The sequence below is a fragment of the Robiginitalea aestuariiviva genome, assembly GCF_029537735.1.
Lineage (GTDB): Bacteria > Bacteroidota > Bacteroidia > Flavobacteriales > Flavobacteriaceae > Robiginitalea > Robiginitalea aestuariiviva.
The window spans coordinates 736,240-966,925 of record NZ_JARPUQ010000002.1; the positions used below are offsets into that span (position 1 = coordinate 736,240).

The following is a 230,686-nucleotide window of genomic DNA, read 5'->3' on the forward strand; positions in this document are numbered from 1 at the left end:
GGGGGTTTGTATTTGCAGGCGTGACCGCCCTCAGGATCACGCGAGGTGCGAGCGTAATCCCGCAGGCTTTGAAGGGGGTTTGTATTTGCAGGCGTGACCGCCCTCAGGATCACGCGAGGTGCGAGCGTAATCCCGCAGGCTTTGAAGGGGTTTGTATTTGCAGGCGTAACTGCCCTCAGGATCACGCGAGGTACGAGCGTAATCCTGTGATTGTAATGGATTGTTGGCAAAGCAGGGTTTGTATTTGCAGGCGTGATTGCCCTCAGGATCACGCGAGGTACGAGCGTAATCCTAAAATTTCAATCTGGACCAAAAGGATTAACTAAAGTACAATTAAACAACCCGTGTTGTACTGGGATTTCAGTTTGGATTGTGTCAAGAATAGACCATAGCCTAAATGAGATATGTATCGGGATTCCTTAGGAATGTGAGTTTTTCTATCTTAGTCAGCAACAAAGGCTAAATATGGTTAATCGAACAGCGCTGTTAATTTTAATGGTTTTGATAACGTTTTCTAGTTGTAAAAACAGAAAACAAAAATCATGGGAAGAATTAGAATATGACTCGGTAACACTGCCAGAAATTTCTATTGTAATTGAGGGAGATTTTTATCACGATTTTCAACATAGCCCTACAATATTTAAGTTTTCAGGGGATAAATTAGAAATGCTTATTTACAGAAGCGAAATTGATGATTACGAAAAACAAACACTTAAACTAATAGAGGAAAGTTTTCTTGAAGATGGTTATGACTATCGAAGAACCATTTACCGAACGGATTCTGAATATTATCCAATACTGAAACTAAGAGAGAGCAAAGAAAATATGAATGTTCATTATTTAGAAGGTATACCTCCCAATAACACCATGACTACCATTGGTATAAGTGAAAATACATTTGAACAAATTGGCATTCTTGGATACGCGACAATGTCAGAGGATTCCTTCGATTCCTTAATCAATGAAGCCATGAATAAGGGGCAATAACTTTAAAGAAGTAGACTAGAATCTTGTCCTGTAAATAAGAATACAAAACTCAATGGTAAAAGCCAATCCAAGCCATTCGAGTATTCCCCACCAACCAAGACTACGACCATCAAAGTACATAAGTATTGGAATTCCAAAGTAAACCAAATAACGAAACCACCTAAAAATACTTCTTCCTTTACTGTGAATCATGCTACCCCGAATTGCTGTCAATAAATTTATCAGCGCTTTAATCGAAATTTAATGACGCCTATAAATATTGTGCATTCAGCTGCTTATAGTATGATTATTTAGTTTCTTATAACCCCCCCCCTGAAAAGGTCTTGGGTTTCTGGCACATCAGAAATTGTAAGGGACAGCCTTTCAGTTGAAAGGTCAATATCCGTAAAATTGAATCCTGTGATATAGTAGTTTTGACCTTGATAATCGATTTCAGTCCTGAACTCTAAGGAATAATCATTGGGTCTTTCGATGAATTCAAACTCATATGTTTGTGCATTTTCCAAATCATGGTTGAATGTTACTTCAATCAAATAACTTGTTGCTGTCGTAGATTGAGTTGTGAAAAGAACATTTTGAATATCGACAAAATCGTAAGTTGCGGAATCAAGTTCCCAAAGACCGTCTACATTCGGTAATATAACTTCCTGACTAGTTTCTTCCTCTACAATTTCTGGACTATCGTCAGAAGAGCATGAGAACAATAAAAATGACCAAAAACAAATAAATAATAACTTCTTCATGAGTAAATATTGGTTGAATTAAAATCGACTATTAAATAAGTTGCTATAACTTCAACGATATTATTCTCATTTATTGTTTTCGTTTAATTTGGCAATCCCTTGAAACAAATATTAGTCATATTAAAGTCATATATTGAAATGAAATTATCTATTATCAATAGATATAATCATTTTATTACTGCTTTGGGAGCAGAAGGTCGCAGATTGGAATTCAGCTGCCGCGACGAAGGGGATTCCCCACCCCCAAGATCACACGAAGCACGCCCGTAGTCCTGAAGGTATTTCTTTAAAGGGTTGAGTGGTAAGGCCGGGGATTTCTTATTTTAACCCTATCAAAACGGCCTGAACCCCATTTTATGAAATTCCCGAAGTTCCTCTTTCTTCTGGCACTCCCCATACTGCTCTCGTGTAAAAATACCAAACCGGCAACGCCTACCGGCTACCAGGGCCAGGGCCCAACGCCCATAGTGTCTACCCGTACCAAACCTGTTCAGCGCCAGTGGCGCGGGGTGTGGGCGTTTCAGGACAGTACGGTTTTCTTCAGCAATACCTTCGACGGGGCCCGGTTAAACGGGGTGGCACATGACGGAGGAGATCAATATACGCTGTGGATTACGGCAGAGAACACACCCATAAATCCTAGCCCCTGGTACGGGTTTCAAGTTTGGAGTTCCATCCCGAGAGAACTGAAACTCCGCTTTACCTATGACGGTAGCAGAAGCCGGTATTACCCAAAAATCAGCCGGGATGGCATTTATTTTAAGGGGCTGGACAGCACCCGTTACCGGATCATTAACCCCGGGGAGGGTGATTTTGGTATTAAGGCGGCACCGGAAGAGATTGAAATTACGGTTGCCGTAGATGCACAGCCTACCTGGATTACCGCGCAGGAGTTATATACTTCCGCTGCCGTCAAAACCTGGGTCGATTCCCTTTCCCAGTACCCATTCATTTCCAATTACGACATCGGCAAAAGCCGGGAGGGCCGTCCGATGAACCTCATGGAAGTTAACGGCGGCCATTCCAAAAAAGCCCTGATGATCATTTCACGCCAGCACCCCCCGGAAGTAACCGGGTTTCTCGCCATGAAATCCTTTATGGAGACCCTTTCCGGGGATTCTCCGCAGGCCAAGGCCTTCCGGGAGGAATTCACCATTTTTAATGTACCCCTGATGAATCCGGATGGCGTGGACAACGGGCACTGGCGGCATAATTTGGGGGGCATAGACCTGAATCGCGACTGGCAGGAATTCAATCAGCCCGAAACGCGGGCCGTGCGCGATTTCCTGAAGCAGAAAAGTGAAGAGGGCTACGAATTTGTTTTCGGGGCCGATTTTCACTCCACCTGGGACGACATTTATTACCCCATAGACACCCTCGTTACAGGAGATAAGGGAAAAATAGTTTTCGATTGGATCAAAGGCATCACAGATCGCCTGCCTCAGAAAAAAACCAATATCAGTACCACCGACAAGATAACCCCGACCATGGTTTCCAGAAACCATTTCTATGTCAATTACGGTATGCCGGCCATTGTATTTGAACTGGGCGACAATACCCCCAGGGATTTCCTCCGGGAAAAGGGCCGGGTGGCAGCCGAGGAACTGATGCGGTTACTCATGAAATAGGCTGGTGGTTTTAAGTCCGTTGATCAGAAGTTTGTTTAACCCGATAAATGCAGTTCTTGTTCATCGTAAAGGGTAACTTCAGCAAGGAGAGAAGAAAGGCCATAGGTTTCATTTTGGGCCTGGGCCTGGGGATTTCCGCGGCAGCTCAGGAAATTCAGGCCGATATTCAACCGGATGCCATTTCTTTTACGGAAGGAAAAACCCCGGTATTGACCTATCAGGTGGCCGAAAAATCCATTTCCGGTACCTACGGCCGTGCCAATTACATCCATCCGCTCCATGCGATGGATGGCACCGTAATCACCGAGGACTTCCCTGCGGATCATTTGCACCATAGGGGTATTTTCTGGGCCTGGCACCAGGTGTATGTGGGGGATAAACGCATAGGGGACGGTTGGGAGATCAGGGATTTTTCCTGGGAGGTAGACACCGTGCAAGTGCTTCAACAACCGGGAAAGGCCAGAACCCTGCGTACGGAGGTATTGTGGAAATCGCCGGGTTGGGTGGATGGCAAGGGTAACCCCGTACCCCTGGTAAAGGAGAACACCACCATTATCGTTTATCCTGCCGAAGCCTCGGGAAGAAGCATCGATCTGGAAATTGCGTTGACCGCCCTTGTCGAGGACTTACGCATAGGCGGTTCCGAGGACGAAAAAGGCTATGGCGGCTTTTCTGCCCGGATTCGGTTGGCCGGAAATATGGTATTTACCGGCCCAAAGGGGAACGTGGAACCCGATAACCTCCCGGTCCTGGCCGGGGGGTGGTTGGATATTTCCGGCCCCATGGGTCAAGGCGGGGCTGTGGCCGGCCTTACGGTGCTTAGCCACCCAGGCAATCCCGGTTATCCCAACCCCTGGATATTAAGGGCATCACAAAGCATGCAGAATGCGGTTTATCCGTATCCCGGCGCGAAGGCGGTACCTTTACCCGCCTCAAAACCCCTGGTTTTGCGGTACCGGTTATGGATCCATAACGGTCATGTCAATCCGGATGCCATCGACCGTATCCATACCGAATATCGTCAATTGGAGTAGGTGTTACCCCGGTTGTCACATCCCCCGGAAAAGCGGGATGGCCGGGGGAGCAAATCGGGGCTGCAGCCGGCAACCCGGGTACAAAGGTGCCAGAGGGAAACGAAATAAGCGCACCAGGAACCCCCGGCGCGCTTATACTGCCAATTCAAATAACAGGGCTGACGCTTACATATACTCCGTCAGAAACCTGAAAAATTCCTTTTTAAAACCGGAATAAATTTCCCGTTCGGTTTCCATTTTTTCGCGGGTGGCCACATGGGCCTTGACCATGCAGAAATCCATGGTTTCCGGGGTGCCGTTCCGGCTTTGCCCGGCAATGCGGGCCTCGTGTTTTTCGGTGTCCTCCAGCAGGTCCAGGATACGGATCTCGTGCAGGCGAATTTCGTTCTGGTAGTGCTCCAGTTTTTTCAGGAAGTCGCGGTCGGAATGCCTGGTGATCACATCGGCCAGGCGGTTGGAGAAGGTCTGGAGTTCGTCCTGCCAAAAGCGGAGTTCGGCCATCCAGCTCAGGTGCTCAAAATGCAGGTCGGAATTTTGGATTACGGGTGTTAACATGGGATAGTTTTTAGGGTTACACGATGTCCCAAAGGCCCGCAGAGGCCCATGGCAGGTTAAATTATTCCACCTTTAAGGGAAATACAATGACAAGCGTCACCTTGCCCAAAAGAAGACGGCCATAAAAAATGCAGTATCTTTTCGCTCTTAAAAAAACAAAACTATGACCATCCCCCGTGCCTTCCTGCCCTTAGCGTTGGGCCTGTTTACCCTTTTGCTGGCGTGTTCCTGCGGCCAGGAGCAATCCGGGGCTGCGGACCAGGATTCCAGCCTGCCTGTTGCAGTAGATCCCATTGCCTTTACTTTGGAACAGGCTCAAATCCTAAGCGAATTGCCATTGGCCTGCGTAGGCCAGGAATATCCCAATAAATTGGGGCAGACCCTTGGCAGTGCAGAAGACCTGGGCGAACCTACAGCCCTGCACCCCGCTTTTTACGGCTGTTTTGACTGGCATTCGGCCGTACACGGGCATTGGTCCCTGGTACGTCTGCTTAAAACCTTCCCGGATATGGAAAAGGCGGCCCAGGCCCGGGAATTGCTGGCCCGGCATTTGTCCGAGGATAATATTGCCCGGGAAGTGGCCTACTTCCAGGGGGAACACGCCAAAGGGTACGAACGCACCTATGGCTGGGCCTGGCTGCTGAAGCTGGCCGAGGAACTCCACACCTGGAACGACCCCCTGGCCCGGGCCCTGGAGGCCAACCTGCAACCGCTTACCGCCCATATCTCCAATGCCTTTGTGGCCTACCTGCCCAAATTGCAATACCCGGTACGGGTAGGGACGCACACCAATACGGCCTTTGGCCTTGCCCTGGCCTGGGACTATGCGCAGACCTTGGGTGATGCCCGCCTGAAAGAAGCCATCCGGGAGCGTGCCCTGGCCTTTTATGGTGCGGATGCCCAATGCCCTCTGGGATGGGAGCCCAGCGGGGCGGATTTCCTGTCGCCCTGCCTTGAGGAGATGGATCTGATGCGCCGCGTCCTGGACCCGGAAGCATTTATGGCCTGGTCAGCCGCCTTCCTCCCCGGGTTGCTGCAGCCGGGTTTCTCCTGGGAACCGGCCCGGGTAGGGGACCGGTCGGATGGGCAGCTGGTACACCTGGACGGGCTGAATTTTAGCAGGGCCTGGGTCTTCTACGGCCTGGCCAACCAGTACCCCGAAACCTTCGGGCACCTGCGTGCGCTGGCCCATGAACACATGGCGTATTCCTTCCCCAACCTGGTGGGGGACCAGTATGAGGGCGGGCACTGGCTGGGCACCTTTGCCCTGTATGCCCTCGAAACCCGGGAAGCCCCTAATCCCTGAACCGCCTTAAATGCGGGCCGATGGAGAAATGCTGAAATGAATGCAGGCCCCTGGGATTTGCGTTTTACCTTTGCCCCCGAAAATGATCTGGTTTAGCCCGAAATGAGCGCATCTACCGACCCATATGCTGCCCTCCGCTTCCCGGAATTCAATATTTTCCTGGGGGTTCGCTTTGCCATGGTGCTGGCCTGGTCCATGCAGTTTATCCTGATCGAATGGTTTGTGTATTCCCTGACCAAAGATCCGCTTTCCCTGGGCCTGATCGGGCTTATGGAAGTGATCCCCTCGGTGGGGATGGCCCTCTTTGCAGGCCACATTGTAGACCAGCGGGAAAAACGCAACCTGTTGCTGGCCTGTATCCTGGCCTTTTCCATCCTGAGCCTGGGCCTGTTTGTGCTGAGCCTCCCGGAATTCGGCAGCTATCTTTCCCGGAGCCAATTGTTAACGGGCATCTACAGCCTGGTCTTCCTGGGCGGGTTGGTGCGCGCTTTTATCGGCCCCACCATCTTTTCCCTGATTGCCCTGATCGTACCCAAGCGCATTTACCCCAATGCCGCTACCTGGAGCAGCAGTACCTGGCAGCTGGCTTCCGTTCTGGGGCCGGCCCTTGCGGGCTTCTCCATTGGCTGGATCGGGGTGCACTGGTCGCTCTGCGGCATCTTCGGGTTTTCGGCCCTGGCCTTCCTGCTGCTCTTGCGCATCGGGCGTAAACCCATCCTGAACCCCAAGCTGGGGGAGCCTGTATTTCAAAGCCTGAAGGACGGGCTGCAGTTTGTTTGGCGCACCAAATCCATCCTGGGTGCCCTTACCCTGGATATGGTGGCTGTCCTCTTTGGGGGGGCGGTAGCCCTGTTGCCGGTATATGCCCAGGATATTTTGCAGGTAGGGTCCGAAGGCTTTGGCATCCTGCGGGCCGCCCCGGCCGTAGGGGCCTCCATTACTATGCTGGGCTCCACGCGTTTCCCGTTGCACCGCCATGCCGGCCGAAAGCTGTTATGGGCGGTATTCGCCTTTGGGATCTGTATCCTGGTCTTTGGGGTTTCCACCTCCTTCTGGATTTCCGCCATTGCCCTTTTCCTGAGCGGGGCGGTAGACGGAGTCTCCATGATCATCCGCCAGACCATCCTGCAACTCAAAACCCCTGACCATATGCGGGGCAGGGTTGCCTCTGTGAATTCCATCTTTGTGGGCTCTTCCAACGAACTGGGAGCCTTCGAAAGCGGCCTGGCGGCCCGCCTGATCGGCACCGTGCCTGCCGTGGTCTTTGGCGGGGTAATGACCCTGCTCACCGTGGGGGCCACGGCCTGGATCTCGCCCCGTTTCCGCCGCCTGGACCTTTCCGACGAGGTGGAGTTAAGTGCACGCGAAGGGTAGCCCCCGGTAATTTACCGGGCCCTGAGGATCACCCGGCGGTAACGGGTCATGGGGTGTTCTGCCGCATCGGTTACGGCCACAACAAGGTGCAGTTCCTGCCCACTTTCCATATTTTCAGGGACGAGTAATTGCAGTTCTTCCCGGGCGGCGTACTCCAGGTTAAGAACCCCGGGGTAGGAGTCCACCTCGGCGTACTGCCACCACTGGTATTCCAGGGTATCCCCGTCCGGGTCCTCGGCTACTGCCTTTAAGGTCAGGGCTTCTCCAGGTAAAACTTCCAGGGTTTCCGGATGGGCCAAACCTACGAGCGGGGCGTGGTTGGCCTCCGCAAAGGGCTTTACGCACCAGTCTGCCCGGGCGGCAAAATCCTCCTGTATGGCCGGTACCCACCGCGTTTGGGGAAAGGTAGCGTCCAGGGTGTCCGTAAAGGGGTTGAAATCCCGGGCCCCTTCCCCGTCTTCCCATCGGTTGGGCAGGGAGTCCGAGGGCACCAGGCGCCCGCCCCATCCTCCGTACTGCGGATGTTCCAGGTTTCCAAGGCCCACGTCCACCAGGTGGAGGTAGGCCGGGCTGTCGCCTTCGGAAATAAAATCGTAGGGTTCAAATGGCCCCCAGCTTTGCCCAAGCCGCCCCAGATTAAAGCTATCCAGGGCTACCCCGTGAAGGTGCTCCGGATCCCCGGCCTGCTGCTGCCCATCCCCATAGCTGTAATATTGCGCCAGCAGGGGGCCGTGGCCCTGAATCAGGTGTTCCCGCATAAAGCCGCCTTCCAGGTAGGGGTGCCAGGGTTCCGGCACGGCCCGTTTCCACGGATAGGCAAAACACCAGAACTGGTTGGCGTTGTAAAAGACTTTTAAATCCGGCCAGTTCGGGGCAATATATTCCCGGTAGGTGGCATCCTGGTCCAGGATGGCGTACAGGATGGCTTTCGCGCAGACTTTGGAATAGACCGCCTCCCAGCCTGCTGTACCCCCGTACTCCTCTTCAATGGATTTCAGGGCGCGGGCAATGGTATTGGTGCCGCCCCACACCTGCAGGTAGATGGGTTCGGGGTCTTCGTCCAGCAATTTGGCCTTAATCCAGTCGGAGCCCTCCGTGTCCCGGGCCATGCTGCCTTCAAAATCGATGTTGCCCACGCGAACCATGGCCTTCAGGCTATCGGGATGGGGGTAGGATGGGCTGTGCAGGCGCAGGTTGGGATACACCCGGGCATAGGCCAGCAGCAGGGTGTCCATCCAGGTGGTGCCTGGCCAGCGCAGTTCGGTGCGCTCCCCGTAAATTTCCCGGGTCATGGCCATTTTGGAGGTGAAAGGGGTACCTTTCCCGTCTCCTTTGTAGTGCCACATGGAACTGCTGTAGACCAGGCCCTCCAGGCGGAATTCATTGGCGTAGAGCAGCATCCGGATAAAGGAGTCCACGTCGTCGATTTCCCCATCAGTAGTGACAATAGTCCTGGGGCCTGTCGGTTGCACGTAAGCGGTTTGAGCCGTGGTGTCTCCGGCTCCGGATTCCCCGCAACCCAGGGTAAGCATTCCCAGAGACAGGACAAGCAACAAGAAATTGGCGCGTAAAGTCATAGGGGTTACTGGTATTTTTCCGGGTCCAGGTTAAAGAACCGTACGGCGTTGTTAAAAAAGATATCCCGCTTCTGCTCCTCGGAAAGGTAGTTGGCATTTTCAATGACCCCGATGGAGGTCTCCAGCAGTTTGGGCCAAACCATAAAATCCGTGCCGTAGAGGATACGCTTGCCAAACCCCGCCTGCACCAGGCGTTTCAGGTAAGCGTGGATTTCTTCGAGGGGATAGCTCCAGATAAAACCTGCCAGGTCTACATACACATAGGCATTGGCCCCCATCAGGGCAATCATCTGGTCAATCATGGGATAACCCGCATGCATCACCCAGATCTTGAGTTTGGGGTGGCGGGCCAGCACGTCCTCCAGTAAAAAAGGCTGCCCCAGGGAAGCCCGGTATTTTGGGTTGCTGATGTTGATCATGCCATTGCCACCGGTGCCCATATGGATTCCCACCGGGATGCCCAGTTCTTCAGCCACAGCAAAATAGGCGTCCAGGGTCATATCGCTGGGGGACATGCCCTGGTATTGGGGGGCTACCTCGCCCATGACCTTGTAAAAACCATTTTCCAGGGAGTCCCGAAAGGCCTCTACGGACATTTGTTCGGCGCTGCTCAGGCTCAGGGAGGGGATAATGCGGTCTGGGGCAGCCGCGTGCCATTTGTGCAGAATTTCCGCGTCTCCGCTGGCCACCAGCAGCATATTCAGACGTTCTGCCGTGGCGAGTAATTTCTCCTGCATGTCCGCATCCGAGGCGGCGGGTTGCAGGGGGTCTACGCAATCCAGGTTAATAAAGGACGGTGCAGGTTGGTTTGGCCCGCTGCCGGGCATACTACTCAGGAACCACGGGCACATGGGAGCTGCAAAATTAGGGTTCATTTTCATGGCGTGTACGTGCACGTCTATGATAGGCGGGCGTTTGGCGTTATCCTGGGCGCAGGCGGGCAGGGCCCAAATTAACGCCAATGCGATAAGGGTTCCGGCTGTTTTGGGGATTACGGAGAAGGTTTTCATGAATCAAAGGGTTAGGTTAGCAAACGAATCAGGGTTATTAAATTACGGGATTCGGGGGAATGCCGGGTACTCCCCTCCTGATTTTATCGGTTCGATGCCTTCCAGGCCTTGTATATTTTGGCCCAATTGCGGAACTTTCAGGCTAATGACATTCCTATGACCTGCCGCCATTCCTTTGCTTCAAGCGTTTTAGTCTCCAGTCTGCTTACCCTTTTTCTGGCCTGCCATAACCCGGCAGACCTGGTGGAAGAAAAAGGAAACCTCCAGGCATTTACTCCCCCTCAGGTCCAGTTGCGGGACGGCCCATTTCGCCATGCCCGGAAGCTGGACGAACAGACCGTACTGGGATATGAGACGGACCGCCTGCTTTCCCGCTTCCGCACCCAGGCGGGGTTGGAACCCAAGGCGCCTCCCTATGGTGGCTGGGAAGGGGAGTCCCTGGCCGGGCATACCCTGGGTCATTACCTTACAGCCTGTAACCTGTTGGGATCCAGTACAGGGAACCCTGAATTTCGCAGGCGTTCGGATTATATCGTATCGGAGCTGGCGGCCTGCCAGCAGGCTGGCGGCGATGGCTACCTGGGGGCTTTTGACCAGGGGAAGGAGATATTCGAAACCGAGATTGCCCAGGGGGATATCCGCTCGCAAGGGTTTGACCTGAATGGGATTTGGGCCCCTTTTTACACCCACCATAAGGTGCTGGCCGGCTTGCGCGACGCTTACCGCATTGGAGGCAATGCACAGGCCCTTGAGGTAGCCCGGGCCTTTGCGGACTGGATTGAAAAGGTGCTTGCTGGCCTGGATGATGAACAAATGCAGGAGGTTTTGCATTGTGAACACGGGGGGATGAGTGAGGTGCTGGTAGACCTGTACACGGATACGGGGGAACCCCGGTACCTGGAGTTGGCGGGCCGATTTTACCATAAGGCGGTGCTGGACCCCCTGGTGGCGGGCCGGGATTCCCTCTCCGGGTTGCACGGCAATACCCAGTTCCCCAAACTCATTGGCCTGGCCAAACGGTTCCAGGCCACGGGCGATTCCCTGGATTATCGGGCTGCTTCTTTTTTCTGGGACCGGGTGGTAAACCACCACAGCTACGTAACGGGGGGCAACACCAACCACGAGTATTTTGGACAGCCGGACCAGCTCAGTATGCGGCTGGGCCCCCAAACCACCGAAACCTGCAATGTCTACAACATGCTGAAGCTCACGGACCTGCTCTTCCGCCTGCATCCCACCCCCGAAGCCCTGGACTATTACGAACGGGCCCAGTTGAACCACATCCTGGCTTCCCAGCATCCGCAGACCGGGGAGGTTACCTACTTCCTGTCCCTGGCACAGGGGGGGCGCAAGGCCTTCCAGGATCCGTTTTCGTTTACCTGTTGTGTGGGGTCCGGGATGGAAAACCATGCCCGTTACCCCCAGGCAGCCTATTACCACCGCGGGGATGCCTTATGGGTAGCCCAGTTTATTGCTTCGGAGGTGCATTGGGAAGCAAAGGGGGTGCGCCTGACCCAGGAAACCCGTTTCCCCGAAACCCAGGGTACGACCCTGCGGGTTGCCCTGGAAACCCCTGTAAATTTTTCACTTAAGTTGCGCCGACCTGCCTGGACGGATTCCGGCATGCGCCTATTATTAAACGGGGAGGAGGTTACTGCGACTGAAGATGGCAATGGCTTCCTGAGCCTGGACCGAACCTGGCAGGACGGCGACCGGGTGGACGTGGAAATGCCGTTTCACCTCCGGCTGGAAGCCATGCCCGATAACCCCAACCGCCTGGCGGTTTGTTATGGCCCCCTGGTGCTTGCCGGCAACCTGGGCCCCCTGGAGGATGGCCCGGCCGAACGCCCGGATCTTATGCCCATCCTGATCCGGGAAGACCAGGCCCCCGAAAGCTGGCTGGAGCCTGCGGGCGCCCCCAACACCTTTCGGTTCCGGGAAGGCGTGGCCGACACCGTTATTACCCTGAATCCCCTGTACACCTTGTATGACCAATTTTACACCGTGTACTGGGACCTGTATACCCCCGGGCAATGGGCGGCCTGGCAGGAGGAACTGCAGGAGGAAAAAGAAGCGTATATGCAGTTGGTTCGGAACACCTACGATTTTTTCCAGCCCGGGGAAATGCAGCCGGAGCGCGATCACAACTACCAGGGCGAAGACACCTATGTTGTGGAAATGAAAGGGCGGAAAGCCCGGCAGGCTGAACGGGGCGGATGGTTTTCCTTTCAAATGGACATTCCCCCGGATGGGCCGGCAGCCCTGGTTTTCGAATACTGGGGGGGCTATACGGGCAGTAAGACCTTCGACATTGTAGTGGACGGGCAGGTGGTGGCCACAGAGAACATCAGCGGGATCCGGGATGGCGCCTTCCTGACCCGCAGCTATCCCCTCCCACCCGGACTCACCCGGGGCAAAACCCGGGTGGAAATCCGGATTTCGCCCCATACCGGGCACCGGGGCGGCCCCGTTTTCGGGGTGCGAACCCTGCGTGCCGGCCATGGCAATACAGCGCCCTAAAGTCCGGCCAAAAGCCGTAACTTGAAGGCTGGAACCACAACCTGTCAACCCGATTGAAATGAACCGATTTAACCGCATAGCCGCCCTTATGATGTTCTTTGCCGCAACCGGCCTGCTGGCCCAGAACCCCAACGCCTTTCCCGTACAGGTGATGACCGGAAAAGGCCTCATCGAAGGCCAGTACGATACCCATACCGGGATACAGACCTATTTTGGCGTCCCCTTTGCCAAACCGCCCGTGGGCGAACGCCGCTGGAAGGCCCCAGAGCCCATGGATGCCTGGTCCGGGGTGAAAGCGGCCAAGGCCTTTGGCCCGCGCCCCATGCAGACCATGGTATTTGGCGACATGAAATCCCGGTCCCAAGGGGTGAGCGAGGATTGCCTGTACCTGAACGTATGGAGCCCCGCCACCCGCGAAAATCAAAACCTTCCTGTTCTCTTGTATTTCTACGGTGGGGGCAATGTAGCGGGAGATGCCTCAGAGTACCGGTACGATGGGGAAAGTATGGCTAAAAAAGGCATTGTGGTGGTTACGGCAAACTACCGCCTGAACGTGTTCGGATACCTGGCACACCCGGAACTTTCTGCAGAAACGCCCTATGGGGGTTCAGGCAACTACGGGGCTATGGACCAGGTGGCCGCCCTGCAATGGGTAAGGGATAACATTGCGGCTTTTGGGGGCAACCCGGAGCAGATCACCATTGCGGGCGAATCTGCAGGTTCTATAGGCGTAAGTACGCTTATGGCTTCCCCTCTGTCGCGGGAGATGCTGGCCGGCGCCATAGGGGAAAGCGGGGCCTCCATTAACCCGACCATGGCCCCCGTGCCGTTGGAAGAGGCCGAGGCCCAGGGCAAAGCTTTTCTGGATGGGGCAGGCATTCCCTCCATCTCAGCCTTGCGGAAGCTTCCCACCCGCGATATCTATGAAATCTATAATGCATCCAGGCGGTTTGGTTTCCCGCTGGTGGTAGACGGGCATTTCCTGCCGGCCACCCTCCCTGAAATCTTCGGAAAGGGCCAGCAGGCCCAGGTTCCGTTGCTGCTGGGCTGGAATTCGGCCGAAATCCCGGGCATGGCCTTTATGCAGGGCCAACCGTATACCCCGGAGGCCTTTAAGGCCAAGGTGAAGGAAACCTATCCGAAGCGGCATACGGAAGTGCTGGCGCTCTATCCCCATGCCAACGCCCGGGAGGTAGAATTGTCTGCCACAGCCCTGGCCTCGGACCGGTTTATTGTGTACAGCACCTGGAAATGGTTCGACTTACACCGCAAAAACAGCGATCAACCCGTCTATCGCTACCTGTACAGCAAATTGCGGCCGCCGCTAAAGGATGCCAACCTCAGGCCCGGCCTGGCCGGGGGCACCGTGGAGGCCAGCGGGGATGCGCCCCCGCCTCCGCAGGCGGTTGGAGCCCCCCATGCCTGTGAAATTGAATATTGCATGGGTAACCTCCACCTGGTGGATGACTATGCCTGGACCCCGGAAGATTTTAAGGTGTCCGAAACCATGCAGGCCTATTTTGCCGCCTTTATCCGCGGTGGAAATCCCAATGCGGAAGGCTTGCCCCAATGGGATGCAGCCGGTGCAAAGGACAAGACCCCCCCGGTTATGGTGATCGACACCGAAAGCCGGCAGGTGCAGGCGCCTGCAGATGCGCGCTTTACCTTCCACGACCGGGTATATCAGGACTAAAAACTGCGGTATGTCAGCCTCCCGTTCCCTGATTGCCAGACCCGTAACGGGGGCACTTGCGGTCCTATTCCTGTTCGGATTCATGATGTTGGCCTGCCAGCGGGCGGAACAGCCCCGGTTATTGCAAGGCAGCATGGAGACCCGGGTATCCGAAACCCTGGATTACTACCTGTATTTCCCCCCGGATTACGACCCGTCAGGTGTGCCTTCCGGCCTCTTGCTTTTCCTGCATGGGGGAGGGGAGTCCGGGCAGGACCTGGAACAGCTGAAAGCTTATGGCCCGCCTAAAAGGCTGCTGGAAGGGCCGGACCTTCCTTTTATGGTGCTGGCACCCCAGCACCCTCACACGCGGCAGTGGTGGAATACCCGGGCCATTAAGGAATTGCTTGACCATATTGTGGCCCGGTACCATGTGGATCCTTCCCGGATTTACCTGAGCGGCCTGAGCCGGGGGGCAACCGCCTGCTGGGAAATGGCCGTGCATTACCCGGATACCTTTGCGGCCATGGCTGTGGTCTGCGGAATGACCCCCGTACCCTATGCATCCTGGATGGATCCGGAGCTGCCGGTATGGGTTTTTCACGGCATGGAGGATCCCATAATCCCGTATTCGGAATCGAAGGAAATGGTGGAAGCCCTGCAGGCTATGGGCCGGCCCGCCCGCCTGACGGGCTATGAAGGGGTGGGCCACAACGCCTGGGACCGCGCCTACGCCACTGATACCCTGTATACCTGGCTGGCTGCCCAGCGACGCAGCCCCACGCCTGCAGAGTAACCCCTGGCTGCGCGGCATTCCTTTGTATCTTTGAGGCCATGAAACCACTTACCAGTCTACATAAAATCGTATTGTTTGCCCTGGCCCTTGGCGGGCTTTGGGGATGCCAGGAGGGCCCCAGGGGCAATGCCCTGGCAAATGAAACCAGCCCATACCTGCTGCAGCATGCAGGCAACCCGGTGCACTGGCAGCCCTATAGCGAAGGCATTTGGGAAATGGCGCGGGAAGAAGACAAACTGGTGCTCATAAGCATCGGATATTCGTCCTGCCACTGGTGCCATGTGATGGAAGAGGAGACCTTTGAGGACGATAGTGTGGCCCGGCTCATGAATGATCGCTTCATAAGCGTAAAGGTAGACCGGGAGGAACGCCCGGATGTGGACCAGGTTTACATGACTGCCGTGCAACTGATGACCGGGCAGGGGGGATGGCCGCTAAATGTGTTGGTGCTTCCCAATGGGAAGCCCCTATACGGGGGCACCTACCACACCCGCAAGCAGTGGATGGAAGTCCTTTCCGAAATGGACCGCCTGTACCGGGAAAACCCGGCACGGGCCCGGGAGTATGCAGATAAAGTGGCCCAGGGGGTGTCCCAGGCCAACCGGTTGGGCGCGGCTGCGGATGCCCGCCCCGTACAACCCGCCGAGGTAGCCGGTGCCATGCGGGGCTGGAAAGCCCAATGGGATTTGCAGTGGGGCGGTAACCAGGGGGAACAGAAATTTATGATGCCGGCCCAGTTGCAGTTCCTGATGGATTATGCGTATCTGGCCCGGGATACGGCTGCGGATGCCCATGTTCAAAAAACCTTGACACGCATGGCCCTGGGTGGCGTTTACGACCAGGTGGGCGGCGGCTTTTACCGCTACAGTACCGACGCCCAGTGGCGGATCCCGCACTTTGAGAAGATGCTCTATGACAATGCCCAGCTCCTGGAGCTATATGCCCGTGCCTACAAGCGCTATAAGGACCCGGCCTACCGGGAAACCGCCGAAGGGATTTTTACCTTCCTGCAGCGCGAAATGAAAGCCCTGGAAGGCGGGTATTTCGGGGCCATGGATGCGGACAGTGAAGGGGAGGAGGGGAAGTATTACCTGTGGACCCTCCCGGAACTGCAGTCTATACTAGGCGATGGTTACCCCGTGTTTGCCCGGTATTACGACCTGCGGCCGGAAGTGGCCTGGGAGGGTCGCTATGTGCTGTCGCGCACCCAGCCGGACATGGCCTTTGCTGAAGCCGAAAGCCTTCGGCCGGACAGCCTGCAGGCCCTGAAGGCCTCCTGGCAAACCGCCTTGCTGCAGGCCCGGGAAAAACGGGTAGCCCCTGGAATCGACCAGAAAATCCTAACCTCCTGGAACGCCTTGCTGGTGAAGGGGATGGTGGAAGCCTATGAGGCCTTTGAAGTGCCGGAATACCTGCAGGCGGCCAGGGATCTGTACGGGGAACTTAGCACTTTACAGGTGGCCCGGGGTACGCTGCGGCATACTTCCATTGGCGGCATTGCGGGGGAAGAAGGCTTCCTGGAGGATTATGCCCAGCTGGCCGATGCCGGCTTCCGGCTGTACCAGGCCACCGGGGAATCCGAGTACCTGCAACAGGCAGAATCCTGGATGGAAGAAGCCCTGGAGCGCTTTGAGGCGGACCCGGATACAGGCATGTTCCGCTACACCCAGGGGGAGGAGCTTATGGCGGAGATTTACCGGACGGACGACGGGGTAATCCCCTCGGCCAATTCCGTACTGGCCGGGATGTTTCTAAAGCTGGGGCATTTTTATTTCCGGGAAACGCTCTTGGAACGCAGCCAGGGTATGGTACTGGCCCTGCGTGAACGCTTCCGGCAGGCACCCATGCACTATTGCGGATGGGGCCGGCTGATGCTGGCCTACGCCTACCCGTATTTTGAGGTGGCTACAGTAGGTCCCGAAGCCAGGGCCTTGCATCAGGCTTTTAGCCGGGAATTTACGCCAAATACTATGCGCGTATTCAGCGCTGCAGAGAGCAACCTGCCCCTTTATGCCAACCGGTATGACACCGATGGTACCTTTATCTACGTGTGCCGGGACCACAGCTGCCGCCTGCCCGTGCCCACCGCGAAGGAGGCCCTGGGTCAGATCGATGAAGACCTGTTTATACAACCTGAGGGCTAGGCCCCGGGTTCCACTCGGCGGGTAGGGTTGCCCGCCCCGTCAAAGAATTGCACGGATTTCATTTCCGGGCTCAGGATCAGCATGCGCTGGGACTGGCTGTTGAAGCCGCTGCCCCAGTACCATTCCCGTACCTCGGTTTTTCCCTCCTGGTATTCGATGGTAGCCCGTACTTCCCCGGGCTGCACCTGCAGGATTCTTGCCGTCCCCTGCTCGTAGGCCTTCAGGTAGTCGTTGTTCTGGGAGGCTACCCAAAGCAGCTTGCTGTCGGCCGTTTGCAGGCCCACCAGGGCCTTGGCATCCCCTGGCAGGTAAAACCCGGAGGTTTCGTTGGATACGGGGCGGAAATCGCCGGATTCCGTCCCCAGCAGCAACAGGCCCATAAAGGCGTCCGCTCGGCCCTGTTGTACCTCCATGCCGTAGTCATTCCCCGCCAGCAGGATATCCGGGTGGGTATCCCCGTTAAAATCGCTTACCACAATCCCGTATACCGGGGCCAACTGCGCCGCCACGGGCAGGGCATGCCGCTTGAATTTGCCGTTGCCCAGGTTTTCGATCCAACTGGTTTGCTGGGTGTTGAACTCCAGGACCAGGGCATCGTCCAGCAATCCGTCTGCGAACATTTCCGGCAGGGTGGAAGCCCCGAATTCCCCAAAGGAGTTAAAACGCTTCCGGATCCCCGAAAACTGTTTCACCACGTCCTGCCAGGGGTGGTAGAGATATTCCCTGCGCGTACCCAGGCTATCCCGGAGGTAATAGGAGATCAGGGGGTCGATCATCCCGTTGTCGTCCAGGTCTTTGGCATACATGCGAATGGGCTCTTCCGGCGTACCCCGGAAATAGATATTGGTCCCGGAGTTCCCGGCCACGTAGTCCATATCCCCGTCCTGATCCAGGTCGGCGGCTGCCAGGCTGTTCCACCAGCCCTTATCGCCGGCCAGGCCGGTACGGTCGGAGATTTCCACCAGGGTGCCCTCCCGGTTCTCGAAAAAGCGCAACGGGCTCCATTCGGCGGCCAGGATCAGGTCCGGCCAGGAATCCCCGTTAAAATCGGTCCACAGGGCGTCGCTGATCATCCCGGCCCGTTCCAGTTCGGGATGAGTAGCTGCAGTCACGTCCGTAAAGGCAACCTTCCCGTTACCGCTGTCATTGCGCAACAGGTAACTGCGGTCTGCCATGGGGTAGGCAAAGGGAAGTACCCGGCTGCCTACAAAGAGGTCCAGGTCTCCGTCCCGGTCGTAATCCGCCGCCTTTACCACGGAGGTATTGGCCCGGATGGCCGGCAAGGCTTCTGTTACCGAACTGAATTGCCCGGCGCCGTCGTTCAGCAGCAGGACATCCCGATAGCGTTCGTCCCCCGGTTCGTATTGCCCGGAGCCCCGCCCCAGGTAGAGGTCCGGGTCTCCGTCCCCGTCTGCATCGAACAATAGTGCTGCGGTATCTTCCTCTTCCAGGTCCGCATGGGTCTTATACCGGACTTCGGAGGCGGTAAATTGCCCCTGGGCATCCTGCAGCAGCCAGGTTTCCGGGAAATTCCGGCTTCCCGGTACAAACAGGTCTGTGAGGCCATCCCCGTTGACGTCCTCAGCCGCCAGGGCCGGGCCATACTGGGAGAATTTGTGCGGCAGGGTCCGCTGGAAATTAAAGTCGATAAAATCGATATCCCGGATGCGGTGTTCCAGGCCCCTGGCGTCAGTAGCTTCCACCAGCAGGGTACGGGTACTGCCGGAACCCCTTTGCGCCTCGGCGGCATCGGCGTAGTCCAAGTCCAGGGTCTGGTCCCATTGGGGCTGGATCACAGTTTGTTTCCGGCCGTCTGGCCATACTACTTCCAGGGAGTCAGCCGGGCTGCTTCCCAGGCCAAAGTGCAGGGCGCCTTCCGGTTTGGAGAGGTATCCCCGCCCGGAGAGGACCCGAGTCCGTTGCACGGCCCCGCCCCGATAGAGGGAAACCATGCTGCCATAGCCGGCGGGATTGTTTACAGGCCCGTGGAGGCGCGCCCGGAGGAAATGGTTTTGCGGATGCAACTCCCGTTCCCGGTTTTCGAGCAGCAGGGCCGGTTCGTTCAGGTTGTTGATCACCAGGTCCAGGTCCCCGTCCTGGTCCAGGTCTCCGTAGGCGGCCCCATTGGAAAAGGTCCCGAAATTCAGCCCCCAGGCCTCGGTTACGTCCTCAAATTGCAGATTCCCCGCATTGCGGAAGGCGAAATTGGGAATCTTGATCTCCGGGATGGCGGCAATGAGTTCTTCCTTGCTGACCAGGCGGCTGGCCGTAATGCGGAAATCCCCAAAATCCCGGTCCGTTACGTCCTTGGGGAAGCCATTGGTGATAAGCAGGTCCTGCAGGCCATCGTTGTCGAAATCCGCAAAAAGAGGCGCCCAGCTCCAGTCTGTCTCCTGTATCCCGGCAAACATCCCCGTTTCCGAATAGACGGGCAGGCCGGTTTCCGGGTCCGTGCCGTTGGCGATCTGCAGGGTGTTGCGGGCGTACTGGTATTCGTAATCGAAGGTGCGGGTAAAGATTTCCTTGTTGTAGCTGCTGGGGCCCTGGAACAATTTCTTGCGTTTGTTGTAGTAGGGTTGCATTTCTGTGGTGAAGAGGTCCAGTTCCCCGTCGTTGTTTACATCGGCCAGGTCGCTGCCCATGGACGAGAGACTGAAATGCTTGAAGATTTCCCCTGCCCGGTTGGTATAGGTGCCGTCCTGGTTGTTGATATATACCAGGTCGTTGCTGAAAAAGTCGTTGGCCACGTAAATATCGGCCCAGCCATCCTTGTTGAAATCGTGGATCAGGGTGCTGTGGCTATAGCCGTGGAAGCGGATACCGGCGCTGTCCGAGACGTTGTGGAATACCGGGTGGCCCAGGGCTTCGTCCCAGCGATTTTCGTACAGGCGGTCCCGGCTCAGGGAGGTGCCGTCGTCCTGGTTGGGGCGGAATTCCGCCGGGTTGATGCCTTCAATCCGGTTTACGCCAATAAAGACATCCAGGTCCCCATCGTTGTCGAAGTCGAAGAACTGGGCGTGGGAAGAGTAGGTGTCGTCGTCCAGGCCGTAGGCAGCGGCCTGTTCCTCAAAATGAGGCATGCCCTCTGTATCTACCCCCTGGTGAATATACAGCAGGTTACGGCGGCTCAGGCTGTCGCGGTAGAAGGTGTTGCAGACATATACATCCGGCAGGCCGTCGCGGTTTACATCTACCAGGCTTACCCCGCTGGACCAGATCAGGGAGTCGGGTTTACCGATCCCGGAGGCTTCGGTGATATCCCGGAAGCGCAGCCCGCCCTGGTTCAGGTAGAGGGCATTGTTCACCTGGTTACCGGCCAGGAAAATGTCGTCCAGGCCGTCTGCGTTCAGGTCGCCCAGGGCCACCCCGCTGCCGTTGTAGACAAATTCGTTGTCCAGGATGTTGATGGAATCGTTCTCGTGCAACCGGTTTTCAAACCCGATCCCGCTCTGGTCCGCAGGGATGGAATGAAAGAGGTGGGTCGCTGCGGGGTCAGTGCCGCAGGCGGCCAGCCCCAACAGGAGTGTGCCGGCCAGCAGGCCGTAGACTAATCTCATATACCTTCGTTTGGTTAGGAAACATAAAAATGCAGGAATTCACGGGAACCGCAAAAAAAAAGGCCGCTGAAATAGCGGCCTTTAATGCTTCGTTAAACGGTGTTAACTTTTTGTTTAGTAACCCGGGTTTTGGGTCAGGACATCAGATCCCTGAATATCGATCTGAGCCTGAGGAATGGGTTGGTACTCATTCTTACCGGCCTGGAAGCTGGCTCCTCCAAACTTGGTTACCAGGTACTGGCTCTCATAGTTGAAGTAGCGGTTCAGCTCAGTGGCCGCTTCGCCCCAGCGAACCAGGTCGAAGAAGCGGTGTCCTTCGCCGGACAGCTCCAGTTTACGCTCAAAGCGAACGATATTGCGGGCGGTAGCCTGGTCGGCAAAATCCGCAGCGGCATACTCGCTGATCACATAGTTGGCAGCGTTAGCGTTGGCATCGTCGTACTCCTTCACCCAGTATTGCGGGTTGGCGGCGCGGGCGCGAACCTGGTTTACCAGGGCGCGTGCAGCCTCCAGGTTACCCAGTTCCACCTCGGCTTCAGCAGCCATAAGCAGTACATCGGCATAACGGATGATGGTGTAGTTCATCAGTGCGTAACCGCGGGTCCAGGAGCTGGCATCGGTCAGGCTGCCTTCCTGGGAACGGTAGTAGATGTACTTTTTGGGAGAATAGGGACCTGCGTAGGGGAAGCTCCGGATCCATGCAGAACCGGGGTGCTCGATCCAATCCAGGTAAGGAATGCCCTTACGGCCAATAGACCAGTCGATGCGGGGATCCAGGGGACCTGCATCTTCTGTGAAGGTGCCTTCATCCTGCCCGTCGGTGAAGACATGGCGGTAGATGTTGGCCACTTCGTTGGCCGGGTCACTGAAGGAACCGTCCAGCAGCGGCAGGCCCGCGTTGGTGGTCCGGAAGTGGTTGGCCATGTCAATACTCGGCTGGAAGAACCCGCAGCAGTTACCGGGACCGTCGGGGCCGGTGTTGTACGGGTAGTTCAGGTCATCAAAGTAGTTGGCGTTCTGGGTGCTACCTGTGTTATTGGCGGATTCCACATCAAATACCGCTTCGGCGTGGTTGTCGAATTCGGCGTTGAAGATATCCGGGTAGTTGTCCAGCAGCGCATAGGCTTCGCCGGAGGGGGTTACCCCATTGGCCATGGTGTCGTCAAACCACGTTTTGGCCTGGGAGAATTTCCCCTGGAACAGCATGGCCTTGCCCATGTAGGCAGCAGCAGCCCATTTGTTCACCCGCCCTGCGGAGGTAGTCTCCGGCAGGTTGTCGTAGGCGTACTGGAAATCCGCTTCAATAAGCGCCCAGGCATCGCCGTTGTTGGGTACGAGGATCACTTCTTCCGGCGGTACGGTTTCATCGAATACCGGAATGTTGTTGAAGTGCTTCTTCAGGTCAAAGTAGAAGTGACCGCGCAGCATACGGGCCTCCCCGGTAATCCGGGCAAAGTCCGCAGCGGTGAGCTGGTCCTGGATGGCAGTTGCTGTGGCAATCACCTTGTTGGCACGGGCTACCCCTTCGAAACGACCCCTCCAGAGGTTATTCAGGTCACCCTGGGTAGGATCGTGGTCAAAACGCTGTACCGGGTTGATGGAGGAGTAATCCCCGGCATCCGTACCCTTGTTGGCGTCGCCTCCAAGGATGGAACCGGTAACCCAGTGGTTCGGGCCCTCAAAACGGTTGCCGAATACCCCGTTCAGGGCGGCATAGGTACCGATCAGGAGGCCTTCAACCCCAGCTTTGGTCTGCAATTGAGCATCCCCCAGGGAGTTGGCCGGCGGCACTTCCAGGAAGTCGTCACTACAGGCACCCACCAGGAGTGCCCCTGCGGTTAATAGCGCAAATAATCTGTTTGTTTTCATAACTTTTTTTTCAAATATATTCAAAAAAACATTTCTCATCTTACACATGTTTAAAGGATTACAGTGACAGATTCACATTAAACAGGTAAGAAGGGGTAACGGGATAGTTACCTACGTCAATACCAAAACGGGTATCGGCATCCCCACCTACAACCGGATCCAGTCCGCTATATTTGGTCATGGTCCAGATGTTGTTGGCAGATATTCCAATTTGGAAACGCTTCACACCCAGGGATTCCAGGATGTTGTCGTCAAAGTTGTACATGAACGCCAGGCGTTGCAGGCGGATGTAATCCCCGTCTTCTACATACCAGCTGTTGGATGCACCACTGGTAGAGAGGTTGGAGGCACTTTCCCAGATGGGAGCTGCAGCGCTGTTTCCGAGTTCAGGTGTCCAGGAACGCAGGGCAGCCACACCCTTGGCAGAACCTTCGAACGTACCGAAGAAATCGCGGAACCATTTTCCCTGGTTGAAGATTTCAACCCCGCTTACCCAGTTCCAGAACGTCTCCATGGAGAAGTTCTTGTAGTTCAGGGTAAGAGTGGCCCCACCACTGTACTCGGGAACGGGATCGCCCAGGTAGGTACGGTCGTCCGGAGTGATCACCCCGTCGCCGTTAACATCCCGGTAGCGGAAACGTCCAACCCCGGCACCGTCCTGTGCAGGAGCGCCGTCCACTTCGGCCTGGGAGTTAAAGTATCCGATCACGTCATACCCAAAGAAGGAAGACAGGGGCTTGCCGATCTGGTTCCGGGTGGGAGCGATACCCCGGAAGGTATCACCATCCAGGAACTCAATGCCATCGGCAAATTTCACAACTTCGTTTTTCAGGAAGGAGTTGTTCAGGGTTACGCTGAAGGTCAGGTCCTCGGTAATGCTACCGCGGCCGATGATCTGGAAATCCACCCCTTTGTTCAGCATGGCCCCCACGTTACGGGAAGGTGCTGCGGCGAAGTTTCCGGTTACACCAGCCAGGGGCACGGTGAAGAGCAGGTCTTCGGTGTCTTTCTTCCACCAGTCCAGGATCACGTCTACGTGACCGTCCAGGATGGTAGCGTCAAAACCGATGTTCAGCGTGGTAGAGGTTTCCCATTTCGCATCGGGGTTTCCGATACGGGTAGTGGCAAAACCTGTATTGGCCCCGCTGTTCTGTCCATCGACGGGGTAAAGGGTATTTCCATTGTTAATACCTGCCAGGGAGAACTGGTTGGCCGGATCCACGTTGTTGGAGTTACCCATCTGACCCCAGCCCCCGCGGACTTTCAGGTCGGTAAAGATGTCCTGATCCTGCATAAAGGGCTCGGCAATCACCCGCCATGCGGCAGATACCGCAGGGAAGGTACCGTAGCGGTTGTTGGAACCGAAAACGGAGGAACCATCCCGCCGGATTACCCCGGTCAGGTAGTATTTCTCATCAAAATTATAATCGACTTTACCGAAGATAGAGCTGAAGTTTACCCCTTTGCGGATAAAGCTCTGTACCTGCGGGCTGCCTACGGTAAGCAGGTTTACGAAGTCCAGGTCGGTAGAGAAGGGGTTGATACCCGATCCCTGGATCCGGCGGCCGCGGGAAGCGGTAACCGGGGTGCTGGCGCCTTCGATGGCCTCGATACCGGCAAAGGCTTTAATACCGTGCTTGCCGATCAGTTTTTCATAGGAAACCGTATTGGTCCAGATCCACTGGAAGCCGTATTCCTGGCCTTCATTGAAGCTGAAGCTGGCCTGGGGCTCGGAATCCCCGAGGTAGCGGTAGTTGTAATCGCGGTTGGTGAAGCTGTAGTAGTTTCCACCGATGCTGGTACGGATCACCATACCCTCGATGGGCTTCAGCAGGGCGTACAGGTTACCGAAACCACTTACGGAGTAGGCCTGGTCATCCCCGCGGTCCTGCTTCAGACGGCGTACCGGGTTACGCGGGTTGTTGAAACCTGCGGCACGGGTACTGGCGTAGCTGCCGAATTCGTCAAATACGGGAAGGATAGTAGGCATCCGGTAAGCGGAAAGTACTTCGGATTCGTCGTTAGCAATCCCCTGCCCTCCGTTGCCACCGCTTTGGCCGCGAATAGAGTTATAGGTGAATTGCAGGTTTTCCCCAATGGCAAGCCAGGGGGTGATGTCCCATTCGCTGTTAAAGCGGGCGGTGTAACGATCCTGCTCGTTTTCCAGCAGGATCCCGTCCAGGGACTGCAGGCTCAAGCCAGCGTAGAAACGGCTGTTTTCCGTACCTCCATTAAAACCAAGGCTGGCGCGAACGGCAGGAGCCGTACGGGTAATTTCCTTGTACCAGTTGGTTCCGGCCAGGTTCGGGCGGATCAAAAATACATCCTCAGGGTTGGCCTCGTAGTTGGCCTGGATCTGCGCCAGGTCAATGTCGGAAGCGCTTACCCCGTTCTGCCCGTCGGCGTGCAGGTAATCCGGGAAGGAAGGCGTAGCCTGGTTCCCGTACTGCGGGTGGGTGTACTGGGGAGCGGTCCCGTTGGCAGCGGCGTTGTTCTCGTATCCAATATGCGTCCACTCCGCCATTTGCTGCGGGTTCAGCATTTTGGGAGAGCCGTTTACGTTGGGATCGGTAACCCCGCTCTGGATGTTGATGGAAATTTCGGTCTTCTTGTTGCGGCGACCCTGCTTGGTGGTGTAAACAATTACCCCGTTGGCAGCACGCGCCCCGTAGATGGATGCGGCAGCCGCATCTTTCAGGACGGTGGTGGTCTCGATGTCGTCCGGGTTCAGGAAGGAGATGTCGTTAATCGGCACCCCGTCCACCACGTACAGCGGCTCGTTACCCCCGAATGCCCCGAATCCGCGAACACGGATCTGGCTGGCGGTACCCGGCTGCCCGTTGGTAACCACGTTTACCCCGGCCACACGACCGGCTAACTGTTGTTCTACGTTACCGGAGGGGATGGCGGCCAGTTCTTCGGCCTTCACGATAGATACCGCAGCGGTGGTTTCCCGCTTGGTCTCCGTGGTATACCCCGTAACGATCACTTCGTCCAGTGCCTGGGAATCTTCCGCCATCGTAATATTGATGGTGGAACGGCCATTTACCGGTACGGCCTGTGTCACGTACCCCAGATAGCTCACTACAAGTGTTGCGTTGGAGTCGGCCTCGAGGGTAAAGTTCCCGTCGAAATCCGTCTGGGTACCCTGAGTGGTACCCTGAACAATGACGTTGGCGCCTGGCAGTGGTACTCCGTACGCATCCACTACCGTACCTGAAATAACGTTCTGGAGTGGATTTTCACTGGTAATTCTGTTCGATGCCCCGGAGGCCGCCTGCAAGGGCAGCAACCCGAAACACAAAAACATCACAACAAATCCTAAGAGGCCCTTATAAAAGGTGCGAACCCCCATCGGATTCCAATCAGCGTTTCGAATCATAATGTTTAGTTGTTAAGTTAGTTAAATGTTTGATTTACACTTGTTTAATTCGAGCTTGAGCCGAAAACGTTTTCGAAATAACGTTAAAAAAACCCAAAAACAGTGTTAATAATACTAAAAATAGGGGGAATATAAAGAGGACCTGGGCAAATTTTTATCAAAAAGATTCTATTCTGTTAAAATTTTTAGAGGAAATTTATCAATCTCTAAATTTGGTTCCATATTAGCTAACTAACCCCAATAGACATACATGCAAATCAAAGAAAATGCTACCGTCTACGATGCCGTGATCGTCGGGTCCGGTGCCGGAGGCGGGATGGCTACCAAGGTTTTGGCGGATGCCGGCCTTAAGGTGGCCGTAGTTGAGGCCGGGCCTTTCTTCGACCCCGCCGACCCCAAACAGCAAACCCAGTTAAAATGGCCGTACGAATCCCCCAGACGGGGTGCGGGTACCACCCGCGCCTTTGGGGAATGGGATGCCGCATACGGCGGCTGGGAAATTGAAGGTGAACCCTATACCCATAAGGACGGCACCAAGTTCGATTGGTTCCGCTCCCATATGCTGGGCGGGCGTACCAACCACTGGGGGCGGATCTCCCTCCGCTTCGGCCCCAAGGATTTCAAGCACAAGGATGTGGACGGCCTGGGCGATAACTGGCCTATTGGCTATGAGGACATCAAACCCTATTACGACAAGGTAGATAAACTTATCGGGGTGTTCGGCACCAACGAGGGGCTGCCCAACGATCCGGACGGGTTCTTCCTGCCGCCACCCAAACCCAGGCTGCATGAACTCTATTATATAAAAGGTGCGCGTAAGACCGGAATCCCGGTTTACCCGTCGCGCATGTCCATGCTCACCAAGAAGATCAACAACGAAAGGGGCGTATGCTTCTACTGTGGGCAGTGCTCCCGTGCCTGCCAGGTATATGCGGATTTTTCCGCGGGCTCCTGCCTGATCTTCCCCGCCCAGAAGGGCCGGGGCCAGGTAGACCTCTTCACCAATTGCGTGGTGCGGGAGGTAACCACCGATGCCAACGGAAAGGCTACCGGGGTTTCCTATATCAATAAGGAAGACCGGAAGGAATACAAACTGAAAGGCCGGGTGGTGGTCCTGGCGGCCTCGGCCTGCAGTTCCGCCCGTATCCTGCTGAATTCCAAAAGCCCCCAGCACCCCAACGGGCTGGGTAACGGCAGCGACCTGGTCGGGAAGTACCTCCACGATTCCACCGGCAGCAGCCGGGCCGGTTTTATCCCGGACCTGATGAACCGGGAAATCTATAACGAAGACGGGGTAGGGGGTATGCACGTGTACTCGCCCTGGTGGGGAGACAACAAAACCCTGGATTTCCCCCGCGGCTACCATATTGAGGTATGGGGCGGCATGGGAATGCCCAATTACGGCTTCGGTTTCAATGTCAACGATTTCAACAAGTTCTTTGGCCTGCCTACGGGAGGCTACGGGGACCAGTTGCGGAAGGACGTGAAAAAGTACTACGGTTCCGTCCTTGGCTTTGGCGGCCGGGGCGAATCCATTGCGAGGAAGGACAACTACTGCGAGATCGACCCCACCACGGTGGACGAATTCGGAATCCCGGTGCTGCGCTTCCACTATAAATGGTCCGACCTGGAACGCAGGCAGGCCCGCCATATGCAGGCCACCTTCGAGGAGCTCATCCACAATATGGGGGGCGAAGTGCTGGGGGATACCCCCACAGCCGAACAGGATTACGGCCTGGCCACCCCCGGGCGCATCATCCACGAGGTGGGGACCACCCGCATGGGGGACGATCCCAGAACCTCGGTCACTAACCGCTTCCAGCAGCTGCACGAGGCCGACAACGTATTCATAACGGATGCCGGGCCTTTTGTGTCCCAGGCGGACAAGAACTGCACCTGGACCATCCTGGCCCTTTCCTGGAGGGCTTCCGAGTATATTGTAGAACAACTCAAGCAACAAAACATCTGATATGGACAGAAGAGAAAGTCTCAAATCCATCGTTCTCGGCTCCCTGGCCGGGGGGCTGGCCCTGCAGGGCTGCAAAATGGACGATGCCGAACTCCAGGACGCAGTTACGCAAGGGGCCGAGCGGTATTTTGGCCGCACCCCGGAAGAACTGGAGCTGATCGAAAAGCTGAACGCCGAAACCTTTTTTACGCCGCATGAGCGGGAAACCCTTTCCGTGCTGGCCGAACGCATCCTCCCCCCAGTGGAGGAATACGGCGGTCCCCTGGAGGCCGGGGTACCGGATTTTATGGAATTTATGGCTAAAGATATCCCGGAACTGCAGGTGACCCTGCGCGGGGGATTAATGTGGCTGGACCATAAAAGCAATACCGAGTACAACCTGGAATTTAAGGCGGCTTCCCAGGAGCAACAGCACCAGATCATGGATGGCATTGCCTTTTACGATGCCCAGGTCCCCATGCGGGAACACCCCCTGGAGATCCAGTTCTTCAGCCTGGTGCGCAACCTTACCGTATGCGGGTATTACACCTCCAAACCGGGCATAGCCGAACTGGGCTATAAAGGCAATGTGCCGAACATTTGGGATGGGGTGCCCCAGCATGTGCTGGACAAGCACGGCCTGGCCTATGAGGAGGAGTGGCTTGCCAAATGCGTGGACCAGAGCCAGCGGGGCGTCATTGCCGAATGGGACGAGGATGGAAACCTGTTAACATGATACTTATGAAAAACACCATATACCGTATGTTGCTGGTCGGCACCCTCCTGCTTTCGGGAGCCGGGATGCAGGCCCAGGAATTCGGGCTGCAGCTCTACAGCCTTCGCAACCAGTTTTCCCAGGACGTGGAAGGCAGCCTTGCCCAGATCCGGGACTGGGGCGTGACCTATATTGAAGGCGGGGGGACCTATGGGTATACCCAGGAAGAATTCCTTGAGTTGCTCGGGAAATACGGGCTAAAGACCGCCGGCATTGGCGCTTCGTATGACGAACTCCGGGACCAGCCGGAGGCTGTGGCCGAAAAAGCCAAAGCCTTCGGGGCCTCCTATGTGATGTGTGCCTGGATCCCCCACAAAGGGGATGCTTTTGGCCTGAAGGAAACCGAGGAGGCTATTGCTGTATTCAACAGGGCCGGGAAGGTCATGGAAGCTGCCGGGCTTACCCTGGCTTATCATGCCCACGGGTATGAATTCAGATCCTATGGTGAAGTCACCTTGTTTGACCTCATGGCGCAACAGGCCGAGCACTTTGCCTTTGAAATGGATATCTACTGGGTCTTCCACGGCGGGGCCGACCCCCTGGAGCTCCTGAATCGCTACCCGGACAAGTGGGTGCTGATGCACCTGAAAGACATGGCCCAAGGGGTTAAAGGAAATGACTCCGGCCACGAGGATGTGGAAACCAACGTGGTACTGGGTACCGGCCAGATCGATGTGGCCGCCCTGGTGCGCCGCGGGGCTGAACTGGGTATTCGGTATATGTTTATCGAGGACGAGTCCAGCCGGGTGCTGGAGCAGGTGCCCCAGAGCCTGACCTTTCTGAGGGGCCTCTAGTCCGCCGGCCGAACTGCTACCCCTACCATGGAATCTGCAGTGCCGTAGTACAGGAACCACTGGTTTTTATAAAACACCAGGCCTTCAATAAAGGTGGTGCCGGCCTGGTATTGCCCGCTTACCTCGTGGGGCAGGCTTGGGCAGATAAAAGGCGTTTCCAGGCGGCCCAGCAGGCGGGTGGGATCCTCCCCGCTGAATAAGGCCTGCCCCCCGCAATAGCTGCCTTCGGGGGTTTGGGTGCCTGCACCCTCCCCGGACAGGTTTTTCCCGTTGTACAGGAGCAGGATACCATTTTCCGTATACAGGGCCGGGGGGCCCGGTTCGGTCAGGTGGCTGTCAAAGTCTTCGGGGGTAGGGAGGAAGGGTTTGAGCAATTCCCCATTTTCGTCCAGCAAAGGAGTCCAGTCCCTGCCGTCCTCGGAAACCGCCACATTCACAAAGAGTTCCCCCCAGTACATGTAGTATTTTCCGTCGATTTTTTTGGCGATCAGCCGGCCATCCTTCAATTCCGTCACCACCGATCCGGATTTACTCCAATGGTCCAGGAAGGCCCCGTGGTGGGCGGTTTCGAAGACCGGCCCGTGTTTGGTCCAGTGCCGCAGGTCCGGCGAAGTGGCGCTGGAAAGGCGGGCCACATCCCGGTTCCAGCTGGTGTAGAGCATCAGGTAGGTGCCGTCCTCGAGCTCCACTACCCGCGGGTCTTCCACCCCTCCGGGGTAATCCCATTGGCTCATGGGGCCGGGTTCGGGGTAGAGTACGGGCTGCGGGTAACGTGAAAAATGCAAGCCATCCGTGCTCCAGGCCAGCCCAATGCGGGAAGTCCGCTCCCCCAGGCGGGCATCCGGGTTGTCTTCGGCCCGAAATAACAGGAAAACGGTGTCGTTGCGCACTACAGCGCCCGGGTTGAAGACATCGGCTTGTTGCCAGTGCACTTCCCGGCCCTGCATGGGGCAGTCAAAAACATAGGAGGCATCCGGAGCCAGGATGGGCTGGCCTTCGGGTTTTTCAAAACCGAGCATCCAGGGCTCTTCCGTTGCACAAGAGGCCAGAACAAGCAGGAATAGGGGAAGGATAAAGTGGCGCATGGTACCGTATTTTGCCCTAAAGATACAATCCCCGGCCCAGGTTCTGCCTAGGATAGGAAAATGGCTATCTTTAAGGCAAACCCTCTGCATGGAACGCAGCCCGTTAAGACCGCTTACCCGAATGTTTGTGCTGGTTGCCCTGTGTGCGGCAGCCTGCGGCCGCCAGGCCAAGCAGCCGCCTGCGGCCCCTTCAATGGCCCAACCCGCGCCGCCGGATACCGTTGTGGTTACCCCGCCGGTGGAAACCCCACCCGCCCCGCCACCCCTGGAAACCCTTGCAGATACCGCCTTTGTGCGCCTGGCAGACTACAGCGACCAGTTCGGGTATGAGCTGCGCTATGCCACTGCGGATAATTTCCTGAAGGCCGTGGTATACCCATGTGCAGAGTGTTACACCCGGGCCAAGACGGCAAAGGCGCTGCTGCAGGCCAATGCCGCCTTCCGGCAGCTGGGGTACCGCATTCGTTTTTTTGACTGCTACCGGCCCAATTCCGTGCAGTACAAGATGTGGGAACTGGTACCCAACCCCCAGTATGTGGCCAACCCCGTGAAAGGGTCCATCCACAACCGGGGTGGCGCCGTGGACATTACCCTTGAAACCCTGGACGGGGAGAAGCTGGATATGGGGACGGATTTTGATTTTTTCGGCCCCCGTGCCCACCACGACCATACCGACCTGCCCGGCACTGTATTGGAAAACCGCCGCATCCTGAAGGAAACCATGGAGCGTTTCGGGTTCTGGTCCATCCGGACGGAATGGTGGCATTACAACCTTAGGGCCGCCTCGGCAGATCCGGTAGCGGATTTTGTCTGGCCCTGCACAACCCTATAAAACAGTACCATGCTTAGAAATCTCATTTACGGCTGCGCCGTTTTGTTATGCTTAGGGCTGCAGGCCCAGGACCATCGCCTGCCGCTCTGGCCGGAAGGGGAAATCCCCTATCGCGTCCCTACGGACGAAACGGAAGTGCGGGACAGCACCAACATTTTGCGGATCAGTAAGGTTCAAACGCCGGACCTGGCCGTTTACCTGCCACCGGAGGACCTTAAAACCGGGCAGGCGGTTTTGATATTTCCCGGGGGCGGGTACCATATCCTGGCCTATCACTGGGAAGGCACCCACTTTGCCAAATGGCTGAACCAGCAGGGGATTGCCGGGATCGTAGTGAAATACCGCCTGCCGGTTTCCCGTTCGGCCGGGAAACCGGAACTGATCCCATTGTCGGATGCCCAGCGGGCCATGCGCCTGGTACGGGCCCATGCAGGCGAATGGGGGGTGGATCCTGCCCGGATCGGGGTGATGGGCTTTTCTGCCGGCGGCCACCTGGCGGCCAGCCTCAGCACCCAGTATGCATCGGAAGTGTATCCTCCTGTAGATGCCCGGGACAGCCTGAGCGCCCGCCCGGATTTCTCCGCCCTGATCTACCCCGTGATCAGCTTCACCACGGACGCCGTGCACGCCGGTTCCCGGGCAGGCCTGTTGGGGCCGGAACCCGACCCCGACCTGCAGCGTTTTTTCTCCCCGGAATTACAGACGGGTCCCAAAACCCCTCCGGCATTCCTGTTGCACGCCACCGACGACGGACTGGTTCCCGTGGAAAACAGCTTGTTATACTACCAGGCTCTTCGGGAAAATGGGGTTGCAGCAACCCTGCATGTAGTACCTGCCGGCGGGCATGGGTTTGCCATGGCTAAGAAGGAGCCTCACCTGTCGCACTGGTTGGAGTGGCTGGCCGCCTGGCTACAAGCGTACTAAGCCCTCAGGATACCGGATACGGGTGCTCATAGCCTTCCCGGTAGGGGCGGCGCAGGAGCTTACTGGCTTCCGGGTCTCCCTTAATTTCCTTGCGTACCGGGTCGTACCGGAGGGGTCGCCCGACCTGCATGGCCAGGTTGGCCAGGATGCAACTGGCCGAGGAAATATGGCCCTGCTCAATGTCTGCAAAGGGCAGGTTGCCGGTTTCGATGGCCGAGAGGAAATCCAGCATGTGCCGGCGGGTAGCAGGTACCGCATGCAGCTCGATGTCCACTTCGGTTACGTCTCCCGGGTATTTTTCCCGTTCGTAGATCACATCCCCGTGAATGGGTTCCCCGCCGCCTGCCGGGAAGAAATCGTACTGCATGACGCTGCCGGCCAGGGTGCCTTTTTCCCCGTAGATCTTAAAGGCCCAGGGATACTGCGGGTCTGCCGGGGTGCCCCAGGTGCGGTGCTGCCAGTGGCAACTGAAATCCGGGTATTCAAAAACCGCAGACTGGGTGTCCGCAATGTTCGATTTCCCGTCTTTTTGTACATAAATCCCGCCTTCGGAACTAATGCGCTCGGGCCAGCCCAGGTCCAGCATCCAGCGGACCGTATCCAGCATATGCACGCACATATCGCCCATAATCCCGTTCCCGTATTCCATAAAGGTGCGCCACCACCGCCGGTGGGGCAGCCCGTCGTAGGGGCGGTAGGGGGCAGGGCCCGTCCACAGGTCGTAATCCAGGAAATCCGGAACCTCCTGCAGGGGCGGGTTGCCATTGGCCCGCATGTGATAATAACAGCACATTTCCACATGCCCTACTTTACCCAGCATTCCGGTATCTATAAACCGTTTTTTGGCTTCCTGCAGGTGGGGGGTAGAGCGGCGCTGGGTACCGATTTGCACGGTGCGCTTGTATTTGCGGGCGGCAGCCAGGATGGCCTCTCCTTCCAGTACGTCCACACTAATGGGTTTTTGCAGGTATACATGGGCCCCGCTGCGGATAGCCTCAATGGCAATCAGTGCATGCCAGTGGTCCGGGGTGGCAATCAGGACAATGTCGAGCTCGGTATCTGCCAGCATTTCCCGGTAATCCTTGAAGAGGCGCGGCCGGGAGCCGGGCTGCCGCTCCAAGACCATGGCTGCGGCTTCCTCGAGCAGCTGCCGGTCTACATCGCAGAGGGCCTGTACCTGTACCGGGGCTACCTGCATCAGGCGCCAGAGGTCCATTTTGCCATACCATCCCGTGCCGATCAGCCCCACTTTCCAGGGGGTGCTGCGGGAGGTCCAGTCCATGCCATAGGCGCCCAGCCCGGAGAGCAGGGCCAGGGCGCCGGCGCCTTGTACAAATCGCCGGCGGTTGATGTTAAAATGCGGGTGTTCCATGGTCGGTTGCTATTGGTGGTTCCTAAAGATAGCAAATTGGCGACTAGCAGGGCTGGGTGGTAATGACCACAGGACCCTGACCGGCCAGGGTGGTGAAAAAGAGGTACGTATCGCCGCCCGGGGCTATCCGGCTGCGCTTGCGGATCTGGGCTACGGACATGGGAAAGTTTCTGGAAACCACGTGGGCCTTTCGAGCCGGGGGATTTTTGGCCTTATAGGGTCCGATATTCAGAATACGGAACCGCCGGCCCGGAAACGCAATGGCTTCGGGCCCTGTGTAGAGGTGGCTGCTAGGGTGCAGTTTGGCCAGCCCAAAGCGCTCGGAGATCAGCTTAAAGGGGCCTGCCTTCATCAGGGCGGCATGGGGCTCGTAAAGATAGGCGGAAGGGGGCGTAAAACGGGCCTGGGCTTTTTGCTCCGCTGCAGGGGTAAACCGGAAATCCGGCCAGTGGTCCCGTTCCAGGTCCGTGCTGATGATCTCGGGTTCGCCCTCAAAACCGGGCTCCAGGATCCACAACAATTCCCTCGCTTCATTGCGTACGCCCACCACATGTACCTGCCTTACATTTTTAATTGCACGCAGGCCCTGGGTAAGGTCCAGCAGGGGAGCGGTCTTCATCAGGATCCGGGCCCCGGTTTCCAGCAAGCTGTCCTGCCATTCCAGGATGTTGGGTTGGTAGGCTTCCAACCGGATCACCCGACCCCCTGAAGCATCCCTTCGCGAGGGGTCCAGATAGATCCAGTCCGGGGAGGTATTTTCCCGGAGCAGAACCTGTAAAATTTCCATGCCGTCCCCCTGCTGCACTTTGATATTTTTGGCGCCCAGCACCTGGAAATTATGGGCGGTGATTTCCGCCAAATGAGGTGCCGCTTCGCAGTAGTGTACGGTATCAAAAACACGTGAAAAATAGTAGCTGTCCAACCCCATTCCCCCGGTCAGGTCGACCAGGATTTTACCCTGTGCCAGCCTGGTTTTGTAGCGGGCTGTTACCCCGGAGGAAGCCTGTTCCAAATGCACCTTGGGCGGGTAGTATACCCCAGGTTTTTGTGCCCACTCCGGCGCCTTTTTGGAGAGGGTTTGCGCCCCGGCCAGTTGCTCGGCCAGTTCCCGGGCCGAAACCCCTGGAAAGGGGCTCCCGGAAAGGGCTACTGACACAATGTCAGTGCTTAAATTATTTTTTATAAAATTCTGTGCGCCAGTATTTAAAATATCCTTATTCAAAGTGAAGCTAAAGATCTTTTGTGAGTCGGTTTACGATCTTATTTTCGGCCAGGAATTCCTTTAAAATGACCTTTAAAGCGGTGTATCCGGGTACCGCAACGATCATGCCGACCACCCCGAACAGCAACCCGGCAATGATGATCACCAGGAAGATTTCCAGGGGGTGGGAACGCACGCTGCTGGAGAAGATCAGCGGCTGGGAAATGAAGTTGTCCACGGCCTGCCCTATGGCCAGCCCCAGGAGTACCCAACCCACGTTTGGGAGGATCTCGGTCTGGAAGTCTGAACCCAGGTTACTGGTCATGGTCAGCACCACCATAATGACCCCTCCGATGATGGGTCCCACATAGGGGATCACATTGAAGAGGGCACATAAAAAAGCAATGACCAGGGCGTTCTCAATCCCGACCAAAAGCAGCACCACCGTGTAGATGATAAACAGGACCAGAACCTGCCCCAACAAACCGATGAAATAGCGGGATAACAACCCCTTGATTTTTTCAATGGATTGACGCATCCGGCCCTCTTTTTCATCCGGGACCAGGGTGAGCAATGACCCTTCAAAAAGCCGGCTGTCTTTCAAAAAGAAAAATGAAATGAACAGGACCGAAAACAACCCGATGCTCAGGCTGCTTAAAACCCCCAGGAAGGAATTGAGGAGTTTGGGGATAAAGCTGAAGTCCAGCTCGTGCATCATATTCCCCCCGATTTCCGTCTGCTTAACCAACGCGCTAACGGACTGGGGAGAGGTACCCAGGTAAGCCGTTATTTCTTCATAGAGCCGAAGCAGGTCGTTTTGCAGGCCATCCATGTCGAGCAGGGATAAATTCCGTCCCTGTTCCGTCAGGACAGGAACAAAAAGTGCCACCAGCCCGGTAACCACCCCCAGCATCAGGACCATGGCAACCACCACGGCCAGGGTATTCGGGAATTTAAGCCGGCGGCGCAACAGCAGTACCAAAGGCCGCCCGATCAGGGCCACCACCGCGGCAATCAGCACATAGGCAATCACCGAACGCACCAGGTATAGAAAGTAGGCCAGCAGGACCAGGCCGGCGAGGATCAGCACGGCGCGCAGGATGCCGTTGGCTAGGATTTTGGCATTCATCCGTTTAGTTTTTAAAGGCGTAATTCACAATATTGGCCCCCATCCGCAGGGCTTTCAGGCGCACGGCCTCGGGGTCGTTGTGGACCTCGGGATCCTCCCACCCGTCACCCAGATCGGATTCGTAGGTAAAGAGCAACACCAGCCGCCCCTGGTGGGTGTATCCAAAAGCCTGGGGTCGCTTCCCGTCGTGTTCGTGGATTTTGGGAAGTCCTTCCGGAAAGGCAAAAGGGCCTTTGAAAATGGGATGGTCGGCCGGCAGCTCTTCCAGGGTTTTATCCGGGAATAACCGGGGCAGTTGTTCCTGCAGGTAGGGCGCCATGCCGTAATTGTCGTCGATATGGAGGAAGCCTCCGCTTAGCAGATAGGTGCGCAGGTTTTCGATTTCCGCCTCGTTGAACAGCACATTCCCGTGCCCGGTCATATGGAGCAGCGGGTACTGGAAGAGGTCCGGGCTCTCTGCCGAAACGGTAGCGGTCCGTGCCTCCAGGGCCGTCCCGATGGCGGTGTTGCAAAATTGCACCAAATTGGGCAGGGCCGTAGGGTTGGCGTACCAGTCGCCCCCACCCTGATATTTCAGCACAGCCACCTGCTGCCCATACCCGGCGTGCAGGAACAGGATAAGCAAACAAACATAGAGAGGGCGTTGCATAGGGCTGGAATTCTGATGGGGCAATCTCAAAAATAGTGATAATCGGGGAACCCGAACCGGCCTAGCCGTGGTTAATCAGGTTCACCACCGTGCAGGCCACCAGGGCTGCGGTTTCGGTACGCAGGCGGCTCTCCCCCAAAGATACCGGCAGGAACCCGGCATCTTCGGCCTGCTGGATTTCCTCCGGGCTAAAATCCCCTTCCGGCCCGATCAGTACCACCACATCCTGGTCGGCTGCCAGACGGCGCTTCAGCTCTACTTTTTCGTCTTCCTGGCAATGGGCGATAAACTTCAGGGTGGGTTGGGGTTGTTTGAGGAAATCCGCAAAACTTTGGGATGGATTCAGTTGGGGCAAATAGGCCCGGAGGCTTTGTTTCATGGCCTCCTGTACTACCCTTTGCAGTCGGTCCATCGACAGGGCGCGCCGCTCGGAATGGGCACAAATTAGAGGGGTAATCTCATTTACCCCGATTTCCGTGGCCTTTTCCAGGAACCACTCAAACCGGTCTGTTTTCTTGGTGGGCGCCACCACCATATGCAGGTGGAATCGTTTAGGGTGTACCCGGCGGGCATCGCGGATGCGTCCCATGCAGCGCTTGGGGTTGGCTTCCAGGATTTCGGCCCGGAATATATCGCCTTTGCCATTGGTGATGTGCATGACATCGCCTTCGCGTTTGCGCAGTACCTTCACGATGTGCCGGCTTTCTTCCGGGTTAAAGGCAAATTGGGTTACGCTCCCGTCCAGGGTAGGGTGGTAGAAGTAGTTCATAGTACGGTTAGTCTTGGGTTTCCCCGCTTTTTTGACGGGCATGGGCCAGGCCCCAGTCCAGCCAGCGCTCCAGATCCGCGTCCTTGGCGAACCCCTCCGGGCTTACCTGTATGAATTCCCGCATCACCCGCCCGGTAAAATCCATAGGGCGGGCCCCCGGCTGTTCCAGGGCTGTATCCATTAGGGCGGCAGGGACACGGGCCATCAACTCCGGACCCATAATCCCCACACTCATTTTGCCTTTGTACAGGTAGGCCAGCCCGCCAAACATCTTTTTACAGGTCATATGGTGGTGGGCCCCGTCCGGCCGGGCCAGGAGGATCTCATTGATCCGGTTTTCCAATGTAGTATCGTAGGCCAGGGCGATCGGGTTTTAGCTGCCAATCCGGAACCGGGCTTTGGCGGTTACGCGCAGGTCCGAAAAATCCTTTTCAAGATACTTTAAATGCCCCACAATTCCTATCATCGCAGCGTTGTCCGTACAGTATTCAAAAGGAGGGAGGTAGGTAATCCACCTCAGGCGGCTTTCCTCCGCTTTGAGCGCCTGGCGTATCCCGCTGTTGGCCGATACCCCGCCGCCTATGGCAATGTGGCGGATTCCGGTCTGTTCGCTGGCTTTGCGCAGCTTTTGCATCAGGATGGTCACAATGGTGTGCTGGATGGAGGCGCAGAGGTCCGGGAGATTCTTGGCCACAAAATCCGAATCCTTTTCGGTTTCCTGTTGCAGGAAATACAGGATGCTGGTCTTCAGGCCGCTGAAACTGAAATTCAGGCCGGGCACTTTGGGAATGGGAAAGCGGAAGCGCCTGGGGTCTCCCTGGGAAGCCATCCGGTCTACCATGGGCCCGCCGGGATACGGGAACCCCAGCAACTTTGCGCTTTTGTCGAAGGCTTCGCCTACAGCATCGTCCAGGGTCTCACCCAACACCTCCATTTTAAAATGGTCTTCTACCCTCAGGATTTGGGTATGCCCCCCGCTGATGGTCATGGCCAGAAAAGGGAAGGGCGGGGCGGTCATGCCCGGGGCTTCCAGGAAGTGGGCCAGCACATGGGCCTCCATGTGGTTTACCGCCAGCAGCGGGATGTTCAGCCCCAGCGCCAGCGACTTGGCAAAAGAGGTGCCTACCAGCAGGGAGCCGAGCAGGCCCGGACCCCGCGTAAATGCTATGGCGGATAGCTGTTTTTTGTCGATATTTGCTTGAGCCAAGGCCTGGTGCACCAAAGGGACGATGTGAAGCTGGTGCGCCCGGGAAGCCAATTCCGGAACCACACCGCCATAGGCCTCGTGGATGTGCTGGGTAGCCACCACATTGCTGAGGGCCTTTCGGTCCCGCAGGACGGCGGCCGAAGTGTCGTCGCAGGAGGATTCAATAGCCAGGATGTATACAGGCGCTTTGCTCACCGTGAAAATGGAACGAATTTTGGATACGCAAAGGTAAAACAATAGGCCCTATCAGGAAACTTCGGAAAATAGTCATCCGCACCCTGCTCATTATCCTGGTGTGTTGCGTGCTGGGAACGGTGATCCTTTCCCTCCCGGCCGTGCAGACCCGTCTTGCCCGGATGGCTACCGAGCGGATTAACCGGGATTTTGGCACGGACATCCGCATTGACCGCCTGGGCATTTCCCTGATCAGCTGGAACACGGCCCTGAGGGATATCTTTATCCGCGACTACCAGGGCGACACCCTGGCCCACATTGAAAAACTCAACACCTCGGTTTTGAGCCTGCGCGACCTGCTGCAGGGCAACCTCGAATTCGGGGACATCGACATTGAGCGGCTCTACCTGAACCTGAAGACCTACCCGGATGCCCCGGATACCAACCTGGGCATCTTTATCGACAAGCTGGACGACGGCCAGCCCCGGCCCCCCGGTACGCCTCCCTTTTACTTTTACGCCTCATCCATCCGGATAGAAAACAGCCGGTTTTCCCTCCGGGACGAAAACCTGGAAAAACCCCAGATCCTGGATTTTTCAGACCTGAACATCGAGGCGGATGCCTTTACGATTTTGGGGCCGGAGGTACGCGCCTCCATCCGCGAACTGGCGCTTAAAAGCCCCCGGGACCTGCAGATCGATACCCTGGCCACGGAGTTTACCTATACGCGGGAACAGATGCGCTTTGACTCCCTGCGCATCCGCACCCCAGGTTCCGACCTGAAAGGGGGGCTGGTATTCGACTACCAGCGGGAAGACCTGGTGCAATTTACGGATAAGGTGCAGCTTACGGCCTATTTCGATGCCTCGGAGGTAAGCCTGGACGAGGTCAACCGCCTGTACGATGTCTTCGGATCCGGCCGAAGTGCCACCTTCAGCACCCGGGTTTCCGGTACCCTGAACGCCCTGAAACTGGAAGACCTGCTGCTGGTTACGGACCAGACCGGGATCAGGGGCACCTTTGACTTCCAGAATTTGTTCCGCAAGGACGGGGCCTTTCAGTTGGACGCCCAGATCCGTGACATCACCACCACCTACTACCAGATGCGCGGGCTTATGCCCAACCTGCTGGGGGAAACCCTGCCTTCCTCCCTGGAAAAGCTGGGGCAGTTCACCGTTAGGGGCGCTTCCCGGATTACCGAGAATTCCGTGAATGCCCAGGTCAATATCAACAGTCGCATCGGAAACTGTTATGCGGATTTGGACATGACGGGGATAGACCAGGTAGATGCCGCCGCCTACCGTGGGTTTATCTCCCTGATCGATTTTGACCTGGGGGATTTTGCCGGCAATCCCGCCTTTGGGCGGACGTCCCTGGATTTTAACGTGGAAGGGGAGGGCTTTACCCGGGAAACCCTCAACACCGAGGTAATCGGGGAGGTTTACGCCCTAACCTTTAACGATTATACCTATTCGGACATCTCCGTTTCCGGGGTGTTGAAAGACCAACTCTTTGACGGCTCCCTGAACTCCCGGGATCCCAACCTGGTCTTTACCTTTAAGGGGCTGGCGGATTTTGGCAACCAGCCCAACACCTTCAATTTTGTAGCCTCGGTAGACCGCGCAGACCTGAGCGCCCTTAATATTATCAAGGATTCGGTATCGGTTTTCAGGGGGAACATCGATATGGACATCACGGGGAACGACCCGGACAACATCCGGGGGAATATGCGCTTTAGCCAGACTCAGTTCCGCAATGCTGCCAACACCTATTACTTTGAGGATTTCCAGGTGGCCTCCCGGATGGACGAAGATTCCGTACGCACCATCGAAATCAACTCCCCGGATATTATAACCGGTTATATGCAAGGGAAGTTCCGGGTGCGGGAGCTGGGCAAACTGGTGCAAAATTCCATCGGCAGTATTTATACCAACTATAAACCCTACGAGATTTCCCAAGGGCAGCAGCTCAGTTTTAATTTCCGGATCTACAACAAGATTGTGGAGGCCTTTTACCCGCAGGTTTCCCTGGGCCCGAACACCTTTATGCGGGGCGATATTGTGGCCGACCAGGGGGACTTTAAACTCACTTTTAAATCCCCGGACATCACGGCCTTCGGCAACCACCTGGGGGAGGTGGATGTGCGTATCGACAACAAGAACCCCCTGTTTAACACCTATGTTTCCGTAGCGGACGTAGAAACCGTCTATTACGATCTCAAGGACTTCGAACTGATTAACACCACCCTGAACGACACCCTGTTTTTCCGTACGGAGTTCAAAGGGGGCAGCCAGTACAACGACACCTACAACCTGAACTTTTACCACACCTTTGCGGAAGGGAATAAATCCGTAATCGGCCTGAAGCGGTCGGACGTGAGTTTTAAGGGGAACACCTGGATGCTGAACCGCAGCGGGAATGACCGAAATAAAGTGATCGTAAACCGCACCCTGGACAGTATTCGCATCGAGGAGATCGTGATGAACAACGAAGCGCGGGAAGAGATTGTGCTGAGCGGGGAGCTGGCGGACTCTACCTATAAAGACCTGGAGTTGCGCTTTAAAATTGTTTCCCTGGACAAGATCACCCCGGCCATAGACAGCCTCAAGTTAAGCGGGGAAGTAAACGGGGTACTCAATGTGCGGCAGGAGGACGATATCTACCTGCCCATCGGCAACCTGACTATCTCGGATTTCGGGATCAACGGGGCCCAGCTGGGGCAGCTGGATTTCGGGATTGTCGGGAACAAGGACCTCTCCGAGTTTTCCGTAAACACCCAGATAACGGAGGGCGGGCGTGAAAAATTCTCGGTCATCGGGACTGTCCTGAACCAGGGGGAGATACCGGAAGCCAACCTTACCGCCAGCTTCTCGGATTTTGCCCTGGAACCCTTTAACCCCCTGGGTGAGGGGGTTATTGACCAGATCCGGGGAGGGATTGACGGAACTGCCCGCATCCGGGGCGATATCCGGAACCCCGATATATCCGGCCTGCTGACCCTGAACGACGCCGGCCTGGCCATCCCTTACCTGAATGTCAACTACGCCTTTGCGCCTAATTCGGTGGTGCGCCTGCAGCAGCAAATCTTCGATTTTCAGAACATCCGCCTGACCGATACGGCTGAGGGAACCCACGCCCTGCTGGACGGGACCATTACCCACCAGTTTTTTGACGACTGGCGGCTGAACCTCAAGGTAGACACCCAGGGCGACCGCTTTTTGATCCTCAATACCGGCTACGAAGAGGAGGCCCTGTATTATGGGCAGGCCTTTGCCGCCGGGGAGGGGCGCATCCACGGCCGGACGACGGCCCTGAATATTGATTTTGTGGGGGCTACAGCCCGGGGGACTTCCCTGAAAATCCCCATCAGCGACGTGGCCTCGGTAGGGGATTACAGTTTTATCAACTTTGTGGAAAAGGGCAGCCGGCAGACGGTGGAGGCCTCACGCCAATTGAAGGAATACCAGGGGCTGGAGCTGAACTTTGACCTGGATGTAACCCCCGAAGCCGAGGTGGAAATTGTGGTGGACCAGCAAACCGGGAGTTCCCTGAAAGGGACCGGGGCAGGCCTTATCTTTATTGAAATCAATACGAACGGCAAGTTCAATATGCTGGGGGATTTCGTAGTGGTCAACGGGGTGTACAACTTTAAATCCGGGGGGGTGATCGACCGGACCTTCCGGGTTAAACCGGGGGGGACCATCAACTGGGACGGCGATCCCCTGGCGGCCAGCCTGAACATGGAGGCGGTCTATACGCTCAATGCCAACCCCGCCCCCTTGCTGGAGAACAATCGCTTTTCCCAGAGCATCCCCACGGAAGTACTGGTGCGCCTAACCGGTGAGCTGGAACAGCCCACGGTGGACTTTGATATCGAATTTCCGGGCACCAGTTCCATTGTGAAATCCGAACTGGAATACCGCCTGCAAGACCCTACAGTAGAAGAACGAAACGCCATTTTCCTGTTGGCACAGGGCACCTTTGTGGCAGACGGCAGCGGCCTGAACCAGAGTGCCGTGGCCGGAAGCCTGATCGGTTCGGCTACTACCAACCTCTTTAACCAGGTGCTGGGGGGAGGGGACGAAAACTTTAACCTGGGCGTTTCCTATGAAGCCGGCTACAACGACCCCAACGCCGAGGTGAATACCGAAGACCGCATCGGGGTAACCGTTTCTACCCGCATTAGCGACCGTATCCTGTTTAACGGGCGCTTCGGGGTCCCGGTGGGCGGAGTAAGCGAATCCGCAGTGGCCGGGGATGCGGAGGTGCAACTCTTGCTCAACAAGGAGGGTACCCTGAGCATGCGGATCTTTAACCGCCAGAACGAGATCCAGTCCTTCCTGGCGGAACGGCAGGGGTATACCCAGGGGGTGGGACTCTCCTACGAGGTAGATTTTAACAGCTTCCGGGACTTACTACAACAGGTGCTGAAAAAACGCGCTAAAGCCCCGGCCCAGCCCCCCGGAAATCCGGCAGACAGCCTTTCCGGCCGCCCCCGTCCCGAGGCCGTTATGGGGAAAGACAGTTTGATACGTTTTTATTCCAAAAATCAAAAACCTTTTTAAGGAAGGCCAGGTTTTTTACATTTCCTTCGGTTTTCCGCTTTTTTCGTTACGAAATCGTTTTCGACCCCCACTGCAGTCAGAATTCGTCCCGGGCAATTCCTTATTTGGTTAAAGTTTGTTAATTTTGCCATTCATTTTTTTCCATGGAGAAACCCATCAAAAAGATTGCGGTCATGACCTCCGGAGGGGATTCCCCCGGGATGAATGCCGCTATCCGTTCCGTTGTCCGGACCTGCGCGTACCTGGAAATCGAGTGCGTAGGTATCTACCGGGGGTACCAGGGCATGATCGAAGGGGACTTCGCCCCAATGGATGCCCGTAGCGTGAACAATATCATCAATAAGGGCGGGACCATCCTGAAGTCTGCCCGCTGCCTGGAATTCAAAACACCTGAAGGCCGGAAAACGGCTTATGACCAGCTCCGCAAAGCCGGGATAGAAGGTTTTGTGGTCATTGGCGGGGACGGCAGCTTCCGGGGCGCGACTATTTTCAATAAGGAATACGGGTTCCCGGTTATCGGGATTCCCGGCACCATCGATAACGACATTACGGGTACCCGATATACCCTGGGCTTCGATACCGCCCTGAATACGGTAGTGGAAGCCATTGACAAGATCCGGGATACGGCCAGCTCCCACAACCGCCTCTTTTTTGTGGAAGTGATGGGCCGTGACGTGGGCCACATCGCCCTGAATGCCGGAGTAGGAGCCGGGGCCGAGGAAATCCTGATCCCGGAAGAAAACCTGGGGCTCGAGCGCTTACTGGAATCTTTGAAGCGCAGCAAGAAATCCGGAAAATCCTCCAGTATCGTAGTGGTAGCCGAAGGGGATAAAACGGGCAAAAACGTCTTTGAACTCAAGCAGTACGTAGAAGAGCACCTGCCCATTTACGATGTACGGGTTTCCGTACTGGGTCACATGCAGCGGGGCGGTACCCCCAGCGCCTTCGACCGGGTGCTGGCCAGCCGCATGGGCGTACGCGCCGTGGAAGCCCTGCTGGAAGGCAAGACCAACCTGATGGTGGGGATTATAGACAACGAAATTGTGCTCACGCCTATCGAAGAGGCGATTAAAGGGCACACCTCAATAGACAGGGAACTCATCCGGGTTTCCGACATTATGACCGTATAACTAAAAATCAGAACAAAAATGGCATCAATGCGAATTGGAATTAATGGATTTGGACGGATCGGCCGTATGGTATTCCGTTCCACTTTCGAACGCGATAATGTAGAGGTAGTGGCGATCAACGACCTGCTGGACGTGGAGCACCTGGCCTACCTCCTGAAATACGACTCCGTACACGGTCGCTTTAACGGTACCGTAGACGTTAAGGACGGGCACCTGGTGGTAAACGGGAAGCATGTACGCATTACTGCGGAGCGCGACCCCGCCAACCTGAAATGGGATGAAGTGGGCGCCGATGTGGTTGCCGAATGCACCGGGATCTTTACTACCCTCGATATGGCTCAGAAGCACCTGGATGGTGGCGCCAAAAAGGTGGTGATTTCCGCCCCTTCCGCAGATGCCCCTATGTTCGTGATGGGTGTTAACCACCACGAAGCCAAGGCGTCGGACAACATCGTTTCCAATGCGAGCTGTACCACCAACTGCCTGGCGCCCATTGCCAAGGTACTGGACGACACCTTTGGGATTGAAGAAGGCCTGATGACTACCGTACACGCTACCACGGCTACCCAGCTGACTGTAGACGGCCCCACCCGCAAGGATTACCGCGGCGGCCGCAGCGCCCTGCTGAATATTATCCCGGCCTCCACCGGGGCGGCCAAGGCCGTAACCAAGGTGATTCCGGCCCTTAAGGGCAAGCTTACCGGGATGGCCTTCCGCGTACCCACCGCCGACGTTTCTGTAGTGGACCTGACGGTGCGTCTGGAAAAAGAGACCTCCTACGAGGGCATTAAAAAAGCCATGAAAGAAGCTTCTGAAGGATCCCTGAAAGGTATCCTGGGCTATACAGAGGAAGACGTGGTTTCCCAGGACTTTATCGGGGACGCCCGTACCAGTATCTTCGATGCCGGTGCCGGGATTGAGCTCAGCAGCCGGTTCTTTAAGGTGGTTTCCTGGTACGACAACGAGGCGGGCTATTCCAACAAGCTCATCGACCTCGCCCTGCACGTAAACAGCCTGTAACGCTAAGTTTCACACCAAACAAGGAGGGACCTGTCCGGAAATGCCGTACCCGGCAGGGGGCACAGGTCCCTTTTTTTGATCTCAACAGCCTATGATCCTGATTACCGATAGCGGCGCCACCAAGGCGGACTGGATTGCCCTGGACTCCAAAGGGGAGCAGGTATTTATGACCCAAACCCTGGGCCTGAGCCCTGAGGTGCTCTCCAAGGAAGTGATTGAGGAGCGACTGGCCAATAACTTTGAACTGGCCCGGAATGCCCACAAGGTAGAACGGCTCTACTTTTACGGGGCCGGTTGCGGCACCGACCGTATGCGGCGGTTTCTGAAAAAGATTTTCCGTGAATTTTTTCCGAAAGCGAAAGTGGAGGTCAAGGAAGATACCTATGCCGCCATCTACTCCACGACCCGCATCGGGCACCAGGGCATTGTTTGTATTCTGGGAACCGGGTCCAATTGCAGCTACTACGACGGCCACCAACTGATCCAGAAGGTGACCTCCCTGGGGTATATCCTTATGGACGACGGCAGCGGGAACTTTTTCGGGCGCAAGCTTATCCGGGATTACTTCTATCACAAAATGCCGCAGGACCTGTCCCTGCTTTTCGATAAGGAGTACAACCTGGATGCAGACGTGATCAAGGAGAACCTGTACAAGAAACCCAACCCCAACACCTACCTGGCCACCTTCGCCCGCTTCATTGTAGAGCACCGGGACCATCCGTACTGCAAAGGGGTTATCGATAAAGGTTTCCAGCAATTCATCAACAACCATGTGATGCAGTTTGAGCTGGCCACCAAGGTGCCCGTACATTTTGTGGGCAGCATTGCCTACTACCTGCAGGATGAACTCAAGGCAGTGGTGGAGCGCAACGACCTGGTCCTGGGCCAGATCCGCCAGCGCCCCATTGACGGGTTGATGGAATTCCATAAGGAAACGATCTGACCGTACGTATCTGTCCTTTTCGAATTAATGAGTAAGCCCTATTCCAGGGCTTACTTTGTTTTGGTCCCCTGCCAGGGAAGCTTTTTGCGATAGAAGCCTGAAGGGTAAGGATACTGCTTGTGTATGGCAGGGCACGGCGATAGCTTGCATCCAGGGGGTGGGGGCTCCCCACCCTAACGGTTTTATTCCTCCAAAAATTGCTGGCTTTCAGCCGGTTCCTTCCGGGAAAGGGGATTGCAGTTTCGCGGGGTAAATTTACCCTGGGGTGGGGCTGGAGGCCCCAATCAGAACCCTAAAGCCTGCATGAATCTTGCACGATCATGCGGTAACTTCACCCCGGGGCGGGGCTGGAGGCCCCGGCACCTATATCAGGATAACTGCCACGGGAACCTTCGGCCCGCAAATAGGGGCATCATGGAAAAACAAGAGGGGTGCGGGCTTCCCGGATTTAATCCTTAACCGCAATCATGGAAATCTCCACGTTCACAAACCGCGGCAGGTTGGCCACTTCCACGGTTTCCCGGGCAGGGGCTGTCTCGGGGTCAAAGTACCCGCTGTACACGGCATTGATGCGGCTAAACTGGTTCATGTCGTTTACAAAGATGCTGGCCTTGACCACATGCTCAAAACCAAGTCCGGCAGCCGAAAGGACCGCCTTCAGGTTATCCATGACCTGCTGGGTTTCGTCTTCAATAGAGCCGGAGACCAGCTCGCCGCTGGTCGGGTCAAGGGCAATTTGCCCGGAGAGGTACAGGGTGTTGCCGGCCATCACGGCCTGGCTGTACGGGCCTATAGGGGCCGGGGCATCGGGGGTCTGGATGATCTTTTTCATCTGGGGTGGTTTTAGTTGAAGTTGGAGCGCTGGCTGCGGTTCTCCCATTTCAGGTCTTTCAGCACATTGGCCTTGATCCCGATAAAGAAATACCAGCGTTCAAACTGCCCGAAAGGCGTCCAGTCGAACTTCAGATTAAAGCTACCTAAATCCCGCTGAAAACGCAACTGGGTTACCCCGAATCCGCTGCGTACAAAATCGTAGGAAGAGGAAAAGCCCACCTGCCACCGGGGCGATAATTCCACATCGCCCGTAAACATTAGCGAATGGTTCGATATCCGGCCGTCGCGGTTGGGGTTGGAGTAATTCATGGCGTATTGCAGACGAACGTTCCACGGAATGCGCGAGCCCCAGGCGGGGTTTTCCACGCTACTGGGATCCCGGTCGTCAAAGGCGCTGCGGTTAAAGTTGTCCGCCCGCCCGAACAGCCCGTCCGTACGGCCCCCGCTGGCTGCGGTATAGTTGTCGCCGGCATAGGGGTCCTCTTCCTCTTCTTCCCGCTCCCGTTCCCGGTCAAAGTCTTCGCTGCCAAAGCGGTAGCTGATATTCAGCCGGGCACTGGTCACCCGCACAATTCCGCCCCCGCTATTGATGTTCAGGGTGTTGATCCGCCGCCCGTTGTTGTCTACGGTATAGGGGTCCAGATTGGCCCCGAAGTTTACGGTCATCTTGTTGTCCAGCAGGTTCGTCCCACCCGTCATGCTCACCGGACTCAGCCTCAGGGAATCCGCCTCCAGGTTATAGCTGGTGCTGAAGTTCAGGCTGTTCAACAGGAAGATCTTTTTGGGTTCGGTTGCCGTGGAATCCCGGTCCCGTACTTTGGCTTCCAGGGTGTTGGCCAGGCTGAAGGACATGGAGCTGGACTGTTGCTGGCGGGGGGTGCCGTACAGGGTATTTTCAAAACGGGTGTAGTAGACCTCGTCTCCCGTGGTCTGGTTTACCACCTGTTCGTAATACTGGTCGAAGGATGGGGCCCATCCGTAGCTGACGCTGGGCCGCATTACGTGCCTCAGGGCCTGAATGGTCTTGTCTTCCCCGAAATTAAAAGTCCCGTACAGGGTGGTCCCGATGCTGGCGTTCAGGCTGTACTGGTTAAAGCGGTCAAATCCTTCCACGGTATCCCGCTCTATGGTCCCGGTTTCCCCGTCGTAAAAGCGAAGGGAGGTGTCCCCGGTCCAGATCTCTTCATAGCTCCCCCCCATACTCACGCTAAAATACTTGGCCACCTTGAAGTTGGTGGCAATGGGAATACGGTGGCGCGCCCCCATGCGGGCATCGTCAAACATCTTCCCGGTCAGGAAGTCTGTGGAGTTCGTGCGGATGCTGTTGCGGGCATTCAGGTCGTACTGAAAGTTGATGTTCTGCAGGGCCCCTTTCTTGATGCCGTCCCGCTTGGCAAACGGAAAAATACGCTCCATGCTGGCCTGCAGAGTGGGCAGGGTTACATCCACCACATCCGTGTTGGTATTCTGGTTGTGGGTAGCCGTAAGGCTCAAGTTTACGGAGGGGTAAGCCGGGAAGGTCTTGGAGTATGAAATGGACGAAGACAGGTTGTTTACCTGGGTGTTGGGCAGGTTTTGCTGGATCAGGGAATTCCGGTAATACTGACTGCTTCCCAGGTTGACCGAGGCCGAAAACCGGGAATTCGGGTTGGCCTTGGCGTCCTGGCTGTGGCTTACCTGTATGTTGTAGATGGTGGTGCGGGTATAGTCGGAGAAGCCTTTCTGGGAGGTCACCAGATTCTCGTACCGGAAGTTCACGTTCCCCCGGAAGCGGTATCGTTTGGCATAGACACTTTGCGCCCTAAAGCCATAACTCCCGTTGGTATACAGGTCTCCGGTCAGGGTGAGGTCCACATAATCCGAGATGGGCAGGTAGTACCCGCCATTCTGCAGGAAATACCCCCGCCGGGCGTCGTTCCCGAAGGTAGGCATCATAATCCCCGCCGTACGTCCCGTGGTGAGCGGGAAATAGGCAAAAGGCAGGGCTACGGGAGTGGGCACATCCACAATATACAGGTTGCTGAACCCGGCAATCACCTTTTTACCCGGCACCAGCTTGGCCTTGCGCACCCGGATGTAGTAATCCGGGTCCAGGGTATCTTTGGCCGTGGTAATTTTGCCTTCGCTCAGGAAGTACACCGAATCGTTTTCCTTTTTGGTCCGCTGGGCGTACACCTTCATGGACTCACTACCCAGGCGGCCCAGGCCTGCCTGTTGTTCGGTGCGGGAATTCCAAATAATGGCCTTTTCCGTGTCGAAATTAAAGCGGATGGAGTCCGGGATCACCTCGTTGGTGCCCTGTTTGAAAAAAGGCAGCTGGGTGTAGTTGCCGTCGGCATCCTTGATCCGCCCGGCGTATACCTCGTTGTTTACGTAGTCCAGTACAATTACTCCCGCCTTCAGTTCAGTATCCTGGTAGTAGATCTCGGCTTCGTTGTAGAGGTAAATGCGTTTTTTCCGCTGGTTGATGCGCACGTAATCCTTGGCCTTGTAACGCACCTGGTCCATCAGGGTGCCGGCATTTTTGGGGAGGGTGTCGTGCAGCACCGAATCCGGGGCCTGGCCCATTTCGGTCATCAACTGGGTGAGGGGAGGAGCCGTGAGGGTATCTCCCACGGGGGCTATGGGCAGGGGCACAGGAAGGTCCTCCTGAGCCCATAAACTGCAGGATGCCAGCCAAATCAATCCCAGGAAAAGAAATAACCGTTTATTTGAAAGCAAGGCGATAAATCCTATTTTTGTAAGCGATGGCTCCGAAAACCGTGGTCAAACTTACATATTTTTCACGCTGCAACGCCTACATTAGAATAAATTTAACCCGTCCAGAATCCATGATTTTGCCCGCCATTAAAGGGATACGGCATCATTTCACCCTGTCAGTTCTCCTCGTTGTCCTATCCTGCCTTACCGCTGCATCCCAGGCTGCCCGCCCTGCGGTTCCCGCGCCTTTTACGGTGGTGCTGGATGCCGGTCACGGAGGTCATGACCCCGGGAACCTGGGCAACGGTTTCCTGGAAAAAGACATCGCCCTGAAGATTGTCCTGGCCGCAGGCCGCATCCTGGAGCAGCAGGCGGGAACCAAAGTGATCTACACCCGGGATTCGGATCGTTTTGTGGACCTCTACGTACGGGGCGAAATTGCCAACAAGGCCAAGGCGGACCTCTTTGTCTCCGTGCATTGCGATTCCCACACCTCCAATGCCAATGGCGCCGGCACCTTTGTGCTGGGGTTGCACGCCAACAAGCAGAATTTCGAAATTGCCAAAAAGGAAAACTCCGTAATCTACCTGGAGGACAATTACGAATCCCGCTATGCGGAATACGACATCAACTCCCCGGAATCCATCATTGGCCTGACCATAATGCAGGAAGAATTCCTGGACCAGAGCATATTGCTGGGAAAACTTATGCAGGACCGCTTTACGGGCCGTCTGGGGCGCAACGACCGCAAGGTGAAGCAGGCGGGCTTTATTGTGCTGCACCAGACCTTTATGCCCAGTGTGCTGGTGGAGACCGGCTTTTTGACCAACAAGGACGAGGGCCGGTACCTGAATTCGGCCAAAGGGCAGCAGGAAATGGGCCAGGCTATTGCCAATGCCATTTTGGAATACCGCAAATCGGTCCGTGCCGCACAGGCTCCGGTGGTGGAGCAGCAACCCGAACCCCAACCGGAAGTGTCAGAAGTCCCCGAAAAGGCTATGGAAACCCAGCCGGAGGAACCTGCCCCTGCCGAGGAGCCGGTAAAAACCCCGGCCGAAACCCCTGAAAGTGCAAAGCCTGCGGTTGACGAAGCGCAGCGGGTTACCTTTAAGGTACAACTCGCCGCTGTAAGCAAAGCCCCCGTGCTGGAGCCCTCGCGGTTTAATGGGCTGGATAACCTCTCACAGGAGTCGCATAATGGCGTATACCGCATCCTGTACGGGAACACAGAGTCCTATGAGCAGGCCCAGCTGCTGCAGAAAAACGCGGTTCAGAAGGGGTATTCTTCGGCCTATATTGCCGCCTATCGCAACGGGGTTCGCATTCCCCTGGCGGAAGCCTTGAAAACCGTATCCCAATAAGGGATTTCCTTCCAAAAAATATTTCTAATTTTGTTGGAAACGCAAATCCATCCGATTGAAACTTTCCAGGGAATTTAAGACCGGCATTATCGTCATCGGCGGCATTCTATTATTTATCCTCGGCTTTTCATACCTGAAGAGTTCGCCCCTTTTTGACGACAGTAAAATATTTTATGTGGTATACGACCACGTGGGCGGTTTGCAGACCGGGACCCAGGTGAGCATTAACGGCTTTGCCGTAGGGAAGGTAAATGATATCGGGTTCAGAGACGAAACCGGGAAGCTGGTGGTAACCTTCTCCGTGAGCAAGGACTTCGAATTTTCCCGCAACAGCGTGGCGGAGCTTTTCGATACCGGGATCATAGGGGGGAAGGGCATACAGATCCAGCCGGTTTTTGACGGGGCCCCGCCCGCCCAGGGCGGGGATACCCTGCAGGCCTCCACCCGCCCGGGGCTCACCGAACTGGTGCAGCAAAAACTCACCCCCCTCCAACTGAAGGTGGAAGGCGCGGTATCCAATGCGGATTCCCTCCTGATCAATTTCAACGACCTGCTGGATTACGACACCAAGGAAAACCTGCGCCAGAGTATTGTGGGGATGAACCGCCTGGTTACCAGCTTCCAGTCCAGCGCGGACCAGCTCAGCCGCCTGCTGGAAGACAATGGCACCGGCCTGGACAGCAGCCTGAAAAACATAGACCGCATTACGGCCAATTTTGCCCGTATTTCCGATACCCTGGCCGATGCCGGCCTGGGGCAGGCCGTAGCCAACCTGGAATCTACCCTGGCCAGCCTGGATGCCCTTATGGCACGGATGGAAAGCGGCGATGGTTCCCTGGGCAAACTCATGAAAGACGAAGACCTGTATAACAACCTGGAGGCCTCCTCCCGGCAGTTGGAACTCCTGCTGCAGGATTTCCGGCTGAACCCCAAGCGGTATGTGAATGTTTCGGTCTTCGGGAAGAAGCAAAAGGAATACACCGTGCCGGAAAACGATCCGGCGGATCAAAACCAGCCTGAATAATGCAGCACCTGCCCAACATCCTCTTTGTGCTGGCCCTGGCGGCCGGCATCGGCTATTTCAGTCGCAATATCGGGCGCCTGGTGCGCAACATCCGGATGGGGCGGGAAGTAACCCCGGAAGGGCCCCGTTCACAGCGCTGGGCCAACATGGCCCGCATTGCCCTGGGGCAGCAGAAGATGGTGGTACGCCCCTGGGCGGGCTTGCTGCATATTATTGTCTATGTGGGCTTTGTGGTGATCAATATTGAAGTGCTGGAGATCGTGATCGACGGGGTTTTTGGCACCCACCGCATCTTTGCCTTCCTGGGCCCGGCCTACAATGTACTCATAGGCAGCTTTGAAGTGCTGGCCCTGCTGGTCATAGTCGCCGTGATTGCGTTTTGGATGCGGCGCAATGTCCTGCGGCTTAGCCGCTTTTGGAAACCCGAAATGAAAGGCTGGCCCAAACGGGATGCGGACTGGATCCTCTACATTGAACTGGTGCTTATGTGCCTGTTCCTCACCATGAATGCCGCAGACCTGAACCTGCAGCAGCTGGGTGCGGATCATTATACCCGTGCCGGGGCCTTCCCCGTAAGCGGGCTTATAGCCCCCTGGTTTGCCGGACTTTCGGAAGCCTCCCTGGTAGTGCTGGAGCGCGCGGCCTGGTGGCTGCACATCCTGGGCATCCTCTTTTTCCTGAATTACCTGTATTATTCCAAGCACCTGCATATCCTGCTGGCCTTCCCGAATACCTGGTGGGCCCGCCTGACCCCCAAAGGAGAGATGGATAACCTGGAATCCGTGCGCCGGGAGGTGGCCCTGATGATGGACCCGGATGCGGATCCCTATGCCGCACCGGCCGAGGATGCGCCGCCCCCGGAAGCTTTTGGCGCTTCGGATGTGATGGACCTTTCCCGGGTGCAATTATTGGCCGCCTATACCTGTACGGAATGCGGGCGATGCACCAGCGAATGCCCGGCCAACCAGACCGGGAAGAAACTCTCGCCCCGCCGTATCATGATGGCCACCCGAGACCGCCTGGAGGAGGTAGGGCGCCAGCGTAATGCAAGCAAAGGGGATTGGGAACCGGATGGAAAGAAATTGCTGGACGATTACATCAGCCGGGAAGAATTGTGGGCCTGCACCACCTGCAACGCCTGTACGGAAGCCTGCCCGGTAAGCATTGACCCCTTGTCCATAATCATGGACATGCGGCGTTATCTGGTGATGGAACAATCCGCAGCCCCCACCGAGCTGAATGCTATGATGGGGAATGTAGAAAACAATGGGGCCCCCTGGCCGTTTAACCAGATGGACCGCCTGAACTGGGCCCAGGAATCTTAAACCCTGCTACACCCGATGGAGCAATCGAAAAACATACCCACCATGGCAGACCTGGCGGCTGCCGGACGGCAGCCCGAAGTCCTGTTCTGGGTGGGGTGCGCCGGCAGTTTTGACGACCGCGCCAAGAAAATCACCAAGGCCTTTGCCGCCCTTTTGCAGAAAGCGGAAGTGGATTTTGCCGTCCTGGGGACGGAGGAGAGTTGTACCGGGGACCCGGCCAAGCGATCCGGGAATGAATTCCTTTTCCAGATGCAGGCAGCTATGAATATCCAGGTGCTCAATGGCTATGGGGTGAAAAAGATCGTGACCACCTGTCCGCACTGTTTCAATACCCTGAAAAACGAATATCCGGGCCTGGGCGGGGAATACGAGGTTATGCACCATACGGCATTCCTGCAGGACCTGATCCGGGAAGGCCGTCTGCAAATTGCAGGGGGCACCTTTAAGGGTAAGCGCATTACTTACCACGATCCCTGTTATCTGGGCCGCGCCAATGGCATTTACGAAGCGCCCCGGGAACTTATCCGCAAACTGGATGCGGAACTGGTGGAGATGAAGCGGTGCAAGAGCCGCGCCCTGTGTTGCGGGGCCGGAGGCGCCCAGATGTTCAAGGAACCTGAGAAAGGGGATAAGGACATCAATATGGAGCGCACCGAACAGGCCCTGGAGACCCAGCCCGAGGTGGTGGCGGCTGCCTGCCCGTTTTGCAACACCATGCTCACCGACGGGGTGAAAGGCAAGGAAAAGGAACAGGAAATCAAGGTATACGACCTGGCCGAACTCCTGGCCGGGGCCGCAGACCTGTAACCCATTACGGCATGTTAGTCCCCTTTACCGAATTGCCCGAAACGGCACGCATTTGGATCTATCAGGCGAACCGGCCCTTTACGGAAGCCGAGGCGCTTGAGGTCTCCGAAAAAACCGCAGCCTTCCTGGAGCAGTGGACGGCCCACGGCGCCTCCCTGAAAGCCGGGTTTGAACTGCGCTACAACCGGTTTATCGTGCTGGGTCTGGACCAAAGCCTACACGGTGCCTCCGGCTGCTCCATCGACGCCTCTGTGCATTTTGTCCAGCAACTGGAACAGGCCTACGGGGTTACCCTGCTGGACCGGATGAACGTTACCTTTCGGCAGGGGGAATATATCGCCTACAAGCCCCTGGCAGACTTCCGCAAACTGGCCAAGGCGCGTTCCGTAGGCCCGCAAACCGTGGTGTTTAACAACCTGGTGGCCAACAAACGCGAATATGAGGAAGACTGGGAGATCCCGGCCTCTGAAAGCTGGCATAACCGATTTTTTTAACCTGAAAGCCCTGGAGGGCACTACAGGCACAAAAGCGCGATGAGCAGACTACAGGTATGGATCATGGTACTGGGCTTCTTGTGCGGCCCGCTAAACGCCCAGCAGGACCCGCTGCAGGCGGCGGATAGCGCGGCCCAGGCGCAATGGGTGGAAGACACCTATGCCCGGATGGACCCTGCCCGCCGTGTGGGCCAACTCTTTATGCTTATGGCCCATTCCGACCAGGGGCCGGAGTGGGAGCAGCGCCTGCATACCTGGGTAAAGGAGTACCACATTGGGGGGCTGGTTTTCAGCACAGGCGGCCCGGTGCGCCAGGCCCGGCTGACCAATGCCCTGCAGCAGGAGGCGGAAGTACCCCTGCTGATTGCCATGGATGCCGAGTGGGGGCTGGCCATGCGGCTGGATTCCACCTATGCCTTTCCCTGGAACACCACCCTGGGCGCCATCCGGGATTCCGCCCTGCTGGAGGAGGTGGGGTACGCCATTGGCAGCCATGCGGCCCGCCTGGGGGTCCATATGAATTTTGCCCCCGTGGCCGACACCAATACCAACCCGGACAACCCCATTATCGGGAACCGTTCCCTGGGGGAAGACCCGGAAGCCGTAGGCCGCAAAGCCCGCTACCTGATGCAGGGCATGCACCGGGCCGGCATCCTGACCAGCGGGAAGCACTTCCCGGGCCATGGGGATACCTCGGTAGACTCTCATAAGGCCCTGCCCCAGATTCCCTTCGGGCGGGAGCGTCTGGACACGGTAGAGATCCGCCCCTTCCGCGATCTCATCGAAGCCGGGCTAAGCTCGGTGATGATCGCCCACCTGAATGTCCCTTCCCTGACAGGGTCTGAAACCCTGCCTACCTCCCTGTCCGAATCCCTGATCCGCAATACCCTGCAGGGGGAACTGGGGTTTCGCGGGCTGGTGGTCACCGATGCCCTGAACATGAAAGGGGTGGCAGCCGGGGAAGCGGGGATCAACACCTCCCTTTCCGCCTTTTTGGCCGGGAACGACCTGCTGCTGATGCCCACCAACCTGGAGGCAGACCATGCCGCCTTGCTGGAAGCGTATCGTACGGGCCTGATTTCAGAGCAGCGCCTGGCATACTCCGTGAAAAAGATATTGCGGGCCAAGTACAAGGCCGGGCTGGCCCGGTATACCCCCGTGGAAGCGGATGGGATCTATGAAGATCTGAACCGGCCGCAAAACGATGCCCTGTACGAAACGGCTATAGAGGCTGCCATTACGGTGCTTAAAAACCAGGTCTCCATTTTGGGGATCCGCAACCTTGAGAATAAGAAAATCGCCTATGTAAAGCTGGGGGATGCGGACCATACCCCTTTCCTGGAAACCCTGCGCCTGTATACGGCGGTGGATGAGGTATCGGGAGAAACCCCTGCCCAGGTGCTGGAACAACTGGCCGATTACAATTTGGTGATTATCGGGATGCACCAGTCCAATGCCTCGCCCTGGAAGGCCCACCATTTTAGTGCAGAAGATCGGGAGTTACTGGAGGCAATCGCTGCCCTGCGCACTTCGAACTCCATCCTGACGGTCTTTGCCCGGCCGTATATCCTGGGGGAAATCCCCAGCTACGAAAATGTGGATGGCCTGGTGATGGCCTACCAGAACAGCCCCATTGCCCAGCAGACCGCTGCAGAACTCCTTTTTGGGGCCCTGCCGGCCCGGGGCAGGCTCCCGGTGAGCGCACACCCGGATTTTCCGGCGGGCAGCGGCCTGGAGGTGCCGGCCCTGCTGCGGTTGGGCTACAGCTACCCGGAGCGGGTGGGCCTGAGCCGGGAAGGCCTGGCATGTGTAGACACCCTGATGCAGCACGGGATGGATTCCCTGATGTTCCCGGGCGCCCAGCTATTGATTGCCCGGCACGGGAAGGTGGTTTTCCACAAAGCCTACGGCGGGCAGACCTATGAAGGGGAGCGCCCCGTAGCCCTTACGGATGTCTATGACCTGGCTTCCCTGACCAAAATCCTGGCCACGCTGCCGCTGCTCATGCAAATGGAGGAATCCGGCAGCCTCCGCCTGAACGATACCTTTTCCGACCTGATCCCGGAATACGCTCAGACCGAGCTCAGGGATGTGACTGTGCTAAAGGCCCTGAGCCACTACGGGAGGCTGCCATCCTGGATTGCCTTTTACCTGGATACGCTGAATAAAAACCGCCGCCCATCCACCGAATTCTATACCACCCGCCCCCAGAATGGCTACTCCATACAGGTGGCGGATAAACTTTACCTGACCGATGCCTACCGGGATTCCATCTACAACCGCATCGGGCGGCAGGAGCTTAAGTCTAACCGCTACCGGTACAGCGATGTAGCTTATTACGTTTTTAAAAAGTATATTGAAGAAACCCGGGGCCACCGACTGGACAGCCTGGCTACGGAATTTCTGTATGCCCCCCTGGGGGCTTCCCGGACAGCCTTTAACCCGCTGAAACACTTTCCCCGGCCGGAGATCGTTCCCACGGAACAGGATGATTACTACCGCTACCAGGAAATCCGGGGGTATGTGCACGACATGGGCGCCGCCATGCAGGGCGGGGTAGGGGGGCATGCCGGCCTCTTTGCCAATGCCAACGACGTGGCCAAGATCATGCAGATGTACCTGCAGGGCGGGTATTACGGGGGTACGCGTTTTTTGCAGTCCCGCACCATTGAGAAATTCAATAAATGTTATTTCTGTGGCAACCACGTGCGGCGGGGCGTGGGCTTCGATAAACCCCAGCTGGAAGACCCCGGCCCCACCTGCGGCTGCGTTTCCCCCCGGAGTTTCGGCCACAGCGGGTTTACCGGCACCTACACCTGGGCCGACCCGGACGCCGGGATTGTTTACGTTTTCCTGTCCAACCGCACCTACCCCAAGTCCTCCAATACCCTGCTGATCCGCTCGGCCCTGCGCACCCGCATCCAGCAGGCGATTTATGATTCCATTAAAGATTAGGGAGGAAATAAAGCCGTAGCTTTGTGGTATGAAGATCGCCATTGTTTGCTATCCCACCTTTGGCGGGAGCGGGGTAGTGGCCACGGAACTGGGCATCGCCCTGGCCCACAGGGGCCACGAGGTGCACTTTGTGACCTATCGCCAGCCCGTGCGCCTGGAATTGCTGAGCAACAACATCCACTTCCACGAGGTACACGTCCAGGAATACCCCCTTTTCCACTACCAGCCCTACGAACTGGCCTTGTCCAGCAAGTTGGTGGATACCGTTAAGATGTACGGGATTGAGTTGCTGCACGTACACTACGCCATCCCCCATGCCTATGCCGGGTATATGGCCAAGAAAATGCTGGAGGAGGAAGGGATCTCCCTCCCCATGATCACCACCCTGCACGGCACCGACATTACCCTGGTGGGCAAGCACCCCTTCTATAAACCCGCGGTAAACTTCAGCATTAACCAATCCGATGTGGTAACCTCGGTATCCCAGAGCCTGAAGGACGACACCCTGGCATTTTTCGACATCCGCAAGGAGATCCACGTGATCCCCAACTTTATCGACAAGCGCAAATACACCCGCACCTCCGAGAACTGCCAGCGCCACCTGATGGCCAATGAAGACGAACGCATTATCACCCACATCAGTAACTTCCGCAAGGTAAAGCGGGTACAGGATGTGGTAGAGGTCTTTTACCGGGTGCAGCAGGAGATCCCCTCCAAACTGATCCTGGTGGGGGAAGGCCCCGAACGGGAAGGCGCGGAGCACCGTATTGAGGAACTCGGCATTACAGACCGGGTGCTGTTCCTTGGAAACAGTAACGAAATAGAGCATGTGTTATGCTTCTCGGACCTCTTTTTGCTGCCTTCTGAAAAAGAAAGCTTTGGCCTGGCGGCCCTGGAAGCTATGATTACGAAAACCCCTGTGATTTCCAGCAATACGGGAGGTATCCCCGAACTCAACCAGCACGGGGTCACCGGCTTTTTGAGCGAGGTGGGGGATGTGGACGATATGGTGGCCAATGCCCTGGTGATCCTGAAGGACGATGCCACCCTGCAGCGCTTTAAGGAGCAGGCCTACGCCCGGGCGGAACAGTTCGACATCCATCACATTCTGCCCATGTACGAGGCCGTCTATGAAATGGCGTATCATACGGGTGCACGTCAGACCCCTTCTTTGGGATAATCTAATTTCAATACCGATTTCTTGCATATACAGGGCAAAAGCCTTGAATTTTCAGCGGCTTTGTGATTTTTTAATACTATTAGTATACTAATCCTATAGGATAATGTATATTAGCCTCGTGAAATCTATTTCATGCCCAAAACAACCCAAATAGCCCTTGAAGCTGCCATAGAGGCTGGTAGAGCCATCCTGGAGGTATACCGGGCGGAACGGCCTGTGCAGGTAACCGAAAAGGCAGATCAAAGCCCCGTTACCGAAGCGGACCTGGCCGCCAACCGCATCCTGAATGAGCGGCTGGCCACCACGGGTTATCCCATCCTGAGTGAAGAGAATACTGCGATTCCCTTTGCCCAGCGAGAATCCTGGGGCCGATGCTGGGTGGTAGACCCCCTGGACGGCACCCGGGAATTCCTGAAACGCAACGGGGAGTTCACCGTGAATGTGGCCCTCTGCGAGGGCGGGCAGGCTGTTTTTGGGGTAATCTATGCCCCTGTGGCAGGGGTGCTCTATTACGGGGATGCCCGGGAAGCCTCGGCCTACAGGACCTTGGTGCCTGCCGGCGGGGCCCTGCCGGATTTCTGGGAGACCCAAGATCGATTGGCCACCCCGGATCAGGTTGCGGGGAAAGTACGTATCCTGGTAAGCCGTTCGCACCGGAGCCCGGAAACCCTGGATTATCTGGAAACCCTGGCCGGACCGGAGCAGGAGGTGGAATGGGTAGAAAAAGGCAGCGCCCTGAAATTCGGGCTGCTGGCAGAAGGCAAGGCGGACCTCTATCCCCGCCTGGGCCCCACCATGGAGTGGGATACCGCCGCAGGCAGTGCCCTGGTGGGCGCCCTCGGGTTTGAAGTACTGGCCCTGGGCTCCGGGGCTCCCCTGCATTACAACCGGGAGGACCTGGTTAATCCCGATTTCATTGTTAAACGCCGCGATCGATGAGTATAAAAAGACAATTGGCAAAAACGGTAACCTGGAGGCTGGTCGGGACGCTGGACACGGTCCTGATCGCCTGGCTGATTACGGCAGACCCGTTTACGGGGATGCAGATCGGCCTGGCCGAGGTGCTCACCAAGATGGCCCTGTATTTTCTCCACGAGCGGTTCTGGGACCGCCTGCCGGTACAGGAAGGTGCCCGGCAGCACCTGCTCAAGACGGTATCCTGGCGCCTGATCGGCACCCTGGATACCACCCTGCTGGCCTGGGCAATTTCAGGGAACCCCTGGGTGGGGATGCAGATCGGGTTGGTGGAAGTGCTGACCAAAATGGCACTCTACTACCTCCATGAACGCGCCTGGTACCGGTGGGCCCCTATAGAATCCCGGCGTCCAAGCCTGGAAGAATATTCCTAATCCTTTAATTGCATAAAAAGCCATTTCTGATTTGTTTAAAACCTATTCTATGCAGACCCAACTCCTGACTCCCCCTGATGCCCGGCAATCTTCCGAACGGCAATCCCTCAATTACCTGGATGAACTGGAGTCTGAAGCCATTTACGTGCTGCGCGAGGTCTGGGCCCAGTTCCAGAACCCCGTGATCCTGTTTTCCGGGGGGAAGGACTCCATTGTGGTGACCCACCTGGCGCGGAAGGCGTTTTATCCGGCGCGAATCCCCTTTGCACTGATGCACGTGGATACCGGCCACAACTTCCCGGAAACCATACAGTTCCGGGACAACCTGATCGATTCCCTGGGGGCGCGCCTGATTGTGGGTTCTGTTCAGGAATCCATAGACCAGGGCCGGGTTGCCGAGGAAAAGGGCAAAAATGCCACCCGGAATGCGCTGCAGATTACCACCCTGCTGGATGCCATAGAGGAAAATGGGGTGGACTGTGCCATAGGGGGCGGCCGCAGGGACGAGGAGAAAGCCCGGGCCAAGGAGCGTTTTTTCTCCCACCGGGACGATTTCGGGCAATGGGATCCCAAAAACCAGCGGCCGGAGCTCTGGAACCTGTTCAACGGAAAACACTTTGAAGGGGAGCACTTTCGGGTTTTCCCCATCAGCAACTGGACCGAAATGGATGTCTGGAACTACATCCTGCGGGAAGGCATAGATATCCCTTCCCTGTATTTTGCCCACGAGCGGGAGGTGGTCTGGCGCAACCAGTCCTGGATCCCGAATTCGGAGTTCCTGGTCCCGGACCCCAAGGAGACCATCGTCACCAAAAAAGTGCGTTTCCGTACCCTGGGCGACATCACCATAACCGGGGGCATTGAATCCGAGGCAGATACGCTGGAGAAAATTGTACAGGAGGTAGCCGCCATGCGGCAGACCGAGCGGGGGAACCGGGCGGACGACAAACGGTCGGAAACCGCTATGGAGGACCGGAAAAAACAAGGGTATTTCTAAATAAAATCAAGAATTATGGCACTGGATAACAGTCAACTCCTGCGTTTTACAACGGCCGGAAGTGTGGATGATGGAAAAAGCACCCTTATTGGCAGGTTGCTCTACGATTCCAAATCCATCTTTGAGGACCAGCTGGAAGCCGTGGAACATACCAGTAAGCAAAAGGGGCATGAGGGGGTAGACCTGGCCCTCTTTACCGACGGCCTGCGCGACGAACGCGAACAGGGGATTACCATCGATGTGGCCTATCGATATTTTACCACCCCCAAGCGGAAATTTATTATTGCCGATACCCCCGGGCACATCCAGTACACCCGGAACATGGTTACCGGGGCTTCCACGGCCAATGCGGCCATTATCCTGGTGGATGCCCGCCACGGGGTGATCGAACAGACCAAACGGCATGCCTTTATCGCTTCCCTGCTGCACATCCCCCATGTGATTGTCTGTGTAAACAAGATGGACCTGGTGGATTTCAGTGAACAGGTATTCCAGGAGATCGTCGAACAATTTGAAGGGTTTGCCTCTAAAATGCTGATCCCGGATATCCGGTTTATCCCGATCAGTGCCTTAAAAGGTGACAATGTGGTGAACCGTTCCAAAAACATGGAATGGTACCAGGGTGCCCCCTTGTTGCATACCCTGGAAACCATGCACATCAGCAGCGACATCAATAAGGTTGACGCACGATTTCCGGTACAAACTGTGCTGCGTCCGCAGAGCGAGGAATTTATCGATTACCGGGGGTATGCGGGTCGCGTGGCCAGCGGTGTTTTTCGGATCGGTGACACGGTAAGCGTGCTCCCTTCCGGGTTTACCAGCCGCATTAAGGGTATCGACGGGCCGGATGGCCCGCTGCAGGAGGCCTTTGCCCCCCAGTCCGTTTCCCTTACCCTCGAGGACGATATTGACATCAGCCGGGGTGATATGATCGTTCGCGCCAACAACCAGCCGGAAGCCACCCAGGACCTGGAGGTAATGCTGTGCTGGCTGAACGACAAACCCGCCCGCCCGCGGGCCAAGTATACGCTCATGCATACCACCAACCAGCAAAAAGCCATGATCAGGGAGGTGGTTTATAAAATCGATATCCATACCCTGAGCCGCAATAAGGAAGATGCTGAAATTGGGATGAACGACATCTGCAAGGTGAAATTGCGGACCACCCGCCCGATTATGGTAGACGATTACCGCGAGAACCGTACCACCGGGAGCCTGATTCTGGTAGACGACACCACTAACGAGACGGTGGCGGCCGCCATGGTGGTCTGAGGGGGCTATCCGGGCCTGAAGGTCGATTAATCCGGGCACTTACCGGAAGAATTAGTTCTGGCTAGAAGGGAGGCGTACCTTTGGTATTCCCAATCTTTATTGCCATGAAAGCGCGCGCCTCCCTTCCGTTTTTCATCATTTTAATTTCCCTTCAATGGCTCTATGGGCAGGAACCTTCCCTGGCCCTGCAACCCTCGGACAGCCTGGTGCAATCCTACTGGCTGGCCGGCCTGGGCTGGAATGCCGTGGACGATAGCTGGAAGGCCCGGGCCGATTTCCCCACCACAGATATGGTACACCTGCAGCCGTATCCGTCCCGGGTAAGCCTGGGCCGGTATTTTCGCAGCGGACTGGGCCTGGAAGTCATCGGCTCTGCCAACCGTTACCGGGAGGGCAAGGTGGTGGATGGGGCCGTACTTGCCGAATCCAGCAGCTATTGGGCGGTAGATACCCGCCTGAGTTATGACCTGAACCGCCTGGTGGGCCCCACTGGCTTTTTGGACCCCTATGTAGGGGTGGGTGCCGGGGTTACCAATGCCAACAGCACCTCCCGCAGTACGCTCAATGGGGTGGTAGGGACGCGTATCTGGTTTTCCGACCGCTGGGGGCTGGACCTGAACAGCACCGGCAAATGGGCCCTTAAACAAGGCGCCACCAACCACCTGCAGCATGCAGCCGGGGTTGTATACCGTTTCCGGATGGAAGAGGGGCTCACCCGGAAAGGGGAGGCCAAAAAAGCCCTGCTCGAAGCTCAGGCGGCTGAAGCGGCCCGGGAGCGGGATTCCCTGGCAGCGGCACGGCAGGCCGAAGAAGAGGCTTTACAACGCGTAGCCGAGGAGCTGGCCCGCAAGGAAGAGGCGGCGCGCCAGGCCCTGGCCGAAGCTGCCCGAAAGGAAGCGGAACAATGGCAGGAACTGCAAGCCCGCCTGGCCGCCCTGGGCACCATCCGCTTTGCCTTTAATTCCTCCTACTTAAGTCCGGAAGGCAAGGAGGCGGTTGCCGCCCTGGCGGCATTTATGCAAAGCCACCCCAATATAAACTTCGAAATAACCGGGCATACCGATGCCCGGGGCACGGACCCCTACAACCTCTGGTTATCTGAACGCCGGGCCAGCAGGGTAGCCGAAGCCCTTGTGGCAAGGGGAATTGCGGCATCCCGGATTTCCATTGTGGCCCGGGGCGAGTCCGAGCTCCGGAACCATTGTGCAGACGGGGTTTCCTGTACCGCGCCCGAGCATGCCGAAAACCGGCGCGTGGAAGTGCGGATGCGGGATTAGGCCCAAAGGTCCATTACACCAGTAGCTTCGCTGGTTATTCTGTCGGAAAATTGGGTATTTTGCGGAAGAATTCCCGTAAAAAACGGGCCGTTCCCGTACCTTTAAGGTTCGTTCCCCCGGAAAGTATTGCAAACCGACAACAGAGACACGCAAGAAGAAGTAAAGACTTATGGTAATTCTGGGACTCAACTACTATTTCCACGATTCCACCGCCTGTATCGTGGTAGACGGCCAGTTAGTAGCGGCCATTGAAGAAGAACGCCTGAACCGGGACAAGCACACCCGGGTTTTCCCGCAAAAGGCCATAGACCGCTGCCTGAAGATTGCCGGGATAGGCTATGGGGATATCGATCATATTGCCATTTCCATTAAACCCACCCACAACCTCGGCAAGAAGCTGGGGTACCTGGCCAGCCGGCTGGGCATCTTCAAGACTTTTGTGAACCACGAGTTCGTGCATGCCTACAACAAGCAAAAGGCTTTCTGGGGGTGGTATAAATACCACTACCAAAAGAAAGGCAACGGCCCCGAGGTACACCTGATCCCGCACCACTACAGCCATGCCCCGGGGTCCTTTTACGTGTCCCCGTACCGGGAGGCCGCCCTGCTGGGCATTGACGGCTCCGGGGAATGGGCCACCACCTGGTTGGGGTACGGGAAGGAAAATGAAATCAAATGCCTGGGGGAAACCTTTTTCCCGCATTCCCTGGGCTCGTTTTACGAAGCGGTAACCCAATTCTGCGGATTTCGGACCAGTTACGACGAGGGAAAAACCATGGGCCTGGCCCCCATGGGGAATGCCTCCACGTTTTATGAACAGGTGAGTGACATGGTGCGGGTAGACGCCAACGGCCGCCTGCATTTTGACCTGAGCTACTTCAACTTCCAAAACATGCACTGGCAGCGGCTCTCCCCCAAATTCTACGAGACCTTTGGCCCGGCCCGCAAACACGGGGAGGACTTTCAGCAGCACCACAAGGACATGGCGGCTGCCTTCCAGCGGGTGCTGGAAGACCGGGTGCTGGAAATCTGCGACATCCTTCATGCTAAAACCCAGGCCGAGTACCTGGTCATTTCCGGGGGGGTGTCCCTGAACAGTGTCATGAATGGTCGCATTGTGCGCGAAAGCAAGTTCAGGGATGTCTATGTGATGCCCGCCGCCGGAGATAATGGAACGGCTATCGGGGCCGCCTACTACCTCTATAATGGCATTTTCGGGAAGCCACGGAATTTTGTCCACATGGACCCCTATGTGGGCACCGCCTACACCAATGAGGAGATCGAAAAAGTCCTTAAAGGCGCCAAGTTGCAATATACCCACCACGACGACATCTGCGGGGCCGCAGCAGAATTGCTGGAACGGGGCAAGATAATCGGTTGGTTCCAGGGCAAGATGGAAATCGGGCCGCGGGCCCTGGGCAGCCGGAGTATCCTGGCCAACCCGGCTTTCCCGGACATGAAGGACAAGATCAATGCCGAGGTGAAATTCCGCGAAGCCTACCGCCCTTTTGCCCCTTCTGCCATTGTGGAGGCCAAGGACGAATTTTTTGACCTGGCGGTGGAAGCCCCTTTTATGCTGAAGGTTTGCAATGTGCTACCGGACAAGATTGACGTGATTCCCGCGGTAACCCACGTAGACGGCAGCGCCCGCCTGCAGACGGTGCGTAAGGAGCTGCATCCCCGCTATTACGAAGTCATCCAGAAGCTCGGGAAGAAAACCGGGGTGCCCGTGGTACTCAATACCAGCTTTAATATCCAGGGAGAACCCGTGGTGGAATCCCCACAGGATGCCGTCCGCTGCTTTTATTCTACAGGCCTGGACGCCCTGGTGATCGGCAATTTCCTGCTGGCCAAGGCTTCTGCCGGCCTGGAACCCCAGGCACTAACCAAACAGGAAGCGGATGCTGTTTAACTCTTTCGAGTTTTTCGCATTCCTTCCCCTGGTTTTCCTGCTGTACTGGGGGCTTGGGGTTTCCCGCCTCCGCAGCCAGAACATCCTGCTGCTGGTAGCCAGCTATATTTTTTACGGCTGGTGGGACTGGCGCTTTTTGTCCCTGATCCTTTTTTCTACCCTGGTGGATTATACGGTGGGCTTGCTCTTGGGTCGCACCCAGGCCCCCGGCCGCCGCAAAGTGTTGCTCTGGTGCAGCATTGCAGTGAACCTGGGATTGCTGGGATTCTTCAAGTATTACAATTTCTTTGTGGATTCCTTTGCAGACGCCTTTTCCTTCTTCGGGTATCCGCTGGGGGAGACCTGGACGCTTAATATTATCCTGCCCGTCGGGATTTCCTTCTACACCTTCCAGACCCTGTCCTATACCATAGACGTTTACCGCCGGCAATTGGAGCCCACCCGGGATTTTATCGCCTTTGCCGCCTTTGTGTCCTTTTTTCCCCAGCTGGTGGCCGGGCCCATAGAGCGGGCCTCCCAGCTGCTGCCCCAGATTGCCAGCCCCCGGAAACTCCGGTATGGGCAATGGGTAGACGGGTTGCTGCTGATCCTCTGGGGCCTGTTTAAAAAAGTAGCCATTGCGGATTCCCTGGGGATGATCGTAGACGACATTTTTGCCCACCATACCGAACAGGGCGGCCTGGTACTGCTCATGGGCGCCGTGTTGTTCGGTTTCCAGATCTACGGGGATTTCAGCGGGTATTCGGACATTGCCATCGGGACGGCCAAGCTCTTTGGCATTGAACTGATGTCCAACTTCCGCTTCCCCTACTTTTCCCGCAACATCTCCGAATTCTGGCACCGTTGGCACATATCGCTCTCCACCTGGTTCCGGGATTACCTGTACATCCCCCTGGGCGGGTCGCGGCTGGGGAAAGGAAAGGCCCTGCGCAACATTTTTATCATCTTCCTGGTAAGCGGGTTCTGGCACGGGGCCAACTGGACGTTCCTGATTTGGGGCGGCATCCATGCCTGTTTGTATGTGCCCCTGTTTATCGGCGGGCAGAACCGCAGTTTTGTGGGCTCGGTGATCGGGGAGCGCAACGGCTGGCCCACGCTTCGTGAAGTCGGGCAGACCCTGCTGACCTTCCTGCTGGTGAGCCTGGCCTGGATCTATTTCCGGGCGCCATCCCTGGCCGAAGCCAATGCCTACCTGGGCGGGATCTTTTCGCGCTGGGAATGGACGCCCTACCACCACCCTATGGGCTACCGCATGTGGGATTACGCCGTGTTGCTGCTGTTTTTTGTGGCCTATGAATACGGGATCCGGCGGGACGAACGCAGGCCCATTCCCTTCCGGAGTCGCCTGCTGCGCTGGAGCGTAGCCATTGTACTGCTCTTTGGGCTGTTGTTGTTTTACCAGAGCGGTACGGACCGTTCCTTTATCTATTTCCAGTTCTGATGCGACCCCTGCTACACCTTGCCAAAAAACTCATCCTCTTTACCGCAGTAACCCTGCTGGTGTTGGAGGCCCTGGTGCGCATCTTCCATTTGTACAAGGATACCCCGGCCCGTTTTGTAGATGCCCGGGAGGTGGAAAAATGGCGCCCCGGCCAGCACGGGTATGCCGTAACCGGGAACCGGCGGCAGAATTTCTCGGAATACCGTATCAATGCCAGCGGCTACAACTCCGCCCGGGAATACACCCCGGATGCAGACACGCTGGAAATCGCCCTGGTGGGCGACAGTTTTATCGAAGGCTTCCACCAGGATTACCAGGCGTCCATTGGCCGGAAGATGGAGGCCCGCCTGCCCGGGGTGCAGGTTTACGAATATGGGTATGCCGGGTACGACCTGGCCGATGAGCTCCACCTGCTGCAGGCCTATAGGGAGGACTTCCAAAACATCGATTACACCCTGATTTACCTGAAATTCCCGGACGATCTCCAGCGCAGCACCTACCAGGTTTCCTATGACCGGTTACGGCTGGAAACGGGCCCGTATCGGCTGCTGAAGATGAGTAAACTGGTAGTCTACCTCCAGAACATTGGCCTGATGAGCGCCGCCCGCAATGCCGTATCCCAGGGGATGGCTGCCCTAAGGCCCACCCCGCCCCCTGCCGGCCCGGCCCCGGCCCCGGAGGCCCAAAAGGCCCGCTACCTGGAAAACCTGCAGGCCTTGCTGGAGCAGTACCCTGTAGACACCACTAAGACGGCCTTCCTGCTCGATAGCCGGAACGCCCCGGAGGAAGTCTTACACATCCTTGGTCAACAAGGCATTGCTTACCTGGACTACGGCCCAGCCCTGGCCGGCTCCGCAACCCCGGTAACCCTCATTTACGACCAGCACTGGAACGATCACGGACGGGAAATACTGGCAGACACCCTAAGCGCCTGGGTAGCCCTGCGCCTGAGGCGGTAAATCAGAATTCAGAATTTAATCGAAAGGTTTCAGGGCCGCCGGTACAGGGGGAAGTAATCCGTGTGGGGGTCCATGCCCTGGGTAAGTTCCCCGTACACTTCCGGCAAAGCGATGTACTGCCAAACCCGAAAGGGCTTCCGAAGCTGGGAAAAATGGGATTTAAATTGGTACAGGCCATCCTTGCGGCCACCCAAACCGCCTCCCAGGTTTAGCAGGTGCTGGCCTTCTTTTTTGGCCAGGCGCCACATGTGGTCAATCAGCAGACGGGAAGGGGAGAGGGCCAGTCCGGCTTCCCGGGTCCCGGATAAATGATAATGCGCATAGGGGTGCTTTCGCAACAAAATGGCAGCTCCTATAGCCTCGCCGGTATCCCGGGTTTCGGCAAACAGGAAATCAGCCCTAAAATCCCGAGCCGCCAGTAACTGACGGTAGTATTCGAGGGGGAAAAAATATTCCCGTCGGGCCCCTACGCGGGCCATGGTTTCGTCGTAGATTTCCTTGAACAGGGCCGGGGCTTCGGCATCCGTACGATGCACCACCCTACTGAGTTTTCGATAGTGGTTAATCTGGGAACGGTTGCGGGCCTGGAACTGCCCCCGGATCTCGGCCTCCCTGGCCTGCAGGTCCAGGTAGACTACTTCCCCTTTATTCCGGATCTCGCCCAGGCCTGCCAGCAGGGTTTCCTGGGCGGGCAGAAAGGGGTGGAGCCTGGCAAAGATGCTCACTGCCCTAAACTCTTGCATAAAGGCTGCCAGGACTTGCTGAAAACCCCGGTCCGGACATGGCTGCCCGATGGCCAGGGGGCCTCCATATCCGTAAACGGTGCGCGCATCCCAATAGGTGGATTTCGGGATGGGCTGCAACACCAGGGGTAGGGCCACTTCGCCCCGGGCATGGGCATAATGCAATAGCACCGGCCGGTCTCCCGGGCGGGTATTGGCCTGGTGGTACGCCACGCAATGGTAGGTATCCGCCTGGGGGAACCTTTTCAGGGTTTCCCTCCATTGGCCGGGATCTTCAATATGGCGGAGTTTTTCGTTCAAAGGCGTTTGTTCCGGGGGTTAGGGCAACCAAAGTTTTACAAAAGTCATACCCGGTATCTCGGGAAATAATTGGCATCCAGGGCTTCAAATTCCACCTCCAGCTCCTGAATATGGATTTGGGTCAGTTCCCGGTATATATCGTGCATCAGGATTTTCCGCCCCGTATAGAACATTACATCCGGGTCCCGGGGGAACATGGATTTTTTGTGGCGGTACAGGCCGTCGTCATTGTGCCGGCCACCACCCAGCACATAGTGCTGGAAGCCGGCCGCGGAAGCCCATTTCAGCAGTTCCACCCGCAGGAAATCGTTGGGGCGGTACTGGAAATAATCGCTGTAGGTCCCGCCCAGGAAGGCATGTACATTTTGGTTTTGCAGGATTAGTAATTCCATGGAACACGTAAAGCCATCCTTTTCCACCCAGGCAATGGCAAATTTTTCCGGGCGGTAATACACCAGGTGTTTAAAGAACGCCAGGGAAAAGAAATACATGGTAGAGGCGTGGTTCCGGTCCATGGTATCCGTATACAGGTTGTGGAAGGTTCGGATCAGGCCTTCCCCGATTTCGGCCCCTTGTGCGATGTGGAAGGTAAGTCCGGCCTGCTGCGCCTTTCGGTAATTGTTGCGCACCTTGGGTACAAAATGCTCCCACTGTTCTTCCTGGTCCGGGAGGATTTTCCCGTATATATTCTTCAGGGTGGGCTTCAGGCTGCCCGAGTATTGCCGGTGGTTGCCGTACAGGTTAAACCGGATGAATTCCGAGACCACGCCCTGTTGCCGGTACCAGTGATCTACCCGCTGCCAGAATGCCGCAACCAGGTAATCCGGGGCCCCCTCCCGGATGAGCGGCCCGCTGTAGCCGTAAGGGGAAATGGCATCAAACCAGGGTCCGCCTTCAGCCGCCTCAAGGATGGGCCGGATGATCATGGGCATCATCACCTGGGTTTGCCCGCCCCTGTCCAGGAATTGGAAGGCCACCAACCGGTTCTGGTCCTGGTGGTGGTGGAACATATAGGGTAAACAGGCATAGGGGTTGGCATCCCAATGCGCATCCAGCAATTGGGTGTAGGTTTCCCGGGCTTCTTCTTCGGTGCCGATTTCAAGTACCTCCAGGCTCAGGGATTCCAGGGTATCCCGGTGCGCCCAGGGTTCTGCCAAAACTTGGGCCAGCATCCCGGACAGCCAGATAATCCGGCCGCAATGCTCTACGTGCCATACCGCGTTGCCCTGAATAACGTTACCCCCCAGCAACGGGCCCACCACATGAAGGTTGGGCGAGGTCTCCAGGCGGTCGTTTACCTCAAAGCCAATACGGGAGGCGTTCGGTACGGCCAGTTCCTGATCCATAAGGTTGTGCACCAGTTCCGGCGCCTCCCGGGAGTACAGGTCCATGGCCCCGGCACAATTAATAACCAGGGTCACAGGCCGATCCAGCATCTTGTCATTCCCGGAAGGGGTATCAGTGTAATGCAGGTGCCACTGCCCGGTTTCCGGGTCCCGTACCATATCCTGAAAACGCCCGGCAATATGCTCCAGGCGGTTTTCGGCCTGCAGGGCCTCCAGGGTTTCTACGTAATGCTCCCCGGCGCAGCGTTGGCGGCGGCCAATTTCATTGCCGTAGCGGCAGGCAAATTCAGCAAGTTCCAGTTCGTCCAGCCTGCCCAGTAGTTCGCCCACGGCCTGGGAGACCACCCCAACGGTGCTGCGGGCCCCCAGGTCTATGGCTGCGGCCCGGTCCAGGTCCTGGTTGGCCGCCTGGTAGATCTCCCTTGCCGAGATTTTGGCTTTGGCTTTCAGGCGCTCCAGGTTGACCGTCTTATAGGACTTGAGTTTTTCCTGGTCCGGGCGGGCATCCGGCAACAGCCCATAGGTGGAGAGGATGTAAAAATGGCCATAGCAGTCCCGCAGGCCTTCCATGTCGTTCAGGCGGTAGATCACCTCCAGGGCACTGGCATTGGCCCCGATCACGGCAATGTTCAAAGGGGAGCCTTTGGTTTTGGCAAAGGCGGCCACCTGCTCCAGGGCTGCTCCCAGGCCTTTGTAATACAGGTCGTTCAGGAAGAGCAACCCGGATTTTTCTTCCCACCGGTGCTGCCCCCAGAGCAGGCGGTTGGGCATGGACCCGATCCCCAGGACCACCTGGTCTGCGGTATACCCGATGCCTTCGGTGGTGGCCAGGGCCCAGGTATCGCCCTGTCGGGAGAGCCGGTTAACTTCCCCCTGCACAAAACGCACCGTGGCTGTGCCCTGGGTTTTGGCTCGTTCCAACTGGCTTTCCAGTTGCGCCTTTAGGTACTGCCCAAAAAACATGCGGGGCAGGAAAATATCTTCCCACTGGTTCGCATCAATCTCCTCCTGGTGTTTTTCCAGCCAGTTCCGGGAACGTGTGCCCCCTTCCTTTCGGAACTGTTCCAGCAGGGGCGCTTTGTTTTCGGATAGCCAGGCGGTAAAGCGGCTGCGTTCAGGTTCGGGCAGGAAATCCCGCAGGCTGGTTATAAGCAGGACAGCGGCGCCGGAACGCTCGCCATAGGGGATGCCGGTAATGAATTCCGGGTATTGGTCCAGCACCAGGATTCCCATGGGAAGCCCGGTAGGTTGCCCTTCCAGTTTTTGCAGGAGTTGGAGGAGGGTAAAAGAACTGGAGATACCCGACCCTATAAAAGCCAGGTGATACTGTTGGTTTGGTGTTGGTTTATTCCCCATTTTGATATCGAATTATTTTCCCCGGGTTGCCTACCACTACGGCGTAGTCCGGCACATCTTTCAAAACCACGGTACCTGCCCCGATCACACACCATTTGCCGATGCGCACCTTGGGCAGCACAAGGGCTGCGGCCCCAACGTGGGTGCCTTCGCCCACTTCCACATGGCCGGTCAGGGCGGCTCCGGGGGAGATGTGGACATAATCCCCGATCCTATTATCATGGTCTACGCTGGCGCCGGTATTGATGATCACATGGCGCCCCAGGCGGGTATTGGGCTGGATTTTACCCCCGGCGTAAACTACAGTGCCTTCCCCGATATGGGCGGTAGGGCTCACCACGGCTCCGGGGTGGATCAGGGTGGCATAATGGCCGCGGATCAGGCGGGACAATTCTGCCCGGATGGCATTGTCGCCCACCCCGATGATGATCTCGTCCCCGGCGTGCGGGAAGGCCTCGGGCTCCAGGCGGATGCCCGGGCGTACCTGCCCCTCGGACGGATGGGCTACCCCGGGGTCGTCGTCAAAGTAGACGGTAATGGTATACCCCAGCAGGGCGGCCACATCCTGGATAACGCGGGAGTGCCCCCCGGCCCCGTATACCCTCAAATTTTTATCCGTTTTTCCCAAAATATATTACCTAATCGGTAGGTTTTTCGGTTTTGATAATCCGCCCCGGGTTGCCTACTACGGTACTGTAATCCGGCACGTCGCGGATTATGACGGCCCCGGCCCCGATTTTACACCACTTGCCGATCTTCACCTTGGGGATCACCACGGCCCCCACACCCACATGGCTGCCTTCGCCTACTTCCACATGCCCGCACAGGGCTGCCTTGGGGGAAATATGGGCGTAATCCCCGATGATATTGTCGTGGTCCACACTCGCCCCCGTATTGATGATCACATGTCGGCCAATGCGGGAATTGGGTTGTACAATAGCCCCGGCAAACACCACGGTCCCTTCGCCAATCTGGGCGCTAGCGGCAATGATGGCGGTCGGGTGTACGGCCAGGGCAAATTCGCTTTGCAGCACCGCGGCAATTTCGGCCCGCTCCGCATTGTTGCCAATGGCGATAATGACCGGGTCCCCGCTGTGGGGAAAATCTGCCAGGCGCTCCCGCACCCCACCGGCAATGGCGGATTCGGAGTAGGCATGGTGTGCGCCCTGGGGCTTGTCGTCGAAGGTTTCGGAGACCACCATCCCCTGGAGTTCCAACACCTGCCGGATCACCTGGGAGTGCCCTCCGGCACCGTAAATACGTATCTTTTTCATGTTCTAATGGGGGAATTTAATCGGTGGGGTTGCCCTGCCATACCGGCATAATGGTGTTCCCGCTCTGGTTCACGTCTTCCTTGCGGAAGACCTTGATGAAGGTCCTGATTAATATCTTCAAATCCAATAAAAAGCCCAGGTTTTCCACGTACCAGACGTCGTAGGCAAACTTCTCCTCCCAGCTGATCGCGTTGCGCCCGTTTACCTGGGCCCAACCTGTGATTCCGGGGCGCACCCGGTGGCGTTTTTCCTGGGTGGAATTGTACAGGGGCAGGTATTCGGGCAGTAAGGGCCGAGGGCCCACCAGGCTCATATCGCCTTTCAGGACATTGACCAGTTGCAGGAGTTCATCCAGGGAATATCTGCGCACAAAAGCGCCTACGGGGGTAATGCGGTTGGGGCTGTGTACATCCGTATCCCGATGGGGATCAAAATCCCGCATGGTTTTGAATTTCAGGATGCGGAACAGTCGGCCGTGTTTCCCGGGGCGTTCCTGGGTAAAAAACGGCGTACCCCCATTGGCCATGGTGAGGAGCAGCCCCACCACCAACAGGAGGGGGGAGAGCAGGACCAACCCGGCCAGGGCGGCCAGCAGGTCCAGGATTCGCTTCAGGAAATGTCGGTACATGGGGCTAACCGGGGTTGCTTCTTACCTCAAAAATAAAGCGGGGTAAGGGGAATCCCGCAAAATTTAGGCAAACGGGCCAAATCTCCGGTTCAGGCCGCGAGCAATAGAGCCAGGAGCCCGGATTTTTCGGCCAGGGCCTGCAGGAAGCGCCCGGGAATGTGGTGGTTGGCCACCTCCCTGAAGGTGTCGCATAGGATTTTTTTGCCCGTTTGCAGGAACCTGGGGTAGACGGATTCCACAGTATCTCCCGGTTCCAGGCGAATAGGCTCCTGACAGAGGATCACGCCACGGTCAATTTCCGCATCGATAATGTGGGTAGTGATCCCGGAAACGCGTACCCCCATGTCCAGGGCTTCCTGTATGGCTTTGGAGGTGTTGCGGAAGGCCGGCAACAAGGAAGGGTGCACATTCAAAATGCGATTGGGGAAGGCCTGGAGCATGGCATCCCGGATGCGGTATTTGTAGGCCAGCATAAAGACGTAATCCACTTCCAGGGCCTGAAGCTTTCCTATCAGGTCCTGCTGGTAGGCTTCTATGGAAGGAAAAGCCCGGGCAGAGGTGTTAAATACCGTGATCCCCATTTCCCGGCACCGGGCCTCCAGGGGCGTCTGCTGCCCGTCGGTCACCAGGGCGGCAATCTGGTGTTGCCCCAGGCGGCCGGCTTCCTGCAGGTCCAGGCAGGCCTGGGCAGAGTTGCCATAACCGCTGCACAAAAAAGCCCATTTGATTTTAACTTCTGTATTCATCGAGGTCAATCATTTGTGTGGTTGGGAGGATAACAATATCGGAACGCTTCAACACCTTCAGGATGGTGCGGGCAACAACCCGCAGGTCCATCCCCAGGGAAAGGCCCTCCACGTATTCCATATCTTTCTGCAGGCGCGCATCCCACCCCAGGGTGTTGCGGCCGGAAACCTGGGCCAGGCCCGTAATCCCCGGGCGCACGCTGTGGCGGATTCGTTCCTGCTCCGTATAAAACGGCAGGTAGCGGATGAGCAGGGGCCGCGGCCCGATAAAACTCATATCCCCTTTCAGCACATTGTACAGTTGCGGAATCTCGTCCAGGGAGGTTTTGCGGATAAAGGCCCCGGTGCGGGTGAGTCGCTCTGCATCCGGCAACAATGCACCGGTGGCATCTGTACGGCTGTTCATGGTCTTGAGTTTATACAGCCTGAAAATCTTTTCGTGCAGGCCGGGGCGACGCTGGGAAAAGATGGGGTTTTCCCGGGTTTCCAGATAAATAAGCCCGCACAGGATAAGCAGCAAGGGAAAAGCGAGGATAAGCCCCAGCAAGGCAAAGATCAGATCGAAGCTCCTTTTAAAAACCTGTTGATACATACATAAATAGATGCGTCCCAATTCCGAAGGTATTTCCTCCTACCCAAAAAATAGGAATTTTTTGGATAAAGGGCGCGGTTTCGCCGCCGCCCGTAAACCCTGGTGGCGGAAAAGGAAATGGTTTGTTACGAGAATTATTCGTCCCCCGTGCCCATAAATTCAGGCATATTCAGGTTCTCCGCACTGTTTACCCCTTCGCGGATCAGGACCTTCCGGGCGGTGCGGAAAAGGATTTTCAGGTCCAGCAGAAAAGACTGGTACTCTACATACCAGACGTCCAGGGCAAATTTCTCGCTCCAGGTAATGGCATTGCGCCCATTGACCTGTGCCCAGCCGGTAATCCCGGGTTTTACCTCGTGCCGCCTGCGCTGGAAGTCGTCATAGCGCTCCAGGTACACCGTTAACAGGGGGCGGGGGCCCACCAGGCTCATATCGCCTTTCAGGACATTGATCAGCTGGGGGATCTCATCCAGGGAAAACTTGCGGATAAAGGCCCCAACCGGGGTAATCCGCTGTTCATACGGCAGTAATTCCCCCTGCGCATCCGTGCGGTCGTTCATGGTCTTGAACTTAAAGATGCGGAAGATTTTTTCGTCTTTCCCGGGGCGGGGTTGCAGGAAGAAGGGCTTTCCCCGGTTGGCGACCAGCAGCAACAGGGTCAGGATAAGCAGGATGGGTAAAAACACCAGCAATCCCAACAGGGCGAACCCGAAATCCATCAGCCGTTTCAAATGGCGGTACTCCATGCTCAGGGGTTGTTCCGGTTCCAGGTGTTCAGGGTTTCGGCAATGTGCTCCAGGTGCTGCTGCCCGTAACGGAAGTCAATATGGAGGTTCAGGAAATATTGCCACTCCCGGTTATCCGGCCATAAATTGGAGGGATAAATTTCCCGTTCAATCAGGAAGGATCGGAAGGACGTATAGGCCGCTGCATCCTCAAAGAGGAGCATGAGACCAAAGGAAGGATGTCCTTGCCTTTGGATGATCCGGTAATGCCTGCTGGGTGTTAAATGCCCAAAAAGGAACGCCAGGTGCTGCTCCTTGATGCCCAGTACATCTACCTCCATCCATCGGCGTACGTAATCCTGGTCTCCAGGCCGCATACGTACGGGTACATGACTCACATCCAGCGCTTCTTCCACTTCGGCAATCTGCCCCAGGTAGAGGCTTTTCTCTACCTGTTCGGTGCCGGTCAGGTAGGCGGTTTTATGTTGCATGGCGGTGGCCATCAGGTCCCAGGCGGCGTACAGGGCAGGGTCTTCTTCCAGCGGGTCTACCGGCAGGGTGCCCCCCGGTTTCCAGCAAATGCCCCCCAGGGGGATGGGCAGGGACTTACGCAGGGAAACGAAGCAATAATCGGCCTGGCTATGCAGGCTTTGCCGGCTCAGCCAGGCATGGGAGTGGTCTTCAATGATCACGGGCCGCTCTCCAGCCTCAAAAATGGGCATTTCGGAAACCCCCCAATAGTTATTCACCACCAGGATATCCGTAGCCGCTATCCCCGGGGGCAGGGTAATGGGTTGGGCAGGGTTAAATGGATGGGAGGGGTAATACGCCAGATTGGGGTAGTTGTGCTGCATCCAACGATTTACATGCTGGCAGTAGTATTCCGGCATCCAGATGGTGAGCACCTCCCGCTGCTGCTGGATGTGCGAAATCAGAAACTTCAGGGCGTGCCGCCCGGAGTAGAACATCCGGTAGGCTTCCGGGAAATCCACCGGAAACTGTTGCTGTAGTCTTTGCTGTATTTCCGGAGTAATACAATGAAAATAAGATCCGTTTTCCCTTTTGGTAAGCTGTTTCCAGGGCATGGGCTAGGGTGTAGGCATTACACTACAAATGAACGGTTTTAAATCCAGAATCCGAAGCCATTCCGGGTAAGAAGTAAAAAGAATGGTTAAAAAAACAAATGGCAGATTTGTACCGGTAAGACGGCCTAAGGAAACCGCTATATAACCGGGTTAATTCCGGGATTCCCGCTCCAGCCGGCGATACTCCTGCAGGATGCAATCCCAGACAAAGCGGCGCTCATACCGGTCCCCGATCAGCTGGCGGTAGGTTGCCGGATTTCCTGCCGGGGGGTCGGTTAATACCCGCTTCATTTCGGTGTACAGGGCATCCGCGTCCTTGGGGGGTACCAGGGTACCGTTTTCCCCTTCCCGGATAATCTCGTTACAACCGTTAATATTAGATGCGATACTATAAAGTCCCATGGCCCCGGCCTGCATCACCACGTTGGGAAACCCCTCCCGGTAGCTCGGAAAAACAAAACTGTGGGAGAGGGCCATAAACGGGCGGATGTCCGATTGCCACCCCAGCTCCAGGATGGCATCGGTGTCCTGTATGGCCTGGTAGGCCCAGGGCTCCAGGGGGTCCAGCTCGTTTTCGTACGGGCCGATAAGCAGCAGGCGGGTCTCTGGGAAATCGGCATGGACCCTCAGGAAGGCCTCCAGCAATTCGTGGATGCCCTTGTCCCGCACCAGGCGGCCCACATAGCAGTAAACATACTGGCCGGGTTCCAGACCCAGGGATTTCCGTAGGGCCTCCCGGGCTTCGCCAGACACCTGTGCCGGGTCAAAAAAGTCGGTGTCGATCCCGTTGGAACTGCCCTGCCCGAGTACCTGCAATTTGCGGGCCGATGCAAACCGGTGCTCCAGGGCAATCTGCCGCAAGCCTTCGGAATTGGGGTAGACCCGGGTAGCGCAGCGGTAAGTAAACCATTCCACGGCGTTCAGCAATGTTCGTTTCGCGCCCCGGGCTTCCACCAGGGGCATGCCGGCAATGGTATGCAGGCGGTGGGGTACGCGGGCCAGCCAGGCCGCAAACATCCCCAGGGTGCCTGCCTTGGGGGTATGGGAGTGTACCATATAAGGGCGTTCCCGCCGGAAGATGCGGTAGAGCTGCCAGAGCGCCCTTAGGTCCTGAAAGGGCGTTATTTTCCGGGTCATGGTTACCGGGATCACCCGAATGCCCTCCTGTTGGGCCACCCGCTCCAGGCCCGGGCCCGGGGAGGAGATCCCCACCACTTCATAATGCTGGCTCATAAATCGGGACTGCCCCTGGAGTAATCCCCCCAGGGAGATGGGAACGGTGGTGATGCGGATGAGTTTCCGGGGTGTTTCCATAGGTTGTCAGGAAGACTGCTGCGGGGCGGGACCCCCGTGATTCATAACTCAAAAATAAGCCGCAAAAAAAGACTTTTCCCACAAGCCGCGGCAATTAATCTGCAAAACCCGGATTAAACTCGACCAGGGGAAATCCGCGGGGGATTCTACAGGCTTTGTGGCCAGATATTTGGGGCCGAATGGAAGGCCAGGATGCAGTTCATCGATTTTTTTGTTAAAAAATGCCAAGGCGACATCTGCATTTTATCGATAAAACGTACCTGTGAGTGTAGTTCATCGAAAAAATTATACTAAACAACGAGTTTGCTGCCTTATATAGTAAATTCACGCACCCCAAATTTTTTATCATGCTGAAGAGCACCCCCAAGCAACTGATTTTCATGGCCACCTTCCTGGCCCTGGGCACGGTTTTTTCATCCTGCGCGGACGAAGACCTGATGTCTGAATTGTTTGAACAGCAACAACAAAATACGCCGGAAGAACCCGGTTCCGAAAACCCGGATACCCCGGAAACCCCTCAGGGTTCCAACCAGGATCCGGGAGACCCCGTAACCTTCGAAAGCCAGCTGGAGATTAACAGCACCCCCTGCGATTTTGGCCTGGATACCCTGCAGGCCAACGGCACCCTGGCTTTGGAATGCAGCCTGGACCTGGGCGGGCAAACCGTTACCCTGCCAGCCGGGGTTACCCTGGAGTATGCCGGGGGGCAGATCATCAATGGAACGCTGGTGTTTAATGGGGGGTATATTGACGGGAAACTCATGAACAAGGATCTGACCCTGGAAGGTAGTGTTTCCCTGACTTCGGATACCTTCCAACTCTTTCCGGAGCGGTGGGAGTTGGTGCAGGGGCAGACTACATCGGAAATTGCACAAAGGAACAATGATGTGCTAGAAGGGTTGATGTTTTACACCAAAGAGTTGGGTGCAAGGACCTTCGTTATTGATGAGTTTGATGCTTATTTTGAAATCTCCAAAGTAACAAGTACCACTACTAATCAAAATTTTTATAATACCATTGAGTCTATTAATGTGCCCGGAAATTTCAATCTTGAAATGTCAGAAAGAACCTTTCTAAGAGTATTTCCAAACGATCGAGAAAATGGTGGAACCTTGCTTGCTGCTAGGGAGGTTTCCAATGTTGTTATTCGTGGTGGTAATCTTGTGGGTGATAGGGATGAGCATGATTATTCCAAGTCAAATCCAGGTGAAGGTGGGAATCATTTGTTCTGGGCCCATGGTGCATCTAATGTACTTGTTGAAGGTGTAAACATGTCTATGGGTTCTGCTGGGGCTTTAGTCATTAACTCAATTAACTTCACCTTCCAGGACAATTATATTCCGTCAAATGGAATTACAGTTCGAAATTGTGTCTTTAAGGACAATAGAAGGATGTCGACTGCCATTACAGACGGGTTTAATCTTGTTATTGAGGATAACACCTATATTGACACAGGACTTGACCGGCAAAATTCTGATGGTGGGGTTGTTGGATATGCAATAAACGTGGAAGCGGTGAGAGCTAGAGATGCATCCGGCAACTTCATTTATTACGAACGAGCTTATGATATCTTAATTCGGAATAATTTCGAAAGAGGTAGTCGAATTGGGGCAATTACTGTTAGTGTTGGTGAAAATGTAACAATTGAAAACAATGACCTTGAAAACAAAATTACCTATTCACTTACTTCAGGAACCAAAATCTTAAATAATAGATTGGTTGCTTCAACTGAATCAGCTAAAACCCCAGCCATTCTTGCAGCAGGAAATGGTGAAACTGTTTTCAATAATCAAATATCCGGAAACTATATTGAGGGTTATGGAATTGGTATAGCAGCTTATCATGGGGAGTTAATAATTAGCAATAATACATTGGTAAATAATGGAAATGGTATACAACTTAAAGAATTGAATAATACAGATATTTATAACAATTCAATCTCAAGTTCGCAATCCGCAAGCCGCGGTATTTCCTTTCAAATTTCACATGGGAATGATGTTAGGATTTTTAATAATGATTTTAATGTTATAGCAAATCATTTATATTTTGTTCAGGTTAATCAGGAGATAGATTTTATAAACAACCTGATTCAGATTTATGATAATCGGCTTAATTCTAGTGCGACTTCAATTTTTTCTGTAACAAATGGAATAATATTTGAGCGCAATAGTTCATTTGGCCGTGTCCAAATTTCCAATTCTTCTTCCGTAAGACTTATTGAAAACATTATTGATTCGGCGAATTCTCACGGTGTTAATTTGACAGGAATAAATCGAAATATTGAATTAAATTCCAATACAATTGAATATCCTGCAAACACCAATTTTCAGTGTATATATATTGATAACGCAACTTCTCCTACGGAAGTTTTATTGGATAATAATGAGTGTATAGGAAGCTAAATTGCTACTGATCCTTATTTTAAAAAGTGGTGAATATTGTTTTTAACAAGGCGATATTTGCCACTTTTTTCTACTGGTATATGGTCTACCCTTTTAAATTTAATCTCCATCTTAGTTCCAACCCTTTCCGTTAGGTTTTCGATAAATTTTTGTTGATCCGAATCGTCAAAAATATTCTCGTCAACAACGGCATTTACGTGTATGGCTTGTACCTCATTTTGCATTATCTGGAATTGTAAAACGCCCTTAACTCCTTTAAGACAATTGGAAATGTTGCCAAGATTGATTTTACCAACCTCTTCCGAATAGATATAGTCATTTATTCTTCCTGAGATTTCCTCAACTAGAGGATTGGCATTTCCACAGTCACATACCTTGTCGGATAAAGTGATGGTATCTCCAATGTCATAACGGATCAGTGGAGTACCATAAGTGGTAAAAGAAGTTACGACAAGCCTTCCACTTTTGGAGGCTTGATTATTCTCATCCAGCACTTCAAATACACCGCTGCGTAATTCCAAATGCAAATTGCGTTTTGAGCATTCGAATATAAAAGGAGCGCCTTCGGATGATGCATATTGATCATACATCCGGGTTTTAAAATAGGCTTCTATCTCTGCTCTAATCTCGCTGGTGACCGTTTCTGCGGTTGGAAAAATAGCTTTAATGGTATTTTTGGGGAAGTCCAAATTGTTTAACCTGCCAAATTTTGCTATTTCGTACATGGTTGAAGGAAACCCTACCATGTATTCTGGTTTGTATTCGATCAGATTGGCGATGTAAGCAGTCAGGTTTTTCGGGTGAATATGGAAGGTTGAATAGTATCTAACTTTATATATCCAATCCGTTTTCCAAAATTTATATTTATTCAAATCTCCGGGCGTAAGCAAAGTTTTACCACTAAACCAGGCGGTTCTTTTTCCCAACTTGTAGCCATGTGCTTTACGAAAGTTATCCAAAATAGCAAACCGCTCTTCTACATCTACAGGACGATAAAGCACTTCAAGAGATTTGCCCGTAGTTCCCCCAGTTTTTGAAAGGACCCCCTTTTTTTTAGCTATAGTATAGACCTCAGTAAGGTTCTGTCTTATTTGTTCTTTGTTTACAATAGGTAGTAAGCCGATTTGTTCAATAGATATACCGGAGACATCTTGTGGAAAAAGCCTTTGGTAGAATGGGGAATGTTTTGCGGCATACTGAACCAAATCCTTGAATTTGCGTTCCTGGATCTCTTCTATGGCCTTAATCGGATGTTGAATGCTATATTCTTTTAGGAGTCTTCTGTAGTTTTTACCATATCGGATATTGTAAGCCTTAATATTATAAAGGGATATCATCAACTCCTGAAGAAAATTAGGACTATTCCTGTATATTTTGTCTAATATCATAGCTAGCCTACGCGATATCGTGATATATTTCTAAATGTTTATTTACAGTTCGGGTAATATCATACTGCAATGACTTTTCGGCACACCTATTAGCTACCTCTTTATAAAGCTCAGGATCATTTATTAATCGCAATATTTGAGAGGCCAATTCTTGTTCATTTTCATCTTCAAATAATAATCCTACATCCCGGTTTATCTCCTTTAGGCCATTTACATTGCTTGTAATCAATGGCTTGCCGCTTGCCAGGCATTCGAGTGAAGAAATAGAAAGGCCTTCAGAGTGAGAAGAAATCAGACAGATATCACTACTTTTTAGGAGTTCCGGGATATCCTTTCGTAATCCCAGAAAATGAACTCGCTTATTTAGGCCAAGCTCTATTGCCAATTTCTCACATGACTCGCGAAGATGGCCATCTCCAACCAAGAGCAGGTGGATATGATCTGGTAAATGAAGCAGGGATTTAATAGCTGTTGGCTGGTCCTTAGTAGGATTAAACCTCCCAACCATTATTACTTTTACCGTTTTATCGGTAATACCTTCAATCTGTTTTGGTTTGGCGTCGCGAAACCTTGCCAAGTCTATTCCATTTTCTATTACCACGTATTTCGAATTTCTGAGCTTTAACCATGAGGAAAGTGTTTCTTTGGCTTTTTCGCTTATGGTTATCACCTTCCGATAACGCATGTAAGTAAGTTGCTCTATGGGCCAAAAAAGCAAATTGGATCTACGCTTGTTATAGGTGCAGTGTTCGGTAACTACAGTCGGTTTGGAAGAAAAGGATAGGGAGAGCCAGTATTGGCTTGGGAAGAGATGGGCATGCACTATATCGAACGCCTTAATCATTTTTCGAATAAAAAAAATATTGAGGGGCGAATAAATAGGATATGGACTATATGTAATACTAATGTTGTCATCCAACAACTTTTGTAAAAACATATCTTGATTTTTACTCAAAACAAGGAGTTCTACGTGAATACCCTTATTTCGGATAATCGAGGCCATGTCCGCAACAAGTTTCTCGGCTCCTCCAGCTCCCAGGGAATTAATAATAAGCAGCAATCGCATTAGTAAAGATCTTTATCTAAAACTGCTGTGAAAATTTCATGATGGGTCTCACACTTAAAAAGGTTTAAAAGCAAGGTGTCATGACTCTTCTGCAGGTTCAGTGGTTGTGGGAGAAGCCCCATGGAAATCAATTTCCTTAAATATTTGTTTTTTACTCGCAAAAGGTTTCGGTAACCTTTACTCTGAGTTTTAATATAATTGCGCCATTGTGCCTCAAATAGATCATCGGTGGTGATAATCCTATTCAACTCTTTAATTCTACTATCAAATTGTTCTTTTTGCTCGGGCAATAAAACCTTTAACCTAGGGTCTTCCTGCCTGCCCTGATAAAAAGGAATAAGGGCAAAATTTGTATTACCATCGCTTAAGGATAAGCGCAGGGCCGCCCCTTTGGTCCATTCGCCTTTTTGATATTTCCTTTTAAAGTCAAAAATAAAATTTCCCAAACTGTAGAATATCGGTCGGCCTCTATGAATCTCATAACCGCTAAAGCAATGTGGGTGATGGGCTACAACAACATCGGCACCTACCTCAATAAAAAACCTGAAAGTATTCCGAACACGTGGTGTAGGTAATTGATAGTGCTCTCTACCGCCATGATATATAACTATAACAAAATCAGAGGTTTTCCTGGCATCAATAATCTGCTGATAATTTTGAATGAGGTCCAATGGATTGGCACCTGCCAAAGAATCGGTTGCTGTGCAGAATTCATTCTCTGCAATGTTGATAACGGCCAACTTCTTACCTTCTATGGTCGTTAGAAAAGGTTTTTGGGCCTCAGTTTTATTTAGATTAGCACCAACAGTTTGAATACCCGATTCTTCACAGACTCGTAAGGTATCTTCCAAGCCTTCGAGGCCAAAATCCATTATGTGATTGTTTGCCAGCGTTACAAGTTTGAACCCTGCCTCCTTCAAGAAATTTATTGCTGATTCAGGTGCTTTTATGCATGGGCCGGTCTTAACTATTTTAGAGTTAGAGGAAGTCAGGGGGCATTCCAAATTAGTAATAGCTAAATCAGCCTTATTAATTTCGGGCAAAAGTTCACCAAAAATTTCATTAGGGGTTTCTATATAGTTTAGAGTACGATTGATAGGGCAGAAGTCCCCTGTTATAAGTATCTCCATTGAAATCTATTTAAGGCCATTAGTTTTAGCCAATATGTAAAAGAATAGTAGTATTCCTGGGAATAGTGCCAAATAAGTAAGTCCAAGGTTTGGCGATTTATAAAAAAAACTGAAGTCTTTTATCTGAAGTTTGCTGGCCACATAATGAACAGCATTCTTAAAGCGTTGTTTTAGGGTCCATCCATATTTAATAGCCACTTCTCTGGAATATATAAAACCGCGTGGATGCCTTCTATATTGCTTGAAAATATTTAAAGAAGATCCATCTGGCAAATATTCTACAATGCAAACCACTTCATTAAGAATAAACAGTTTATAATCCTGATCTATTTGCAAATAAAGTGACCCAAGTGGTACGAATCGTTCACCTGAAAAAATTGGATAGGGCTCATATTTTTTAACAACCTCTGTCCTGTAGATAAGTTTCTTGTCGCCTGTTATTTTGAATTCATGATACAATTCATTTAACGCTGCTTCTTTAAGCTCGGCTGGCATTTTTGTTCCAATAATCTCTCCATCCTTATTAGCATCCAGGGCAACAATGCCTGCCAAATGATCCTGGCCCTGTATTTCTTTCCAGGCAAGCGCTATCTTTTCAACCGCATCAGAAGGCATAAAATCATCAGAATCAATACATACATTTAATTCCGTGTTTATCAGGGCATATGCCGAATTATGCGCCCCATGCATGCCTTGATTTTTTTGATAATGGTAGCGGATGTTTACCTTCTTCTCTTCTATCCAACCAGCTACCAATTCCCGGGTATTGTCGGTTGAGCCATCGTCAATGATGAGCCATATAAAATCTTTACGAGTTTGGCGGACAAGACTATTATAGCATTGCCCCAGGCAATATGCCCTATTATAAGTTGGTGTAAAAACCGTTAAGAAAGACATAGAATTATCCTGCATAGTAGATGTAATACATTAAGTAGGTAAACGCAAAATACGCGGCTATGATGTTGGACATGATTAGCCCTTGATTCTTAAAAAAGCTTCCTTTGAGGATTGGATATATAATGATAATGGCCATCATAAACCAGGACAGGTAGGCAAACCGGTTAGAATAATTGGCTTGTATAACAAGAATCCAAAACGCATTGCATATCAAATAGGTATTTAATAATCTATTATAAAATGGGTCTTTGAACTTCTTCTTAATCACAAAAAACCACCCTGCAAAAACAGCGAAAGCAGAATGAAATAAGAAGTCCCAGCGAAATCCAATGTTCGAAGAAGTGCCCTCCAGACCATCTTCCAGGAGATAGGTCGATGCCCTGTCATCAGCAAACCCCAAACCTGAAAAGAATGCAATCCAAAAACCGCCGGCTATCAAAGAAAGAGGAATAGCAATTAACCAACCTTTGAAATATATACTTGGCTTATTAAAAATAAATGTGACGGCATAGGCCAAGCAAGGCAACAATAGTGTTTTGTGGATAGAGATGGCGATTAGGAAGAGAAGAGTGTTTATCAAAATGTGCTTTCTGAAGCATACCCCTAATAGAAATAAAGATGTTGCAACGCCATTGCGGACCCCATTAACGCCATAAGTCCAAAAGGAGAAGGACACCACAAACATGATGAATGCATAGAACCAAAACTTCTGAAAGAGTTTCTTTGATATAAAGAACATTGGTACTATGTACAGCGTACTACAAAACGTTAAAAACGTATTAAAGCCAAAGTATTTTGAAAAAAATTTCATCAGGTAATACCAACCCATATCTGGCAATTTATCGGGATAGGTGCCATGTTGAAAATTCAAATACGCCCGATAATAATTGATAGTGTCACCGAAGTAAACACCACTTATTGGACGTTGTCCTATATAAAAAATCAAAAAGACCAGTAATAAATATCCTGAAGTATTAATGAATATCAGGTTTCTTTGATCTGAGGCAGGAATGACAAGTGTGTGGAAATAGGAAAATAGAACCAGGAATAAACACAGGTTTATATAAATAGGATAATAAGCCTCTAACGAGATAAAATCGAACACTTATTAATTTTTTAAGACTTAACTCCTTTAGGAATAATCCTGGCAGGATTACCAACCACAGTAGAATTAGGTGGAACGTCCTTCACCACCACCGCCCCGGCGCCAACCTGTACATGGTTTCCGATAGTAATCCCTCCGATAATGATTGCCCCGCTATAGACGGAGACATTGTCCCCAATCACTGGCCTTTTTCCGTCCACTTCTCCAATGGTCACCAATTGGTTTACATAGAAATTGGCGCCTATGGACTCTGCATTCAGGATGGTGGCATACGGGTGGGCACTGATGAGGCCACCCGCAATCTTGGTGCGGGGGTCAATGATAAAGTATTTCTCGCGCGGGCAGTAGATCCGCAACAGGCGGGACCAGGCTATCCCTCGTGTGCGGTAATAAAATATATTTCGAAAGTCCCTTGAAAAGGTCAGGAAATGCAGCAAACGCCGCCCAGGTGATCCTGTGATTCCATGCCGCTTCCCCCACCGTTCCAGGTCCTGCAGGATGTGTTCCCGGTTTGGGGAAACCCTCAGCAGCAAGAGGTGTGGCAGCAAAAATGGCGCATAGAGCAAGGCAAAAAGTCTGAACATCAGCTTTTTTGAACTAATTTATGAAACATAGCCGTCCATAGGGGCATTACTTCGGCCACCTTGAACTTTTTTACGTTATCCCGTGCCGCTTTTCCCATAGCTTTTAGAATATCTGCAGCCCGTATAAGTTCCAGGGCTTTGTCGGCAAATTCCGCCTGCTGGTCCATGGGGATCAGGATTCCGCTTTCAGGGGTCAGGATGTTTCGCGGGCCATGGGGGCAGTCATAGGATACCACCGGCAGGCCACAGGCCTGGGCCTCCAGCAACACCAGGGGAAAACACTCATTCCGGGAAGTCATAAAATACAGGCTGGCCTTCGCCATTTTATCTTTGACGCGGTTGGTTTTTCCCTTGAAGATTTTTTCAGGGTTTAAGCCCAGGTCCCGGGCTAGTTGCTTTAGGGTATCCACATAACCCGCTTCCCCATCCCCGTAAATATGGAGCTCCCATTCCGGTGCTTGCGGACGTATCAGGGCCCAGATGTGTAAGAGGTCTTCGAAGCCCTTTACCGGGGCAATACGCCCGGCAGCCATTGCAAGGGGTTTACGGCTCTGCGGAAGGGTTTCAGGGAAAAACGTGGTCGGGTTGGGAATCACCTCCACATTGTCCGAGAAGAAATAGGTGGCTTCTTCCGGGTTCAGGACCACCAGACGGCTGTATTTCTTTTGTACGTAGTCCCCGAACTGCAAAAAGGCTTTTTTCTTCCAACTGCCCGGGTTTTCCCGTGCTGCTTTTTCAATCCATTTGGAAAAATGGAATTCCTTAACTGTAGGGGTCTTTCGTAATACCAGGGGAACGAAAAAGGTATCCGTACTATGGCTGCAGACCACCAGGACATCGGGTTTCATGCGGCGGACATGATTCTTGAGCCTCAAGGTATGGGCAGGAACTTTCAGCAGGTTGGCCGGATGGAAATAGGAGCGATGGCGATGGTAATTAATACCGAGATCGGTAAACTGTATGCGGTCGTCAAAGGAAAAGCACGGTTCCTGGTCCTTTTGTTCGGATGTCAGGATGCTGACCCGGTAACCCGACTGGGCCGCCAGGTAATTGGCCTTGATGGATAATACCCGTTCAATCCCGCCATGCAGGTATACCTGGTCAATAAGGAACAGGATATGCATCAGGCTTCCTGGGTTTCGTTTAGTAATTCCCTGAAAAGGGCATCCCATTTGGTTCCAATCCTGCCCACCGTATAGGCTTCCACATCCTTTCGGGCCTGCGCACCAAATGCCTTTCGTTTTTCAGGGTTCGCCATTAGGGATTCCAAGGCATTGGCCAGACCCTCAATATCTCCATTAGGGACCAGCAGGCCATTCGCGCCATCAGTTATAATATCAGATGGCCCGTAGGGGCAGTCAAAAGAAACACAGGGTACCCCATAAGACATGGCCTCAGTGAGTACCATCCCGAAGCCTTCATAGCGGGAAGACATCACATACAGGGATGATTCCTGGTATTTGCTGCCAATGTCCTTTACCGGCTTATGGAAATGCACGCAGGCATTCAGGCCCAGGGTAGCCCGTAATGATTCCAGTTTCATGGCCGTGGCATAGGAACCGTAGATGTGCAGGTGCCATTCGGGAAGCCGGGCGTGGACCTTGCCCCAGGCCTCTAACAATCGGTCATACCCTTTCTGAAAACTCTGTTTGCCCACGGCAATGACCCTGGGCGCTTCAAGGGAGCTGAGTTCGGTTTCCGCCGGATAAAATGAAAGCGGGTTGGGGATCACTTCCAGGTTGGGCAGGTTCCATTCTTTCTTATTGCCCTCGGTAAGCACTACAAACCGGTCAAACCTGCGCCCGCCATAGTCCATAAGCCCAAATTTTACCGTGGTAGTCAGACGTCTGAACAACCCGGGGGTTTCGGTGCCTATTTCGGCATTTTTGGAAACGTGACGTTCGTAAATAACCGGACAGGGAGTATTGAATAAAACGGGAAACAACATCCCTTTCAAGCCGTCGTCACAGACCGATATCACATCGGGTTGGACCTGTTTTAACAAGCGGTTTACCCTGCGCCAATATTGGAAAGGATAGGCAGGAAGGGTTCTCGGGATATCCGCGTAGTGCATCGAAATTTGGGTACCGAAATCATAAAAGGGTTCTTCATGCTCTCCAAAAAGGGAAGCCATATGTACGTCATACCCCAGGCGCTCTTGCAGATAACGGGCTTTGACAGACAGTACGCGTTCCAGGCCGCCGGGGCCGTGGATGGAATTCGTAATATAAAGAAGCCGGATGGGTTTAGACATAGGTTTTTAGTGCTTCCCGAACTGTGTACTTCATGGCTTCTGCCAGCTCGTGGTGTTTTTCCAGGTTCTTAACCTCGGTGTTTGTGGTGATTTTACCCTCCCACTCAAAATTGGCCGAAAATTCGCCCGTCCTGCTATCTACATCCACACGGTTAAACAGTTCCAAAATACCGTCAAAGCGGCAGGAATCCACAAAACTATCGAAACCGTTCACAAAAATTACCGGGGTACCCAGGGCCAGGCAGGGGAGGGCACAATGGATTCTGGAAGTGATCACTAATCTGGCCCGGGCATATTTGTGCAACAAGTCCTCTGCCATCTGGAATTTTTCTTCGTCCGTATAGGTGTTAGAAGGTGGTTCCTGGTTCACAATATGGGCCTTTTCGAAAAGCTCCGGTGCAATAAATTTCCGGAGGTGCCTGTTCTTTTTGCCCAATTGGAACGCCTGCCCATTCAGGATGTTTTTGATGGTGAGCTTGAGGTTGTAGAACACCTTCTCCTTCCTGGGGTAACTGTAGAGGGGATCCACAATATAAATATCGTCCCCGCGATCCGAATCGTCCACCTTATAACTGTCCAGCGTAAGAGTCAGGCATCCGGTAAAATAGGCATCAATCCCTTTACCCCGTAAGGTCTCCGCAGTAAATTCATCCCTGCAGCCTATGGGCTCATGTGCTTTTAAGTACGCGATGCCCTTCTCGGAAAGCATAAAGGGTGCCGCTGTATTGTTCATATGGAATGATACAAATACCGGTTTAATAGCATCACTGGGCACCCAATTATGAATATTGTGTGTAAACCAGCCATTCATAATAAGCAGTAAGGGATCCCCAGAGTATTCGGCAAGCCTTTCCCGATTGACCAGGGTGTCTACCCTGGGCAGAAATTGTTTGGCCGCCAGGCTCTGGATGTTATCCCCAACATTGAAAAATCGCTTGTTCTCGTCGTATGTGAGTAGGCCGTATTTCATTTTGTATTTCTATACTATGATGTTCTTCCCCGAAGGGTCCTATATATTTTTCGAAGGAACGGAAATTTATTCCGGATTATAAAGCGTAACCGTCCAATCGGGTCGGTTTTCTTTCGTATCATATTGGCTTCGATCATTTTGTCCAATTCCCCATTGCGTATGCGATCCACTTGTTTTTGTTCCAGCGTCTCGTTGTCAAAAACATAAATGCCACGCGACAGCTTTGCTTTTTCCATGAGCTCCCACCAGAAATACCGAACGCCTTTGCTGGCTCCCTGCTTGCCAACCATGTTAAAGATTCGATTGTAAATATCTGCAGTAACCTCAAAGCCATATTTATTTGGGTCTTCCCCATTCAGGATAATCCCCAAGATGCTCCTGAAACACTTCTCGCAATTACTGCAATTGAAGGAGGATCGCAGTTCGGAATAGCATACACGCAACCGGAATGCCTGCTCCTGCTCCCGGGCAAAGGCAACAATGCGGTCTACCTTTTCCTGCCGCCGAAGCTCGTAACCATCATGGTGCACCTGAACGCCTGCCCAGCGGATCAATTCGTCCGCGGTTGGGGTGGAACCCCACGAAATGTCAACTTCCTTCGTATAGGAGGAAGCAATATAAATATGACTGAATCCTTCTTTGACTGTAAGCGGTGCAAGAGCACCGATCAAGGACATGCCATGCTGCACTTTACCCCACCAGCCTATATCCCTGAGCAATAATTCAACCTGGTAGGTATAAAAGTCTCGCACATTGGTCCGGATATAGAATTTTTCGTTCTCGGACAACAGATTCTCCCCTTCTATAAAATCGGTAAAATCGGTCCACTGTTGGATGTCGCCCAAGGCTATGTCTGCGCCATGCAAGGTGACCAGTGCCGGTTTCTTAGCGAAGAGGTGTATATAGGTTGCATAGGCATCCACCCCGCCACTAAACAGCATAGCCGTTTTGTTGCCCTTAATTTTGGGGGTGTCCGACAGATTTTCCGAAAGAAGATTACCGGAAAGGTTATATTCTGGGAATTGACGCTGGAATTCGGTTCGTAATTGTTTACAGGCCTCAAAAAACTCGGCATCGACTTCCTCTACCCGTAAATCAAACCCTGCGAACCAAGCAATGGGTAAGAAATTGCTGACAAACGGGATGGCCAGGATCCCCTTGTGAACATCCGAAACGTCATAAGGGTATTCCACAAAGAATTGGTCTTTCCCTGTAAAAAGCTTCTGTGCCTGGCCCGCTGCCTGGTACTCATAGGTCACCTTTTTATTGCCATTTGACATTTGTATGTCGGTCAATACTATCATTTCGTTTTTCCAGATTTTAGAAGCCTTGCGGGGATCACCTGCAAAATCAGGTTTCGTTCGAACGAGTTCAGGCCCCAGCGATACATGATTATGGCATAAACCCCTGAATACAGTATGGCTTTAAGGCCAAAGTTGATCCATCCGGACCCGGGAATCCACCATATGGCATAACCAATAAGTAGGATAATCAGGAACGATACCAGGGTCTTTTGAAGGAGTCCCAAAAAGAAGCGCGGAATGTTCAAATGGATTTTAAAGTGATAATAGAAATTCATAATGTTTTGCCCGATCATCCACCCGGTTACCGAGCCCAGAATCATGCCGATAGCACCATAGCTGCGGGTCAGGTAAGCTCCTAACAATGTGCCGAGTATAAGGAAGGTAAGGTAAACAATGGCTTTGAACCTGAGTTTATTACAGGCTTCCAGTATGGAATTGCCAAAACCTTGAACCAAAGGCAGGGTGTAGGCAATCATAATGATAAGGGCAATCCACCAGGAATCGCCATAGGTTTCACCAACCCAGAGTAAGATAAACTGCTGCCCATAAAGTAAAAAAGCCCCTAAAATATACATGAGGACAATAAAGGAAAGCCGCCCAACCTTTATCATCATATTGGTTAGTTCCTCCGCACTGGCATTGCCTACCGTCATCTGTGTGGCTCTGGGAAGGAGTACCCCGGTTATCGCACTTGAAAAAGCCCCATAATAAGACCCTAGCATTACCCCGATGGCAAATATGGCCACTAGGGTGGTATTGGTCATAACCCCTAAAACCAACTGTCCCACTTTCCATTGGAACTGCCCGACCAATACAAAAATGAAAATCCATACCGAGTAGCCAAAGATTTTAGCAAGTAATTCCCGATTCCAACTATAAAGGCGGATATGGACTTTGATCTTGCGAAAAACATAATACAGGATAACCCCGAAAAGAATGATGTTAAGTGTAACATCCAGGATCACCAGGGCTACAGCTTTGCCCCCGAGCAAAAGAAGGCCTATGACCAGGACTGACCTGACCAGATATCTAATCAGTTTAGCAGCCTTGGGGTAGGCGAATCTTTCGTACCCAAAGCAGATGCCTTCAAAGGCATTGGCCGGAAGGCCAATGGCCAGGGCGAATACCAGGATGGCAAACATAATCTTCGCCTTGCCTATTTCATCCGGGCTCAGGGAGTCCGCAAATATGGCCTCCAGATTCATGTAACATACCCCACCGATAAGCAATACAAGTATTGAAATAAAGCCGTAAATGATCAGGGTTGTCGCCAGGAAATTCGCTTCCCCTTTCTGGTCCTTCTCTGCCTGATACTTGGCTACAAAGCGGATAATCGTATTGGACAGTCCAAAATCAAGGATAGAAATGTATCCGACAAACGCCCCGATCAGGTTGAAAAGTCCAAATTCCTCGTCACCCAGATATCGGATAATAAAAGGGGTAATGAGCAAGCCAACCAAATTTGTAGTCAGGATGGTTGCATAATTCAGGATCGCCCCTTTCTTAATCTGGCTCATGGAGGAGGAGGGTGTTGGTTTTTACAACCTACCGTGTACCGGCTCTTTCAGGATTCCTTTCACGTCGTACAGCACGCCCTCCGGTTGGCGCAAGCTGCGGAGGTCCAGGCCCTGGAAGGCCTTGTGGGCAACGGTTAGCACCACTGCATCAAACGGGCCCTGCGGGCACTCCTGTATGGTTTCCAGGCCGTATTCATGCTGCACTTCCGCAGGGTCTGCCCAGGGGTCGTACACGGTTACATTCGTACCGTAGTCCTGCAGGCTGCGGATCACGTCCACGGCCCGGGTATTGCGCACGTCCGGGCAGTTTTCCTTAAAGGTAATTCCCAGCACCAAAACGTTGGCACCCTTGATGTGCACATCGTTTTTCACCATCAGTTTGATGACCTCGGAAGCCACGTACCCGCCCATACTGTCGTTCAGGCGGCGCCCGGCCAGGATAATCTCCGGGTGGTAACCAAATTCCTGGGCGCGCTGGGCCAGGTAGTACGGGTCTACCCCAATGCAGTGGCCACCCACCAGCCCGGGTTTAAAGGGCAGAAAGTTCCATTTGGTGCCCGCGGCTTCCAGGACGGAATGGGTGTCTATGCCCATCAGGTTAAAGATCTTGGCCAGCTCGTTTACAAAGGCGATGTTGATGTCCCGCTGGGCATTTTCGATCACCTTGGCGGCTTCGGCTACCTTGATGGTGGGCGCCAGGTGGGTGCCGGCCGTGATCACGGAGGCGTACAGGGCATCTACCTGCTTCCCGATTTCAGGGGTGGAACCGGAGGTGACCTTCAGGATTTTGTCCACCGTGTGTTCCTTGTCTCCGGGGTTGATGCGCTCCGGGGAGTACCCAGCGTAAAAATCGGTATTGAACGTTAGCCCGCTAACCCGTTCCAGCACGGGCACGCATTCCTCCTCGGTTACCCCAGGGTATACGGTAGATTCGTAGATTACGATATCTCCTTTTTTAAGCACCTGGCCCACCGTTTCGCTGGCGCGGTACAGGGGCGTCAGGTCCGGGCGGTTGTTCTTGTCTACGGGCGTGGGCACCGTAATGATAAAGACGTTGGCCTCCTTCAGGTCCTCCAGGGTGCTAGAGGGGTAGAGCCCATTTTTGCCCGTCCAGGAAGGCAGCAGCACCTCCTGCAGGAGGTGGTCTTCCACCTCCAGGGTGCTGTCCGTGCCCGAGGCGATTTCGGCCACGCGCTTCTGGTTGATGTCGAACCCGATTACCGGGAAGCGGGTGGCAAATAGGCGGGCCAGGGGCAGCCCCACATATCCGAGGCCGATTACGGCGATGTTTTGGCTCATATGCGCGTTTGAATATTTTGTTTGTTTTAAAAGGCGTTTGGCAAGTAGCTTATATAGCAACCTGCAGGTTTTCCCAGTACCAGGATACGGCCTGCTGCAACCCGCGGTTGATGTCGAATTCCGGGGCATAGCCCAAAAGGGACCGGGCCTTGTCTACCGAGGCCAGGGAGTGGGGGATATCACCCAGGCGCTCTGGCCCGTGCACGATTTCCACCTTCCCGATCTCGGGGTCAAAGGCGCTCAGGTATTTTTTCAGCAGTTCCGTCAGTTCGTTCAGGGAAGTCCGCTCCCCGTAGGCCACATTATAGACCTGGTTCACCGCCTCAGGATTGGTGGTGGCCAGGCATAAGAGGTTGGCCTGGATCACGTTGTCGATATAGGTGAAATCCCGGGAGAAGGTGCCATCCCCGTTAATGGTGGGGGACTGGTGCTTCATGAGCTGAATCACGAATTTCGGGATCACCGCGGCATAGGCCCCGTTGGGGTCTTGTTTACGGCCAAAGACATTGAAATACCGCAGCCCGATGGTCTGCATGCCGTAGGTGCGGGAAAAGACCTCTGCGTACAGTTCGTTTACGTACTTGGTGATGGCGTAAGGGGAAAGGGGTTTCCCGATTTCATCTTCCACCTTGGGCAGTTTTTCCGAATCCCCGTAGGTAGAGGAACTTGCGGCATATACAAAGCGCTTAACCCCCTGGTCACGGGCCGCTACCAGCATGTTCAGGAAGCCCCCCACGTTTACATCGTTACTGGTTACCGGGTCTTTGATGGACCGGGGCACGGAACCCAGGGCGGCCTGGTGCAGTACATAATCCATGCCCCGGCAGGCCTGCTGGCAGGTTTCCGCGTTGCAGATATCCCCTTCTATAAAGGAGAATTTAGGGTGGTCGCGGAAGGCGTCCATGTTTTCCGGCTTGCCGGTGGCAAAGTTGTCCAGGCAGCGTACCGTATTGCCGTTTTGAAGCAGGGCTTCACAAAGGTTGGAACCGATAAAACCGGCACCGCCGGTCACTAAAACAGAAGTGTTCGGGTCAAGGCCCGGGGAGGAAGGTTGCATGAAAGTGATCAATTTACCCTCAAAGATGGGGTAAGCCCGGCACTAAACCCAACAAAACTGTATTAATGTTCGGTTATTCTCGATAAATGGGACTACAGCCCTGAAGGATTTATCTGATAATAGTCCAGGTACCACTGTACAAACCGGTTTACCCCTTCGGTTACAGGGGTATTGGGGGCGTACCCGTAATCCCGGGCCAGGCCGGAAACGTCTGCCCAGGTTTTTTCCACATCCCCGGGCTGTATGGGCATCATTTCCTTAATGGCTTCCCGCCCGGTAGCAGCCTCAATGGCCTGGATAAAATCCATGAGCCTGACCGCGTTGTTGTTGCCGATATTATATAATTTGTACAGGTCGCCGGAGGCCAGGCGGGCTGCCGGGTCCTTTTCCAGGATGCGGCGCACCCCTTCCACAATATCGTCTATATAGGTGAAGTCCCGCTCCATTTTCCCGTAGTTAAAGACCTGTATGGGTTTGCCCTTCAGGATGGCATCGGTAAAGAGGAACAGGGCCATGTCCGGCCGGCCCCAGGGGCCGTAAACGGTAAAGAAGCGCAGCCCGGTGGTGGCAAAGCCGTACAGGTGGCTGTAGGTGTGGGCCATGAGTTCGTTCCCTTTTTTGGTGGCCGCATACAGGCTAATGGGGTGGTCTGTGCGGTCTTCCGTGGAAAAGGGGACCTTGGCATTGGTGCCGTATACGCTGGAGCTGCTGGCGTACACCAGGTGCTTAACCCCGTGGTGGCGGCAGCCCTCCAGGATGTTCAGGAAACCCACCAGGTTGCTCTGTACGTATTGTTCGGGCTGCTCCAGGCTGTAGCGTACCCCGGCCTGGGCGGCCAGGTGGCATACCCGATCGGGTTTGACCGTTGCAAACAGAGTTTGCATCCCTGCGGTATCCTCCAGGGCCAGGCGGATAAATTGAAACTCCGGGTAGCGACTGCTGGGCTGGAGTTGTCCCGCGGTTTCGCTTTGTGCCGGGGTAATCCCGAGTTCCTGCAGCCGGTCCTGCTTTAGCTTGGGGTCGTAATAGGTATTCAGGTTATCCAGCCCAACAACGGGGTACCCCGCCTCCAATAAGTTACGGCAAAGGTGGAAGCCGATAAACCCGGCGGCTCCTGTAACCAGGACTTTGGGTTTGCGGGACGACAGGGTGTTCGGGTGCTGCTGCAAGGCGATTACCTTATTTAGGGGGATCCGTGGACTTACAAGGCTTAAAATTAGGTAAAAAATCGTAACTTGTTTAGCCTTCAAACGGCCCTGATCCCCGCAGGGCCTGTGTTTTAGGGCATTCTGGCAGCCGAGATGCCATACCGTACTTTACGCTCATCGTGTTTTTGTGCGTCTTGGGCGAATTCTGGTAATGAACTGCCAAAGATAGCCTTGGAAGACATACATTTGTGAGAGCCGACCTACAAGAAAACCTAACCCGTGAACACCCAGATTCAAGAGCGCATTTGGCTTTCCTCCCCCCACATGGGGCCTGAGGAATTGTCCTATGTTTTAGAGGCCTTCGAGACCAACTGGATTGCCCCCCTGGGGCCGAACCTGACGGCCTTTGAGGCCGCCATTGGGGATTACCTGGGCGGCGGGGTACAGGTAGCCGGGCTGAGTTCCGGCACGGCAGCCCTGCACCTGGGCCTGGAACTCCTGGGCGTGGGCCGCGGGGATACGGTGCTGTGCCAGAGCTTTACCTTTGCCGCCTCGGCCAACCCCATTGTGTACCTGGGGGCCGAACCCGTATTTGTAGACAGTGAGTCCGATACCTGGAACATGGATCCCCACCTGCTGGAAGCTGCCATAGAAGCCGGGATAAAATCCGGAAAAAAACCCAAGGCCATTGTGCCGGTGCACCTGTATGGCATGCCTTATAAGCATGACCAGATCCGCGAAATCGCCCGGCATTACGATATTCCCGTTTTGGAAGACAGCGCCGAAGCCCTGGGCAGCACCTATAAGGGGCAGGCCTGTGGCACCCTGGGGGATATTGCCATTCTCTCCTTTAATGGAAATAAGATCATTACGACCTCCGGCGGGGGCGCCCTGGTAACCCGGAACCCGGAGATCAAAGAGCGGGCCGTATTCCTGGCTACCCAGGCCCGGGATAACGCTCCGCACTACCAGCATTCCGCCATCGGTTACAATTACCGCATGAGCAATGTGCTGGCCGGCATTGGGCGCGGGCAGATGCAGGTGTTGTCGGAGCGCGTAAAGGCCCGGCAGGGCAATTATAAGGTTTACCGGGAGGCCCTGGAAGACTGCTCCCAGGTAACCTTCCTGGAAGCGCCCGAGGGACTGGTCTCCAACCGCTGGCTCACCACCATCCTGCTGCCGGACCTGGAAACCCGCGAGGCCGTTCGCCTCGCCCTGTGGGAAGAAAACATTGAATCCCGGCCCCTGTGGAAACCCATGCACCTGCAACCGGTATTTTCAGGCGCCCCTGCCTTTGCGAACGGCACCTCCGAAACCCTCTTTGCCCGCGGGCTTTGCCTGCCCAGCGGGTCTAACCTGACTGCGGAAGACCTGGGCCGCACCCTGGAAACCCTTAAAAAATCCTTGAAATGATTCAAAGCTACCTTGCCAACTCTGCTTCCCGTTATGCATCCAAATGGCTGGTGCTGGCCATAGACCTGCTAACGGTGGGGGTGTCCTTTGTACTTTCTTACCTGATTCGCTTTAACCTGACCCTGGATTTTGAGGTAAACCAGCTGTTGCTGCAGCTGCCGGTGATTATGGGGGTTTCCATGATGGCCTTCCTGGTAACGGGTGCCCATAAAGGGGTGATCCGGCATACAGGGGTGCGGGACGTTTACAACATTTTTAACGCCATCTGCCTTTCCAGTATCCTGACCATCCTCTTTGTGATCGTGAACCGGAAAATGGGCATCCTACAGGATTTCACCATCCCGCTTTCTATTATCATTATCCACAGCCTGATCGCCTTTATTGCCCTGGTGGCTTCCCGCTATGTCTTTAAGGTGCTGTATTCCTATGTGGTGTCTCACGACCTGGGGGGCGAGAAAAACATTATGATTTACGGGGCAGGGGAATCCGGCATCCTTACCCACAACGCCCTGACCTCCCATTCCCGGAACCGGGTACGCGTATTGGGCTATATAGACGACGACCCCCAGAAAAAGGGCAAGGTCATTAACGGGGTGCGGGTTTTTGCCCGCAGCCAGGTGGATGAATTGTTTCTTTACAAAAAGCATGTTTCCGAGGTAGTCTTCTCCATCCATAATATTGAGCAGCGCAAATTGCGCGCCCAGGTGGAGAGCATGGTAGACTATGCCGTAAAAGTGAAGATTGTGCCCCCGGTGGAAGACTGGATCAATGGCGAACTGAAACTTTCCCAGATCAAGGCCGTTCAAATCGAGGACCTACTGGACCGGCCGCCCATCAATATTCGCAATACCAAGGTCTCCCGGGAAGTGGAGGGAAAATCCATTATGGTAACCGGCGGGGCCGGCTCTATTGGGAGTGAGATTGTGCGGCAGCTCTGCCATTACAACTACAAATCCCTGGTCGTGATTGACCAGGCGGAATCCGACCTCTACGACCTGCAGCAGGAGTTGCGGCAGAACGGCTTCCACAACTTTATCCCGATCGTAGGGGATATCCGCGACAAATACCGCATGACCAACCTCTTCCAGGAGCACCAGCCGGAGGTGATCTTCCACGCCGCGGCGTACAAGCATGTGCCCCTGATGGAATACAACGCTTACGAAGCCATCAAGATCAATGTGGCGGGCACCAAGGTGCTGGTAGACCTGGCCCACCAGTACAAGGCGAAGAAGTTTGTCTTTATCTCTACGGACAAGGCGGTAAACCCCACCAACGTGATGGGGGCCACCAAACGCATTGCCGAGATGTACGTGAGCTGCGTGCAGCAGGAATCTTCCACCAAATTCATCACCACCCGCTTCGGGAACGTGCTGGGCTCCAACGGTTCGGTAATCCCGCTCTTCAAAAAACAACTGGACAACGGGGGACCGCTTACGGTAACCCACCGGGATGTGACCCGTTTCTTTATGACCATCCCAGAGGCCAGCCAGCTGGTATTGGAGGCCGCCACCATGGGTTCGGGGGGCGAAATCTTTATTTTTGACATGGGCGAGTCCGTTAAAATCTTTGACCTGGCCAAAAACATGATTAAATTGTCCGGCCTGCGGTACCCGGAAGACATCGATATCCGGATTACCGGGCTGCGGCCGGGGGAAAAGCTCTACGAGGAGCTGCTGGCCAATGGGGAAAACACCCAGCCTACCTATCATAAGAAGATCATGATCAGCAAGGTGAGGGACCTGGACTATGTGGAGGTGCGTTCGCGCATTACCGAGCTTTGCATCAATAACATGTTCCAGAACGTGAATCCGGTAAAACTCATGAAGGAGATTGTACCGGAATTCATCTCGAACAACTCCGAATACTGCCACCTGGACCGGCAGGCGGAACCCTCCGCTGCCCAACAGGGGGAAGAACACCCGAAAATGGAAAAAGAGAACATATGAAAAATACTTGGATTCGCCGGGCCGGCCTGCTGGCCATCCTGGCGGGGCTATGCCTCTCCTGCGCCTCCCGCAGGGATGTGGTATACCTGCAGGACGTAAGCCACCTCGAAACCATTGTTTCCAAGGAGTCCTTTGTACCCCGCTTTAAGGTGGACGATGTGATTGGCATCTATGTGTCTACCCTGAACCCGGAGGCAAGCGCCCCCTTTAACCTCACCATTGGTGTGGCCGGGGGGGAAGGCACCCAGAGCCAGAGCGTGGATTACCTGGTAGACCGCAACGGGGAAATCGATTTCCCGGTGCTGGGCAAAATCAAGGTGGCCGGCCTTTCGCCGGATGAATTGCGCAGTTTCCTGCGCAGCCAGCTCACCGAGACAGGGTACCTCAAAGATCCCATCATCAACATCCGCCTGCGGAATTTCAGCATAGCCGTTTTGGGCGAAGTGCGCAACCCGGGCTCTTACCCGGTAAACGGGGAGCAAATCAACATCCTGGAGGCCATCTCCCTGGCTGGCGACCTGACCATCAAGGGCATGCGGGACAACGTGCTGGTGATCCGGGATTTCCAGGGCACCCGGGCCTACTACCGCCTGGACCTGACCAGTAAAAGGGTAGTGGACTCCCCGGCCTTTTACCTGACTCAGAACGACGTGGTTTATGTGGAACCCAACAGCTCTGCGGTAAGCGGGGCCACCCAGGATAACCGCGCCACCCTGGCCATTTCGATCCTCTCCCTGATTATTACCAGTACCCTGATCCTCACCCGATAATCCCATTACGCCCCTATGGCCCTGGACTCGAACGAGCGCTTTTCGCTCCGTCAGATTAACCTGCACCAATTATTAAGCCCCTATAAAAAAGGGTGGTACTGGTTTGTACTTTGTGTTTTTGTTTTTGGCATACTGGCCTACGTCTATAACCGCTATACCACCCCCAGTTACGGGGTACAGGCCTCCATCCGCCTGCAATTGGATGAGGGTACGGGTTCTGAACTCGGGGCTTTCCAGGACCTGCAGATCATGCAGGACCGCAATGACCCTATACAGGATGAGATCCAGATCATCAAGTCCCGATCCAACTTTATTGAGCTGGTGCAGACGCTGAACCTGAACACCCAGATTTTCCTGCTCGGAAACATCATGGATTCCGAAATTTACGGCCGCCAGCCCTTTTCCATCAACTATGTGGATTCACTGCCCGGGCCGGTTTCTGCCGGGTTTTCGTTTTATATCACCCCAACCACTACCAGCTCCTTTGCCTATTCGGCCCAGGAGGACGCCCCGGGCCAGCCCATGACCTTTGGCTCCCGCATTGCCACCCCCATGGGGAATATGATCCTGATCCCGGATGCGGCCATCCTGGAAAATTACCTGGGCCGCCGGTTTAAAGTGGTGGTTAGCCCTGTAGTAGCCATGGCTGAGCATTATCGCAGGGAAGTGCAGGTGGTGCCCTGGGACAGTAAATCCTCCAACTTCCTGAACCTCTATTTACAGGACCCCGTAACCCAGAAGGCCAAGGACATCCTCAATACCCTTATTCGCATCTACAACAAGAATGCGGCAGAGGAAAAGCGGCAGATTGCAGATAAGACCGCCAGCTTTATCGATGCCCGGATTTCCGAAATCTACGAGAACCTGTATTCGGTAGATACCACGGCCGAGGCCTTTAAAACCCAACGCGGCCGCATTGACATTGGCGCGGAATCCAACCTGAACCTGAGCGCCGGGGTGGAAAACCGCCAGCAGCTGGAAAATGCCAACATCCAGCTGAGCATTGCGGCGGCCATCCGGGACGACATCCAGTCCCAGGATGGGTATACCACTTTATCTGCCCCTGTGGGCATTTCAGACCCATCCATTGCCGAGGCGACGGCCCGGTACAATTCCCTGGTGGCCCAGCGGCGCAGCCTGCTGGAGAGTTCCGGGGAACGCAACCCGGTGGTGGAAGAGCTGGACCGGGAACTGAACGCCCTGAAGGGGACGCTGCTCTCCGGCCTGGAGAGCACGGTAAATAACCTGAACCTCACCCTGAACAGCCTGAACAAACAACAATCCCGCATCAATGCGCGTATCTATTCTGCGCCCGGGGACGAACGCCGGCTGCGGGACATTGCCCGGAAGCAACAGACCACGGAGTCCCTCTACCTGTACCTGCTGGAAAAGCGGGAAGAGGCCCAGATTGCCTTTGCCAGCACGGCCCCCAGGTCCGTAGTGGTGGATGCTGCTTATGCCCTGAGCAATACGCCGGTACACCCGCAAAAGATGCGCAATTATTTGCTGGCCATAATGCTGGGCCTGGCTATTCCCTTTGCCTTTCTGTACGTGCAGGACCTGCTGGACACCAAGGTGAAAAGCAAAATGGATCTGGAGCAGACCGTGGGGGACCTCCCGGTGCTGGCCGAATTGCCCCGCCTGGGCCCTAAACAGGCTAAACTGGTAACCAAGGAGGACCGATCCGTGTTGGCCGAAGCCATGCGGATCCTGCGTAGTAACCTGGATTTTGTGATCCAGTCCAAGGCCGGAAAATCCGGCATCAAGAAAATTCTGGTCACCTCCGGGGTGCCCGGGGAGGGCAAGACCCTTACGGCCGTGAACCTGTCCCTGATCCTGGCTTTTGCCCGGAAGAAAGTACTCCTGATTGGGGCAGATATCCGCAACCCCCGCATCAAGGATTACCTGAAGGCGGCCAAACCCACGGCCCCCCAGCGGGATGTGGCCATGACCGGCCTGACGGATTACCTCTATGATCCCCAATTGAAAGAAGGGGAGATCGTGCAGCCCTATGCAGTTACCGGGGGTACGGTAGATATTATCTACTCCGGGAAAATCCCGCCTAACCCGGCAGAGCTTCTGATGAACGACCGCATCGGGGCCCTGATGTCCTGGGCCGAAGCCCAGGGGTATGAGTATGTGGTGATGGATTCCGCCCCCATGATGGTGGTAAGCGACACCCAGGTACTCGGCCGCTATGTAGACCAGACCCTCTATGTGGTTAAGGCCGGCTTTACGGACAAACGCGTACTGGATTACCCGGTAAAGCTGGCGGCCGAGAAAAAGGTGGAGAACCTCTCCTTTGTGGTGAATGCCGTGGTGGATTCCAACCTGGGCTATGGGGGGAAATACGGTTATGGCTATGGCCGGGCCCCCAAGAAATGGTGGCAATTCGGCTAAGGCTTCTAAAAATTCCTAGTAAAAATCTTCGATGGTGCGGGTGATCACCGGAAACAACCCGTCCAGGGTCTTCTTGCTCAGCCGGATTTCCCGGATGGCGGCCAGGTGCTGCATATGGTGGGCATCCGAGGCCAGGTAATCGATCATCCCTTCTTCCAGTAGTTTCAGGGCCCGTTTGGTAACCGTTGCGCCGTAATGGCCCGAGAGGGAGAGCATATTCAGCTGGAAGCGTATCCCCTGTGCCCGGTACTGCTCGTATTTGCGGGAGTGGGCGTAGATGTAATGATAGCGTTCCGGATGCGCCAGGATGGGGATGTACCGCCGCGTATTGGCCAGGATAATGGCTTCCCCGAAGTTCATAGGCGCCTGCAGGGTGGAGGTTTCCAGCAGCAGGAAGTTGCCCTTTAAAGGAACAATTTGTTCTTCCTTAAATAAGGCCTGCAGGTTTTCATCGATCATGATTTCCGATCCCGCCTCAATCGTGATGTGCCCCATTTGCTTCATCAACAGGGCTTCCTGCAACTCGGCCAGGGCCTGCCCGATGCTTTCCGGGGTGTTGGGGTAGAGGTCCGAGAGGATATGGGGGGTGGCGATAAAACGGTGCACCCCTAGACCTTCAAAAGCGTGCAGCATCTCCAGGGCATCCACGGCGGTTTTGGCCCCGTCGTCTATCCCGGGCAGCAGGTGGTTGTGCATGTCTACCATCCCTTCCAGGTAGTCTGCCAGGTAGATGTGTTTCTTGAATATCTGCCACATAAAAAAACAGGATCGCCACAAAGGTAAACTTTCTTTGTTAGCGATCCTGCTTTCACACCCCGTTCCCGGGGTAGTTCAGTGGGTTCAGGCTTCGGCGGCCAGGGCGGCCTGTGCGGCCGCTACCCGTGCAATCGGTACGCGGTAGGGGGAACAGCTCACGTAATCCATCCCTACCTGCTCGCAGAAGGCGATGGACTGGGGTTCGCCCCCGTGTTCGCCGCAGATCCCGACTTTCAGGCCCGGATGGGCTTCCCGTCCTTTCTCGGTGCCCAGCTGTACCAGCTGGCCAACGCCCTCGGCATCCAGCACTTCAAAGGGGTCGTGCTTCAGGATGCCTTTCTCCAGGTAAACCGGCAGGAATTTACCCGCATCGTCCCGGGAGTATCCAAAGGTCATCTGGGTGAGGTCATTGGTGCCAAAGGAGAAGAAGTCTGCTTCCCGGGCAATGGCGCCGGCCACCAGGGTAGCCCTGGGGGTTTCGATCATGGTGCCCACGGAGTATTCCACCCGGTCTTTCCGCTGGCGGAACAGGGCTTCGGCCGTATGGTCAATGATGCGGCGCTGTTCCCGGAATTCGGCCACGGTGCCCACCAGGGGAACCATGATTTCCGGTTTCGCTTCAATCCCTTCCTGTTTCACATTCAGGGCCGCTTCCAGGATGGCGCGGGCCTGCATCTCGGTGATTTCCGGATAGGTGTTACCCAGGCGGCAGCCCCGGTGCCCCAGCATGGGGTTGAATTCCTCCAGTTCAGACACCTTGGACTTTACAGCCGAAAGGGAAATGTGGAGGTCTTCGGCCAGCTCTTTCTGGGTGGCCAGCTGGTGGGGCACAAATTCGTGCAGGGGCGGGTCCAGCAACCGCACGGTTACCGGGAAGCCTTCCATGGCCCGGAAAATACCTTCAAAGTCGCTGCGCTGCATGGGCAGGAGCTCTTTCAGGGCCTGGCGGCGGCCTTTTACGGTATCTGCCAGGATCATTTCCCGCATGGCTTTAATCCGGTCCACTTCAAAGAACATGTGCTCGGTGCGGGTCAGGCCAATACCCAAGGCGCCAAAGCTGCGTGCAATCTCGGCATCCTTGGGGGTATCCGCATTGGTGCGCACTTTCAGGCGGGCGTATTTGTCTGTCAGGGTCATCAGCTCTGCAAATTCCCCGCTCAGTTCGGGTTCTTTGGTACCCACCTTGCCGTCCAGGATGTTCCCGGTAGAGCCGTTGATGGAAATCCAGTCGCCTTCGTGGTACAGGTGGTCTCCCACCTTCATGGTACGGTTCTTATAATCGATCTTCAGGGCGCCGGCGCCGGAAACGCAGCACTTGCCCATCCCGCGGGCCACCACGGCGGCGTGGGAGGTCATCCCGCCCCGGGCGGTTACGATACCGCGGGCCACGTTCATGCCTTCCACATCTTCGGGCGAGGTTTCCACCCGCACCAGGATGCTGTTTTTGTATTTGGTGGCTTCGTCTGCAAAGAACACGATCTGCCCTGTAGCCGCGCCCGGGGAGGCCGGCAGGCCCTGGGCTACCACTTCGGCTTCCTTCAGGGCTTTGGGGTCAAAGATGGGGTGCAGCAACTCGTCCAGTTTAATGGGCTCGATGCGGTTCAGGGCGGTTTTCTCGTCAATCAGCCCTTCTTCCAGCAGGTCCATGGCAATTTTCACCATGGCCGCGCCGGTGCGTTTCCCGTTCCGGGTTTGAAGGATCCAGAGCTTGCCCTGTTGGATGGTGAATTCCATATCCTGCATATCCTGGTAGTGGGTTTCCAGCATGTTCTGGTACTGGAAGAGTTCCTGGTAGATCTCCGGCATGAGTTCCTCCAGGGAAGGGTAGAGCTCCTTGCGCTGCTCTTCCTCGATCTGTGCCAGTTCGGCCCAGCGTTTGGACCCGAGCAGGGTGATCTGCTGGGGGGTACGCACCCCGGCTACCACGTCTTCGCCCTGGGCGTCAATCAGGTATTCCCCGTTGAATTTGTTTTCGCCTGTACCGGCATCGCGGGTAAAGCAAACCCCGGTCCCGGAATCGGACCCCATGTTCCCGAAGACCATGGCCTGTACGTTAACGGCGGTACCCCAGTCTTCCGGGTAGCCGTGCATTTTACGGTAGTAGATGGCCCGGTCTCCGTTCCAGCTGTCAAATACAGCCAGGATGGCACCCCAAAGCTGGTCCCAGGGGTTGGTGGGGAAGGGTTTCCCGGTGCGTTTGCGCACGATTTCCTTAAAATCGAACACCAGGTCCTGCAGGTCCTGTACGGTAAACTGGGTATCCTGCTCTATCCGGCGTTTTTCCTTCAGGTTATCGATAATTTCCTCGAACGGGTCCAGGTCTTCCTTGGATTCGGGCTTCAGCCCCATCACCACGCTGCTGTACATCTGGATAAAGCGGCGGTAGGAATCCCATGCAAAACGATCGTTCCCGGTCATTTTGATAACGCCCTCAATGGATTCGTCATTCAGTCCCAGGTTCAGGACGGTATCCATCATCCCGGGCATGGAGACCCGGGCCCCGGAACGCACGGAAATCAAAAGGGGGTTGTTGTCGTCCCCGAAAACAGCCCCCATGGTTTCTTCGATACTGTGAATGGCCTGACGGACTTCTTCCTCAATATGACTTATGACAGCTTCCGCTCCTTTTTCGGTGTAAAGGGTACACATTTCAGTGGTGATGGTGAATCCCGGCGGTACGGGGATTCCAATGCGGCTCATTTCGGCCAGGTTGGCGCCTTTGCCGCCCAAAAGGTTCTTCATTTCGCGGCTTCCGTCGGCTTTCTTGTTCCCGAAGGTATAGACGCTCATCTTTTTTTCCGTGATCGTTTTCATAGGATTGGACTTAAGAAAAGTGGGTACGAATTCATTTCGTTCGATAAAAGTATGGGCTTCTCCCTGCGGGGAATATGATAAAAATCAGGAATGCCCTTTTCCGCGACCGGCCGCAGGAGCCATTGGAGGCTAATAAGGGACAAGGTCTGTTTCCTACGCGCGTATCCTTAATGCGCCGGCATGCAGGGGCTTTATCGCCCGCTGAATTTAAAATTCTAAAAAAATTTTAGTAACCTATGTTACACAATATCAGGTAAATAGGTGTTTTACTGATATTTATCAGCTTTTCCGATGTTTTCCGTACGCAACTTTGTCCTGTAAAATCAAAGCAATCATGAAATCTCTGAATACCATCGTACCCACCGTTTCGAAAACCCTCTGGCTCCTGGCCGGTTGCCTGCTGCTCCAAACCGCAGGCTGGGGGCAGCAGTACCGGATACAGAACCAGAAAGAAGACCTCCTGGTAACGGGCACCTCCACCCTCCACGATTGGGAGATCACGGCCGAGAGCAAGACCGGTACCCTGCAGCTGGACGCCACCGGGGAATTGCCCGCCATCACTAAACTGGACCTTAGCGTGGAGGCCGAAAGCCTGAAAAGCGGGAAGGAAAGTATGGACAACAATACGTACAAGGCGTTAAACACCAAGTCCTACAAGCAAATCCGCTTCCAGCTGGACCGCATGTCCAAAATCGAGATCGTGGCCGCTTCCGGCAACCGGTATAAAGCCACCCTGCACGGCAAACTCACCATTGCGGGCAAAACCCGGGACATTGACCTGGAATGCCAGCTTACCCTTACCGACAGCCAAATTGTGCTGAAAGGTGCCAAACCCCTGCTAATGACCGATTTCGGGATCGACCCCCCGAAAGCCCTCTTAGGAACCATAAAAACCGGCGATCAGATCGAAATCCTGTTCAACACGGTCTGGACCCGATAACTTTAATACTCATCTTTAAAACCATTCATGATGAAAACGTTCGCTCAATTTTCGCTCTATGTCTTCGCCCTATTATTCGGCTTATCCGCGTGGGGGCAGAACAGAAACCTCGATAACTTCAGGTCTCCGGATAAAGACGGTATCAATGTCTTCGAGGCCCCTAAAGACAGCATGCTGACCTTTGACGGTGTCAAAGTACGCGTGGGGGGATCGTCCACCCTGCAATTCCAGGGCCTCAACCACGAAAACTCCGGTGCTGTGGAATTAATCGAGATCGGGGACAACTTTAACCTGGCAACCGCCAACCTGGACCTGGATGTAGCCCTGGCCAAAGGCGTTCGTATGCACCTGCGTACCTACCTGTCTTCCCGCCACCACCCGGAACCCTATGTAAAGGGCGGGTACTTCCAAATTGACAACCTGGACTTTATCAGCCCCGGGTTTATGGAAGAAGCCATGAAACACCTGACCATTAAGGTGGGTCATATGGAGAATAACTACGGGGATGCCCACTTCCGCCGCAGCGACAACTCCCAGACCATGTACAACCCCTTTGTAGGCAACCTGATTATGGACGGCTTTACCACGGAAGTAGGTGCCGAGCTCTATTACCGCGGCAATACTGGCTTCTTTACCATGTTCGGTCTTTCCAACGGGAAACTGAACCAGGCCGTAAGCAGCCCGGGCGAAACCGGAGCCTCCATCCTGGCCAAACTCGGGTATGATAAGCAGATTTCAGACGACTTCCGCTTCCGCCTGACCGGTTCCATGTACAGCACAGGAAATGCAGCCCGCGTGTACCTGTACACTGCAGACCGCACCGGTTCCCGCTACTACCTGGTGATGGAAGACACCGATGCACGCGCCTCCAGCCAATTCCGGTCTGGTCGTTACGACCCGGGCTTCCGCAATGAGATCACTGCCTTTATGATCAACCCGTTCTTTAAATACCGCGGCCTGGAGTTCTTTGGAACCATAGAAGCCGTTAAGGGTAAGGCCGATGCTGAAACCAGCAAGCGTTCTGCCACCCAGATTGCGGGAGAACTGATCTACCGCTTTGGCAACAATGAGAATTTCTACATCGGAACCCGCTACAATACCGTTAGCAATGAGGAAGCCTCCGGTGACGACATTACCATAGACCGCTTCCAGCTGGGTGCAGGAGCCTTCCTGACCAAGAACATCCTCACCAAAATTGAGTATGTGAACCAGCAGTACGACGGATTTGACGCTGCCAGCATCTTTAACGAAGGTGCCTTTAAGGGTGTCATGCTCGAAGCTGTGATTAGTTTCTAATTGTTTATCTTCAACTTCCCCGGGGTTGTCTTCCGCAACCCCGGGGTTTTGAAATTCAGGGAGTACCATGTTTACCACCGCTCAAATAGCCCGAATGTTTATCCTGCTCCTGATAGCGGGATTGCCTTTTTCCCTCCGCAAGGCGGACCGGGAAATCCGCGTTCAGGTCTTGCCCGAAAGCCGGGTGGTGATCCATGGGACCTCTAACCTTACCGGGTTTTCCTGCAGCTATATGCCCGAGAAAATCGCCACGGCCCTGCCGGTGCGATACAGTGAAACCGAATCCCGTTATGTGTTTGAACACGCCCGCCTGAAATTGCGCAACGACTGTTTTGATTGCGGGGGGCGCATGATCAACCGGGATTTCAGGGAAATGCTGCTTACGGAAGACTACCCGCACGTGCAACTGGACCTCCGCTATGTGGATGCGGATGCCGCGGGTTCCGGGCAGGTACGCGCCGGGATTGGGGTAACCCTGGCCGGCAAGACCCGCACCTACGATATTATCCTGAAATGCGACCAGACAGATCAATGGTGTATTAGCGGGGAATTGCCCATGAAGCTTAGTGATTTTGGCCTGGAGCCGCCCCGCAAGGTGCTGGGCATGATTCGCGTGGACGACCAGATTCGCGTAAATCTGAACATCCTTTTGCAGTTTTCTGCCGCCACCAGTTTACTTTCCGATACAGAAGTTGGCGAAAATATTACCGAGTAAATCGTCTGTGGTAATCTCTCCAGTTATGGCCCCCAGGTGGAAGAGGGCCTCATTGATATCTACGGAAACCAGGTCCGACGGCACGCCTGCGGCCATCCCTTCCTTAATGTGGTCCACGGCCTGTAACGCCTGGCCGAGCGCCTGGTAATGGCGGGAATTACTGACTACCGGATCATTGGCCTGCAGGGCCCCGGTACTGACCAGCCCCAGTAACCGTTCCTTTAACGCTTCCACGCCTTCCCCGTCCCGGGCCGAGAGGAAGTGGGCCTCGGGCAAAGTGGCCGTGATTTGTTCCCGCTGCGCTTTTGTTAGCTGGTCTGCCTTGTTCGCCAGCACCAGCACCGGCTTTTCCGGGTATTGTGCCAGCAGGGCGTCCGCCTCCTTCCGGGCTGCCTCAAGGGCCGAACCTTCCAGCAGGGTTCCATCGGTCATATAGGCAATAATGCGGGCCTGCCCCAGCTTCTCATAGGTCTTGCGGATTCCGATGCTTTCAATCTGGTCTTCCGTCTGGCGGATGCCCGCTGTATCGATAAAACGGAACCCGATGCCCCCCAGCACCATATCGTCCTCAATGGCGTCGCGGGTGGTACCGGCGATGTCGCTCACAATGGCCCGTTCCTCCTCCAGGAGGGTGTTCAGCAGGGTGCTCTTGCCTACGTTGGGTTGCCCGGCAATGGCTACGGGGATCCCCTTTTTGATTGCATTGCCCGTGGCAAAGGAGTCGATGAGTTTTTTCAGCAGGTCCGAGATCTCATCCAGCAGGGCCGTAAAGGCACCTCGGTCTGCAAATTCCACATCCTCCCCGGAAAAATCCAACTCCAGGGTAATGAGGGAGGCAAAGTGGATCAGTTGGTCCCGCAGTTCCTTGATGCGGGAACTGTAGCCCCCGCGCATCTGCTGCAGGGCAATCTGGTGGCTGGCCTGGTTTTCAGAGGCGATCAGGTCGGCCACGGCCTCGGCCTGGCTCAGGTCCATCTTCCCGTGCAAAAAAGCCCGCAGGGTGAATTCCCCGGCCTGGGCCATCCGGCACCCTGCATCCAGGAACCCGTTCAATACGGCCTGCTGGATAAAGGGCGAGCCGTGGCAGGAGATTTCCACCACATCCTCCCCGGTATAGGATCTGGGGCCCCGGAACACGGTGGCCAGCACTTCGTCCAGCATACGCTCTCCGAAATACAGGTGCCCCAGGTGTACCGTATGCCCAGGGCAGGACTCCAGGGGTTTTCCGCTGGCCGCCCGAAAATGGGACGCTGCCAGGGCAATAGCTCCGGGCCCGGAAAGGCGCATGACGGCTATGGCCCCGGTTCCCGGGGGCGTGGCAAGGGCAATGATGGTATCGTTCTCCAGCATGGGCGTGGGAAGGTCCGAAATGCAGCCTTCGCTGCAAAAGTACGACGAATCCCAGAATACGGGGGTTCCTGCCGCGTGTAACAAAAGGGATGGTCTGGCGACCAATGAGGTGCAACTAAAACCGATACTGCTATGGAAGTGATCTCTAAACCCGCCCTTCGCCAGGACCGGCCTTTTCTGACCCTGACCCACCTGAGCCAGCTGCTCTCCTATGTGATCGGCTTCGGGGGCCTTATTGTGCCCCTGGTGATCTGGCTTTCCGCCCGCCATCGCGTGGAGGATCTGGACGAACACGGCAAGGCCATCATCAGCCTGCAACTGAGTCTCCTGGTCTATGTGTTCCTGAGTATCCCGGCCATCCTCCTGCTGGGCCTGGGTATCCTTACCCTGATTGGCACGGGTATCCTGGGCTTTGTACTGCCCATTGTGAATGCGGTACGTGCCAGTAACGGGGAAGCCCCAAGTTATTTTATGACCATTCCGTTCCTCAAGTAGGAGCCCGGCGATACCTCAGGCTTTAAATTGGACCCGGCAGGTAGCCTGCCGGCCGTCAATATAGTATTCCGGTTTTGCACCCTCCGTTTTATACAGGGAGAGGCCTGATACAGGCTGCTGATAGTGGTAGGCATACTGGAATAATGCAGGGCGCAGTTTCCGGATTTCTTTCTCGGACAAGTCCGGGCTTGCGGACCCTGACAGTTCCTGTGCCAGCAACTGCAGCCGGGGGGGTGGCTGCTCTTTTCCGGGGGAACCAATCCCTTTAAACCGGTGGTACCAGGTGTTTATTCCCCACTGCCGCAGTTTCCCGTAAACCCGGAATGCCAGGTGCAGGGCCCCGCCCAGCGCGGTAGCCCGTACAGACCTGGGGTCATACCAGACATGGTACTGGAAAGCGTATTTCCGCGTGGCCCAGCGCGCTTTGTAGTCGTAATGGCCTTTGGAAAAGTCCAGGGCCTCCAAACCCTGGCTGTAAGACCACTCCAAAGCCCACTGGGTGAGTACATGCCCGGGGTTGAACAGGGCGTAATCCGGGTCGAAGGCGGGAATGGCTGAAACCAGGCGCCTGCCGTGGAGGTAGAATAACCCTATAGCTGCAGGTTCCCCGTTGGCCTCCACCACCATCAGTACGGCTTTCCCCTCCTGGATCATTTCGGGTACGGCCTCCCGGATTACCCGGAAGTTGTCTGCATCCAAAAAGGGGTGGGAGGAGGAATGCCCCTGGGCGCGTTTTTGCAACAGAAGCTGCAGGTCTTCCAGGGTTTGATCTATGTCTTTTTGGGTTTCGGCCTGGCCAAAGCGTACCCGGTAGTCCACGTCAAAGGCTATTTCCAGGCGTTTCCGGGCGCGCGTAATCCCCCGGCGGCTTTTAGGCCGGATAACCTTCCGCATAAAGGTTTCCGCATCGGCATACCCCCCCAATTCGGCGATATAGCCCGGGTAGGGGGTACTTACCCTGCACCGCAGCGGGAAGCCTTTGGGGGGAGCAGGACGTTCCCATTCCGGGACGTCAAAAACCAGGAGTACTTTTTTGCGGAGGGTCCGGTCTGCCGGGGCGTGTGCCAGGGTGTAGGAGTTGCCTGCCGTTAGTCTGTTGCCCGTACTGAGGAAAAGGGGGCCCAGCCTACGGTAAAAGGAAATCCCCTGAAAGCCCCTGAAGAGTACAGCCTTTCCCTGCGGCCGGAAGTTTCTGAGCCAGGCCTCCCGATAGGCCGGATGTAAAAAGGGGTTGTGTTCCGATGATGGTGCCTCAGCCATGTGTCCCAGAGGTTTGCAGTTCCTGTTGTACGCTTTCCCCATCCAGCCAACGGCCCTGATAGGCCTTTTCCGGCGGGGTAAGGCGGCGATCGCGCAACATGACCAGGTAATATTTAAGCCGCATAAGCTGCAGCGCCCCCCAGGCCAGGATGGCCAGCAAAATGTTGCCTTTGGGATACAGGGCATGGGTCTGGTACCGGTAAACCGCATTGGCGAATTTGATCTTGTATTCCAGGCTGCCCCATCCGGTGTCGATCAGGCGATACTTATGGGCGTAGCACCATTCCAGCTGGTAGAGGAACATCAGCCTGCCCGGGCTATACCGCGCATAGGCGGCATCGAAGGAGATGATGGCTGCATTGAAAATCCGGGGCTCCAGATGGTAGTTCAGGGCAATGGCAATAGGGGCGGCCCCGCTGGAAAGCACAAACAGGGAGGCCCGCCCTGCCAGGATATCCGTGTAGACCGAAGCCTCATATTCTGTCCAACGATTCAGTGCCACATGTTTGCCTTCCCGCCCCCGAAAGCGCTGGCGGATAAATCCCCGGAGCTTGTCTAACAAGTTCCTGCAGGATACCGGATCGATGGTATGACGATATACCTCAAAAGTAATTTGATGGTCCCTTTCCAGCCGTTGCCGGTCCTGCCGGAGGTTCTTATACGGTTTTTTGCCAAGCTGTTGCCTCAGGAATTCCCTTGCGGAAGCGGCCATGGAGAGGTCCATGGCAAACCCCAGGCGGTAATCGGCCCGGAAACACCCCATGCTGGGGTGCAGGTGCCGCTGGTCAATCCCGAGATACGGGGGCAGGCAATTCACCAGTTGCAGGTGTGGCTGGGCCTTTTTCCCGCAATTGGGGTCTAACATAGCCCTGACAGGGCCTATCACCCCTGTATAGGCACAGGGTATGCGGCGCTTTTCAAAGCATTCAAAATGAAAATTGGTTTTCTCGATTTTCAACAGTGCCATGATACATCCGTTGAGGAAAGTTCGGAAAATCCGCCGGCTTCTGAAATACAAGCACAAAAAAAGGGTGAAAACCTTTCACCCTTTTCCTGTGCGGACTTTTCAGCCCGGATATTTTTTTTAGTCGTTTCCGTCGTCGAACTGGAAGTACATGGCCCAGCTGTTTCCAGGGAAGTCGCATCCCTCGGCCCAGGCAGTTTCTTCACAGTCGGAGCACTCGATCGGAACGGGTACCAGCAGGGGCTGTACGTTCTCGTTCGGGATCAGGGCTACGCCTACCAGGTCACCACAGCCGGGGGTAAAGCCTTCGCCGTTGGCGGTGGCCATGGCCACCAGTTCCTGTACGCGGCCGGCGTCAAAAGCGCCAAGGCTGTATCCTGAACCATCGGCATTTTCTACATCGTCAATCAGGTACCAGATGGCAAATTGCAGGTCGCCATACGTGTAGGTGCCCAACCCGTTAGGGCTATCCGTGCCAACAATGCCCTGGTTCAGGAGGTAGTTCACCAGGTCAAAGTTTTCGGGGTATTCAAAAAGCCCTTCGGGCAGTTCCTCCGTAGAGGCGTAAACTGCTGCTCCTTCATGACAGCTATTCAGGGTGATGGACTTGTCATTGTCAATACACCAGGCTCCGTAATCTCCGGTAAGCAAGCCACCATCTACGGAAATGTTCAGGTAGGCGGTCGGGCCCTGGGCAGAAGTACAGAAATCAACGGTTTCAGGCAGGGCGGCAACAAATTCCTCAGGCGTGCTGGGGGCGCCGCAGTCTACCACCGCATGGGCGGCAAACCATGTGCCTTCACTGGCAGGTACCTGTACAGTTACGCTGGTAGCGCCATCTTCCTCTCCGTAGAATTCAAAATTTCCAATTTTGGGGTTCCCGGACTGGTTGTGCGGGAAATCCTGCGGGTCTTCTTCTACCTGCAGGTGCCATTCCACAATAGCCCAGTCACCTTCGGTAATTTCATAGGTCACGGTATACATCCCGGCTTCCTCGGATACGGAAACCGTACCTACTACCGTATTTTGTCCGGCAATCAGGTTAAAGGACTCCCCGGAGCAACCGTCGTAGGACCACTGCAGTTCTACGCTTGCCTGGGCATTTACACCGTTGATGGATTCGTCTGCCGTTTCCTGTTTGTCGCAGGAGTAGAACGCCATTGATCCGAGCATCAACACAAAGAATAATTTTTTCATTTTTAAAGATTTAGTGTTTCGTAATGGGTGGGGAACCTCATTTCAAACCAAATGTACAGAGAAACCTTATCGCAGTATTGGTTTTATCGATAAGCGTCTCATTCCATCGGTGAGCCGCAGCAAACGATCCGTGAATGGCAGGATCGTGTCGGCAGGCGGGGTTTTGTAAAGCCCTAACCCGCCGGTTTTCAGTTGTTCAGCATGACGGGCATCACCAGCATGGTGATGCTCTCACCTTCCTCCAGGCCGTCGGCCGGGGTCAGGATCCCGGCGCGGTTCGGGAGGCTCATTTCCAGCGATACTTCGTCGCTGCCCAGGTTGCCGAGCATCTCGATCAGGAAGCGGGAATTAAACCCGATCTGCATATCGTCCCCCTGATACGAACAGGTCAGGCGTTCTTCCGCCTTGTTGCTGTAATCCACGTCCTCCGCCGAAATATTCAACTCTGCGCCGGCAACTTTCAGGCGGATCTGGTGGGTAGTCTTATTGGAGAAGATGGAGACCCGGCGTACGGAGCTCAGGAACTGCCCGCGGCCAATCACCATCCGGTTTGGGTTCTCACGAGGGATCACGGCCTCGTAATTCGGGTATTTGCCGTCTATCAGGCGGCATACCAGCACAGTATTGTCAAAACTGAATTTGGCATTATTGTCGTTGTAGGAAACGGTAATTTCATCTTCGTACCCGCCCAGGATGCCCTTCAGCAGGTTCAGGGGCTTCTTGGGCATGATGAATTCCGCCACTTCGGAGGCGTGTACGTCCGTCCGCTGGTACTTTACCAGTTTATGGGCGTCGGTGGCCACAAAGGTCAGGCTCTCCGGGCTGAACTGGAAAAAGACCCCGCTCATGACCGGGCGCAGGTCGTCGTTGCCGGCGGCAAACAGGGTTTTTTCAATGGCCGAAGCGAGGATATCCCCCTGGATCTTGGTGGTGCTGGGGTCCGGCAGGTCTACCGATTTCGGGAATTCGGCCCCGTCCGCGTACGCCAGGGCGTATTTTCCGTGGCTGGAGCTGATCTCTACCGTGTTGTTGTCCTCCACCACAAAGGTGAGCGGCTGTTCGGGGAAGGTCTTCAGCGTATCCAGCAGCAGGCGGGCAGGCACGGCAATGGTGCCCTGGTCCGTGGAATCCACTTCCAGCACGGTGCTCATGGTAGTTTCCAGATCGGAGGCGGAGACGGTCAGTTTCCCCGCGTCCAGCGCGAAGAGGAAATTATCCAGGATGGGAAGGGTATTGCTATTGCTGATCACGCCCCCAAGAACCTGGAGTTGCTTCAGTAAGTAGGTGCTGGAAACGATAAATTTCATACGGTGTATGCTTTAGCGAAATATGGCTTTTACAGGCCTTTTAAGCCTTCTTACAAATATATCCCAAATGTACCATGGAGGAAAACAAACTTATCAACAGGAATTACCCGCCATAGTGGCGTTTGCGCCAAAAATGGGCCCCCGCTCCACCCAGGAAAACGAGCAGGAGGGGTACCCCCAGGTTCAGCCACTGCCAACCGCTCCGACCGGCGGCCGTGCGGGCCGGGTCCAGCATGGGGATGGCCACCTGTTTGTTGCGGATGTTGATAAGTCCGGTATCCTCCAGGAGGTAGTTCATGGCATTGACCAGAAAATCCCGGTTGCCGTAAAAATTGTTGGTCCAGGGGTCGTACCCCAATTCAAGGGGCCGGCCTTCGCGTATGGCATTGGAGGCCAGGTCCCCGTCCGCCACCACGATCATTTTGTTTTCGGGCCCCTGCTCGGTAAACGCACCGGCATCTGCCGGGAGCACCCGGTTCCGGTAAGCGGACTGGAAAGCCCCTTCCACCAAAACAGCCAGGGGGAGGTTCCCGGGCTGGAAAGCCTCGGGGTTGGGCTCCTGCCGGATGATATCCAGGGAAATCAGGCGGGGGGCACCCTCCGGGCGGGATCGGGGGGAGGACCGGTACAGGATGGTTTTCCGGTACGCGTTTTCCAGGGTATCCAGACTGCTGGCAAACTGCATGCGCAGGGCCTCGGTGTTGGTATTCAGGGGGTGGTCTTCCCGGGAAATCACCATGGGGTTGTACACCCAGGGCAGGGGGTCGTACTGGGCTTCTGTGCCGCTGCCGGTAGCCAGGACAATCTGGGTGCAGAACAGGTCGGCCACCAAGTCCCGGTTCAGGCGCACCCCGTAGCGGAACAAAAGGTCGTCCAGGTTCAGGTCGCGCGGCAGGGCCGCACTCTGTCCGTCCCGGTTGCGCAGGCTGTCCATCTCCATGGCCACAGGGTCTATAAGCCATAGGGTCCTGCCCCCCCGCACCATAAACTGGTCAAGCACCAGCTTTTCGGCATCGGTAAAGCCCTCCGTGGGCTTGGCAATCAGGGCGGCGTCAAACGTTTCCAGGGCCTCCAGGGTGCCTTTCGGGTTCTGGTCCACAGAATCCAGGGTAAAGGGGGCAATGCGGTAATAGGCCCCCAGTTGGCCCAGGTAATCGGCCAGGTAGCGGTCTTCCACCTCCCCGTTCCCTTTCAGCACGGCTATTTTCTTGGGGTCGGTGATTCCGAGTTTGGTAAAGGCATCCGCAAAGGCGTATTCCAGGTTCTGGATGGAGCGGTTAACCCGGGCTTCGGTGTCTGCGCCCAAAAGGTTGCGCAGCAGGGGTACTACCTCGCTGCGGTCCCCGTGGTTTACCACCGCCCAGGGGAAAACAACCTCCTGGGAAACCCGCCCGCCTTCCTCGGTGGTCACGCTGGCGGCTTTCATCCCCATAGCCTGGAGCTGGTCCAGGATGCCGGGCGTGGTTTCCGCCTCGGTCACCGGGTCCAGGAATTCGAAGTGGAGCTGGGGATGCGATTCGGAAAACTGCTCCAGGAGCAGCACGGTTTCCCGCTGCAGTCGGGCAAATTCCGGGGGCAGGTCGCCGTCCAAAAGGAGGTCTACCACAATGGGGCCGTCCAGACGCTGCAGGGCCTTCACACTGGGCGTAGCCAGGGTAAACCGGCCGTCTTCGGTCAGGTCCCAGCGGGCGTAGGCCCATTGGGCCGCGAGGTTCACCAGGACCAGGGCCCCAGCGGCAAGCAAGTACGGACGTAGGCGATGAAGTATTTTCATTGGCGCAGGCGGTTAATGCGGATCGCGGTAAGCCAGAGGAAAAAGGCCGTCAGGCTCAGGAAATACACCATGTCGCGGCTATCCAGCACGCCCTGGCTGATATTCTCATAATGGGCTTTCATGCCCAGGTCTGCCACCCAAAGGGCGCTGCCGCCATCGGCAAACAGGCCGGCAAGGCTTTCAAACCCGATGTAGGCACCAAAGCACAGCAGCAGCCCCAGCAGGAAAGCCACAATCTGGTTGTCCGTAAGGCTGGAGGCAAACAGCCCCATGGCCGTGTAGGCTGCCATCAGCAGGAAGAGCCCCAGGTAAGAACCCCACACCAGGCCCATATCCAGGTTGCCGGGTTCCATCCCCAGCTGGTAAACGGTGTAAACGTAGAGCAGGGTGGGAACCACGCTCAGGAAGACCAGTACAAAGACACCCAGGAATTTTCCCAGCAACAGGCCGGGCAGGCTCAGGGGCTTGCTCAACAGCAGCTCCAGGGTGCCCAGTTTGCGTTCTTCGGACACGGCCCGCATGCTCAGGGCCGGGATCAGCAGCAAAAAGGCCCAGGGGGCCAGCAGGAAAAACAAGCTCAGGTCCGCAAACCCGTAATCCAACAGGTTAAAAGGGCCTTTAAAAACGAACAGAAACAAGCCTGTAAGCACCAGGAAGGACCCGGTAACCAGGTACCCCACCGGGCTGCTGAAAAATGAGGCTATCTCTTTTCTGAATACCGCAATCATAGTGTCTCGCTTGCCGGGTTAACGGCCTCCAGGCTCCAGGCTTCTGCGCGTTGGGCAAAAAGTGCCCTGGTGCGCCCCCAGACCTCCCGGAAGAATTCGGATTCCCGGTAGTGCTCCAGATCTGCTTCGGAGTCCCAGAGGCTGTAGGTAAAGTACACCTCCGGAGCCTTCAGGTCCCGGTGCAACCTTACCAGGCGGCAGCCCGGGAACGCTTCGATCGAAGGCCGGGACGTCTCGAAAATCCGCTCAAAACTAGGAATATTTTCCGGTTTGAAGGTCATTTTTACAATTCGGGTCAGCATCAGGAGAAGTTAATGATTACGGTGTCCCGGTAAGTGAGCCCGAGCAGGGTTGAAGCTCCGCCCACGCTCTTCGGGTTGCTCTTGTAGATAGCCAGTTCCACGTAGCCCGAGGCATTGATCAGGGCAAGCAGGTCTCCCGGGCCCCGCCGCTGGGAGGGTTCCAGGTCGTAGTTGATCAGCCCGCTGTACTGTTCGTGGATTTCTGTGAGTTTTCGGTTCCGTGCCTCCAGGGTAAATTTCCGGCCTTTGCGGTAGGCCTCAAACAGGCTTTTGTGGATATTGGTCACTACATTCCCGTAATTGTCGATATAGATCACACTGCCTGTAATGGTATCGCCGTCATTGGAAATGCGGGGTACGAATTCCTTCAGAGTACGGAGGGTTTTCAGGGGTTTTCCGATCACTTCCAGGGTGCCGCCCCGCGCCAGGTGGCAGGCCGCTTTCACAAACACCTCCAGAGTAGGGAAGGAGCTGTCCTGGGTATTTGGCAGGTCGATATCGAAGATTTTTTCCGGCCGTACCGATTCGGCGATTAAACTCAATACCCCGTTGTCTGCACCGATAAAGTAATGATTGTCTGCCTTTACGGCCAGGTGGCGGGTTTCCGGGGTGCGTTCTGCGTCCACGCCCACAATATGGATGGAGCCTTCCGGAAAGGAGCGGTAAGCATTCTTGAGGAGGTAGGCGCATTCCTGGATGTGGAAGGGGGTAACCTCATGGGAGATGTCGACCACCACGGCATCTTTCAGCTCGCTGTAAATGGTTCCTTTAATGACGCCCACGGAGTGGTCTTTAAGTCCAAAATCCGTGGTCAGGGTGATGATCGGCATCCTGCGCTGTTGATATTTTTTTAGGGCTCCCTACTGAAATTTACGTAAGTTTGTTAGACAAAATTAAGCAAAAAACAGCGGAGCTTTACAGCGCCTACTTCCACAATTTCAAACCGCCGATTTTTGAACGAAATCACACTAGAACTCATCGATATCAGCCCCCGGGATTTTTTCGGGGAAGGGAATATCAACATCAACCTGCTCAAGAAGTCTTACCCCAAACTGAAGATCGTGGCGCGGGGCAGCCGCATCAAGGTCTATGGGGACCCGCCCTTGCTGGAGGAATTCCGGCAGCGCTTCGAGATGCTGACCACCCATTTTTCCAAATACAACAAGCTGGATGAAAATGCCATAGAGCGCATCCTGAGCAGCACCGGGAGGGAGGAGTACGCCTCTTCTGAAAAAAGCGGGAACGTGCTGGTACATGGGGTAAACGGGCGCCTGGTAAAGGCCCAGACCGCCAACCAGCGCCGCCTGGTGGATGCTGTGGAGAAAAATGACATGGTGTTTGCCATTGGCCCGGCCGGTACAGGAAAGACCTACACCGGGGTGGCCCTGGCGGTACGCGCCCTGAAGGAGAAACAGGTCAAGCGGATCATCCTGACCCGCCCTGCCGTGGAAGCCGGGGAAAACCTCGGGTTTTTACCGGGGGACCTCAAGGAAAAGCTGGACCCTTACATGCAGCCCCTCTATGATGCGCTGCGGGATATGATCCCGGCCGAGCGACTCGCCAAGTTCATCGAGGACGGCACCATCCAGATTGCCCCCATGGCCTTTATGCGCGGGCGCACCCTGGACCACGCCTTTGTGATCCTGGATGAAGCCCAGAACACCACCCACGCCCAGATGAAGATGTTCCTGACGCGAATGGGAAAGAACGCCAAATTCCTGCTCACGGGCGACCCCGGGCAGATCGACCTGCCCCGCCGGGTGATTTCCGGCCTGAAGGAAGCCCTGCTGATCCTGAAAAACGTGCAGGGGATTTCCTTTATCCACCTGGACGATAAGGACGTGATCCGCCACAAGCTGGTCAAGGAAGTCATCGAAGCGTATAAAAACATCGAACACCAGAACTGATATGGCCGGCACACTTACAGATACCAATTTTCAGTTCCCCGGGCAGCTGGGGGTATACAAAGGCAAGGTAAGGGAGGTTTATTCGCTGGAGGGCGACCTGCTGGTGATGGTAGCCACGGACCGGCTTTCCGCTTTCGACGTCGTCATGCCCAGGGGCATTCCCTACAAGGGGCAGATCCTGAACCAGATTGCCACCCGCATGATGCGGGATACCGAAGACCTGGTGCCCAACTGGCTGCTGGCCACGCCGGATCCGAATGTGGCCGTAGGCGCGCGATGCGAACCCTTTAAAGTAGAAATGGTGATCCGCGGCTACCTGGCCGGGCATGCCGCCCGTCAATATAAAGCAGGCCATCGGGAACTTTGCGGGGTGCCGCTACCAGAGGGATTGAAAGAAAACGACCGCTTCCCGGAGCCCATTATCACCCCGGCCACCAAGGCCGAAAAGGGGGACCACGATGAGGACATCTCCCGGGAGGAAATCCTAAACCGGGGGCTGGTGAGCGAGGCGGATTACGAGGTTCTTGAAAAATACACCCGGGCCCTGTTTACCCGAGGCAGCCAGCTGGCTGCCGAAAAAGGCCTGATCCTGGTGGATACCAAATACGAATTCGGGCGGAAGGCCGATGGCACCATTGTGCTCATTGATGAAATCCACACTCCGGACTCGTCCAGGTATTTCTATGCCGACGGCTACCAGGAGCGGCAGGACAAGGGCGAACCCCAGAAGCAACTCTCCAAGGAATTTGTAAGGCAGTGGCTCATTGCCAACGGCTTCCAGGGGCTGGAGGGGCAGACCCTCCCGGAGATGTCCGACGCCTACATTGAGACGGTTTCCCAGCGCTACATTGAACTCTATGAGCAGATCCTGGGCGAGCCCTTCCAGAAGGCAGACACCTCCCAAATGGAGGACCGCATCCGCCGCAATGTACTTGAATACCTGGGCACGCTTTAGGCTTATCCCCGTAACCCCCCTAATTTCAGAAGCTGTGCCGTATCCCGGACCCCCTTGGACTTCAGGGCTTCCAGGATATGCAGTAAGGCGTATGCCGTAATCTGGGCGTCCCCCAGGGCGGTATGCCGGTCCTTGCAGGAGATGCCGTACCGGGAGGCCAGGTCGTCCAGGGTGTAACGTTCTTTCCGCCTCAGCAGCCGGCTTTTGATCAGGGTATGCCGGTAGAGGGCCTCGGTATCCACGAAGGGCTGGTCCGGGGGAGGGAGCTCCCACCGGGCATATGCCGCCTGCAACATGGCCCGGTCAAAGGCTACATGGTGACCCACCACAATAGTACCTTCCAGGCGTTCCCGGAGCCCTTCCAGGACCTCCCGCTCGGGCAGGCGTGCATTGGGCCCCTCCCTCAGGATGCCGTGGATGGGTACGGATTCCCCATCGAAGACCTCCTGGGCCAGGAACCATTCCCGGCACTCCCGCACCCGGATGCGGGCATCCCGAACCGGCACAATACCCAGGCTCAGGATGCGGTCCCGCTGTGGGTTCAGCCCCGTGGTTTCGGTATCCAATACCACAAAAGGCTGGTTCGCCAGGGGCAGTGCCCTGTGCCCATGAGCACCCCCATTCCCAAAGCGTGTCCGGATGAAGTGTTGCCAGCGCTTAAGCATCAGAGAACGGACTTGAGTTGGAAGCGAACCGCTATCAGTTCCTGCAGTCCTTTAAGGGCCTTAAAGCAGCGCTTCAGTTTCATTTTTTCTTCCTTACTCAGTTGTTCCAGGGCAATAAAGCGGCCGGAATCCCCGTGCAGTAACCCCTGCCGCGCCCTGAATTTCAAAAGGGCCTTGGTGGCGTAGCTGCAGGAGAGGAAAAGTTCCCGGTTGGCCGGGTCCGCCTCCGCCAGTTTTTCAAAGCGCGCGGCCGTATTGTTAATACCCGGGATGCGGTGGGCCAGGGTTAGTACCCGGGCTGCATCGGTCAGGGGAAGCAGGGCGCGGTGTTTCAGGTCGAAAAAGTCCTTGTGGGCCCCGTCCTGTTCCAGCAGGAACTGCCGGAAAAACCCGGTAGGAGAAGGGCTTTGCAAGGCGCCCCGGGCCAGGTGCTGCAGGAATATGGGGTGGCTTTCCACCCGCTCGAATATAAAATCGGTCAGTTCCCGTACCAGGCGTTCGGCCCCGTAGGTGTAATTGAAATCAAAGAAAATGGACGAAAGCAGGACTTCTTCCGATCCCGTATTGCGCATCCACTGCGTGATGCGCTTTTTCCACTGGTCCAGCGGCAGGCACCAGTCCGGGTTGGAGGCCATCATTTCTGCCGGGCAGTAGGGGTACCCGATCTTGAGCAACCCCTTGTTGATCCGGCCGGCGAGTTTCAGGAAATAGGCCTGTGTCTCTTCCTGTTTCCCGGCTTCCACGGCCGCATAGACCAGGGCGTTGTCCTGGTCCGTGAGCAGCAATTGCTCGCCCCGGCCCTGGCTGCCCAGGGATATCCAGGCAAAAGGCACAGGCGGGGGCGGTTCCTTCTGCAGGGCCAGCAAAATGACCTGTTTGATGCAGGCGTCGTTCAGTTCGCTGATGATCTTCATGGTCAGGGACATGGGGACGTTGTGCTGCAGGTAGCGCTGCAGCAGGCGGGTGATCCGGTTGCGGACGGCCCGGATTTCCTTGATACGGGTACTGCGCCCTACGGCCCGCATCAATACTTCCGGGTTTTGCCCCATGGCCAGCAACAGGTCGTGTTTGGAGAGTATACCCACTGCAGGACTGCCCGGGGTACCGTCTTCGGTCAGGCAGAGGTGGCCAATCTGGTTCTTCATCATGCCCAGCTGGGCCTGGGTCACGGTAAGGCCTTTGGGGTAGGTAATAACAGGTGTGGTCATCACGGCCCGTGCGGGAGCATCAATCGGGTGGTTCCCACTCACTACCTGGGTACGCAGGTCCCGGTCCGTAATAATACCTACGGGCAGGCCCGCTTCCAAAACCAAAACGGATCCCACCTTTTTCACAGTCATGCGGGCGGCCACGTCCTTCACAGGGGTATCCGGGGTACAGGTCACCAGTTTTTTGGGGGCTTTCAGGGGCAGCAGGGCAGGGGGGCTTCCCGGGATGGCCGCTTCCGAACCAAAGCCGGTACCCACCAGGGTGCCGCTGTGCTGGCGGGCATAGGGGTTGCGGGTATTGGAGGCGAAGCTTTCGATCAGGAAATTACCCACTTCCTCGTAGGTGGTCACCAGGGGGCGGAATTGGGCAATGGGTATGGCATACAGGATGCTTTCCTCCTGGGTGCGTGCCTCCAGTTTGTAGCTTTCCCCGGCCATAAGCGGGCGCAACCCAAAGATGTCGCCCTCGTCGCAAATATCCATGATTTCCCCGCTGCTGCTGCGTCGCAACTCCACGGCCCCCCGGTGCACCACATAAAAGAAGGCATGGGCGGGGTCTTCTTCCCGGAAGATGTACCGGTGTTTTTCCCGATACAGGATGTCCACCCCACCGGCCAGGGCCAGCAGGTCTTTTTCGGTGAGTTCGCTAAAGGGGGGGTAACGCCCCAGAAAATCGGCGACCCGTTCGGCAATGCGGTTATTCATGGGTGCGGTTTTACGTAAAATTACGATATCTTGTGGGGATGTAGCCGGAAATGAACCGGAGCCTTTCTCATGTTGCGGTAAGGTTCAAAATGATCTTATCAGAAACATATTAATATCCTATGCCATGCAAACCGATTTCAAGAATAAAGTAGCCCTGGTTACCGGGGCCACCAGCGGGATGGGCAAGGCGGTGGCCGAGGCCTTTGCCCGGGCCGGGGCCGCCGTAGTCTTCGCAGGCCGGAATGCGGAGCGGGGCGGGGCCTTGCAAAACGCCCTGCAGGCCGAAGGGGCAAAGGTTTGTTTCGTGCCCGGCGACTTGAGCCAGATGGCCAATAACCAGCACCTGGTGGATGAAGCCGTTGCCCGCTTCGGGAAGATAGACCTCGTTTCCTGCAATGCCGGTATCCTGGGGCTGGGTTCGGTTACCGAGGTTTCCGAGGCGGTCTGGGAGCAGACCCTGGCCACCAACCTGAGCGCGGTATTTTACCTGGCCAAGGCCGCTATCCCGGAATTGCAGAAACAACCCGGGGCCAGCTTTACCATAAATGCCTCTATTGCAGCTTTCAAGAGTTTCCCGAACCACCCGGCTTATTGTGCCTCTAAGGCCGGGGTTGTGGCCCTGATGAAGCAGATGTCCCTGGATTACGGGCCGGCCATTCGTGTAAATGCGGTCTGCCCCGGCCCGGTAGACACCCCGCTGTTATGGGATTCGGCCCGGGCCTTCCCGGACCCTGAAAAGGCCGTGGAGGCAGCTGCCAAAGCCACCTCCCTTAAACGCCTGGGCACCCCTGAGGACGTGGCCAACCTTACCCTCTTCCTGGCCTCGGACGCCGCTGCCTGGATGACCGGTTCGGCGGTTACCATTGATGGGGGCATTTTAAATCGATAGCGCACATAAAAAAACCGCTCCTTATGGAACGGTTTTTTCTGTAGCGAGAGGGGGACTTGAACCCCCGACCTCAGGGTTATGAATCCTGCGCTCTAACCACCTGAGCTACCTCGCCTGGTGTACTAAAAGCGGCTGCAAATATAATTTTTAATTCCGGCTTGGTCAACAGTTGCGGGCATAAAAGTTTTAGGGGAATTATTTTTTTTCCCTCTATAAAATGATATATTGCCCCGAACGCAAATCCGTCTGGCTTCCTATGGAGGATAAGGTAAAATTCGAGCTCGAATTCGTCATTCAATCTTCACCCCAACTGTTGTATCAGTACCTCTCCACCCCCTCCGGGCTGTCGGAGTGGTTTGCAGACAACGTAAATTCCCGGGGAGAGCGTTTTATGTTTATCTGGGACGGGAGCGAAGAAGTGGCGGTGCTGCTCAAGCGCAAATCCGACGAGTTTGTGCGTTTTGCATGGGAATACAACGAGGACGACAGCTACTTTGAAATGCGGATTATCGTAGATGAGATTACCAGCGACGTGTCCTTGTTCATTACCGATTTTGCAGAGGAAGACGAACTGGACGAGGCCAAAATGCTCTGGGAAAACCAGGTTTCGGACCTGAAGCAGATTCTGGGCTCTACCTAAAGACCGGGGAGTCGTATCTTTGCACTCCCAATACCGGTATCCATGGTCAATTTCAATGGGGACCTGCTCCCCGATACAGCTCATTTTTTAAATCACGAGAACCGGGCCCTCCGCTTTGGGGACGCCCTTACCGAAACGGTGCGCTATACCGGGCAATCCCTGTTGTTCTGGGAGGCGCATTATTTCCAGATGATGGCAGCCCTGCGGCAGCTCCGTATGGATATTCCCATGGCCTTTACCATGGAATACCTGGAAGAAGAAATTCGTAAAACCCTGAAGGCGAATGCCCTGGAGGCTGTGCCTGCCCGGGTAGACCTGATGGGGATTCGCAGCAATGCCGGGGGGGTAGACCTGCTTATCCAGGTGCAACGTCTGGAAACGGCCGGGTTTGTTACCACTTCCCAGGCGGTGCGGGCAGACCTGTACAAGGATTACCTGCTGCCGGCCGGCGGGCTTTCCACCCTGCCGCATAACAACCGTTTGCTGGAAGTGTTGGCGGGGATATATACCCAGGAAAATGGCTGGGATACCTGCCTGTTGCTTAACGACAGGAAGGAAGTGGTACGCAGCCTGGAAGGCCCGCTCTTCCTCCGGGTGGGCGACCAGATTCGCACCCCGGGGTTGGCCGGGGGCAGCCCGGATACCGTGTTGCGCAGGCAATTGCTGGAATGGGGGAAAACCGATACACATTACCAATGGGAAGAGGCCCCCATATCTCCATTTGACCTGCAGAAGGCAGACGAATTGTTTTCGATCCACCCCGTGCTGGGCCTATGCAGCATTACCGATTACCGCAAGGCACACTTCAATACAAAGGCGGCAACCCACGCCACCACCGTACTCAATGAAAAAGCCGGGGTTAATTAATTGAGGCTTGGATTTTCCGGGGCGTTGGACCAGAGCAGGTAATCCCCGCCCAACTCCATCATTTTTTCGCGCCAGAAGGCCTGGGTAGATTTTCGGATAATATCGCTTTCGTAGTCGTTGGAGACTACAATCCAGGATTTGGACACAAGTTCCTGGTCCAGTTGCAGGGAAGCCCAGCCGGAGTAGCCGAGGAAAAAGCGGATATCGTGCTGGGAAATTTTGTGCTGGTTGATCAGGGAAACGGTGATTTCAAAATCGCCCCCCCAGTAAATGCCGTCGGAGATTTCCACGCTGTTGGTGATCAGGTGGGGCACCTTATGAATAAAGTACAGGTTATCCTGCTCCACAGGCCCGCCGTTGAAAACGGGGAACGGTACCTGTATCTCCTCTACCAGGTCGGTCATACTGTAATTCAGAGGCTTATTCAGGATAAAGCCGACGGACCCCTCCTGATTATGCTCCGCCAGCAGGACTACCGAACGGTTGAACGATACGTCGCCTGTGAGCGTGGGTTCTGCGATGAGCAGGTTGCCCTTCTGGGGTTTCCCTCCTAGCATAAAAAGTAGCTTACCTTTTTAAATATAGAAACTATCCCGAAATAATCAAAAGTTGGCAGAAAAAAGGCGGCCCCGCAATGTTGCAGGGCCGCCCGAAGTATCTTACCGTCTTGGTGAATTAGTTCACGGCATCGCTCAGTTCGGAGCCTGCTTTGAACTTCACTACGTTTTTAGCCGGGATTTTGATGGTCTTACCGGTAGAAGGGTTGCGGCCTTCACGGGCATTTCTCTTGGATACAGACCAGGAGCCGAAACCAACAAGGGATACGCGGTTTCCTTTTTTCAGAGAGCCTTCAACATTGCCGAGGAAAGACTCGAGAGCTTTTTTAGCAGCGGCTTTAGTGATACCGGCATCTGCGGCCATGGCATCGATCAATTCTGTTTTGTTCATAATTCTGTAACGTTAATTGGTGTTATACATATTGCAAAGCGAAAACAAATTTATACGGATTTGCCGCCGACGCAAGTAAAACCGGGGGAAATCCCCGTTTTTGTTGATAACTTCGGGCCTTTGTTGATAAACTGGGATGGAAGCGGCCTTTCGCTCGTATCCCTTATGCCACGGGGCCTCAGCGAAATTCGGCCCGATTTGAGATTTCCAGCCCGTTTAACAGGTCTGAAACGGGCATGCGTTTCTTTCCTTCCAGCTGCAATTCTTCCATTTCCAGTATGCCGTTTGCGGTATGGGCCAGTAGTTTACCCTCCCGGACCTCCAATCGGCCCGGGGGCAGGGTGGCAGTGCCCGGAATGGGATGTGCCCGGAAGACTTTGGCTTGCTGGGCAGGGCCGTCGTTGTGGAATTCCGTCCAGGCCCCGGGGTACGGGCTTAGCCCCCGGATCAGGTTGTGGATGGTGTCGGCAGGTGCATCCCAGGCAATCCGGCAATTCTCCCGGAAGAGTTTAGGGGCCTTGCGCAATGCCCCGGCTTCCGGTTGCGGCTGCGGCTGTACGGTTCCATCGGCCAGGCGGTCCGTGGTTTCTACTACCAGCCCGGCCCCCAGGGCCATCAGGCGGTCGTGCAGGGCACCGGCATCTTCCGCCGGCCCGATGGGGGTAGTCCGTTGCAGCAGGATCTGCCCGGTATCGATCTGGTGGTCGATCATAAAGGTAGTCACCCCGGTTTCAGTTTCCCCGTTGATCAGCGCCCAGTTGATGGGGGCTGCACCCCGGTATTGGGGCAGGAGGGAGGCGTGGAGGTTAAAAGTCCCCAGGGCGGGCATGGCCCATACAGCCTCCGGCAGCATGCGGAAGGCCACTACTACCTGCAGGTCGGCCTGCAGGCCTTGCAGCGCCTCCAGAAACTCGGGGGCTTTTAATTTCTCGGGTTGGAGTACCGGCAATCCGGCCTCTAGGGCATATTCCTTCACGGCAGAAGGCCGGAGTTTCCGGCCGCGGCCGGCTGGCCGGTCCGGGGCAGTAACTACGCCCACCACGGTGTGGGCGGAATGCACCAGGGCGTCCAGGGAGGCCACGGCAAAATCCGGGGTGCCCATAAATACAATGCGAAGACTTTTCATGGTTTGGTAAGCTTATATTCGTTAGCGGGCCCCAGGGCAATACGACCCTCTTCCAGCAGCAGCCGGAGAAGTTCCAGGAGTTGGGTTTCCGGAAAGGACCCCAGCGCCTGTATCTCCCTGGAGGTCTTAGGGCCTTCACCCAACAGCTGCAATATGCCCTTGCGCAGCCCTTCGGATTCCGCGGGGCCTTCTTCCAGGGGCAGGCAGAGGTCGCAGTTCCCGCAGGGACCCTGCGTCGTTTCTCCAAAATATTCCAGCAGGCTGGAACGCCGGCATCCCTTTTTCAGGGCGGCATAGGCCAGCATGTGTTCCACCTTCTTTATTTTTACCTCCTGCCTTCTGCTGTAGGCCCCGGCAAAAGCGTGTATGCTTCGGGCATCTTCCCTGGGCTGCAGGAATTGGAGTTGCAGGTCCCCTTCCCGCACCTCCAGCAGGACCAGGCCTTCCTTTTCCATTAGCCGGAGCCCTTCCAGGATACGGACTTCGGGTTGCTGAAGTTTTTTGGCCAGCAGCCCCAGGCGGATTTCCGTAGGGTATTCAAACACCCCGCCATAGGTGCGCAAGACGGTTTGTACCAGCCCCTGCCAGGCGGGCACCCGTTCCAGGTATTCCCATAAGGCGGCTTTGCTGCAATCCATCTGCAGGCTAACCTGGGTCCGGGCGAGGGGCCTCAGGGATATCAAGCCCTGCCGGTCCAGGACTTCCAGGGCCTGGAAGGTGCCTTTGGAAGGCAGCTTGTACTGGCCGCAAAAGGCCTCGAAGGGAAAGGAAAATACGGTTTCCGGCAGTTCGCCATAGGCCACCTGGAAGTAATTGCACAAATGCCGGTAAACGGCCACCAGGTCCTTGATTTCGGGCAGGCTTCCCAAATAGAATTCCCGCGTCCTTGCTGCATCCGAGGGCCCGATGAGCAAAAGGGCGCGGGCGGGAGCCCCATCGCGCCCCGCCCGCCCGGCTTCCTGGTAGTAATGCTCAAGGGTTTCCGGGGTTTCGTAGTGCACCACGGTCCGTACATCGGCCTTGTCTATGCCCATGCCAAAGGCATTGGTGGCCACCACGATGGGGAAGGTATTGTTTTGCCAGCCGGCAAGCACTTCTTTCTTCTCGGCTTCCTGCATGCCCCCGTGAAAATAACGGGCTTTAAGTCCTTGCTGGTTCAGGTAGGCTGCCAGGGAGGTACTCGCCCGGCGGGTCTGTACATATACTATAGCGCTGCCTGCCGATTCCCGGAGGGCGGCCTGCAGGCGGTAGCGCTTGTCCTGGGTATGGATTACGCGAAATTGCAGGTTGGGCCGGGCTACGGAATCCCGGAAAACGGGGGCCGCCTCCAGGTGCAGGACCTGCCGGATGTCCGTGAGCACTTCCGGCGGGGCCGTAGCGGTAAAGGCGGCCAGGGGCACTTCTGGAAAGCGTTCCCGCAGGCGTGCACATTCCAGGTAGGCGGGGCGGAAATCAAAACCCCATTGGGAAATGCAATGGGCTTCGTCTACCGCAATCAGGCTTAAAGCAATGCCTTCCAGTCGCTTCAGTACCGTGTCCTGCCGCAGCCGCTCCGGGGAAAGGTAAAGGAAATCGTACCCCCCGAAGGCGGCATTATCCAGTCGCTGTATCAATTGCTCCTCCGGGAGCCTGCCAAAAAGCCCCATGGCGCGTATGCCCCTGCCTTTAAGGTCCGTAATCTGGTCCTCCATCAGGGCAATCAGGGGGGAAATGACCAGACACAACCCCTCCCGGACCAGCCCCGGCACCTGGTAGCATAGGGATTTGCCGCCGCCGGTGGGCAGCAGGGCCACGGCGTCGGACCCGGACACCAGGGCGCGGATAATCTCCGCCTGCTGGCCCCGGAAGCCTTTGTAGCCCCAATATTTTTGTAAGATTTCCTGTGCCGTCTCAGCCATTGGTTTCCCCGATTAATTCCAGGAGGTGGTCCACCCGTTTTTCGATGGAGGCAAAGCCCAGTTCCTGTACCTGGTAGCCGCAGCGCGCATAGCTTTCCAGCAGGCACTGGTGGATTTCCACGGCCTCTTCAAACCGCTCCAGGCGTTCCCCATCCTGCCGGTAGATTTCCCTCCAGGGTGGGAGGACCACCGCCATATGGTACCGATATTGCCTGCAGGGTTCCAGGAACTCCCCGTCGTATTCCTGCCCGAAGTAATCCATATAGGCGATCACATCCGGCAGGCCCCGGTCGTAAAATACCACAGGGTCCTGCAACTGGGTGGCATGGTGGAATTGTGCCAGTCGCCCGTGGAGGATTTCCCGGTTGAAGGCCATAGGGTCTTTGGCAAAGAGCAGGGGGTTGGTTTTCGGGGCCGTGCTGGCTTCCCCCTTGGCCTTTTGGGTCATCTCTCGGATAATCTCGTGGAAGCAGGTGTGGCCCCTGCGTTCCAGCTCGCGGACCAGCACGGTTTTCCCGGTGCCTGGCCCGCCGGTAATCACGATGCGTTTGGTCATCTGGACAGCCGGGTTTTCGGGGTAAAAATACACATTCCCCCCGGGAGGCTAAAATGCAGAGTAAACTGTTATCTTTGTAAAAAGTATCGGAATGGGAGAGAACGAGTCGGAGGATTTTTACGCCCGCCTGCGGGAAGAACTGGAGAAATCCACCCAGTGGCCTTCGGATTACCTCTATAAATTCATCATCCCCACAGACCCGGAGAAGGAGCGCACTATCGGGGCGATCTTCGACAACACCGGGGCTGTAATCCAGACCAAAAAATCGCGGAACGGCAAGTACACCAGCCTGTCCATCACGGTAAACCTGCAAGGTCCGGACCAGGTGATAGAGAAGTACAAGGCCGTGGGCAAAATTAAGGGGGTGATCTCCCTTTAATGCGGTATTCTCGCCTTTTTTTGGTACTTTGCACGCGAAAGATTGACTTCACTTCTTACTCAAACCATATTCATTGGAAAGTACTTCTAACCCGGTTTATAACCTCGAATACAATACCGAACGCCCATATCTGCACATTCCCGAATACGGCCGCCATTTTCAGAAAATGGTAGATTACGCCACGTCGATAGAAGACCGGGAGGAACGCAACCGCATTGCAGGCGCCATCATCAGCTGTATGGGCAATATGCAACCCCACCTGCGCGATGTGCCGGACTTCCAGCACAAGCTTTGGGACCAGTTGTTTATCATGTCCGATTTTAAACTGGACGTGGACTCCCCGTATGACATCCCGAGCAAGGAGGTGCTGGCCCAGCGCCCGGAGCCCCTGGATTATCCCCAGAACCACCCCAAATACCGGTTTTACGGCAACAACATCAAACGGATGATCGACCAGGCGGTGCAATGGGAAAAGGGCGACAAGCGGGACGGCCTGGAGTACGCCATTGCCAACCATATGAAGAAGTGTTACCTGAACTGGAACAAGGATACTGTGGATGACCGGGTGATCTTCGAACACCTGCTGGAGCTGAGCGACGGGCAGATTGACCTGGCCTCAGACGGGGAGAACCTCACCGAAAGCGGGCAGTTCCTCAAGCAGATGAATGCCAAGTCCAACCGGAGTAGTTCCAAAAGCAACACGGGTAAGAAGGGCTCCCGCGGCGGACGCGGCAAAAAGCGGTATTGATCCCATGGGAACATTCAGAATAGAAGGCGGGCATACCCTGAAAGGGGCCATTACCCCCCAGGGGGCTAAAAATGAGGCCCTTCAGATCCTTTGTGCGGTGCTGCTGACCCCGGAGCGGGTTACCATCCACAACATCCCGGACATTGTAGACGTCAACAAACTGATAGCCATCCTGGAAAACCTGGGCGTTAAGATCCAGAAAAAGGGGAAGGGGTCCTATACCTTCAAGGCAGACGATATTAACCTGGAGTACCTCCGCAGCGAAGCTTTTAAGGTAGACGGACGGGCCCTCAGGGGTTCCATTATGCTGGTTGGTCCGCTGCTGGCGCGTTTTGGGCAGGGCTTTATCCCCAAGCCCGGGGGCGATAAGATTGGCCGCCGTCGCCTGGACACCCACTTCGAGGGCTTTATGAAGCTCGGGGCGCGGTTCCGGTACAATAAAGAAGAGCACTTTTACGGGGTAGAGGCAGACGGGCTGCAGGGCACCTACATGTTGCTGGACGAAGCCAGTGTTACCGGCACGGCCAACATTGTGATGGCTGCCGTAATGGCCGAAGGGACCACTACGATTTACAATGCTGCCTGCGAGCCTTACCTGCAGCAGCTGTGCAAGATGCTCAACCGCATGGGGGCCAGGATTTCCGGGATAGGCTCGAACCTGCTCACCATTGAAGGGGTGGCGCAGCTTGGCGGCACCGAGCACACCATGTTACCGGACATGATCGAGATCGGCAGCTGGGTAGGCCTGGCCGCCATGACCCAGAGCGAACTCACCATCAAAAACGTAAGCTGGGAGAACCTGGGGCTTATCCCGGGGACCTTTGCCAAACTGGGGATCACCCTGGAACGGCGCGGCGATGACATATTTATCCCGGCCCATACGGACGGGTATACCATTCAGAACTACATTGACGGGTCTATCCTGACTATTGCGGATGCCCCCTGGCCGGGCCTGACCCCGGATCTGCTGAGCATTATCCTGGTGGTGGCTACCCAGGCCAATGGGGAGGTCCTTATCCACCAGAAAATGTTTGAAAGCAGGTTGTTCTTTGTGGATAAATTACTGGATATGGGGGCCAAGATCATTTTGTGCGACCCGCACCGGGCCACCGTGATTGGCCACAACTTTCAGTCTACCCTGAAGGCGACCGTCATGACCTCGCCGGATATCCGGGCCGGGGTTTCTTTGCTGATTGCCGCTCTTTCGGCCAAAGGCACGTCCACCATCCACAACATCGAGCAGATCGACCGCGGATACGAAGCCATCGATACCCGCCTGCAGGCGATAGGCGCCCACATCACCCGGGTATAGTTTTTCAGGATGAAATTGAAGTGGGCTACCCTGGCAATCTCCGGCATTTTATTGATGCTGTTTCTCCTGATGCTCCTGCTCCGGCCTGGCATCTTTATCCATGCCCTTGTTGAGGAACCTTTTATTCCCCTGGGTAACCTGTTGTTCTGGCTGGCCTTTATTGCCTTTCCGATTTTTCTGGATGCCGCGAGCTTTAGCTTCAGGCAACCGGCTGCGGCCTGGGACAAATGGATTGCCAAAGGATTTCGGATAGCAGTTGTGTTGGCCGTATTGTGGTGGCCTGTTTCCTATGGGCTTTCCGGCAATTTTGCCAATACCTTCAGCCCCGGGCCGTCTTTCGTCGGGAGTGAACGCGCCGCAGGCATTTTCTGGGCATACAGCTATGCCATGGTACTGCTGCCCGTTGCCCTTTGGCTCCTGAGAATGCTATTGGCCCTTCTGGGTAAGCCCCGCAAGTAACGTTAGTCTTTTTCCACCTCGGTGCCGTCCGGGAAACGGGCAAAGCGCCCGCGGCCCGCTTCGTGCACCGGGTCCGGATGCCTCCAGGGCCACCCCCCGAAGCGGGTGGTGCGGAATTCATCCATGGCCGCCTGAATCTCCTCCGGTTTGTTCATCACAAAGGGCCCGTATTTGGCTACGGGTTCGGCAATGGGTTTTCCCTGCAGCCACAACAGGCGCGCCGGGCTTTCTGATGCCTGTATCTCGGTTTCACCCACCTCCGGAATAGCTCCGTTACCGGCTTGCAATTCCGTATCGGCAACCCGAACCGGGCCGCCTTCAAAAAGATATACCCGACGCGCAACGCCCGCAGGTACTTCCGGCAGGGAGAATGATCCTCCGGCTTCCAGTTCAAGCAGGGCAATCACCACGTGGTTTTCGGCATCTGATGCCCAGGAATCGGGAGGGGGGGCAGGGGCGTTTTGCCCTTGCAGGGACCCGGCTACCAGGCGGATGCGGGCCCCATCCTGGTCAACGATCGGCACCTGGTCCTTCCACAGCATACTGAAATAGGGCGAAACCCGTTTGCTTTTGGCCGGGAGGTTCAGCCAGATCTGGAAGAGTTCCAGGGTATTGGGCCCGTCAGGGTTCAGCAGCGGGAACATCTCCGAATGCTGCAGGCCGGCCCCGGTAGTAATCCACTGCACATCGCCTTCCCCGAAACGGGCAGCGGCACCCAGGGAATCCGCATGGTCGCAAAACCCGCGGGTTACGATGGTTACCGTTTCAAACCCGCAGTGCGGGTGGGAAGGGAAGCCGGGCACGGTTTGTCCGTGGTACATACGCCACCCGTCCTTCAGGGTAAAATCATTGCCCAGGGGTCGCCCCGCCAGGGAAGCGGCCGGCCCCAGGTCGGTATTTCCGGCCGGGAATTTGTCCAGGTGGTGTACACAGAACAGAAAGGGGTCTGGGGTATCCCAGGGAAAGCCCAGGGGAAAGGTTTTGATGGCCATAAAGTGATGTGTGCTTTTACAGGTGTTTGGCAGTATTGATTTCAATCCAGTTGTCCTCGGGGTCCCTCAGGTAGATTTGTCGGACGCCATCGGCGCGCAGGGTAACGGCGCCCTCTTTGCCCGGCCAGTCCCAATAAGGAACCTTTTCCCGTTCCAGGAAGGCGATAAACCCATCCAGGTCCTGCAGGGAGAGGCAGAGGTGCACGCTTTTGTTCTCGGTTTTAACCACCCTGTCCTTGCGGATCAGGTGGACCTGGGTGTTCCCCTGAACGCGAAACCACCGAAAATTCACGGTATCGCTTGGGTGGGGTATTTCCTCCAACCCCAGGACGTGGGCGTAGTAATCCCCGGTTTTCTTAAGGTCCTCCACCACAAAGGAGTAGTGATCATAGGTAAAATCCCATTGTTGTGCCCGTACCCAACTGGTACATAGCAAAAAGGCAAAGGCAAGTGTAAACGTCTTCATGGTCATTTATTTTGGTGTAAATGCCGGGATTTGGCAGTGGGATTACTCGCTGTCCGGGATGGGGGGTGGCCCGTCCGGAATGATGGGTTCGTATTGTACATCTCCCTTACGCTCCACGTATTCCGCCTTTACCTGCTGCACCAGCTTGGGGTTTTCAAAGAGGTCGGCCATAGTCATCCCAAGGGCTTTGGCGGCATAGAGCATGCCCTTATGGCCAATGCTCATCCCCCCGCAGGCCACCACGGCCCAGGAGTGCCAGGGGGTATCTTTGGGGGCGGTGGTTACCCCCAGGTTGATGTTGGCCACGTTCCAGCTTACGTCGCCCACATCCGTAGAGCCCCCGCCGGGGTGTTCCTTGGTGGCTTCCAGGGGGCGGATGCCGCTGTCCATCCCTACCTGCGGTTTGCCGGTGGCTTCCTGGATTTTCTTGGCAAAGGCCTGTTCCTCTTCCGTGTAGGTAATAGGGCCCAGCAGTTCCAGGTTATTCTGCATGGCTTCCCCCCCGGTACGGTTCACCAAAACTTCATAAATACCGGAAATCAGGGAAATCTTATAATCCACATTGGCCATAATGGCGGCCCCTTCGGCCATTTTCTGCACCTGTTCGTATACGGGCATCATCCCTTCCCGTTTGGTATCCCGTACCCGGACCCAAATCTTGGAGTAATCGGGAACTACGTTAACTACCTGGCCGCCGTCCTGGATGTGGTAGTGGATGCGCACCGTGGGTTTGATGTGTTCCCGGTAGTAATTGATCCCGGTGGTATAGAGTTCCAGGGCATCCGATGCGCTGCGGCCGTTCCAGGGGTCGGCCGAGGCGTGTGCAGCCTGCCCGAAGAATTCCACCTTAAAATCCACCAGGGCCAGGGTACTCTGTACGTCGGCTTCGGTCTGGGCGGCAGGGTGCCAGCTCAGGTTCACATCCACATCGTCCCAGAGGCCCTCGCGGACCATCCAGATCTTCCCGAAGAATTTTTCCTCTGCCGGGGTGCCCATAAACTTAACGGTCCCGGAAATGCCTTCCTGCTGCATCCATTCCTTTACGGCAATGGCCGATGCCAGGCTGGCCGTCCCAAAGAGGTTGTGCCCGCATCCGTGCCCGGCAGCGCCCGGGTGAAGGGGTTCCTTGGTGGGCTGGGCTTTCTGGGAAATCCCCGGGAGGGCGTCAAATTCGCCCAGGACGGAGATCACGGGCTTCCCGCTGCCGTAGGTGGCCACAAAGGCCGTGGGCATACCTGCCACCCCGCGTTCTACGGTAAAGCCGTTGCGCTCGGCATAATCGGCCAGGATGCGGGAAGAGGTGCCTTCTTCGAAAGCGGTTTCCGCAGCGGCCCAGATGGAGTCGCTCACGCGGATGAGTTCCTGCTCATGGGCATCCACTGCCGCTACGATGGTTTTTTTAGCCCGGGTCATCTTTTGTGCCTGGGCGGCCATGCCCAAAGTCAGCAAGGCAGTCAGTAAGAGGGTCCTTTTCATATGTGCGAAAAATAGTTGGTTTGGAGGTTAGGGGGCTCCGCGCCCCGAAGCCTTAAAGATACCAAAAAATGTATGGGGTGCCAGCCGGGGGGCTGCCGTTCATCGAAGGGGTTGCAATATCCTGGAATTTATACGTTTAAGTAGTGTATGCCGCCGGGTTGCGGCCCAAAACCTCTTTCTATGAAAAGCCTTCGTCTTCTGGTCCTGATAGTCCTCACCGGGAGTTTGCTGCCCGGGTGCAGCGCCACCAACCGCCTGAGTATGACCGTTACAGAACCCGCGCCTGTGGCCCTGCCAGATGGGGTACAACGGGTGGGCCTGATCAACCGCTCCACGCCATCCGAAAAACGGGAAGGGCTGGCCCGGATCGATGCCGTTCTGTCGGCCGAAGGGATGCGCCTGGATTCCCTGGGGGCTGCCTCCGCCCTTAAGGGCCTGGCAGACCGGTTGCGGCTTTCCGGGCGATTTGAAGCCGTGGTGGTCCTGGAAGACCTGCCCGAAGTGGCTCGGGGCGGGACCCGGATGCCCGGGCCTCTCACCCCGGAGGAAATTCAAACCCTCTGCGTAACCCATGGCCTGGATGCTGTTTTCTCCCTGGCCTTTTACGATACGGATACCCAGGTTGGCCTGAGCCTGGGCATGATGGAGGTCCCCAACGAATTGGGGCTGCCGATACAGGTGCCGGCCCACCGGATTCGCCTCAATACCCAGTTGCGCAACGGGTGGCGATTGTATATTCCGGGCGCCCCGGCAGCCGATGATGTGATGGTCTATTCGGATGGCTTCCAGGTAGGAGGGGAGGGGATCAACCCCGTAAAAGCCCTGGAATCAGTAGGCCTGCGCAATGAGCAGGTCATCGCCCGGTCCCGGCAGCTGGGGTACCAGCACGGAGGACGGCTGGAGCCCTCACGGGTACGCGTGGGGCGGGATTATTTCGTACGCGGTACGGATGCCTTTGCCCGGGGTAAGCGCCTGGCCCAAACCGGCGACTGGGACGGGGCTGCCCAATTATGGGAGGGCGAAACCGCCCATCCCAAGGATAAGATTGCCGGCAGGGCGCATTACAATATGGCCATCATCAATGAGATTCATGGGGACCTGGACCGGGCTATCGATTGGGCCCGTGAAGCCTATGCTACCTATGGCACGCGCGAAGCCCTGCATTATCTGAGGGTATTGGAAAGGCGTCAGGCGCAACAGGCACAGCTGGAGCAAGACCTGACCCAGGCCGGCTGGTAATTAGTCCAGGGCCGCTTTGTAGGTTTCCAGGCAGCGCTCCCGGGCGGCTTTATGGTCTACTATTTTTTCCGGATAGCGGTCGGTTCCGGCTTCCGGTACCCACTGCTCAATGTACCTGTGCCCTTTGTCGAATTTGTCTACCTGTGTCATGGGGTTGAAGATTCGGAAATAGGGGGCCGCGTCTACCCCGCTGCCGGCAGCCCATTGCCAGTTGCCCACGTTACTCGCCATTTCATAATCCAGGAGTTTTTCGGCGAAATAGGCTTCGCCCCAGCGCCAGTCGATCAGCAGGTGTTTACACAGGAAGCTGGCCACCAGCATGCGCACCCGGTTATGCATATACCCGGTCTGGTTCAGTTGCCGCATGCCGGCATCTACCAGTAAATACCCGGTTTTTCCGGCCTTCCAGGCCTCAAATTCCTCGGTGTTGTTGCGCCAGCGGATGTTGTCGTAGGGCTTTTTAAAGGCCTCGTGTACCGTGCGGGGAAAATGCCAGAGGATCTGCATAAAAAACTCCCTCCAGATCAGCTCTTCCCAGAAGGTTTCGTTCTCGGGTTTCAGCGCCTCGCCCACGGCCTGTCGCACGGAAACCGTCCCGAAGCGCAGGTGGGGCCCCAGGTGGGAGGTGCCGTCCCGGGCCGGGAAATTCCGGGTGTCTTCATAGTCCCGCACCAGGGTTTTCCCCAGGTTGAAATCGGGAACCCGGATGTCCGTCGGTTGGAAGCCCATATCTTCCAGAGCAGGTGTGGGGGCAGGGACTGCGTTTGCCAGGTTGCCCAGCAGGGTTTCAGAGGCATAGTGCATCTGCGGTGTTTTCTCCCTGAATCGGGCCTTCCACTTCCGCATATACGGGGTATATACCACATAGGGGTCCCCATCGTCCTTGACCACTTCGTCTTTGGCGAAGATCACCTGGTCTTTAAAGCAGTAAAAAGGAATGTCTTTTTCTGCAAGCCATTTGCCCATTTCCTGGTCCCGTTCCCGGGCATAGGGCTCATAATCTTCATTGGTATACACCCCCTGAATGTCCCACGCGCCAAACAGCTGTTCAAAGGCCGCTTTGGGGTGGGCGTGGATCACCTGCAGGGTACTCTGATGTTGGTCTTCCAGGATTTTTTTCAGCTTCCCCAGCCGCTCCCAAATAAACTGGACCCGGGCGTCCGCCCCGGGCAGTTCGTCCAGAATATTGGGATCGAAGATAAAAACGGGTAGGACGGGATAATCGCCCCTGAGGGCTTCCCATAATCCCCGGTTATCCTCAAGCCTCAGGTCCCTTCGGAACCAAAACACATGGACCTTCTTCATGGCTCAGGAGATATTCAGGCTGGAAATACCGCCGTCTACGCCCATTACCTGCCCGGTAACCCACCCGCTTTGGTCGGAGAGCAGGAAGGCGGCCATGGCTGCAATGTCTTCGGGTTTGCCCACCCGCTTCAGGGGGTGGCGCTCGGCCATTTTCTCCTGTTTGGTTTCATTGTTGAGCAGGCGGGAGGCCAGGGGGGTATCTACCAGTGATGGTGCTACTACGTTTACCCGGATTTTGGGCGCGTATTCGGCCGCCAGGGCACGGGCGAAGCCTTCGATGGCTCCTTTAGCGGCGGCCACGCTGGTATGAAATGGCATTCCGCTGCCCACGGCCACCGTCGAAAAGAAGACCAGGCTGCTCCCATCCGCCATACGGGGAAGGAAGGCTTTCAGGGTGCGCAGCAGGCCGGTAAAGTTCAGGTCCAGGTCTTCCTGGAAGGTCTCCACACTCAGCATTTTAAAGGGCTTCAGGTTTATGCTCCCGGGGCAATAAACCAGCCCATGCAAGGCTTCCGGCAGGCCTTCGGGGGGCGTGAAGGCGTCGGTCACGTCCAGGGGGAAATGCGGGATGCCCATTTCGGACAACAGCCCGGGCTGGCGGGATACCGCATATACGTTATGGGTAGGGTGCAATTGCCGGGCCAGCTCCAGGCCAATGCCGGAGGAGGCTCCCACAATAAGGATATTCTTTTTCATAGGGATTATATGGTTTGCATCCGCAGCAGGGTGGGCCTGCCTTCCAGTTTGCCGAATCGGGTTTCCAGGGCCGTTTCCCGGAACCGGAAGATGGTGCGGAGTTGAGATTTCACAAAAATGGCGTGTGCCAGGCGGCCCAGTACCCCCAGGGGTGGGGCGTAGTCCACAATATCCCACATCCGAACCCCGCCTTCCACGGGTTCGATCAGGTGTTTGTGGTGCCAGAATTTATAGGGTCCGAAGCGCTGTTCATCCACAAAGAAGCGACCTTCGTGCACATGGGTGATCTCGGTCACCCAACGGGTTTTAAACCCTTTGAACGGGCTTACGATATAGTGGATTACCTGCCCGGCATACATGGGTTGTGTGCCGTCGCAGCGAATGTCGAAGTTCATCTGTGGCGGTGTGATTTCCTGCAGGTTGAAAGGGTTGGACAGGAAGGCCCAAGCCTCTTCCATGGTGATTGGCAGGTATTGTTCAGCCGTTAAACGATACATAGTAAGCTATTTATACAAAAATACGTAAGTTTTGTTTAATGTATAAATTATAAAGTTAAACATTTTATAATTCAGGCAGGCGTTCATCGAAAGCAATGGAGGGTGGACGATGCGCCCTAGGCGGTGTTCCCATATTTTGTACCTTCCACGCCATGGGCAAGTTACACAGTTTACTGGGGGGCATTTCGATACTGGTCACGGCTGTATTGCAGGCCCAGGTACCGGTTACGGTAAAGGGGACGCTGCCGGAGGAAATACACGAAACCTCTGGCCTGGTGCTGCTTGGCAATCGCCTGATTACCCATAACGATTCCGGGAACCCACCCATCCTGTATGAGCTGGATACCGCCACCCTGCAGGTGGTTCGTCAGGTGGAAGTGGCCGGGGTTGTAAACCGCGACTGGGAAGACCTGGCGGTGGATGAAACGTACCTGTATGTGGGGGATTTTGGGAATAATGCCGGGATGCGGACCGACCTGCAGGTATTGCGGATTGCTCTGGCAGATTTTCGGTCCTCCCAAACCGTTAATGCGGAAGTCATTGCCTTTGCCTATGAAGACCAGACGGATTTTTCCGGGGGTGGGAACAGCGACTGGGATGCCGAAGCCATGGTGGTGCGTGGAGACTCCCTGCTGGTTTTTACCAAGCAATGGCAAACTCAGGGCACTGTGGCCTACAGCCTGCCCAAAACCCCAGGCACCCATATGGCACGGCGGCAGGCACAATACGCTGTTGGCGGACTGATCACCGGGGCCACCCGGGAACCTTCAGGCGGCCTGGTCCTGCTCGGCTACAGCGCCCAGCTGCAACCTTTCTTGTTGCGGGTTCCTGAACTTTCTACTCCTTTCACGTTTCCGGACGGGAGCCAACGCGAATCCCTTCAACTGCCTTTTGGACAAACTGAAGGCATCACATCCGGGCCAGACGGGGAACTCTATATCTCTTCCGAATCCTTTTCCAATGCCCTGATCCAGCTGCAGGCCTCGCTTTTTGTAGTGGAGGTACCTGAGGAGCCTACCCCGCCGGATGAAGGTAACCCGGATCCGGAGGACGACCCGGCCCCGGAATTACGACTGTACCGGCCTTTGGATTCCCCTGAACTTCGCTATGTATGGGAAGGGGAGCAAACCTTCCTGGCCCATGCCGTGTTCGACACCGCCGGTCGTCAGGTCCTTTTTGAAAGCGCCCCGGCAGCCGAACCCGGGCGCATTGATGTCTCCGGCCTGCGTACGGCGGTATACTACCTGACCCTCTACCTTCGGGGCAAGACCCTGAGTAAACCTTTTCTGCGCTATTGAGCGGCTCCGGAACTCGATTTAATTTTTCCTTAACAGTTGGGGCTGAAAGGAGTGCGTAGCTTTGAGCAAACCAATATCCTTTAAGTCATGAAAAAGACCCTCTTGCTTTTTGTCGCTGCCCTTTGCAGTGTGGGGATGCAGGCGCAGATCCGCACCCCCCAGCCCAGCCCGTACTCCGAACTCATTCAGGTGGTAGGCCTTACCGACGTTAAAATCACCTATTCCCGCCCCTCCATGCGCGGCCGTACCATTTTCGGGGACCTGGTCCCCTTCGATAAGGTCTGGCGTACCGGGGCAAACATGAATACTACCGTTTCCTTTTCGGATGCCGTGACCCTGGGCGAAGCTACGCTGCCGGCAGGGACCTATGCCCTGTATACCCGGCCCGGGAACACTGCATGGGAAGTGTACTTCTATACCGACACCAACAATGGGGGTTTGCCTGCCCAGTGGGATGAATCCAAGATTGCGGCCACCGTTACTGCCACCCCCGTAAAAGGCGTGGGGCCGGTAGAGACCTTTACCATTACCGTGGATAACCTGGCCAATGACGGGGCAACCCTGGGCCTGTGGTGGGCCGACACCTATGTTGGCGTGCCCTTTGGCGTACCCAGTCAGCAACAGGCCATGGCCAGCATTGAGCGTGTGATGGCGGGCCCTTCAGCCAATGACTATTTCGCTGCGGCGTCCTATTATCACGATTCCGGCATGGACCTGAACAAGGCCAAGATGTGGATCGACAAGGCGGTGGAAATGAATGCCGACGCCTACTGGATGTCCCGCCGGCAATCCCTGATCTATGCCGCCCTGGGCGATAAAAAAGGCGCTATTGCAGCTGCAAAGAAATCCCTGGCCGTGGCCCGTAAAGCTGGAAATGCCGATTACGTTAAGATGAATGAGGACTCCCTCAAGGAGTGGGGCGGGATGTAAACTTCTTCTCCAGAAAATAGAAAACCCGGGGAAACCCGGGTTTTTTTATGCGGTATCGGCTTCTGCCGGCGGGCCCAGCAGGCGGTCAAAGCCTTCAAACAACAGGGCCAGCCCAATGACCAGGGTACATCCAAAAGCATTCAGCCAGAGGTAAGACATCCAGTCCAGGGACCAGCCGATAATCACCACGGCCTGGGTGATGATGGCGGCCACAAAAACAGCATTCCCCCGGACAAACCGGATAAAGAAGGCCAGCAGGAAAATGCCCAGCACATTCCCGTAAAAGATAGATCCGATAATGTTGACCAGTTGGATCAGGTTATCAAAGAGGTCGGCCACACAGGCGATCAGGATGGCGATCACCCCCCAGATCAGGGTAAAGAGGCGGGAGATACGTACATCCCGGGCCGGGTCATCGCTGGCTTTGGCATTGCGCTTATACAAATCCAAGGCCGTAATGGTCCCCAGGGCATTGAGCTCCGAGGCCGTAGAGGACATGGCCGCAGAGAGGATCACCGCCAGCAACAGGCCGATGATTCCCCGGGGGAGGTAATTCAGGATAAAGTGGATAAAAACGTAGTCCTTGTCGTTGGTTTCCACGGCCGGGTCCGCCTGGCGGATGAGGTTGCGGGCCGCTTCCCGCTGGTTGCTCTCCCGCCGGTTGATTTCCAGGATTTGCTGCTTGGCATCGATGGTGGTGCTGTATTCCTTAAGCTCAAGGGCCTGGGAGAAAGCGTCCTGGGCCAGTTTCTTTTCCAACTGTATATCCTGGTGTGCCTTTTGCAATTGCAGGTAATCTTCCTTCATGGGGGAATCCATGACCGCGGCGGTGGCCGCGGGGTTAAAGTTCAGGGGGGAAGGGTTGTACTGATAGAACACAAAAACCATGACCCCTACCAGTAGGATAAAGAACTGCATCGGGATTTTCAGGATGGCGTTGAAAATCAGCCCCAGTTGGCTCTCCCGTACGGATTTCCCGGACAGGTAGCGCTGTACCTGGCTCTGGTCCGTCCCGAAGTAGGCCAGCATCAGGAACATCCCGCCGGTGATGCCACTCCAGAAGGTATACCGGCTATTGGTGTCGAGCTCAAAGTTGAGGATGTTCAGTTTTTCACTGGCTCCTGCCACTTTTAAGGCCTTGCCGAAACTGATATCCGTGGGCAGGTAGCCGAGGATAAAGAAAAAGGCAGCAAACATCCCAAGCATAATCACAAACATCTGTTGTTTCTGGGTGACGTTAACAGCCTTGGTTCCCCCGGAAACCACATAGATAATTACCAGGATGCCGATAATGATATTCAGGGTATTCAGGTGCCAGCCCAGTACGGCAGAGAGGATAATGGAGGGTGCAAAGATGGTGATCCCGGCAGACAGCCCGCGCTGGACCAGGAAAAGCAGGGCAGCCAGGGTGCGGGTTTTCAAATCGAAGCGGCGTTCCAGGAATTCGTAAGCCGTGTATACCTTCAGGTGGTGGTAAATGGGCACAAAGACCATACAGATGATGATCATGGCCAGGGGCAGGCCAAAATAAAACTGCACAAAACCCATCCCGTCGTGGAAGGCCTGGCCGGGGGTCGACAAAAAGGTGATGGCACTGGCCTGTGTGGCCATCACGGAAAGGCCCACGGTAAGCCATTTGGCGCGCTTCCCGCCCCTTACATAGTCGTCAACATCCTGGCTGCCACGGGTACGCCACACCCCAAAGGCTACAATAAAAAGCAGGGTTCCGGAAAGTATGATCCAGTCGAGTGTGCCCATCTCAGGCGTTTGAGTTCATGATGAAATAGAAAAACAGGATGTAGAGGACATTCAGGATCAGCACCAGGGTGTACTCCTGTTTCCAAACCATTTTTTCTTTCATTTCATCCCTTAACCGCATCTGTTTTCAGCTTGGCCTTCCCAATGGAAAGCATATTGGCAAACAACTTGAAGGCCCCGGAAACGCCGGCCGGCATTTCCCTGAAAAAGCTGAGGCCCGTGTAAATATAGTGACCTTCGCCGTAAGGTGCTACCAACAGGCTGCCCTTTCTTGCAGGTTCCCCCGGGTCCTGCATGCTCAGCAGGGGGGTGTAGGCAGCATCCCATTGGTCCGGGAAATAGAGGCCGCGCTCCTGTACCCAACCGTTAAAATCCGCTTCCCCAATGGTATTCGGAAAGCTCAGCAGGGGGTGGTTGGGCTCCAGCAGGGTTACCTGGGCGTCCTCGTCCGAAACGCGGTCGCGGGACAATTGCAGGGGGTAGGGGGCCAGGCTGCTGAAGTCCCGGTTGCCCCGGCCGGAGGTATTGTATTGCACCACCAGGGTGCCACCCGCTTTCACGTATTCCAGCAGGGCCGGGTTCTTAAACGGCAGGTCGTCCAACACATTGTAAGCGCGAATGCCAAGCACCACAGCATCCAGGGGCTTCAGGTTTTCTTCCGTGATATCTTCTGTGGCAAGGGGGTGCACGGTGTATCCGATGGCTTCCAGGGCCTGGGGTAGGGCGTCTCCGGCCCCCATCACATACCCGATATGCTGCCCGGCTTTTTCCACCTGCAGGCGGACCACTTTTACCTGTGCAGGCATCAGTACGGTCTGGGTGGGGATATGGTCGTAGTCTATTTCGACCCGTTCCTGGGCATAAATTTTCCCGTTAAAAGAAATCTGTGGCCGCACCTCCCCTTCAGAGGCTCCCTCAGGTGGCATCAGGCTAAACTGGAATACCTGTTCGTCCCCCTTGCCCTCCAGGACATACGGCTGGGAAGCCGGGGTAGCTATCCAGCCCTGGGGCAGGTCCAGGGAGACCGTTCCGGTGGCCTTGCCGGTTTGGGATTTGACCCGGAGTTGCACCGCTTTGGGGTGGGCATCGGCAAAGAGCATCACCGTTTCCCCGAAGGCTGCCGTTACCGGTGGCACCACGTCAAAAGCGCGGTAACGCTCCCCTTTGTCGGGTTCGGAATAGCGGTGGATTACCGGGCGGGAAAAGGTAAAGGCCTGGCCGTCCAGATCTACTTCAAATTGTACGTTAAAGGCCGGCGGGGTCTGGGGTTTGCCAATCCAGGCCGCGTCCGGCACCTGGTAGAGGCCCAGGCTGCCCGGCTGGCGCAGCCAATAAGGGGAAGTGCCCGGATGGTTGGCCGGGATGCTAAGGGTTGCCTGCATTTGCCGGCGGATGTTGGGCTCCAGGGTAAAGGCGCTGTCAATGCGCGTACCGTTTTCCACAGCAATGCCCTTGATATGAACCGGCCACCCGGAGCGGTTGAGCAGCTCCAGGCTTACTTCTGCCTGCGACCCCGGTACTCCTGTAGCCTCCCGGGAGGAGGCTTCCAGGTACAGGCCGCATACCCCGGCAATCAGTTCCTGCAGGGCCTGTAATTTCAGGGGTTTCCAGAAGGTGTCGTTTAACTGCTCCAGCCGGGTGTAAGCCTTCAGCAATTCCGGGAGGTGCTGGGAGGGGTCTGCAAAGTTGAAATGTTTTTCCAGGGGCTCCAGGATTTCGCCCACGGCCTCTCCTCCCGGAATCCGGCTCCAGGTCGTGTTGATCCCTGCAAAAAGGTCGTTGCCTTCCCCGGGGGCGGACCCTTTAATAAGCTCCAGGAATTCCGGTTCGCTCCCCCTGCTCAAAGGGCGTCCAAAGCCCTGGCAAAGGTGTTGGCTACTGGCCAGGGAGGCTATTTCGTTGTTGGAAAGGCCGCGTTCAGGGTAGTAGACCCCAACATCCATCCGAACCAGGTCAGCAGCATCTACGGCTTCCTCAAAGGCCTCCGGGCTGCCGTAGAACCACCAGGATGTATTGTGATATAGCCGTTTGGGCTGCCAGGGTTGAAGCGACTGCAGTTGCTCGGGAAAAGCGGCGGGGTCCGCAGCCAGTTCAAAAGCCTCCGTTGAGAGCATAGCCGAAGAGGTATGATGCCCGTGTGTACTGCCCGGGGTGCGGTGGTCAAAGCGGTTGATAACTACATCCGGGCGGTACTGCCGGATGATGCGCACCACATCCGAAAGCACCTGCTGCTTGTCCCAGATCCGCAGGGTTTCGTCCGGATGCTTGGAATAGCCAAAATCCACGGCCCGGGTAAAAAATTGTTCCCCCCCGTCCACGCCTCGCGCGGCCAGGAGTTCCTGGGTTCGCAAGACCCCGAGCAATTCCCGGAGTTCCGTCCCGATCAGGTTCTGCCCCCCATCTCCACGCGTCATGGACAGGTAGGCCGTACGCGCATGCACGGCGTTGGACAGGTAGGAAATCAGGCGGGTGTTTTCGTCGTCCGGGTGGGCAGCTACATACAGGGCTGTGCCCAGGAAGTTGAGGTCCTGCAGGTCGTTATACAACTGAACGGCGCTGGGTGGCTTGGGGCCCTGGGCTATTACTGTTGCCGGAAGGGCAACCCAAAGAACCGCGCACACGAGGAATAATCGCATGTTGGATGGTTTGAGTCGGCTCTCAAAATAACAATAAAATGGGCGGACCCGCAGTGGCTTTAGAACTTCTTTAACACCTATAGGGCTTCACTGCCTTCGGTGTCCTGCGCCTCGTCTGCCAGCACGGCAATGGCCTTTTGCAGCATCAGGTTGTTGGGGTAGGTTACCAGGGCGCCGTCCTTTTGCCTGAGGTGCACGTGGAAGGCCCGGATATCCTCAATCGTAAAATCCCCATGGCCGTCCCCGAGTTCCTTATCCAGGATCCGGATGCGGTCGCCAATTTTAAACGGAAAGGAAAAGAAGAGGATAACCCCCGCGGTCACATTGCTCAAAATGGACCAGCTGGCAAAGAGCGCCACCCCGATCACCGCAAATACCGAAGAGAGGATAAGCCCGAGTTCCCGGATGTTTACCCCCCAGATCAGCAGCAGGGCCGTGAGCAGCAACAGGCTGTGCCCCACCAACACATACTTGATAATCAAACGAGTGCGAGCCTTATCCAGGTCCGAGATCCGGCCTACTTTCCGGATGGCCTGTACGGACAAATAGCGGGTGAGCAATAGCACCAGCATGGTAACCAGGCTGGTAAATACTTCATTTCGGTATTCGGTCAGGAGTGTTTCCATAGGTCAGAGTCCAAGGCTGTCCCGCAACCTGGCATCCGCAAGGGAATTCTGCTGCCAGTAGGGGCTTTTCAGGGTGGTTCTTAATTCGGCAGTGGTGGTCAGGATTTCAGATCCGGGTCCGAAGCCGCTTGGGTAGGATTCGCTCCACCCCAGAATGGTATGGGGAAAGGCTGCTTCAAACCGGATTTCAAGGGTGCGTTGCAACCCGGGGTACTCCAGGGTGTAGGTGCGTACCGGGCCTGCTTTGCCCAGGGTAGCCCGTGCGGGGTAGGCCCGAAAGGGCTGGTGCCTCAGGCGGAGGAATTCCAGGGCGGGAAGCACCTCCAGGTCTCCGGTAGGCAGGCTGTCCGGACGTATCCGGAGCCGGGCCCAGAGTTCGTCTTCAAATTGGGATTTGGGCAAGTGGAGGTCCTGGTCTCCCTCGCTTTCAAAATAACTGAAGGCCCGGATGTGGAAATCCTCCCCATTGTTGAGCTGTGCAAAAACCTGCCCGCACCACTCCTGTACGGAGGTAGTGGCTTTCAGGGCATGCTGCTGGTCTCTCACCGGGTAAAAGATGCTGCTCATTATGGAGTAGGGGTAAATCCCTGTGAGGAATTTTTTGGTGCGGTTCAGTTTCAGCACGGAAACGGATTGGGCATCGGCCTGGTCGTCCTTCACTTGTTTCTGCGGATCAAAAGGTTCTGTTACAAATACCAGCACGGCATGGCCGGGGTGTATTTCCCCATAGCGCGCCTGCTGCAGGTCGTAACTGCTCAGTTCGGCCTCCCCGGCATACCAGTACTCTCGAAACCCTTCAGGCAGCGGTTTTGGTGCCGGGGGTTCGGGGGTAGCCAGGGCGGCCGGTTCCGGGGATGGGCTCATACTGCAGGAGGCCAGGGTTAGTGCAATCAGAAAAACAACAAGGGGTCTTAAACAGTTCATAGCTGAATTTTGTATCAAAAATATTCTAAAATCCGCGCTTGGCCAGGGTCTTTAAGGTTTTGTAAACCAAATGTGTAGGAAGCCCGACTACATTGGTGTAGGAGCCATCGATGGCCTCTACGCCCACCAGCCCGATCCATTCCTGTATGCCGTAGGCGCCGGCTTTGTCCATGGGTTGACCGGAGGCTACATATTCCGAAATGACATCCAGTTCCAAAGGTGCAAATTTAACCCGGGTAATGGCGTGTGTGGTTACCGATTCCCCTTGGGTGCGGAAGCAAACGGAAGTAATGACTTCATGCCAGTGGCCGGAAAGTTGCTCCAGGGCCAGTTGTGCCTCTTCCGCGGAGGCGGGTTTTTCCAGGACGCGCCCCTGGTGCCAGACAATGGTGTCGGCCGTTAGCAAGACGGTTCCAGCTTCCCGGGCGGGATTCAGCGCTTCGGCTTTCAGGGCGGCCAGGTAGTCTGTAATCTGATGCCCCTGCAGGTGGGAGGGATAGGTCTCGTCCACCTCGGGCCGCACCACCTCAAAGGTTAGCCCCATGGCCTGCAGCAGCTCGCGCCGCCGCGGAGATCCGGACCCCAGTAAAAGCCTGGGGGGTTGTATGTCCCTGAAGGCCTCCATCAGTCGTTGGAGGCGTCAAAGAAGGCTTCCCAATGGCCCCGGACCCGCATCACCTGCTGGATGATGTCGCGCACGCAGCCTTCACCGCCGTTCATATGGGAGATATAGTGGGAGATAGCCTTCACCTCGGGCACGGCATTCTGAGGACAGGTTACCATTCCGGCCAGTTTCATGGCGGGGATGTCCGGAATGTCGTCTCCCATATAGAGGGTTTCGGACGGGTCAATCCCATAATCTTCAAGGTACTCCCGGAAGACATCCTCCTTATGGCCGGCACCCAGGAAAATATCCCGTACGCCCAGGGCCTTTAAGCGCTCGCGGACCCCTTCGTTGGTGCCCCCGCTGATGACGCAGATCCGGTATCCCTGCTCCAGGGCAGCCTTTACGGCAAAGCCGTCGCGAACGCTCATTTTCCGGAGCAATTCCCCGGTGGTGGTAATCAGGATGGAACTATCGGTAAAAACGCCATCCACGTCAAAGACAAACGTGGTAACGTGGTTGAGCATTTCCTTATAATTTGTCTTCATAGGTGGTTTGTATGGAATGCGTAATCAGGTTATAGAGGTCTTTCAGGGGGGTGTTGGCCAGCAGCTGACGGTGCCGCTCCAGGGTGGGGTTATCGCCCCTGCGTGCCGGCCCGGTTTGTGCCTGGCGGGCGGTTTGCCCCTGCAATTTGGCAAACGTCTGGGCGGTTACAGGGCCCAGGATGTCCGGGTCCAGGTGGTAAGCCCGGCAGAGTTCCTGCCCCAAAGCAATCATATGATTACTGAAATTGTTGGCAAAAACCGCGGCCAGGTGGGCCTGGCTTCGGGCTTCGGATGTGGCGTGTACCGGCCTGCCGCCCAGAGCGGTGGCCAGGGTTTTGAGCAGGGCCAGATCCTGTATGGAGGCCGCTTCCAGCAGGAAGGGGACCTGTTCCAGGGGGGTATGTTGCCCGGCCGTAAAGGTCTGTAGCGGATAGAAAACCCCACGGTTGCTGCATGCCTGCAGGTGATCTATGGGTGTGGCCCCGGAGGTATGTGCTACCAAACCAGAGTATGGGGCCAGCGTTTCGGCCAGGGCGCTTATTGCCCGGTCCGAGACAGCCAGGAGGCATATGTCCGCCTGTGATGGCTCGCGGATTTCCCCGATTGGGATCTGAGGGAAAGGCGGCCGGATCTGCTCCGGCCTGCGTGCCATCCACTGGCAGAAATCCACCGTAGGGGCTTCCCAAAGGGCCCCTCCCAGGTGGTGTGCCAGGTTGCCACTGCCGATAAGTGCCACGCGTATCACCCCGCAAAAATACACAATATCCGATCGGGAAGGGGAGGGACGGGAATTTGGGGAATCTTAACATCCTGGGGGCCGAGGTAAATGATGCGGATACCTTATTTTTGTATCCCGAAACCGACTTTGACCCGCCCATGCTCAAATCCCTGGAACGCTTTCTGTTTTCGACCCGCCTGATGGCCATCCTGTTTATTGTAATGGCTGCAGCCATGGCCTTTGGCACTTTTATCGAGAGTTGGTACAGTACCCAGACCGCCAAGATCTGGATCTACAATGCCTGGTGGTTTGAGGCCATCATGCTTTTTTTCCTGATCAATTTCATAGGCAACATTTCCCGCTACCGGCTGCTTCGCAAGGAAAAATGGGCGGTGTTGCTGCTCCACCTTTCCTGGGTCCTGATCATCGTAGGCGCTTTTATTACCCGGTATATCAGTTATGAAGGCAGTATGCCCATACGGGAAGGGGAAACTGAAAATGTCTTTTACTCCGAGAAGACCTACCTGTCCGTCCTGATAGACGGGGAGATTGACGGGCAACCCCAGCGCAAGGAACTGGAAGATGACCTGATGGTTACCGAAGAGGCCATTCAGTCTTCCCTGCCCTGGAAGGCGCAGTACGGGAACCAGTCCCTGCGGGTAGACTATCTCGATTTTGTTTCCCATGCCCGCATGGGGGTAAGCCCGGACCCGGAAGGCACCTATTTCCTGAAGCTTGTGGAAGCCGGAGGGGGAGAGCGCCACGACCACTACCTGCAGGATGGGGCGCTTGAAAGTATACACAATGTACTCTTTAGCCTGAACCGTGAGGTGCCCGGGGCGGTGAACATCCGCATGACCGACAGTACCCTTACCCTGCAATCGCCCTTTGGCGGCAGCTATATGCGGATGGCGGACCAACAGGCGGGCACCATTACCGCAGACAGCGTGCAGCCCCTGATGCTGCGCTCGCTCTACACCCTGGGCAGTATGCAGTTTGTAATCCCGGACCCGCCGGTGCGCGGCAGCTACCAGGTGCAGCGCATCCCGGAGGCCGAACAGACCGATAACGACCCGGATGCCCTGCGCATCTCCATAGAAGCCAACGGGCAAAACGGGGAACTGACCCTGCTGGGTGGCAAGGGGCGGAAACAGTATTCCGAACCTGTGGATATCGGGGGGTTGCGTTTCCGGGCGGCCTATGGCTCCAAGGTGCACGAATTGCCCTTCAGCATAACCCTAAATGATTTTATAGCGGAGAAATACCCGGGCACCGAAAAAGGCTATGCCTCCTACATGAGCAAGATTACCGTGCGCGATTCCCTGACGGAAGAGCGTCCCTTTGACTATGACATCTTTATGAACCACGTGCTGGACCACCAGGGCTATCGCTTCTTTCAGGCCAGTTTCTTTCCGGACGAACAGGGCACCGTTCTCTCGGTGAACCACGATTTCTGGGGCACCTGGGTTACCTATATCGGTTATTTTTTGCTCTATATTGGCCTGATGGGCATTATGTTCTTCGGGAAAACCCGTTTCCGCGACCTGGCCCGGCAGATGCAGGAGCTCAGCCAAAGGCGCAAAGCGCTGAGCCTGCTTCTTTTGCTCGGTACCAGCCTGGCATTCGGGCAGCAGCCCGCTGCGGAAGATCACCAGCACAACGGGCTGCCGGACCAGTCCCTGGTGGACTCCCTGATCCTGGCAACCGCCGTGCCCGAGGCCCAGGCCCGGGAATTCGGACACCTGGTCATCCAGGACGACGGGGGGCGGATGAAGCCGGTAAATACCTTTGCCTCGGAACTCCTGCGGAAGATCAGTTTTAAGGACCACTACAATGGCCTGACGGCAGACCAGGTATTGCTCTCGATGATCATGCGGCCCAACCTCTGGACCGTGACCGAGTTTATCGCTTTGGACAAGAAATCCCAGAACGACAGTATCCGCCACATGATCGGCGTGCCGGAAGACCAGAAATCCGTCCGCCTGATCGACTTTTTCGATGCGGAGGGGCGCAACAAACTGGAACCGGTGCTGGAAGACGCCTTCTCCACCACCAACCCGAACAAATTCCAGCAGGACTTCAAGGACACCTATTTACGCCTGGGGTTGCTGAACCGGGCCCTGAGCGGGGAAATCCTGAAGATATTCCCTTTGCCCGACCACCCGAACAACAAATGGATCTCCTCCCTGGAATACAAATCCGGACAGTTTGCGGTACGGGACTCCCTGTATGGGAATTTTATCAAAAACGCTTTTTCCTTTTACCTGATGAACCTGGAACAGGGGGTAGCCACAGGAGACTTCTCTGAAAGCTCCAAAATCCTGGCAGCCTTCCGAAAGGCCCAGGAAGATAATGGGGCAGCGGTAATGCCTTCCCGGGAAAAAGTGGCCACGGAGGTGATCTACAACCGCCTGGACATCTTTAACCGCCTGTACCGGTATTATGCCCTTACGGGCATGTTGCTCTTCTTTATCCTGATCTTCCGGATTTTCCGGGAACGCAGGATCTGGGATATCGCTACCTTTTTCTTTAAGGGGACCATAATTATTTTCTTTATCTGGCATACGGCCGGCCTGGTCCTGCGTTGGTATATTTCCGGGCATGCTCCCTGGAGTGACGCCTACGAGAGTATCCTTTATGTGGCCTGGGCCTGTATGGGGATGGGTCTGTTGCTGGGGCGCCGCAACGACATGACTATTGCAGCCTCGGCCTTTGTGACTTCCATGTTGCTCTGGATTGCCCACCAAAGCTGGGTAGACCCAGCCATTGCCAATCTGCAGCCGGTACTGAACAGCTACTGGCTGATGATTCACGTGGCGGTTATTGTGGCCAGTTATGGCCCGCTTACCGTTGGGATGGTCCTTGGGGTAGTGAGCCTGCTTTTGATCATCATGACCACGGAAAAGAACCGCAACCGGATGCAACTGCACCTGAAAGAACTTACCGTGATCAATGAACTGGCCCTTACCGTAGGGCTGGTGATGCTGACCATCGGAAACTTCCTTGGTGGGCAATGGGCCAATGAAAGCTGGGGCCGCTACTGGGGGTGGGACCCCAAGGAGACCTGGGCCCTGATTTCTATCCTGGTTTACGCTTTTGTGATTCACACCCGCCTGGTACCCGGACTTCGGGGTCGGTGGACCTTTAACTTCCTCAGTATTGTGGCCTTTGCCAGTATTATGATGACCTACTTTGGCGTGAATTTCTACCTGGTGGGCCTCCACAGCTACGCCAGCGGGAGTCAGGTGATTACGCCCACCTTTGTATGGTATACCGTGGCCGGAGTGCTCCTGCTGGGAGCCATCAGCTGGTGGCGTAATCGCATTTATTACCGGCAGGGAGCCTGAATTTTTGGCCGACTCCCCTAATTTTTTCATATTTGCTTCATTGTGAAGTACTAAGGATATGTGCCAGTTTGCGGATATTGCCCTCTAGGGTTGCCCGGTTATAGGGCATACCCCTTTATGCAGGCCCCCGCGTTTTTGTTCCACCACATGTATTCTTAGTTATGCCCGCCAACCCTACCCATCCCGTTTTTAAATATTTCCGTTACTTCCTGCAAGCCGTTCGGGGCGAACAGGCCGATTACACTACCGGCAGCCTGCGCAAGGCCATCTTTATGCTCTCCATCCCCATGATTCTGGAGATGATGATGGAATCGGTGTTTGCGGTGGTAGATATTGCTTATGTCTCGCGCGTAAGCGTCAATGCCGTGGCCACCATTGGCCTTACCGAATCCGTCATTACCCTGGTTTACGCTATTGCCATAGGCCTGAGTATGGCCGCCACGGCCGTGGTGGCCCGCAGGGTAGGCGAAAAGGATCCTGAGGGCGCCCGCACGGCCGCGGTGCAGGCCATTATGCTCGGGGCCGTGCTGGCCCTGGTCATTGGCCTGTTCGGCTATCATTTTGCCCGCGAAATCCTGCAGCTGATGGGGGGCGAGGCAGATTTGGTGGAAGAGGGTTACGGCTATACCCGATGGCTTATTGGCGGTAACATCACCATCATGCTCCTCTTCCTGATCAACGCCATCTTCCGGGGTGCCGGGGATGCCTCCATGGCCATGTGGACCCTGGTGCTTTCCAACGGGCTTAACCTGATCCTTGACCCTATTTTTATATTTGGCCTGGGGCCGGTCCCGGAATTCGGGGTAACCGGGGCGGCCATAGCCACCAACATCGGGCGTGGCTCGGCCGTACTTTTCCAGCTGGCTATTCTGCTCTTCGGGTGGGGCCGTATCCGCATCCGCCTGCAGGACTGGCGACTGCGCCTGTCCGTGATGTGGAATCTGGTGCGGGTATCCCTGGGGGGCATTGCCCAATTCCTGATCGGCACTTCCAGCTGGGTCTTCCTGATGCGGCTGATGAGCGTATTCGGGAGCGAAGTGCTGGCCGGGTACACCATTGCCATCCGCGTGATGATGTTTACCCTGATGCCGGCCTGGGGGATGAGCAATGCGGCGGCCACCCTGGTGGGGCAGAACCTGGGGGCAGAAAAACCGGAGCGGGCCGAGGCTTCGGTCTGGAAGACCAGCGCCTACAACGCCTGGTTTATGCTGGTGGTTTCCGTGGGCTACCTGGTTTTTGCCCCGGAGCTGATGGCACTTTTCAACCGCACCCCGGCCGTGGTGGAAAACGGGGCGCTATGCCTGCGTATCATTGCCGCCGGCTATATCTTTTACGCCTATGGCATGGTGGTGACCCAGGCCTTTAACGGGGCGGGCGACACCCGGACCCCCACCCGCATTAACCTGGTAGCCTTCTGGATGTTTCAACTGCCCCTGGCGTACCTGGCTTCCACCACCCTGGACCTGGGCCCCCTGGGGGTATTCCTGGCGATCACCCTGGCCGAGGTACTGTTGTCCGCCCTGGCCATCCGGGCTTTCCGAAAGGGGAAATGGAAGACCACCCGCGTGTGATAAATGCTTATTTTTGGAGGGAATTCCAAAGCCCATGAAAGATTCAAAACCCGGGGTTAATACCCGTTGCACCCATATGGGGGGGCTGGAAGACACCTTGTATAAAGGCGCTGTCTCCCCCTTGTTTATGAGTACCTCCTACGCCTATGAGGAGGTTGAGGTTAAACGCTATCCACGCTATTTCAACACCCCCAACCAGGAAGCCCTGGCACAAAAGGTGGCCAACCTGGAGCATACCGAGGCCGGGCTCATCTTTGGCAGCGGGATGGCGGCCGTAAGCACGGCCCTGCTGGCCTTTTTGCGCAGCGGGGACCACCTGGTACTGCCGCGGCAGTCCTATGGGGGAACCCAAAACCTGGTGCAGGAGGAATTCGACAAGTTTGGTATAGCCTACACCTTTATTGACCAGACCCGCCCCGAAGACTTTGAGGCGGCCATCCGGCCCAATACGCGGGTGCTGTATCTGGAAACCCCGTCCAACCCCCTGCTGTACCTGACGGACCTGCAGGCTGTGGCAGACCTGGCCCGGCGCAAAGGCCTGGTTACCCTGATCGACAACACCTTTGCCAGTCCTATAAACCAGAACCCGGCAGATTTCGGAATAGACGTAATGATCCATTCGGCCACCAAGTACATGGGCGGGCACTCGGATATCTGTGCCGGGGCAGTTGCGGCCTCGGCCGAACATATTGACCGCATCTTCCAGTTGGCCAAAAACCTGGGGGGCAGCCTGAGTGACTATACCGTTTGGCTGCTGGAGCGCAGTATGAAGACCATGGGATTGCGGGTAAAGGCCCAAAGCGAAAACGCCCTGCAACTCTCCCGTTACCTCCGGGACCATGCCCTGGTTTCCCGGGTGTATTACCCGGGGTTGGAGGACCATCCGGGCCATGCCATTGCCCGGGAGCAAATGCGCGGATATGGGGGCATGTTGTCTTTTGAGCTGGGCGAAGGCCTGGACACTGAGGCCTTTACCCGGGCCCTGCGGTGGATCAAGCCTTCCATGAGCCTGGCGGGGGTGGAAAGTACCCTGACTTTGCCGGCCCAGACTTCCCATGGCTTGCTGACCCCCGAACAGCGCAAGACCTCCGGGATTTCGGACGGATTGATCCGGTTTTCCTGCGGCATTGAAGATATCGGGGACCTGAAGGCAGATCTGAACCAGGCCCTCCAACTGGCGTCACAGGCGGTAGCCGTGGCCCGTGATAAATAAGACCTCTATGAAACTCGACATGCTTGTATTTGGCGCCCACCCGGATGATGCCGAACTCGGTGCCGGCGCTACCATTGCCAAAGCCGTGGCCTCCGGCAAGAAAGTGGGTATCATTGACCTGACCCGGGGGGAACTCGGCACGCGGGGCACGGCGGAGATTCGCGATCGGGAGGCCGCCCGTGCCGCCGAAATCCTGGGTATTTCCGTGCGGGAAAACATGGAATTTGCGGACGGATTTTTCCGCAACGACCCGGATCACCAACTGGCCCTTATCCGGCAAATCCGTATGTACCGGCCGGAGGTGGTGCTGTGCAATGCGGTAGAGGATCGGCATATTGATCACGGCCGCGGCAGCAAGTTGGTCAGCGACGCCTGCTTTCTGAGCGGGTTGGTCAAGATCGACACCAAGATGGAGGGGGACGACCACTGGCAGGAGCCCTGGCGCCCGAAAATGGTGTACCACTACATTCAGTGGAAGAACCTGGAGCCGGATTTTGTGGTGGACGTTACCGGCCATATCGAAAAGAAAATGGAAGCCATCCACGCGTATAGTTCCCAATTTTACGACCCGGAAAGCGACGAACCGGACACGCCCATCAGCAGTAAGAATTTTACGGATAGCGTGGTATATCGCGCCCGAGACCTGGGGCGTCTGGTAGGGGTGGAATATGCAGAAGGTTTTACCACAGAACGGCTGCTGGCCGTTTCAGACCTGGACCATTTGATTTAACCCGCCTGGCTGTATGTATCGGCAGATTTGGGCAGGGTGAAGTAGAAGGTACTGCCCTTGCGCGGGATACTTTCCACCCAAATGGCCCCTTTATTGTTTTCCACCATTTCTTTGCACAGGGCGAGGCCCAGACCGGTACCCTTTTCATTATCGGTACCGTAGGTGGAGGTATTGTTGTTTTTATCGCGGAACAGGTTTTCGACCGTTACCCGATCCATACCCACCCCGGTATCGCGAACGGATACTTCCCAATGGTGGTCTTTTTCTTCGGCCCGTATGGTGACCATCCCATTCTGGGGGGTAAACTTCAGGGCGTTGCTCAGCAGGTTGCGCACCACAATGTCTACCTGATTGGGGTCTGACCAGACCAGGGTACTGTCCATGACTTCGCTCACCATGCGGATGGATTTGCGCTCCGCCTGTTCGGCCAGCAGGTTGATGTTTTCCCGTACCAGGGTAGCCAGGGAAACCACGGCAGGCTTGGTGACTGACCCGTTAAGTTGGGAATGCCCCCAGGAAAGCAAGTTGTTCAGGGTAAAGTAAATATGGTCCACATCGGCCCGCAATTTGGGGATAAAGGTGCCGAATACTTCCGGACTTACCTCCCCGTCTTTGAACATTTTCAACAGCCCCTGCAAGGCGCCAATAGGCCCGCGCAGGTCGTGGCCGATGATGGAGAACAGCTTGGTTTTGGTCTCGTTATCGGCCTGTAATTCTTCTTTCCGTTGTTCCAGCAGGTCTTTTTTCTCCCTGAGCTCGGCCGTGAGGCGCTTCTGCAGTTTGTTGGAGCGGTATACCAGATAAATGATGACCAGGGCAATCCCCAGCACTACCCATCCCACGCGGATATAGCGCTTCTGGGAGGCCAGGGCCTGCTGGTTTTCCGCGATCAGGGCGGATTTTTGTTGTTCGTAATCGGTTTTGGCCTTGTGCAGCTTCAGGCTTTGCTGATTTTCTTTCCGGGCCAGGGAGTCCGAGAGTTGCTGGTACAATTCGTGGTAGGCCAGGGCAGTGGCGTAATCCTCCTGTTTGCGGTAGATGCGGTACAGGGTTTGGGAACACTCCCGCACGGCTTCCTTGGCGTTGATTTTCTTGCTCAGGGTAAAGGCCTGGTTGGCATACAGGGAGGCCATGGAATCCTGTTCCTGCCCCAGGTAGGCCTTGGCCATCCCGTTAAGCAAATCTATATGAGAACGGTCGTCCTCGATCTTTTCGTGCAGTAGTTGCCCCTGGTTGTACCAGTATAGCGCCCATTTGTAATTGAACTCCTTGAGGTAGATTTTCCCTTTGATTTCATAGGCGTATGCCAGCCAGTCCAGTACACGGTATTCTTCAAAGGTGTCAATACTCTGGTTGATGTTGAACATGGCGTATTCCAGCTGCCCCATGTCTGCATAGAGGGAAGCCAGGTTACTCAGGGTTTCGGCTTCAATAACCTCGTTTCCGATGGTATTGTTGATGCGCTTTACCTTCTTGTAGTACATCAGGCACTGTTCGTAGTCCTTCTGGTCTCCATACAGGTTCGCGATGTTCTCATTGATGATGGACTGGGATTCCAGGTCTTCATGGGACTCTGCCAATTCCAGGGCTTTGAGGTAGTGGTTCAGGGCGCTGGCATAGTCCCCTTTATAGGCGTATTCCCCGGCGATATTGCTCAGCAGCTTGATGCCGCCTTCATGATCCTCTGCGGTTTTGGTCAGTTCCAGCCCCATGCGGTAGTAATCCAGGGCCTTGTCGTTTTCACCCCGGTCCGAATAGTAGTCCCCCAACCTGCGGTAGGCACCGCATTCGCCCCTCAGGTAGTCTGCCTTGCGGCTGAAATCCAGGGCCTGGCTGGCCAGGGTATAGAGGCTGTCGTTGTTGTAAAACCGGGATTCGCCGGCCAATTCCAGCAGGCGGTTGATGTAGGCCGTATCTTTCACCGAGAATCCGGCTGCCCGTTTCATCTGGCGGATTTGATTCACCAGCGTCTCCCTCGGGTTGTCTTCCCCGCTGCCCGTGGCAGGCCATACGGCACTCACACACCCACAAAGCAGGAGGGTGAGCAGGCCGGTGCGGTAACGCGTGAAAACCTTGGGTTCAGGCATGATACATATTCTCAAGGTCTAAAAGTAGATGCAGGATTCCACCTTTTCGAATTAATGTTGTGAAAGCCTGAAATTTGTGTGTTTTGTCGAAGTTTTAGTATAGTTGGCCGAAAAAACACCCTCTTTTACCCGGTAAATCCACGGGTGTAAGACCCGGAAAACCACCGTCCTTCTCCCAAAATATCAGGTAAAATCTTTTGTTCCGATCCATAAAAAAAATTACCTTTGCCTCCGCCTTGATGCAGGGTCCGTACACCGGGCTGGCGAAGGGCTGAAATGGTGGTTGTAGCTCAGCTGGTTAGAGCGCTGGATTGTGGTTCCAGAGGTCGCCGGTTCGAACCCGGTCTTCCACCCCATACAAGCCTCCAGAAGCAATTCTGGAGGTTTTTTTATGGAAAAAGAGGCAAAATGAGTTTGCCGTCTTTTTTCATGAAAGCCAACCCGCCAAATGGCGGGAGGTTTGTATGAGCAGGTACCCCCTCACTCCGGATCAACACATACTGCAGGGCAGTGTGTGTTAGCCCGGTCTTCCACCCCATACAAGCCTCCAGAAGCAATTCTGGAGGTTTTTTTATGGAGAATTGGCGGAACCCCTGGGCCATAAAAAAACCCGCTCCATACGAGCGGGTTTCGTTTTATCAGCAACTACAGATTATCGGGCAACCTTGTCTACCTGCAGGCGGGCATCGCGGTTGGCTACTTCCCAGGCGGTCAGGAAAATCAGGCGGCTGCGGTCCTGCAACAGGTCGTATTCGATTTTATCGGGCGTATCCCCGGGGCGGTGATAATCCACGTGGGTCCCGTTAAAATAAAAGATGATCGGGATGTTGTTTTTGGCGAAGTTATAATGGTCGCTCCGGTAATAGAAGCGGTTGGGGTCGTTCTCGTCATTATAGGTGTAGTCCAGCTCCAGACCGGCATACTTTTCGTTTACGGCCTCGGAGAGCTCATGGAGTTCTGAACTGAGTTTATCCGAACCGATCAGGTACACGTAGTTCCGGCTGCCTTCCCGCTTGGGGTCCGTCCGGCCAATCATATCGATATTCAGGTCTGCCACGGTTTGCTCCAGGGGGTAGAGGGGCTCCTCATCCGTATAATAGCGGGATCCCAGCAGGCCCTTTTCTTCCCCGGTAACATGCAGGAATATGATGGAGCGCTTGGGGCCCACCCCGGCATCGGCTGCCTTTTTGAAGGCCTCGGCAATCTCCAGCATGGCAACGCTGCCGGAGCCGTCATCGTCTGCGCCGTTATTGATCTCCCCGTCGCTGTTTACCCCAATGTGGTCCAGGTGGGAAGAAATAACTACATATTGGTCCGGGTAGGTACTGCCCTTCAGGAAGGCCACAACGTTTTCAGAATCCACCTCCTGGTTTTCGCTTTCCACCTTGAGGGTTAAGGCAACGTCTACCGGGGCGGCTGCCGATGCTGCATTCCAACCCGGGAACAGGGCCGTTGCCATATCATCCTGCAACAGGACTACCTGCAGGGGTTGCTCCTGGGATTTCAGGTTCATCTGCCCGCTGTTGTTGCGGCGCATATTGTCGTAATACCTCTTATAGCGGGAAAAGTTGTCCGGGTCGATCATAAACATGGCGCTGGCCCCTTTGGCCTGGGCCACTTCGGAACGCAGGCCTATGGCTTCGGACATGTTGCTCCAGGGAGAAGCCTCGTCCGTGCCGGACAGGACATAGGTGCCATCTGCAGCGCGGGGCTCCCCGGCCTTCATGAGAACGATTTTCCCGTTTACATCCTGGTTGGCGTAGTCGGAATAGGTGTCGGTTTCAATACCATATCCCACATATACTATCTGGTCTGCACCGCCCGTTCCTGCGGTAAAGGTCAGGAAATCTTCCCCATTGGTAAAGGATTGTCCGCCCACTTCAATAGTACCGCCAGGTAACTGGGCCAATTCCAGGGGGACCTTCTGAAAGTAATCTTCGGTGCCACGCGCTGGTGGAATACCCAGCTCCTTATAGGCTTCCCGTAAATAGGAAGCGGCTTTTTTCTGCCCTTCGGTACCGGTTTCACGCCCCTGGAAATCGTCTGAGGCATAGGTGTACAGGTGCTCCCGCAACTCTTCTGCGGTAATGCTGGAGGCGAATTGCACCGATTTTGGGGGTTGTGTTGCGGCATCCGCCTGTTGGGAGGCTGCCGGCTGGGAACTGTTGCAGGCCAGGGCAAGCCCGGCCAGGAGTAGGGTCAATCTATACATTGCTTGGAGTATTATTCAAAGTTCCAAAAATACGGAAATCTGGCGTTGGGACCTTCATCGCGGCACCAGGGATAAGAAATCATTAGGGAGGCCGGGATTTAAAGACTGCCGTAGGCGGCCCGGATTTGTGCCTGGGTTTCCGCCAGGCTTTTAAAAACCTCGAAGGTGCGCCCCTGCGTCCGTTGCGCTCCCAGGGCATTGGCGTATTTCGCAGCCCGCACAAAATCGTGGGGGTCTTCCAGCAAGCCGTAGCCCAGGCCCCCGGCAAAAGAATCCCCGCAGCCGGTGGTATCCACCACTTCGGCCACCGGCACGGAAGGCACAATTTCCTTTCGCACCCCGGTATCCGAAGCACTGTAGACGGCACTGCCCCCGGCGTCCAACGTTACGATCAGGGAACGCACCCCGCGGGCAATCACATGGGCGGCCAAATCGTCCAGATGGGAGGTGTCCACTTCGTGCAGGGGCCCCAACTCTTCCAGGGTATACTCCTTTTTAAACCAGCAACAACGGGATTCCTCCAGGTTCATTTTCAACACATCAATATAGGGAAGCCAGATGTCCCTGTCTACCCAAAAACGCACATGGCGCTCCCCCAGCACGGTCACCGTATTGGTAGGGCCGTGGGCATCGAAGATAACCGGGGCATCGGTATGCTGTTTTATATATTTTAAAGTCTCCAGCGGGATTTCATAATCCGTGATCGGCACGCAGACAAACACATCGGCGTCCAGCAATCCCTCCAGGTCTGCCCCCAGGATGGGGTTCATAAACCCGGTTTGCTTTTCCAGCCGGTTGTTCTGATCCACAAAGGTGAGCTGGATGATGTCCCCCTGGTCTGCTGTAGCGGTTATGCGATCCGTGTGGATATTGGGGTAGGGGGCCAGGACTTCCAGCACCCCTTCCAGGTCCGTCTTCCGGACGTGGGAAACCAGGTGAACGGTGCCGGCATCGCCCAGCAAACGCGAGAGCCCGATGGCCGTATGGGTGGCGCAGCCGTATTTCTCGATTACTTCTCCTTTATGCGTGGTGATATGGTCCCTGGGAATAGGCCCCAGTACTGCTACTTTCAATGGTTTCATTCGGAGGTTTGCTTCTACAGGCAAGATAGAAAAATAAGTACAAAACCCCATCCCCTGAAAACCCCGCAAATAGCAATTCCGGGGTGTTGCGGCTATGAGTTACGGATGGATCTGCGCATGGCGCATAAAAAAACCCCGCGGATGCGGGGTTGTATGATCAGGCAGACTTGCTTCAGAACTGGTAACGGATACCCAGGGCAATGTCCAGGTCCAGGTCGTCTGAATAGGTGTCGTTAAAGCCCAGCTCCGGACGGAAGTCCAGGGAGAGCAACAGGGGGATATTGAAATTGTATTCAATCCCCAGGTCTCCTGCCACCAGGGCAAAGGTGCCATCGTCCACACCCGTATCAAAGGCTCCCAGGCCGGCACCGGCACCTACGTACCAGTTAAAATTACCTTCCAGCGGGAAAACCCATTGGTAGAGGCCTACCAGTTTGAAAGCTTCTACATCGTTGGCATCCCTCCAGCCCAGGTCAAACTCCAGGCGGTTGTTTTCGGAGAGGTAGCGCTGGTAGGAGACTTCGCCCCCGAAGCCATCGTTGTCGCCCAGGCGGAGGCCCAGGGCATTTTTGGAGATGGACTGGGCGCTAAGCCCCACACTGCAGAAAAGTGCCAGTAAAAACAAAATACGATACTTCATAGTTTTCTTGAGGTTTAAGGACCACAGATGTCATGCCCTGAACGCAAGCCAAGGAGTAAAATCAGGACACCCGGAGTCCGGTTTGTTCCCTTAGTTTACGCAAGAGGGGCACGGTGCAGATCATATTTTTTTAAAATATTAACATTTATAGGTGGGCTGCCATGCAAAACGCTGCGGCTGCGCCGCCCGCACTTTTATTTCCACCAACCCCAGGCAAGCCCCCTTGCCGGGATTTCCGGAAATAAAAATGCCCCGCTGGTAGCGGGGCGTTTTGCGTTGCGGAGGAAGAGGGATTCGAACCCCCGGAGGTGTGACCCTCAACGGTTTTCAAGACCGCCGCATTCGACCACTCTGCCATTCCTCCATTGCGGCGGGGCAAATATAAAAAAGCTTTTTGTATTGGGATGCGGTATCCCTGTAATTCTTGAAGGCTATGGGTTTCCAGTTGTCTGGGTTTTGGGGCGACTATTGCCAATGTTGTGTTATAACCTTTTTAGGGTAAGCAAAAGCTTACGTATCTTCCAAAAGCCGCCATACCCCCGTAAGGCAATGACCTACATCCTTAACCTATGTATAAGCTTCGTTTAGAAACCCAGCGGGCACTGATCGGCCATTGGGCAGGCTTGTTCCTGTTGTTGTACCTGTTCCTTTATACCTTTCCCTTTCCGCTGGACAGCATCCCATTTTCTATTGGGGAGACCCTGTCAAATGCCGTAAGCCAGTTCTGGAGGATGGTGGTCGTCAAGGGGGTAAGCCTATTCCCGGATTCGCATTTTGTTTTGCCAGACACCCCCAATGGCAGCGGGGACACCACCTATCATTATATATTGGCAATGGTGCAAATCGGTATAGCCCTGATCCTGTCGATACCGGTGGCATGGGTAACCCGAAAACGAATGCCCTTCGGTACGCTTTGGCCATACGCCCATATCTTTTTACGGTTTTATCTGGGCTATGTCCTGCTTTCCTACGGTTATGCCAAGGTCATCCCCAACCAGTTTAGCGGCTATTCGCTTATGGATCTGATTCAGCCCATGGGGAATCAATCCCCGATGGGAGTCCTGTGGCGGTTTATGGGGTATTCCGTGCCCTATATGATATTTATCGGGTTTGCCGAGGTCCTGGGCGGCATGCTGCTTTTCTTCCGAAGGACGGTAAAACTCGGAGGGCTGATATCCTTTGGGGTTCTGCTCAACATCTTCTTATTGAATATGTTCTTCGATGTTCCCGTAAAACTCTTTTCGTTTCACCTGTTGAGTATATCCCTGATTATCCTTGTGCCATATAGGAAGCAATTCTGGAGGTTCTTTATCCTGAACAGGCCCGGTGTTGCCACCAGCGATATCCTGGCGCTGCCCAGGCGCCTTGGAGCCAAGTGGATACAGTGGGTCAAATGGGTTGGGATTGCCTGGGTTACCGTTATTATGATTTCCATAAATCTGGATCGGGCCCGTAAGTATGGAAGGCTTATGCCATTACCTGAGCTTTATGGAATTTATAAGGTAGAGGGGTTCCAGCGCAATCAGGAGGAAGTTCCGGCGCTAATGGGCAACCCCACGCGATGGAAACTTTTAGTGGTAGATAAGTACAATATGGCCATCCAGACCATGGATGAGCAGGTTCACTACGCCGCCCATAGCCAGGATAGCCTGCAACGGGATTTAAAAATCAAACCCTACCGGGAATCGGAAGCTTACCAACTCAGTTATATTAAAGAGGGAGCAGGATTGCAGCTTATCGGTACTTTCCAGGGGGATTCCTTAAAGATTGACCTGAAGCGCATCCCTGAGGATTCCTATTACCTCATGGCACGGAAATTTCATTGGATCAATGAATACCCGAATAACCGATAGGAAATAAATTCAGTAATCCCGGTTGCTCCGCCCACTGTTGCGGCGCACATCCTGGTGATATTCCCGGATGTTGTCGCCCCGGTAATCGCGGATGCGCTGGTAACGCTCGCGGGAAAGGTCCAGGTGCCGATAGCGCTCGGGCAGGCGTTCCCGCCGCACCCAGGTGGAGCCCTCCAGGTATACATACACGTGGGTGTGCAGGTCGTAATACAGGGTTAGGCCTGGAAAATAGATGTAGCGTACCACTTCTACCCGATGGGGATAAAACCAGGGTGGGGGAGGAGGCCCCTGTCGGTAGGCAAAGACCACCGGGCCGCAGGACAGGACGGTTCCGAGGAGCAATAAGGCTAATAGGGCTCTGACCAGGCGGAAGGCGTTCGGAGTTTTCATGGCGAATGCTTTTTCACCAAGGTACGGGTGGGGTTTAGTGCGGGAAATGATACGTATCAGCCCCATACCTGTACGAAAAACCCTAAAAACCCACTCGTTAAAAGGTCAAATTTGCCGACCAAATACCACCATTTGTCATCAGGTGTGTTCCGTTTCCCAATTCCCTTTCCCGTTTGTCGAAAGAATGTGTCCCTACTCCGAAACTGTGAATTTCTCATAGGGGCATCGCGGAATTTTAACAAAAATCCCATCATTTCACAGGGAAACCTATGAAAAATTCATAAGCTTTTCGCGCCATCTTGTTTCACCTTTGACTCACCGAACCCCAAATCTGTGTGTTATGAACAAGTTTATTCACCCCAAAATGCTCTTCAGCCTCTTCGGCTTGTTTTGCATCTTAAACCTGCAGGCGCAACGCACCAGCCGTGCCGAAGCCGACAAACGAATTGAAGCCTACATGGAACTCGTGAAACTCGGTTACTCCGACCGGGAAATCTACGAAGACCTGGGCAACGTGAGTTTCCTCACCGAGAACTATGAAACTGCTGCCTTCTGGTATCAGAAACTGATTGACCTGGCCGGAATGGATGCCGTTCCGGAAAGTTACCAGGAGCGGTACCAATATGCCCTGCACAAGGCAGGTATTGTACCGAATCAGGACGTGGCAGCCCAGCGGGACTGGTTTTCCCGTATCAAGGAAGATTATCAGATTGACCGGAGTTCACATGCCGCCGAACTCACCCGGTCACTGGCGGAGAATTATAAAATGCCCGATTTCGGTCGTGATGGCCGCCGGGGAGAGACAGAAGGCCTGGATGCCCTACGGGCTATGTCCGATGCGGACCTCGCGTACATGCAGCAAGAAAACATGCATGAGCAGGTTGCGTATACTCCTCCGGTAGCACTTACGGCCGACGGGCGTACCGCCTATTTCAGCAAACCCGAACTGGTCAAGCCTCTGTATGGCCTGTTCTCCAAAAAGCAGCTGGTCCACAAGATCTACCGTGCCGAGAAGGTGAACGGGGAGTGGGCTAACCTGCAAGAGGTAGCCCTGGCACCCAAGTACGCTTCGGCCATGCACCCCGCAGTTTCTGCGGATGGCAGCCGCCTGTACTTCGCCTCCGACATGCCCGGCACCTATGGTAAATACGACATCTATGTTGCAGATATCGACCACCAGGGTCGCGCCGGAACGGCACGCAACCTGGGCGAGAAAGTGAACACCCGCAAGAACGACCTCTACCCGAGCCTGGTAGCCGGTGACATCCTCTTCTTTGCCTCCGACGGAAGAGATGGCTTCGGAGGCCTGGACCTCTACGCCGCCCGCGTGGCCCGGCGCAGTGTAGGCCTGGCGATCAATATCGGCAGCCCGTTCAACAGCGTGGACGACGAATTTGCACTGAACCTCAATACGGACCGGGGCATGGCCTTTGTGATGTCCAACCGCGGCACCCAGGCAGACGATATCCGGGAACTGGTCTTCTCCTATTACGACCAGAAACGGAACAGCCTGGCACAGAACACCGGGAACTTTATGGAGATGATCTCCGTGCGCCCGGCCAGCAACTCCTATGCGGAAACCTTTTTTGAGGAATAACCCATTAAAACCCTGAGCGTAAAGCTCCTACCGCCCACCCTCCAACACCGGGCGGATCGTGAACCATACGTCAACCCCCGGGCAGGCTTAACCCGCCTGCCCTTAAATGACAACCCGATGAACGTTTGGAAACACATCACCGAAAAAACACCAGCCTTGTTGCTGCTGGGCCTCCTGATGGGCGCCCCGGCTGCGATGGCTCAACAAAGCGAAACGCAGAATTTCAGCGTGAAAAGCCCCTTCCACAACCAGTTATTTTTTAACCGGTTCCTGATTAACCCCACCTTTTCGCTGGTGAGGGAGAACAAGTCCTACCTGAACATCCTCCATAGAAATCAGTATGCGACTTTTGAAGACAATATTCAGAATTATTACCTGGGCTTCAGCAATAAGCTCAACGAACGGACTGCCATGGGAATTGGCGTCTATGGCCAGTGGGAAGGCGTGGTACAGGAATTTGGTTTTAACGCCAACTACGCCCGTGCCGTGAAGCTGTCCGACAAGAGTGCGCTTACCTTTGGCGCCAACCTGACCTATGTAAGCCAGGGCCTTGCCCAGAACCGTATCGTAGCCCAGGATGCAGATCCTGCCCTGCAGGAGGCCTCCAAACAGAGCAAGATTGCCGTACAGCCCGGCGTTGCTCTTTCCGTTGGGCGGTTTGACGTAGCCCTGTACGGGAAAGACCTGATCCGGTACAACCAGACCACCAATGAACTGGTAACTGGGTTTAACACCAGCAACCTGCACGCATCCCTGCAGTACACCCAGCCGCTGAACGGCAGCGGTGGCCTGTTCGAAGGCGGGCGCCTGATGCCACTGTTGCAGGCCGGGCGCAATGCAGAGGATCGTTTTACCTATATCGCTTCTATGCTGCTGGACCTGCCCTCCTACGGATGGTTGCAGACCACCTACGACGACACCTACGGGATGTCCATGGGGCTTGGGTTTAACCTGAACCACCGCCTGTCCCTGGGGTACCTGATGGAAAAAGACCTTTCCGAAGAAGGCGGAAACCTGGGATGGAACCATGAACTTTCCCTGGCATATACCTTCAAGGATGACGAGAAATCCGGCGATGCCTTTGCCGCCAACAACCAGAGTAAAGACAAACAGATCGACAATATCGTGCGGAACTACGAAGAGCAGATTGCCGATTTGCGCGCCCAGCGGGATGCCGAGCGCGATGCCAGCCGGGTGGTGAACGAGCACTCCCTGGCCTACGAGAACCGCCTGATCCTGGACGAGCTCATGTACCGTCAGGATTCCATCGAAGAGGCCCGTACGGCCATGTTCGAGCAAAGATTTGACAACCTGGTGCGTACCATCCGCAATGAAATGCGCCAGCAAGACACGCCTGCCACCCCCGAGAAAATCCTCGGCACACGGCACACACGGACCGCAGTGGCCAGCGCCGCCCCTGCCAAGCCGGTTACAAACAAGCCCTATACGCCTGTGGCGAAAAGGGATTTCAATGAGTTACCTATCAAAGCTAAGAATCGGTCAGATGTCGTTGGGGTATCATCTGGTTATTACCTGATTGCTAATGTTTACAAGAACAAGAAGTATTTGAATGCTTTCATGAAATCGTTGGAGGAGAAAGGTTTGAATGCGAAGCAATTCTATAACACAGAGAACGGGTTGTATTATGTATATCTGGCCGATTTTGATAGTAAGATGGATGCCAAATCCGCGTACGTAACGGATCTTGGCGGTGCCTACCAGGATGAAAAGTGGATTATGGAGGTCTACAATAATCCGGTGGCAACCGCAGAGGTACAGTACCAGCAATAGGCCCATCTTAACCCGCAACGGAAACCGGTAACCCGGGCACTTTGGCACACGCAAGCAGAACACGCCCCTGATCTCTTGCCCAACCAAACAGCTATGGCCATCAGGCCGAAGCCCGGCTCCGGTCCGCTGCTCCCTGAAAAGCGCTGCAATCCTTCCCAAAGGGTTGCGGCGCTTTTCTATTTTACGCCTGAATTTCACAAACCGCCGAGTCGGTAAACGGCACCAAATCCGATGAAATACACTCCAAATGTGCACTTTATCGAAAAAATCTGCATTTCCTGGGTGTGTATGGGGGCAATTTGTACTTTTTCACCATACAACCCAAATCTCCATAATATGATGACGTACTTCTACCCCCGAAAGCACGGCATGAAATCCAGGAAAGTCTTTTCCGGACCGTCTGCCCCAAAAGGTTCTCCTCCAGAAAGCGACTGCCTCCTTCCAACAAGGTAGTGGCCCAGGACGGTTCATGCATGTGAAGCACTCCGGCAAAGGGAAGTAATTTCCCGCGAAGCCCGGTAATGCCCCATCCCGAATTTTTCAGGAAACCCCTAGCGCGCGTTCCCTTGTCTGGCGTATCCGTTGGTCGGATAGGTTTAGGTAGCGTAATGCCAGCAGGAAACTCTTGCCAGGGGTTCGGTCTCCCGCCTTTTACGGCGGGAGCCGGAGGGCATTTTTATCTCCATTTTATTAACCATTGCAGGAGCTCAACCCTACATTTTCAACCCAAATCTTTATGCAATGACAACTACTACATTACGGGTAATGGCCATCGACAGCGACCCCCGCTTTCAGGAAGCCTACCCTTATTTTTTCAGCACGTACAGGGAATTCGACCTGGTGGGGATGTACCCCAGCCTGGAAGATGCCCTGGAGGATTTTGACCAGGTGAAGCCGGACATTATTCTCTCCGAAGTAAACCTGCCCTTTCGCTCCGGGATCGAGGCCATAGCGGAAATCCGCAAACGGAACTCCCAGGCCCAGATCATCATGGTGAGCGAGGAAAACACCTTCGAGGTGATTAAACAAGCCTTTAAATTCGGGGCTTCCGGATACCTCACCAAGCCCATCGACCAGGCCCGCCTGTACAGTGCCCTGAACTCGGTGCGCTATGAAGGGGCTGCCATCAGCAGTGATATTGCCCGTCAGGTGATCTCCATGTTCCGGCGGAAACACTACGACTGTTTTTCACAGCGCGAAAATGAAATTATCGAGTACCTGAGTCAGGGTGCCACCTATAAGATGATTGCGGAAAAACTGTATGTAACGCCCAGTACCATCAACTTCCACATCCAGAACATTTACCTGAAGCTGGATGTGAATTCCAAATCGGAAGCCCTGCAGAAATTGCGGCAGATGGACCTGGCGTCTTAAGAATAGTTGCTTTGTGGGATTAGCTACTATTCCATCAGTGGCGCGGGCCGTAGCCATAGCGGCCCGCAGCTGATGGTACCTGCACCCCCAACAACTCCGGTAAAGGCCCGCTTTGGCGGGCTTTTTTATGTTGTCTCGGTTCTTTAGCACACTTCCTTCCTTTTTAATCGGGCTCATTCCAGCTGGCGCCGTGCAGCAGGGCCCACATTATTTATTACCTTCCGGAAGATAACCAAGAGGCAAACGTTTTGGGATGCAGCAGGTCTGCGACGCAGATTAGCCATCCTCCTTTTTCTGCGTGGCGCCTGTAGAAATGGGGGTACGCATTACGTACCAAGGTTAGGATTTGTATGAACATCGAAGCAATCATTAATTTTCTTCTGATTGCCGGGGTTGTACAGGGCTTCCTGTTTAACCTGGCCACCTTCCTTTTCCGTAAAAAATACGGGATGGTGGTCCTTTACCTGAACCTGGTGGTGCTGTTTATCTCCCTGAACAACCTCCAGGCCTGGTTGTCGAGTAACGGATATAGTTCGGACCACTTCTTCTGGCGGGCCATGGTAGTGCCCTGGTATATCCTGGTATTTCCCAGTTTCTACAACTTTATGCGCGAATACCTGGGCGTAAAGGATCGTACCTTGAATTTTTTACCCTGGATTATAGGGTTGTTTTGCCTGGAAGTAGCGGTTAGGGCAGGGGTCATCCTAACTTCGGCAGACCTTAGCGCTGTTCTCCTGGAAGAGCGGGTAGAGCATTACAATGTACTCGAAGAGTTTGTCAATATGGCCATTTCCCTGGCTATTTTCCTTAGGGCCTGTCAGTTGGTTTTTTTGAAAAGAAAGTGGTACAGGGAATTCCTGTCGTTTGACGACATCCGATGGATCAAGTTGTTCCTGATATTGGGGATGGCGATTATCCTGTTCTGGATGTTTGGATTAGGACTAAGGGCTTCCGAGGGCTTTTACAAATCCCATTATTTCATGTTGCGACTGGCAGATTCGGCCCTTCTCTACTGGATAGGTTACCAGGGGCTGTACCGCTATAATCTGGTGCAGGATCGCATTCAGATTCGCAAGTCCCTGCACGAATCCGGGCACCGCCTCACCCCGAAGGCCCTTCCAGCTACGGACCGGCTGCAGGAGAAGCATATGAAGGAATTCAAGGCGTTGCGGGAGGAAATCCTGGAAGCCAGAAAGTATATGGACCCGGACCTGAGCCTGGAAAAACTGGCCCGGGAACAGGGCGTAAGCACCGGCCACCTGTCCCGGATCATCAATCTCTATGGCAGCCAGAGCTTCAACGATTTCATCAATGAACTGCGGGTGGACCAGGCCCGGGTATTCCTTTCGGACCCGGACTATGCGCCCTACACTATCGTCTCTATCGGGCTGGAATGCGGGTTTAACTCCAAATCTACCTTCTATTCGGCTTTTCGGAAGTTTGCCCATATGACCCCCTCGGAATTCCGGGAGCGCAAGGCCGGGGTTTAGAGTCTGGCCTGTACCCTCCAACAGGGGTTGCGCCCCAGTGATTATTTGGGAGATAACCCGTACTTTTACCCTATGGAAGCCTGGTACCATTATGTCTTGCTGGTTGTGGTAGGGTTTGCCGTAGGTTTTATCAATACGGTGGCCGGCGGGGCTTCCCTGATCTCCCTCCCGGTATTGATCTTCCTGGGGCTCCCGCCTGCGGTGGCCAATGGCACCAACCGGGTGGCCATTGTGCTGCAAACGGCAACAGCCGTGGCCGGGTTCCGCAGCAAAGGGGTCAGTACCTTTCCCTTTAATCTGTACCTGGGTGTTTCCGCCCTGTTGGGTTCCATTCTGGGGGCCTCTATTGCGGTAGACATTAAGGGAGATACCTTTAACCGCATCCTGGCCATTATTATGGTGGCGGTGGTGTTACTAATCGTTTTCAAGCCGCGCATTAAAGTGGCGGACCTGCAGGAGCGCATTACCGGGAAATACCTTTGGCTGGGCTGCCTGGTCTTCTTTTTTATCGGTATTTACGGTGGGTTTATCAATGCGGGGATCGGGTTTATCATCATTCTCTTCCTGCATTATGTGCACCGCATGAATCTGGTACGGGTGAATGCCACCAAGGTGGCGGTGGTTTTTATCTATACCCTGGCGGCCCTGGCCGTCTTTATCCTGAATGACAAGGTGATCTGGAAGGTTGGTCTGGTACTGGCCATCGGCAATGTGCTGGGGGCTTGGTTTTCCAGCCGGATCTCCGTGGCAAAGGGCGACGGTTTTATCAAGACGTTCCTCGTAGTCATGGTACTGGCCATGGCCGTGCGCCTCTGGTTTTTTACTACCTAGTACACGACTATATGAAACAGACCCTCGATGCCCTGAAGTGGCGCTATGCCGTAAAAAAATTCAACCCCAAGGGGGTGCTATCCGAGGCACAGGTGACACGGCTGAAGGAAGCCTTTAATCTCACCGCCACCTCCTACGGGTTACAGCCCGTAAGGCTGCTGGTCCTAAGGGACCGGGGCCTGCAGCAGCAGCTGGTGGACCATGCCTATGGGCAAAAGCAGGTGGCCGACGCCTCCCATGTACTTATATTCTGTATTGAGACCCGAATAGACCGGGAGTATATTGACACCTATTTTGAACGCGTCCGTGAGGTTCGGGGCACCGACCCGGAAATCCTGGAGCCTTTCCGGCAAAACCTGGTCCGCGATTTTGGGGGTAAAACCCCGGAGGCCATCCGGATCTGGGCCACACACCAGGCGTATTTGGCCCTGGGAAATCTGCTGACCGTTTGTGCCCTGGAGGGGATAGACGCCTGCCCTATGGAAGGGTTTCAGCCGCAGGCTTTTGACCGGCTGCTGGGGCTGGACCAACAAGGGCTAACGTCCGTTTTGGCACTTCCGGTAGGATTCCGGGCCCAGGACGACCCTTTTGCCGGGATGCGCAAGGTCAGGAAAGACCTTGGGGATTCCATCATTGAACACATTGTAAAGTAAGGCCTATGCCAGGATTTGAATTATTAGGGGACGCAGAACGCCGGGCAGTAGCCCAGGTAATGGAAACCGGGGTGCTGATGCGCTATGGATTTGACGGGGCCCGCAACGACCATTGGAAGGCCCGGGAGATGGAGGCGGCACTGGCCCGCCGCATGCAAACCCCTTATGCTCACCTGGTGAGCAGCGGCACGGCCGCCCTAACGGTGGCCCTGGCCAGTGCGGGGGTAGGGGCAGGGGATGAGGTAATCCTCCCGACCTTTACCTTTGTGGCCAGTTTTGAGGCCGTGCTGGCTCTGGGTGCTGTTCCCGTACTCTGCGATATTGACGACACCCTGACCCTGGACCCGCAGGCCGTGGCCGCAGCCATAACCCCGAAATCCAAAGTGATTATGCCCGTGCATATGTGCGGTTCCATGGCCAACCTGGATGCGCTTATGGCCCTGGCGGAACGCCATGGCATTTTGCTGGTGGAGGACGCCTGCCAGGCGATCGGGGGGACTTACCGGGGGAAGCCGCTGGGCAGCATCGGGCATGCCGGGTGCTTTTCCTTCGATTATGTAAAGACCATTACCTGCGGGGAAGGCGGGGGGCTTATTACCCACAGTAAAGCCCTCTATGAAAAAGCGCAAGCCTACAGTGACCACGGGCACGACCATATAGGCAATGACCGGGGGGCTGAAGGGCACCCGCACCTGGGGTACAACTACCGCATCTCCGAACTCCATGCCGCCGTGGGGCTGGCCCAGTTGGAGCGCCTGGATACCTTCCTGGAGCTGCAGAACCGGCATTACGGCATTTTGCGCAAGGCCCTGGAGGAGGAACAAGGCGTAACCTTTCGGCGGGTACCCGAGGGCGGGGTGGAGAACTATTCCTTCCTGAACGTTTTCCTGCCGGATGCGCAGGTGGCCCGGCGGGCTCAGGCTGCCCTGCAACGGGCCGGGGTAGACGGGGTCTTTTACTGGTTCGAAAACAACTGGCACTACCACCGAAAATGGGAGCACCTGAAAGCCCTGAAAAGCCTGGGGCCGTTGCCCGATGCCGTGGAAAGGCGAATACAGGAATGCAATAGCCGGGACTTCAGTGCATCGGACCACTGGATGTCCCGCAACCTCTCCATCCTGGTGAAGTTGTCCTGGGGGGAAGCGGCCCTTGAAAAAAGGGCACTGGCCCTGCAGCAGGGCCTTAGGGAGGCTTTGGGCTAGTAGGAGACGTACTCCACAATTTCAAGGCCGTAGCCGGTCATCCCCACGCGTTTGGCCTGGGCGGAATTGGTCATCAGCCGGATTTTCTGGATGCGCAGGTCGTGGAGGATCTGGGCCCCGATCCCAAAGTCCTTGTCGTCCATTTCGATTCCGGGCGCTTTCATGATCCCTTTTTCCTGGTTTTCCTTCAGGCCCTGAATGCGGCTGAGCAGATTCAGGGATTGGGCAGGTTGGTTGATAAAGACAATGGCCCCCTGTCCTTCTTCATTCAGGGCCCTGAACATATCGTCCAGTTTTTTATCCGCATCGTTGGTCAGGGTCCCCAGGATGTCGTTGTTGACCAGGGTGGAATTGATCCGGGTCAGCACGGGGTCCCCAACCTTCCAGTTTCCGCGGGTCAGGGCCAGGTGCAGCTGTTCGTTTGTGGTTTGGCGGTAGGCGTGCAGGCGAAATTCCCCAAAGCGCGTCTTCAGGTCGAAGGATTCCATTTTGCGGATCAGGCTGTCGTGCTGCATGCGGTAGGCCACCAGGTCTTCTATGGAAACCAGTTTCAGGTCGAACTTTTGCGCTACCTCCGCCAACTGGGGCAGGCGGGCCATAGTGCCGTCTTCATTGAGGATTTCCACCAGGATGCCGGCAGGGGAGAACCCGGCCAGGCGGGCAAAATCCACGGCAGCCTCGGTATGCCCGGTACGGCGTAAAACACCTCCATTCTTGGCGCGGAGCGGGAAAATATGCCCCGGGCGCCCCAATTCGTGGGGTTGGGTTTGGGGGTCTACCAGAGCCCGGATGGTTTTGGCCCGGTCGTGGACCGAGATTCCTGTGGTGCACCCGTGGCCAATGAGGTCTACCGAAACGGTAAACTGGGTGTGGTGCAATACGGTATTGTGTTCCACCATCATTTTCAGGTCCAGGTCGTCGCAACGGGATTCGGTAAGGGGGGCGCAAATCAGGCCGCGCCCGTGCGTGGCCATAAAATTGACCATTTCCGGGGTAACCGCCTGGGCCGCGGCAATAAAGTCTCCTTCGTTTTCCCGGTTCTCGTCGTCTACTACAATAATTACCTTGCCTTTGCGGATGTCCGCAATGGCGTCCTCAATCGGGTCCAACTTTATTTTTCTTTCCATACTAAGTGGCAGGGGATTTTTTATTACGAGCCCATTTTCCGAAAAATTCCCGGATCACATCCAAAATGTAACCAAAGCTCATCAGTCCGCGGTCGCGCGTAGCCCGTTGGGTGAGCCAGATCCCCAGGGGCAGCATAATCATGGTGGGCAGCCAGGCGCCCAGTACCGGATGGATGTTGCCTTCCTTGGCGTAGTTGCCGGAGAAGACTCCTATAAAGTAATACGTGAGAAAGAGCACAATGGCTACTACCATGGGCAGCCCCAGGCCGCCTTTCCGGATAATGGCCCCCAGGGGGGCGCCCACAAAAAAGAGGATAATGCAGGAGAGCCCCAGGGCAAATTTTTTGTGCAGGCTCAGGATGTGCAGGTTATAGCGCTTATAACTCAATTCCAGTTCCTCCCGCTTGCCGCGGACGGTGTTCAGGATGTTGCGGACGGAATTTCGGGTCATGTCCAACAGCTGACCCCGTTCAAAGGCTTTAAAGGCAGTCAGCAAGTCCGGTCCGCTCAATTCGCGGTCCGGGGCCTTGGCTACAATTTTGGCCCCGGGAAGGGAATCTGAGGCCGGCCGGTCCCGGGTTACGGCTTTTTCGATACCCGCCCGGATTTCGGCGGCGCGCTGGGCATCCGGTTTTTCCGCTTTTTCCACCGTATCCCGCGCCGGAAAGGCGCCCAAACGGCTGCTGATGCTCTTTGAAAAGGCGCTGGCCAGCTGGGTATTGTGGGTGTGGATGGAATCGATATCCGTCATCAGGCGGCTCACGTTTTTCATCTTGTCGGTCTGCACGTCACGATCCGCTTCCAGGTCTTCCATATTGTCCGGCAGGGCAATGTTCAGGGTATAGGTGTCGAAAGCGGCCTGGGCAAAGGGGTAATTCTTGTCATTGGCGCCGGATTTGTCCATTACATCGTGGTAGTAATGGCCATCTTGCAGAATGAGTTGAATGATGTCATTTCCCTCTTCCGAGACCAGTTCGCCAGTACGGGCCTTGATTACGGTAACATTTTTAGAGAGGTTCGACTTTTCGTGAATGACCACATTCTCCAGGAAGCGGTCGTTTTCACCGAATTTTCGGTCTACCTTAATACTCCGCCCCTCAAAATCCGAAAACACCCCTTCGGAAATCACCGCAGCCGGCTTCAGGTCTACAATGTTGCGCCGGAGGTTGTAGATTTTTTGTTCGGAAATGGGGATCACCGTATTGGCGAAATAAAAGGTAACCACCCCCAGCAGGCTGACAAAGACAATGAGGGTTAACATAGCCCGCTGCAGGGAAATCCCGCTGGCCTTCATGGCCGCAAACTCGTAATTTTCCGCGAAGGCTCCGAAGGTAATGATGGAGGAGAGCAGCACCGTTAAGGGCAAGACCTTTTCCGTAAGGTTGGGCATCAGGTAGAACAGAAATTTCCCGATGATAATCAAATCCAGACCCTTTCCGGCCAGGTCGTCAATAAAGAGCCAGATGGTCTGGAAGATAAAGATGAACATGAGGATCACGAACGAACTGAAAAAATTCGTCAGGAACCTTTTCAGGATGTATTGATCGAGTATCCTCAAGTCCTTAGTTTCTTACGATGTAGTAGCCTTCGTCCTCGTACTTCTGGACGTCAAAGGTAAATAAGGAACCGGAAAGAGGCTGGTTCGTTTTAAAAGAATTAACGGTTATGGTAGTCTTGGTGCCGTTTTTGCCGGTTTCGATCAGCTTCTGGATGTGCTTGGTTTCCACATCGATCCCCAGCAGGATGGAGGCAATCTCCGAATGGGTGTCTATGGGGGTGAGTTTTACGAACTGCACCTTGCGGCCCATCACATTCTGTAGGATGTCCCAGGCGTAATTGTGGCCTTCCCGGTAAAAGGTAAGCATCTTGGAGGGGCTCACTGTGCCAGCCTCGTCGGACTTGTCTTCAATGGTCACTTCCTCGTTTTCAGGCACAATGGTATAAACCTTTTTGCCGTCGTACAACTGGGTGGCCCCCAGGTAATGGAGCAGGTACTGGTCGCCCTTCAGGGTGAGGTCGCCCCGGTTTTCCTGGCGCACGTTGGCCTCGGCATTGTAGAGCTCAAACTTAAAGTCGACAACGATATTGTCGTATCCCTGCACCTTCTGGTACACTTCGTCCAGCAGGGCTTTTGCCTTAGCGGCATCCTGGGCGGAGGCATTCCAGGCGGCCATTACGGCCAGCCATAGGAGAATCAATGGGCGTTTCATGTGTTGGAATTCGTTTCGTTTTGCAATAATTGGTCCAGGGCTGCCATGTCCGGTACCAGTACCTGCCGCGCCTTGCTGCCCTCAAAGGGCCCCACAATGCCGGCGGCTTCCAGTTGGTCCACAATCCGGCCCGCCCGGTTGTACCCCAATTTCAGCTTGCGCTGGATCAGGGAGGCAGAGCCTTGCTGGGCCATAACCACCACTTCGGCAGCTTCCCGGAACATGGCATCCCGTTCTTCGATACTGTAATCAATTCCTGTGCCAGAATCTTCACCGACGTACTCCGGTAGCAGGTGGGCATCCGGATACCCCCGCTGGCTCCCGATAAACTCGGTAATTTTGGCAATTTCGGGGGTGTCCACAAAGGCGCACTGGATGCGGATGGTGTCGTTACCCTGGGTAAAGAGCATATCCCCCCGTCCGATCAGCTGGTCTGCCCCGGTGGAATCCAGGATGGTCCGCGAATCGATTTTGGAGGTGACCCTAAAGGCAATCCGGGCCGGGAAGTTGGCCTTGATCAGACCTGTGATCACATTCACCGAAGGCCGCTGGGTAGCAATAATCAAGTGAATTCCAATTGCCCGGGCCAGCTGGGCCAGGCGGGCTATTGGGGTTTCCACCTCCTTGCCGGCAGACATGATCAGGTCTGCAAACTCGTCAATCACCAGTACAATGTACGGCAGGTAACGGTGCCCGTCGTTCGGGTTCAGTTTGCGGGCCTTGAATTTGGTGTTGTATTCCTTGATGTTCCGGACCATGGCGGTTTTGAGCAACTCGTACCGCTCGTCCATTTCGATACAGAGCGAATTCAGGGTATGGATCACCTTGGTGTTGTCCGTAATGATGGCCTCTTCCGTATCCGGGAGTTTGGCCAGGTAGTGCCGCTCAATCTTGTTAAAGAGGGTGAGTTCCACTTTTTTGGGGTCTACCAGCACAAACTTTACCTCGGCCGGGTGTTTCTTGTACAGCAGGGAGGTCAGGATGGCGTTCAGACCCACGGATTTTCCCTGCCCGGTGGCTCCGGCCATGAGCAGGTGGGGCATCCGTGCCAGGTCTACCACGAAGGTTTCGTTGCTGATGGTCTTCCCCAGGGCAATGGGCAGCTGCATTTCGGCATGCTGGAATTTTTTGGAGGCGATTACGGAGCGCATGGATACCACCGTGGGGTTTTTGTTGGGCACTTCAATTCCGATCGTTCCCTTTCCGGGGATAGGGGCGATAATACGAATCCCCAGGGCGGCCAGCGACAATGCAATGTCGTCTTCCAGGTTTTTGATCTTGGAGATCCGGATACCGGCCTCGGGCACAATTTCATACAGGGTTACCGTAGGCCCGATGGTGGCTTTTATCTGGGCGATACCGATTTTGTAATTGCGAAGGGTTTCGACAATCTTGTTCTTGTTTTCCTCCAGTTCTTCCTGGTTGATGGTGATCCCCCCTGCTGCTCCATGGGTATCGAGGAGTTCCAGGTGGGGAAGGCGGAATTTGGAGAGTTCCAGGGTGGGGTCGAATTCCCCGAAGTCCGAAACCAGCTGGGCGGCCTTGACCTCGGATTCTTCCGGTTCTTCGGTTTGGGTCACCTCGATCTGGAGTTCACTTTCCGCCGGGGCATCCATCGGCTCTGGGGTTGTCGGATCCAGGGCCGGGATTTCCGTTTTGTGGGTATAGGGGTCCGGGGCCTCCTCCTCAGGCAGTTCGTCCTCCGGTTCCAGGACGTCTTTTGTGGCGGGTTCCGTGGGCGCTGCCGAACGCGGTTTTAACCCGGACCCGGCCCGCGCCAGGGCCTGGGCGAATTCCCGGGGGTGGAAGTCAAAAAGGCGTACAAGGATTACCACCAACCCAAAAAGCAGCAGCAGCATAACCCCGATCCGGCCGGCATAATCCCGTAAAAAGTCATTAATCTCAAAACCGACCTGCCCGCCAAGCAAAGGTTGAGCGGGGGCAAAAAAGCCCAGGGCCAGGGAGGCCCATACCAGCATTACCAGGCCCCACACCCACCGCGAGACCAGGCCCCGGAAGGGAATGCTCAAAAACAGGTGCAGCCCGGTCAGGCAGAGCAGGATGGGGAATACAAAGGAAGCCAGTCCAAAGCCTTTGTACATAAAGAAGTGACTTACGGCCGCCCCGAATTTGCTCAGCAGGTTGCGGGCCTCTGCATTCCGGTCCCGGAATTCGGTCAGGGCGCTTTGATCGTCCTGCCAGTTAAAGTAAAAGGAGATAAAACTGAAGAACAGGGCCAGACTAAGGAGTACCAGCAGACTTCCCAGGATTACCTGGTTCTGCTTGGATAGGGACCAGGACCTGCGTTTGCGGGGTGCACTCCGTTTTTTTTGCTTCTTTGTTCGGGCCATGCGGTGGTTAGGGCTTCCGGGGTCCTAAATTACAAATTATGCCGGAGGGCCCGGCTTAAAATATTTTGGGGATATAGATGATCAACCCAACGGCTACGGCAATCAGGGAACAGAGCATCACGGCCCCAGCGGAGATATCCTTGAGCTGGCCAATGGCCGGGTCCCGTTCCGGTTGTACGTAGTCCGAGAGTTTTTCAATGGCCGTATTCACGCCCTCTACGCCCATCACCAAACCAATGGCCAGTAATTGGGCGATCCATTCCATAGGCGAAATATCCAGGTATATGCCCAGGAAAGTAACGGCCAGGGCAATCCCCAGTTGGATCTGAATGCTAGCCTCTGTACGGATAAGCAACCAGGCCCCGCGAAGGGCGTACCCCACACTTTTCACCCGGTTAGACAGGAAGGATTCCTCAGGCATTTTCCAGGGCATCTAGGGCTTCCTGGTAATTCGGTTCCTGACCAATTTCGGGAACCTGTTGGGTGTAGTGCACCACCCCTTCGGCGTCCAATATAATGACACAACGACTCAACAGGGCTTCAAACCCCCCGTCTGTCATGGTCAGGTTATAGGCTTTCCCAAAACGTCCGTCCCGGTAGTCGGAGAGCATAACCACATTTTCGATGCCTTCCGCCGCACAAAAGGCCTGTTGGGCAAAGGGGAGGTCGCGGGAGATGCACAGCACCACGGTGTTGTTCAGCCCTGCAGCACTTTGGTTAAAATGCCTTACCGAGGCCGAACAGACGCCGGTATTTACACTCGGGAAGATGTTCAAGAGTACTTTCTTTCCGCGGTAATCGCTAAGGGAGGACCGGGAGAGGTCGGTCTTGACCAGTTCCACATCCGGAGCCTGGGTTCCGGTTGCCGGGAGGGCCCCCAGGGTATGTACTTCGTTTCCGCCTAAAGTGATGGTTGCCATAGTCGCATATTTTGGGGTGAAATTACGAAAATGCCACGGCCTGAAAAAGAACTGGGCCTTACTTATTTTGCGGCGGCCTTCCCGCGGGTCAACTGGGCAATTTTGATGCCCAGGGCGGCAAATACCAGGGTGGTAATGGGGCTCAGCCAGTTAAAGATGGCGTACAGGAAATATTCGCCTACGGATACGCCCAGTACTGAACTGTGGTAGGCCCCGCAGGTGTTCCAAGGAATAAGTACCGAGGTCACCGTGCCGGAATCCTCCAGGGTACGGCTCAGGTTCTGGGGCGCCAGCCCCCGGTCTTCATAGGCCTTTGCGAACATTTTTCCGGGCACCACAATAGCCAGGTACTGGTCGGATGCGGTTATGTTCAGGGCCAGGCAGCTACCCACGGTGCTGGCAAAAAGGCCAAAGGTGGTCTTGGCCAGCCCCAGCAGGCCCTCTGTGATTCGGGATAGTGCGCCAATGGCATCCATGACCCCGCCAAAAACCATGGCGCAAACAATCAGCCAGATGGTGCCCAGCATCCCCTCCATCCCCTTGGCGGAAAACAGGTCGGTCAGGGCCGGGTTATCCGTGGCAATAGTGGTTTGTACGGTGATGGCATTCATAATGCCTTTGTAGGCGGACTCAAAATCCAGGGATTGTGCCCCGGTCAGGGAAGCCACTACCCCGGGTTGGAATATGAGGGCGAATACCCCGCCGAGCAAGGTGCCGGCCAGCAAGGCTACCAGGGGAGGGGTCTTTCGGACAATCATTGCAATGACGGCCAGGGGTACCAGAAAGAGCCAGCCGCTGATGTCGAACACGCCGGTTATGGCGCCTTGTATGGCAGAGGTGTCTGCCGCCCCGCTGGTTTCCAGGGTAAAGCCCAGGATTATAAATATGATTAGGGTGACGGTAATGGTGGGCGTGGTAGTCAGGGCCATATACCGGATGTGGGTAAACAGGTCCCCGCCGGCCATAGCTGGCGCCAGGTTGGTGGTGTCGCTTAAGGGAGACATCTTATCCCCGAAATAGGCCCCGGAAAGGACGGCCCCGGCGGTCATTCCCAGGGAAATACCCAGGGCATCCCCAATGCCGATCAGGGCAATGCCCACCGTGGCTGCCGTGGTCCAGCTGCTGCCTGTGGCCACGGAGATGATGGCGCTGATAATGACGCAGGCGGCCAGAAAAATGGTGGGGTTCAGGATCTGCAGGCCGTAATAGATCATGGCTGGGATAATCCCGCTTATCAACCAGGTACCTGCCAGGGCGCCCACCATCAGCAGGATCAGCAGGGCCCCGGAAGTGGAGCGGATGTTTTCGGCCACCTCGGCCAGCATGGTTTTAAAGGATACTTTTTTGAAATAGCCCACGAGGGCTGCCACTGCACCCCCCATCAACAGGATAAACTGGTTGGAACCCCCAACGGCATTGTCCCCAAAAACGAAGACGTTGTAGGCCAGCATCCCGATCAGGGCCAGTACCGGTATCAGGGCCTCCCAAATGGAGAGTTCCTTGTTTTCTACTATGTGTTCGTCTTGCCGGTACTTGGGTTTGGATGCTGCCATAGGGATGTTTTGGAGCCCTAATATTACGATATTGCCAGCGCTCCTGCAACCGACGGCCCGGATGGGTCTTACCCGTTTGTGCTGTTGAGCTCCGGCAACAGCTCCAGGCTTTCCATACACTGGCGCATGCGCTGGTAGGTCCGCTGAATATCGTGGTCCAGCCCAATGGAAAATCGGATTAACCCATCGCTCAGGCCCATCGCCTCTTGTTCTTCCTCCGGGATTTCCGAAGAAGTGGAGGTGCCCGGGGCGCTAAAGAGGGTCTTGTAGAAGCCCAGGCTTACCGCCAGGTACCCCAGGTTTTCCCGCTGCATAAGCTCCATAAGCCGGTTGGCCTGCTCCAGGCTGCCTGCATCCAGGGTCAGGATGCCTCCAAAACCGTATTCGGGTACGATCAGCTCCTGCATCAGCTCATGGCCGGGGTGAGAGGCCAGGCCCGGGTAAACCACCCGCAGGCCGTCGGCTTCAAACCGCTGGGCCAGGTACAGGGCGTTGGCGCTGTGCTTCTGGATGCGCAGGTGCAGGGTACGCATATTTTTCAGGATGGAGGCTGCGCGCAGGCTGTCCAGGGTACTGCCCAGGAGCATACCCGCCCCGTCGTTGACATCTTTCAGGGCCAGGCAGAATTCGCGGGTGCCGCAAACGGCCCCCGCCACCGTATCGCTGGTGCCATTGATGAATTTGGTGAGGCTGTGGATCACGATGTGCGCCCCCAGGCGGGCCGGGGCAATGGAAAGGGGGCTAAAGGTGTTGTCTACTACCAGCGGGATGCCCCGGGCATCGGCCAGGCGGGCAAGGGCCGGGATATTGGCCACTTCCAGCAGGGGGTTGCTCACCGCCTCGCAATAGATCATCCGGGTATTGGGTTTAAGGGCGGCCTGCACGGCTTCAGGGCGGGTGATGTCCACAAAGCTGACCTCAATCCCGAAACGCTTCAGGAAATTCTTCATGAAGGCGTAAGTGCCCCCATAGATGGTACGGCTGCTTACCAGGTGGTCGCCGGCGCTGCAGAGCTGCAGGATCACGGCGCTGATGGCACCCATGCCGCTGGCCGTTACATTGGCCGTTTCCGTGCCTTCCAGGGCGGCCAGGGCCTCGCCCAGGTAGAGGTTGGAAGGGGAGGAGTGCCGACTGTAGAGGTAGCAGCCTTCCGTATTCCCCTCAAAGGTGTCGAACATGGTCTTTGCGGAGAGGAAGGTGTAGGTGGAAGAGTCCGAAATGGAGGGGTTTACCCCGCCAAATTCCCCAAAATAATGAAGGTCCTGAAGGGCATCGCTTGCGTTGTGGTCCATGGCGTTAGTTTTATTCAAAAGTATGTAATAGCACCTATTAAATCAATAAATTTGGAAATATGAGGAATATCTATCTAAAAAATATTTACTATGTAGAATATTAATCTATATTTATGGTTCTTAGCCCATACCACCTGAAAATCTATCTGCAATGAAACTTGACGCCACCGATAAAGCCTTGCTGCGGCTGCTGCAACAGGACGCCAAGCAAACCACGAAAGCCCTGGCCCGGCAGATTGCGCTTTCCCCCACGGCCGTATACGAGCGTATCCGGAAACTGGAAAAAGAAGGGGTGATCGACAGCTATGTGGCCCTGCTGGATGCGCGCCAGGTAGACCGGGGCCTCAAAGTCTTTTGCCAGATCCGCCTGGATCAGCATATCCGCAACCAGGTACAACAGTTCGAAAAGGAGGTGCTGCAGCTGGAGGAAGTGGTGAGCTGTTACCACATCGGGGGCGCCTACGACTACATCCTGGAAATATGCGTGGCCAACATGGAGGCTTACCGGGAATTCATGGTAGGCAAACTCACGGCCATCCGCCATATCGGGAGCACCCAAAGCTCTTTTGTGATCAGCCAGGTGAAGCACACCACGGAGTTGCCCCTTTAGTCCGCAGCAATTCAGGGCCTGCCTCGATTCGGATGCCAAAAACATTCGTATTTTTGTCATTCGAAATTGAAATCAATCCTAAACCAGGAAACCCTCTGATATGAAATCCTACGATGTTGCCGTGATCGGCTCCGGCCCCGGCGGGTATGTAGCAGCCATCCGCTGCGCCCAACTGGGTATGAAAACCGCATTAATCGAAAAATACAGCACCCTGGGCGGCACCTGCCTGAATGTGGGCTGTATCCCTTCCAAGGCCCTGCTGGATTCCAGCCACCACTACCACGATGCGGTAAACCATTTTGAAGAGCACGGCATTGAAATCCCGGATACGGTTAAGGTAAACCTCAAACAAATGATTGCCCGCAAGGCTTCCGTGGTGGAGCAGACCACCAAGGGCATCGATTTCCTGATGGACAAGAACAAGGTGAATGTCTACCATGGCCTTGGGAGCTTCAAGGATGCCACCCATATCCGCATCCAGGGGGAAGAAGACACCGAAATCGAAGCCAAACACAGCATCATCGCTACGGGCTCCAAGCCGTCCAGCCTGCCCTTTATCGATATCGACAAGGAGCGGGTCATTACCTCAACCGAGGCCCTGAAACTGGAGGAAGTGCCGGAACACCTGATCGTGATCGGGGGCGGGGTCATCGGCCTGGAACTCGGGCAGGTCTATAGCCGCCTGGGCGCCAGGGTCAGTGTGGTGGAATATATGGATCGGATCATACCCGGCATGGATGGGGCCCTTTCCCGGGAACTCACCAAGGTCCTCAAAAAGCAGGGGGTTAAATTCTACCTCTCCCACAAGGTGACCGGGGTTTCCCGTAAAGGCAAAACCGTTACCGTAAAGGCCAACGACAAGAAAGGGGAGGAAGTGACGCTGAAAGCCGACTACTGCCTGGTATCCGTGGGGAGGCGCCCCTATACGGATGGCCTGAATGCGGAGGCTGCCGGGGTGAAACTCAACGATCGCGGGCAGGTAGAGGTGAACGACCACCTGCAGACCACGGCCAAAAACATCTACGCCATTGGCGATGTGGTCCGGGGCGCGATGCTGGCCCACAAGGCAGAAGAGGAAGGCGTGATGGTGGCCGAAATCCTGGCAGGGCAGAAACCCCATATCGACTATAACCTGATTCCGGGCGTGGTGTATACCTGGCCCGAGGTTGCTGCGGTCGGCAAGACCGAGGAACAGCTCAAAGAAGCCGGCGTGGAATACAAGAGCGGCCAGTTCCCCATGCGGGCCCTGGGGCGTTCCCGCGCCAGTATGGATACGGATGGTTTTGTGAAAATACTGGCCGACAAGAAAACGGACGAGGTTCTGGGCGTGCACATGGTGGGCGCCCGGGTAGCGGATTTGATTGCCGAGGCGGTAACGGCTATGGAATTCCGCGCTTCTGCCGAAGATATTGCCCGCATGAGCCATGCCCACCCCACCTATGCCGAAGCCGTGAAGGAAGCGGCCCTGGCCGCCACGGACAACCGGGCCCTACACAGCTAATTTATCTGGGGGCCCACCCCAACAGGCGAAGTAAACGATTCCAGAGTACCTGCAGGGCCTTCCGGAGGTTCCTGGTGCCCTGGCGGGCCCACCCCCCAGCGGTATCCAGCCCTTGGCGCAGGCCGGTGCGGAGGTTTGCTTCCCGGGTATCGTAAACCAGAGCCAGCCAGGTACAGAGGATCATAAAACCGAGGGCACCGGCAATGGCTGCCCAGGGTGTAAGGCTGTGGTGGAAATACCGGTACAGCCCCATACCGGTAAAACTCCCGTACAGGATAATAAAGTGAATCACGTAGATGCTCAGGGTATTCTGCCCGATGCGCAGGAACAGCGCCTGCTCCATCAGCTTTCTCAGGAGCATAAAGGCGGCAAAGACCAGCATCACATCACCCAGGCGGATAAACAGGTAGTTGTTGGAAACGATCATAGGAAAGAGCTCCCAACCCGTGGCTTTCCCGGCCCAATCGAAAAAGGGGGAGGAATACCAGAGGAGGAAGACCCCAGCCAGCAGGCTCAGGACAATGCTTTTTAAATACAGGCGAGGGGTGTTGCGGAACCGCCGGAATGCCATGGCCAGAAAACCGCCGATAGCCGCATAGCCGACCCAGGGGATAATGGTAAAGACCGAACCATTGGCTTTGGTAAAATAATTGGCCAGCATGGGGGGAATGCCGCTGTAATCCCAGGTTTTATATACCGGCTCAAAGAGGAACAACACCAGGGCTGTACCCAGCAGCAGGGCAGGGAAGGCCCATCCCCTCCATTTGCCGGAAAGGACATAGACCCCGATAATCAGCAGCAGGGCGGCCCCGATGCAGTGCAATACATCCACAAGGAAGAACGAGGGATACAGGGACCCTTTCATTAAACCCAGGAAGTTGGTGCGCAACAGGTAACCGATGATGATGAGTTGTACTCCCCGTCGCAGCCCCTTGCGCAGTCGCGGGTTCTGTATCCCCTGCCGGGGTGCCCGTACCAGCAGGAAGGTGAAGATAAAGCCAGACACCGTGAAGAACACGGGGGCCGTAATGCCACGGAAATACTTCCAGGTTTGGTAAACGGCATTGGCGGGATCCCGGAACGCATTGTCCAGCAGGCCGTCCACAAAATGGCCCTGCAGCATCATCAGGATGGCCCAGGCCCGCATGGCATCGATAAAATATAAACGTTGGCTATTCTCCAATCCGCTCCTGTTTAAAACACCCTATATACTCCGGTTAAGGGGCGGTCGGATGTTTTCGGCCGTAAAATTAACCAAAAATGGATGGGAGGTCCTGTAAAACCTTTATTTTAAGGCGCAAAACCAAATGTCACGCTTATGGGAACCCTCCTGGCCTTTGCAGGCAGCAACTCCTCTACCTCTATCAATTTCAGGCTGGTCCGCTATACGGTTGGCCTTATCCATGACCGGGCCGTGGATTGCCGGGATATGGCCGAAGTGTCCATCCCCATGTACAGCGAAGACCGGGAACGGGCTGCAGGTTTCCCGGATGCGATAGAGGACCTTTACCAGGCGCTTCAAAAGACGGAGGGACTGGTCCTTTCCGTCAATGAACACAACGGCAACCCTTCGGCATTTACCAAGAACCTGTTGGACTGGCTATCCCGCAAGGACCGGGCTTTTCTGGAAGGCGTGCCCATACTGCTCATGTCTACCTCTCCCGGGAAGCGAGGGGCACAATCCTCCCATGGGATCATCGAGGGCATGCTGAAGCGTTTTGGGGGGCAGGTCACGGCTACCTTTTCCCTTCCATCCTTTAAAGAACATTTTGGTGAGGACGGCATTGCAGAACTGGAATTGCGCGAGGCCCATGCCCACGCCCTATCCCTTTTCCTCCAGGAGCTCAACTAGTCTCACATGTCATTACACATGCAATCCGAAACCCTGGAAACCCAATGGGGAGGCGTCCGAACAGCAGCCTGCTGGGTGATACCCCCGGCTCCCATTGGCGTAGTGGTGCTGGCCCACGGTTTTGGGGAGCACAGCGGCCGCTACGGGAATTCGGTCTGGCCTTTGCTATATGAGCAAGGGTGGGCGGTGCTTACCTTCGATTGGGTGGGCCACGGCCAGAGCGCGGGCCGCAGGGGCTCCTGCCGGGGGTATGACCAGCTGCTGGGGCAGCTTTCCGGCGCCTGGAATGCTGCGGAAGACCGGTTCCCGGGCCTTCTCCGGGTCTTGTATGGACATAGTATGGGCGGCAACCTGGTCCTGAACTTTGTGCTCAGGGGGCTGGGCAGCCCCGACGGGGTAGTGGCCAGCAGCCCCTACCTGCGCTTGGCGTTTCGACCGCCCGCCTGGAAATGGAAGTTGGGCAGGTTGCTGTACCACCTGGCCCCCCGACTGACCCTGGCATCGGGGCTGGATCCCAACGGGATTTCCACGGACCCCGCGCAGGTAAGGGCCTATAGGGAAGACCCCCTGGTGCACGACCGGGTAAGCCCCAGCTACAGTTTTCCCATCCTGGACGCCGGGGCATGGGCCCTAAAGCACGCTGCCCAATGGCAGACGCCAGCCCTGGTACTACACGGTACGGCAGACCCCATTATAGATCCTAACGGCTCCCGGGAATGGTGTAAAAAGGCACCGCAAACCCGGTTATTCCTGGCCCGGGGTGCCTACCACGAATTACATCACGACCATGCCTGGCCAGAGGTTTCCCGGGAGGTTGCCCAATTCCTGGAAGCCGTGAGATCCACGGCCCGAAGGTAGCGGTATCCGCGTAAAAAAGGCCGTACCTTTGCGGTATGGAGGCCGCCTTTAAAGCCCATCTGGAAACCCATTTCCCGGAAATTTTACTGCAGCCGGTCCTGCTTGCCTGCAGCGGAGGCCTGGACAGCGTGGTCCTGGCGCACCTGTGTGCCCGTCTGGGGGTGCAGGCCACTTTGGCCCATTGCAATTTCCAGCTTAGGGGTGGCGAAAGCGACGGGGACCAGCACTTTGTGGAGGTCCTGGGAAAATCCCTGGGCATCCCTGTGGTCTGCAAAACCTTTCAGACCCGTGAATACCTGGAGGAACATGGCCTTTCCGTTCAAGAGGGGGCTCGTGAATTGCGGTATGCCTGGTTTGAAACCCTCCTGGACGCGGGCAGGGCCAATTTTGTGCTTACAGCCCACCATGCCAACGACCAGCTGGAAACGTTCCTGATCCATCTGGGGCGGGGGACCGGCCTGGACGGGTTATGCGGTATCCCTGCGCGAAACGGCCGGGTCCTGAGGCCGTTACTCCTATTTACGCGGGAGCGGCTGGAGGCCTATGCCCAGGCCAGTGGCCTAACCTGGCGGGAGGATAAAACCAATGCCGAACTGGAGTATTTGCGCAACCGCTACAGGCACCTGGTTATCCCGGGGTTGAAAGCGGTGGTGCCGGAGTTCCCGGAGCGTTTCCAAACCACCCTGACCCACCTGCAGGGCAGCCGCGCCCTTGTTGAACGATACGCCGGGCAGCTGCGGGAATCCCTGTTCCGGGAACAGGAAGACGGCACCCATGTACTCATAAAGGGACTCCTGGAACTGGAGCCCCTGCAACCCCATCTCTATGCTCTGTTCCAGCCTTATGGGTTTTCCGACTGGCCGGCACTGGAACGCCTGTTGTACGGCCCTGCCGGCAAGGAAGTCCGTTCGCATACGCATCGCATGCTGCGTGGGAGGGAGAGCCTGATCCTGAGGTTGTTGGAGCCAAAGGAAAAAGGGGTTTATGAAGTTGACCCTGAAGGGGGCGGGACCGGCCTGCCGCTTTCCCTGAGGTTTGAAAATGTTTCTGAGTTGGGCCCTACAGGACCGGGCATACTATATGCAGACCGGGATGCGTTAAAGCAGGGGCTACGCCTTCGTAAATGGAAAAAAGGGGACTATTTTTATCCCCTGGGACTGGGCGGCCGGAAAACGATTTCCAAATATTTCCGCGATGCCCGCCAATCCCGTTTCCGGAAGGAAGATGCCTGGCTGCTATGCAGCGGGGAAGATGTGGTCTGGATTATAGGCCATCGGGCGGACGACCGTTTTAAAGTGACTGAAAGCACCCAAAACATATGGAAAATTACCTGCGAAGCATACGAATAGGCCTGTTGGCCCTGGTTTTACCTGCGGTCGTGTCGGCCCAATTCGGACTCCCTACCCAGATCGAGGACCCGGTACAATGGCAACAGTCCCTGCAGCGCGGGGACTCTACCCTGACCCTGGTTATGGAAGCCGAGATCCAGGAAGGATGGCATTTGTATACTCAGTATTCGGACCCCAACGGCGCCATGCCGGCCGAATTTGAGTTCGTAGGGGAGGGGACGGGCTACCTGCGGGAAGGCCCGGTGGAAGAAAGCGAGACCCACACGGCCTACAATGACATTTTTGAGGTGGATGAGACTTTCTACAAGGAACAGGGCAGCTTTCGCCAGCGCATCCGCCTGCTGGACCCGGAACTGGATCAAATAGTGGTTCGGATCCACTACCAGGTGTGCGAGGAGGTCTGCATCCCGGGGGATCACGAATTTGTATTCCGTTTGAAGGAAGGCACCACCCCGCCGCCCGGCAAGATGGAAGGGACCGACGCCCGCGCCGCCGCCCTGGGGGCGGCCCTGAAACTGGATTTAAAATACACAGAGCGCCTCCGCGGTAGCGATGCCCCTGCCGAAGCCGGGGAGTCTTCCCTGTGGGTGATTTTTGGCCTGGGCTTTCTTGGGGGCCTCATCGCCCTGCTCACCCCCTGCGTTTTCCCGCTGATTCCCCTGACAGTGTCTTTTTTTACCAAGCAATCCGGGAGCCGCGGTTCGGGAATACGCCGTGCCCTGTGGTACGGAGCCAGCATTATCCTGATTTACTTCCTGTTGAGCCTGCCCTTCCATTTTTTCGATTCCGTGGACTCGCAAATCCTGAATTCCATCGCCACCAATATCTGGCTGAACCTGTTCTTCTTTGTGGTGTTTATCGCCTTTGCCTTGTCCTTTTTCGGGTATTATGAACTCACTTTGCCTGCTTCCTGGGCCAACCGGGTGGATGCCGCCTCCGAACGCATTGGCGGAGGGGTGGGGATCTTCTTCATGGCCCTGACCCTGGCCATTGTATCCTTTTCCTGTACAGGACCCATCCTGGGGGGCTTGCTGGGGAGCACAGCCCTTTCCGAAGGCTCCGTGGCTACCAACCTCACGGCCGGCATGCTGGGCTTCGGGGTGGCGCTGGCATTGCCCTTTACCGTATTTGCCCTCTTTCCGGCAGGCCTGAGCAGGCTGCCCGCTTCCGGGGGGTGGATGGAAACGGTGAAAGTGGTCTTGGGCTTCCTGGAACTGGCCCTGGCTTTTAAATTCCTCTCCAATGCCGACCTGGTAGGCCACTGGGGGCTATTGAAACGGGAAGTTTTCCTGGGCATCTGGATTGCCCTGGCCCTGGGGCTGGCCCTTTACCTGCTGGGCGTTTTTCGTTTTAAATCCCATGGGGGTTCTGCGGGTATCGGATGGGTGCGCCGCGCTCTGGCCCTGGCCAGCCTGGCGTTTGCCGGGTATCTGGCCTATGGTTTGGTTACCCGTCAACCCCTGCAGGGCCTGAGCGGCTTTCCGCCCCCGGATTTTTACAGCGTGGTGGAGTTGGAGAGCGATTGCCCCCTGGGGCTGGATTGTTACAAGGATTTTGAAGCCGGCCTGGAGGTGTCCCGGGAATCCGGGAAACCCATCCTTCTCGATTTTACGGGGTGGGCCTGTGTGAACTGCCGGAAAATGGAGGAGCAGGTTTGGAGCGACCCGGCCGTCTTCCAGTTACTCAAGGACCGCTATATCCTGGTGAGCCTGTATGTGGACGACCGCGAGGCCCTGCCCGAGGACCAGCAATTTGTTTACCGTTTCAATGCGGAACGCACCAAGCGCATCCAAACCATTGGCGACCGTTGGGCCACTTTCCAGACGGTCAACTTCGGTTCGGTCTCCCAGCCCTATTACGTAGCGCTAAGCCCGGACCTGGAAGTGCTGGGGCCTGCGGTACAGACCACGGATACCGAAACCTATCGGGAGTGGTTAACGGCCGGCTTGCGGGCCATGGAGCCCTGAGCAGGCACGGTCAGATGCAGATGGTCGGGCTTTTGCTGGCGGATTCCGCGTAAAGAGCTATCTTTAATTCCAAGCAAACCGAACACCCACCTTGAAGCGATTTCGTAAACCCCTGCGCCTGGTACTGATCCTGGTACTCGTGCTGCTGCTGGCCGGCTTTTGGCTGGTAAGAAGCCTGAAACCCGATTATTCCGGAGACCGTCCCCTGGCCGGGCTCACCGATAGCGTACAGGTGCGCTACGACCCCTATGGCATTCCGCATATTTATGCCGAAAACCAGGCAGACGCCTTTCGTGCCCTGGGGTATGCGCATGCCCAGGACCGGCTCTGGCAGATGGAATTACTGCGCCGTGTGGGGCGGGGCGGTCTTTCCGAGGTTTTTGGCCCGGATTTGTTGCCTACCGATCGCCTTTTCCTAAGCCTGGGCATAGACCGGGCCACCGGGGCCCTGCTGGCGGAAGCAGACTGGAATACGCCTGAAATGCGACTGGCCCAGGCCTATCTGGATGGGATAAACACCTTTGTGGAACAGGGGCCCACCCCTCCGGAATATTATCTGACCGGCCTGGATAAGACACCCTTTTCCCTGAGGGACGTATATAATTCCATTGGGTATATGGCTTTTAGTTTTGCCATGGCCCATAAAACCGACCCCCTGCTGGAGCAGATCGGCCAAAAGCTGCCGCCTGCCTACCTGCAGGAACTCCTGGACGAAGACCCCTCCCGCACGCAGCGCATCGGCAATTACGACGCCCGTACGGCCGAGCCGGAGGAAACTTCCTGGGCCGCGGCCGTACGCCGCGTCCTGGCCCCCTTGCCGCTCCCGGCCCTGGAAGGCAGCAATTCCTGGGTGATCCACCCTTCGCGTACGGCTACCGGCGCCGTGATCCTGGCCAACGACCCCCATATTGGCTTTGCCCAGCCTTCGGTGTGGTTTGAAGCCCACCTGAGTACCCCGGATTACGAAAAATACGGCTACCACCTGGCAGGTATCCCCTTCCCGCTGCTGGGGCACGACCGGAACCTGGCCTATGGCCTGACCATGTTCGAAAATGACGATATCGATTTCTACCGGGAGACCACAGACCCTGCCGATAGTTCCCGATACCTGCGCCCGGAGGGATGGCAGGACTTTGAGGTGGTGGAAACCGAAATCAAAGTCAAGGGGGCAGCCCCGGTAACCTTTTCCTACCGCCGTACGGACCTGGGGCCGGTTATGAACCCGGTACTCGGGATGGGGGAAGGGCAGCCGCCTGTGTCCATGGCCTGGACCTATACCCAGGGCGCCAACAGGGTTTTGCAAGCCCTGTATGGCATTGCCCATGCCAAAGACCTGGCCACTTTTGAAATGGCCGTAAAGGACATCCACGCGCCCGGGCTGAACGTGATGTACGGGGATGCCAAAGGCAATGTAGCCTGGTGGGCCGCAGCCCGCCTGTACCGCCTGCCGGATTCCTTGTCTACCAAGGTGTTTCGGGAGGGCGCTGCCACCGGACCCGGTTATGCGCAAACCTTGCCGTTTGCGGACAACCCCAAAGCCATTAACCCACCCTGGGGATATGTGTATTCGGCCAACAACCAGCCGGACAGCACGGCTGCCGGGTATATTCCCGGGTATTATTTACCCGAAAACAGGGCACGCCGTATTGTGAATTTACTCGATTCCCGCAGGGATTGGGACCCGGATGCGGTGGCGGGGATGCTTACCGATGCCGTGTCTCCGGTTAATCCGGAAATAGTTCGTACCCTGTCCCGCTATATGAAAGTAGAAGGCCTGGAAGGGCAGGAGCTACCCTGCCTGGACTTGATCAACGCCTGGGACGGCGACTACCCGGTAGAGGGGCAGGAAGGCCTGATCTACCACCGCTGGATCTATTACCTGCTGGCCGAAGGCTATGCAGACGAACTGGGGGCGGAAGACTTTCAGGGGTTGCTGGCCACCCACCTCCATAAACGGCTTATTGCCCGTATGGTCGAAAATCCAGAATCCGTCTGGTGGGACAATTTCCATACCCCGGAGGTTTCGGAAACGCTGACTGATGCTGTAAACACGGCTTTTAAAAAAGCTATCGCCTCCCTGGTCCGGGATTTCGGGCCCAATCGGGAGCAATGGCAGTGGGGGCGGGCCCATACCCTGGAACACAAACACCCCATCGGGCAGGTGGCCTGGTTGCGCCCCTTCTTTAACGTTGGGCCATTCCCGGTACCGGCAACCCGGGAGGTGATCAACAACCTGGCATTCCAGTACGATTCCACGGGCATGTACCCCGTAACTTCCGGGCCTTCTACCCGCCGGATTGTCGATTTCTCGGATATCGAAAACAGCCGCAGTATCCTGCCTACCGGGCAGTCTGGCAACCCCCTAAGCCCCCATTACGATGACCAGGCGGCCATGTATGTGCAGGGGGAATTCCGGAAAATGATGCTCAATGCCGAGGAGATCCGGGAAAACACCCGCTACCTGCTGCGTTTTTACCCTGCCCCCATTAAATAACCCGCTGGCACCCGGGCTGCAAGAGGCCTGCACTATGGAGGGGTACCTTGCGGCAAAAATCCCTTATGCTGGCAAAAGTCTACGGGAGCGCGGTCCTGGGGATCGAGGCCATCACCGTTACTATTGAAGTCAATATAGATACCGGAATCGGGTACCACCTGGTGGGGCTGCCGGATAATGCCATCCGGGAGAGTAATTACCGCATTGCTGCCGCGTTGTTGCATAACGGCTATCGCATCCCTGGTAAAAAGGTAACTATCAACATGGCCCCCGCCGACCTCAGGAAGGAGGGGGCAGCCTATGACCTGAGCCTGGCCCTGGGGATCCTGTTGGCTTCCGGGCAACTCGCTTCGGAAGCGGCCGACCGGTATATGGTGATGGGAGAACTGGCCCTGGACGGCACCCTTCATCCCATCAAAGGCGCACTGTCCATTGCGTTAAAGGCCAGGAACGAGGGGTTCCGGGGGGTGGTATTTCCCGCTGCCAATGCCCCTGAAGCTGCAGTGGTAAAGGGCCTGGAGGTGTATGGGGCCGGGAGCCTGGAACAGGTAATTACGTTTTTTAAAACCGGGGAAGGCCTGGAACCGGTTAAGGCGACCCCTTTTGAGACCCAACCGGACCCCGTGGAGGGCCTGCCGGATTTCAACGAGGTCCGCGGGCAGGAAACGGTCAAGCGGTGTATGGAAATTGCAGCTGCCGGGGGGCATAACATGATCCTGATCGGCCCCCCGGGATCGGGCAAAACCATGCTGGCCAAGCGCCTGCCCGGCATCCTGCCGCCCATGAGTCTGGAAGAGGCTTTGGAAACCACCAAGATCCATAGTGTAACCGGGGTCCAGGGCCGTTGCGGGCTGGTGCGGCAACGCCCGTTTCGTTGCCCCCACCATACCATTTCGGATGTAGCCCTGGTGGGCGGGGGCAGCTACCCCCAGCCGGGGGAGATTTCCCTGGCCCATAACGGGGTGCTTTTCCTGGACGAGCTCCCGGAGTTCAAGCGGCATGTCCTGGAGGTGATGCGGCAACCCCTGGAAGAGCGGGAAGTTACCATTTCCCGGGCCCGGGTAACCGTTACCTACCCGAGCAGCTTTATGCTGGTAGCCAGCATGAACCCCAGCCCCGGGGGGTATTTTAACGACCAGGCCGGGGGGCACGGGAATAACCCCGCCGAGGTCCGGCGGTACCTGGGGCGGGTCTCCGGCCCGCTGTTGGACCGCATCGACATCCATATGGAGGTTTCCCCTGTGCCGTACGAACAGCTCTCAGATGCGCGTAAGGGCGAACCGAGTGCTTCCATACGGGCCCGTGTTACCCGTGCCCGTGAGGTACAGAAAACGCGTTTGCAAGGGGCGGGCATCCATTGCAATGCCCAGATGAATGTCCGGCAAATCCGGCAGTATTGTGCCCTGAGTCCTGCGGCTTCGAGATTGTTGGGGAGCGCTATGGAACGGCTGCAACTGTCGGCCCGTGCTTACGACCGCATCCTGAAGGTGGCCCGTACCATTGCAGACCTGGAGGGTTCGGCTGCAGTGACGGAATCCCATTTGTCGGAAGCCATACAATACCGCAGCCTGGACCGGGAGGGATGGCTGGCGTAAGTTAGCCCATTACCTTCCTAAGGGCAGTGTTAAAGGCCTCTACTTCCTCCAGCGTACCGGTACTGATGCGCGCCCAGTTGGTCAGGGGTGGGAAGGGCCGGCCAATCTGCACGTTTTCCGTTGCCATTTTGCCGATCAGGCTGCGGATGTCCATGCCGCTGCGGAAAAAGACAAAATTGGTATGGGAGCGCACATAGGGCAACCCCAGGGTGTCCAGGTTTTTGTAGATCATGGCCTTGGCCTTTTCGTTCTGCTGTAGGCTGAATTTGTAAAAGGCATCGTCTTGCAGGGCCGCCTCGGCCGCAATCAGGGCCGGGGTGTTGGTGTTGGCCATCAGGGAATCCCGCAGGCGTGCAGCGATGTCCGGACGAGCAATCAGGTATCCGATGCGGAAGCCCGCCAGGCCGTATACCTTGGAAAAGGTCTTGGATACGATTACGTTGTGACCCGCTTTCACAAATTCCACCATGGAAGGGTAATCCGGTTCGGTGATAAAATCGTAATAGGCCTCGTCGCTGAAGATCACGGCCTTTTTCTCGGTGGCAGCGATAAAATCCCGGAGGCGGTCGGCCGGCAGCAGGGTACCGGAGGGGTTGTTCGGGTTGCAGATAAAGATCAGTCGCGTTTTGGAGGTTACACGCCGGTGCATGGCATCCAGGTCGTGGGAGAGGGTGTCATCCAGGGGTACGCGGTGTACGTAGGCGCCAAAATGTTCCGCGTAGGTCAGCAGGGCCTGGAAGGTGGGGTCTGCCGCGATCACTTCGCCCCCGCTAAGCCCATAGACCAGGCCTGTGGCCTTCAGGCCTTCGGTAGATCCGCCCGTGATCACCACGCAGGCCTCGGGCACCTCCTCCTTGGCCGCAATGGACTTCACCAGGCTTTCTGAATAGGCAAAGGGGTACCTGCATCCGGCGTCCATGCGGTCTATCACAGCCTGGCGTACCCGCTGGGAGGGCCCGTAGGGATTTTCATTGGCGTTGAGTTTGACCGGCCCGGCCAAAGGCGGGCGCGTCAAAACAGGTTTGGACATTTCTGCCAGGGCGGAGGCCCCGCCAAAAAGGGTAAGCCCTCCTCCGAGGGCCATGGTTTTAAGCCATTGTCTGCGATCCGTCGAATTCATATCACTTGATTTGCGTATTGCATCAAGGTACGAAACTTTCAGAATTCCCGTTGCGGCTTAGAAGATGTGGTAGAGGGTATTGCTGAGCAGGATGGCCAGCATCAGGATTACCATAGCCAGGTTTACGGTAATGGCAATCACTTTCTTTTCGGTTAGGGGTTCCCCTATACCCCGGTATATGTAAAAGGATCCCAGGATGCCCAGGCAACAAGAGGCCAGCACCGGCAATCCGAACAGGACACGGGAAATAGTGGGGTTAAAATTGATCATGATGGACACCGCAGCAAAGGTGAGCAGGATCAGGATGAACTTGCTCATGCGGTAGGACCTTTCGGTGTACTTGATTTCAGCGTCCATACTTCTGGGGTTTAAGGGTTAAACGACCTTGATATTGGCCTTGAGTCCTTCGATAATGCCCCTGATATTTTCGATGGTGTCTTGCAAATGGTGCCGGATCAACAGCTCCGGGATCCGAATGGTGGTAAAACCGTTCTTGAAGGCTTCCATGGTCGATTCGAGTTCACAGATCGCCTGTTCTGCGGTCAGGGGTTTATGGCCCCGGTCGATTTCGATATTCAGCTTCACCCTGGAAATGGCCAGGTCTACGGTTTTCTTGCCATCCCACCAGGCCAGCATAGAAGGGATACCCGCTTCCTTAAGCCCGTAATACAGCACTACTGCTGCCTCCGGGATACCCTGCTGGCGAATCAAACGGTCTACCCGTTTGAAATGAGATTCGCAAAGTGCCGCCTTAAAGCGCTCCATGCTTTGGCGGTGGTCCAGATAGTTCAATGGTCTATTGCATTCCAGACAGCTCATGTGCTTATGTTCGATTTATAGTTCGTTTTACAGGTTTCGGGAAAGTTATAACCCGCGATTTTTGGATTTCGTATAACGATTCGACGTATGACACTCCAGGGGTGGGGGAAACCCCCCTTTTTTCGATGAACGACATTTTTTACCCGGCCGAAGCGGTCCGGGTAGCTTCCTGCGAAAGGGTTATCTTTACCCGAACCTCTAACCGGGCAAACGGATGCGAAAAACAGGACCTGGGCTGCTGATTGCAGCTGCTTTTATCGGGCCGGGAACGGTAACCACCTGCCTGCGGGCCGGCATCGAAAATGGATACACCCTGCTTTGGGCCCTCCTGCTCTCGGTACTGGCGACCCTGGTATTACAGGAAATGGCCGGGCGCCTGGGCCTGGTTACCCGTTCCGGGATCCCAGAAATCCTGCGCAGGCGTGCCATGCGCCCGGCGTTGCGGTGGGGTGCCCTGGGGCTGATCCTGGCTGCGGTGGTGTTAGGCAATGCGGCGTACCAGGCGGGGAATGTGGCCGGGGCCGTGCTGGGGATGGAAGCCCTGGGCGGTAGCACCGGATATGTGGTATACCCCTGGTTGATCGGGGGCATTGCCGGGGGAATGCTTTGGTTTGGCACCTATAAATTCCTGGAAGGGGTTTTTGCCGTACTGGTAGGCCTGATGAGTCTATCCTTCCTGGTAGCAGCTGTGGCATTGGGTCCGGCCCTGCCGGCCTTGTTGGAAGGCTTGTTTGTTCCGCGGGCACCCGGGGCCTCCATCTGGACCGTCCTGGCCCTGATCGGGACCACCGTGGTCCCCTATAATGTATTCCTGTATGCTTCTTTGGTCAATGAAAAATGGTCCGGTGCCGAAAGTATCCCGGCCATGCGCCGGGACATTGGATTATCCGTGGTCCTGGGCGGCCTTATTTCTATGGGGATCCTGGTAGCCGCGGCAGCCTCAGGAGTTACCGGGGTTTCCGGGGTGATGGACCTGGCATCTGCCCTGGAGCCGGTATACGGAGCAGGTGCCCGTTACGGGTTGGGGATCGGGCTATTTGCAGCCGGGATCAGTTCGGCCATTACCGCCCCGCTGGCTGCCGCCTATGTGGCCCAGCAGTGTATGGGCTGGGACCCTATGGTTGATCGCGCCAAATTCCGGGCCGTTTGGCTGGGGGTACTCCTGTTCGGGGTCCTTTCCCTGAGCCTGGAATTCAGGCCCCTGGAGGTGATCTACTTTGCGCAGATTGCCAATGCCCTTTTGCTGCCCCTGATTGCTGCCTTCCTCTGGTGGGGGGTGCGCAGCGGGGCCGTTATGGCAGGGTACCGAAATACAGCCTGGCAAAATGCCTTTGCCGCCGGGGTCTTGCTGGTTGTAACCCTGCTGGCTTTGAAAAGCATCCTGGGAATCCTGCAAAATTGACGTATGTACCAGATCGATATTAATTGCGACACCGGGGAGGGGATTGGGAATGAGGCCTTGCTTATGCCCCTGATCGGTTCCTGCAACATAGCCTGCGGCGGCCATGCGGGCGATATGGCATCCATGGAGATGTGCGTGTCCTTGGCCCGGAAGCACGGGGTGCGTATCGGGGCGCACCCGTCATATCCGGACCGGGAACATTTCGGACGGCAATCCCTGGTGCTTGCGCCGGATGTCTTACAGGCCAGCCTGCAAGAGCAGCTCCGCGCCATGGACCAGGTTCTGGAATCTTCGGGCGCCCCTTTGCACCATATCAAGGCGCACGGGGCCCTCTATAATGACCTGGCTGTGGGAGGAGCCCTGGCCGCAACCTACCTGCAGGCCCTGGCTGCATATCGGGGAATAGCAGCCTTATATGCCCCTGCCGGTTCTGCATTTGCCGACCAGGCCCGCGAAGCCGGATATGCGGTAATTGAAGAGGCCTTTGGGGACCGCGCTTATCAACCCGATGGAAGGCTGGTGCCGAGAACGCAGGCAGGAGCCGTGCTCCATACCCCCGAGGCCGTCCTGGCCCAGTTGCTGGAGATGGTTTTCCATGAGCGGGTACGTAGCCTTCAAGGGGCCTTTGTGCCCCTGAAGGCACAGACCTTTTGCATTCACGGCGATACCGCCGAGGCGTATGAAATATTGGCGTATCTTGCCCGTGAATTGCCCAAACACCAGATACAGTTCTCCCCGTGAAACCCGTACCCTTTCACCTGAAACCTTTTGGCAACCGCGCCGTCCTGCTGGAATGGCCCGCAGAAGTACGGGAGGAAATCCTGTTTGACCTGCTGGGGTTTGCGGACTTTTTAAAATTTGGGGATTTTCCGGAGTCCGAATGGGAATTCATCCCGATTTACCATTCCCTTACCCTGATCCGCAAAGCAGGCGACCTGCACTATGCAGAGACACATAAGGCCCTGGAAGCCGCCTATACCCGCTACCCGGGGCCAACGGATACAGTAGGACAGCATTGGGAGCTACCCGTCCATTACGATCCCGAATTTGGACCGGATCTGGAAACCGCTGCCCAGGCGGCCGGTATGGACGTGGACGGCCTGATCCGGGCACATACCGCCCAGGCCTACCGGGTGTATGGGATTGGCTTCCTGCCGGGCTTCCTTTACCTGGGGGGCGTTCCGGAACTCCTGCAGATTCCGCGAAAGGCAACGCCCAGGCTCCGGGTGCCCAAGGGCTCGGTTGGGCTGGCAGCACAACAAACCGGGATATATCCGCAGGAATCCCCCGGGGGGTGGAACCTGATCGGGAATTGCCCGATCCCCCTGTTTAATCCCGGCCAATCCCCGCCATGTTTTATTTCCCTGGGCGATACGGTGGGCTTTCGCAGCGTAAGCCGGAGTGAATTCGACCTCCATCGCATTGAAGGGGAAGTAGGGGTGTACGACTTTAAAAAGAAATACGGCAATGCTAAGGATTAAACGCCCCGGGTTTTACGTATGTGTGCAGGATTACGGCCGCACGGATTTCCGACATTACGGGGTGCCCCGAAGCGGGGTGGCAGACCGCCTTGCTGCAGCACGGGTGAATTCCCTGCTGGAAAATCCCGAAACGGATGCCATGCTGGAAATTGTGATGCAGGGCCCGGAGCTCGAGTTTGAAGTGCCTTCCCATATTGTTATAAGCGGGGGATGGATGGAAGCCTGGCTGGGGGATGAAGCCCTGGAAATGGATCGGGTTTACGCCGTACCCAAAGGCGCCGTATTGCAATGTGGGCGGGTGCGCAGCGGCTTTCGCGCCTATTTGGGCGTGAAAGGAGGCATCCGCACCAAGCCGGTTATGGGTAGCCGTTCCCAGTTTTTCCCAGTCACCCCGGCGGGGAAACTGGTTGCGGGGGATGCGCTCCCCATCGAACCCTCCGAGGCTTTTGAGCCCAAACTCTTGAAGTTGAGCCCCCTGGAGTTGTATCGGGAAGTGACGCTGGACGTGGCCCCGGGGCCCGAATTTGAATTGCTGGACGAACCCGCTCGCGATGCCCTTTTCAACACGGTGTTTACCCTGGCTAAGGAACACGATCGCATGGCCTGTCAGCTGCAGGAAACCCTGCCGCCGCATACCCACCGGATGATTACCTCGGCAACCCTGCCGGGTACCGTACAACTTACCCCTGCGGGCAAGCTGATCCTGCTGATGCCCGATGGGCAAACCACGGGGGGCTACCCCAGGATGCTGCAACTGTCTGCCCGGGCACAGAGTATACTGGCCCAGAAGAAATTCGGGGATCGGGTGCGTTTTCGGGAAGATTCCTTCTGACCCCTGTATTTCAGGCCTGATTTAACTCATGATTGAATATGGTAATTTTTAGCACCTAAGACACTGTAATACAGTATTTTGGTAGCTTTAAACTTCAAATGAGCACATAGCCAGACCAGGTTCGTGTCCATAAGGCTTTAACAATCCTATATCTTTGGATAAGGGCAATGCCCCTGCTTTGATGTGAAGGATACATATGGAATTAAATAAATACAGTAAAAACGTTACCCAGGACCCAACCCAACCCGCTGCGCAGGCCATGCTACACGCCATTGGCCTGACCGAAGATGACCTCGCCAAACCCCTGATTGGGGTGGCAAGCACGGGGTATGAGGGCAACCCTTGTAATATGCACCTGAATGACCTTGCCGGGTATGTAAAGGAAGGCATACAGCAAACGGATCTGGTAGGTTTGATTTTCAATACCATAGGCGTAAGTGATGGGATCTCCATGGGGACATACGGGATGCGGTATTCCCTGCCTTCCCGCGATATTATCGCGGATTCCATGGAAACCGTGGTACAGGCCATGAACTATGACGGCCTGGTAACCGTGGTGGGTTGCGACAAAAACATGCCGGGCGCCCTAATGGCTATGATCCGGCTGAACCGCCCCTCCGTTCTGGTGTACGGCGGAACCATAGCCTCCGGCTGTTTGAACAACCAGAAACTGGATGTGGTTTCGGCCTTTGAGGCCTGGGGTCAAAAAGTGGCCGGGAACATGGGCGAGGCCGAATACAAGCAAGTGATACAGCACGCCTGCCCGGGGGCCGGTGCCTGCGGCGGCATGTATACTGCCAATACCATGGCTTCGGCCATTGAAGCCCTGGGGATGTCCCTCCCGTTCAGTTCTTCCAACCCTGCTGTAGGGGCGGATAAGAAGCAGGATTGCCTGAAGGCGGGCCAGGCCGTGCGCCAACTCCTTGAAAAAGACATTAAGCCCCTGGATATCGTAACCCGTAAATCCCTGGAAAATGCCATCCGCCTGGTGGTGCTGATGGGGGGCTCTACCAATGCGGTCCTGCATTTCCTGGCCATTGCCCGGGCGGCCGAGGTGGAATTCACCCTGGATGATTTCCAGCGCATCAGCGACGAGACTCCCTTTTTGGCGGACCTGAAACCCAGCGGGAAATACCTGATGGAAGATGTACACCGCGTAGGCGGGATCCCGGCTGTGCTCAAGTTTATGCTCCGGGAAGGGATGCTTCACGGGGATTGTTTGACCGTAACCGGGAAAACCCTGGCCGAGAACCTGGCGGAGGTACCCGACCTGCAGGAAGGACAAAAAGTAATCCACCCGCTTTCCGACCCTATCAAACCCACGGGGCACCTGCGCATCCTTTACGGGAACCTGTCGCCCACCGGGGCCGTAGCCAAGATCACCGGGAAGGAAGGGCTCCGATTTGAAGGCCCGGCCAAGGTTTTTGAAAGCGAGTTTGAAGCCAATGACGGCATCGGGGCCGGGAAGGTTAAAAAGGGAGACGTGGTGGTGATTCGCTATGAAGGGCCCATGGGCGGCCCGGGTATGCCCGAAATGCTGAAGCCCACCAGTGCCATTATGGGGGCTGGCCTGGGCAAGGAGGTGGCCCTGATTACCGACGGACGTTTCTCCGGGGGGACCCACGGCTTTGTGGTGGGGCACGTTACCCCCGAGGCTCAGGACGGCGGCCCGATCGCCCTGGTACAGGATGGGGATATCATCACGCTCGATGCTGAAACCAATTCGATTTCGGTAGCCCTGTCCGAAGCGGAACTGGAAGCGCGCCGCGCCGCCTGGAAACAGCCCCCGCTGAAAGTCCGCAAGGGCAGCCTTTACAAATACGCCAAAACGGTTTCATCGGCTTCGGAAGGCTGTGTAACCGATGCATTATAAGATTTAATAGCCACAAGGCCTATGGAACCAGTTAAAGCCATGCAAAAAGCCAGCGCCACCCCGGAAACCATGAACGTTACCGGGGCGGAAGCCATTATTCACTGCCTGCTTGCCGAAGGGGTGGATATCCTGTACGGATATCCCGGAGGCGCCATCATGCCGGTGTACGACGAACTCTTTAAGTTTAAGGACCAGTTGCACCACGTGCTTACGCGCCACGAACAGGGGGCCGTACACGCCGCACAGGGCTTTGCCCGCGTGAGCGGCCGGGTTGGGGTAGCCATGGCCACCTCCGGTCCCGGGGCCACCAACCTGGTTACCGGCCTGGCCGATGCCCAGATCGATTCCACCCCCGTGGTTTGTATTACCGGGCAGGTACCCCGCCACTTGTTAGGGTCCGACGCCTTCCAGGAAACGGACATTATCGGGATATCAACTCCCGTGACCAAATGGAATTACCAGATTACCCGGGCAGAGGAAATCCCGGAGATCATGGCCAAGGCCTTTTACATTGCCCGCAGCGGCAGGCCTGGTCCTGTACTGGTGGACATCACTAAAAATGCCCAGTTCGACAGCCTGGATTTTCAGTACAAGCCCTGCAAAGGGGTGCGTAGCTATACGCCCATCCCCGAGCCGGATGCCGATGCCATTGCCCGGGCTGCCGAAATGATCAATCAGGCCAAGAAGCCGTATATCGTTTATGGACAGGGAGTTATTCTGGGAGAGGCAGAGGAAGAACTCAAGGCCTTTGTGGAAAAATCCGGTATCCCGGCCGCCTGGACTATCCTGGGGCTTTCAGCCATGGATTCGGACCACCCCCTGAATGTGGGGATGGTGGGGATGCACGGGAATTACGGCCCTAACGTGCTCACCAATGAGTGCGATCTGCTGATCGCCATCGGGATGCGCTTTGACGACCGGGTAACGGGTAACCTGGAGACCTATGCCAAACAGGCCCGGATCATCCATTTTGAAATCGACCCGGCGGAAGTCAATAAAAATGTAAAGGTAGACCTGGCTGTGCTCGGGAATGCCAAGGAAACGCTCTCCCTGTTGCTGCCGCAGGTAGAAGCCCGGTCCCACGAGGCCTGGTTGGGGGAATTCCGCAAGAAATACGAAGAGGAATACGCCTCGGTGATCCGCAAAGACGTAACCCCCGATAAACCCGGCCTGACCATGGGCGAGGTGGTGGCACAGATCAATAAGGCCACCGACCACCGTGCGGTTATTGTGAGCGATGTGGGGCAGCACCAGATGATTGCCTGCCGTTACGCCAAATTCCGGGAAAGCAAGAGCAATATCACCTCCGGGGGCCTGGGGACCATGGGCTTTGCCCTCCCGGCAGCCCTGGGTGCTAAAATGGCGGCCCCCCAACGGGAGGTAGTCGCCATTATCGGAGACGGGGGCTTCCAGATGAACATACAGGAACTCGGGACCATTTTCCAAACCCGGACCCCGGTAAAAATCGTGGTGCTGAACAACGATTTCCTGGGGATGGTGCGCCAGTGGCAGGAGCTCTTCTTTGACAAGCGCTACGCCTCCACGGTCATGACCAACCCGGACTTTGTCAAGATTGCCGAAGGGTATTACCTGAAAGCCCGCCGGGTGGAAGACCGGGCCAGCCTGGCCGAAGCCGTGGAAGAAATGATCGCCTCCGAGGACGCCTACTTCCTGGAAGTGCGGGTGGAAAAAGAAGACAACGTATTCCCGATGATCCCCTCCGGGGCCTCCGTATCGGACATCAGACTGAAATAACAATGATACCGCCCCACAGGGGCCCTATGACCTATGGAAAAACAATGGTTTACCATCTCCGTCTACTCCGAAAACCATGTGGGTCTCTTGAACCGCATCTCCGGAATATTTTTAAAGCGTCACATTAACATAGAAAGCCTAAATGTTTCTAAATCAGAAATAGATGAGGTTTCTAAATTTACCATCGTGGTCTTTACTACGGAGCGGTGGACACGGCATATTGTGGCCCAGATTGAGAAACAGGTCGAGGTGATCAAGGCCTTCTACCACACGGACGACGAGACCATTTACCAGGAGTCTGCCCTCTTTAAAATTGCCTCCCATTTGCTTTTTGACGAACGGCAGATCCAGAATATCATCAAGGAGAGCAACAGCCAGATCGTTACGGTAAGCCGGGACTTTTTTGTGCTGGCCAAAACCGGCCGGCGGCATGAGATTGACCAGATGTATCACGAGCTGGAGCCTTTTGGCATCATGCAATTTGTGCGCTCCGGCCGCATTACCGTAACCAAGGCAGAAATGCCGATTTCGGCTATGCTGGAAAAATTCCAACACGTTTAATTTCGCAAAACCAAACCAGAACAACAGTTACAGTTATGACAAATTACTTCAACACGCTATCCCTTCGGGAAAAACTTGAACAACTGGGCAAATGCCGCTTTATGGAAGCTTCCGAGTTCTCGGATGGCGTTGCCGCCCTCAAGGGAAAGAAGATCGTGATTGTCGGATGCGGGGCCCAGGGACTGAACCAGGGCTTGAATATGCGGGATTCCGGGCTGGATATCGCTTATGCCCTGCGGGCAGCAGCCATAGCCGAAAAGCGGGCTTCCTACCAGAATGCCACCGAAAACGGGTTTACCGTAGGCACCTATGAAGAACTTATTCCCAAGGCGGACCTGGTGATTAACCTGACGCCGGACAAACAGCATACCCAGGTGGTCAGCGCCGTGATGCCCCTGATGAAAAAAGGCGCCACCCTGTCCTATTCCCACGGGTTCAACATTGTGGAGGAGGGCATGCAGGTGCGTGCGGACCTCACCGTAATCATGGTGGCTCCGAAAAGCCCGGGCTCCGAAGTGCGGGAGGAATACAAACGGGGCTTTGGGGTGCCTACCCTGATTGCCGTTCATCCGGAAAACGACCCGGAAGGTAAGGGATTGGCCCAGGCCAAGGCCTATGCCGCAGCTACGGGGGGGCACCGTGCCGGGGTCCTGGAATCTTCCTTTGTGGCAGAAGTAAAGTCCGACCTGATGGGTGAACAGACTATTCTCTGCGGGCTGTTGCAGACCGGTTCCATCCTGTGTTTCGACAAGATGGTGGAAGAGGGGGTTGCCCCGGAATATGCCGCCAAACTGGTGCAGTACGGGTGGGAAACCGTAACGGAAGGCTTGAAATACGGCGGGATCACCAATATGATGGACCGCCTGTCCAACCCGGCCAAAATCAAGGCCTTCGACCTTTCCGAAGAACTAAAGGCCATCATGCGTCCCCTGTTCCGCAAGCATATGGACGACATCATGAGCGGGCATTTCTCCAAAACCATGATGGAAGACTGGGCCAATGACGACAAAAACCTGCTGACCTGGCGGGCGGCTACCGGCGAAACCGCTTTTGAGAAGACCGATGCCGGATCCCAGTCCATCAGCGAACAGGAATACTACGACAAAGGAGTACTTATGGTGGCCCTGGTACGCGCCGGGGTGGAGCTCGCCTTTGAATCCATGACCGAGAGCGGTATCATCGGGGAGTCTGCCTATTACGAATCCCTGCATGAAACCCCTCTGATTGCCAACACCATAGCCCGCAAAAAGCTCTTCGAAATGAATCGGGTGATTTCCGATACAGCCGAATACGGTTGTTACCTCTTTGACCATGCATGTAAGCCCTTGCTGGCCGACTTCATGAAGGGGATCAAAACCGATGTAATTGGCCAGGCCTACGGGGCAGGGAAGGACAATGGGGTAGACAATGCTCGCCTGATTGCCGTAAACAAGGCCCTGCGCACCCACCCGATTGAAGTGGTAGGGCAGCGGCTGCGCGAATCCATGACGGCCATGAAGCCGATAATCTAAGCAAACGCCTATGTTGAAATTACCAGAAATCCCCGAAGCGGTCCGGCTAAAGGCACCGATTCACCAGCGGGAATACCTGGTGGGCGGGGAATTGCGGACCTGGGACGGCGAGGTATCCGAGGTGTATTCCACCCTTTCCGATACCCAGCCCTATGTACCCACCTTGCTGGGCAGCATTCCCACTATGGGGGAACCCGAGGCGCTGGACGCCCTGGACGCCGCCCTGCAGGCCTTTGGTAAAGGGAAGGGGGAATGGCCCACCATGAAGGTGCGGGACCGTATCGGCTGCATGGAAAACTTTGTGCGTCGTATGGAAACCCAACGGGAAACCGTGGTAAACCTCTTGATGTGGGAAATCGGGAAATCCCGGGCCGATTCGGAAAAGGAATTCGACCGGACCATAGAGTACATCTACGATACCATTGCCGAATACAAGGACCTGGACCGGGCTTCGGCCAAGTTCACCAAGCACGACGGGGTATATGCCCATATCCGCCGGGGCCCGCTGGGCGTGGTTCTCTGCCTGGGGCCGTATAATTACCCCCTGAACGAGACTTTTGCCCTGCTGATCCCTGCGATTATCATGGGGAATACCACTGTCTTTAAACCTGCCAAACACGGGGTGCTGCTGATTACCCCCCTGCTGGAGGCCTTCCGGGACAGTTTTCCGAAAGGGGTGGTAAACATCCTTTTCGGGCGGGGGCGTGCCGTGGCCACCCCCATCATGCAAACCGGGAAGGTAGACGTACTGGCGCTCATTGGCAACAGTAAATCCGCCAATGCGCTGCAGGACCAACACCCCAAGAGCAACCGGCTGCGGCTGGTCCTGGGGCTGGAAGCCAAAAACCCGGGTATAATCCTGCCGGACGCAGACCTGGACCTCACGGTGCAGGAATGCCTCACAGGGACGCTTGCCTTTAACGGGCAGCGGTGTACCGCCCTGAAGATCCTGTACGTGCACGAGGCGGTGCGGGAGGCCTTTCTGGAGCGCTTTGTGAAGGAGGTGGACCAATTGCCTTTTGGAAACCCCTGGGATTCCGGGGTTAAACTCACCCCCCTGCCGGAGGCGGACAAACCGGATTACATCCAGGAACTCATAGACGACGCCCTGGCTAAAGGGGCCAGGATCCTGAACCCCAGGGGAGGGGAGCGGTGCGAGAACTTTATCTGGCCTGCTGTCCTCTATCCGGTGACCAAAGACATGCGGGTGTATCAGGAAGAGCAATTTGGCCCGGTTATCCCGGTGGTGTCCTTCACCGATATGGACCAACCCCTGGATGATATGGCCGAAAGCAACTACGGGCAGCAGGTAAGCCTGTTTGGACGGGATGCTTACACCCTGGCCCCCCTGATCGATGCCCTGGTAAACCTGGTGTGCCGGGTAAACCTGAACAGCGCCTGCCAGCGCGGGCCGGACGTATACCCCTTTACGGGCCGTAAGGATTCCGCCCAGTCTACCTTAAGCGTCCACGATGCGCTGCGGTCTTTTTCCATACGCACCTTTGTGGCCTTCAAGGACAATGCGTTGAACAATGAAACGGTGGAAGCCCTGTTGGAAGCCAAGCGCTCCAATTTTGTGAGCACCGAATACCTGCTATAAGATTGTGGAACATTCAGAAAAAAACGCCGGAAGTCTCCGGTGTTTTTTTTGGATTCCGCCTAAATTGCACCCATGCCCGCATTATCTACTTATACCAAAGCCGTGATTGCCCTTGCTATGGGGGCTTTCGGAATTGCCCTCACGGAATTCGTGATCATGGGCATCCTGCCACGGGTAGCCGGTGCCCTGGAGGTGACCATTCCCCAGGCCGGACATTTTATCTCGGCCTATGCCCTGGGGGTGGTGGTGGGCGCCCCTTTGCTTACGCGCCTGGCAATGCGCTGGCCTTCCCGGCAGATCCTGCTGGCCCTGATGGTTTGGTTTACGGTGTTTAATAGCCTGTCTGCACTGGCGGAAGACTATTACAGCCTGCTGGCCATCCGTTTTCTGGCGGGCCTGCCCCACGGGGCCTATTTCGGGGTGGGTGCGGTACGCGCAGCCCAACTGGCGCCCAAAGGTCGGGAAGCCCGGGCCATTGCCCATATGTTTTCCGGGTTCACCCTGGCCAACGTCCTGGGGGTCCCTCTGGGGACCTTTATCGGGAACAGCCTGCACTGGGGGGCATCCTTTGTGATGATCGGCGTGGTAGGGGGGCTTACCGTCCTGAGCCTCTACCTGTGGATGCCACCAGCTCCGGTGCCGGAGAGAACGCCTCCTGGCCAACGCCAAAAAGGCATGGGCGGATGGGAATTATGGGCCCTTTTAGGGCTTACGGCCATCGGAACCGGTGGGTTTTTTGCCTGGTACAGTTATATCGCCCCCTTGCTGATCGAAGTTTCCGGGCATACCGAAACCACAGTGAGCCTGGCCATGATCCTGGCCGGGACCGGCATGGTGATCGGCAACCTTTTTGGCGCCCGTATGGTAGAGTGGTTGCGCCCGGTGCGGGCCACTGCCGTTGGGATGGCCGGGATGGCCGGGATGCTGGCCCTGAATGCCCTGGCGGCTCAGCACCCGGTGGCGGTGCTGGTGATGTGTTTTGTGATTGGGGCGGTTACCTTTACCATGGCCGCACCCATCCAGATGTCTATTATCGATGCCAGCGCAGGCTCCGAAATGCTGGCTTCCTCCTTTAACCAAAGTGCCTTCAATATTGCCAATGCGGCAGGGGCCTTCTTTGCCGGCCTGCCCATTGCCATGGGGTACGGCTTTCGGGCTCCCAGCCTGGTTGGTGCATTACTGGCAGCTACAGGCGCCTGTATCGCCCTGGTGATCTGGCAACGCAAGCGCGCGCTGGAAAGGCGAAGGGAAGTTTTCTAACAGAGGTTGAGCATCTTTTCCGTGGCCTTGATGGCCGAAACGGTCTGGTCGGAATCCAGCCCCCGGGTCGTAAATTCCCGTTGGTCCTGTTTCCAGGTGATCACGGTTTCACAAAGGGCATCGGAGTGGGAGCCCGGCGGGATGCGCACCGCGTAATCAATCAGGGTAGGCAGGGGGCGTTTCAGGGACTTGTAGACGCTCCGCAGGGCATTCATAAAAGCGTCAAACTGCCCGTCTCCCTGGGCATGGGCTTCGTAGGTGGCTCCGTCTATCTCCAGGGCAACGGCCGTGGAAGGCTGCAGCCCCTTGGCATGGGTGAGTACATAGGAGCGGATAAATACCCGCTGCTGCTGGTTGCCACTCCCCAAAACGTCGGAAATAATAAAGGGGAGGTCTTCCTTGGTAACCTTTTCCTTTTTATCGCCCAGTTCAATGATACGGGCAGTAACCTTGCGGATTTCTTCCTCGTTCAGGGTAAGGCCCATCTCCTGCAGGTTCTTCTGAATGTTGGCCTTACCAGAGGTTTTCCCCAGGGCATATTTGCGTTTGCGCCCAAAGCGCTCCGGCATTAGATCATTGAAGTAAAGATTCTTCTTATTATCCCCATCAGCATGTATTCCAGCGGTTTGCGTGAATACATTGTCTCCCACTATGGGCTTGTTGGCTGGGATTGCAATCCCGGTAAAGGCAGAGACCAGTTTGCTCACTTTAAAGAGGGAAGTTTCCACCACCCCTACGGCAACCTCGGGCATAAAGTCGTTCAGTACGGCCACCACGCTGGCCAGGGGGGCATTGCCGGCGCGTTCTCCCATCCCATTCACGGTGAGGTGGAGCCCATTGATCCCGGCCCGGACCGCCTGCATCACATTAGCCACGCTCAGGTCATAATCGTTGTGCCCGTGAAAATCGAAATGCTGGTCGGGGTATCGCTCCCGAATGGCCTTGAGGTATTCAAAGGTCTCCTCCGGGGTCAGGACGCCCAGGGTATCCGGCAACAGGATACGCGCCACGGGCTGGGTTTGAAGGAAATCCAGGAATTGAAAAACGTATTGTGGGGAATTCCGCATCCCGTTGCTCCAGTCTTCCAGGTAAATGTTGGACGTAATCCCCAGGGATTGGGCCTGCTTCAGCACCGCTGCAATGTCTGCAAAATGGGCTTCAGGGGTTTTCTTGAGCTGATAGGTGAGGTGGTTCATGGAACCTTTGGTGAGCAGGTTCTGCACCTGCGCACCGGCTTGTTGCATCCATTTCAGGGATTGGCCCCCGTCTACAAAGGTCAGCACTTCGACCCGGTCCAGCAGGTCGTGTTCCGCTGCCCATCCCGTAATTTGACGTACGGATTCAAATTCGCCTTCGGAAACCCGGGCAGAAGCCACTTCAATGCGGTCTACCTTGAGTTCTTCCAGCAGAAGCTTGGCCAGGGTCAGTTTTTCGGACGCCGTAAAGGAGACGCCGGAAGTCTGTTCCCCGTCCCGCAGGGTCGTGTCCATGATTTCAATACGCCGCGCACTCATGCCGTCCGTGGTGTTGGCCCCTTACAGGGGCGTGTTCTGGGCAAAGGTTTTGATCTCCTCCTTCATGTTCAGGAGGTAATCGATGTCGTCAAACCCGTTGGTCAGGTTGTCTTTCTTATAGCCATTGATGTCGAAGGCTTCGGAGGCCCCTGTGGCCTTCAGGGTAATGGTCTGGGCAGGCAGGTCTACTACCAATTCCGTTTTAGGGTCCTTTTCAATGGCCTCAAAGATCTGTTGCAGGAACTCCGGGCTAACCTGCACCGGTAGTACGCCTACGTTCAGGCAGTTGTTACGGAATATGTCCGCAAAAAAACTGGAGACCACACAGCGGAATCCGTAATCGTATACGGCCCAGGCTGCATGCTCCCGGGAAGACCCGGAACCGAAGTTCTTGCCGCCAACCAGGATCTGCCCCCCGTAAAGCGGGTTGTTCAGCACAAAGTGCTCTTTGGGCGTGTTGTCCGGGTGGTAACGCCAGTCCCGGAACAGGTTGTCCCCAAACCCTTTGCGTTCGGTGGCTTTCAAAAAGCGGGCGGGAATAATCTGGTCCGTATCCACATTTTCAATGGGGAGCGGAACGGCCGTGCTTTGCAGTACAGTGAATTTATCGTATGCCATGGATAGTAATGCTTTTGGGTGATTTCAGCCGGGTCAGGCCATTTCGATTTCCAGGAGTTGGCGGGGGTCAGTCACCTTACCGGTTACTGCGGCTGCAGCGGCTACCAGGGGGCTGGCCAGCAGGGTTCGCGCCCCGGGCCCCTGACGCCCTTCAAAGTTCCGGTTGGAGGTGCTTACGGCGTATTTCCCCGCCGGGATTTTGTCCTCATTCATAGCCAGACAGGCAGAACACCCGGGCTCCCGTAGCTCGAAGCCTGCTTCGGTGAGCACCTCCAGGATGCCTTCCTCCCGGATGGCCGCTTCCACCTGGTGGGAGCCAGGCACCAGCCATGCGGTCACGTGGTCCGCCTTTTTGCGGCCCTTGACCACCTGGGCAAAGGCGCGGAAATCCTCAATCCGGCCATTGGTGCAACTGCCGAGGAATACAAAATCCACCTTTTTCCCGATCATGGCTTCCCCTTCGGAGAAGGCCATATACTCCAGGGATTTCCGGTAGGTGCTAACCCCGCCTTCCACAGTCTCGGCAGCCGGGATGCTCTGGGAAATCCCCAGCCCCATGCCCGGGTTGGTACCGTAGGTGATCATGGGTTCGATATCCGCCCCGTTAAAGGTGAGTTCCTTGTCGAAACGGGCATCCTTGTCGGTATAAAGGGTCTCCCAGTAGGCCATGGCCTCGTCCCAGGCTGCGCCTTTGGGGGCAAATTCCCGGCCTTTCACATAGTCGAAAGTCTTCTGGTCAGGCGCCACCATACCGCCACGCGCCCCCATTTCAATACTGAGGTTGCAAACGGTCATACGCCCTTCCATACTCATGTTCCGGAATACTTCCCCGGCGTATTCCACAAAATACCCGGTGGCCCCGGAGGTGGTGAGCTGGGAAATGATATACAGGGCCACATCCTTGGGGGTTACCCCGGGGTTCAGGCTCCCGTTTATATTGATCCGCATACTTTTGGGTTTGGGCTGCATGATGCACTGGGTGGCCAGCACCATTTCTACCTCCGAGGTCCCGATGCCAAATGCAATGGCCCCGAATGCCCCATGGGTAGAGGTATGGGAATCCCCGCAAACGATGGTGGCCCCGGGAAGGGTGATTCCGTTTTCCGGCCCGATTACGTGGACAATACCGTTCTTTTCATGCCCCAGGCCCCAATACGGGATACCGTGCTCGGTGGCATTGCGCTCCAAAGCGGCCAACTGGTTGGCCGAGAGCGGGTCCGCCACAGGCAGGTGCTGATTGCGGGTTGGGGTATTGTGGTCTGCGGTAGCGAAGGTGCGGTTGGGGTACAGCACCGGGATACCCCGGTTCTTAAGCCCCAGGAATGCCACTGGGCTGGTCACCTCGTGTACCAGGTGCCGGTCGATAAACAATACGTCCGGGCCGTTTTCCACGCTGCGTACCACGTGGGAATCCCAGACTTTGTCAAAAAGCGTTTTGCTCATAATCCGTGTTCTGCCTTGGTTCAATTTTAGCAAAGCTAAAGTACAAAGGAGCCCCTGCAGGGGAAAATACGCCCCCTGAAAATTACGATGCCCAAAAACAGGGAAAGGCTCGAGTGTTACCCCGGGGTTGGGGGTATGGGGCTAGCTGATATAGTCCCACCGGCTTTTAAAGACCTCCATTCGGGCCATCTTTTCCCGTACCATGCTGTGGGCCGGGTCGGTCAGGACAGGGTCGGCCTGCAACAGGGCAGAGGCATGGTGGCGGGCCGTGCGCAACCATTCGCCGTCTTTGACCACGTCGGCGATTTTTAGGCTCAGAATTCCACTTTGCTGGGTGCCCATGAGGTCCCCGGGCCCCCGCAGCCGCAAATCGGTTTCCGCAATTTCAAACCCGTCATTGGTGCGGACCATGGTCTGCAGGCGGGTTTGGGCATCTTCCGAAAGTTTGTGGCTACCCATCAGGATGCAATAGCTCTGGTCTGCCCCACGGCCCACACGCCCCCGCAACTGGTGCAGTTGGGAGAGGCCAAACCGCTCTGCGCTTTCAATGACCATCACCGAGGCATTGGGGACATTCACCCCCACCTCAATCACGGTGGTGGCTACCATGATCTGGGTTTTCCCCTCCGCAAACCGCTGCATTTCAAAATCCTTGTCTTCGGGTTTCATTTGCCCGTGTACAATAGAGACCTGGTACTGTGGCTGCGGGAATTCCCTACTGATGCTTTCATATCCATCCATCAGGTCCTTGTAATCCAGGGCTTCCGATTCCTGTATCAGGGGATAGACCACATAGACCTGCCTGCCTTTGGCAATTTCGTCCTTCATAAACCGGAAAACCTTGAGGCGGTCCGCATCCGAGCGCCAGACGGTGCGCACGGGTTTTCGGCCCGGGGGAAGGGTGTCGATCACGCTGATGTCCAGGTCTCCGTACAGGCTCATGGCCAGGGTGCGGGGGATAGGGGTGGCCGTCATCACCAGCACATGGGGGGGCGAGGTGTTCTTTTTCCAGAGCCGGGCCCGCTGCGCCACGCCAAAGCGGTGCTGTTCGTCCACAATGGCCAGCCCCAGGTTATGGAAACGCACCCGTTCCTCCAGCACGGCATGCGTCCCGATCAGAAAGGGGAGGTCTCCGCTGGCCAGGGCTTCCAGCATGGGTTTGCGGTCCTTTTCCTTTACGGAGCCGGTTAACAGCTCCACCCCAATCTCCATGGGCTCCAGCAGTTCCCGCACCGCCCGGTAATGTTGCTGCGCCAGAATTTCCGTAGGGGCAACCAGGCAGGCCTGATAGCCGTTGTCCAGGGCCAGGAGCATGGCCAGTACCGCCACAATGGTCTTCCCGCTGCCTACATCGCCCTGCAACAAGCGGTTCATCTGGGCGTTGCTGCCCAGGTCTGCCCGGATTTCGCGTACCACCCGCTTTTGGGCCGGGGTAAGTTCAAAGGGCAGGTGCTGGTCGTAAAAGGTATTGAAGTGGCTGCCTACCTCTGCAAAGGGAAAACCCTTGATCTTGCGCTTGCGCTGCTGCTTTTTAGCCAGCAGGGCCAGCTGGATATAGAAGAGTTCTTCAAATTTCAGGCGGGCCTGGGCGCCGGCCAGGTGCTTTTGGGAATCCGGGAAGTGGATCTGAATAAGGGCCCGTTGCTTGCCCATTAGCCCCAGGGTTTCGCGGAGTTCCCGGGGCAGGGTTTCCGTAAGGGTGTCCCGTACTTCGCCCAGCAATTGGGCCACCCACTGGCTGAGCAGGCGGTTGGTTACCCCCTGCCGGCCCAGTTTTTCCGTGGACGGGTATACGGGTTGCATCCGCAACCTTGGCTTTTGTTCGTGTTCGCGCAACAGCTCCAATTCGGGGTGGGCTATAGAGTAGACCCCGTTATACCAGTTCACCCGGCCGTAGACCACATAGGGTTCCCCCAGTTTTAACCGGTCGCGGAACCATTGCTGGCTGCGAAACCAGACCAGTTCCATCTCCCCGGTGGCATCCCGGAAGGTAGCTACCAGCCGGCTCCCTTTTTTTTGTTGTACTGTTTTCAGGTGGACTACCTGCCCCACGATCTGTACCTCCGAACTGTTGCGTTCCAGCTGCGCTATCGTATAAAAACGGGTTTTGTCGATATAGCGGTTCGGGAAGAAGTACAGCAGGTCCTGGTAGGTCTCTATACCCAGTTCCTGGCGCAACAGCCGCGCCCGCCCGGGGCCTACGCCCTTCAGATAGGTTACATCGGTATGCAGCTGTTGGGGATGCATCGGTCTAAATTACGCCTTAGGCCATACGCATGCAACCGCCAATGCCTAAATTTGGTCTGGATCTTGTACGCTATAACCCATGCGCGCTCAATTGCTCTGGACATTTCTGGTTTTCGCCTTTCACGGACTACAGGCCCAGCAGGATGCCGTGGATTTCCTCAGGGGCGATATTGAAATAACCCCTTTTCCCGTTATGGAAATCCTGCGTGGTGCGGTGGATTATACCTTTAATCTGAATGGACAGGCGGACAGTCTGCGCATCGATGCCCGTAATATGGAATTCCACCGGGTGCTGATGGATGGCAAGCCGGCACCTTATGCCTACCAGGGGCGCAACCTCCGTCTGCAGGCACCCGCGGCAGCTGGCACCCATCGCCTGCGCCTGGAATACACGGCCAGGCCCTCCCAAACGGTCTATTTTATGGGCTGGGTAGATCAGGTATCCGGCAACGAGCAAATCTGGACCCAGGGACAGGGAAAATATTCCAGCCACTGGGTGCCCAGTTTCGATGCCATGGAGGAAAAAGTAATCTTTAGTCTGAAAGTGCATTTTTCTCCGGCGTATACAGTGGTGGCCAATGGCCGCCTGGAGGGAAAATCCCAAAAGGACTCCCTGGCCGTTTGGGAGTATCGGATGCAACAGCCCATGAGTAGTTACCTCCTGGCTTTTGCCATTGGGGATTTTGACCACCTGGAAGACCGTTCGGCCAGTGGCGTGCCCATAAAGCTATACTATCCGAAAGGGGAGGAGGCCAAGGCCCGCCTGGCGTATTCGGGCAGTGCCGCCCTTTTTGATTTTCTGGAAGCAGAAATCGGAGTGCCCTATCCCTGGCAGGAGTACAAACAGGTGCCGGTTTGGGATTTCCTCTATGCCGGCATGGAAAATACCGGGGCCACTTTTTTTGCGGACACTTATCTGGTGGACTCCCTGGGATGGGCAGACCGGGAATACACCAATGTGAACGCCCACGAACTGGCCCACCAGTGGTTTGGCAACCTGGTTACCGAAACCGATGGGGGGCAGCACTGGCTGCACGAAGGGTTTGCCACCTACTACGCTTACCTGGCGCAGGCTGCCCTGAAAGGGGAGGAAGACCTCTACTGGAACCTGTTGCAGTCTGCGGAAGCCCTTGAAGGCTTATCCGGGGAACAGGCCCGTGCCCTGCTGGATCCAGGGGCAGGTAGTCTGGTATTCTATGAAAAAGGGGCCTGGGCCCTGTTTGCACTCCGGGAACTGGTCGGGGATGCCGCCTTTGGGACCGGAATCCGGCGCTACCTGCAACACTATGCCTATGCCAATGCCACGGTTGCCGATTTCCTGCAGGTCATGGAAGAAGTATACGGGAAACCCCTGGACGGGTTTTCCAGGCAGTGGCTCCAAAGCGAGGCCTTTCCCTCGGAAGCTGCATTCGCGCTGCTCGGAAACCATCTGCCCGCCCTGGCCGGGTACAGGGAGTATCGTGAAGGCGATGCCGGGCGACGGCTACATCAGGATACCCTGATGGCCTTCTGGGACCGGCACGATGCGCCGCGATACCGGGAGGCGTTGCTGCGGCAGTACGCGGGCCCATGGACCCCCAACCTTTTTGAGGCCATACACCAGCAGGGCCATGTAACCCTGGTCCGCTTGCTGGCCGAGCGGCTGACCGGGGCGGAACCCTGGATGCGCCCCTATCTGGACGCCTGGATGGAAGGGGCTTCCTACCGGCTCCGGGAGGCCGCCTTTTTCTGGCGTTGGCAGGGCTTTCCCGCGGAGCGGGCCCGGATCCTCAATCGGATGGCTGCCAATGGCAGCTTAGGCCATCTCCCATTACAACAACTTTGGTGGCTCCTGGCGGTGGCCACGGACGGGTATCAGGATCCCGGTTTGCGCATGCAGTATCTGGATGCCTTAAGGGAATCCACGCGCCCCTGGTACCGGCGTGAGGTACGTGAAAATGCCTTTCGCCTGCTGCAGCAGGTGGATGCCCTGTCCGAAGAAAACCTCAGGGACCTGATCCAGGCCACCGAGCATCACGCCTGGGAATTCCGCCTGTTCTGCCGTCGTATGCTGGACCGGCTCATGGCCGGGTACCGTGACCCGGCATTTTGGAAACGCCTGGGCACGGAATTCCCCCAGGATAAATTCCGATATTTCCATTCCAAATTGAACGAATTATGAGAGCATTGGTGATTTCAGGTGGCGGCAGCAAAGGCGCATTTGCCGGGGGCGTGGCTCAATACCTGATCCAGGAGCGTGGCCTGAAGTACGACCTGTACCTCGGCACCTCTACCGGAAGCCTGCTGATCCCCCACCTGGCCCTGGGGAAAATCCAGAAAATCAGGGAGGTGTATACTTCGGTGAACCAGGAAAGTATTTTCAGCCACCGCCCCTTTACCATCCACCGTAAATACGGGGCATCTACCATTGGCATCAACCACTGGAACGTGGTGCGCAACTTTATGCGTGGCAGTAAAACCTTTGGGGAGAGTCATAACCTGTTGCAGTTGATCCGCAATACCATCACCCCGGAAGAGTTTGAAGCCCTGCAAAGCGGCCCCTACGACCTGGCAGTTACCGTGTCCAACCTCTCCCTGAACCAGGTGGAGTATAAGTCCGTCAAGGATTTTGATTATGAGGAATTCTGCGAATGGGTCTGGATTTCCTGTAATTATACCCCGTTTATGAGCCTGGTGCGTAAAAACGGGTGCGAGTACGCAGATGGCGGCCTGGGCAACATGGTGCCCATAGAGGAGGCCATCCGCCGCGGAGCGCGGGAAGTGGATGCCATTATCCTGCATACGGAGGTGACCCAGGTAAACCGCCTGCCCTCCAGGAATGCCTTTTCCCTGTTAACCAATATGTTCGGGTTTATGCTGGATCGGATTGAGCAGCAAAACATTAAGATCGGGAAATTTGTGGCTAACCAGCAGGACGCCATCATCAATTTCTACTATACTCCTACGGTACTCACCACCAATTCCCTGATCTTTGATCGCGATCAGATGGCCAAATGGTGGCGCAGTGGGTTGCTCTACGCCGAATCCAAATCGGAAAATACGAGCCCCCTGGAGCCCGAATAGGATACGCCTACCAGAGTTCCCCGATCTCCTTTTTAACAAAGGAGAGGGCGGTGGCGGAAGGGGAGGCCTTGTCCATGGTTTCGCTCAGGATGTCTTCCCGGAATTTATCTGCGGCCTCTGAGGCGCCCATGGCGGCCTTGCGGATGGTCTGTATGGTCGCATTCTTGGCGGCCTTGATCACGTTCCAGCAATCGTCTGTCATATAAATCTGCTGGGAAAGGTTGTGGTCGAATTCGTTTTCGATGGTACGGATCAAAAGGTTTTCATAATCGTCCTTGTCTGCAGAGCGGGGTGCAACGCGCACCACCAGGCTGGGAATAGAAATGCGTTCCAGGAACAGGGCCATGCGCTCGTAGGCCTGCAGGCGGATGGGCAGTGCATTTTTCTGGCTGTCTTTATGCAGGAGGTAGCGCCGGCGCCCGTCTTCGTTTCGGGTATGCAAGCGAAAAAAATAAAAGGCGACAGCCCCGGTAACGACTGAGGGCAATAAAAAGGCAAAAAGCTGAAAGATGTCTTCTGAGGACATAAGGCGGTTTAGGTTTGGTTTCGGAAATCAGAACGGCTGAAATCCGCAAAAATTATATCGCTAACCGGTTAATGCGCTTCCCGGGGCTTTATTGTTTGATTTCGGATTTTACTTCCCGGTAAAAGGCGCGGTAATCCGGGTGCAGGAGGATGTCTACCCCTTCCGAAAAGTTGCCGTCCCGCCCGCGGGCGCCCATACGGACTACAGGCACCCCATGCTGGTCCCTCAGGGCACTGAGGACACTGGCTGCCTGCTGGGTAGCGGTAGCCAGGTCACCCGTCATGGAGAGGCCTTCCACGGTAATGCCCAGTTGGGGGTGGGCCGCTGCCAGGGTGGCCACCCCGGCCAGCAAAGGGTTAGACGTTTCGGTGAGGGCCGTCCCCGTATCACTGCCGAAGAGTTGCTCCAGGGAGGCCGAGATGACCAGGCTGCCTCCGGCTGCTTTCAACTGGGCGTCCGGCCCCAGGGTTTTCTTTGCGTCGGTGAGCAGGGCAATCAGGGAGGAGTCATTGCGGCTGAGCGTTTCCATGATCTGCCGTAACTCCGACTCCCGGGCTTCCAGGGAAGAAAGGGCCTGGTTCAGGGCTTCGGTATTCTTGTTGGACACCTGCGCAAAACTCCCCAGGTTTTTCAACAGGGTGGCATTGGCATCCTTTAGTTCCGATACCTGGGTTTCGTAGGCTTCGGCTTCGGCACGGCTGGCTTTTTCTTTTTGCTGGGCGGTGTTGATTTCCGCCTGCATCTCCGTGATTTTCCGGTTTAAGGTATCGATCTGCGCCAGCAGGTCGCTCCGCCGCTGGGCAAATACACCATTACCGGTAGGCAAAAGGATTCCGGTTGTGAAAAGCACAAGGAGGGTACGGGTCATTTGGGGCATGGGTTCTGGGAATTAGCGGTTCATGTAGTCCAGGGTAAGCTCGCTTAGGGCACGTACCCCGAGTAGGAGCCCACTGTCGTCAATCTTGAAATCCGGGGTATGATGGGGGTAAGACTCCGTATTGCCCGGGGTCATCCCGCCCAGGAAAAAGTAAAACCCGGGGGCCACTTTCTGAAAATAGGAGAAATCCTCCGCCCCAGTGATGGCTTTTTGAGCCACCGCCTGCCCGGGGCCCGCCACCCGCTGCAGGGTGGGGAGCATTTCCGAAACGAGTTCCGGGTCGTTGTAGGTAATTTCGGTGCCGTCCGTGATCTCAATGGTGGCATCCCCCCCATAGGCACGGGCCAGGGCCGGGACCATTTCCTCCATCCGGCGGTTGATGTGGTCCTTCATGTCGTAATCCAGGGTCCGGATGGTGCCAATCATTTCGGCGGATTCCGGGATGATGTTAAAGCGCACCCCACTCTGGATCTTGCCCACAGTAATAACGGCGGCTTCGTTAGTCAGGTTGGTTTCCCGGCTGATGATGGTTTGCAACCCGTCTATGATTTTGGCGCTGATCAGGATAGGGTCTACGCCGCCCCAGGGCTGGGACCCGTGGGTTTGCTTGCCCTGTACCCGGATCCGAAAGCTTTGGGAGGCGGCCATGGCCCCGCCGGATTTATACCGGATCATCCCTACCGGGGTCTGGGAATTGATATGCAGCCCAAAGATGGCATCCACTTTCGGGTTTTCCATCACCCCTTCCTTCACCATGAGCAGGGCGCCGCCCTCTTCCCCTTCCGGGGCGCCTTCCTCTGCGGGCTGGAAAATAAATTTAACCGTGCCTTTGATCAGCTGGCGGTTTTGGGCCAGCACTTCGGCTACCCCCATCAGGATAGCCACATGCGTGTCGTGCCCGCAGGCGTGCATCACCCCGACTTCCTGCCCGTTGAACTCGCCCCGCACCTCGGATTTAAAGGGCAGGTCGTTACGTTCGGTAACCGGCAGGGCGTCCATATCTGCCCGCAGGGCCACTACCGGCCCCGGTTTGCTGCCCCTGAGCAGGCCTACCACCCCGGTATGGGCTACCCCGGTCTCGACTTCTATCCCTAGGGATTCGAGATGGGCGGCTACCTTGGCTGCGGTTTTGAATTCCCGGTTGGAGAGTTCAGGGTTTTGGTGGATATCGCGTCTCCATTCGATCACTTTAGGGGCTACATTCTCATAAGCCTTTTCGAGGCTTTTATACTGGGCATTGGTGGCCAGGACGCAAAAGGCGGCCATGGCAGTGAAGAGGTATTTCATGTCTTGCAATTAAAATTTTATGAGTTGGTATCCTTCGCTTTGCAGTCGGATCAGGGCCGTCATGGCGGAAAGCGCCAGTTCCACCCCGGGTACAGTCTGGGCCACGGGAATGTTCCGGGACCGTGAGGACTGTCCGCACAACACCACGCGAACCCCTGCTTCCATCAGATGTTCCAGCATCGGGGCGTTGGGATTATCTGTCCCGAAGCGCTCCCGGTAGGCAGGGTTATCCAGCAGATCGGGGGCGGCTCGGTTGTGCACCACCAGGGCTACGTGCAATTGTTCTTTTGGCACCCCGGCACGTACGTGCATGTTCAGGAAGCGGGCAGCAGTTTCCATCCAGGGGTTCACGGCGGTGGGGTCTTCGGGACTGTTCATCACGTCAAAAACCACCTTGTAGGAGGCTGTGGTTTCCGTGGGGAAGGTGGCCTCGGGGATATCCCATACCGGGCCGTACGCCTCAAGCACCGGGCCTGTGGCCTTTTCCTGTCCGAAAAGGGTAGCGCCCGCCAACAGGCACAGGCAGGGGAGGATTTTTGCGGTAATCCGTTGCATAAGGTCAGGTTTGGTTTATCCAAAGGCTAAAGATATTCAAAATGACACACTTCCCGGGGGCTTTGTTTATAACTCAGAAGCCGGGGGGTTTGAGGTTGCAGTGGATAATACCTAAATTCACACCTTTAAAACATGGGCATGTTCCTGGACGAACTTAACGACGCGCAAAAAGCCCCCGTACTCCATAAAGACGGGCCCCTGATGGTTATAGCGGGGGCCGGTTCGGGCAAGACCCGGGTGCTCACTTACCGCATTGCCCACCTGATGCAACAGGGGGTGGATGCCTTCAATATCCTGTCTTTGACCTTTACCAACAAGGCGGCCCGGGAAATGAAGAAGCGGATTGCCCAGATCGTCGGGGAAGGGGAGGCCAAGAACCTCTGGATGGGGACCTTCCACTCCGTTTTCGCCCGCCTGCTTCGCTATGAGGGGGATAAACTGGGCTTCCCGAGCAATTTTACCATTTACGATACCCAGGACTCCCAGCGCCTGATCGCCTCCATTATCAAGGAAATGGGGCTCGATAAAGACATCTACAAATACAAGCAGATCCAGCAGCGCATATCCTCCTACAAGAACAGCCTGATTACCGTTCGGGCCTACTACCAGAACCCGGAGCTGCAGGAGGCCGATGCCATGGCCAAACGCCCCCGTATGGGCGAAATCTACAAGGAATACGTAGATCGCTGCTTCAAGGCTGGCGCCATGGATTTTGACGACCTGCTGCTGCGCACCAACGAATTGCTGAACCGCTTCCCCGAGGTCCTGAAGAAATACCAGGAACGCTTCCAATATATCCTGGTAGATGAGTATCAGGATACCAACCATTCCCAGTACCTGATTGTTCGGGCCCTGGCGGACCGCTACCAGAACATCTGTGTGGTGGGGGACGATGCCCAGAGTATCTATTCCTTCCGGGGGGCCAACATCACCAACATCCTGAACTTCCAGCGGGATTACGACCAGGTGGCGGTATACCGCCTGGAGCAGAACTACCGCTCCACCAAGAATATAGTAGGCGCGGCCAACAGCGTGATTGCGAACAACAAGCAACAACTGGAAAAGGTTGTCTGGACGGCAAACGATGATGGTCCCCTGATCAAACTCCACCGCAGCCCCACCGATGCGGAGGAAGGGCGCTTCGTGGCCTCTTCCATTTTCGAACACAAAATGCAGCAGCAATTGCCGAACGGGGAATTTGCCGTGCTGTACCGCACCAACTCCCAGTCCCGGGCTATAGAGGACGCCCTGCGCAAACGGGATATCCCGTACCGTATTTACGGCGGCCTGTCCTTCTACCAACGCAAGGAGATCAAGGATGTGTTGGCCTACCTTCGGCTGATTGTCAATCCGGCAGACGAGGAGGCCCTGAAGCGGGTTATCAATTTTCCGGCGCGCGGCATCGGGCAGACCACGGTAGACAAGCTCACCGTAGCAGCGAATGCCGCCGGCACCTCCATTTTTGCGCTGATGGAGCGCCTCCCCCAGGATTCCCTGGGCCTGCATGCGGGCACCCGGAGAAGGCTGGAGGATTTTACCAACATGATCCGGAGCTTCCAAATCATGAACCAGGAGGCGGATGCCTTTACCCTGGCCGAACATGTAGCCAAAAAATCCGGGTTGTTGCTGGAGTTTAAAAAAGACGGGACCCCGGAAGGCATCGCCCGGATGGAAAATATTGAAGAATTGCTGAACGGGATCAGGGATTTTGTGGAAGGGCAGCGGGAACTGGCCGATGCCAAAGGCGACCTTACGGAATTCCTGGAGGATGTGGCCCTGGCCACGGACATGGACAAGGAAACCGGAGACGACGACCGTGTGGCCCTGATGACTATCCACCTGGCTAAAGGGCTGGAATTCCCCTATGTTTATATTGTGGGGATGGAAGAAGATCTCTTCCCCTCGGCCATGAGCATGAATACCCGCAGCGAACTGGAAGAGGAACGCAGGCTGTTTTATGTGGCTCTGACCCGGGCCGAGACCCAGGCGTATCTGACCTATGCCCAAAACCGGTACCGTTGGGGGAAACTGATCGATGCGGAACCCAGCCGGTTTATTGAGGAGATCGATGAAAAATACGTCGAAAACCTTACGCCGGTGGACAATTACCGGTTCCGCCCCATGCTGAATACGGATATTTTCGGGGAGGTGGACAAAAGCCGGCTGCGGCAGCAAAAGCCTGTGGCGGGCACCCCGCCCCCGGCCCACAAACCCTCGGAGCAGCAATTGCGAAAGTTACGGAAGATAAAACCCCAGTTGGGGGAACCGGGGCCTTCACAGCCAGACCTGGAAGGACTTGCAGAAGGCAGCCGGGTAGACCACTCCCGTTTTGGCCAGGGCACGGTCCTGAAGCTGGAAGGATCCGGGAACGACCGCAAGGCCGAGATCCGCTTTGAACGGGGGGACGTAAAGAAATTATTGCTGCGTTTTGCCAAGCTGCGGGTGTTGGACTAAACCCTTACGGGCAGGAGGTGCCCTGGGGGGAGGAGGGCCATTTTTCACCAATGCTTTAAAGTAGATAGGGATCGGTTGTTCCTATTGCATCCCAACTTCGTACCTTAATGGCGCATAAAACCACCCCATGGCCGAACTGATCCGGATATACGAGGAAAACCCCAACCCCAAAGCGGTGAAACGTGTAGTGGATATCCTGCGTGGCGGGGGGCTGGTGATCTACCCGACGGATACCGTGTACGGCCTGGGTTGTGATATTACCCAATCCAAAGCCCTGGATCGGCTGGCCCGCATTAAAGGGGTGAAGCTGGAAAAGGCCAACTGGTCCTTTATCTGCGAGGATCTCAGTAACCTGTCCGATTACGTCCGCCAGATCGATACGGCCACGTTTAAGATCCTGAAACGCGCCCTGCCTGGGCCTTACACCTTTATCCTGCCCGGCGGAAAGGATTTGCCCCGGGACTTCAAGAAAAAGAAAACGGTGGGAATACGGGTGCCGGACCACGCCATTGCCCATGCCCTGGTTCGTGAGTTGGGCCATCCCATTGTTTCAACTTCCATCCGGGACGATGACGATATTATTGAATACACCACAGACCCGGAACTGATCTATGAAAAATGGGGCAACCTGGTAGATGCCGTAGTCCACGGGGGCTATGGGGGGAATGTGGCCTCTACCGTAATAGATCTTTCCGGCACCGCCCCGGAAGTAGTGCGGGAAGGAAAAGGCTCCCTGGATATTCTGTAATAAAAAAAGCCCCGGAATTTCCGGGGCTTTCTGCGTTTTAAGACGGGCTTTAGTTGTTGATGGCCGGGTCTTTCATGCCTTCCTCGATCATATTGTAGAACTGATCCAGTTTGGGCAGTACCACAATGCGGGTACGACGGTTTTTGGCGCGGTTGGCAGCGGTATCGTTGCTGGCCAGGGGCACGTAGTAACTGCGGCCTGCGGCGGTCATCCGGGCCGGATCTACACCAAAGTCGTTTTGCAGAATGCGTACCACAGCGGTGGCGCGCTTGGCACTCAGATCCCAGTTGTCCAGCAGCACGCCGCTGCGGTAGGGAACATTATCGGTGTGGCCTTCTACCATAAATTCGAAGTCGGGCTTGTTGTTTACCACCTGGGCTACTTTTCCCAGTACTTGCTTAGCTGCAGAGGTAACATTGTAACTGCCGCTGGTGAAGAGCAGTTTATCGGAGATGGAAACAAAAACCACCCCTTTCTCCACGCTGATTTCGATGTCCTCGTCGTCCAGGTTACCCAGCACGCCTTTCAGGCTTTGAACCAGGGCCAGGTTTACGGAATCCCGACGGGTAATGGCATCCTGCAGTTTGCGGATGGTAAGGTCCTTCTCGCGAAGGCTCTCCAGGGATTTTTCGAGGTTTTCGGCACCTTTTGCAGTAAGGGTAGTCAGGTTGCCCATGTTGTTGATGAGTTCCTGATTGTTGGCTTTCAGGAATGCATTTTGTTCTTCCAGGGTTTTCAGGCGGGCATCGGCGGTTGCTTTATCCTCCAGGCAGGAGTTGAGCTTTACCGTAGCCGAATTCAGCAGGTCCTGGGTTTCTTTTTGTTTGGCTTCCAATTCCGCGTATTTTTTCTGGGATACACAAGAAGAGAGGGCCAGGGCAAGACCCATGCAGCCAATGATGAGTTTTTTCATGGTATTATTTCAGCATTTTAGTTGTTAAGGATTCGTTTGTCGTTTGAACTTAAACAAAATTAGAGAAATGGGAAAGGGCCCTTTGGGGCAATCCGTTAATCTTTTACTAAAATGTTAAAGTTCTTTATCCCATTTACGTAGTAAGACCAAACTATGGATGTTGCCTCGTGGTATTTTAAGACAAATTTCACTCTTTCGCGTTTGCGGAGCATGGTACGCACCTGCCGGTAGTAACTCAGGTGCGCCCGCAAGATGGCCAGGGCATGCGGCAAACGGCCCTGTAACAAAAAACGCAGGGCGGCCACCCCATCCAGCAAGAGCCGGCAGAAGATAATCGGAAAGGCTTTTTTCCGGGGCAGGTTCTTGGTGATGGAAAACAGGGAATTCCGGAAATTCAGGTAGGTTTTCCGGGGGTCCATATTGCTTAGGGTAGATCCTCCCAGATGATATACGGCGGATTCGCCGGTGTAATAAACCTGGTGGCCGTGGTTGTGGGCCCGCCAGCACAGGTCTACCTCTTCCTGGTGGGCAAAATAATCCGCATCAAACCCTTCCAGTTCCCGGAATACACTTTTTCGGATAAACATACAGGCCCCGGTGGCCCAAAATATGGGGCGGGTATCGTCGTATTGCCCCAGGTCTTCCTCCAGGGTCTGGAATATCCGGCCCCGGCAGAACGGGTAGCCAAAACGGTCCAGAAAGCCACCGGCAGCACCCGCGTACTCAAAACGGGAGGGATGGAGCAGGTCTCTGATCTTGGGTTGGATGATCCCGATTTCCGGGTTGCGTTTAAAAAGGTCCAGTACAGGATCCAGCCAGCCTTCGGTAACTTCTACATCCGAATTCAGCAGGCAGTAAAGGTCGGTTTCCACCGCTTCCAGCGCCCAGTTGTATCCCTGGGCAAACCCGCCGTTTTCCGGGTTCTGTATGATGCGCACCTGTGGGTAGGCTTCCTGCAGGAAAGCGACGGAATCGTCTTCGGACGCGTTGTCTGCCACCATAATCTCAGCCCCGGGACTGTAGCGGACCACCGAAGGGAGAAAGCGCTCGAGCAGGGCTTTCCCGTTCCAGTTCAGGATTACAATGGCAATGGAAGGTGCAGGCATGGTTTCGGCCGGGGTTCAGGTGGGCCCGGAAGGGGCAAAAGTAAATAAAAATAGGCGTTATACCGCTCCGATTATTCCGTGGAATACGGGGGCAGTTCGCGAAGGTACTCATAGCGTTGCCCGGCATAATCCATACGGCAGTACACATGGGAAAGGCCGTTGGTGACCATCAGTAGTCGGGCATTCAGGGCCAGGTTATACCGGGCCATCTGGTCGAAGACCTCCTGGGTAATAGGCACTTCCGGGGCCTTGCACTCTACCAGCAGGTCTACCTGGCCCAGGGCGTCGCAGACCGCAATATCCACCCGTCTGGGAAGGTTGTTTACCCGGATTTCACGTTCTACCAGCATGCGTCCTACAGGGTATCCCTTTTCCTGAATCAGAAAGTGAATGCAATGCTGGCGCACCCATTCCTCAGGCTGTAAACGGACGTATTTTTTGCGCACTACATCAAAGACAAGGGGGTTATTTTCCCTACTTTTGAAACGAAGCCGGTATTCGGGAAAATTCAATTTCAGCATACTGCAAAAGTGCATTTAATTTTCCAATGGAAGAAGTCAAAGAACTGATCGCCGCCATCCGTCAAAGGCAATTTGCACCCGTCTATTTCCTGATGGGGGAGGAGCCGTATTACATTGACCGGATTTCCGAATTTATTGCCGAAACCGTACTTACGGAAGAGGAACGCGGCTTTAATCAGGCCGTGTTGTACGGAAAGGATGTGACCCTGGACGAGGTCGTAGGGCAGGCCAAGCGCTTTCCCATGATGTCCGAATACCAGGTGATTATTGTGCGGGAGGCCCAGCACCTGAGCCGGACCATCGAACAACTGGTTTCCTATGTAGAGAACCCGCAACCCAGCACCCTGTTGGTTTTCTGTTATAAATACAAGGTGCTGGACAAGCGCAAAAAGCTGGGAAAGGCCCTGAAAAAAAATGGATGTGTACTTTTTGAAAGCCGCAAGCTGTATGAAAACCAGGTAGCAGACTGGATCCGTCGGGTGCTGCTGGGGGATGGCTACACCATATCGCATAAAGCCTCGGCCCTTTTGGTGGAGTTCCTGGGAACGGACCTGAGCAAGATTTCCAAGGAGTTGGAAAAGCTCAAGATTGTGTTGCCCAAGGGTTCCGAAATCACCCCGGCAACCGTAGAGGACCATATCGGGATCAGCAAGGATTACAACAACTTTGAGCTGCGCAAGGCCATTGCCACGCGGGATATTGCCAAGGCCACCCGCATCATCAAATATTTTGCCGAGAACCCCAAGGAGAACCCTTTCGTGATGACCATAGCGCTCTTGCACAATTTCTTTGTGCAATTGCTGCAATACCACGGTCTTAAGGATCACAGCCCCAGAAGTGTAGCCCAGGCCCTCCACATCAACCCGTATTTTGTTGGGGAATACCAGACCGCTGCCCGGAACTACCCCATGAAGCGTGTTAGCGCCATCATTGGGATCCTCCGGGAGATGGATGTAAAAGGCAAGGGGGTAGGCTCCGCCTCCCTGACCCAGCAGGATCTGCTGCGGGAATTACTCTATAAAATTTCCTGAAACTATTTCCGGTCCACGCTGTAGGTGCCGGGCCCCATCAGGAAGATGCTGATGAAGATGGCCGCAAACAGCAGGGACTTTTCCTTGGTGCCAATAGGGTCTGCCGCATGGGCGATGAGGGCTGCTACCAGCATGGCGATGATTACCGGGACAGCTGCCCACCGGGTTTTCAACCCAATAAGTACGAGGAAGGCACAAATGACCTCGGCAAACATAACCAGGAAATGGGAAGGGCCTTCGCCTATCCCAATGGGGTTGGCAAATTTAATGGGTTCATCCCCGAAATACCGCATCAGTTTGGGGATACCGTGCGTAAGCAGTAAGCCAGCCCCGGCTACCCGAAGGATGAGCAGTCCAAGGTCTTTTTTAAGGGAACTATTCATGGTTGGCAATGTTTTGGTGCATCACTAAAGTATTAATTTAAAATGAATCTAACTTAATTTCCTTAGGATTCCATCCAGTTTTTCGACCAACTCCCCTGCATTGGCCCGGGAAAAGGGTAAGGGGGGCTTTATTTTTAAAACATTGTCATCAGGCCCGTCCGTGCCAATCAGGACCTGTTGCTCCCGGAGTTCGTTCTTCAGGGCCCTGGCAAGGTTGGTTGCGGGACGCCCATCCGGTTGCAGGCATTCTACGC

General features: G+C 55.6%; 191 protein-coding genes and 3 tRNA genes (1 of these 194 cut by a window edge). 90 read left to right on the forward strand and 104 right to left on the reverse strand.

What is annotated here, in order from left to right:
* The first annotated feature begins 465 nt into the window (after positions 1–465).
* A complete protein-coding gene (locus OZ410_RS10110; RefSeq protein ID WP_277707839.1) occupies positions 466–987 on the forward strand; it encodes a hypothetical protein in 522 nt (173 codons plus the stop codon).
* A gap of 290 nt (positions 988–1,277) precedes the next feature.
* Here OZ410_RS10110 and OZ410_RS10115 read toward each other — a convergent pair whose 3' ends face one another.
* Entirely contained in the window at positions 1,278–1,730 is a 453-nt protein-coding gene (locus OZ410_RS10115; RefSeq protein WP_277707840.1) for a hypothetical protein, read from the reverse strand.
* 356 nt (positions 1,731–2,086) lie between these two features.
* Here OZ410_RS10115 and OZ410_RS10120 point away from each other — a divergent pair, with 356 nt between their 5' ends.
* The gene (locus OZ410_RS10120) at positions 2,087–3,358 is read left to right on the forward strand and encodes a M14 family metallopeptidase (RefSeq protein WP_277707841.1); all 1,272 of its coding nucleotides are present in this window, start codon (positions 2,087–2,089) and stop codon (positions 3,356–3,358) included.
* A gap of 47 nt (positions 3,359–3,405) precedes the next feature.
* Positions 3,406–4,392 (forward strand): DUF6807 domain-containing protein, encoded by a 987-nt coding sequence (locus tag OZ410_RS10125; protein WP_277707842.1) that lies wholly within the window; start codon positions 3,406–3,408, stop codon positions 4,390–4,392.
* A 165-nt stretch (positions 4,393–4,557) separates the two neighbouring features.
* On the opposite strand, the gene OZ410_RS10130 is transcribed toward OZ410_RS10125, so the two are convergent.
* Positions 4,558–4,947 carry a hypothetical protein gene (locus tag OZ410_RS10130; RefSeq protein WP_277707843.1) on the reverse strand — a complete coding sequence of 130 codons (390 nt, stop codon included), beginning with the start codon at positions 4,945–4,947 and terminating at the stop codon, positions 4,558–4,560.
* A gap of 163 nt (positions 4,948–5,110) precedes the next feature.
* Here OZ410_RS10130 and OZ410_RS10135 point away from each other — a divergent pair, with 163 nt between their 5' ends.
* The gene (locus OZ410_RS10135; protein ID WP_277707844.1) at positions 5,111–6,253 is read left to right on the forward strand and encodes a DUF2891 domain-containing protein; all 1,143 of its coding nucleotides are present in this window, start codon (positions 5,111–5,113) and stop codon (positions 6,251–6,253) included.
* 102 nt (positions 6,254–6,355) lie between these two features.
* Positions 6,356–7,627: an MFS transporter gene (locus tag OZ410_RS10140; protein ID WP_277707845.1), complete on the forward strand. Its 1,272-nt coding sequence runs from the start codon at positions 6,356–6,358 to the stop codon at positions 7,625–7,627.
* An 11-nt stretch (positions 7,628–7,638) separates the two neighbouring features.
* Here OZ410_RS10140 and OZ410_RS10145 read toward each other — a convergent pair whose 3' ends face one another.
* Positions 7,639–9,204: a DUF1593 domain-containing protein gene (locus OZ410_RS10145; protein ID WP_277707846.1), complete on the reverse strand. Its 1,566-nt coding sequence runs from the start codon at positions 9,202–9,204 to the stop codon at positions 7,639–7,641.
* A 5-nt stretch (positions 9,205–9,209) separates the two neighbouring features.
* Positions 9,210–10,214: an amidohydrolase family protein gene (locus OZ410_RS10150; RefSeq protein ID WP_277707848.1), complete on the reverse strand. Its 1,005-nt coding sequence runs from the start codon at positions 10,212–10,214 to the stop codon at positions 9,210–9,212.
* Between the two features lie 156 nt (positions 10,215–10,370).
* Between OZ410_RS10150 and OZ410_RS10155 the strand changes: the two genes are divergently transcribed.
* The 4 genes from OZ410_RS10155 to OZ410_RS10170 are packed head-to-tail and all read left to right on the forward strand — an operon-like array spanning position 10,371 to position 17,346.
* Entirely contained in the window at positions 10,371–12,734 is a 2,364-nt protein-coding gene (locus tag OZ410_RS10155) for a glycoside hydrolase family 127 protein (protein ID WP_277707849.1), read from the forward strand.
* A 58-nt stretch (positions 12,735–12,792) separates the two neighbouring features.
* Positions 12,793–14,427, forward strand: a complete 1,635-nt coding sequence (locus OZ410_RS10160; RefSeq protein WP_277707850.1) for a carboxylesterase/lipase family protein — start codon at positions 12,793–12,795, stop codon at positions 14,425–14,427.
* Positions 14,428–14,437: 10 nt separating this feature from the next.
* Entirely contained in the window at positions 14,438–15,202 is a 765-nt protein-coding gene (locus OZ410_RS10165) for a carboxylesterase family protein (protein ID WP_277707851.1), read from the forward strand.
* A gap of 38 nt (positions 15,203–15,240) precedes the next feature.
* On the forward strand, positions 15,241–17,346 hold the full coding sequence (locus tag OZ410_RS10170) for a thioredoxin domain-containing protein (protein WP_277707852.1): 2,106 nt from the start codon (positions 15,241–15,243) through the stop codon (positions 17,344–17,346).
* Here OZ410_RS10170 and OZ410_RS10175 read toward each other — a convergent pair.
* The 3 genes from OZ410_RS10175 to OZ410_RS10185 all read right to left on the reverse strand — a co-directional run bounded on the left by OZ410_RS10175 (position 17,343) and on the right by OZ410_RS10185 (position 26,154).
* On the reverse strand, positions 17,343–20,903 hold the full coding sequence (locus OZ410_RS10175) for a VCBS repeat-containing protein (RefSeq protein ID WP_277707853.1): 3,561 nt from the start codon (positions 20,901–20,903) through the stop codon (positions 17,343–17,345). The genes OZ410_RS10170 and OZ410_RS10175 overlap by 4 nt on opposite strands.
* Positions 20,904–21,017: 114 nt before the next feature.
* Positions 21,018–22,772 (reverse strand): RagB/SusD family nutrient uptake outer membrane protein, encoded by a 1,755-nt coding sequence (locus OZ410_RS10180; RefSeq protein WP_277707854.1) that lies wholly within the window; start codon positions 22,770–22,772, stop codon positions 21,018–21,020.
* Positions 22,773–22,830: 58 nt separating this feature from the next.
* Complete coding sequence (locus tag OZ410_RS10185; RefSeq protein ID WP_277707855.1) at positions 22,831–26,154, reverse strand: SusC/RagA family TonB-linked outer membrane protein; 3,324 nt, start codon at positions 26,152–26,154, stop codon at positions 22,831–22,833.
* 250 nt (positions 26,155–26,404) lie between these two features.
* On the opposite strand from OZ410_RS10185, the gene OZ410_RS10190 reads away from it, so the two are divergent.
* From OZ410_RS10190 to OZ410_RS10200, 3 genes are read left to right on the forward strand one after another with little or no spacing between them, the layout of a single operon-like run.
* A complete protein-coding gene (locus OZ410_RS10190; RefSeq protein WP_277707856.1) occupies positions 26,405–28,123 on the forward strand; it encodes a GMC family oxidoreductase in 1,719 nt (572 codons plus the stop codon).
* 1 nt (position 28,124) lies between these two features.
* Positions 28,125–28,838, forward strand: a complete 714-nt coding sequence (locus OZ410_RS10195) for a gluconate 2-dehydrogenase subunit 3 family protein (protein WP_277707857.1) — start codon at positions 28,125–28,127, stop codon at positions 28,836–28,838.
* A 5-nt stretch (positions 28,839–28,843) separates the two neighbouring features.
* Positions 28,844–29,671: a sugar phosphate isomerase/epimerase family protein gene (locus tag OZ410_RS10200; protein WP_277707858.1), complete on the forward strand. Its 828-nt coding sequence runs from the start codon at positions 28,844–28,846 to the stop codon at positions 29,669–29,671.
* Here the strand turns inward: OZ410_RS10200 and OZ410_RS10205 are convergent.
* Positions 29,668–30,756, reverse strand: a complete 1,089-nt coding sequence (locus tag OZ410_RS10205; protein WP_277707859.1) for a glycoside hydrolase family 130 protein — start codon at positions 30,754–30,756, stop codon at positions 29,668–29,670. The genes OZ410_RS10200 and OZ410_RS10205 overlap by 4 nt on opposite strands.
* 88 nt (positions 30,757–30,844) lie before the next feature.
* Here OZ410_RS10205 and OZ410_RS10210 point away from each other — a divergent pair, with 88 nt between their 5' ends.
* Positions 30,845–31,588: a M15 family metallopeptidase gene (locus OZ410_RS10210; RefSeq protein ID WP_277707860.1), complete on the forward strand. Its 744-nt coding sequence runs from the start codon at positions 30,845–30,847 to the stop codon at positions 31,586–31,588.
* Between the two features lie 9 nt (positions 31,589–31,597).
* Entirely contained in the window at positions 31,598–32,512 is a 915-nt protein-coding gene (locus OZ410_RS10215) for an alpha/beta hydrolase (protein ID WP_277707861.1), read from the forward strand.
* 4 nt (positions 32,513–32,516) lie between these two features.
* Here OZ410_RS10215 and OZ410_RS10220 read toward each other — a convergent pair whose 3' ends face one another.
* The 7 genes from OZ410_RS10220 to tsaD form a co-directional block, all read right to left on the reverse strand.
* A complete protein-coding gene (locus OZ410_RS10220) occupies positions 32,517–33,884 on the reverse strand; it encodes a Gfo/Idh/MocA family protein (protein ID WP_277707862.1) in 1,368 nt (455 codons plus the stop codon).
* 43 nt (positions 33,885–33,927) lie between these two features.
* Complete coding sequence (locus OZ410_RS10225) at positions 33,928–35,040, reverse strand: class I SAM-dependent methyltransferase (RefSeq protein WP_277707863.1); 1,113 nt, start codon at positions 35,038–35,040, stop codon at positions 33,928–33,930.
* Positions 35,041–35,113: 73 nt separating this feature from the next.
* Positions 35,114–36,214, reverse strand: coding sequence for an AI-2E family transporter (locus tag OZ410_RS10230; protein ID WP_277707864.1), 1,101 nt, complete (start codon positions 36,212–36,214; stop codon positions 35,114–35,116).
* A gap of 4 nt (positions 36,215–36,218) precedes the next feature.
* Positions 36,219–36,863 carry a DUF4159 domain-containing protein gene (locus OZ410_RS10235; RefSeq protein ID WP_277707865.1) on the reverse strand — a complete coding sequence of 215 codons (645 nt, stop codon included), beginning with the start codon at positions 36,861–36,863 and terminating at the stop codon, positions 36,219–36,221.
* 61 nt (positions 36,864–36,924) lie between these two features.
* Positions 36,925–37,632, reverse strand: a complete 708-nt coding sequence (locus tag OZ410_RS10240) for a 16S rRNA (uracil(1498)-N(3))-methyltransferase (RefSeq protein ID WP_277707866.1) — start codon at positions 37,630–37,632, stop codon at positions 36,925–36,927.
* Positions 37,633–37,639: 7 nt separating this feature from the next.
* Positions 37,640–37,975 carry a TfoX/Sxy family protein gene (locus tag OZ410_RS10245; RefSeq protein ID WP_277707867.1) on the reverse strand — a complete coding sequence of 112 codons (336 nt, stop codon included), beginning with the start codon at positions 37,973–37,975 and terminating at the stop codon, positions 37,640–37,642.
* A 30-nt stretch (positions 37,976–38,005) separates the two neighbouring features.
* Positions 38,006–39,034, reverse strand: coding sequence for a tRNA (adenosine(37)-N6)-threonylcarbamoyltransferase complex transferase subunit TsaD (tsaD, locus tag OZ410_RS10250; protein ID WP_277707868.1), 1,029 nt, complete (start codon positions 39,032–39,034; stop codon positions 38,006–38,008).
* Between the two features lie 107 nt (positions 39,035–39,141).
* On the opposite strand from tsaD, the gene OZ410_RS10255 reads away from it, so the two are divergent.
* The 4 genes from OZ410_RS10255 (at position 39,142) to OZ410_RS10270 (ending at position 46,671) form a co-directional block, all read left to right on the forward strand.
* A complete protein-coding gene (locus OZ410_RS10255; RefSeq protein WP_277707869.1) occupies positions 39,142–43,578 on the forward strand; it encodes a translocation/assembly module TamB domain-containing protein in 4,437 nt (1,478 codons plus the stop codon).
* Positions 43,579–43,721: 143 nt separating this feature from the next.
* Positions 43,722–44,708 (forward strand): 6-phosphofructokinase, encoded by a 987-nt coding sequence (gene pfkA, locus OZ410_RS10260; RefSeq protein WP_277707870.1) that lies wholly within the window; start codon positions 43,722–43,724, stop codon positions 44,706–44,708.
* Positions 44,709–44,726: 18 nt separating this feature from the next.
* Positions 44,727–45,728, forward strand: a complete 1,002-nt coding sequence (gene gap / locus OZ410_RS10265; protein ID WP_277707871.1) for a type I glyceraldehyde-3-phosphate dehydrogenase — start codon at positions 44,727–44,729, stop codon at positions 45,726–45,728.
* A gap of 91 nt (positions 45,729–45,819) precedes the next feature.
* Positions 45,820–46,671: an N-acetylglucosamine kinase gene (locus tag OZ410_RS10270; RefSeq protein ID WP_277707872.1), complete on the forward strand. Its 852-nt coding sequence runs from the start codon at positions 45,820–45,822 to the stop codon at positions 46,669–46,671.
* Positions 46,672–47,119: 448 nt separating this feature from the next.
* Here the strand turns inward: OZ410_RS10270 and OZ410_RS10275 are convergent, their stop codons facing one another.
* Together OZ410_RS10275 and OZ410_RS10280 are read right to left on the reverse strand one after the other, a co-directional pair.
* On the reverse strand, positions 47,120–47,503 hold the full coding sequence (locus OZ410_RS10275) for a RidA family protein (protein WP_277707873.1): 384 nt from the start codon (positions 47,501–47,503) through the stop codon (positions 47,120–47,122).
* An 11-nt stretch (positions 47,504–47,514) separates the two neighbouring features.
* Positions 47,515–50,082: a putative LPS assembly protein LptD gene (locus OZ410_RS10280; protein WP_420917756.1), complete on the reverse strand. Its 2,568-nt coding sequence runs from the start codon at positions 50,080–50,082 to the stop codon at positions 47,515–47,517.
* 260 nt (positions 50,083–50,342) lie between these two features.
* Here OZ410_RS10280 and OZ410_RS10285 point away from each other — a divergent pair, with 260 nt between their 5' ends.
* The 15 genes from OZ410_RS10285 (at position 50,343) to OZ410_RS10355 (ending at position 68,558) form a co-directional block, all read left to right on the forward strand.
* Entirely contained in the window at positions 50,343–51,566 is a 1,224-nt protein-coding gene (locus OZ410_RS10285) for an N-acetylmuramoyl-L-alanine amidase family protein (RefSeq protein WP_277707875.1), read from the forward strand.
* A gap of 55 nt (positions 51,567–51,621) precedes the next feature.
* Positions 51,622–52,590 carry an MlaD family protein gene (locus OZ410_RS10290; protein ID WP_277707876.1) on the forward strand — a complete coding sequence of 323 codons (969 nt, stop codon included), beginning with the start codon at positions 51,622–51,624 and terminating at the stop codon, positions 52,588–52,590.
* Positions 52,590–53,915 (forward strand): 4Fe-4S dicluster domain-containing protein, encoded by a 1,326-nt coding sequence (locus tag OZ410_RS10295; protein ID WP_277707877.1) that lies wholly within the window; start codon positions 52,590–52,592, stop codon positions 53,913–53,915. Before OZ410_RS10290 ends, OZ410_RS10295 begins: the two co-directional genes overlap by 1 nt.
* Positions 53,916–53,930: 15 nt before the next feature.
* Complete coding sequence (locus tag OZ410_RS10300; RefSeq protein ID WP_277707878.1) at positions 53,931–54,722, forward strand: (Fe-S)-binding protein; 792 nt, start codon at positions 53,931–53,933, stop codon at positions 54,720–54,722.
* A gap of 11 nt (positions 54,723–54,733) precedes the next feature.
* Positions 54,734–55,216, forward strand: a complete 483-nt coding sequence (locus OZ410_RS10305) for an ABC transporter ATPase (RefSeq protein ID WP_277707879.1) — start codon at positions 54,734–54,736, stop codon at positions 55,214–55,216.
* Between the two features lie 39 nt (positions 55,217–55,255).
* Positions 55,256–58,171, forward strand: a complete 2,916-nt coding sequence (locus tag OZ410_RS10310; protein WP_277707880.1) for a serine hydrolase domain-containing protein — start codon at positions 55,256–55,258, stop codon at positions 58,169–58,171.
* A gap of 28 nt (positions 58,172–58,199) precedes the next feature.
* Entirely contained in the window at positions 58,200–59,351 is a 1,152-nt protein-coding gene (gene bshA / locus OZ410_RS10315; RefSeq protein WP_277707881.1) for an N-acetyl-alpha-D-glucosaminyl L-malate synthase BshA, read from the forward strand.
* 132 nt (positions 59,352–59,483) lie between these two features.
* Positions 59,484–60,290, forward strand: a complete 807-nt coding sequence (gene cysQ, locus OZ410_RS10320; protein WP_277707882.1) for a 3'(2'),5'-bisphosphate nucleotidase CysQ — start codon at positions 59,484–59,486, stop codon at positions 60,288–60,290.
* Positions 60,287–60,700, forward strand: a complete 414-nt coding sequence (locus OZ410_RS10325; RefSeq protein ID WP_277707883.1) for a DUF2061 domain-containing protein — start codon at positions 60,287–60,289, stop codon at positions 60,698–60,700. Before cysQ ends, OZ410_RS10325 begins: the two co-directional genes overlap by 4 nt.
* Positions 60,701–60,749: 49 nt before the next feature.
* The gene (gene cysD, locus OZ410_RS10330; protein WP_277707884.1) at positions 60,750–61,697 is read left to right on the forward strand and encodes a sulfate adenylyltransferase subunit CysD; all 948 of its coding nucleotides are present in this window, start codon (positions 60,750–60,752) and stop codon (positions 61,695–61,697) included.
* Between the two features lie 15 nt (positions 61,698–61,712).
* Entirely contained in the window at positions 61,713–62,969 is a 1,257-nt protein-coding gene (locus OZ410_RS10335) for a sulfate adenylyltransferase subunit 1 (protein ID WP_277707885.1), read from the forward strand.
* Positions 62,970–63,073: 104 nt separating this feature from the next.
* Positions 63,074–64,246: an OmpA family protein gene (locus OZ410_RS10340; protein WP_277707886.1), complete on the forward strand. Its 1,173-nt coding sequence runs from the start codon at positions 63,074–63,076 to the stop codon at positions 64,244–64,246.
* A 169-nt stretch (positions 64,247–64,415) separates the two neighbouring features.
* Positions 64,416–66,158: a carbamoyltransferase family protein gene (locus tag OZ410_RS10345; RefSeq protein WP_277707887.1), complete on the forward strand. Its 1,743-nt coding sequence runs from the start codon at positions 64,416–64,418 to the stop codon at positions 66,156–66,158.
* A complete protein-coding gene (locus tag OZ410_RS10350) occupies positions 66,148–67,599 on the forward strand; it encodes an MBOAT family O-acyltransferase (protein ID WP_277707888.1) in 1,452 nt (483 codons plus the stop codon). The genes OZ410_RS10345 and OZ410_RS10350 overlap by 11 nt, the downstream gene beginning before the upstream one ends.
* Entirely contained in the window at positions 67,599–68,558 is a 960-nt protein-coding gene (locus OZ410_RS10355; RefSeq protein ID WP_277707889.1) for a hypothetical protein, read from the forward strand. The genes OZ410_RS10350 and OZ410_RS10355 overlap by 1 nt, the downstream gene beginning before the upstream one ends.
* A 29-nt stretch (positions 68,559–68,587) precedes the next feature.
* Here the strand turns inward: OZ410_RS10355 and OZ410_RS10360 are convergent, their stop codons facing one another.
* The 10 genes from OZ410_RS10360 to OZ410_RS10405 all read right to left on the reverse strand — a co-directional run bounded on the left by OZ410_RS10360 (position 68,588) and on the right by OZ410_RS10405 (position 78,667).
* A complete protein-coding gene (locus tag OZ410_RS10360) occupies positions 68,588–69,601 on the reverse strand; it encodes a GNAT family N-acetyltransferase (RefSeq protein ID WP_277707890.1) in 1,014 nt (337 codons plus the stop codon).
* 44 nt (positions 69,602–69,645) lie between these two features.
* The gene (locus OZ410_RS10365) at positions 69,646–72,303 is read right to left on the reverse strand and encodes a GNAT family N-acetyltransferase (protein WP_277707891.1); all 2,658 of its coding nucleotides are present in this window, start codon (positions 72,301–72,303) and stop codon (positions 69,646–69,648) included.
* Positions 72,293–72,910 (reverse strand): acetyltransferase, encoded by a 618-nt coding sequence (locus OZ410_RS10370; protein WP_277707892.1) that lies wholly within the window; start codon positions 72,908–72,910, stop codon positions 72,293–72,295. Before OZ410_RS10370 ends, OZ410_RS10365 begins: the two co-directional genes overlap by 11 nt.
* 31 nt (positions 72,911–72,941) lie before the next feature.
* Complete coding sequence (locus OZ410_RS10375; RefSeq protein WP_277707893.1) at positions 72,942–73,577, reverse strand: acetyltransferase; 636 nt, start codon at positions 73,575–73,577, stop codon at positions 72,942–72,944.
* A gap of 16 nt (positions 73,578–73,593) precedes the next feature.
* On the reverse strand, positions 73,594–74,205 hold the full coding sequence (locus tag OZ410_RS10380) for a sugar transferase (RefSeq protein WP_277707894.1): 612 nt from the start codon (positions 74,203–74,205) through the stop codon (positions 73,594–73,596).
* Between the two features lie 89 nt (positions 74,206–74,294).
* Entirely contained in the window at positions 74,295–74,951 is a 657-nt protein-coding gene (gene purN, locus OZ410_RS10385) for a phosphoribosylglycinamide formyltransferase (protein ID WP_277707895.1), read from the reverse strand.
* Positions 74,935–75,543 carry a sugar transferase gene (locus OZ410_RS10390; RefSeq protein ID WP_277707896.1) on the reverse strand — a complete coding sequence of 203 codons (609 nt, stop codon included), beginning with the start codon at positions 75,541–75,543 and terminating at the stop codon, positions 74,935–74,937. Before OZ410_RS10390 ends, purN begins: the two co-directional genes overlap by 17 nt.
* A gap of 134 nt (positions 75,544–75,677) precedes the next feature.
* On the reverse strand, positions 75,678–76,289 hold the full coding sequence (locus tag OZ410_RS10395; protein WP_277707897.1) for a sugar transferase: 612 nt from the start codon (positions 76,287–76,289) through the stop codon (positions 75,678–75,680).
* 2 nt (positions 76,290–76,291) lie between these two features.
* Positions 76,292–77,353, reverse strand: a complete 1,062-nt coding sequence (locus OZ410_RS10400) for a hypothetical protein (RefSeq protein ID WP_277707898.1) — start codon at positions 77,351–77,353, stop codon at positions 76,292–76,294.
* Between the two features lie 150 nt (positions 77,354–77,503).
* Positions 77,504–78,667, reverse strand: coding sequence for a glycosyltransferase family 4 protein (locus OZ410_RS10405; protein ID WP_277707899.1), 1,164 nt, complete (start codon positions 78,665–78,667; stop codon positions 77,504–77,506).
* A 347-nt stretch (positions 78,668–79,014) separates the two neighbouring features.
* On the opposite strand from OZ410_RS10405, the gene OZ410_RS10410 reads away from it, so the two are divergent.
* Positions 79,015–81,069 (forward strand): NosD domain-containing protein, encoded by a 2,055-nt coding sequence (locus OZ410_RS10410; RefSeq protein WP_277707900.1) that lies wholly within the window; start codon positions 79,015–79,017, stop codon positions 81,067–81,069.
* A gap of 14 nt (positions 81,070–81,083) precedes the next feature.
* Here the strand turns inward: OZ410_RS10410 and OZ410_RS10415 are convergent, their stop codons facing one another.
* The 14 genes from OZ410_RS10415 to OZ410_RS10480 form a co-directional block, all read right to left on the reverse strand.
* Entirely contained in the window at positions 81,084–82,457 is a 1,374-nt protein-coding gene (locus OZ410_RS10415) for a phenylacetate--CoA ligase family protein (protein ID WP_277707901.1), read from the reverse strand.
* Positions 82,458–82,464: 7 nt separating this feature from the next.
* A complete protein-coding gene (locus tag OZ410_RS10420) occupies positions 82,465–83,523 on the reverse strand; it encodes a glycosyltransferase (protein ID WP_277707902.1) in 1,059 nt (352 codons plus the stop codon).
* Positions 83,523–84,653 carry a CapA family protein gene (locus tag OZ410_RS10425; RefSeq protein ID WP_277707903.1) on the reverse strand — a complete coding sequence of 377 codons (1,131 nt, stop codon included), beginning with the start codon at positions 84,651–84,653 and terminating at the stop codon, positions 83,523–83,525. The genes OZ410_RS10420 and OZ410_RS10425 overlap by 1 nt, the downstream gene beginning before the upstream one ends.
* Positions 84,654–84,659: 6 nt before the next feature.
* Positions 84,660–85,550, reverse strand: coding sequence for a glycosyltransferase family 2 protein (locus tag OZ410_RS10430; protein WP_277707904.1), 891 nt, complete (start codon positions 85,548–85,550; stop codon positions 84,660–84,662).
* A gap of 4 nt (positions 85,551–85,554) precedes the next feature.
* A complete protein-coding gene (locus tag OZ410_RS10435) occupies positions 85,555–86,655 on the reverse strand; it encodes an EpsG family protein (protein WP_277707905.1) in 1,101 nt (366 codons plus the stop codon).
* 11 nt (positions 86,656–86,666) lie between these two features.
* Positions 86,667–87,239 carry an LbetaH domain-containing protein gene (locus OZ410_RS10440; RefSeq protein WP_277707906.1) on the reverse strand — a complete coding sequence of 191 codons (573 nt, stop codon included), beginning with the start codon at positions 87,237–87,239 and terminating at the stop codon, positions 86,667–86,669.
* The gene (locus tag OZ410_RS10445; protein ID WP_277707907.1) at positions 87,239–88,363 is read right to left on the reverse strand and encodes a glycosyltransferase family 4 protein; all 1,125 of its coding nucleotides are present in this window, start codon (positions 88,361–88,363) and stop codon (positions 87,239–87,241) included. The genes OZ410_RS10440 and OZ410_RS10445 overlap by 1 nt, the downstream gene beginning before the upstream one ends.
* Positions 88,363–89,493, reverse strand: a complete 1,131-nt coding sequence (locus OZ410_RS10450; RefSeq protein WP_277707908.1) for a glycosyltransferase family 4 protein — start codon at positions 89,491–89,493, stop codon at positions 88,363–88,365. Before OZ410_RS10450 ends, OZ410_RS10445 begins: the two co-directional genes overlap by 1 nt.
* A complete protein-coding gene (locus OZ410_RS10455) occupies positions 89,486–90,463 on the reverse strand; it encodes a polysaccharide pyruvyl transferase family protein (protein ID WP_277707909.1) in 978 nt (325 codons plus the stop codon). Before OZ410_RS10455 ends, OZ410_RS10450 begins: the two co-directional genes overlap by 8 nt.
* A 14-nt stretch (positions 90,464–90,477) precedes the next feature.
* Positions 90,478–91,767, reverse strand: a complete 1,290-nt coding sequence (locus tag OZ410_RS10460; RefSeq protein ID WP_277707910.1) for a hypothetical protein — start codon at positions 91,765–91,767, stop codon at positions 90,478–90,480.
* Positions 91,764–93,284 carry an oligosaccharide flippase family protein gene (locus tag OZ410_RS10465; protein ID WP_277707911.1) on the reverse strand — a complete coding sequence of 507 codons (1,521 nt, stop codon included), beginning with the start codon at positions 93,282–93,284 and terminating at the stop codon, positions 91,764–91,766. The genes OZ410_RS10460 and OZ410_RS10465 overlap by 4 nt, the downstream gene beginning before the upstream one ends.
* Positions 93,285–93,305: 21 nt before the next feature.
* Positions 93,306–94,583: a nucleotide sugar dehydrogenase gene (locus OZ410_RS10470; RefSeq protein WP_277707912.1), complete on the reverse strand. Its 1,278-nt coding sequence runs from the start codon at positions 94,581–94,583 to the stop codon at positions 93,306–93,308.
* 49 nt (positions 94,584–94,632) lie between these two features.
* A complete protein-coding gene (locus OZ410_RS10475) occupies positions 94,633–95,640 on the reverse strand; it encodes an SDR family oxidoreductase (RefSeq protein ID WP_277707913.1) in 1,008 nt (335 codons plus the stop codon).
* 92 nt (positions 95,641–95,732) lie between these two features.
* Positions 95,733–96,809: an NAD-dependent epimerase gene (locus OZ410_RS10480; protein WP_277707914.1), complete on the reverse strand. Its 1,077-nt coding sequence runs from the start codon at positions 96,807–96,809 to the stop codon at positions 95,733–95,735.
* A 270-nt stretch (positions 96,810–97,079) separates the two neighbouring features.
* Here OZ410_RS10480 and OZ410_RS10485 point away from each other — a divergent pair, with 270 nt between their 5' ends.
* Genes OZ410_RS10485 through OZ410_RS10500 form a run of 4 tightly spaced genes read left to right on the forward strand, consistent with a single transcriptional unit; the run spans position 97,080 to position 103,317 of the window.
* Positions 97,080–98,201, forward strand: a complete 1,122-nt coding sequence (locus OZ410_RS10485) for a DegT/DnrJ/EryC1/StrS family aminotransferase (protein WP_277708366.1) — start codon at positions 97,080–97,082, stop codon at positions 98,199–98,201.
* Positions 98,198–100,147 (forward strand): polysaccharide biosynthesis protein, encoded by a 1,950-nt coding sequence (locus OZ410_RS10490; RefSeq protein ID WP_277707915.1) that lies wholly within the window; start codon positions 98,198–98,200, stop codon positions 100,145–100,147. The genes OZ410_RS10485 and OZ410_RS10490 overlap by 4 nt, the downstream gene beginning before the upstream one ends.
* Positions 100,144–100,917, forward strand: a complete 774-nt coding sequence (locus tag OZ410_RS10495; RefSeq protein WP_277707916.1) for a polysaccharide biosynthesis/export family protein — start codon at positions 100,144–100,146, stop codon at positions 100,915–100,917. Before OZ410_RS10490 ends, OZ410_RS10495 begins: the two co-directional genes overlap by 4 nt.
* Positions 100,918–100,932: 15 nt before the next feature.
* A complete protein-coding gene (locus OZ410_RS10500; RefSeq protein WP_277707917.1) occupies positions 100,933–103,317 on the forward strand; it encodes a GumC family protein in 2,385 nt (794 codons plus the stop codon).
* Between the two features lie 15 nt (positions 103,318–103,332).
* On the opposite strand, the gene OZ410_RS10505 is transcribed toward OZ410_RS10500, so the two are convergent.
* Both OZ410_RS10505 and ppdK read right to left on the reverse strand, forming a co-directional pair.
* On the reverse strand, positions 103,333–104,073 hold the full coding sequence (locus OZ410_RS10505) for a tyrosine-protein phosphatase (RefSeq protein ID WP_277707918.1): 741 nt from the start codon (positions 104,071–104,073) through the stop codon (positions 103,333–103,335).
* Between the two features lie 84 nt (positions 104,074–104,157).
* Positions 104,158–106,887 carry a pyruvate, phosphate dikinase gene (gene ppdK, locus OZ410_RS10510; RefSeq protein WP_277707919.1) on the reverse strand — a complete coding sequence of 910 codons (2,730 nt, stop codon included), beginning with the start codon at positions 106,885–106,887 and terminating at the stop codon, positions 104,158–104,160.
* A 334-nt stretch (positions 106,888–107,221) separates the two neighbouring features.
* Between ppdK and OZ410_RS10515 the strand changes: the two genes are divergently transcribed.
* The 3 genes from OZ410_RS10515 (at position 107,222) to OZ410_RS10525 (ending at position 109,838) form a co-directional block, all read left to right on the forward strand.
* A complete protein-coding gene (locus OZ410_RS10515; RefSeq protein ID WP_277707920.1) occupies positions 107,222–107,827 on the forward strand; it encodes a YceI family protein in 606 nt (201 codons plus the stop codon).
* 30 nt (positions 107,828–107,857) lie between these two features.
* Entirely contained in the window at positions 107,858–109,123 is a 1,266-nt protein-coding gene (locus OZ410_RS10520; RefSeq protein WP_277707921.1) for a hypothetical protein, read from the forward strand.
* A gap of 94 nt (positions 109,124–109,217) precedes the next feature.
* The gene (locus tag OZ410_RS10525; RefSeq protein WP_277707922.1) at positions 109,218–109,838 is read left to right on the forward strand and encodes a hypothetical protein; all 621 of its coding nucleotides are present in this window, start codon (positions 109,218–109,220) and stop codon (positions 109,836–109,838) included.
* On the opposite strand, the gene mnmE is transcribed toward OZ410_RS10525, so the two are convergent.
* The gene (gene mnmE, locus OZ410_RS10530) at positions 109,797–111,188 is read right to left on the reverse strand and encodes a tRNA uridine-5-carboxymethylaminomethyl(34) synthesis GTPase MnmE (RefSeq protein WP_277707923.1); all 1,392 of its coding nucleotides are present in this window, start codon (positions 111,186–111,188) and stop codon (positions 109,797–109,799) included. The genes OZ410_RS10525 and mnmE overlap by 42 nt on opposite strands.
* Before the next feature lie 132 nt (positions 111,189–111,320).
* On the opposite strand from mnmE, the gene OZ410_RS10535 reads away from it, so the two are divergent.
* A complete protein-coding gene (locus OZ410_RS10535) occupies positions 111,321–111,683 on the forward strand; it encodes a DUF4870 domain-containing protein (protein WP_277707924.1) in 363 nt (120 codons plus the stop codon).
* A 15-nt stretch (positions 111,684–111,698) separates the two neighbouring features.
* Here the strand turns inward: OZ410_RS10535 and OZ410_RS10540 are convergent, their stop codons facing one another.
* From OZ410_RS10540 to OZ410_RS10575, 8 genes are all read right to left on the reverse strand, one after another.
* Positions 111,699–112,943 (reverse strand): GNAT family N-acetyltransferase, encoded by a 1,245-nt coding sequence (locus tag OZ410_RS10540; RefSeq protein WP_277707925.1) that lies wholly within the window; start codon positions 112,941–112,943, stop codon positions 111,699–111,701.
* Entirely contained in the window at positions 112,936–113,910 is a 975-nt protein-coding gene (locus OZ410_RS10545; RefSeq protein WP_277707926.1) for a GNAT family N-acetyltransferase, read from the reverse strand. The genes OZ410_RS10540 and OZ410_RS10545 overlap by 8 nt, the downstream gene beginning before the upstream one ends.
* Positions 113,911–114,027: 117 nt before the next feature.
* Positions 114,028–115,104 (reverse strand): hypothetical protein, encoded by a 1,077-nt coding sequence (locus OZ410_RS10550; RefSeq protein ID WP_277707927.1) that lies wholly within the window; start codon positions 115,102–115,104, stop codon positions 114,028–114,030.
* Positions 115,105–115,292: 188 nt separating this feature from the next.
* Positions 115,293–116,411, reverse strand: a complete 1,119-nt coding sequence (gene dnaN / locus OZ410_RS10555) for a DNA polymerase III subunit beta (RefSeq protein ID WP_277707928.1) — start codon at positions 116,409–116,411, stop codon at positions 115,293–115,295.
* A 103-nt stretch (positions 116,412–116,514) separates the two neighbouring features.
* Positions 116,515–118,185, reverse strand: coding sequence for a gliding motility-associated ABC transporter substrate-binding protein GldG (gldG, locus tag OZ410_RS10560; protein ID WP_277707929.1), 1,671 nt, complete (start codon positions 118,183–118,185; stop codon positions 116,515–116,517).
* A complete protein-coding gene (gene gldF, locus OZ410_RS10565; protein ID WP_277707930.1) occupies positions 118,182–118,913 on the reverse strand; it encodes a gliding motility-associated ABC transporter permease subunit GldF in 732 nt (243 codons plus the stop codon). Before gldF ends, gldG begins: the two co-directional genes overlap by 4 nt.
* Positions 118,910–119,215: a putative quinol monooxygenase gene (locus OZ410_RS10570; protein WP_277707931.1), complete on the reverse strand. Its 306-nt coding sequence runs from the start codon at positions 119,213–119,215 to the stop codon at positions 118,910–118,912. The genes gldF and OZ410_RS10570 overlap by 4 nt, the downstream gene beginning before the upstream one ends.
* Entirely contained in the window at positions 119,215–120,045 is an 831-nt protein-coding gene (locus OZ410_RS10575) for an SAM hydrolase/SAM-dependent halogenase family protein (RefSeq protein WP_277707932.1), read from the reverse strand. Before OZ410_RS10575 ends, OZ410_RS10570 begins: the two co-directional genes overlap by 1 nt.
* Before the next feature lie 123 nt (positions 120,046–120,168).
* On the opposite strand from OZ410_RS10575, the gene OZ410_RS10580 reads away from it, so the two are divergent.
* Together OZ410_RS10580 and OZ410_RS10585 are read left to right on the forward strand one after the other, a co-directional pair.
* Positions 120,169–121,122 (forward strand): PhoH family protein, encoded by a 954-nt coding sequence (locus OZ410_RS10580; RefSeq protein ID WP_277707933.1) that lies wholly within the window; start codon positions 120,169–120,171, stop codon positions 121,120–121,122.
* A 1-nt stretch (position 121,123) separates the two neighbouring features.
* On the forward strand, positions 121,124–122,077 hold the full coding sequence (locus OZ410_RS10585; protein ID WP_277707934.1) for a phosphoribosylaminoimidazolesuccinocarboxamide synthase: 954 nt from the start codon (positions 121,124–121,126) through the stop codon (positions 122,075–122,077).
* 2 nt (positions 122,078–122,079) lie between these two features.
* On the opposite strand, the gene OZ410_RS10590 is transcribed toward OZ410_RS10585, so the two are convergent.
* Together OZ410_RS10590 and OZ410_RS10595 are read right to left on the reverse strand one after the other, a co-directional pair.
* The gene (locus tag OZ410_RS10590; protein ID WP_277707936.1) at positions 122,080–122,742 is read right to left on the reverse strand and encodes a 3'-5' exonuclease; all 663 of its coding nucleotides are present in this window, start codon (positions 122,740–122,742) and stop codon (positions 122,080–122,082) included.
* Positions 122,742–124,655, reverse strand: coding sequence for a DUF294 nucleotidyltransferase-like domain-containing protein (locus OZ410_RS10595; protein WP_277707937.1), 1,914 nt, complete (start codon positions 124,653–124,655; stop codon positions 122,742–122,744). The genes OZ410_RS10590 and OZ410_RS10595 overlap by 1 nt, the downstream gene beginning before the upstream one ends.
* Before the next feature lie 124 nt (positions 124,656–124,779).
* On the opposite strand from OZ410_RS10595, the gene OZ410_RS10600 reads away from it, so the two are divergent.
* Complete coding sequence (locus tag OZ410_RS10600) at positions 124,780–125,544, forward strand: SDR family NAD(P)-dependent oxidoreductase (protein ID WP_277707938.1); 765 nt, start codon at positions 124,780–124,782, stop codon at positions 125,542–125,544.
* 41 nt (positions 125,545–125,585) lie between these two features.
* Here OZ410_RS10600 and OZ410_RS10605 read toward each other — a convergent pair.
* Positions 125,586–125,659, reverse strand: a tRNA-Met gene (locus tag OZ410_RS10605).
* Positions 125,660–125,800: 141 nt separating this feature from the next.
* Here OZ410_RS10605 and OZ410_RS10610 point away from each other — a divergent pair.
* A complete protein-coding gene (locus OZ410_RS10610) occupies positions 125,801–126,184 on the forward strand; it encodes an START-like domain-containing protein (RefSeq protein ID WP_277707939.1) in 384 nt (127 codons plus the stop codon).
* 42 nt (positions 126,185–126,226) lie between these two features.
* Positions 126,227–127,051: an aminotransferase class IV gene (locus OZ410_RS10615; protein WP_277707940.1), complete on the forward strand. Its 825-nt coding sequence runs from the start codon at positions 126,227–126,229 to the stop codon at positions 127,049–127,051.
* Here the strand turns inward: OZ410_RS10615 and OZ410_RS10620 are convergent.
* The 5 genes from OZ410_RS10620 to OZ410_RS10640 all read right to left on the reverse strand — a co-directional run bounded on the left by OZ410_RS10620 (position 127,048) and on the right by OZ410_RS10640 (position 131,579).
* Positions 127,048–127,608, reverse strand: coding sequence for a YqgE/AlgH family protein (locus tag OZ410_RS10620; protein ID WP_277707941.1), 561 nt, complete (start codon positions 127,606–127,608; stop codon positions 127,048–127,050). The genes OZ410_RS10615 and OZ410_RS10620 overlap by 4 nt on opposite strands.
* 118 nt (positions 127,609–127,726) lie before the next feature.
* Entirely contained in the window at positions 127,727–127,999 is a 273-nt protein-coding gene (locus tag OZ410_RS10625) for an HU family DNA-binding protein (RefSeq protein WP_277707942.1), read from the reverse strand.
* A 178-nt stretch (positions 128,000–128,177) separates the two neighbouring features.
* Positions 128,178–129,125, reverse strand: coding sequence for a methionyl-tRNA formyltransferase (fmt, locus tag OZ410_RS10630; RefSeq protein ID WP_277707943.1), 948 nt, complete (start codon positions 129,123–129,125; stop codon positions 128,178–128,180).
* A complete protein-coding gene (locus OZ410_RS10635) occupies positions 129,122–131,023 on the reverse strand; it encodes a RecQ family ATP-dependent DNA helicase (RefSeq protein ID WP_277707944.1) in 1,902 nt (633 codons plus the stop codon). Before OZ410_RS10635 ends, fmt begins: the two co-directional genes overlap by 4 nt.
* Positions 131,016–131,579, reverse strand: coding sequence for an AAA family ATPase (locus OZ410_RS10640; RefSeq protein ID WP_277707945.1), 564 nt, complete (start codon positions 131,577–131,579; stop codon positions 131,016–131,018). The genes OZ410_RS10635 and OZ410_RS10640 overlap by 8 nt, the downstream gene beginning before the upstream one ends.
* A gap of 91 nt (positions 131,580–131,670) precedes the next feature.
* Between OZ410_RS10640 and OZ410_RS10645 the strand changes: the two genes are divergently transcribed.
* From OZ410_RS10645 to OZ410_RS10660, 4 genes are all read left to right on the forward strand, one after another.
* On the forward strand, positions 131,671–131,958 hold the full coding sequence (locus OZ410_RS10645; protein ID WP_277707946.1) for a DUF493 family protein: 288 nt from the start codon (positions 131,671–131,673) through the stop codon (positions 131,956–131,958).
* Positions 131,959–132,031: 73 nt separating this feature from the next.
* A complete protein-coding gene (locus OZ410_RS10650) occupies positions 132,032–132,706 on the forward strand; it encodes a DUF4290 domain-containing protein (protein WP_277707947.1) in 675 nt (224 codons plus the stop codon).
* Between the two features lie 4 nt (positions 132,707–132,710).
* Positions 132,711–134,018, forward strand: a complete 1,308-nt coding sequence (gene murA, locus OZ410_RS10655) for a UDP-N-acetylglucosamine 1-carboxyvinyltransferase (RefSeq protein WP_277707948.1) — start codon at positions 132,711–132,713, stop codon at positions 134,016–134,018.
* A gap of 9 nt (positions 134,019–134,027) precedes the next feature.
* On the forward strand, positions 134,028–134,477 hold the full coding sequence (locus OZ410_RS10660; RefSeq protein ID WP_277707949.1) for a hypothetical protein: 450 nt from the start codon (positions 134,028–134,030) through the stop codon (positions 134,475–134,477).
* 2 nt (positions 134,478–134,479) lie between these two features.
* Here the strand turns inward: OZ410_RS10660 and OZ410_RS10665 are convergent, their stop codons facing one another.
* Genes OZ410_RS10665 through OZ410_RS10675 form a run of 3 tightly spaced genes read right to left on the reverse strand, consistent with a single transcriptional unit; the run spans position 134,480 to position 137,411 of the window.
* Complete coding sequence (locus tag OZ410_RS10665; protein ID WP_277707950.1) at positions 134,480–135,469, reverse strand: pirin family protein; 990 nt, start codon at positions 135,467–135,469, stop codon at positions 134,480–134,482.
* A 16-nt stretch (positions 135,470–135,485) separates the two neighbouring features.
* Positions 135,486–135,935: a VOC family protein gene (locus OZ410_RS10670; protein WP_277707951.1), complete on the reverse strand. Its 450-nt coding sequence runs from the start codon at positions 135,933–135,935 to the stop codon at positions 135,486–135,488.
* A 42-nt stretch (positions 135,936–135,977) separates the two neighbouring features.
* Entirely contained in the window at positions 135,978–137,411 is a 1,434-nt protein-coding gene (locus tag OZ410_RS10675; protein WP_277707952.1) for an amidohydrolase, read from the reverse strand.
* A gap of 180 nt (positions 137,412–137,591) precedes the next feature.
* Between OZ410_RS10675 and OZ410_RS10680 the strand changes: the two genes are divergently transcribed.
* The gene (locus tag OZ410_RS10680; protein WP_277707953.1) at positions 137,592–138,650 is read left to right on the forward strand and encodes a DUF6340 family protein; all 1,059 of its coding nucleotides are present in this window, start codon (positions 137,592–137,594) and stop codon (positions 138,648–138,650) included.
* Here OZ410_RS10680 and OZ410_RS10685 read toward each other — a convergent pair whose 3' ends face one another.
* Genes OZ410_RS10685 through OZ410_RS10695 form a run of 3 tightly spaced genes read right to left on the reverse strand, consistent with a single transcriptional unit; the run spans position 138,651 to position 141,109 of the window.
* Complete coding sequence (locus OZ410_RS10685; RefSeq protein WP_277707954.1) at positions 138,651–139,955, reverse strand: cryptochrome/photolyase family protein; 1,305 nt, start codon at positions 139,953–139,955, stop codon at positions 138,651–138,653.
* 3 nt (positions 139,956–139,958) lie between these two features.
* Positions 139,959–140,651 (reverse strand): SDR family NAD(P)-dependent oxidoreductase, encoded by a 693-nt coding sequence (locus OZ410_RS10690; protein WP_277707955.1) that lies wholly within the window; start codon positions 140,649–140,651, stop codon positions 139,959–139,961.
* A 5-nt stretch (positions 140,652–140,656) separates the two neighbouring features.
* Complete coding sequence (locus OZ410_RS10695; RefSeq protein WP_277707957.1) at positions 140,657–141,109, reverse strand: SRPBCC family protein; 453 nt, start codon at positions 141,107–141,109, stop codon at positions 140,657–140,659.
* A 191-nt stretch (positions 141,110–141,300) separates the two neighbouring features.
* On the opposite strand from OZ410_RS10695, the gene OZ410_RS10700 reads away from it, so the two are divergent.
* On the forward strand, positions 141,301–142,446 hold the full coding sequence (locus OZ410_RS10700) for a hypothetical protein (RefSeq protein WP_277707958.1): 1,146 nt from the start codon (positions 141,301–141,303) through the stop codon (positions 142,444–142,446).
* A gap of 87 nt (positions 142,447–142,533) precedes the next feature.
* Complete coding sequence (locus OZ410_RS10705; protein ID WP_277707959.1) at positions 142,534–143,376, forward strand: DUF2911 domain-containing protein; 843 nt, start codon at positions 142,534–142,536, stop codon at positions 143,374–143,376.
* 45 nt (positions 143,377–143,421) lie between these two features.
* On the opposite strand, the gene OZ410_RS10710 is transcribed toward OZ410_RS10705, so the two are convergent.
* The 7 genes from OZ410_RS10710 to OZ410_RS10740 all read right to left on the reverse strand — a co-directional run bounded on the left by OZ410_RS10710 (position 143,422) and on the right by OZ410_RS10740 (position 151,208).
* Complete coding sequence (locus OZ410_RS10710; protein WP_277707960.1) at positions 143,422–145,134, reverse strand: sodium:solute symporter family protein; 1,713 nt, start codon at positions 145,132–145,134, stop codon at positions 143,422–143,424.
* Positions 145,135–145,238: 104 nt separating this feature from the next.
* The gene (locus OZ410_RS10715) at positions 145,239–147,770 is read right to left on the reverse strand and encodes a PIG-L family deacetylase (protein WP_277707961.1); all 2,532 of its coding nucleotides are present in this window, start codon (positions 147,768–147,770) and stop codon (positions 145,239–145,241) included.
* Positions 147,771–147,847: 77 nt separating this feature from the next.
* A complete protein-coding gene (locus OZ410_RS10720) occupies positions 147,848–148,396 on the reverse strand; it encodes a mechanosensitive ion channel domain-containing protein (RefSeq protein WP_277707962.1) in 549 nt (182 codons plus the stop codon).
* A gap of 3 nt (positions 148,397–148,399) precedes the next feature.
* Positions 148,400–149,260, reverse strand: a complete 861-nt coding sequence (locus OZ410_RS10725) for a septum formation inhibitor Maf (protein ID WP_277707963.1) — start codon at positions 149,258–149,260, stop codon at positions 148,400–148,402.
* An 85-nt stretch (positions 149,261–149,345) separates the two neighbouring features.
* Entirely contained in the window at positions 149,346–149,945 is a 600-nt protein-coding gene (locus tag OZ410_RS10730) for a Maf family nucleotide pyrophosphatase (RefSeq protein WP_277707964.1), read from the reverse strand.
* Complete coding sequence (locus OZ410_RS10735) at positions 149,945–150,472, reverse strand: KdsC family phosphatase (protein ID WP_277707965.1); 528 nt, start codon at positions 150,470–150,472, stop codon at positions 149,945–149,947. Before OZ410_RS10735 ends, OZ410_RS10730 begins: the two co-directional genes overlap by 1 nt.
* Positions 150,456–151,208: a Rossmann-like and DUF2520 domain-containing protein gene (locus tag OZ410_RS10740; protein ID WP_277707966.1), complete on the reverse strand. Its 753-nt coding sequence runs from the start codon at positions 151,206–151,208 to the stop codon at positions 150,456–150,458. The genes OZ410_RS10735 and OZ410_RS10740 overlap by 17 nt, the downstream gene beginning before the upstream one ends.
* Positions 151,209–151,348: 140 nt before the next feature.
* Here OZ410_RS10740 and OZ410_RS10745 point away from each other — a divergent pair, with 140 nt between their 5' ends.
* The 4 genes from OZ410_RS10745 (at position 151,349) to bshB1 (ending at position 158,051) form a co-directional block, all read left to right on the forward strand.
* A complete protein-coding gene (locus tag OZ410_RS10745; RefSeq protein WP_277708367.1) occupies positions 151,349–154,537 on the forward strand; it encodes a cytochrome c biogenesis protein CcsA in 3,189 nt (1,062 codons plus the stop codon).
* Between the two features lie 161 nt (positions 154,538–154,698).
* Positions 154,699–156,108, forward strand: coding sequence for an MATE family efflux transporter (locus tag OZ410_RS10750; RefSeq protein ID WP_277707967.1), 1,410 nt, complete (start codon positions 154,699–154,701; stop codon positions 156,106–156,108).
* Positions 156,109–156,142: 34 nt separating this feature from the next.
* Positions 156,143–157,321: a trans-sulfuration enzyme family protein gene (locus OZ410_RS10755; RefSeq protein ID WP_277707968.1), complete on the forward strand. Its 1,179-nt coding sequence runs from the start codon at positions 156,143–156,145 to the stop codon at positions 157,319–157,321.
* A 7-nt stretch (positions 157,322–157,328) separates the two neighbouring features.
* Positions 157,329–158,051: a bacillithiol biosynthesis deacetylase BshB1 gene (gene bshB1, locus OZ410_RS10760; protein ID WP_277707969.1), complete on the forward strand. Its 723-nt coding sequence runs from the start codon at positions 157,329–157,331 to the stop codon at positions 158,049–158,051.
* Here the strand turns inward: bshB1 and OZ410_RS10765 are convergent.
* Positions 158,048–160,138, reverse strand: a complete 2,091-nt coding sequence (locus OZ410_RS10765; protein ID WP_277707970.1) for a tetratricopeptide repeat-containing sensor histidine kinase — start codon at positions 160,136–160,138, stop codon at positions 158,048–158,050. The two genes, bshB1 and OZ410_RS10765, sit on opposite strands and share 4 nt — an antisense overlap.
* A gap of 279 nt (positions 160,139–160,417) precedes the next feature.
* Between OZ410_RS10765 and OZ410_RS10770 the strand changes: the two genes are divergently transcribed.
* Positions 160,418–160,494 (forward strand) — tRNA-His (locus OZ410_RS10770).
* A 296-nt stretch (positions 160,495–160,790) separates the two neighbouring features.
* Here the strand turns inward: OZ410_RS10770 and OZ410_RS10775 are convergent.
* The 4 genes from OZ410_RS10775 to OZ410_RS10790 form a co-directional block, all read right to left on the reverse strand.
* The gene (locus OZ410_RS10775) at positions 160,791–162,350 is read right to left on the reverse strand and encodes a M28 family peptidase (protein ID WP_277707971.1); all 1,560 of its coding nucleotides are present in this window, start codon (positions 162,348–162,350) and stop codon (positions 160,791–160,793) included.
* A 98-nt stretch (positions 162,351–162,448) separates the two neighbouring features.
* Positions 162,449–163,432 carry a carbohydrate kinase family protein gene (locus tag OZ410_RS10780; protein WP_277707972.1) on the reverse strand — a complete coding sequence of 328 codons (984 nt, stop codon included), beginning with the start codon at positions 163,430–163,432 and terminating at the stop codon, positions 162,449–162,451.
* 172 nt (positions 163,433–163,604) lie between these two features.
* Positions 163,605–164,072: a hypothetical protein gene (locus tag OZ410_RS10785; RefSeq protein WP_277707973.1), complete on the reverse strand. Its 468-nt coding sequence runs from the start codon at positions 164,070–164,072 to the stop codon at positions 163,605–163,607.
* Positions 164,073–164,351: 279 nt separating this feature from the next.
* Positions 164,352–164,436, reverse strand: a tRNA-Ser gene (locus OZ410_RS10790).
* Between the two features lie 205 nt (positions 164,437–164,641).
* On the opposite strand from OZ410_RS10790, the gene OZ410_RS10795 reads away from it, so the two are divergent.
* Positions 164,642–165,925, forward strand: coding sequence for a hypothetical protein (locus tag OZ410_RS10795; protein ID WP_277707974.1), 1,284 nt, complete (start codon positions 164,642–164,644; stop codon positions 165,923–165,925).
* 9 nt (positions 165,926–165,934) lie between these two features.
* Here OZ410_RS10795 and OZ410_RS10800 read toward each other — a convergent pair whose 3' ends face one another.
* The gene (locus OZ410_RS10800) at positions 165,935–166,315 is read right to left on the reverse strand and encodes a hypothetical protein (protein ID WP_277707975.1); all 381 of its coding nucleotides are present in this window, start codon (positions 166,313–166,315) and stop codon (positions 165,935–165,937) included.
* Between the two features lie 340 nt (positions 166,316–166,655).
* On the opposite strand from OZ410_RS10800, the gene OZ410_RS10805 reads away from it, so the two are divergent.
* The 7 genes from OZ410_RS10805 (at position 166,656) to OZ410_RS10835 (ending at position 175,253) form a co-directional block, all read left to right on the forward strand.
* Positions 166,656–167,912, forward strand: a complete 1,257-nt coding sequence (locus tag OZ410_RS10805) for a TolB family protein (RefSeq protein ID WP_277707976.1) — start codon at positions 166,656–166,658, stop codon at positions 167,910–167,912.
* A gap of 117 nt (positions 167,913–168,029) precedes the next feature.
* The gene (locus OZ410_RS10810; RefSeq protein ID WP_277707977.1) at positions 168,030–169,703 is read left to right on the forward strand and encodes a PorP/SprF family type IX secretion system membrane protein; all 1,674 of its coding nucleotides are present in this window, start codon (positions 168,030–168,032) and stop codon (positions 169,701–169,703) included.
* A gap of 741 nt (positions 169,704–170,444) precedes the next feature.
* Entirely contained in the window at positions 170,445–171,077 is a 633-nt protein-coding gene (locus tag OZ410_RS10815) for a response regulator (protein WP_277707978.1), read from the forward strand.
* Positions 171,078–171,427: 350 nt separating this feature from the next.
* Complete coding sequence (locus OZ410_RS10820; RefSeq protein ID WP_277707979.1) at positions 171,428–172,567, forward strand: helix-turn-helix domain-containing protein; 1,140 nt, start codon at positions 171,428–171,430, stop codon at positions 172,565–172,567.
* A 72-nt stretch (positions 172,568–172,639) separates the two neighbouring features.
* On the forward strand, positions 172,640–173,398 hold the full coding sequence (locus tag OZ410_RS10825) for a sulfite exporter TauE/SafE family protein (RefSeq protein ID WP_277707980.1): 759 nt from the start codon (positions 172,640–172,642) through the stop codon (positions 173,396–173,398).
* Positions 173,399–173,409: 11 nt separating this feature from the next.
* Complete coding sequence (locus tag OZ410_RS10830; RefSeq protein WP_277707981.1) at positions 173,410–174,051, forward strand: NAD(P)H-dependent oxidoreductase; 642 nt, start codon at positions 173,410–173,412, stop codon at positions 174,049–174,051.
* 5 nt (positions 174,052–174,056) lie between these two features.
* A complete protein-coding gene (locus OZ410_RS10835) occupies positions 174,057–175,253 on the forward strand; it encodes a DegT/DnrJ/EryC1/StrS family aminotransferase (protein WP_277707982.1) in 1,197 nt (398 codons plus the stop codon).
* Here the strand turns inward: OZ410_RS10835 and ribB are convergent.
* The 8 genes from ribB to OZ410_RS10875 all read right to left on the reverse strand — a co-directional run bounded on the left by ribB (position 175,250) and on the right by OZ410_RS10875 (position 184,706).
* On the reverse strand, positions 175,250–176,380 hold the full coding sequence (gene ribB / locus OZ410_RS10840; protein ID WP_277707983.1) for a 3,4-dihydroxy-2-butanone-4-phosphate synthase: 1,131 nt from the start codon (positions 176,378–176,380) through the stop codon (positions 175,250–175,252). The genes OZ410_RS10835 and ribB overlap by 4 nt on opposite strands.
* Before the next feature lies 1 nt (position 176,381).
* Complete coding sequence (locus tag OZ410_RS10845) at positions 176,382–177,938, reverse strand: LptF/LptG family permease (RefSeq protein ID WP_277707984.1); 1,557 nt, start codon at positions 177,936–177,938, stop codon at positions 176,382–176,384.
* Between the two features lie 4 nt (positions 177,939–177,942).
* Positions 177,943–178,590, reverse strand: a complete 648-nt coding sequence (gene lolA1 / locus OZ410_RS10850; protein WP_277707985.1) for an outer membrane lipoprotein periplasmic chaperone LolA1 — start codon at positions 178,588–178,590, stop codon at positions 177,943–177,945.
* Positions 178,587–180,941 carry an FtsK/SpoIIIE family DNA translocase gene (locus tag OZ410_RS10855; RefSeq protein ID WP_277707986.1) on the reverse strand — a complete coding sequence of 785 codons (2,355 nt, stop codon included), beginning with the start codon at positions 180,939–180,941 and terminating at the stop codon, positions 178,587–178,589. The genes lolA1 and OZ410_RS10855 overlap by 4 nt, the downstream gene beginning before the upstream one ends.
* Before the next feature lie 55 nt (positions 180,942–180,996).
* Positions 180,997–181,362 (reverse strand): diacylglycerol kinase family protein, encoded by a 366-nt coding sequence (locus OZ410_RS10860; protein WP_277708368.1) that lies wholly within the window; start codon positions 181,360–181,362, stop codon positions 180,997–180,999.
* A complete protein-coding gene (tpx, locus tag OZ410_RS10865) occupies positions 181,355–181,861 on the reverse strand; it encodes a thiol peroxidase (RefSeq protein WP_277707988.1) in 507 nt (168 codons plus the stop codon). The genes OZ410_RS10860 and tpx overlap by 8 nt, the downstream gene beginning before the upstream one ends.
* A 62-nt stretch (positions 181,862–181,923) precedes the next feature.
* Positions 181,924–183,414: a Na+/H+ antiporter NhaC family protein gene (locus OZ410_RS10870; protein WP_277707989.1), complete on the reverse strand. Its 1,491-nt coding sequence runs from the start codon at positions 183,412–183,414 to the stop codon at positions 181,924–181,926.
* A 68-nt stretch (positions 183,415–183,482) separates the two neighbouring features.
* Entirely contained in the window at positions 183,483–184,706 is a 1,224-nt protein-coding gene (locus OZ410_RS10875) for a PLP-dependent transferase (RefSeq protein ID WP_277707990.1), read from the reverse strand.
* 151 nt (positions 184,707–184,857) lie between these two features.
* Between OZ410_RS10875 and OZ410_RS10880 the strand changes: the two genes are divergently transcribed.
* Together OZ410_RS10880 and lpdA are read left to right on the forward strand one after the other, a co-directional pair.
* Complete coding sequence (locus OZ410_RS10880) at positions 184,858–185,316, forward strand: Lrp/AsnC family transcriptional regulator (RefSeq protein ID WP_277707991.1); 459 nt, start codon at positions 184,858–184,860, stop codon at positions 185,314–185,316.
* Between the two features lie 100 nt (positions 185,317–185,416).
* Positions 185,417–186,817, forward strand: a complete 1,401-nt coding sequence (gene lpdA, locus OZ410_RS10885; protein ID WP_277707992.1) for a dihydrolipoyl dehydrogenase — start codon at positions 185,417–185,419, stop codon at positions 186,815–186,817.
* A 1-nt stretch (position 186,818) separates the two neighbouring features.
* Here lpdA and OZ410_RS10890 read toward each other — a convergent pair whose 3' ends face one another.
* Positions 186,819–188,000 (reverse strand): acyltransferase family protein, encoded by a 1,182-nt coding sequence (locus OZ410_RS10890; protein WP_277707993.1) that lies wholly within the window; start codon positions 187,998–188,000, stop codon positions 186,819–186,821.
* Between the two features lie 135 nt (positions 188,001–188,135).
* On the opposite strand from OZ410_RS10890, the gene OZ410_RS10895 reads away from it, so the two are divergent.
* The 6 genes from OZ410_RS10895 to OZ410_RS10920 all read left to right on the forward strand — a co-directional run bounded on the left by OZ410_RS10895 (position 188,136) and on the right by OZ410_RS10920 (position 196,932).
* Complete coding sequence (locus OZ410_RS10895) at positions 188,136–188,669, forward strand: NADPH-dependent FMN reductase (RefSeq protein ID WP_277707994.1); 534 nt, start codon at positions 188,136–188,138, stop codon at positions 188,667–188,669.
* Positions 188,670–188,675: 6 nt separating this feature from the next.
* On the forward strand, positions 188,676–189,527 hold the full coding sequence (locus tag OZ410_RS10900) for an alpha/beta hydrolase (RefSeq protein WP_277707995.1): 852 nt from the start codon (positions 188,676–188,678) through the stop codon (positions 189,525–189,527).
* Positions 189,528–189,562: 35 nt separating this feature from the next.
* Entirely contained in the window at positions 189,563–190,876 is a 1,314-nt protein-coding gene (gene tilS, locus OZ410_RS10905) for a tRNA lysidine(34) synthetase TilS (RefSeq protein WP_277707996.1), read from the forward strand.
* The gene (locus tag OZ410_RS10910) at positions 190,846–192,843 is read left to right on the forward strand and encodes a protein-disulfide reductase DsbD family protein (protein ID WP_277707997.1); all 1,998 of its coding nucleotides are present in this window, start codon (positions 190,846–190,848) and stop codon (positions 192,841–192,843) included. The genes tilS and OZ410_RS10910 overlap by 31 nt, the downstream gene beginning before the upstream one ends.
* A 91-nt stretch (positions 192,844–192,934) precedes the next feature.
* A complete protein-coding gene (locus OZ410_RS10915; RefSeq protein WP_277707998.1) occupies positions 192,935–195,337 on the forward strand; it encodes a penicillin acylase family protein in 2,403 nt (800 codons plus the stop codon).
* A 65-nt stretch (positions 195,338–195,402) separates the two neighbouring features.
* Positions 195,403–196,932, forward strand: coding sequence for a YifB family Mg chelatase-like AAA ATPase (locus OZ410_RS10920; protein WP_277707999.1), 1,530 nt, complete (start codon positions 195,403–195,405; stop codon positions 196,930–196,932).
* A gap of 1 nt (position 196,933) precedes the next feature.
* Here the strand turns inward: OZ410_RS10920 and OZ410_RS10925 are convergent, their stop codons facing one another.
* From OZ410_RS10925 to OZ410_RS10935, 3 genes are read right to left on the reverse strand one after another with little or no spacing between them, the layout of a single operon-like run.
* Positions 196,934–198,052 carry a pyridoxal phosphate-dependent aminotransferase gene (locus OZ410_RS10925; protein WP_277708000.1) on the reverse strand — a complete coding sequence of 373 codons (1,119 nt, stop codon included), beginning with the start codon at positions 198,050–198,052 and terminating at the stop codon, positions 196,934–196,936.
* Between the two features lie 57 nt (positions 198,053–198,109).
* Positions 198,110–198,409, reverse strand: a complete 300-nt coding sequence (locus OZ410_RS10930) for a hypothetical protein (protein WP_277708001.1) — start codon at positions 198,407–198,409, stop codon at positions 198,110–198,112.
* 18 nt (positions 198,410–198,427) lie between these two features.
* Complete coding sequence (locus OZ410_RS10935; protein ID WP_277708002.1) at positions 198,428–198,871, reverse strand: hypothetical protein; 444 nt, start codon at positions 198,869–198,871, stop codon at positions 198,428–198,430.
* 214 nt (positions 198,872–199,085) lie between these two features.
* Here OZ410_RS10935 and OZ410_RS10940 point away from each other — a divergent pair, with 214 nt between their 5' ends.
* The 10 genes from OZ410_RS10940 (at position 199,086) to OZ410_RS10985 (ending at position 211,146) form a co-directional block, all read left to right on the forward strand.
* Positions 199,086–200,273, forward strand: coding sequence for an Nramp family divalent metal transporter (locus OZ410_RS10940; RefSeq protein WP_277708003.1), 1,188 nt, complete (start codon positions 199,086–199,088; stop codon positions 200,271–200,273).
* A gap of 3 nt (positions 200,274–200,276) precedes the next feature.
* Entirely contained in the window at positions 200,277–201,014 is a 738-nt protein-coding gene (gene pxpA / locus OZ410_RS10945) for a 5-oxoprolinase subunit PxpA (RefSeq protein ID WP_277708004.1), read from the forward strand.
* Positions 201,011–201,754, forward strand: coding sequence for a 5-oxoprolinase subunit PxpB (gene pxpB, locus OZ410_RS10950; RefSeq protein ID WP_277708005.1), 744 nt, complete (start codon positions 201,011–201,013; stop codon positions 201,752–201,754). Before pxpA ends, pxpB begins: the two co-directional genes overlap by 4 nt.
* Entirely contained in the window at positions 201,741–202,586 is an 846-nt protein-coding gene (locus OZ410_RS10955) for a 5-oxoprolinase subunit C family protein (RefSeq protein ID WP_277708006.1), read from the forward strand. Before pxpB ends, OZ410_RS10955 begins: the two co-directional genes overlap by 14 nt.
* A gap of 196 nt (positions 202,587–202,782) precedes the next feature.
* A complete protein-coding gene (ilvD, locus tag OZ410_RS10960; RefSeq protein ID WP_277708007.1) occupies positions 202,783–204,459 on the forward strand; it encodes a dihydroxy-acid dehydratase in 1,677 nt (558 codons plus the stop codon).
* 21 nt (positions 204,460–204,480) lie between these two features.
* The gene (gene ilvB, locus OZ410_RS10965) at positions 204,481–206,214 is read left to right on the forward strand and encodes a biosynthetic-type acetolactate synthase large subunit (RefSeq protein WP_277708008.1); all 1,734 of its coding nucleotides are present in this window, start codon (positions 204,481–204,483) and stop codon (positions 206,212–206,214) included.
* Between the two features lie 33 nt (positions 206,215–206,247).
* Positions 206,248–206,775: an acetolactate synthase small subunit gene (gene ilvN / locus OZ410_RS10970; protein ID WP_277708009.1), complete on the forward strand. Its 528-nt coding sequence runs from the start codon at positions 206,248–206,250 to the stop codon at positions 206,773–206,775.
* Positions 206,776–206,810: 35 nt separating this feature from the next.
* The gene (gene ilvC, locus OZ410_RS10975) at positions 206,811–208,286 is read left to right on the forward strand and encodes a ketol-acid reductoisomerase (RefSeq protein WP_277708010.1); all 1,476 of its coding nucleotides are present in this window, start codon (positions 206,811–206,813) and stop codon (positions 208,284–208,286) included.
* 10 nt (positions 208,287–208,296) lie between these two features.
* Positions 208,297–209,886 carry an NADP-dependent glyceraldehyde-3-phosphate dehydrogenase gene (locus tag OZ410_RS10980; RefSeq protein ID WP_277708011.1) on the forward strand — a complete coding sequence of 530 codons (1,590 nt, stop codon included), beginning with the start codon at positions 208,297–208,299 and terminating at the stop codon, positions 209,884–209,886.
* A gap of 72 nt (positions 209,887–209,958) precedes the next feature.
* Positions 209,959–211,146 carry an MFS transporter gene (locus tag OZ410_RS10985; RefSeq protein WP_277708012.1) on the forward strand — a complete coding sequence of 396 codons (1,188 nt, stop codon included), beginning with the start codon at positions 209,959–209,961 and terminating at the stop codon, positions 211,144–211,146.
* On the opposite strand, the gene OZ410_RS10990 is transcribed toward OZ410_RS10985, so the two are convergent.
* The 4 genes from OZ410_RS10990 to recG form a co-directional block, all read right to left on the reverse strand.
* Positions 211,143–212,660: an alpha-isopropylmalate synthase regulatory domain-containing protein gene (locus OZ410_RS10990; RefSeq protein ID WP_277708013.1), complete on the reverse strand. Its 1,518-nt coding sequence runs from the start codon at positions 212,658–212,660 to the stop codon at positions 211,143–211,145. The two genes, OZ410_RS10985 and OZ410_RS10990, sit on opposite strands and share 4 nt — an antisense overlap.
* A 21-nt stretch (positions 212,661–212,681) precedes the next feature.
* Positions 212,682–213,278, reverse strand: a complete 597-nt coding sequence (gene leuD / locus OZ410_RS10995) for a 3-isopropylmalate dehydratase small subunit (RefSeq protein WP_277708014.1) — start codon at positions 213,276–213,278, stop codon at positions 212,682–212,684.
* A gap of 33 nt (positions 213,279–213,311) precedes the next feature.
* Positions 213,312–214,721: a 3-isopropylmalate dehydratase large subunit gene (gene leuC / locus OZ410_RS11000; RefSeq protein ID WP_277708015.1), complete on the reverse strand. Its 1,410-nt coding sequence runs from the start codon at positions 214,719–214,721 to the stop codon at positions 213,312–213,314.
* A gap of 141 nt (positions 214,722–214,862) precedes the next feature.
* On the reverse strand, positions 214,863–216,968 hold the full coding sequence (recG, locus tag OZ410_RS11005; protein ID WP_277708016.1) for an ATP-dependent DNA helicase RecG: 2,106 nt from the start codon (positions 216,966–216,968) through the stop codon (positions 214,863–214,865).
* Positions 216,969–217,047: 79 nt separating this feature from the next.
* On the opposite strand from recG, the gene OZ410_RS11010 reads away from it, so the two are divergent.
* Together OZ410_RS11010 and OZ410_RS11015 are read left to right on the forward strand one after the other, a co-directional pair.
* Positions 217,048–219,129, forward strand: a complete 2,082-nt coding sequence (locus OZ410_RS11010; protein WP_277708017.1) for a M1 family metallopeptidase — start codon at positions 217,048–217,050, stop codon at positions 219,127–219,129.
* Positions 219,126–220,031 carry a patatin-like phospholipase family protein gene (locus OZ410_RS11015; RefSeq protein WP_277708018.1) on the forward strand — a complete coding sequence of 302 codons (906 nt, stop codon included), beginning with the start codon at positions 219,126–219,128 and terminating at the stop codon, positions 220,029–220,031. The genes OZ410_RS11010 and OZ410_RS11015 overlap by 4 nt, the downstream gene beginning before the upstream one ends.
* A 7-nt stretch (positions 220,032–220,038) precedes the next feature.
* Here the strand turns inward: OZ410_RS11015 and OZ410_RS11020 are convergent, their stop codons facing one another.
* From OZ410_RS11020 to OZ410_RS11035, 4 genes are all read right to left on the reverse strand, one after another.
* Entirely contained in the window at positions 220,039–220,557 is a 519-nt protein-coding gene (locus tag OZ410_RS11020; RefSeq protein WP_277708019.1) for a DUF7935 family protein, read from the reverse strand.
* 88 nt (positions 220,558–220,645) lie between these two features.
* On the reverse strand, positions 220,646–221,425 hold the full coding sequence (locus OZ410_RS11025) for a hypothetical protein (RefSeq protein ID WP_277708020.1): 780 nt from the start codon (positions 221,423–221,425) through the stop codon (positions 220,646–220,648).
* A gap of 21 nt (positions 221,426–221,446) precedes the next feature.
* Positions 221,447–222,721: an amidohydrolase gene (locus OZ410_RS11030; protein ID WP_420917752.1), complete on the reverse strand. Its 1,275-nt coding sequence runs from the start codon at positions 222,719–222,721 to the stop codon at positions 221,447–221,449.
* A 9-nt stretch (positions 222,722–222,730) separates the two neighbouring features.
* Positions 222,731–223,276: a DsrE family protein gene (locus tag OZ410_RS11035; RefSeq protein ID WP_277708021.1), complete on the reverse strand. Its 546-nt coding sequence runs from the start codon at positions 223,274–223,276 to the stop codon at positions 222,731–222,733.
* Positions 223,277–223,408: 132 nt separating this feature from the next.
* Between OZ410_RS11035 and OZ410_RS11040 the strand changes: the two genes are divergently transcribed.
* On the forward strand, positions 223,409–225,730 hold the full coding sequence (locus OZ410_RS11040) for an ATP-dependent helicase (protein ID WP_277708022.1): 2,322 nt from the start codon (positions 223,409–223,411) through the stop codon (positions 225,728–225,730).
* A 127-nt stretch (positions 225,731–225,857) separates the two neighbouring features.
* On the forward strand, positions 225,858–226,478 hold the full coding sequence (locus tag OZ410_RS11045; protein ID WP_277708023.1) for an L-threonylcarbamoyladenylate synthase: 621 nt from the start codon (positions 225,858–225,860) through the stop codon (positions 226,476–226,478).
* 49 nt (positions 226,479–226,527) lie between these two features.
* On the opposite strand, the gene OZ410_RS11050 is transcribed toward OZ410_RS11045, so the two are convergent.
* From OZ410_RS11050 to OZ410_RS11060, 3 genes are all read right to left on the reverse strand, one after another.
* A complete protein-coding gene (locus OZ410_RS11050; RefSeq protein WP_277708024.1) occupies positions 226,528–227,391 on the reverse strand; it encodes an OmpA/MotB family protein in 864 nt (287 codons plus the stop codon).
* Positions 227,392–227,486: 95 nt separating this feature from the next.
* Positions 227,487–228,497, reverse strand: a complete 1,011-nt coding sequence (locus tag OZ410_RS11055; RefSeq protein ID WP_277708025.1) for a glycosyltransferase family 2 protein — start codon at positions 228,495–228,497, stop codon at positions 227,487–227,489.
* 71 nt (positions 228,498–228,568) lie between these two features.
* A complete protein-coding gene (locus tag OZ410_RS11060; RefSeq protein ID WP_277708026.1) occupies positions 228,569–229,018 on the reverse strand; it encodes a type I restriction enzyme HsdR N-terminal domain-containing protein in 450 nt (149 codons plus the stop codon).
* A 26-nt stretch (positions 229,019–229,044) separates the two neighbouring features.
* Between OZ410_RS11060 and holA the strand changes: the two genes are divergently transcribed.
* Positions 229,045–230,049, forward strand: a complete 1,005-nt coding sequence (gene holA / locus OZ410_RS11065) for a DNA polymerase III subunit delta (protein WP_277708027.1) — start codon at positions 229,045–229,047, stop codon at positions 230,047–230,049.
* A 2-nt stretch (positions 230,050–230,051) separates the two neighbouring features.
* Here the strand turns inward: holA and OZ410_RS11070 are convergent, their stop codons facing one another.
* Both OZ410_RS11070 and OZ410_RS11075 read right to left on the reverse strand, forming a co-directional pair.
* Positions 230,052–230,432 carry a DoxX family protein gene (locus OZ410_RS11070; RefSeq protein WP_277708028.1) on the reverse strand — a complete coding sequence of 127 codons (381 nt, stop codon included), beginning with the start codon at positions 230,430–230,432 and terminating at the stop codon, positions 230,052–230,054.
* Positions 230,433–230,480: 48 nt separating this feature from the next.
* Positions 230,481–230,686 carry the 3' portion of an aminotransferase class III-fold pyridoxal phosphate-dependent enzyme gene (locus OZ410_RS11075; protein ID WP_277708029.1) on the reverse strand. It continues 2,041 nt past the right edge of the window, so only the last 206 of its 2,247 coding nucleotides appear in the window; its start codon lies beyond the right edge, outside the window; the stop codon is at positions 230,481–230,483.

Excerpts from the sequence above, each read along its gene's own strand:
- OZ410_RS10110 (WP_277707839.1), top strand. The coding sequence starts at position 466 with ATGGTTAATCGAACAGCGCTGTTAATTTTAATGGTTTTGATAACGTTT.
- OZ410_RS10115 (WP_277707840.1), bottom strand. The coding sequence starts at position 1,730 with ATGAAGAAGTTATTATTTATTTGTTTTTGGTCATTTTTATTGTTCTCA.
- OZ410_RS10120 (WP_277707841.1), top strand. The coding sequence starts at position 2,087 with ATGAAATTCCCGAAGTTCCTCTTTCTTCTGGCACTCCCCATACTGCTC.
- OZ410_RS10125 (WP_277707842.1), top strand. The coding sequence starts at position 3,406 with ATGCAGTTCTTGTTCATCGTAAAGGGTAACTTCAGCAAGGAGAGAAGA.
- OZ410_RS10130 (WP_277707843.1), bottom strand. The coding sequence starts at position 4,947 with ATGTTAACACCCGTAATCCAAAATTCCGACCTGCATTTTGAGCACCTG.
- OZ410_RS10135 (WP_277707844.1), top strand. The coding sequence starts at position 5,111 with ATGACCATCCCCCGTGCCTTCCTGCCCTTAGCGTTGGGCCTGTTTACC.
- OZ410_RS10140 (WP_277707845.1), top strand. The coding sequence starts at position 6,356 with ATGAGCGCATCTACCGACCCATATGCTGCCCTCCGCTTCCCGGAATTC.
- OZ410_RS10145 (WP_277707846.1), bottom strand. The coding sequence starts at position 9,204 with ATGACTTTACGCGCCAATTTCTTGTTGCTTGTCCTGTCTCTGGGAATG.
- OZ410_RS10150 (WP_277707848.1), bottom strand. The coding sequence starts at position 10,214 with ATGAAAACCTTCTCCGTAATCCCCAAAACAGCCGGAACCCTTATCGCA.
- OZ410_RS10155 (WP_277707849.1), top strand. The coding sequence starts at position 10,371 with ATGACCTGCCGCCATTCCTTTGCTTCAAGCGTTTTAGTCTCCAGTCTG.
- OZ410_RS10160 (WP_277707850.1), top strand. The coding sequence starts at position 12,793 with ATGAACCGATTTAACCGCATAGCCGCCCTTATGATGTTCTTTGCCGCA.
- OZ410_RS10165 (WP_277707851.1), top strand. The coding sequence starts at position 14,438 with ATGTCAGCCTCCCGTTCCCTGATTGCCAGACCCGTAACGGGGGCACTT.
- OZ410_RS10170 (WP_277707852.1), top strand. The coding sequence starts at position 15,241 with ATGAAACCACTTACCAGTCTACATAAAATCGTATTGTTTGCCCTGGCC.
- OZ410_RS10175 (WP_277707853.1), bottom strand. The coding sequence starts at position 20,903 with ATGAGATTAGTCTACGGCCTGCTGGCCGGCACACTCCTGTTGGGGCTG.
- OZ410_RS10180 (WP_277707854.1), bottom strand. The coding sequence starts at position 22,772 with ATGAAAACAAACAGATTATTTGCGCTATTAACCGCAGGGGCACTCCTG.
- OZ410_RS10185 (WP_277707855.1), bottom strand. The coding sequence starts at position 26,154 with ATGATTCGAAACGCTGATTGGAATCCGATGGGGGTTCGCACCTTTTAT.
- OZ410_RS10190 (WP_277707856.1), top strand. The coding sequence starts at position 26,405 with ATGCAAATCAAAGAAAATGCTACCGTCTACGATGCCGTGATCGTCGGG.
- OZ410_RS10195 (WP_277707857.1), top strand. The coding sequence starts at position 28,125 with ATGGACAGAAGAGAAAGTCTCAAATCCATCGTTCTCGGCTCCCTGGCC.
- OZ410_RS10200 (WP_277707858.1), top strand. The coding sequence starts at position 28,844 with ATGAAAAACACCATATACCGTATGTTGCTGGTCGGCACCCTCCTGCTT.
- OZ410_RS10205 (WP_277707859.1), bottom strand. The coding sequence starts at position 30,756 with ATGCGCCACTTTATCCTTCCCCTATTCCTGCTTGTTCTGGCCTCTTGT.
- OZ410_RS10210 (WP_277707860.1), top strand. The coding sequence starts at position 30,845 with ATGGAACGCAGCCCGTTAAGACCGCTTACCCGAATGTTTGTGCTGGTT.
- OZ410_RS10215 (WP_277707861.1), top strand. The coding sequence starts at position 31,598 with ATGCTTAGAAATCTCATTTACGGCTGCGCCGTTTTGTTATGCTTAGGG.
- OZ410_RS10220 (WP_277707862.1), bottom strand. The coding sequence starts at position 33,884 with ATGGAACACCCGCATTTTAACATCAACCGCCGGCGATTTGTACAAGGC.
- OZ410_RS10230 (WP_277707864.1), bottom strand. The coding sequence starts at position 36,214 with ATGAATGCCAAAATCCTAGCCAACGGCATCCTGCGCGCCGTGCTGATC.
- OZ410_RS10235 (WP_277707865.1), bottom strand. The coding sequence starts at position 36,863 with ATGCAACGCCCTCTCTATGTTTGTTTGCTTATCCTGTTCCTGCACGCC.
- OZ410_RS10240 (WP_277707866.1), bottom strand. The coding sequence starts at position 37,632 with ATGAACTACTTCTACCACCCTACCCTGGACGGGAGCGTAACCCAATTT.
- pfkA (WP_277707870.1), top strand. The coding sequence starts at position 43,722 with ATGGAGAAACCCATCAAAAAGATTGCGGTCATGACCTCCGGAGGGGAT.
- gap (WP_277707871.1), top strand. The coding sequence starts at position 44,727 with ATGGCATCAATGCGAATTGGAATTAATGGATTTGGACGGATCGGCCGT.
- OZ410_RS10270 (WP_277707872.1), top strand. The coding sequence starts at position 45,820 with ATGATCCTGATTACCGATAGCGGCGCCACCAAGGCGGACTGGATTGCC.
- OZ410_RS10275 (WP_277707873.1), bottom strand. The coding sequence starts at position 47,503 with ATGAAAAAGATCATCCAGACCCCCGATGCCCCGGCCCCTATAGGCCCG.
- OZ410_RS10280 (WP_420917756.1), bottom strand. The coding sequence starts at position 50,082 with ATGACCGAAATGGGCCAGGCCCCGGATTCGGTGCTGCACGACACCCTC.
- OZ410_RS10295 (WP_277707877.1), top strand. The coding sequence starts at position 52,590 with ATGCAGCACCTGCCCAACATCCTCTTTGTGCTGGCCCTGGCGGCCGGC.
- OZ410_RS10300 (WP_277707878.1), top strand. The coding sequence starts at position 53,931 with ATGGAGCAATCGAAAAACATACCCACCATGGCAGACCTGGCGGCTGCC.
- OZ410_RS10305 (WP_277707879.1), top strand. The coding sequence starts at position 54,734 with ATGTTAGTCCCCTTTACCGAATTGCCCGAAACGGCACGCATTTGGATC.
- OZ410_RS10310 (WP_277707880.1), top strand. The coding sequence starts at position 55,256 with ATGAGCAGACTACAGGTATGGATCATGGTACTGGGCTTCTTGTGCGGC.
- bshA (WP_277707881.1), top strand. The coding sequence starts at position 58,200 with ATGAAGATCGCCATTGTTTGCTATCCCACCTTTGGCGGGAGCGGGGTA.
- cysQ (WP_277707882.1), top strand. The coding sequence starts at position 59,484 with ATGCCCAAAACAACCCAAATAGCCCTTGAAGCTGCCATAGAGGCTGGT.
- OZ410_RS10325 (WP_277707883.1), top strand. The coding sequence starts at position 60,287 with ATGAGTATAAAAAGACAATTGGCAAAAACGGTAACCTGGAGGCTGGTC.
- cysD (WP_277707884.1), top strand. The coding sequence starts at position 60,750 with ATGCAGACCCAACTCCTGACTCCCCCTGATGCCCGGCAATCTTCCGAA.
- OZ410_RS10335 (WP_277707885.1), top strand. The coding sequence starts at position 61,713 with ATGGCACTGGATAACAGTCAACTCCTGCGTTTTACAACGGCCGGAAGT.
- OZ410_RS10340 (WP_277707886.1), top strand. The coding sequence starts at position 63,074 with ATGAAAGCGCGCGCCTCCCTTCCGTTTTTCATCATTTTAATTTCCCTT.
- OZ410_RS10345 (WP_277707887.1), top strand. The coding sequence starts at position 64,416 with ATGGTAATTCTGGGACTCAACTACTATTTCCACGATTCCACCGCCTGT.
- OZ410_RS10350 (WP_277707888.1), top strand. The coding sequence starts at position 66,148 with ATGCTGTTTAACTCTTTCGAGTTTTTCGCATTCCTTCCCCTGGTTTTC.
- OZ410_RS10355 (WP_277707889.1), top strand. The coding sequence starts at position 67,599 with ATGCGACCCCTGCTACACCTTGCCAAAAAACTCATCCTCTTTACCGCA.
- OZ410_RS10365 (WP_277707891.1), bottom strand. The coding sequence starts at position 72,303 with ATGGGGAATAAACCAACACCAAACCAACAGTATCACCTGGCTTTTATA.
- OZ410_RS10375 (WP_277707893.1), bottom strand. The coding sequence starts at position 73,577 with ATGAAAAAGATACGTATTTACGGTGCCGGAGGGCACTCCCAGGTGATC.
- OZ410_RS10380 (WP_277707894.1), bottom strand. The coding sequence starts at position 74,205 with ATGTACCGACATTTCCTGAAGCGAATCCTGGACCTGCTGGCCGCCCTG.
- purN (WP_277707895.1), bottom strand. The coding sequence starts at position 74,951 with ATGAATACAGAAGTTAAAATCAAATGGGCTTTTTTGTGCAGCGGTTAT.
- OZ410_RS10390 (WP_277707896.1), bottom strand. The coding sequence starts at position 75,543 with ATGTATCAACAGGTTTTTAAAAGGAGCTTCGATCTGATCTTTGCCTTG.
- OZ410_RS10395 (WP_277707897.1), bottom strand. The coding sequence starts at position 76,289 with ATGGAGTACCGCCATTTGAAACGGCTGATGGATTTCGGGTTCGCCCTG.
- OZ410_RS10400 (WP_277707898.1), bottom strand. The coding sequence starts at position 77,353 with ATGCCCTGGAAACAGCTTACCAAAAGGGAAAACGGATCTTATTTTCAT.
- OZ410_RS10405 (WP_277707899.1), bottom strand. The coding sequence starts at position 78,667 with ATGGAAACACCCCGGAAACTCATCCGCATCACCACCGTTCCCATCTCC.
- OZ410_RS10410 (WP_277707900.1), top strand. The coding sequence starts at position 79,015 with ATGCTGAAGAGCACCCCCAAGCAACTGATTTTCATGGCCACCTTCCTG.
- OZ410_RS10415 (WP_277707901.1), bottom strand. The coding sequence starts at position 82,457 with ATGATATTAGACAAAATATACAGGAATAGTCCTAATTTTCTTCAGGAG.
- OZ410_RS10420 (WP_277707902.1), bottom strand. The coding sequence starts at position 83,523 with ATGCGATTGCTGCTTATTATTAATTCCCTGGGAGCTGGAGGAGCCGAG.
- OZ410_RS10425 (WP_277707903.1), bottom strand. The coding sequence starts at position 84,653 with ATGGAGATACTTATAACAGGGGACTTCTGCCCTATCAATCGTACTCTA.
- OZ410_RS10430 (WP_277707904.1), bottom strand. The coding sequence starts at position 85,550 with ATGTCTTTCTTAACGGTTTTTACACCAACTTATAATAGGGCATATTGC.
- OZ410_RS10440 (WP_277707906.1), bottom strand. The coding sequence starts at position 87,239 with ATGTTCAGACTTTTTGCCTTGCTCTATGCGCCATTTTTGCTGCCACAC.
- OZ410_RS10445 (WP_277707907.1), bottom strand. The coding sequence starts at position 88,363 with ATGCATATCCTGTTCCTTATTGACCAGGTATACCTGCATGGCGGGATT.
- OZ410_RS10450 (WP_277707908.1), bottom strand. The coding sequence starts at position 89,493 with ATGTCTAAACCCATCCGGCTTCTTTATATTACGAATTCCATCCACGGC.
- OZ410_RS10455 (WP_277707909.1), bottom strand. The coding sequence starts at position 90,463 with ATGAAATACGGCCTACTCACATACGACGAGAACAAGCGATTTTTCAAT.
- OZ410_RS10460 (WP_277707910.1), bottom strand. The coding sequence starts at position 91,767 with ATGATAGTATTGACCGACATACAAATGTCAAATGGCAATAAAAAGGTG.
- OZ410_RS10465 (WP_277707911.1), bottom strand. The coding sequence starts at position 93,284 with ATGAGCCAGATTAAGAAAGGGGCGATCCTGAATTATGCAACCATCCTG.
- OZ410_RS10470 (WP_277707912.1), bottom strand. The coding sequence starts at position 94,583 with ATGAGCCAAAACATCGCCGTAATCGGCCTCGGATATGTGGGGCTGCCC.
- OZ410_RS10475 (WP_277707913.1), bottom strand. The coding sequence starts at position 95,640 with ATGCAACCTTCCTCCCCGGGCCTTGACCCGAACACTTCTGTTTTAGTG.
- OZ410_RS10490 (WP_277707915.1), top strand. The coding sequence starts at position 98,198 with ATGATTCAAAGCTACCTTGCCAACTCTGCTTCCCGTTATGCATCCAAA.
- OZ410_RS10495 (WP_277707916.1), top strand. The coding sequence starts at position 100,144 with ATGAAAAATACTTGGATTCGCCGGGCCGGCCTGCTGGCCATCCTGGCG.
- OZ410_RS10500 (WP_277707917.1), top strand. The coding sequence starts at position 100,933 with ATGGCCCTGGACTCGAACGAGCGCTTTTCGCTCCGTCAGATTAACCTG.
- OZ410_RS10505 (WP_277707918.1), bottom strand. The coding sequence starts at position 104,073 with ATGTGGCAGATATTCAAGAAACACATCTACCTGGCAGACTACCTGGAA.
- ppdK (WP_277707919.1), bottom strand. The coding sequence starts at position 106,887 with ATGAAAACGATCACGGAAAAAAAGATGAGCGTCTATACCTTCGGGAAC.
- OZ410_RS10515 (WP_277707920.1), top strand. The coding sequence starts at position 107,222 with ATGAAATCTCTGAATACCATCGTACCCACCGTTTCGAAAACCCTCTGG.
- OZ410_RS10520 (WP_277707921.1), top strand. The coding sequence starts at position 107,858 with ATGAAAACGTTCGCTCAATTTTCGCTCTATGTCTTCGCCCTATTATTC.
- OZ410_RS10525 (WP_277707922.1), top strand. The coding sequence starts at position 109,218 with ATGTTTATCCTGCTCCTGATAGCGGGATTGCCTTTTTCCCTCCGCAAG.
- mnmE (WP_277707923.1), bottom strand. The coding sequence starts at position 111,188 with ATGCTGGAGAACGATACCATCATTGCCCTTGCCACGCCCCCGGGAACC.
- OZ410_RS10535 (WP_277707924.1), top strand. The coding sequence starts at position 111,321 with ATGGAAGTGATCTCTAAACCCGCCCTTCGCCAGGACCGGCCTTTTCTG.
- OZ410_RS10540 (WP_277707925.1), bottom strand. The coding sequence starts at position 112,943 with ATGGCTGAGGCACCATCATCGGAACACAACCCCTTTTTACATCCGGCC.
- OZ410_RS10545 (WP_277707926.1), bottom strand. The coding sequence starts at position 113,910 with ATGGCACTGTTGAAAATCGAGAAAACCAATTTTCATTTTGAATGCTTT.
- OZ410_RS10550 (WP_277707927.1), bottom strand. The coding sequence starts at position 115,104 with ATGAAAAAATTATTCTTTGTGTTGATGCTCGGATCAATGGCGTTCTAC.
- dnaN (WP_277707928.1), bottom strand. The coding sequence starts at position 116,411 with ATGAAATTTATCGTTTCCAGCACCTACTTACTGAAGCAACTCCAGGTT.
- gldG (WP_277707929.1), bottom strand. The coding sequence starts at position 118,185 with ATGAAAATACTTCATCGCCTACGTCCGTACTTGCTTGCCGCTGGGGCC.
- gldF (WP_277707930.1), bottom strand. The coding sequence starts at position 118,913 with ATGATTGCGGTATTCAGAAAAGAGATAGCCTCATTTTTCAGCAGCCCG.
- OZ410_RS10570 (WP_277707931.1), bottom strand. The coding sequence starts at position 119,215 with ATGCTGACCCGAATTGTAAAAATGACCTTCAAACCGGAAAATATTCCT.
- OZ410_RS10575 (WP_277707932.1), bottom strand. The coding sequence starts at position 120,045 with ATGCCGATCATCACCCTGACCACGGATTTTGGACTTAAAGACCACTCC.
- OZ410_RS10585 (WP_277707934.1), top strand. The coding sequence starts at position 121,124 with ATGGCCGGCACACTTACAGATACCAATTTTCAGTTCCCCGGGCAGCTG.
- OZ410_RS10590 (WP_277707936.1), bottom strand. The coding sequence starts at position 122,742 with ATGCTTAAGCGCTGGCAACACTTCATCCGGACACGCTTTGGGAATGGG.
- OZ410_RS10595 (WP_277707937.1), bottom strand. The coding sequence starts at position 124,655 with ATGAATAACCGCATTGCCGAACGGGTCGCCGATTTTCTGGGGCGTTAC.
- OZ410_RS10600 (WP_277707938.1), top strand. The coding sequence starts at position 124,780 with ATGCAAACCGATTTCAAGAATAAAGTAGCCCTGGTTACCGGGGCCACC.
- OZ410_RS10610 (WP_277707939.1), top strand. The coding sequence starts at position 125,801 with ATGGAGGATAAGGTAAAATTCGAGCTCGAATTCGTCATTCAATCTTCA.
- OZ410_RS10615 (WP_277707940.1), top strand. The coding sequence starts at position 126,227 with ATGGTCAATTTCAATGGGGACCTGCTCCCCGATACAGCTCATTTTTTA.
- OZ410_RS10620 (WP_277707941.1), bottom strand. The coding sequence starts at position 127,608 with ATGCTAGGAGGGAAACCCCAGAAGGGCAACCTGCTCATCGCAGAACCC.
- OZ410_RS10625 (WP_277707942.1), bottom strand. The coding sequence starts at position 127,999 with ATGAACAAAACAGAATTGATCGATGCCATGGCCGCAGATGCCGGTATC.
- fmt (WP_277707943.1), bottom strand. The coding sequence starts at position 129,125 with ATGAAAAGTCTTCGCATTGTATTTATGGGCACCCCGGATTTTGCCGTG.
- OZ410_RS10635 (WP_277707944.1), bottom strand. The coding sequence starts at position 131,023 with ATGGCTGAGACGGCACAGGAAATCTTACAAAAATATTGGGGCTACAAA.
- OZ410_RS10640 (WP_277707945.1), bottom strand. The coding sequence starts at position 131,579 with ATGACCAAACGCATCGTGATTACCGGCGGGCCAGGCACCGGGAAAACC.
- OZ410_RS10645 (WP_277707946.1), top strand. The coding sequence starts at position 131,671 with ATGGGAGAGAACGAGTCGGAGGATTTTTACGCCCGCCTGCGGGAAGAA.
- murA (WP_277707948.1), top strand. The coding sequence starts at position 132,711 with ATGGGAACATTCAGAATAGAAGGCGGGCATACCCTGAAAGGGGCCATT.
- OZ410_RS10660 (WP_277707949.1), top strand. The coding sequence starts at position 134,028 with ATGAAATTGAAGTGGGCTACCCTGGCAATCTCCGGCATTTTATTGATG.
- OZ410_RS10665 (WP_277707950.1), bottom strand. The coding sequence starts at position 135,469 with ATGGCCATCAAAACCTTTCCCCTGGGCTTTCCCTGGGATACCCCAGAC.
- OZ410_RS10670 (WP_277707951.1), bottom strand. The coding sequence starts at position 135,935 with ATGAAGACGTTTACACTTGCCTTTGCCTTTTTGCTATGTACCAGTTGG.
- OZ410_RS10675 (WP_277707952.1), bottom strand. The coding sequence starts at position 137,411 with ATGAAAAGGACCCTCTTACTGACTGCCTTGCTGACTTTGGGCATGGCC.
- OZ410_RS10680 (WP_277707953.1), top strand. The coding sequence starts at position 137,592 with ATGAAAAGCCTTCGTCTTCTGGTCCTGATAGTCCTCACCGGGAGTTTG.
- OZ410_RS10685 (WP_277707954.1), bottom strand. The coding sequence starts at position 139,955 with ATGAAGAAGGTCCATGTGTTTTGGTTCCGAAGGGACCTGAGGCTTGAG.
- OZ410_RS10690 (WP_277707955.1), bottom strand. The coding sequence starts at position 140,651 with ATGAAAAAGAATATCCTTATTGTGGGAGCCTCCTCCGGCATTGGCCTG.
- OZ410_RS10695 (WP_277707957.1), bottom strand. The coding sequence starts at position 141,109 with ATGGAAGAGGCTTGGGCCTTCCTGTCCAACCCTTTCAACCTGCAGGAA.
- OZ410_RS10700 (WP_277707958.1), top strand. The coding sequence starts at position 141,301 with ATGGGCAAGTTACACAGTTTACTGGGGGGCATTTCGATACTGGTCACG.
- OZ410_RS10705 (WP_277707959.1), top strand. The coding sequence starts at position 142,534 with ATGAAAAAGACCCTCTTGCTTTTTGTCGCTGCCCTTTGCAGTGTGGGG.
- OZ410_RS10710 (WP_277707960.1), bottom strand. The coding sequence starts at position 145,134 with ATGGGCACACTCGACTGGATCATACTTTCCGGAACCCTGCTTTTTATT.
- OZ410_RS10715 (WP_277707961.1), bottom strand. The coding sequence starts at position 147,770 with ATGCGATTATTCCTCGTGTGCGCGGTTCTTTGGGTTGCCCTTCCGGCA.
- OZ410_RS10720 (WP_277707962.1), bottom strand. The coding sequence starts at position 148,396 with ATGGAAACACTCCTGACCGAATACCGAAATGAAGTATTTACCAGCCTG.
- OZ410_RS10725 (WP_277707963.1), bottom strand. The coding sequence starts at position 149,260 with ATGAGCCCATCCCCGGAACCGGCCGCCCTGGCTACCCCCGAACCCCCG.
- OZ410_RS10730 (WP_277707964.1), bottom strand. The coding sequence starts at position 149,945 with ATGGAGGCCTTCAGGGACATACAACCCCCCAGGCTTTTACTGGGGTCC.
- OZ410_RS10735 (WP_277707965.1), bottom strand. The coding sequence starts at position 150,472 with ATGAAGACAAATTATAAGGAAATGCTCAACCACGTTACCACGTTTGTC.
- OZ410_RS10745 (WP_277708367.1), top strand. The coding sequence starts at position 151,349 with ATGCTCAAATCCCTGGAACGCTTTCTGTTTTCGACCCGCCTGATGGCC.
- OZ410_RS10750 (WP_277707967.1), top strand. The coding sequence starts at position 154,699 with ATGCCCGCCAACCCTACCCATCCCGTTTTTAAATATTTCCGTTACTTC.
- OZ410_RS10755 (WP_277707968.1), top strand. The coding sequence starts at position 156,143 with ATGAAAGATTCAAAACCCGGGGTTAATACCCGTTGCACCCATATGGGG.
- bshB1 (WP_277707969.1), top strand. The coding sequence starts at position 157,329 with ATGAAACTCGACATGCTTGTATTTGGCGCCCACCCGGATGATGCCGAA.
- OZ410_RS10765 (WP_277707970.1), bottom strand. The coding sequence starts at position 160,138 with ATGCCTGAACCCAAGGTTTTCACGCGTTACCGCACCGGCCTGCTCACC.
- OZ410_RS10775 (WP_277707971.1), bottom strand. The coding sequence starts at position 162,350 with ATGTATAGATTGACCCTACTCCTGGCCGGGCTTGCCCTGGCCTGCAAC.
- OZ410_RS10780 (WP_277707972.1), bottom strand. The coding sequence starts at position 163,432 with ATGAAACCATTGAAAGTAGCAGTACTGGGGCCTATTCCCAGGGACCAT.
- OZ410_RS10785 (WP_277707973.1), bottom strand. The coding sequence starts at position 164,072 with ATGAAGTATCGTATTTTGTTTTTACTGGCACTTTTCTGCAGTGTGGGG.
- OZ410_RS10795 (WP_277707974.1), top strand. The coding sequence starts at position 164,642 with ATGTATAAGCTTCGTTTAGAAACCCAGCGGGCACTGATCGGCCATTGG.
- OZ410_RS10800 (WP_277707975.1), bottom strand. The coding sequence starts at position 166,315 with ATGAAAACTCCGAACGCCTTCCGCCTGGTCAGAGCCCTATTAGCCTTA.
- OZ410_RS10805 (WP_277707976.1), top strand. The coding sequence starts at position 166,656 with ATGAACAAGTTTATTCACCCCAAAATGCTCTTCAGCCTCTTCGGCTTG.
- OZ410_RS10810 (WP_277707977.1), top strand. The coding sequence starts at position 168,030 with ATGAACGTTTGGAAACACATCACCGAAAAAACACCAGCCTTGTTGCTG.
- OZ410_RS10815 (WP_277707978.1), top strand. The coding sequence starts at position 170,445 with ATGACAACTACTACATTACGGGTAATGGCCATCGACAGCGACCCCCGC.
- OZ410_RS10820 (WP_277707979.1), top strand. The coding sequence starts at position 171,428 with ATGAACATCGAAGCAATCATTAATTTTCTTCTGATTGCCGGGGTTGTA.
- OZ410_RS10825 (WP_277707980.1), top strand. The coding sequence starts at position 172,640 with ATGGAAGCCTGGTACCATTATGTCTTGCTGGTTGTGGTAGGGTTTGCC.
- OZ410_RS10830 (WP_277707981.1), top strand. The coding sequence starts at position 173,410 with ATGAAACAGACCCTCGATGCCCTGAAGTGGCGCTATGCCGTAAAAAAA.
- OZ410_RS10835 (WP_277707982.1), top strand. The coding sequence starts at position 174,057 with ATGCCAGGATTTGAATTATTAGGGGACGCAGAACGCCGGGCAGTAGCC.
- ribB (WP_277707983.1), bottom strand. The coding sequence starts at position 176,380 with ATGGAAAGAAAAATAAAGTTGGACCCGATTGAGGACGCCATTGCGGAC.
- lolA1 (WP_277707985.1), bottom strand. The coding sequence starts at position 178,590 with ATGAAACGCCCATTGATTCTCCTATGGCTGGCCGTAATGGCCGCCTGG.
- OZ410_RS10855 (WP_277707986.1), bottom strand. The coding sequence starts at position 180,941 with ATGGCCCGAACAAAGAAGCAAAAAAAACGGAGTGCACCCCGCAAACGC.
- OZ410_RS10860 (WP_277708368.1), bottom strand. The coding sequence starts at position 181,362 with ATGCCTGAGGAATCCTTCCTGTCTAACCGGGTGAAAAGTGTGGGGTAC.
- tpx (WP_277707988.1), bottom strand. The coding sequence starts at position 181,861 with ATGGCAACCATCACTTTAGGCGGAAACGAAGTACATACCCTGGGGGCC.
- OZ410_RS10870 (WP_277707989.1), bottom strand. The coding sequence starts at position 183,414 with ATGGCAGCATCCAAACCCAAGTACCGGCAAGACGAACACATAGTAGAA.
- OZ410_RS10875 (WP_277707990.1), bottom strand. The coding sequence starts at position 184,706 with ATGGACCACAACGCAAGCGATGCCCTTCAGGACCTTCATTATTTTGGG.
- OZ410_RS10880 (WP_277707991.1), top strand. The coding sequence starts at position 184,858 with ATGAAACTTGACGCCACCGATAAAGCCTTGCTGCGGCTGCTGCAACAG.
- lpdA (WP_277707992.1), top strand. The coding sequence starts at position 185,417 with ATGAAATCCTACGATGTTGCCGTGATCGGCTCCGGCCCCGGCGGGTAT.
- OZ410_RS10895 (WP_277707994.1), top strand. The coding sequence starts at position 188,136 with ATGGGAACCCTCCTGGCCTTTGCAGGCAGCAACTCCTCTACCTCTATC.
- OZ410_RS10900 (WP_277707995.1), top strand. The coding sequence starts at position 188,676 with ATGTCATTACACATGCAATCCGAAACCCTGGAAACCCAATGGGGAGGC.
- tilS (WP_277707996.1), top strand. The coding sequence starts at position 189,563 with ATGGAGGCCGCCTTTAAAGCCCATCTGGAAACCCATTTCCCGGAAATT.
- OZ410_RS10910 (WP_277707997.1), top strand. The coding sequence starts at position 190,846 with ATGGAAAATTACCTGCGAAGCATACGAATAGGCCTGTTGGCCCTGGTT.
- OZ410_RS10920 (WP_277707999.1), top strand. The coding sequence starts at position 195,403 with ATGCTGGCAAAAGTCTACGGGAGCGCGGTCCTGGGGATCGAGGCCATC.
- OZ410_RS10925 (WP_277708000.1), bottom strand. The coding sequence starts at position 198,052 with ATGAATTCGACGGATCGCAGACAATGGCTTAAAACCATGGCCCTCGGA.
- OZ410_RS10930 (WP_277708001.1), bottom strand. The coding sequence starts at position 198,409 with ATGGACGCTGAAATCAAGTACACCGAAAGGTCCTACCGCATGAGCAAG.
- OZ410_RS10935 (WP_277708002.1), bottom strand. The coding sequence starts at position 198,871 with ATGAGCTGTCTGGAATGCAATAGACCATTGAACTATCTGGACCACCGC.
- OZ410_RS10940 (WP_277708003.1), top strand. The coding sequence starts at position 199,086 with ATGCGAAAAACAGGACCTGGGCTGCTGATTGCAGCTGCTTTTATCGGG.
- pxpA (WP_277708004.1), top strand. The coding sequence starts at position 200,277 with ATGTACCAGATCGATATTAATTGCGACACCGGGGAGGGGATTGGGAAT.
- OZ410_RS10955 (WP_277708006.1), top strand. The coding sequence starts at position 201,741 with ATGCTAAGGATTAAACGCCCCGGGTTTTACGTATGTGTGCAGGATTAC.
- ilvD (WP_277708007.1), top strand. The coding sequence starts at position 202,783 with ATGGAATTAAATAAATACAGTAAAAACGTTACCCAGGACCCAACCCAA.
- ilvB (WP_277708008.1), top strand. The coding sequence starts at position 204,481 with ATGGAACCAGTTAAAGCCATGCAAAAAGCCAGCGCCACCCCGGAAACC.
- ilvN (WP_277708009.1), top strand. The coding sequence starts at position 206,248 with ATGGAAAAACAATGGTTTACCATCTCCGTCTACTCCGAAAACCATGTG.
- ilvC (WP_277708010.1), top strand. The coding sequence starts at position 206,811 with ATGACAAATTACTTCAACACGCTATCCCTTCGGGAAAAACTTGAACAA.
- OZ410_RS10980 (WP_277708011.1), top strand. The coding sequence starts at position 208,297 with ATGTTGAAATTACCAGAAATCCCCGAAGCGGTCCGGCTAAAGGCACCG.
- OZ410_RS10985 (WP_277708012.1), top strand. The coding sequence starts at position 209,959 with ATGCCCGCATTATCTACTTATACCAAAGCCGTGATTGCCCTTGCTATG.
- OZ410_RS10990 (WP_277708013.1), bottom strand. The coding sequence starts at position 212,660 with ATGAGTGCGCGGCGTATTGAAATCATGGACACGACCCTGCGGGACGGG.
- leuD (WP_277708014.1), bottom strand. The coding sequence starts at position 213,278 with ATGGCATACGATAAATTCACTGTACTGCAAAGCACGGCCGTTCCGCTC.
- leuC (WP_277708015.1), bottom strand. The coding sequence starts at position 214,721 with ATGAGCAAAACGCTTTTTGACAAAGTCTGGGATTCCCACGTGGTACGC.
- recG (WP_277708016.1), bottom strand. The coding sequence starts at position 216,968 with ATGCATCCCCAACAGCTGCATACCGATGTAACCTATCTGAAGGGCGTA.
- OZ410_RS11010 (WP_277708017.1), top strand. The coding sequence starts at position 217,048 with ATGCGCGCTCAATTGCTCTGGACATTTCTGGTTTTCGCCTTTCACGGA.
- OZ410_RS11015 (WP_277708018.1), top strand. The coding sequence starts at position 219,126 with ATGAGAGCATTGGTGATTTCAGGTGGCGGCAGCAAAGGCGCATTTGCC.
- OZ410_RS11020 (WP_277708019.1), bottom strand. The coding sequence starts at position 220,557 with ATGTCCTCAGAAGACATCTTTCAGCTTTTTGCCTTTTTATTGCCCTCA.
- OZ410_RS11025 (WP_277708020.1), bottom strand. The coding sequence starts at position 221,425 with ATGACCCGTACCCTCCTTGTGCTTTTCACAACCGGAATCCTTTTGCCT.
- OZ410_RS11030 (WP_420917752.1), bottom strand. The coding sequence starts at position 222,721 with ATGAAATACCTCTTCACTGCCATGGCCGCCTTTTGCGTCCTGGCCACC.
- OZ410_RS11035 (WP_277708021.1), bottom strand. The coding sequence starts at position 223,276 with ATGCAACGGATTACCGCAAAAATCCTCCCCTGCCTGTGCCTGTTGGCG.
- OZ410_RS11040 (WP_277708022.1), top strand. The coding sequence starts at position 223,409 with ATGGGCATGTTCCTGGACGAACTTAACGACGCGCAAAAAGCCCCCGTA.
- OZ410_RS11045 (WP_277708023.1), top strand. The coding sequence starts at position 225,858 with ATGGCCGAACTGATCCGGATATACGAGGAAAACCCCAACCCCAAAGCG.
- OZ410_RS11050 (WP_277708024.1), bottom strand. The coding sequence starts at position 227,391 with ATGAAAAAACTCATCATTGGCTGCATGGGTCTTGCCCTGGCCCTCTCT.
- OZ410_RS11055 (WP_277708025.1), bottom strand. The coding sequence starts at position 228,497 with ATGCCTGCACCTTCCATTGCCATTGTAATCCTGAACTGGAACGGGAAA.
- OZ410_RS11060 (WP_277708026.1), bottom strand. The coding sequence starts at position 229,018 with ATGCTGAAATTGAATTTTCCCGAATACCGGCTTCGTTTCAAAAGTAGG.
- holA (WP_277708027.1), top strand. The coding sequence starts at position 229,045 with ATGGAAGAAGTCAAAGAACTGATCGCCGCCATCCGTCAAAGGCAATTT.
- OZ410_RS11070 (WP_277708028.1), bottom strand. The coding sequence starts at position 230,432 with ATGAATAGTTCCCTTAAAAAAGACCTTGGACTGCTCATCCTTCGGGTA.